Raw genomic sequence first — 224,447 nt, 5'->3', positions numbered from 1 at the left:
CGACGGGATCGCCGTCGGCGCCGGCGCCATCATCGTCATGGCATCCGACATCCGCATCGCCACGCCCGAGGCCAAGACCGCCTTCCTGTTCACGCGCGTCGGCCTCGCCGGCTGCGACATGGGCGCGCGCGCGAAGCCGGCGTCGATCTGCGGCAGGTGCGCGGCAGCGGGCCGGCCGGCCGCATCCAGCACGACGACCTCGACGCCTTCCTGCGCGGCGGCGCCACAGCCCCGGCGCCGGCGGCACGCACCGCCAACATCGCGGTCGAGACCATCAAGGTGATCGGGCTGCGCCGGCGCATCGCGCAGAAGATGGCCGACGCCAAGCGCCGCGCGGCGCATTTCGCCTATGTCGAGGAGGTCGACGCCACGGCGCTGGAGGACCTGCGCGCGGCGCTCAACGCCGAGGCACGGCCCGAGCGGCCGCGGCTGACCCTGCTGCCGTTCCTGATGCAGGCGGTGGTCAAGGCCGTGGCCGACTTCCCGCAGATGAACGCGCTCTACGACGACGAGGCCGACATCGTCGAGCGCTTCGGCGGCGTGCATATCGGCATCGCCACGCAGACGCCCAACGGCCTGATGGTGCCGGTGGCGCGCCACTGCGAGGCCCGCACCCTGTGGGATTGCGCCGCCGAGGCGCAGCGCCTGGCGCAGGCCGCGCGCGAGGGCCGCGCCACGCGCGAGGAGCTCGCCGGCTCGACCATCACCATCACCAGCCTGGGCGCTCTGGGCGGCATCGTGAGCACGCCGGTGCTCAATCGGCCGGAGGTGGCGATCATCGGCATCAACAAGCTGGCGGTGCGGCCGGTATGGCAGGGCGGCCAGTTCGTGCCGCGCAAGATGATGAACCTCTCCTCCTCGTTCGATCACCGCATCGTCGACGGCTACGACGCGGCCCGCTTCATCCAGCGCATCAAGGCGCTGCTCGAGGCGCCCGCCGCCATCTTCATCGAGGGGTAGGACGGTGGAGAGAATGATCACCTTGTCCTCCCCACGCAGTGGGGAGGTGGCCCGAAGGGACGGAGGGGAGCCGACGTGGTCTCTCCCCGGAGGCACCACGAGCGCTCCCCATCCGCCCTTCGGGCACCTTCCCCACTGGCATGGGGAAGGGAAGAGATCTTCATGAGGCCATGAAATGCGCGAGATAAGCGTCAAGGTGCTGGTGATCGGCGGCGGGCCGGGCGGCTATGTCTGCGCCATCCGCGCCGGCCAGCTCGGGCTCGACGTCATGCTGGTCGAGGAGCAGGCGCTGGGCGGCACCTGCCTCAATGTCGGCTGCATCCCCTCCAAGGCCCTGATCCATGCCGCCGACGCCTACGGCCACGCCGTGGCGCAGTCGGTCGCGGCGCCGTTCGGCATCCGGGTCGAGCATCCCAGCATCGACCTCGCGCGCACCGTCGAATGGAAGGACGGCATCGTCGGCAAGCTGAAGGGCGGCGTCGGGGCGCTGCTGAAGCGCCACAAGGTGAAGGCCGTGCGCGGCCGCGCCGCGATGCTCGACGGCAAGACGTGCCGCGTGGAGTCCGACACCGGCCCGCAGGTGATCCGCGCCGAGCATGTCGTGCTGGCCACCGGCTCGCAGCCGGCGGCCCTGCCGGCGCTGCCGTTCGGCGGCCGGGTGATCTCCTCGACCGAGGCGCTGTCGCTGCCGTCGGTGCCGCGGCGTCTGGCCGTGATCGGCGCCGGCTATATCGGGCTCGAGCTCGGCACCGCCTACGCCAAGCTCGGGGCCGAGGTGACGGTGATCGAGGCCGAGGAGCGCATCCTGCCGGCCTACGACGCCGAGCTGGCGCGTCCCGTCGCGCGCCGCCTGCAGGCGCTGGGTGTCGAGGTGCTGACGCGCGCGCGGGCCACCGGCCTGACGCCGGACGGCGCGGCGCTGCGCGTCGAGCCGGCGGGCGCCGCTGCCCGCGCCGTCGAAGCTGATTGGTTCCTGGTCGCCGTCGGACGGCGGCCGCGCACGGCCGATGTCGGGCTCGACCAGCTCGACCTCACCATGAACGGGCCCGCCGTGCGCATCGACGAGCGCTGCGCCACCTCGATGCGCAACGTGTGGGCGATCGGCGACCTCACCGGCGAGCCGATGCTGGCGCATCGCGCCATGGCCCAGGGCGCCATGGTGGCCGAGATCATCGCCGGCCAGCGCCGCGTCTTCGACAAGGTCGCGATCCCGGCCGTGTGCTTCACCGATCCCGAGGTGGTGACCGTGGGCCTGTCGCCCGACGAGGCGCGCGCCGCCGGACACACGGTGCAGACCGCGACGTTCCCGTTCCAGGCCAACGGGCGGGCCATGACCTTGGCATCCGAGGACGGCTTCGTGCGCGTGGTGGCGCGCGCCGACAACCATGTCATCCTCGGCATCGCCGCCGTCGGTGCCGGCGTGTCGGAGCTGTCGTCGGCCTTCAGCCTGGCGCTGGAGATGGGCGCGCGCCTGGAGGACATCGCCGGCACCATCCACGCCCATCCCACCCTGGGCGAGGCCTTCCACGAGACCGCGCTGCGCGTGCTGGGCGAAGCCCTGCACGTGTGACGGACAAGTGAGGCGTGTCCTACCGGTACACCGCGTCCATCGCCGCCGCCGGGTAGCGCGTGCCGGCGACGGCGCCGCGCGGAATGGCTTCGGCGATGCAGGACAGATCGTCGGACGAGAGCGTCACGCGCAGGGCGCCCAGGTTCTCCTCCAGCCGCTGCTGCGAGCGCGTGCCGGGGATGGCCACGACGTCGCTGCCCTGGGCCAGCACCCAGGCGAGCGCGAGCTGCGCCGGCGTGCAGCCCTTGTCCGCGGCCAGCGCCTCGAAGCGCGCCACCAGGGCGCGGTTCTGCGCGAAATTCTCGGCCTGGAAGCGCGGATGCGCGGCGCGGCGGCCGTCGACCTGCGCCAGCTCGGTGATCGTGCCGGTGAGGAAGCCGCGGCCCAGCGGCGAATAGGCGACGAAGCCGATGCCCAGCGCGCGCGTCGTCTGGCGTGTCTCCTCAGCCTCGGCACGGTAGAGCACCGAGTACTCCGTCTGCACCGCCGCGATCGGGTGCACGGCATGGGCGCGGCGGATGGTCTGCGGCCGCGCCTCGGACAGGCCGAGGTAGCGCACCTTGCCCTGGGCCACGAGGCGGGCCATGGCGCCGACCGTGTCCTCGATCGGCACTGCGGGGTCGACGCGGTGCTGGTAGTACAGGTCGATCACGTCGACGCCCAGCCGCTGCAGGCTGGCGTCGCAGGCCTGGGCGACGTAGTCGGGATGGCCGTTCACGCCGTTGGCGCCGCCCTCGCGCCTGACCTGGCCGAACTTGGTGGCCAGCACGACCTTGTCACGCCGCCCCTTGATGGCGCCGCCCACCAGCGTCTCGTTGTGCCCCCAGCCATACATGTCGGCGCTGTCGAGATGGGTCACGCCCAGGTCGATGGCGCGGCGGATGAGGTCCTGCGACGCCGCGTCGTCGGCCGTGCCGTAGACGCCCGACAGCGGCATGCAGCCCAGCCCGATCGCCGGCGCCGCCAGCCCGTGCGTGCCCAGCGGCCGGTGTTCGTCCGTCGTGGTGTCCGTCATCGCTGGTCTCCGGCCTGTTGTGCGCCGGTCATGATCGGACCGATCGGCCGCAGCAACAAGAGGGGGCCGCGCGGTTTCCTCATGCCTGTTACCAGGGCGTGACCAATCAGTGGCCACCGGAGCACCGTCATGCAGTCGGCGTTGTTACGATTCTATGATGGTTCCATGACCATTGCCGACGTCGGATCGACCATCACGGCTCTCGATCGCTCCATCACCCTGGCCCTCAACCAGCTCGTCGGGCAGTCGCCGATCTTCGACCTGCTCGTCTTCTACACCGCCGACATGAACCTGCTGAAGGGCGTGCCGTTCATGGCTGCGGCCTGGTTCTTGTGGTTCCATCGCGGCGGCGCGGCGCGGCCCCATGTCGTGAACCTGATGATCATCGCCCTGCTCGCCATCGCGACGGCGCGGATCCTGCAGCTCGGCATGCCATCGCGACTGCGGCCGCTGGACGATCCGACGCTGGCGCTGGCGTTGGCCGCCCATGTCACACACGACGTCCTGCACGACTGGAGCTCGTTTCCCAGCGATCACGCGACGATGTTCTTCGCCATGGCCGCGGCGCTGGTGCCGGTCTCCGGCCGGCTGGCCAGCCTGGCGTTCGCCTGGGTTGCGATCGTGATCTGCCTGCCGCGGCTCTATCTCGGCTTCCACTACACGAGCGATGTGATCGCCGGCGCCATCATCGGCATCGTCGTGGCGTTCATCTACCTCAGGTTGCCCGTGCAGAACCTCACCCGATGGATATTGAAGCTGTCGGTCCGCCTGCCCGGGCTGTTCTATGCCGGCGCCTTCGTCTTCACCTTCGAGATCAGCTTCCTGATGGGCGACGTGCGGCAGCTCGGCATGCAGGCGGTGAAGCTTCTCCACCGCCTGACCAGCTGAGCGGCCGCCGCCGCGCGCCCTACGCCGCCTTCCCGCAATAGGCCTCGATGCGATAGCCGTCCGGGTCGACGACGAAGGCGGCGTAGTAGCTGTCACCGTAATCCTTGCGGATGCCGGGCTTGCCGTTGTCACGGCCGCCCTTCTTCACCGCAGCGGCATGGAAGGCATCGACGCCCCCGCGGTCGGCGGCCGTGAAGCAGATATGCAGGCCCGAGCGCTCGTCGGCCGGCACGGGATGGTCCGTGGCGCTGATCCAGAGCACGACACCGTCGGCGCCGTAGCCCAGCGAGCCCTCGCCGGCGCTGAGGCACTTGTAGCCCAGCGGTGTCAGCGCCGCGTCGTAGAAGCGCCGCGTGCGGGCGATGTCGCTCACGCCAATCGAGATGTGGTCGATCAAGGCTTCCTCCTCAATTATAACCATCAAACCGGTTAAGTAGTTATAGAAAGCCTCCGGCCTTGTCAACCAGGTGCCCGGTTAGTATCTGGGATCATCATGGTTGCTTCCGCCCTCGATCGCCCGACGCTGCTGCCGGCCCGCGCCGATCTCTGCCTCGATTACGCCAACACCCGCTATTGGCGGGGCACCGAGCCCGCCACCGAGGAGCTGCGCACGTTCGACGACGTGCTGGCATGGCACGGCTCGAAGCAGATCGTGGCTGCGGATGCGACGGCGGCGCTCGCCGCCTGGTGGCGCGAACGGCCGCGCCAGGCCGACGGCGCCTTTGCCGAGGCCCTGGCCCTGCGCGAGGCGTTGTATCGCATCTTCAGCGCCACGAGCCAGGCGGCGCAGCCGTCGGAGGCCGACCTCGACACCCTGAACCGCGCGCTCGCCCGCACGCCGTCGCGCGCGCATCTGCGCCACACCGACACGGGCTATGCCTGGCAGGTGCCGCGCCTGCGGCCGGCCGTCACCGATCTGCTGGCGCCGGTGCTGTGGTCGGCCGCCGACCTGCTGACCAACACACGCCTGGCACGCGTGCGGCGCTGCGCCAACGACAAATGCCTGTTCCTGTTCGTCGACGACAGCCGCAACGGCACCCGCCGCTGGTGCTCGATGAGCATGTGCGGCAATCGCGCCAAGGCGCACCGGCACTACGCCAAGACCCGGCAGGGCTGAGGTGCGTCACCCCACGATCGGACGGGCCCAATCCGGCAGGCGGCACGCCTTCTTGCGGCGTCGGCCACGCTCGTAGAGCGCCCACGAACCGATACGGCACGTCGACATCGCTGTTGTCGAGCAGCAGCGCGATATCGACGAAGCCGATCGCCGCCTGCGCGTTGGCGAGCGTGCGCGGATAGCGCGCCGCAAGGCGCGCCTCGGGCACGTCGTGGCCGCCTTGCGCCACGCGCTGGATGACGCGGGCAAGCGACAGCGCCGCGCTCTGCAGACCGATGAAGATCAGGATGACCTCGTATCCGGCGCGCCGGGCATCGCGCAGGAAATCGAGCTTGGCGCCGACCGGGTCGGAGAACCGGTCTCCATGCAGAAGGCATCGCCGCGCGTCACCAGGAGCTGGCGCTCGGCAGCGGCCTGCGCCGCGGCCTGACGGGCGCGCTGCGCCGCATCCGGCGTGTCGAGGTCGCCCGCGATCAGGTCGGCATTGACGAGCGGCAGGCCCAGCGGCCGCACATCGGGTTGACTTTGGCTGGCGGGCGGCGCATAGGCCGAGCCGCCCGCCAGCGCGCGGACAGTCGACATTTCAGGGAAACGATGGACAGCCATAGTAGTAGCCGGCGGCTTGCCGCCAGCGCGCCCCATCGGACGGCCCGCGGCTGAGGTCGCTGCCTCCGGCGCGCCGGCATCATGCCGCCGGAGCGGAGGCCAGCATGATCAGAATCCTCTCCACCGGCGAACGCAAGATGGTCGGCATCGCTGCCGACGCAGACGGCGCCGTGCTGCCCGCCGATGCGGTCTGGGTCGATTTGCTGTCGCCGACGCGCGCGGAGGTGCAGCTCGTCGAGAAGACGCTGGGGATCGAGCTGCCGACACACGAGGAGATGCTGGAGATCGAGCCCTCGAGCCGGCTCTACCAGGATTCCGGCGCCACCTTCGCCACCGCCAGCCTGCTGTGGCATGCCGAGACCGAGACACCCGAGATGTCGCCCGTCACGTTCGTGCTCGGGGAGCGCACGCTGGTGACCATCCGCTATGGCGAGCCGAAATCCTTCGCCATGTTCCAGGTCCAGGCGGTGAAGCAGGCCGCGGTCTGCCAGTCGAGCGCGACCGTGCTGCTGGGCCTGCTCGACGCCGTGGTCGACCGTCTCGCCGACATCCTGGAACGCTGCGGCGTGGAGGTCGACCGCATTTCCAAGGACGTGTTCGGGCGGGCCAATCCCGGTGGCCGCATTCAGACACCGACCCATGAATATGCCGGCACGCTGCAGCGCATCGGCCGGCAGCAGGACATCATCAACAAGGCGCGCGAAAGCCTGGTCGGCATGGGCCGGGTGATCGGCTTCCTCACGATCTCGCGCCAGCCACCGCTCGACAAGGCCGGCCGCGAGCACCTCAAGACGCTGGCGCGCGATACGCGTTCGCTGACCGACCACGCCGCCTACATCGTCACCAACGTGAACTTCCTGCTCGATGCCACCCTGGGCATGATCAACATCGAGCAGAACCAGATCATCAAGATCTTCTCGGTCGCGGCCGTGGCCTTCCTGCCGCCGACCCTGGTCGCCAGCATCTACGGCATGAACTTCGAGATCATGCCCGAGCTGAAATGGCCGCTGGGCTATCCTCTGGCGATCGTGCTGATGATCCTCTCGGCCGTGGTGCCATTCCTGTACTTCCGCCGCCGCAAATGGCTCTGACACCCGCCTCCCGGCGGTCGACGTGGTGCATGTGAAAAGGTCACGTCGCGCAGTCGCGGAGCCTGCGCGCCAGCGGCATGCCTGCATCGCCAAATTAATGCTTCATTTATCATAATTGATTTTTTAAACATCAATTATGATGTTCCGTGTGTGAGCTGGTGGGGCTAACCACATGATTACGGGCGTCCAGATGCGAGCGGCGCGGGCGCTGCTCGACATCGACCAGAGGCAATTGGCCGAGCTCTCCGGGGTATCGCTGCCGACCATTCAGCGGATGGAGGCAAGCGAGGGCAACGTGCGTGGCGTGGTCGACACCCTGACCAAGGTCATCGAGGCCCTCGATCGCGCCGGGATCGAGCTCATCGGCGAGAACGCGATCAGCCGGGAGGGAGGACGGGGCGTGCGCCTGAAGCACGCCAGGGTCACGAACGGCAACTCCTCCTGACAGCGCTCCGCGATATCCGCCGCTCGGCCGGTCAGCCGATGATCCCGCTGCTCAGGCCTCGGAGAATGCAGAGCAATGACTGCGAGAACCCGCGAACCAACCTTCATTGAACTCTATACACCCAAGCTCGTCACCATCCTGCGCGAGCGTTACCGCCTCGCCGACCTGAAAGCCGACATGGTGGCCGGCCTGACGGTCGCGATCGTGGCGTTGCCGCTTTCGATGGCTATCGCCATCGCGTCGGGCGTCACGCCGGACCGAGGCCTCTACACGGCGATCATCGGCGGGTTCATTGTCTCGGCGCTCGGCGGCAGCCGGTTCCAGATCGGCGGCCCGGCGGGCGCCTTCATCGTGCTTGTCGCGGCCACGGCCCAGCAGCACGGCGTGGATGGACTGATCCTTGCGACCTTCCTGTCAGGGCTGATCCTGCTGGCCGTCGGCTTTCTGCGGCTCGGCACCTTCATCAAGTACATCCCCTATCCCGTCACGGTTGGCTTCACGTCCGGCATCGCGGTCATCATCTTCGCGAGCCAGCTGAAGGAGCTGCTGGGCCTGACCTTGCCAGGCGCGGAGCCGGGCCCATTGATTGCGAAGCTCCACGTGCTGGGCGGCGCCATGCCCACGCTCAACATCGCCGCCGCTTGCGTCGCTGCTGTCGCGATCGCGGTGATCGTCACCATCCGGCGGTTCAGGCCGCACTGGCCGGCCTTCCTGATCGCCGTTGCGGGAGCTTCCATTCTGGCATGGCTTCTCGCGCTACCCGTCGAGACGATCGGCACCCGGTTTGGGGGCATTCCCGAGACGCTTCCGGCGCCGCACCTTCCGACGCTGTCCATGCAGAAGCTGACGGAAGTCCTGCCGGCGGCGCTGTCGTTCGCGCTTCTGGGCGGCATCGAGAGCCTGCTGTCGGCGGTCGTCGCGGACAGCATGACCGGACGGCGCCACCGCTCCAACGCGGAACTGGTCGCCCAGGGTGCCGCCAACATCGGCTCGGCGCTGTTCGGGGGTATTTGCGTCACGGGCACCATCGCGCGAACCGCGACCAATGTGCGCGCGGGCGCACGTGGTCCTGTCGCCGGCATGCTCCACTCGCTGTTCCTGCTCCTGTTCATGCTCGTGGCTGCGCCGCTCGCCAGCTACATCCCCCTCTCCGCCCTTGCCGGCGTGCTCGCGGTGGTCGCGTGGAACATGGCCGAGAAGTACGAGTTCGCGACACTCCTGCGCGCCTCGCGCGGCGATGCCATCGTGCTCCTCGCGACCTTTCTGCTCGTGGTGTTCCGCGATCTGACGGAAGGGATCCTCGTCGGATTCGGAATCGGCACCCTGCTGTTCATGCACAGGATGGCGCGGGCGGTGGAGGTCGAGGCGCCACGGCCCGTGATCGAGCAGGATGTGCCCGATACCACCAACGGCAACGGCCGAAAGCCCTACGATGCGGCCTTGGCCAGCGATCCTGATGTGATCGTCTACCGGATCTCGGGCGCCTTCTTCTTCGGAGCAGCCGCAACCGTCGCCGCAGCGCTCGACAGGATCGGCGAGCATCCCCGCGCCTACGTGATCGACTTCTCGGCGGTGCCGGTCATCGACTCGACGGCAGCGGCGACGATCGAGGGCTTCGTCCGCAAGGTGGGCCGGCATGGCGCACGCGTGTACATCGCGGGGGCCTTGCCAGCCGTGCGCCGCACCTTGCTCATGCACGGCGTGCGACCGCCGCGGGTGCGGTTCAGGACCAGGCTGGCCGACGCGCTTGCCATTGCCCACGCCGATGGCGAAAACGCTTCCGACGAGGAGCCTGCCGCCTGAATATTACCCGCCCGACCGGGCCTCGTGCGCGGGTGCCAAAAGCAGCGGGGGCCTCGCGGCCCCCGTGGTCGTGGGTCGACGCTGCCCGCCTGCTCAGCGCAGGATGCTCTGCAACTTCATCGCGACGCCCATGTCGCCTTCGATCTTCAGCTTGCCGGTCATGAACGCTGTCATGCCGTCGAGCTTGCCGCCCACCATGTCGACGAGGTCGGACAGCGACATCTTGATGGTGCAGTCGGCGGCGTTGTCGTCGTTGCTGACCGCCGGCGGGTTCTGGTTGCCGTCGATGTAGATGGCGCCGTCGGGCGTGCTGAACTTCACGGTATTGCCGAAGCCCTGCTTGCTGCCGGCCCCCGTCTTCATCTTCTCGGTCAATTCCGCGAGTGTCATCGCATGCTCCCTGTGGGCGATGGTCAGTTGTTTTGCCGCCCCCGGTGCCCGGCGCCGGCAAGCTGCGCCTGCAGACTGCCCCGCGACGTCCCGGTCGGCAACGTCGGCCGCACCATGATTGACGTTGACGTAAACGTCAACTCACCCCGGCCACGATTTATGAACAGATGTTCATGGTCCCGTCGGCGCCGCAGCTAGGCTTTGGCGGCAGCGTAGCTCCCCTCCCGCGCCGGTCCCGCCGTCATGAATGCCGCCTTGAACGGCGGTGGCGTCGAGCCCGGCAGATAGATCTGCCGGTCCGTCTCGCCCACCATGGCGCCCGCCACGGCCCAGCCGATGCTGTCCTGTGAGGCCGGTGTGGAGTCGTTGGCCGTATCCGGGCAATAGCCGATGCGCTGCAAGGCACACCGGGTGGTATCGTGGCCCGCGGCCAGCAGCAGCATCTGCGTCAGGCTCACGGCGTTGCCGGCCACCGCCTGGCGCGCGAACATGTAATGCTCGGCCGCTGCGAGATTCTCGTCCGACGCGGCATCGGGATCGTGCCGTTCCGCCTGCAGCAGGCGGAACGCCCTGGTCAGGCGCCGCAGGACATCGTCCTCGGCGGCCTGCGCCGCCAGCGCCCGGCGGATATGCGCGCGTACTTCGCTGTCATTGACGGCCATGGCAGCACCCCAGTTGCGTTGGCCTATCATCGCCTAAGATACCTGGGATCGCCTTGCCTGTCCATAAAAAAGTGATTGTGCACTCAAAATTGAGCACATCACGGCATGTAGCCGCTGCTCTTCTCCGCCAACCACTTGATCTTGTCGTCCAGCGACGACCCCGTCTTCACGAAGTCGGGGTTGAACGGCGCCGGCTTGGATCCTGGCAGATACTTCTTGCGATCGTCCTCGCCGTCGCTGACGCCCTTGAGGCCCCACTCGATACTGCTGAAAGACGCCCGCGAGGTCGGGTTAGCAGAGGTCTGCATGAGACGGCCCAAGCCGACGCTCTGCAGCGTGGCCTTGAGCCCGCCATAGCCGATGACCAGCGTCCGCATCTGACCCTGGTTGCAGACGTTGTTGGCCACCGCCTGACGCGCAAACAGATAGTGCTCCGCGGCCGCCAGGTCCTCGTTCACTGAAGCCCCCGGCACCCGGCGTTCCGCCTGCAGCATCCGGAACGCCTTGGTGAGGCGTGCCAGGAAGTTCGACTCGCTCAGGTTCCGCCCCATTGCCCGGTCGATATGCCCCAGCACGATCTGGTTATTGACTGCCATGCAACGCTCCCACGCACCCCTCGGCGCTCCGGGGTGGACAGGTGCCATAAGTTGCCGCGGCGGTCCAGAAAAAACGAGCACACACTCATATAAAAATGACGCCAGCGCCACCATTCTCGCCAGCGGAATGGCGCGGCAGCCCTCTCCTTGACGTTGACGTAAACGTCACCTAACCAACGGTCGCGGCTATGAACGCGCGTTTACGTGGCGTGCCGCGGCCGCTACCGTCCACAAACGACCGAGGCGTGATCCAAACGCCCGACCTGGGAAACGTCGAGAGGTGCCGATGCCCTATCGCTCCGTGCTGCGTCCCGGCCTGTTCGCCGGCCAGACCATCATCGTCACCGGCGGCGGCAGCGGCATCGGCCGCTGCACCGCGCATGAGCTGGCTGCGCTGGGGGCGCATGTCGCGATCACGGGCCGCAAGACAGAGAAGCTGGCGGCGGTGAAGGCCGAGATCGAGGCCGCGGGCGGCAGCTGCGAGCGCCACGCCTTCGACATCCGCGAGGAGCAGCCGGTCAAGGACGCGATCGCGGCCGTCCTGGCGCGCAACGGCCGCATCCACGGCCTCTTCAACAACGCCGGTGGTCAGTTCCCGGCGGCCATCGAGGACATCAGCCAGCGCGGCTTCGACGCGGTGGTGCGCAACAACCTGACCGGCGGCTTCCTGGTGGCGCGCGAGGTTTTCAACCAGTCGATGAAGGAGCACGGCGGGTCGATCGTGTTCATGGCCGCCGACATGCGCAACGGCATGCCGACCATGGGGCACTCCGGTGCGGCGCGGGCCGGCACGGTGAACCTGGCCATGACCATGGCCTTCGAGTGGGGCCGCGCCGGCGTGCGCGTCAACGCCGTGTCGCCGGGCTGGATCGCCTCCAGCGGCATGGACACCTACGAAGGCGAGTTCAAGCGCAACATCCCGCTGCTCAAGAACAACGTGCCCCTGGGCCGGATCGGCACCGAAAGCGAGGTGTCGTCGGTGGTCTGCTTCCTGCTCAGCGAAGGGGCGGCGTTCATCACCGGCATCAATGTCGGCATCGACGGCGGCGTGCCGCTGGGCACCCGCAACATCCCGCTGCCCGAGGGCGGACGCTCGCAACCCTATGAAGGCTTCCACCTGGCCGTGACGCCCAAGGTCCTGCAGGAGGGCGGCTGAGCCATGCCCGTCATCGAAAGCCAGATCGACACGCGCTCGGACGAGTACAAGCGCAGCCGCGAGGGCATGCTGGCGGCGATCGAGGAATTCCGCGCCGCCGAGCAGGTCGTGCAGGCGATGGCCGACAAGGCCCGGCCGCGCTTCCGCAAGCGCAAGCAGCTGATGCCGCGCGAGCGCATCGCGCTGCTGCTCGACCCCGGCGCGCCGTTCCTCGAGCTGATGGCGCTGGCCGGCTATCGCATGCATGACGATCGCGACGGGTCGGGCGCGGGCGGCGGTGGCATCGTCGGCATCGGCTATGTCGAGGGTGTGCGCTGCGTGGTGTCGGCATCCAACAGCGCCGTGAAGGGCGGCACCGTGGCCCCGGCCGGGCAGCGCAAGGGCCAGCGCATGCAGCAGGTGGTGATGGAGAACAAGCTGCCGCTGATCTACCTGGTCGAGTCGGGCGGCGCCAACCTGCTCTACCAGGCCGAGATCTTCGTGCCCGGCGGCCGCGGCTTCGCCAACCAGGCGCGCATGTCGGCGATGGGCATCCCGCAGGTCACGGTCGTGCACGGCTCCTCGACCGCCGGCGGCGCCTACCTGCCGGGACTGTCCGACTACGTGATCATGGTGCGCAACCAGGCCAAGGTGTTCCTGGCCGGCCCGCCGCTGCTGAAGGCGGCCACCGGCGAGGTGGCGACCGACGAGGACCTTGGCGGCGCCGAGATGCACAGCACCATATCGGGCGTGTCCGAATGGCTGGCCGAGAACGACGCCGACGGCATCCGGCTGGCGCGCGAGGTGGTGCGCAAATGGCGCTGGAACGACCACGCGCCGCAGCCGCCGCAGCGCCCCTTCAGCGAGCCGCTCTACGACATCGACGAGCTGTGCGGCGTGGTGCCGCCCGACTATCGCCAGCCCTACGACGTGCGCGAGGTGATCGCGCGCGTCGTCGACGGCTCCGATTTCCTGGAGTTCAAGGCGCTCTACGACCAGCAGACCATCTGCGGCTGGGCCGAGATCGAGGCCCAGCCGGTGGCGTTCATCGGCAACAACGGGCCGATCACCACCAGGGGTGCGACCAAGGCGGCGCAGTTCATCCAGCTCTGCTGCCAGTCGGGCACGCCGATCGTCTACCTGCAGAACACCACCGGCTACATGGTTGGCACCGAGTCGGAGAAAGGCGGCATCGTCAAGCACGGCTCGAAGATGATCCAGGCCGTGGCCAACGCCACGGTGCCGCAGATCACCATCGTCATCGGCGGCAGCTTCGGCGCCGGCAACTACGGCATGTGCGGCCGCGCCTACGACCCGCGCTTCATCTTCGCCTGGCCCAACAGCCGCACTGCCGTGATGGGCGGCGAGCAGGCCGCGACCGTGATGAAGATCGTGACCGAGCAGAAATATGCCCGCGAGGGCGGCGAGCCGCCCGCCGGCATGGTCGAGAAGATGTACAAGGGCATCGTCGAGCAGTTCGACCGCGAGTCGACGGCGCTCTACAGCACGGCGCATCTGTGGGACGACGGCCTGATCGACCCGCGCGATACCCGCCGGGTGCTGGCCTTCACGCTCTCGATCGCGCGCGAAGCGATGGTGCGCAAGCTGCGCCCCAGCACCTTCGGCGTGGCCCGGATGTAAGGCCTTGCAGATGAAGACGAAGACTCCACCACAGAGGCACAGAGGGCACGGAGGGACACAGAGAAAAATGCCGCGCGCCTTCGGCGCGCAGTCTTCACTCTCTGTGCGCCTCTGTGATCTCTGTGGTGACGTCTTCTACCAGCCGATCGACACACGAAGACCAGCAGAAGTGATCCGCCATGCAGTTCACCACCGAGCATGAAGAGCTGCGCCGCACCTGGCGCACGATCATCGAGCGCGAGATCAACCCCCATGTCGACGAATGGGAGGAAGCCGGGATCTTCCCGGCCCACGATCTCTTCAAGAAGCTGGGCAGCGCCGGCCTGCTGGGCGTCGACAAGCCGGTCGAGTTCGGTGGCGCCGGCCTGGACTTCTCCTATGCCATGGTATGTGCCGAATCGCTGGGCCTGGTGAACGGCGGCTCGATCCCGATGGCGGTCGGCGTGCAGATCTCGATGGCGACCCCGGCGCTGGCGCGCTTCGGCAGCGACGAGCTGCGCCGCGAGTTCCTGGCGCCGTCGATCAGCGGCGACTACGTGGCCTGCCTGGGGGTCTCGGAGGTCGGCGCCGGCTCCGACGTCGCCAGCATCAAGACCACTGCCCGGCGCGTCGGCGGCGACTACGTCATCAACGGCGGCAAGATGTGGACCACCAACGGCACCCAGGCCGACTGGATCTGCCTGCTGGCCAATACCGGCGAGGGTGATGCGCACCGCAACAAGTCGCTGATCTGCGTGCCCATGCAGACCAAAGGCGTGCAGGTCGTGAAGAAGCTCGACAAGCTCGGCATGCGGGCCTCGGACACGGCACAGATCTTCTTCGACGAGGTCAAGGTGCCGGTGCGCAACCTGATCGGCCAGGAAGGCATGGGCTTCATCTACCAGATGAAGCAGTTCCAGGAGGAGCGCCTGTGGGCCGGCGCCGGCACCCTGCAGGGCTGCGAGCGCATCATCAACGCCACCATCGAGTACACGCGCGAGCGCAAGGCGTTCGGCCGCTCGCTGCTCGACAACCAGGTGATCCATTTCCGGCTGGCCGAGCTGAAGGGCGAGGTCGAAGGACTGCGCTCGCTGGTCTATCGCGCCTGCGAGGACTATCTCGCGGGCAAGGACGTCACCATGCTGGCCTCGATGGGCAAGCTCAAGGCCGGCCGCCTGCGCCGCGAGGTCTCGGATGCCTGCCTGCAGTACTGGGGCGGTGCCGGCTATCTGTGGGACAACCCCGTCGGCCGCTCCTTCCGCGACGGCCGGCTGGGCTCGATCGGCGGCGGCGCCGACGAGATCATGCTCCAGATCATCTCCAAGCTGATGGGCACCCTGCCCAAGCCCGACGGGAAGTAAAACATCCAGGCCTTCATGGTGAGCCTGTCGAACCATGAAGGCCACCGCACAATTGTCGGTGCGTCACGCTTCATGGTTCGACAAGCTCACCATGAAGCGTAAAGCAAAGGAAACGCCATGCAGTTCACGCCCGAGCACGAAGAGATCCGCCGCACGCTGCGCACCATCATCGACCGTGACATCAACCCGCATGTCGATGAATGGGAGGAAGCCGGGATCTTCCCGGCCCACGAGGTGTTCAAGAAGCTGGGCGATGCCGGCCTGCTGGGCATCCACAAGCCGGTCGAGTACGGCGGCGCCGGGCTCGACTATTCCTATGCCCTGGTGATGGCCGAGGAGCTGGGCCACATCAATTGCGGCTCGATCCCGATGGCGATCGGCGTGCAGACCGACATGGCAACGCCGGCGCTGGCGCGCTTCGGCAACGACGCGTTGCGCAAGGAGTTCCTGGCGCCGTCGATCAGCGGCGACTACGTGGCCTGCCTGGGGGTCTCGGAGGTCGGCGCCGGCTCCGACGTCGCCAGCATCAAGACCACGGCCCGGCGCGTCGGCGGCGACTACGTCATCAACGGCGGCAAGATGTGGACCACCAACGGCACCCAGGCCGACTGGATGTGCCTGCTGGCCAACACCGGCGACGGCTCGACGCACCGCAACAAGTCGCTGATCTGCCTGCCGATGAAGACCAAGGGCGTGCAGGTCGTGAAGAAGCTCGACAAGCTCGGCATGCGCTCCTCCGACACGGCGCAGATCTTCTTCGACGAGGTCAAGGTGCCGGTGCGCAACCTGATCGGCCAGGAGGGCCTGGGCTTCACCTACCAGATGCAGCAGTTCCAGGAGGAGCGGCTGTGGGGCGCGATCAGCGCCGTGGTCGGCATGGAGCGGCTGATCAACCAGACCATCGAGTACACCCGCGGCCGCAAGGCGTTCGGCCGCTCGCTGCTCGACAACCAGGTGATCCACTTCAAGCTGGCGGAGCTGCTGACCGAGGTCGAGACCCTGCGCTCGCTGTGCTATCGCGCCTGCGAGGCCTATATCGGCGGCGAGGACGTCACCATGCTGGCCTCGATGGCAAAGCTGAAGGCGGGCCGCGTCGTGCGCCAGGTGACCGACGGCTGCCTGCAATACTGGGGCGGCGCCGGCTACCTGTGGGAGAGCCCGACGGCGCGCGCCTTCCGCGACACGCGGCTGGCCTCGATCGGCGGCGGCGCCGACGAGATCATGCTCCAGATCATCTGCAAGCACATGGGCACGCTGCCCCGCCTCGAGAACCGCTGAGCGCCACCACCGCAGCCCGTCGTCCGGAGCACGATCGATGACTGACTTCCGCCCTGCCTACGAGACGCTGATCCTGCGCCGCGAGCGCGCGCGGCTGCATGTCACCCTGAACCGGCCGGAGGTGAAGAACGCGCTCAACCCCACCCTGCTGGGCGAGCTGCGCGAGGTCATCGGCCTGCTGCGCGAGCGCAGCGACATCAAGGCCGTGGTGCTGCGCGGCGCCGGCGGCACGTTCTGCGCCGGCGCCGATCTGCGCAACATGGAGAAGAGCTTCAACGACCCCCCCAAACCGGGCGAGAAGGATCCGATCGCCGCCAGCAACCGCGAATACGGCACCTTCCTCGAGGCGCTGGGCAGCCTGCCGCAGGTCGTGGTCGCCGCGGTCGAAGGCTATGCCATCGCCGGCGGCTTCGGCCTGGTCTGCGTGTCGGACATCGCCATCGTCACCGAGGATTGCGGCTTCGCCATGTCGGAGACCGCCATCGGCATCGTGCCGGCGCAGATCGCGCCGTTCGTGGCGGCCCGTATCGGGGTGCCCCAGACGCGGCACCTGGCGCTGACGGCGGCGCGCTTCAAGGGCGCCGAGGCGGTGCGCATCGGCATCGGCCATCACCTGGTGAAGGACACCGCCGCGCTCGACGCCAAGCTCGAGGAGGTGCTCAAGCAGATCGACCGCTGCGCGCCGCTGGCCAATGCGCTCACCAAGCAGGTGATCATGCGCGTCGGCACGCAGCCGCTGCCGCAGGTGCTCGACTTCGCCGCCGACTGCTTCGCCCAGGCGCGGCGCGGACCGGAAGCGGCGGAGGGCCTGCGCGCCTTCGCCGAGAAGCGCCCGCCGCGCTGGGCCACCGAGTAGCAACCGCGCCCTGTCTTCAGGAACGGTGACATGACCTTCTCCAAGATCCTGATCGCCAATCGCGGCGAGATCGCCTGCCGGGTGGCCCGGACCGCAGCGGCGCTGGGCTACCGCACGGTCGCCGTCTTTTCCGACGCCGACCAGGACGCGCTGCATGTCAGGGTCTGCGACGAGGCCGTAGGCCTGCCCGGCAACCTTGCGGCCGAGACCTATCTCGACGTCGGCAAGCTGCTGGCCGCCGCGCGCGCCGCCGGCGCCGATGCCGTTCATCCGGGCTACGGCTTCCTGTCGGAGAATGCGGCGTTCGCGCAAGCCTGCGCCGATGCCGGGCTGGTCTTCATCGGCCCGCCGCCGGCTGCCATCGACGCCATGGGCAACAAGGCTGCCGCCAAGCGGCGCATGATCGCGGCCGACGTGCCCTGCGTGCCGGGCTACCAGGGCACTGACCAGCGCGACGCCACCCTGGCCGCCGAGGCGCTGAAGATCGGCCTGCCGGTGATGGTCAAGGCCGCTGCCGGCGGCGGTGGCCGCGGCATGCGTTTGGTCAATGACAAGGCTGACCTGGCCGAGGCCATCCGCACGGCACGCGACGAGGCCACCAACGCCTTCGGCTCGGGCGAGCTGATCCTGGAGAAGGCCGTCGTCAATGCGCGCCACGTCGAGATCCAGGTCTTTGCCGACAGCCATGGCAATGTCGTGCATCTGGGCGAGCGCGACTGCTCGGTGCAGCGCCGCCATCAGAAGGTGATCGAGGAGGCGCCCTCGCCGGCTGTCGACGCGGCGCTGCGCGCGCGCATGGGCGCCGCCGCCGTCGCGGCCGCACGTGCCATCGGCTATCGCGGGGCCGGCACGGTGGAATTCCTGCTCGGCGAGGATGGCGCGTTCTACTTCCTGGAGATGAATACCCGCCTGCAGGTCGAGCATCCCGTGACCGAGATGATCACGGGCCAGGACCTCGTCGCCTGGCAGCTGCGCGTGGCGGCCGGCGACGCCTTGCCGCTGACACAGGACCAGATCGGCTTCGGCGGGCACGCCATCGAGGTGCGCCTCTACGCCGAGGATCCCTACAACGGCTTCCTGCCGCAGACCGGCACCGTCGCGGTGTGGCGCCCCGCCGCCGGCGCCGGCCTGCGGGTCGACCATGGCGTGCACGACGGCCATGCGATCTCGCCTTTCTACGACCCGATGATCGCCAAGGTGATCGCGCACGGCGCCACGCGTGCCGACGCCTGCCGCAAGCTGGCCCGTGCCCTGGAAGACACCGTGGTGCTGGGCCCGACGACGAACAAGCACCTGCTGGTGCGCATGCTACGGCATCCCGTCTTCGTTGCCGGCGATGCCACGACCGCCTTCATCGGCCAGCACTTTCCACCCGAGTCGTTGGCGGCGCCGGCGCCGACCGATGCCCATTGGGCGCTGGCCGCCGGGCTGATCTACGACGCCGCGCGGACACGCACGGGCGCGCTCCTGGGCGGCTGGCGCAACTCGAACCCCACCGCCACGCTGATCCGACTGCGCGCCGGCGACCTGCGCCAGGAGCTTCACCTCGACCGTCAAGCCGACGGCACGATGCGCCTTACGGTCGGCGAGCGCCCCCTGACGCTGCGCGTCGGCACGCCCGTCGACTCCCGTGTGCGCTTCGCGCTCGACGGCGTCTGGCGCACGGCGCAGGCGCAGGCCGACGGCGACGCCTGGCTGATCGAGATCGATGGCCTCGCGCTGGCCCTGACCGACGTCACGCACGAGGCGCCGCGCGGCGCCGATGCGGCCGGCGACGGCACGCTGCGCGCGCCGATGGACGGCCGTATCGTGGCCGTGAAGGTGGCCGCCGGCGAGGCCGTGGTGCGCGGCCAGACGCTGGTCGTGCTGGAAGCCATGAAGATGCAGCACCAGATCCGCGCCGCCGCCGACGGCACGGTCGCGTCCGTGCCGGTCAAGGAAGGAGAGCAGGTTCCCGCCCGCGCCGTCCTGGCCACCATGACCCTGGCCGGCGCGTAGCACCCGGTCCTTCCGTCATCCCGAGCGCAGCGAGGATCTCCTGCGGCAAGGCGCACGATGCGCTATTCGCGGGAGATCCTCGCTGCGCTCGGGATGACGGAAAGGGTGGCAACGCGACGCTGTGTGATCGGACGCCGGAGGTCAATGCACGAGAGCGTGCGGAAAGCGGCCCGCCCCCATTGTGACGGTGCGGCGACAACCCGCGACACAGCGGCATCAACGCTGCTACGCCGCCATTGACAACCGGCCCGTCTGTGCGGACTTTGCTGCCCCATGGTCCAGGTGTTCACGTATGTCGTTTCCGGCCGCACCCAAGCGGCCCTGTCGGCCGCCCTTTTGATGGTCGCCACCGGTATCGGCCATCCAGCGATGGCCCAGACGGCCGACCCCACGGTCGCCGAGGCCGTGAAGCAGTTCAACCTCAGCTCGACCTGCAAGCGGACCTACGAGAAATACCTCAAGGGCGGCGCCATCCGGGCCTTCGCCACCAACCGGCGCGGCCAGTGCGGCTATGCCGCCAACTACCGCACGCCCGAAGCGGCCCAGGTCGCCGCGATCGGCTTCTGCCAGCGCGGCAATATCGAGGGCTGCACCGTCGTCGCCACCTTCGCCGGCACGGCCGCCATCAACCGCGCCGGCAGCGAGGCGCAGGGCCGCATCGCCTGGCCGCCGGACGTGCCCAGCGACGAGCCTGCCGACGGCGCCGCGGCCGGCGTCTCGGGCATGTGCCGTGAGCTCTATGATACCTACCTGCTGGGCGCGCCCAATCGCGCTTTCGCGCGCAGCGGCGACGGAAAATGCGGCTACGCCACCGGGCACCGCACGGTCGGCGAGGCCCGCAGGGCCGCCATCGAGCAATGCGGCAAGCTCGCCCGCACCGGCTGCGAGGTGATCGCCGCGGCCGAGCCGGCGGTCACGCCCGACGGCCTGCTCACCGCCATCCAGCCTCTGTCGCTCGATCCCCTGTTCCGCCTGCATGGCCCATCCCGTGCGTCCGGCGCGATCATCTGGAGCCATGGCCGGGGCGCGACGCCGGACGGACGACGTGCCGACCGCCGCGCCGCGCCGACAGCGACGATAATGCGTACCCTGGGCAATGCCGGCTGGGACGTCTACCGCGCCGAGCGGGCGCCGCTGGACGACACCAACGGCTGGGGCACCGCCGCGCTGACGCTGGGCATCGAGAAGCTGCGGGCGCTGGGCTATTCCAGGATCATCGTCGCCGGCCAGTCGGCGGGCGCCTGGATCTCGCTGCAGGCCATGGACCGCATCGAAGGCCTCTATGCCGTGGTGGCGCTGTCGCCGGCGACGCACGGCAACCGCACGGTGCGCACGACGCAGCGGGCCACGGCCTTGCGCGAGTTCGACGAGCTGCTCAGCCGCCGCCGCTCGCCCGGGACCCGGGTGGTGATCGCCCTGTTCGACAACGACGACTATGATCCCGATCCTGCCGAGCGCGTCCGGATCGCGCGCAGCCGGGCCGAGTCGCCGGGCATCCCGCTGCTGCTGATCGACCATCCCACCGGCCTGAGCGGCCACACGGCCGGCACCGAGCTGCCGATGGCGCAGCGCTTCGCCGCCTGCCTGCGCGATTTCATGACCCGCCCCTCGGCGCCTGCCGGCGTCGCGACCTGCAGCTAGGATGGGACAGCGGCAGGTTGTCATCCCGAGCGCAGCGAGGGATCTCCCGCGAATAGCCCACCGCGCGCTTTTGCCGCAGGAGATCCCTCGCTGCGCTCGGGATGACAGTCCGCGCTCGATCGTGTCCCTACACCGCCAGCTCGCGCGGTGAGCGCGTCGCCTGCACGCTGGGCCTGGCGGCCATGGTGCCCCACCATCGGCTGAGCGCCGCGTGCTGCGCCAGGAGCTGCGCGCCGTCCTCGGCCAGGCGGAACAGTGCCAGTATCGGCTGCGCGTGCAGGTCGGCAAGGCTCAGCGCCGGGCCGGCGAGCCATGGCTGGTCCTGAAGCAGGTCGTCGAGCACGCGCAGGCATGTCCGGGCGCGCGGCAGGGCGGCCGCGATTCGCGCCTCGTCGGAGGCCCGGCCTTCGGCCGGCGCGCTGACACGCTCGACGAAGATGTCCCACACCAGGGTGCGATAGGCATAGCTGTCGCAGATGCTGATGACCTGGTTGACGCGGGCCCGCCCCCTGGGGTCGGCCGGCTGCAGCGCCGGCCCGGGAAAGGCTTCATCGATATAGCGGGCGATGGCGCCGCTTTCATACAGGCGCATGCCGTCGTGCTCGAAGGCCGGGATGCGGCCGAAGGGCTGGCGCTCGAGATAGCCGGCCGGCGGGCCGCCACGCGCGAAGATATCGACCTCCTCCAACCGGTACGGCACGCCCTTCTCTTCCAGAGCCAGCCGCGGGATGCGCGTGTAGACGCTGTAGCGCGCCCCGAACAGGATCGGCAGGCTGCCGGGTCCGGTCATGGCTGCCGGATCGCCGGCAGCCCGGCCTCGGCCCGCACGTCGTTGATGATCTGCAGCACGCGGCTCTCGAAGGGCGCGTACTGCACGCTGAACTCCTCGACCAGGCGGCTGTTGTCGATCAGGAAGTTGCCGGAGCGCTCGCGCCCTCCGGTGTCATGCTCGAACGTGATCCGCGCCTCGGGGAGAAACCGCTTCACCATGTCGGCCAGCGCCCCGAGGCTGATGGTGTGGCCGCCGGTATTGTAGATGGCGTGGCGCGGCGCATCGGCCAGCGTCACGCGCGCGAACACCTCGGCGACGTCGTCGACATGGACCGGAATGCGCATGGCATCGCGCCACGGGAAGGAGACCGGCTCGCCGCGCGCCGGATAGGTGATGCAGTTCACATGGTCGACGGACCCGCGCACCTTGTCCGGACCGGTCACGTTGGCGGGGCGCACGCCCGTGATGCGCATCTTGAACTTGTCGCGGTAATCCTGGGCCTGCCACTCGTTGAAAATCTTGTGCCGGGCATACTGGTAGTCGCCGTGGCAGAGATCGTCCTCCGTCACCGGGCGCTCGCCGAAATGCTTCTGCTGGCCGCTGACGGCAAGCGAGCTGGCGTAGATCACATGCGGCACCGCGCAAAGGCGCGCCGCCTCGAAGCAGTTCTCCATGCCCAGCACGTTGAGCTTGAAGGCGACACGTGGCGGCAGCTCGCTGCCGATGTGATAGGAGAGGTTGACCACCCGCTGCGGCTTCGCCGCCGCCGTGACCGACATCACGTCGTCGAACTGCGAGACGTCGCCGCGCACCACCGTGACCTGATCGCCGAACGCGGCGAAGGCCGTGGTCGGCGCGATATCCATCACCGTGACGCGATGCCCGCGCTCCACCAGCCGCGGCACCAGCCGCCGGCCGATGAAGCCGGCGCCGCCCAGCACCAGAACCGACATGTCCATAGTCCTCCCGGGATGTTGGCTTGCGGCCGACCGTAGCCGATTTCCATGCGCTGCCCAACGCGGTTGCCCCGTGACGGCAGCAAGGCAGCCTCACTCACCCGGCACGTCGAGGACGGAGCTGGCCGCAGCGGTTCGACGCTGCCGCAGCGCGTTGACCCTCTGCATGGCGGCCGTTAGGGTCGCGGCGACAACATCAACGCGTGCCGCGGGGAGGCTCATGCACAACCGGTTCATCGCCATTCTGGCCGCTCTCGTGACGCTGAGCGTGGCCATCGCCGCGTCGGCGCAGGAGAAGGTATCGATCGCAGCCCTGCGCTTCGTGTCCTCGGCCCCGATCTTCATCGCCATGGAGAAGGGCTACTTCAAGGACCAGGGGCTGGAGGTCGAGTTCAAGTTCTTCGATGCCGCCCAGCCGATCGCCGTGGCGGTCGCGGCCGGCGATGCCGACCTCGGCATCACCGGCCTCACCGGCGGCTTCTTCAATCTCGCCGGCAAGGGCGCCATCAAGATCATCGCGGCGCAGTCGCGCGAGGAGCCGGGCTATGATTTCGTGGCCTATGTCGCCGGCAAGAAGGCCTTCGATGCCGGCTTCACCGATCCCGGCAAGTTCCCGGGCAAGACCATCGCCATCACCCAGACCGGGTCGACCTTCCATTACATGCTGGGCATGCTGGCCGAGAAGCGCGGCTTCAAGCTCACCGAGGTGACGCTCAAGCCGCTGCAGTCGATCGCCAACGTCACCGCGGCGCTGAAGGGCGAGCAGGTCGACGGCGCGCTGCTGCCGGCCAACAACGCCTATGCCGCCGAGAAGGACGGCTTCGGCAAGATCATCGGCTGGGTGCACCAGGAGACGCCCTGGCAGCTCGGCGCGCTGTTCGCCGGCAGCCGCATGATCGAGCAGCGCCGCGCCGTGGTCGAGAAGTTCGTGGCCGCCTACGTGAAGGCCTGTGCCGACTATGCCGAGGCGTTCCTGCAGCGGGATGCGGCCGGCAAGCGCGTGTTCGGCGACAAGGCCGACGCTCTGATCCCGATAATCCAGAAATACGTCGAGCCCAAGCCATCGGTCGACCAGGTCAAGGCCAGCGCCTCCTATATCGATCCGCAGGGCCGGCTGCTGGTGAAGAACATCTACGACCAGGTGACGTGGTACCAGGCGCAGGGCATGGTCGCCCGCGACGTCGACGCCGCCAAGTTCCTCGACCTCAGCTTCGTGAAGGACCACCTCGACCTGCCGAAGCGGTAGGTGTCGGCCGGGCCGCGCCGCTCCAGCGGCGCTCATGACCATGGGTCGACCTGCGCCGGCTTTGGATCATGATGCGCCGCTGGAGCGGCGCGGCCCGGCCGGGAACGTGCTAGGACCGCCGCCATGGATCTGCGCCTCGAGGGCATCACCCACCACTACGATGGCCTGCTTGCCCTCGATGGCATCGACCTTGCCGTGCGCGACGGCGAGACGGTGGCGATCATCGGTCCCTCGGGCTGCGGCAAGTCGACCCTGCTGGGCATCGTCGGCGGCCTGCTGAAGCCGACCGCCGGGCGCGTCGTGACGGTCGGCGCGCCGCGGGCCGATTCGCTCAACCCTTTCACCTACGTCTTCCAGGACTTCGCGCTGCTGCCCTGGCGCACGGTGGCGGCCAACGTGGCCCTGGCGCTGGAGCATCACCGGCTGCCGCGGGCCGAGCGCCAGGCCCGCGTGCAGGCCGCGCTGGCGCTGACCGGCCTGGCCGATTTCGCCGCGGCGCTGCCCAGGCAGCTCTCCGGCGGCATGCGCCAGCGCGTCGGCATCGCCCGCGCCCTGGTGGTGCGGCCCGCGGTCCTGCTGCTCGACGAGCCGCTCTCGGCGCTCGACGCGCAGACCCGCGAGCTCCTGATGGAGGACCTGCTGGCGATCTGGGCACGCGAGCGCTCGACCCGCCTCTACGTGACCCACAACCTCGACGAGGCCGCGCGGCTGGCCGACCGCGTGGTGGTGCTGTCGCGCCGGCCCGGACGCATCCGCGAGATCGTGGCCATCGACGTGCCGCTCGCCGAGCGCAGCGGGCCCGCGATCGCCGGCGTGCGCGAGCACCTGTGGGCGCTGATCCGCGACGAGGCGCGCGATGCCGAGCGCGAGGTCCAGCATGGCTGAGCGCACCGCGCCCGTGCCCTTCCGCGGCGGCGGCTTCCAGCCGCGGCCGCGGCGGCTGGTGCCGGTGGCGGTGTTCGTGGCCGTCATCGGCCTGTGGCAGCTCGCCTCGGCGCGCGGCTGGCTGCCCGCTCTCTTCATGCCCAGCCCCTGGCAGATCGTGGGGGCGCTGGGCGACATGATCGACAGTGGCACGCTGGGCAAGCATATCGGCGCCTCGCTGTCGCGCATCGCGCTGGGCTGGGTGCTGGGCACGTCCGCCGGGCTGGCGATCGGACTGGCGATGGGCATCTTCTCGGCGGCGCGCGCCGCCGGGCTGCCGGTGGTGTCGGCGCTGTTCCCGATCCCCAAGATCGCGCTGCTGCCGCTGTTCATCCTGTGGTTCGGCATCGGCGAGCCGTCCAAGGTCGCCACCATCGGCTTCGGCGTCTTCTTCCCGACTGTGATCGCTGCCTACACGGCCTGCGATTCCGTACCGCGCAACCTGATCCGCATGGGCCAGAGCTTCGGCCTGCCGGCGGCGGCCATCGTCTGGAAGATCCTGGTGCCGGGCGCCATGCCGGGCATCCTGGCCGGCTTCCGCATTACCGCCTCGATCGCGCTGATCCTGGTCGTGGCGGCCGAGATGATCGGCGCCCAGTACGGCATCGGCGCCTTCATCCTCAGCGCCGGCAACCTGATGCAGACCGACCAGCTCCTGGCCGGCGTCGCCCTGCTGTCGCTGCTGGGACTGGCGGTCAGCGCCGTGCTGGGCGCGATCGAGCGCGCCGTGCTGCGCTGGCGCTGACCCGGTCGGACGATCGCCACCTGTCATCCCGAGCACAGCGAGGGATCTCCTGCGAACGGCCCGCGGTGCCCCCTCCGCGGGAGATCCCTCGCTGCGCTCGGGATGACGCATGGACGGTCTGGCGCCGGCAGATCGCGGTGGCGGGCATGGGGATTGTTTGATACGCCATCCAAGCTGCAATCAAGACTGTCTGTTCCGCTGTCCAGGGAGGTATCATGTCCGAGATCCGCATCGGCCTCACCCGCCGCGCGCTGGCCCGCCGCGCTGCCGCTGGCGCCGCCCTCATCGCCGCCCCGCTGCCGCTGCGCCACGCGCTGGCCCAGGAGAAGTTCGACCTGAAGGTCGGCATGCTGCTGCCGCTGTCGGGCGTTCAGGCCCAGATCGGGCAGGTCTGCATGCGCGGCGCCGAGCTTGCCAACGACGTGCTGGCGGACATGAAGGTCGGCGTCCGCATCGAGCTGATGCGCTACGATACGGAAACCAACGCCGATGTCGCGCGCACCCAGGCCGAGAAGGCGATCGCCGCCGGCGCCCATGTCCTGATCGGTGCCTTCGACTCCGGCCACTCGATGGCCATCGCCCAGGTCTGCGAGCAGCGCTCGGTGCCCTTCATCGTCAACATCGCCGCCACGCCGGCGCTGACCGAGTCGGGCTTCAAGTTCCTGGTCCGCAACTTCCCGACGGCGCCGATGCTGGTGACCGGCGCGCTGACCCTGCAGAAGGACCTGTTCGCCGCCACCGGCAAGACGCCCAAGACAGCCGTGCTGATGTCGGTCAACGACACGTTCGGCGAAGCGATGATGAAGGCGATCCCCGGCCTGGCGAAGAAGCTGCAGATGCCGTACGAGATCCTCGACGTCATCGCCTACGACCCGCGCGCCAAGGATCTCTCGGCTGAGGTCGCCAAGGCCAAGGCGACCAAGGCCGAGCTGGTGATGCCGGTGAGCCGCCTGAACGACGCCAAGCTGCTGATCCAGGAGATGGTGAAGCAGCAATACGAGCCGATGGGCATCGTCAATCCCGGCGCGCCCGGCCTGTACGAGGTCGACTTCCTGAAGACCATGGGCAAGTTCGCGAACTTCCACATCTCGAACGTGCCCTGGATGAACCCCAAGTCGGCGATGACCCAGGCGCTGGAGAAGCGCTTCGCCGCCAAGTACAAGGACGGCCAGGTCGACCTGAACGTGGGCTACACGTTCGAGGCGATGCTGGTCGCTGCCGATGCCTGGAAGCGTGCCCAGTCGCACGCCGGCGGCGCCTTGATGGAGGCGCTGCGCCGCACCGACATCAAGGACCACGTCATGACCGGCGGCCCGATCCAGTTCGACGCCAAGGGCCAGAACGTCAACATCCAGGCCGCGGCCGTGCAGAACCTCAAGAACAAGCCGACGGTGGTGCTGCCGGCCGCCTTCGCCGATGCCAAGCCCGTCTTCCCGATGCCCGGCTGGCGCGCCAAGGAGCGCGGCTGACGCCTTTTCCTTCTCTCCGCGCAGGCGGGGAGAAGGGCCTCAGCGCCGCGTCTTCTGGCGCGGCAGGCGCCGGGGCTGCAGCAGCCCGTCCCAGGCGGCCAGGGCGCAATCGACGATGCCGTCCAGCACCTGGCGCGTCGCCCCGTCGCGGGCCTGCAGCGACAGGCCGTTCAGCACCGTGACGTAGAACGCAGCCGCCGCCGCGACGTCGAAGCGTGTCGGCAGCTCGCCTTCGGCGATGCCACGCGCCAGGCGGCGGCGGATGCCCTCGAGCACCAGGGCGCGGTGCTCCGCCAGGTACCGCCGCATCGGCTCGCTGGCCTCGCTGCAGTTGACGGCGCCCAGCACAATGAAGCAGCCCTGCGGCTTGCCCGGCCGCGTGAAGCGCTCGGCCGAATGGCGCAGCAGCGCCTCGATGGCAGCGCGGGCCGAAGGCGCCTCGTCCAGGAGCCGCTGCAGGCCGCCGCTTTCCGTCGCGCGATAATGCGCGACGGCCTCGCGGAACAGCGCTTCCTTGCTGCCGAAGGCGGCGTAGAGGCTGGGCGAGCTGATGCCCATGGCCGTCGTCAGGTCGGACAGTGACGTGGCGTCGTAGCCGCGCGCCCAGAACAGGTCCATCGCCTGCTTCAGGGCTGCCGTACGATCGAAGCTGCGTGGCCGGCCGCGCTCGGCCATCCCAGGTTTCCTTTCTGTGACGATCGATCAATAATTCCGTTGACAGGTGCACGCAAGCGCGGGATTCATTTCTGTAGTGATCGGCATGGAATGCCGCTGAAGCAGCCGGCCGGCACGACCTGCAATCGTCGTCGAGGTGGAGGGACTTATGATCGATCTCTATGGGATGGGCAGCCCGAACGTCGTGAAGATCTATCTGGCGCTGGAGGAGATGGGCCTGCCCTACAAGGCGATCCCGATCGACGTGTTCGGCGGGGCGCAGTTCAAGGCCGAGTTCACCAAGCTCAACCCCAGCGCCAAGGTGCCGGTGATCGTCGACCACGAGGGCCCGGGCGGACGGCCCTACACGGTCTTCGAGTCGGGCGCGATCCTGATCTATCTCGCCGACAAGACCGGGCAGTTCCTGCCCAGGGACGGCGTGGCACGCTACGACGCGCTGCAGTGGATGATGGTGCAGATGACCGGGGTCGGCCCGATGTTCGGGCAGTTCGTGCACTTCACGCGCTTCGCGCCCAAGGGCAACGACTACGCGGTCGACCGCTACCGCACCCAGGTGCGCCGTGTCCTTGACGTGCTGGAGCAACGGCTGGCAGCGGCGCCGTGGCTGGGCGGCCAGGAGTACTCGATCGCCGACATGGCCACGTTCCCCTGGGCACGCGGCGTGGGCTTGTTCCTGGGCAAGGCAGCGGAGCAGGACTATCCCAAGCTGATGTCCTGGGTGGCGGCGATCGCTTCGCGCCCGGCCGTGGTGCGCGCGCTGGCCGCGGTCGACGATGTCAGGTCCAGGACGACGGCCTTCGACAAGGCCGCGCCCGACATGCTCGACAAGATCTTCGGCCGCGGTGCCCACGCGGCGGCGTGAGCCACGGACAACGGCAGCAGACGCTTCATGGTGGGCACGGGTGAATGCCTGTGCTCGCCGTGAAGGCTGATGGAGCGCAGTCATGGGTGTGCTGATCGACGGCATCTGGCAGGAGAAGGACGAGCTGCCGCAGGAGTTCGGGCAGTCGGGCGAGTTCAGGCGCGTCGACAGCCGCTTCCGCGACCGCATCTCGGCCGACGGCTCGACCGGCTTCAAGGCCGAGGCCGGCCGCTACCATCTCTATGTCGCCTATGGCTGCCCTTGGGCGCACCGCACGCTGATCTTCCGGGCGCTGAAGAAGCTGGAGGGCGCCATCACGGTCGCCTATTCCACCGGCATGGACAGCGAGGGCTGGGGCTTCGGCACGCGCGCCGACCTGCCCGAAAGCACGCCGGATCCCGTCAACGGCTTTCGCCACCTGCACCAGGCCTACACGGCCTCGGAGGCGCGCTACACCGGCAAGGTGACGGTGCCGACGTTGTGGGACACGCGCACAAGGCGCATCGTCAACAACGAGTCGTCCGAGATCATCCGCATGCTGAACAGCGCGTTCGGCGGCATCGCGGGTGACGATACCGATTTCTACCCTGAGCCCTTGCGTGCCGATATCGACCGGATCAACGCGCTCGTCTACGAGAAGGTCAACAACGGCGTCTATCGCTGCGGCTTCGCGCGCACGCAGGCGGCGTACGATGCCGCCTACGACACGCTGTTCGAGGCGCTGGACGAGCTCGAAGCCCGCCTCGGCCGGCAGCGCTACCTCATGGGCCGCCAGATCACCGAGGCCGACTGGCGCCTGTTCCCCACCCTGGTGCGCTTCGATGTCGCCTACTTCCCGCTGTTCAAGTGCAACCGCCAGCGGATCGCCGACTACCCCAACCTGTCCGGCTACATGCGCGAGCTGCACCAGGTCCCGGGCATCGCCGGCACGGTGAAGCCGCGCCACTATATCGACAACTACTGGTCGATCGCGCGCCTGAACCCCAGCCGCATCATCCCCCGGGGCACGCCGGTCGACTACACCTTGCCGCACGGCCGGGAACGGCTCTGAACCGCCGCAATCCCGTCACAGGCGGCGGCCGATCCGGTACGAGAAGCCAATGCCATGGCCGAGGCAAAGGTGTAAGCTGGCACCAATGAAGCGATTCGCGGCTGCCTTTGGGAGCAGGCTGTCGTGTCGTAGATGCTCACTTTGGCGAAGGGTCCGTACTCCTCATCCTGAGGAGCGCCGCATGGCGGCGCGTCTCGAAGGGTGGGGAGCTGCACCGAGTCTGTAGCCCATCCTTCGAGACGGCCCCCGTCGGCAGGCCCAGGGCAGGCTGCTGCGCGGCCTCCAGGACGACGCAGGCGGCGCGGACGAACAGGCATCCGCAAGTGCTCGAGCACACTTGAAGGAGGTGACATATCAGGCGCTTCGCGGCCTGTAGCGAATTCGCCCTGCATGCTGTTTGGATCCTCTGAACTCACGTCGTTCGACTGTCCTGTGCGTAACCCGTGTTCCACAACAAGGGAGGCAGCCATGGGTAGCGTGACGAGTCGGATGTTGAGAGTGCTGGCCGGCATAGCTATGGGATCTGCCCTTGCCGCGACGGCATCGGCGCAGCAGAAGGAGATCGTCATCGGCGCTCAGTGCGATCGTACCGGGCCGACGATGATCGCCGGCGTCCCGATGTGCCCTGCGTTCCACGATTATGTCAATCTGGTCAACCACAAGGGTGGCGTTGAAGGCTACAAGATCAAGCTCGGTGAGATCGACACCGAGTACAAGGTGCCGCAGGCGGTGGAGGCGTACGAGCGGCTCAGGAAGGGCGGTGCGCTGGCTGTGCTGGTGTGGGGCACGCCTGCAGTCCAGGCGCTGACGCAGAGGCTGGCCGAGGACAGGATTCCCGGCACCTCGCCCGGCTTCGGCATTGCGGCCTCGGCGGACGGCTTACGCTATCCCTACCTGTTCCCAGTGGCCGCAACCTACTGGTCGCAGGCTGCCGCTGCCATACATTTCGTGCGCGACAAGCTTGGCGGCAGCCTGGCCGGCAAGAAGATCGCTTACCTGTTCTACGACAACCCGGCCGGCCGCGAGCCGTTGCCGGTGCTGGAAGAACTGCAGCAGCTGGAAAAGTTCGAGCTCAAGATTTTCGCGGTGCCGGCACCCGGGCTCGAGGTCGGCGCGCAGGTGCTGGACATCGTCCAGCGCTATCGCGCCGACTTTGTGATCACGCACCTGTTCGGCCGGTCGCCCTCGGTGTCGATCAAGGAGCTCAGGCGCGTCGGCTATCCGCTGACGAAGGTGCTCGCTTTCGTCTGGGGCTCGACAGACTCCGACATCGAGGCGGCCGGTGGCTTCGCGGCGGCGGAGGGCTACTACACCATGCACTTCGCGGGTGTCGGCAGCGACTACCCGATCCTCAAGGAAATCGTCGAGATGTACCGGGCGCAAGGCAAGCCGGCGCCCAAGGAGATGCAGTCCTCGGTCTACTACAATCGCGGCCTTCTGTGGATTGCGCTCAACGTCGAGGCGGCGCGAAACGCCATCAGGGGCAAGGAAGGACAGATGCCGGCCGGGGAGGATGTGAAGCGTGGTTTCGAGCAGATCAAGACGCTGCCTATCGGAGACATAGCGCCACCGCTGGAGATCACGCCAAGCAACCACGAGGGTGGTGGCTGGGTGCAGATCTTCCAGGTCAGGGATGGGAAGTTCCGGAAGGTGACCGACTGGTACCGGTCTTATCCGGAGGTCATCGCCAAGGTCATCAGGGACGCCAAATAGAGCAAAGGCGCCGGGGCCGCGGCGCTGCCTGGAAGAGGAGCCGCATCGGCGACCTGGACCGAATGCCGGTCTGAGCCGCAGGGAACAACCCTGTGGTTCAGACCGGCAGGAGTTGCTACGGTAGCGGGTCACCAGGGTGTCACATTGGGGAGACGGAAGATCATGCTTCGCCGTCGTACGTTTGCCTCGTCCCTGCTCGCGGCGCCGGCCGTCTGGCCGCTGCGCGATGCCCTGGCCCAGACCCCGCGCGACACGCTGGTGATGGCGGCGCAGCTCGACGACATCATCAGCCTCGATCCGCATGAGTCGTTCGAGTTCAAGGGCAACGAGACCACCACAAACATCTACGAAAAGCTGCTGACCACGCTCAACGAGGCGCCGGACAAGATCGTCGGCGAGCTCGCCGAATCATGGGAAGCCTCGCCCGACGGCCTCACCCATACCTTCCGGCTCAAGGCCGGGCGCAAGTTCGCCAGCGGCAATCCCATCACGGCGCAGGACGCCGAGTACTCGCTGCGCCGCGCCGTCACCATGAACAAGACGCCGGCCTTCATCCTCACCCAGTTCGGACTCAACGGACAGAACGCCACCGAGAAGATCCGCGCCACCGACGACCGCACGATCGCGATCACCATCGCCGAGCCGGTGTCGCCGAGCTTCTTCCACTACTGCCTGTCGGCCAATGTCGGCGCCATCGTCGACCGCAAGGTGGTCGAGGCCAACAAGCAGGGCGACGACTGGGGCAACGGCTGGCTCAAGACGCATTCGGCCGGGTCCGGCCCCTATGTGCTGCGCACCTGGCGCGCCTCCGAGACCGTGACCCTGGAGGCCAATCCCAACTATGCCGGCCAGGTCCGCAACCGCCGCGTGGTGACGCGCCATGTCGCGGAGCCCTCCAACCAGCTGCTGCTGCTGCAGCGCGGCGACGTCGACATCGCACGCAATCTGGGACCCGACCAGCTGCGCACCCTGGCCAGCGACAAGGGCTTCAAGATCCAGCGCGCCCAGAAGGCCGCCAACATGTACATCTGCATGAACCAGCGCCATCCCGAGCTGGCCAAGCCGCAGGTGCGCGAGGCCCTGAAATGGGCTGTCGACTACGAGGCGATCCAGCGCAACATCGTCTCGACCACCTATGATGTGCACCAGTCGATCCTGCCGACCGGCTTCCTGGGCGCCATCGACGACAAGCCCTATCGCTTCGATCCCGCCAAGGCCAAGGCGCTGCTGGCCGAGGCCGGCGTGCCCAACGGCTTCAGCGTCACGTTCGACTACAGTCCCGTGCAGCCCTGGGGCGACATCGCCCAGGCGGTGCAGGCGACCTTCGGCCAGATCGGCGTGAAGCTGAACCTGCTGCCGGGCGAGATGCGCCAGGTCATCACCCGCATGCGCGCCCGCCAGCACGAGATGCTGATGCTGTACTGGTCGCCCGACTACATGGACCCGCACAGCAACGCCGAGGCCTTCACGCTCAATCCCGACAACGGCGACAACCCACGCGCCAAGACCCTGGCCTGGCGCAACTCCTGGAGCGTGCCGGAGTTCAACGAGCGCATCGCCGCCGCGGTGCGCGAGCGCGACTCGGCCAAGCGCGCCGAGCTCTACCGCTCGCTGCAGCGCGACCATCTGCGCACCTCGCCGTTCATCATCATGCTGCAGGCGATCGAGACCGCCGCCATGCGTGCCAATGTCAGCGGCCTGGACATCGGCCCGATCAACGATCGCATCTACTACGCGGACACGACCAAGACCTGATTGGCGCGGGCGCGCATCCGCATGCCCCGCTCGCGTTTCGGCGCGCTCGCCGGCTGGCTGGTCACGCTGCCGCTGACGCTCTTCGGCCTGCTGCTGGTGACGTTCCTGATCGGGCGCGTGATGCCCATCGACCCGGTGATCGCGGTTGTCGGCGACCGCGCGCCGGCCGATGTCTACGCGCGTGCCCGGCTGGAGCTGGGCCTGGACCGGCCGCTCTACGAGCAGTTCTTCCGCTACTGCAGCGCCATCCTGTCCGGCCAGTTCGGGCGTTCCGTGATGACCTCGCGGCCGGTCCTGGAGGACATCGCCCGCTTCTTCCCCGCGACCCTGGAGCTGGCCACGCTGGCCACGATCCTGGGCGTGGCGCTGGGCGTGCCGGCCGGCGTGCTGGCGGCCGTGCGCCAGGGCAGCAAGACCGACCAGGCGATCCGCTTCCTGACGCTGATCGGCCACTCGGTGCCGATCTTCGTGCTGGGCCTGGTCGGGCTGCTGGTGTTCTACGCCAAGCTGGACCTGGTGCCAGGGCCCGGCCGCATCAATGTCGCCTTCGACGACATTGTCACGCCCGTCACCGGCATGCTGCTGATCGATTCGGCCCTGCAGGGCGAATGGGAGGTGTTCCGCGACGCGGTGGGCCACATCCTGCTGCCGGCTGGCGTGCTGGCCTACTTCTCGCTTGCCTACATCGCGCGCATGACCCGCGCCTTCATGCTCGAGCAGCTGCGCCAGGAATACGTCACCACGGCCCGGGTCAAGGGCATGTCCGAGCGGCGCGTGATCTGGCGGCACGCCTTCGGCAATATCGCGGTGCCGCTGATCACGGTGATCGCGCTGTCCTACGCCGGGCTGCTCGAAGGCTCGGTGCTGACCGAGACCATCTTCTCCTGGCCCGGCCTGGGGCAGTACCTCACCATCTCGCTGCTCAATGCCGACATGAACGCCGTGCTGGGCGCCACCCTGGTGGTGGGGGCCGTCTATCTCGGCCTCAACCTGCTGTGCGACCTGCTCTACCGCGTGGTCGATCCGAGGACGCGATGAGCCGCGCCGCCGCCCTGCGCGCCTGGCTGATCGCCGACACGCCGCTGTCGCGGCGCCAGGCCCGCCTGGGCCGGCTGTACCTGCAGTGGCTGACGTTCCGCCACAACTGGCTGGCGGTGGCCGGCCTGGCGGTGTCGCTGCTGCTGGCGCTGATCGCGATCGCCGCGCCGCTGCTGGCCACGCACGACCCGTCGGCCCAGAACCTCGACATCCGCCTGCAGCCGCCCGGCGCGACGCACTGGCTCGGCACCGACGAGCTGGGCCGCGACATCTATTCACGCATCGTGCACGGCAGCCGCATCACGCTCGGCATGGTGGTCGCGGTGGTGGTTCTGGTGGCGCCGTTCGGGCTCGTGGTGGGCTGCGCCGCCGGCTATGTCGGCGGCTGGTTCGACCGCATCGTGATGCGCGTCACCGACATCTTCATGGCCTTCCCGCGCCTGATCCTGGCGCTGGCCTTCGTGGCGGCGCTGGGTCCGGGCATCGAGAACGGCGTCATCGCGATCGCGCTCACGGCCTGGCCCGCCTATGCCCGCATCGCGCGCGCCGAGACCCTGGCCATCCGCGGTTCCGATTTCATCGCCGCCGCGCGCCTGCAGGGCGCCTCCGCCCTGCGCCTGATCTTCGCGCATGTCGCGCCGCTGTGCCTGTCGTCCCTGATCGTGCGCGTCACGCTCGACATGTCGGGCATCATCCTCACCGCCGCCGGCCTCGGCTTCCTGGGCCTGGGCGCCGTGCCGCCGTCGCCCGAATGGGGCGCCATGATCTCCACCGGCCGGCGCTTCATCCTGGAGCAGTGGTGGGTGGCCACCATGCCCGGCATCGCCATCTTCGTCGCCAGCCTCGGCTTCAACCTGCTGGGCGACGGGCTGCGCGACGTGCTCGACCCGAAGCAGACATGATGGCGCCCGCTCCGCTTCTCTCGGTGCGCAATCTCGCGGTGCGCTTCGCCACGCCGACCGGAATCGTGGAGGCGGTGCGCGGCATCGATTTCGATGTCGGCCGCGAGCGGCTGGGCATCGTGGGCGAATCGGGGTCGGGCAAGTCGGTGACCGGCCGCGCCGTCCTGCGCCTGCTGCCGCCGTCGGCGGCCGTCACCGCCGACCGCCTGGCGCTGGGCGACCTCGACCTGCTCGGCGCCGACGTCTCGACGATGCGCGGCGTGCGCGGCCGGCGCGTGTCGATGATCATGCAGGACCCCAAGTTCTCGCTCAATCCGGTCATGACCGTGGGCCGGCAGATCGCCGAGGCCTATCGCGTCCACCATCGCGTCAGCCGCCGGGAGGCCACCAGCCGCGCGCTCGACATGCTGGCCGACGTGCGCATCCGCGACCCGCGCCGCGTCTATGACCTGTACCCGCACGAGGTGTCGGGCGGCATGGGCCAGCGCGTGATGATCGCCATGATGCTGATCCCCGAGCCGGACCTGCTGATCGCCGACGAGCCGACCTCGGCGCTGGACGTGACGGTATCCATGCAGGTGCTGGCTATCCTCGACGACCTCGTGAGCCGCCGCGGCATGGGCCTGCTGTTCATCAGCCACGACCTCAACCTCGTGGCCTCGTTCTGCGATCGCGTGCTGGTGATGTATGGCGGCCAGATCATGGAGACCCTGGCGGCGGCGTCCCTGCATGCGGCCACGCATCCCTACACGCGCGGACTGCTGGCCGCCCTGCCCACGCTCGACACCGCCGGCCGCGACCTGCCGGTGCTGACGCGCGATCCGGCCTGGCTGGCGCGCCGCGCATGATCAGCGTCCGCCATCTCGATGTCCATTTCGGCCAGGTCCGGGCCGTGAGCGACGTGTCGTTCGACGTGGCCGCCGGCGACACCTTCGGGCTGGTGGGCGAATCCGGCTGCGGCAAATCGACCTTGCTGCGGGTGCTGAGCGGGCTGAACCGGCACTGGACCGGCGCCATCGAGGTCGCCGGCCGGGCCGTGGGCCCGGCTCGCGACAAGGCCTTCCACCGCCGGGTCCAGATGGTGTTCCAGGACCCGTTCGGCTCGCTGCACCCGCGCCATACCGTCGACCGCGCGCTGGCCGAGCCGATCGCGATCCACGGGCTGGACGACGCCGAGGGCCGCATCGCGCGGGCGCTGGACGATGTCGGCCTGGGGTCGCGCTTCCGGTTCCGCTATCCGCACCAACTCTCCGGCGGCCAGCGCCAGCGCGTCGCCATCGCCCGCGCCCTGATCCTGGAGCCCGGCATCCTGCTGCTCGACGAGCCCACCTCGGCGCTCGACGTCTCGATCCAGGCCGAGGTGCTGAACCTGCTGGCCCGCTTGCGCGCGGCCCGCGACCTGACCCTGATCCTGGTCAGCCACAACCTCGCCGTGGTGGCCCATCTGTGCAACCGGCTGGCGGTGATGCAGGCCGGCACCATCGTCGAGGAGATGACCATCGACACGCTGCGCCACGGCAAGCCGGCGCACCCCTATTCGCGCGAGCTGCTGGACGCCAGCCTGGGCTACCATCGCTCATGATGATCTTCCCTCCCCCGACGCCCGCGTTGGGGGAAGTGCCCGAAGGGCGGAGGGGGAGCCGACGTGATCTCAGTGAGATGAACCACGTGGCCTCCCCTCCGCCCCTTCGGGGCACCTCCCCAGCTGCGCTGGGGAGGAAACTCGCCTTTCCTCCCCGCCTTGGCCCTGCTAAGCAGCCCGACCATGTCGGCTGATCCCGGACAATTCGTGCTCACGCTGCTGCAGGCCGTCGCCATGGGCCTGCTGACCGGCATGGTCTACGGACTGATGGCGCTGGGCCTGTCGGTCATCTTCGGCGTCATGCGGGTGGTGAACTTCGCGCATGGCGAGATGATGGTGGTGGGCATGTACCTGGCCTGGCTGGCGTTCGACCGGCTGGGGCTGGATCCGCTGGTGTCGCTGCCCGCCGTCGCCGCCGCCCTGTTCGTGTTCGGCTACGTCCTGCAGCGCACCGTGATCAATCCCTTCATCGGCCTGCCCGAGCACATGCAGTTCATGCTGCTGCTGGCGGTGGCCATCCTGCTGGTCAACGCCTGCCTCGCGATCTTCGGCCCCGATACCCACGGCGTGCAGGTCGACTACATGTTCGACTCCTTCAACGTCGGCCCGCTGGTGCTTGATGCGGTTCGGGTCTACGCCGCCCTGGTCGCCCTGCTGATCGCCGGCCTGCTGTGGCTCTTCTTCACCCGCACCCGTTCCGGCAAGGCGATCCGCGCCGCCGCCGACAACCATGTCGGCGCCCTGGTGGTGGGCCTGGACGTCAAGCGGCTCTATGCGCTCACCTTCGGCGTCGGCGCCGCCTGCGTCGGTGCCGCCGGCGCCCTGATGCTGCTGATCGTGCAGGTGCATCCCTTCCTGGCCATCGACTACACGCTGCTGGCCTTCGTGATCGTGATCGTGGGCGGCCTGGGCAGCATGTCGGGCGCGCTGGCCGGCGGGCTGCTGATCGGCGTGTCCGAGGCCGTCGCCGGCGTGCTGCTGCAGCCCTCGCTCAAGAGCGTGTTCAGCTTCGGCCTTTTGATCCTCGTGCTGCTGCTGCGCCCGCAAGGGCTGCTCGCCCGCCGCTCATGAGCGAGAGCCTCTGGCAGCGTCTGACCGGAGACGTGCCGCGCCGCGCGCTGCTGGCGCTGGGCGGCCTGCTGCTGCTGCTCCTGGCGGCACCGTTCCTGCTGCGGCTGGCGCCGGCCGGCGACTACTGGCTCTCGCTCCTGATCCTGGTGGTGTACTTCTCGTATATCGGCCAGGCCTGGAACATCATGATGGGCTTCGCCGGCCAGCTGTCGCTGGGCCACGCGCTCTATCTCGGCCTGGGCGGCTACGTGGCGGCGGCGCTCTACGTCAATCTCGGCATCGGACCGTGGCTGGGCGTCTTCATCGCCGTGGCCGCCGCCATGCTGGCCGGCGGCCTGATCGGCTTCCTGGGCTTCCGCTTCTCGCTGGCCGGCGTCTATTTCGCGCTCCTGACCATCGCCTTCGCCGAGTTCACGCGCATCCTGTTCGACCACTTCACGTGGGTCGGCGGCTCGGGCGGGCTGTTCCTCAAGGTCGAGGCCGACGGCAGCGCCTTCAACCTGCAGGGCAGCCCGCTGCTGTTCTACTACGTGATCCTGGCGCTGGCGGCCGGCGCCTTCGTGCTCTGCCGCTTCCTGCTGACCAGCCGCCTGGGCCACTATTGGCTCGCCGTCCGCGAGGACCCCGAGGCGGCGCAGGCGGCCGGCATCGCCGTGCTGCGCACCAAGATGCTGGCGGTCCTGATCTCGGCCGGGCTGACCGCGGTCGGCGGCGTGTGGTCGGCGTTCTACTACAAGAGCCTGTTCCCCGAGGCGGCCTTCGCCATGGGCCGCTCGATCGAGGTCACCCTGGCGCCGATCATCGGCGGGCTGGGCACCCTGTTCGGGCCGATCCTCGGCTCGGCCCTGCTGGTGGGCCTCGGCGACCTGTTCACGACGCTGGCCGAGATCCTGGCCAACGACTACGGCGTCAAGGCCGCGGGGCTGAAGCAGATCGGCTACGGCATCGCCCTGCTGCTGATCGTGATGTTCCGCCGCGACGGCGTCTGGCCCTGGCTCGCCCGGCGGCTGGGCTTCGAGCGGCGCCCGGCCGACGATGCCGGGGAGGGCCGGCCGTGAGCGGCGCCCATCTGGCGGTGCGCAGCATCGGCAAGCGCTTCCGCGGCCTGCGCGCCGTGAGCGACGTGACCTTCGACGTGCCGGCCGGCGCCATCCATGCCCTGATCGGGCCCAACGGCGCCGGCAAGACCACCTGCTTCAACATGATCGCCGGTGTATTCGCGCCCGACAGCGGCACCATCGCGCTCGACGACCGCCCGATCGCGGGCCTGCGCCCGGACCAGATCTGCGCATCGGGCATCGGCCGCACCTTCCAGATCGTGAAGCCCTTCATGGGACTCACGGTCGAGGACAATGTCACCATCGGCGCCCTGGCGCGCACCCGGCATGTGCCCGAGGCGCGCGAAGCCGCGCGCCGGCTGCTGCGCGACCTCGGCCTGGACGACCGGCGCGCCAAGCTGGCCGCCAACCTCACCCTGCCCGACCGCAAGCGCCTGGAGGTGGCCCGGGCGCTGGCGACCGGCCCGCGCCTGCTGCTGCTGGACGAGGTGATGGCCGGACTGCGGCCGACCGAGACCGACCAGATGGTCGCGTTCCTCAAGGACCTCAACGCCCGCACCGGCATCACCATCCTGCTGATCGAGCATGTGATGCGCGCGGTGATGGCGCTCAGCCAGCATATCGTGGTGCTGCACCACGGCGAGAAGATCGCCGAAGGCACGCCGCACGACGTCACCCGCGATCCCGCCGTGCTCGAGGTGTATCTGGGGCAGGAAGATGCCTCTTCTCCCCCGCGCAGCGGGGGAGGTGGCCGGAGGCCGGAGGGGGAGGCGACGTGATGCTGATTGCGAGGACCACGTCGGCTCCCCTCCGCCCCTTCGGGGCACCTCCCCACTGCGTGGGGAGGATGCGCTGACATGCTCGACGTGTCCGGCCTCGACCTGCACTACGGCGACGCCCAGGCGCTGGCCGGCGTCTCGCTGCATGCCCAGGCACGCGAGATCGTGGTGATCGTGGGCGCCAATGGCGCCGGCAAGAGCTCGCTGATCCGCACCATCCACGGCATGCACCGCCCGTCAGCCGGCCGTATTACCTTCGAGGGCATCGACATCGCCGGCCAGCCCAGCCATCAAGTGGTCGAGCGCGGCATCGGGCAGGTGGCGGAAGGCCGCCAGGTGTTCCCCAACCTCTCGGTGCTGGAGAACCTGGAGATGGGCGCCGCGCCGCGCCGCGCACGGGCCCAGGAGAAGGCGACCTTGGAGCGGGTCTTCGGCCTCTTTCCCCGCCTGGCCGAGCGGCGCCGGCAGGCTGCCGGCACGCTGTCGGGCGGCGAGCAGCAGATGCTGGCCATCGGCCGCTGCCTGATGGGCCAGCCCAAACTGATCATGCTCGACGAGCCGTCGCTGGGCCTGTCGCCGGCGATGACGCAGGAGGTGTTCCGCGTGGTGCGCCAGCTGCACGCCGATGGCCTCACCATCCTGCTGGTCGAGCAGAACGTGATGGCATCGCTGAAGCTGGCCAACCGCGCCTATGTGCTGGAGAACGGCCGCATCGTGCTCAGCGGCACCGGCCCGGAGCTGCTCGACAACGACGGCGTGCGTCAGGCGTATCTGGGCTTGTGATTATGGCCGGGCCGCGTCGCTCCAGCGACGCACCGGCGCGCAGCGCCGGATCGTGAGCGCCGCTGGAGCGGCGCGGCCCGGCCAAGGGAAGGAGCGAGGGCAGGACATGTCGTTGCCGGATCGCGCCGCCGTGCTGGCGGCGCCCTTTGCCGAGATCGATCTCCTGCCGCCCGCGGTCGCGGTCGAGCGCCGACCCGACGGCAGCCTGCTGCTGCGCTCGCCGGTGGCGCTGGCCGAGCCGCCGCGCTCGGTCCCTGACATGCTGCGCCGGCAGGCGCGCGACGCAGGCGAGCGCGTGTTCCTGGCCGAGCGCGCCGCCGACGGCAGCTGGCGGCGTGCCACATACGCCGACGTCGCCCGCGGCGTGCGCAGCCTGGGCACCGCGCTGCTGGCGCGCGGCTGCTCGATCGAGCGGCCGGTGTCGATCCTGTCGGGCAACGGCATCGACCATGCCCAGCTGGCGCTGGCCGCGATGGAGGCCGGCGTGCCGGTGGCGCCTGTTTCGACCGCCTATTCCCTGATGTCGCAGGACTTCGGCAAGCTGCTGCATGTCGTGCGCCTGCTGACGCCGCGGTTGATCTTCGTCGACGACGGCATGGCCTATGCCAAGGCGCTGGCGGCGCTGCGCGCCGCAGGCCTGCTCGACGGTGTCGAGGTCGTGGTCGGCCGCAACCCGCCCGCCGGCCTCGCCGTCACGATGCTGGCCGACCTGCTCGCGACCCCGCCCGATTCCGCTCTCGATGCGGCGTTCGCCGCGCTGACGCCCGACACCATCGCCAAGATCCTGTTCACCTCGGGCTCCACCGGCCTGCCCAAGGGCGTGATCAACACCCATCGCATGATGTGCTCGAACCAGCAGGCGCTGGCGCAGGTCTATCGCTTCCTGGGCAACAGCCGGCCGCCCGTGCTGCTCGACTGGCTGCCGTGGAACCACACCTTCGCCGGCAACCACGACTTCAACATGATCCTGTTCCACGGCGGCACCTATGTCATCGACGAGGGCAAGCCGGCGCCTGTCCTGATCGAGCGCACCATCGCCAACCTGCGTGACGTGGCGCCGACGATCTACTTCAACGTGCCGCGCGGCTTCGACATGGTGATCCCCTACCTCGAGCGCGACGCCGCCCTGCGTGATCATTTCTTCAGCCGGCTCGATCTCGTGCTCTACGCCGGCGCCGCGCTGCCGCAGCATCTGTGGGAGCGGCTCGAGGCGCTGAGCGTCGCGGCCACCGGCCGGCGCGTGGCCATGGTCTCGGCCTGGGGCTCGACCGAGACGGCGCCCTGCGCCACCGCCGTGCACTGGCGTATCGACAATGCCGGCATCATCGGCCTGCCGATCCCCGGCACCGACATCCTGCTCACGCCCAACGCCAGCAAGCTGGAGCTGCGCGTGCGCGGGCCCAACGTGACGCCCGGCTACTGGCGCGATCCGGCGCGCACGCGCGAGGCCTTCGACGATGACGGCTTCTACCGCATCGGCGATGCCGGCCGCCTGCGCGACGACGCCGCGCCGGCGCACGGCATCGTCTTCGACGGCCGCGTCGCCGAGGATTTCAAGCTCACGTCGGGCACCTGGGTCCATGTCGGCGCGCTGCGGGTCGCCGCCATCGCCGCCGCGGCGCCGCTGATCCAGGACTGCGTCGTCACCGGCCAGGACCGGCACGAGATCGGGCTGCTGGTGTTCCCCAACCCGGCTGGCTGCGCCACGCTCTGCCCGGACGCGCCGCCCGGCGCCGCGCTTGCCGAGCTGATCGCGCGGCCGGAGCTGCGCCGCCATCTGGCCGACGGACTGGCCGTGCACAACCGCGCGCAATCCGGCAGCTCCCTGCGCATCGCCCGCGCGCTGCTGCTGGCGACCCCGCCCGGCATCGACAGCAACGAGATCACCGACAAGGGCTACATCAACCAGCGGGCCGTGCTGGAGCATCGTGCCGCAGAGGTTGAGCGCCTGCATGCCGAGACACCCGGCCCCGAGGTGATTATTGTAGCCGCATGAGTACCGCGCCGCCCCCAGCCGAGATCGCCGGCATCCGCCGCCGCTTCTATCTGATGATCTCGTCCGTGTTCGTCGTCGATGCGGCGATGACGACCTTGTACTGTCTCGTGGCCGACGCCTGGCGCGTGTTCCCCCGCAACATGATCTCGGGCGCGCTGCTGCTGCTGGTGGCAAACTTCATCCTGGCGCGTGATCTCTTCGCCCCGATCGATCGCTTCCTGCGCGGCGAAGGCGTCTTCAAGGACATTCAGCGCCGCCTGACGCAGCTGCCGATCATCGCGGCGCGCAACGTGGCGCTGCTGATCCTGCCGCTGTGGATCTTCCGCATGTACGCGCCGTGGTTCCTGCCGGCCGAATCGGCGGCGTTTCCCTGGCCGCCTTTGGCCGACGGCATCACCACGATCGTCGTCGTCACCCTGTTCTTCTTCACCTACACGTACTTTCTCGCCAGCGACTATCTTGCCAAGCTGTGCGTCTTCCTGTTCCGGCATTTCGGCCGCAACCTGGAGCTCTATTACGGCAGCTACGCGCGCAAGCTCGGCGTCGCGCTGCTGGTGATCGCGATCGCGCCGTTGCTGGCGATCATCGTCGACATCTACAGCTACGACAGCGACAAGCTGCGCACCGAGGTGCTGGTCGACGTCGCCGACTCGCTGTTCGCCATGGCGGTGGCCATCTTCTTCGTCGTCCGCAGCCTCCTGCGCCCCGTCGCGCTGCTCACACGCGGCATGTCCAAGGTGGCCGAAGGTGATCTCGCGGTACGCGTGCCGGTAACGTCCAATGACGAGATCGGCCAGCTCACCAACACCTTCAACCGCATGGTTGAGGGCCTGCGCGATCGCGAGCGCATCCGCTTGACGTTCGGCAAGTATGTCAGCGAGAGCGTGGCCAACGCGCTGATCCAGCAGACCGCCGGCGACAGCCGCATCCAGGCCGAGGCACGTGACGCCACCGTGCTGTTCACCGACATCGACGGCTTCACCGGCATCGCCGAGCGGCTGCCGGCCGAAACCCTGGTGAAGGCCATCAACGAATACCTCGAGCTGGTGCTGGAGCCGATCCAGCGCCACGGCGGCGTCGTCAACAACTTCATCGGCGACGGCCTGCTGGTGAGCTTCAACCTGCCGCTGGCCAACGACGACCACGCCGCGTCAGCCGTCGCCACGGCGCTGGAGATCGACAAGCTGGTGTCGGGCCGCACCTTCGCCAACGGAGTCGGCTTCGGCACGCGCATCGGCATCAACACCGGCCTGGTGATCGGCGGCACCGTCGGCGCCGGCGACCGGCTGAGCTATACCCTGCTGGGCGACCCGGTGAACACCGCCGCGCGCCTGCAGGAGCTGAACAAGACCCATGGCACCCGCATCCTGGTGTCGGAGGCCACGCGCCAGCGCTGCCAGGACCGCTTCGCCTTCCGCAACATCGGCACGGTAAGCGTGCGCGGCCGCGCCGAGCCGGCCGTGATCTACGCCGTCGCCCCCCGCCCCGCCGTCGTTGCGGCGTAATACATCCCCTCTCCCGCTTGCGGGAGAGGGAGGGGCCCATCGTGCGCAGCACGATGGGAGGGTGAGGGCCCAAGGACGAGGCGCCTCGTGTGTAGCCCCTCACCCGCCGGGCGCTGTCGCGCCCGACGACCTCTCCCGCACGCGGGAGAGGTGAAGATGCTACTCCACGACCCCGATCTTGCCGCTTGACGCGCCGATGTACCAAAGGCGGCCCTGCGCATCGATCGTCATCTTGCGGATCGCGGCGCCCTTGGTCGGCACGGTGAAGACCCGCAGCTGGTCGCTCCTGGGATCGATCCGCACGATGGTATCGGCGTTGAACTCGTTCACCCACACCACGCCGCCGCCATCGACATTGATCGCGTAGGCACCCCCTGTCGCACCGGCCGGCAGCGCGACCTCACGCACGATCTTCATCGCCGTCGGATCGACCTGCACGGCCTTGTTCGACCCGTAAAGCGCCACCCACAGCGTGCCGTCGGGCGCCGCCGACATCCGGCGCGGCCCCGAGCCGCGGCCGGTCTCCAGCTCGGTGATCCTGCCGCTCCTGGGATCGAGACGGCCCAGTCGGTCGCCATTGAGCTGGCAGAACCAGACCGCGCCGTCAGGCGCCAGCGCCAGGCCATAAGGCAGGCCGCGGGACTTGAACTCGACAAGCTTGCCGGTGGCGACCTCGAAGCGCCCGATCTGGTCGGCGACCGCCTTGGTGAACCACAACGTGCCGGCATTGTCGGTGATGATCGTGTGCGGATCGCCACCAACCGGGTGCGCCTTGACCACGCCCGTGGCCGGATCGAGCTCGAGCAAGGTGCCGTTGGCGTTGCCCGTGGCCCAGACCCGGCCGTCCAGCGCCACCAGGTTGCCGTGCGGATGCGCGCCTTCCGGCACCTTCCATGTATCGAAGCGATAGGTTGCCGGGTTGAAGCGGCCGATGGCATCGCCGCGCTGCATGACGAAGTAGATGTTGCCGTCCGGCCCGATCGCCGGATCGCGCGCGCCCAGCGCGTTGGGGATGCTCCACTCCTGGATGCGGCCGTCGATCTGCACCCGGCTGCCGGGCGTGACGCCGTAGTTCGACCCGCCGGCCAAGGCAACGCCGATGCCGGTGGTGCCGGCCAGCAAGATGGTGGTGAGCCACAGCCTCGTGCGCATGTGCCCCTCCTTGCTCGAGCGGATGACGCTCTTCCTGGTGACGGCTGGGACCGCGTCGCTCCAGCGACGCTCTTCTCTTGCCACGCGACCCTGAGCGCCGCTGGAGCGGCGCGGTCCCAGCCGTCGCCAGCGCGGCTCTTCACTGAACCATCCGCTGCCATCATAGTCGGTTTCGCACGATCCGCAGAGGGCCCCATGCCGCTTGACCTCAGCCCCGACCAGAAATCCTTGCAGGCCCGCGCCCGCGCGCTGGCCAGCGGACCGATCGCGGCCCGCGCCGCCGAGGTCGACCGCAGCGAGCAGTATCCCTGGGACAACGTCGACTTGCTCAAGGATGCGGGCCTGCTGGGCATGACCATTCCCGCGCAATACGGCGGCCAGGGCAAAAGCTGGCTCGACGCCGTGCTGGTGATCGAGGCGCTGTCGGCCGCCTGCGCCGTCACCGGCCGCATCGCGGTCGAGACCAACATGGGTGCCATCAGCGCCGTGATGGCCTATGGCTCGCAGGAGCAGAAGCGGCTGGCCGCCGACCTCGTCCTGTCCGGCGACAAGCCCGCGATCTGCATCACCGAGCCCGGCGCCGGCTCCGACGCCAATGCCATGACCACGCGCGCCGACCGCCGCGGCAACCGCTTCGTGGTGAACGGCCGCAAGCACTGGATCACCGGCGGCGGCGTGTCGCGCCTGCACCTGATCTTCGCGCGCGTGTTCGACGCCCAGGGCAACGACGAGGGCATCGGCGGCTTCCTGGCAATCCGCGACGAGACGCCGGGGCTCAGCATCGTGCGCCGCGAGCCCACCATGGGATTGCGCGGCATCCCCGAGGCCGAGATCGCGTTCGAGGACATGGAGCTGCCGCCGTCGGCCCTGGTGGTGCCGCCGCGCGGCCTGAAGAAGGGCTTCGCCGACCTCATGAACGCCTACAACAGCCAGCGCGTCGGGGCTGCCACGGTAGCGCTGGGCGTCGCCTGGGGCGCCTACCAGCTGGCGCTCGACTGGTCGGAGAAGCGCGAGCAGTTCGGCCGGCCGATCAACGAGTTCCAGGGCCTGCAGTGGAAGCTCGCCGACATGTCGATCCGGCTCGCCGCCTCGCAGGCGCTGGTCTACAAGGCCGCCCGCAGCGGCGAGGCCGGCTTCCCCGACATGCTGATGGCCGCTCAGGCCAAGATCTTCACCGCCGAGGCCGCGATCCAGACCGTCAACGACGCGCTGCAGCTCTTCGGTGCCCGCGGCTACTCGCGCGACCTGCCGCTGGAGCGCATGGCGCGCGACGTGCGCATGTTCACCATCGGCGGCGGCACCGCCGAGGTGCTGCGCACAGTGGTCGCCGGCGCCATCCTCGGCAAGAAGCTGCCCCAGACGCGCGACGGATGGCAGAAGCGCGGTGACGGCCGGCTGTGACAGAAACGACAGAAACTCATTTTGCCCCTTCTATCAATGACCTGAGCACCATCTTGTGGATCGACAGAAATTGACAGAAACCGACAGAAACCCGGAGCGACTCGAATAACGCCTCCTGCTCCCCGGACTCCCTCGCCGAGAACACCTCCAATACACCATTCTTGTTCAGAGAACAAGATATTTCTACGTACTGAGAACAATCCGCTATCAAAACCTACGATAGGGGAGCCTTTTCTGGTCTCCTCATCAAGGTAAGGATCGACGACGGCGAGCAGTTTCGCACCCTCGCGGCAAGCTTCGATGCGCTGACGTCACCGGCACGTTGCTATCGAGCGAGACGCGACGTGCTGGTAGTCGCCCAGGCCATCCGGTCCATTGTCAAAACGAGAACATTTGAAGTACACTACCCTACATGGCAAGGAACTCTAAGATCGAATGGACGCACCATACGTTCAATCCCTGGTGGGGGTGCGTTCGTGTGTCACCAGCATGTAAGCACTGCTACGCTGAGGCGTGGGCACACCGCCTCGCCCTGGATCTGTGGGGCAAGGCGTCACCTCGACGCTTCTTCAGTGAAGCGCACTGGCGCCAGCCGTTAAATTGGAATGAAGCGGCTAAGCGACAGGGAGTCCGGCCGCGCGTTTTCTGTGCCTCGATGGCTGATGTATTTGAAGCGCGAAACGACCTGAATGAGTGGCGCGCCAAACTGTGGTCGCTGATCGAGCGGACGGAGCACCTCGATTGGCTCCTTCTAACCAAGAGACCGGAACGCGCCGCTGTCTCGGTGCCTTGGAGGAGCGCTTGGCCAGAAAACGTCTGGCTGGGAACAACGGCCGAAAATCAGAAATGGGCGGATCGCCGTATCCCTGCTTTGATGCGAATACCGGCACGCGTTCGATTTCTATCCTGTGAGCCCTTGCTTGGAGAACTGGACCTGCGCCGGTGGCTCAATCCATGTCAGCTTGACAGCACTGCGAAGATCGACTGGGTCATCGCAGGTGGTGAGAGCGGCACACGAGCTCGCCCAATGAACCCCCAATGGGTTCGTTCACTTCGTGACCAGTGCGAGAGAGAAGGAACGCCGTTTCACTTCAAGCAATGGGGCCACTGGGCGCCCATCGAAAAAAAGAACCATCGAGGTGTTGAAACAATTGTCTTTTCTGGTAATAATGGTGAGGAGGAAATTCTCGCAAAAGTAGGGAAGCACGCATCTGGCCGCGTTCTTGATGGAAGAACCTGGGATGGACTGCCTGCTACGTAGCCTATGAAAACAAAAGTAACGGAGAGCGGACCTCCCTTATTTCAGGATCTACCAGTTCAGATAGCTCCCCCTTTTTCATTTGGAGTAAGCCGCTATCCGATATGGACCAAGAACAAGTCGCAACTTATCGATAGATATCTTTACTATTTTATTCTTGTTACTAAACATGGGAGTTACATCGACGGTTTCTCCGGTCCGCAGCGTGTTAATGATTCTGACCTTTGGTCGGCCAAACTCGTCATGGAACGGCAGCCGCGGTGGCTGCGCACGTTAGTGCTTTGCGAGTTGTCGCCCACGAAAGTCAGAATGCTCGAGGAGCTGCGCAACGCTCAGCCGCCCCGCAACGCTACAAAGAAGGAACCGAGAAGAGAAATCAAGATTATCGGGGGTGACTTTAATGCAAATGCTGGAGCAGCGCTTCAAGCGGCTCAAATCAAAGACCGCACGGCGGCCTTCTGTCTCTTGGACCAGCGTACCTTCGAGTGCCATTGGAAGACAATCAAGACGATTGCGCGATTCAAGTCAGTCGGCCACAAGATAGAGCTGTTCTACTTCTTGCCCATCGGCTGGCTCAAACGGGCCTTCAGCGGCGTCCGTGACAATGCCATCCTGGATAGATGGTGGGGGCGTTCCGACTGGGACGAACTAAAAAACTTGGCATCGCCTGACATTGCCAGCTTGGTTTGTCAGAGGTTCAGAAAGGAGTTTGGCTATTCTTCTGTAGTTGCATGGCCGATACGGAACCGCCGTCACCGTGGGAGCATCATGTACTATATGATCCATGCAACGGACCATCCTGCGGCTCCGAAGTTGATGGGAAGGGCCTATCGGAAGGCAGTAGACCCGTTCGAGCCACTGGAGCAGCTTAGCCTTAGAGGCATCCTACAGGATGAAGCTGTCGGCAGCGACCATGCCGGCAAGGGTAATCGCTGACCCTGTGAAGTGATGATCGGACGATTGAGTTTTGCAATCCTACTGGGGCTTTCTTCAGCTCCAGCCGTGGCCCAAACCCTGCAGGGCATCTTCTACCTAAAGCCATTGGCGAAATACGAAGGAATTTGGTGCCCCGAGGGGCGTATGGATATCATCTCGACGTCCCTATGCGTCGTTTGACCCTATTCAATGATATCGCTGTCGTAGATCAGATCGTTATAGACAACGGCCGGTTCACGCTCAACGCTGGTCGGCTGATCATCGACGGCAACGTGGTTCGTCAGCAATACCAGGCACAAACCACGGAGCACGCGCCATATCCTTGCCGCTACTACATTCTGGATGTCAAATGCGCAGAGCCAAAAGGATTGTGCCGCCCCCGTGCGTTCAACTGATGTCCTGAATTGTACGGATAAAATTGGCACTCTTTCGGAAAGCGCCGGATCATCGACCTAAAAATACGCCAGTCTTGGTCTAAATACTCCTCATTCCACTATGACAAAGATGACAGCGGCATCGACCGGTGTGCAACGCGGCGCGCCATCTGGCGCAGCAGCGTCTCGAGGCTGATCGAGCGCAGGGTGGCCTCGGCGATCTCGTCGATCTCGCCGAGCACGCGGCCCAGGGCCTGGCCGATATCGGTGTCGTCACCCGGCTCGGCGGCGCGGTTGCCGGGCTCGGTCTCGAACAGCGCCACGATGTCCATCAATGTCGTGCGCTTGGCATTGCCGGTGAAGCGGTAGCCGCCGGCGGCGCCGCGCTCGGCCTCGGCCAGGCCGGCGCGCGCCAGATCGCGCAGCACCTTGGCGAGATGATGCGTCGACACCCCGAACTGGCGCGCCAGGTCGGCCGCCGACAGCCGCCGCGCCGGATCGCGCGCCAGCTCCAGCGCCGCATACAGCCCCAGCCGCGTGCCCATCTGGAGTTTCACGACTTCTTCCTCCCCAACGCAGTTGGGGAGGTGCCCCGATACGATGTTTCGACGCGAAGCGTCGAAACGTCGGTGGGCGGAGGGGAGCCGACGTGGTCTTGGTCGTCGACACCACGAGCGCTCCCCCTCCGGCCTTCGGCCACCTCCCCCAACGAAGTTGGGGGAGGGAGAAGCTCCAGGTCGAGCTGCAGCGACGGGCCGGCGGTCATGCCCTGGCTGCGGAAGAACGACAGGATCAGATGGTCGCGGCGATCGACCAGGGTGCGCACGCGGTCGACGCCGGCGGCGCGGAACCGGGCACAGAGCGTGTCGAACAGCTGCGTGCCCACCCCGCCCAGCCGCCGTGTCTGGTCGACCTGCACGGCGAAGACCCAGCCCGCCGGCGGCGCGCCGAACTCCCAGGCGCGCACCTCGCCGATGATGAAGCCGGCCAGCGCCCCGTCGGCGCTCTCGGCGATCAGGAAGGTGCGTTCCGGCGGCCCGGCGGCGTAGTGCTCCAACGCCCATTGCCAGTAGCCGGCCTTGGCCACGCCCGTGATCCGCTGGTCCAGCGCCACGATCGCCGGCAGGTCCGCCGCTTCGGCCGCGCGCACGCGCACCGAAGCCGGCATCTGCCCGCTCTTCTCCTGCTTGGCCACAGCCCGCGCCATTGCCGCTCCGACACCCGTCATACCGGGTTGACAGGGTGGGCGAGTCGGGCGTAGAAGTAAATACGTATTTGAGTACCGAATTACGAAATTGAGCCAGGAGGGCGGACCCATGGCGGCGAACGGATCGGAGCCGGCGGTTGATTTCCGCACCGCGCCCGAGCGCTACAATCACTGGACGCTCACGGTCGACGGGCCGGTGGCGACGCTGGCGATGGATGTGCGCGAGGACGCGACGCTGAAGCCGGGCTATCGGCTGAAGCTGAACTCCTACGATCTGGGCGTCGACATCGAGCTCTACGATGCCGTCCAGCGCCTGCGCTTCGAGCACCCCGAGGTCGGCGCCGTGGTCGTGACCTCGGCCAAGGACCGCGTCTTCTGCTCCGGCGCCAACATCAACATGCTGGGCGTGTCCTCGCACGCCCACAAGGTGAACTTCTGCAAGTTCACCAACGAGACGCGCAACAGCATCGAGGATGCCACCGAATTCTCGGGCCAGGGCTATGTCTGCGCCATCAACGGCACCGCCGCCGGCGGCGGCTACGAGCTGGCGCTGGCTTGCGATCAGATCGTGCTGGCCGACGACGGCAGCTCGGCGGTGTCCCTGCCCGAGCTGCCGCTGCTGGCGGTGCTGCCGGGCACCGGCGGCCTCACCCGCCTGGTCGACAAGCGCAAGGTGCGCCGCGACCGCGCCGACTTCTTCTGCACCGTCAGCGAAGGCGTGCGCGGCAAGCGTGCCGTCGACTGGCGCCTGGTCGACGAGGTGGTGCCGCGCAGCAAGCTCGACGAGGCGGTGCGGAACCGGGCGCTGAAGCTCGCGGCCAAGGGCGGCTGCGGCGCCGGCGCCAAGGGCATCGCGCTGACGCCGCTTCAGCGCACCGTCGAGGCCGACCGCATCGTCTACCCGCACCTGGTGATCGAGATCGACCGCGCGCTGCGCGCTGCGCATTTCCGCATCCAGGGTCCCGACGCGCCGCCGCCGGCCGATGCCGCCGCCATCCAGGCGCAGGGCGATGCGTTCTGGGCCCTGGCGCTGTGCCGCGCGCTCGACGACGCCATCCTGCATCTGCGCCTGAACGAGGGCGAGATCGGCACCTGGGTGTTCCACACCACAGGCGACGCCGACCTGGTCGCGGCCTATGACGCGCTGCTGCTGGCCCATGCCGACCACTGGCTGGTGCGCGAGATCACGCTCTACTGGAAGCGCACGCTCAAGCGCGTCGATGTCAGCTCGCGCAGCCTGATCACCCTGGTCGAGCAGGGCAGCTGCTTCACCGGCACGCTGTTCGAGCTGGTGCTGGCCGCCGACCGCGCCTTCATGCTCGACGGCACGCTGGAGGGCAGCAACCTGGCCGAGGCGACGGTGCGGCTGACCGGCATGAACTTCGGGCCGCTGCCCATGGGCAACGGGCTCAGCCGCCTGCAGAGCCGCTTCCTCGCCGAGCCCGACACCGTCGAGGCCCTGAAGGGCGAGACCGGCCGCGACCTCGACGCCGCCGCCGCCGACCGGCTCGGGCTGGTCACCTTCACGCCCGACGACATCGACTGGGAGGACGAGGTGCGGCTGGCGATCGAGGAGCGCGCCAGCTTCTCGCCCGACGGGCTCACGGGCATGGAGGCGAACCTGCGCTTCGCCGGCCCCGAGACCATGGAGACCAAGATCTTCGCGCGGCTGACGGCATGGCAGAACTGGATCTTCCAGCGCCCCAACGCCGTCGGCCCCGAGGGCGCGCTGCAGCTCTACGGCTCGGGCCGCAAGGCGCAGTACGACAAGGGCCGGGTTTGAGGCACGTGAAGAGAAGAAAAGAAAAGAAAAGAAAAGAGAAGAAAAGAGAAGATTCACCACAGAGACACAGAGAACACAGAGGGACACAGAGAACACCGTGCGCGCGCCAACGGCGCGCAATCATCTCTCATATCTTTGGCGCACCGCCGGCGCGTAATCTCATTTCTTCTCTGTGTTCCTCTGTGTTCTCTGTGTCTCTGTGGTGAATCTTCTCTTCTCTTCTCTTACGCGATCGACGCACGACAGGAGGCTGATGATGGCCATCGATTACAGCGAACGGATCCCCAACAACGTCGAGCTGTCGAGCGATCGCCGGCTGCAGCGGGCGCTGGAGGCGTGGCAGCCGCGCTTCCTCGACTGGTGGAAGGATCTCGGCCCCGAGGGCACGTCCGCCTATGACGTCTACCTGCGCACCGCGATCTCTACCGACGCCAACGGCTGGGCCAATTTCGGCTACGTGAAGATGCCCGAGTACCGCTGGGGCATCTTCCTCGCCGACCGCGAGGCCGACCGCGTGATCCCGTTCGGCGACAACAAGGGCGCGGCCGCCTGGCAGGAGGTGCCCGGCGAGCACCGCTCCACCCTGCGCCGGCTGATCGTGACCCAGGGCGACACCGAGCCCGCCTCGGTCGAGCAGCAGCGGCTGCTGGGCCGCACCGCCCCCTCGCTCTACGACCTGCGCAACCTGTTCCAGATCAACGTCGAGGAAGGCCGGCACCTGTGGGCCATGGTCTACCTGCTGCATGCCTATTTCGGGCGTGACGGGCGCGAGGAGGCCGAGGCCATGCTGGAGCGCCACTCCGGCGATCCCGACAAGCCGCGCATCCTGGGCGCCTTCAACGAGCAGACGCCTGACTGGCTGTCGTTCTTCATGTTCACCTACTTCACCGACCGCGACGGCAAGTACCAGCTCGCCTCGCTGGCTGAATCAGGCTTCGATCCGCTGTCGCGCACCTGCCGCTTCATGCTGACCGAGGAAGCGCACCACATGTTCGTGGGCGAGACCGGTGTCGGCCGCATCGTGCAGCGCACCTGCGAGCTGATGCGCGAGCACAAGACCGACGACGTGCGCGCGCTGGGCGCCATCGACCTGGCCACGTTGCAGAAGTACCTGAACTTCCATTTCAGCGTGTCGCTGGACCTGTTCGGCCAGGAGGCCTCGACCAACGCCGCCAACTACTACACGGCAGGCGTGAAGGGCCGCTTCCTCGAGACCAAGATCGCCGACGACCACAAGCTCACCGACGCCACCTACGACATCCTGGGCCTGCAGGACGGCGCCCTGGTCAGCCGCGCCGTGCCGGCGCTGTCGGCGCTCAACGAGCGGCTGCGCCAGGACTATATCGACGACTGCGCCCGCGGCGTGCTGCGCTGGAACAAGGTCATCGAGCGCGCCGGCATCCCCTTCGAGCTGAAGCTGCCGCACCGCGCCTTCAACCGCCGCATCGGCGCCTTCGCCGATGCGCGCGTCTCGCCGGAGGGCAAGGTCGTGTCCGAGGCCGACTGGGCCGCCAATGCCGGCATGTGGCTGCCGACGGACGAGGACCGCGCCTATGTGCGCTCGCTGATGGGCGCCGCCGTGATCGAGCCCGGCAAGTACGCCCACTGGATCGCACCGCCGGCGCGCGGCATCAACAACCAGCCCGCCGACTTCCAGTACGTGCGGTTCAATTGATGCGTTCGAGGCGCCTCCCCGACTTCGTTGGGGAGGCGGCATCCTCAATGCGGAATCAGTATCGGGTGAGGAAATCCAGGGTGTATTCGCAGCGCTCGCCGGCGAAGTATTTCTGCAGGACCTCCTCGAAGACAGCGTTGTCTGCCGCCACGGCGGCGAACAGGGTCATCGACGACTGGCATTTCAGGTCATCCGGCGTGCCGAGGATCTGATGCGCCGTCCGACCCTGCACATCGGCCAGCAGCCGGCTGCACTGGCGCAGCCGCGGCCCCAGCACAGGATGCGCCAGATAGGCCTCGGCCTCCCGGCGCGAGCCGATCGCGAAGTCCCAGGCCGTGCCGCTGCGCCCCAGCCCCTTCACCTGCGGGAAGATGAACCACATCCAGTGGCTGCGCTTGCTGCCGGCGCGCAGCTCCGCCAGCACACGCTCGACAACAGGATCCTGGGCCTCGACGAAGCGCTGCAGGTTGTGCGGATCGGCGGCCATGGCGGGCTCCAGCGTCGGTAAGGTACGGTGCTGCGCGATCATACCCTCTCCCGCCCCTGACGCGAGCGCAGAGGGTTCTTGCCGTCAGAGCGCCGAAGACTTAACCAATCGACCAACAGAGCAATCGGAGGCGGCGTCATGGCAGGGCGAATGGTGGGCAATGTGGCGATCGGCGACGACGGCGGGATCACGATCCCGCCGCGGTTCAACGTCGCCGTGCCGTTCATCGACCGGCACCTGGCCGAGGGCCGCGGCGCCAAGGCGGCGATCCGCACCGCCAGCGAGACGGTGAGCTACGCCGCGCTGGCGCGGCGCGTCGACGCCACCGGCCGCGCCCTGCAGGCGCGCGGCCTGCGCCCGGGCGACCGCATGCTGATGATCGTCAAGGACTGCCCGGCGTTCTTCTATCTGTTCTGGGGCGCCATCAAGGCCGGCATCGTGCCGGTGCCGGTCAACACCCTGCTGCGCGCCGCCGACTACGCCTACATGATCGACGATTCCGGCTGCGGCCTGCTGGCGTGGTCGCCCGAATACGCGGCCGAGGTCGAGCCCGCCCTGGCCCAGCTCGGCAGCAAGGCGCCGCCAGCGCTGAAAGTCACCGACGATGCCAGCATCGGCGCCGACGCTGCCGGACCGACGCTTGAACCCCACCTTGCCGCGCCCACCGACGACTGCTTCTGGCTCTACTCTTCCGGCTCGACCGGCCGGCCCAAGGGCGCGGTGCACCGCCAGCGCGACATGGTGGTGGCCAGCGAGTTCTACGGCGTTCGCACGCTCGGCGTCACCGAGACCGACATCTGCTATTCGGCCGCCAAGCTGTTCTTCGCCTATGGCCTGGGCAATGCCATGACCTTCCCGCTCTGGGCGGGCGGCACGGCGGTGCTCGATCCGGCGCGCCCGACGCCCGCCTCGACCTTCGACAACGTCGAGACGTTCCGCCCTACCCTCTATTTCGGCGTCCCCACGCTCTATGCCGCGCAGCTCGCGGCGCTGGAGGCGCGCCAGGTTGGCTTCGGCTCGGTCCGCGCCTGCGTCTCGGCCGGCGAGGCCCTGCCCGCCGACATCTTCCGCCGCTGGCAGGAGAAGACCGGCACCATCATCCTCGACGGCATCGGCTCGACCGAGATGCTGCACATCTTCCTCGGCAACCGCCTGGACGATTACCGCCCCGGCACCTCGGGCCGCGCCGTGCCCGGCTACACCGCCGAGATCCGCGATCCCGACGGCAACAGGGTGCAGCCCGGCGACAGCGGCCGGCTGTGGATGAAGGGCGAATCGGCGGCCGCCTACTACTGGAACAAGCCCGAGAAGACCGCCCAGACCATGGTCGGCGGCTGGCTCGACACCGGCGACACCTACCGCCAGGACGCGGATGGCTACTTCATCTACGAAGGCCGCAGCGACGACATGCTGAAGGTCGGCGGCATCTGGTGCTCGCCGGTCGAGATCGAGGGCTGCCTGATCGGCCACCCGGCGGTCCTGGAAAGCGCCGTGGTTGGCCGCGCCGATGCCGACGGCCTGGTGAAGCCGCAGGCCTTCATCGTGCTCAAGCCCGGCCAGGACGGCGGCGCCACGCTGACCGACGCGCTGATGGCGCGCTGCAAGCAGTCGCTGGCGCCGTACAAGTATCCGCGCTGGGTGGAGTATGTGAGCGAGCTGCCCAAGACGGCGACGGGCAAGATCCAGCGGTTCAAGCTGCGGGGGTGAACGGGGTGGACACACACGCTCGCTTTCCCTCGTCCGATTGTCGACAGAAGTTGCGATCGTCACCCCGGGCGCAACTCACCTTCCGCCGGTACCTGGTGCTAAGCCACCAGCTTGAATCCAGCGATGGCGAAATGATGATCGAACGCATACGCCAGTCGAATGCGCGCGCGCTTCATGATCGCAAAGCTGGTTGCATCGACTGCCGACAATTTGTGAAGGTCAGCACGTCTGAAATAGTCCCACGACTGCTCCAGGTCGCGCAGGTCGCAAGGAATGATTTTGACAGTCCCCGGCTTGTAGATGGCCTCCTTCCACGCTAGGGCCACGTCCCGGTTGGCATTGCGCTCAATGAACGTGAAGGTCTCGATGACAACGGGAATCGAGGTATGCAGCTTCGCGCCGGTGCCCTGCAGCAAGTCCCACTGCTCGCGCGCCCGCACGTGAAGTGAATCCCGCGACAAGGCAAGAGCGATCCAGGCGCCGCTATCGACAAAAACGGCTTCCCCTTGCCGCATCAGGGTGTGTCGTAAATGCTATCGTGATCGACGGACGGGCGCTTCGGCTCACCGTCCCAAATGGCGACCGGTCCAGAGGCTTGCGGCGCCAGCACGACCTTGCGGATTGCGTCGCGAACGACTGCAGCGACGCTGCGCCCGGACCGCGCTGCAACCTCGCGCAACGCCTCAAGTTCTTCCTTGCGCAGATATATTTGCGTCTTTTCCACGTGTGTCATTTTAATAAGGCAGCTGACATACGTCAAATGGGGCGGTCCTGGGCTGCGATCGAATTTCGCGTCCGAAGATCTGCCCATCCTGCCAGCGATGCTTCGATCCGCCAGCCCCGGCAGGGATTTTGCTGTGCTATCAAGCTCCCGGCCGGCAGACGGATTTGCCTGCTCAGCCATGCTCATGCTTGTGCGCGATCGAGGGGGGCCGACGTGCGATACGCCTTCGAGGACTATGTTCTCGACCCGAAGCGGCGGGAGCTCACCCGCGGCGTCGACGCCGTGCCGGTCAGTCCGCAGGTCTTCGACCTGCTGCTCTACCTGGTGCAGAACCGCGAGCATGTCGTCAGCAAGGACGAGCTGCTGAACGTGGTATGGGACGGGCGGATCGTCTCTGAATCGACACTGACCAGCCATATCAATGCCGCCCGCAAGGCCGTCGGCGACAGCGGCCAAAGCCAGCGGCTGATCCGGACGATCGCGCGCAAGGGCTTCCGGTTCGTCGGTGACGTCAAGGAGGGGCGGCCGTCGGTCGGCGCCATAGCCGCAAGAGCCGCAGGCGTCAGGGTGCCTGATCCTCCTCCCCTGGCGCCGGCGCTCGCCGACAAGCCTTCCCTCGCCGTCCTGCCGTTCCTCAACCTGAGCGGGGATCCCGGGCAGGACTACTTCATCGACGGCGTGGTCGAGGACATCATCTCGGCCTTGTCGCGCATGCGGTGGCTGCTCGTCATCGCGCGCAATTCGAGCTTCACGTACAAGGGCCGGGCCGTCGACGTGAAGCAGGTGGGCCGCGAGCTCGGCGTGCGCTACGTGCTCGAAGGCAGCATGCGCAAGGCCGACAACCGCGTGCGCATCACGGGGCAGCTCGTCGATGCGGCAACCGGGGCGCATATCTGGGCGGAGCGGTCCGAAGGCACCCTCGACGACATCTTCGAGCTGCAGGACCAGATGGCGACCAGCGTCGTCGGCGCCATCGCACCGCAGCTCGAGCGCGCCGAGATCGAACGCGCCCAGCGCAAGCCGACCGAGAGCCTCGACGCCTATGACTTCTATCTCCGCGGCATGGCGAGCTTCCATCGCGGCACCCGCGAGGCGATCGATGCCGCCCTGCCCCTGTTCCATAGAGCGATCCAGCTCGATGCGGATTTCGCCTCGGCCTACGGCATGGCGGCGTGGTGCCACTTCTGGCGCAAGATCAACGGCTGGATGACCGATCGGCCGCAGGAGTCGGCGGAAGGGGCGCGATTGGCCCGCCAGGCGGTGGAACTGGGCAAGGACGACGCCGTCGCGCTGACACGCGGCGGCCATGCGCTCGGCCATTTCGGCGGCGACCTCAGCAGGTCCATCGCCTTGCTCGACAGGGCGCTGGTGCTCGATCCCAACCTGCTGGCGGCATGGTATCTCGGCGGCTTCCAGCGAATTGCCCGCGGCGATCATGACGACGCCATCGAGCGCTTCACGCATGCCATGCGCTTGAGCCCCCTGGATCCCGAGATGGTCCGCATCCAGACCGGCATCGCCCTGGCCCATCTGTTCGCGGGCCGCTTCGACGCCGCCTCGTCATGGGCGGAGAAGGCGTTCAGGGAGCTGCCGACATTCCTGCTGGTCGTCGGCGTCGCCGCCGCCAGCCATGCCCTTGCCGGCCGCATGGACGAGGCACAGCGCGCCATGCGCCATTTCCGCCAGCTCGATCCCGAGCTGCGCGTCTCCAATCTCAAGGACTGGTTTCGTCTGCACCGGCCGGAAGACCTCGCGACGCTCAAGGAGGGCCTCAAGCGGGCGGGACTGTCGGCGTGAGCGGCGGCGTCCGCCGGAAGAGCACCACGATAGCGACGACGATGATCTGCACCACGGCACCGATGACGAACGCGGAAGCCGGCGACATCGCCGGCGAGCCCGTGCGCTTGCGCGCAAGCGTCGCCATCGCAACCACGGCGACACCGATCCAGTGTCCGGAAGCGCCGGTCGCTGACACATCTGTCATCCCGAGCGCAGCGAGGGATCTCCTGCGCGGGACGCACGGTGCGCCACTCGCAGGAGATCCCTCGCTGCGCTCGGGATGACGGTCACGACCCACCTTCTACCGATGGCCGGTGCTAGCGCGATGCCGTATGCAGGCGACCATGCCGGTCGCGCGAACGGCGAGGCAACCTGCTCATCCGACCGCGCCCTTGCCCTGCAGGGATTCGACGAGCTTGTTGACCGCGACGGTGGCGCCCTTTCCCGCCTCGTTGCCGAAGATCAGCCGCGCCAGCTGGCCGCCGAGATAGGGGTGCAGGCCCATGTCGTAGAGCGCACGGAAGTCGCGGGCCTCGATGGCGCGCCGCTCGTCGGGGCGCAGCGCATAGCGGTCGAGCACGGAAGCCTCGCTGGCGGCGAACGCATCGCGCAACGCCGGCGTCCATTTCAGGTCCTGGATCAGGTCGTGGGTGGCCAGCGACGGATTGAACTTCTCGAGCCCCATGGCGATGGCCTCCTGCGCGGTGGTCCGGTCAGGCCGTCATCCCGGGCGAACCGGGAGATCCTCCGGACCGCCTGTTGGCATCCATGTCCCACAGCACGGCGCCGACGCCGCACTTGAAGTCTTTGTGCGCGGCGTAGCCGAAGCTGCGTCCCGGCCGCGGACCGATCGCGCCCAGCACGACGACCCAGGCCAGCAGCTCGGCCGTGCCGCCCGAGCCTGCCGCCTCCATCTTCTCCAGGGTCAGCTCGCGCAGCAGCCGGTCGTGATCGCCTGATGCGACCAGGTCGAGGAACCAGCGGTCGAACGCCTCGTCGATGAAGTAGTAGCGCGCGCCGCCCGGCTCATGGCTGAGGCCGCCGGAGCCCAGCAGCGCCACCCGCATGCCGGCGGGAAGGTCGTCGCGGATGAGCGCGCCCAGCGCCCGGCCGACGGCATAGCAGCGATGCTGATCGGGGATCGGCGGCACGGTGCAGTTCTGCAGCACCGGCACCATCGGGACGCCGGCATCCTGGAGCTTGGCAAGGTGCACCGGCACCGAGATGTTGTCATCGAACTTCAGGTTGCCGCTTTCCGCGAACATGCGGATGCCCCGCCGGGTCATGCCGTCGAGCAGCGCCTCCGCAACCTGCGGCGCGCCCTTCACCCTGTAGTCATCGCAGCCGATCCACGGCTTGAACCATTCGTGCGGACCGCGATGCTCGGCGGCCATGCCGATCAGGAAGTCGGGATAGGCCCGCACGCGGCTGTTGGTGAGGTGATCGTTGGCGAACACGATCAGCACGTCGGCGCGGGCGCCTGCGATCGCCTCGGCAAGGCTGCCATAGGTGCTGGCCACGACATCCCTGACCTCGGAAGGTGCCGCTGCCAGCAGCCCGATCAGGCCCGGCGCATGTGGCGCCCCGGCCGCGAACACGATCTGGGCCATCGCTTCCACCCTTTCGTCCCAGGTGTCTCGCGTACTCTAGGGGACGTCCCGATGGAAGGGAACCGGGACCAACCGTCGTCCGAGCGCTCGTCAGGGGACCGAACCGGGTGCCAAGCCCGGTCCCCAGGTCGTTCCGGTTGGTCAGAAGGCAGCTTCGGCCATCGCATCCCCCTTCACGAGCGCGCGCGACGGCGGGGCGGCGTCAGCAGGTAGCGCCGGGAACCGAGCGTGGTCCGGTTCCTGATCTGATCAGGGCGCTGGCCTTCGAGCACCGACACGATGTCGTCGCGCACGGCCGGGAACGTGCGGTAGTACTGGTGGTTCTGGAAATCTTCCGTCACATCCAGGACGTTGCTGACATCGACGGCGACGATCTTGTCGCTGATGCCGCTCATGTTGTCGGGTCCGTTCGTGCCCAGGCGCGGACCATTGAACTTGGTGACGTTGCTGAGCGTGGACAGGATCCAGTCCCTGCGCGTGTGATACACCGTCACGGCGGCGCCGAGGCGCGGCAGGTACTTGAGCTCGGCCGCGTCGTCGAATGCGTCGTCATCCTCGTCGGCCGCGGCCAGGATGACCTGCTCGAACGTCTGGCGCAGGTTGTTGGGATCGGGCTTGCCGTCGGTCGGCACCGAGATCAGCAGGCGGCCCTGGTCATCCGGCCCGTCCAGGGGGCTGTCATCCAGCGGCATCCTCATCAGCGCCTGCACCGCGTGACGGAAGGCGTAGACGCCCATGGAGTGGCAGATCAGGTGGATGGGCTGCCGGCATTGCTCCTCCTTCATGATCCGGTCCATGTAGCGATAGAGGATGCGCAGCGTGCGTGCCATCGCCACGCCGGAGCGACGCGCCATCTCGCGGTCATGCGCATAGTCGGCATAGGGCAGCGGAATGCCGCTGGGCGATCCCCGCGACGGCCAGGAGAAGCTGAACACGTTGGCGTCGATGCCATAGAAGTCGAGGATCAGCCCGGCCCGCTCCACGGTGTCGAAGAACGCGTTGCTGAAGCCGTGGACGACGACCAGCGTCGGCCGCTCATGCTCGAGCATGATCGTCCGGATCTCGTCGAAGACCGCGTTGCTGCCGTGCTGCGGCGCCTGGTTGCCCGGCGGATAGAGGTTCTCGGGCGCCACCTGCAGCGTGTCCCGGCGAGCCGTGGCCTCGCCGCGGACCACGTCGACGTCGATCTTCCCGAAGCGCACGGCCGTGCCGTCGATCGGGCCCAGCTCGGACCCGAAGTCGACGATGCGGTTGCTGCCGTCGACCGTGGGCTTGCGATTCGTCGCGAAGTAGACCGTCACGGTAGCCATCTGTCCCCCCCTGTCGCCCGTGTCGGCGCGTGGCTCACCCGCGCAGCGTGTGGGAGGCACCGGCCTTTCGCATCGTACAATTGGGGGACAACGCGCCGATTCCCCCCGGCAGGAATCGGTGGTCGGCCGGTCCACGAAAGCTCACGATCCCGTGCGAATGGATGGCGCCGCCGGCCGCGGCGGGCGGCGGCAACAGTGGCTGCCGTTGAGATCGAAGCTGTCGACAAGGCGGCTGCCGCGGCAGCCGGTCACTCCTGACCCAGCACGTCGCGCCGCCGCAGCTCCAGCGCCTCGGCGTAGCGGCGCAGCGCGTGCGCCTCGCTCAGCAGGCCCACCACCTGGCGTTCCCCTGGCCGGCTGACGACCGCCAGCGCCTCGGCTTCGGTCCGGTCGAACATCTCGACCGCTTCCTTGATGGTCATGTACGGCATCAGCACATCGTCGCCGTGGCGCAGGATCTCGCCGATCGTGGCCGCCTCGGCATGCTCCGGCGCATGCGCCTCGGACACCAGCACCAGCCCGGCGTAGTGGCCCTCGGCGTCGACCGCCACGACCTGGGTCGCCGCGCCCAGCGGGAACGCCTCGCGAAATGCCGGCAGCGCCATGTCCGCCGGCACGGTCTTCACGTCCGAGCGCATCATGCGTCCCACGGTGAGGTCGCGGATCCAGCCGACATCGGCGGCGCTGCGGATCGTCTCGCCGCGCAGGTGGAAGCGCCAGGTCGCGAACGAGTAGCCGAAGGTCTCGCGCGTCACCTGGGTGGCGATGATCACGGCCACCAGCACCGCCGTCGTCAGCCAGAAATTGCCCGTCGTCTCCAGCGCGATGAAGGTCATGGTGAGCGGCCCGCCGATCACGCTGACCGACAAGGCCCCCATGCCGATGATGGCATAGGTGTTGGTATCGAGCCCCAGCGCCGGCCACAGCGCCCCCAGGCCGGACGCGAACAGCTGCCCGCCCAGCGCGCCCAGCAGCAGCGAGGCGAAGAACAGGCCGCCGCGGAAGCCGGCGCCCAGCGAGATCATCGACGCCAGCGTCTTGAGCACGAACACCAGCGCGATGGCCCACAGCGACCGGTCGAGCACGCCTGCCAGGTGCAGCGCGCCGTGGCCGGACGACATCACCTGCGGCGACAGCAGCGCCAGCGCCCCGACCGCGAGGCCGCCCAGCGCCGGGCGCAGCATGGCCGGCACCTTGGCACGCACGAACAGCGCCTCGCAGAGCGCGACGCCGCGCATCAGCGCGATCCCGAATCCCGCCGCCAGCAGTCCCAGCACGCCGGCGATCGCGAGGTCGCGGCCGGTGATGGCCGAGGCCGACGCCGCGATGATGCCCAGCGACGTGGGCGCGAAGGCGCTGGCCACGACATGCCCCAGCAGGGCCGCCAGCCCCACCGGCGCCAGGCTCGCCACCGAGTAGCTGCCGATGATCAGCTCGAAGGCATAGAACGCGCCGGCCAGCGGCGCGCCGAAGGCGCCGGCGATGGCGCCGGCGGCGCCGCAGCCAACCAGGATCCGCAGATCGCCGCGGCGCAGGCGGAAGGCGCGCCCGACCCACGAGGCGATGCCGCTTGCGAGCTGGGTGTAGCCGGCCTCGAGGCCGACCGATGCGCCCACGCCGCTCGACCACAGGGTCTGCCCCGCGACCGACAGGCTGCCGCTGGCCGACATGCGCCCGCCATGCAGGGCGTTGGCCTCAATCGGGTCGACCTCGCGGCCGGCGCGCCAGCGTGCCAGAAGCGCCATGGCCAGGCCGAACGCCAGCCCCCCGGCCACCGGCACCGCCAGCGCCCGCACCGGGTCGAGCATCCGGTGCGCCGACAGCCGCTCGCCAGGCGACAGCTCGAAGAACGTGCGATGCAGGAAGTCGACGCCGACGCTCATGGAGACCACCACGAGGCCGGCGGCGGTGCCGATCAGCGCCGCGAGCACGACCAGGCTGGTCTCGCGCGAGCGCACCAGCGCGCGCAGGCGGCGCGGGATTTCGAAAGCGGTGCTGGACGGTCGCATCGGCGTGAAGCGTGTCTGGGAGGACGAAAGTGCTCGCGGCACCACGGTTTTCCACCCGATTGCGTCGTTTTCCGGGCTGGCTGATGCGGACCGTGAAGAAGCCGCCGTGGATAGAGCCGCCGACACAAAGAAAAAGGCTCCGGAGCATCGAGCCCCGGAGCCCTCGACGCGTCCCCCGTCAATTGCTCTTGGTGTCGCCTTCCTTGCCGGCAGCGATCTTCGCGTCCTGAGCCGCGGCAGCGGCCACGGCCTTCTTGATGGCTTCGTCGAGCTGCGCGTCGGTGCTGAGCTTATCGAGCGCTCTTCCGCACGCCCTGCCGGCCTCCTCGTTCGGTGCGTGACCCGTTTTCACGAGGATCTCGGCCTGCTCACTGGTACCCTTGCGCCTGATCTCGGTGGCTTCCGCGGCCGTCACGCCGGAACTGAGGTACGACGCCAGACAATATTCCGCGTGGACGTTGTCGACTGCAGCCGTGCGATAGCCTTCTGCCGCGCTACGCGACATGAACCAGCCGGGATAGCCGAAGCAGAAGATGGCCGTGGCGACGATGCCGACGCCGGCACCGATCACATGCGCCTTCGTTATCGGATTTTCCCAGGCTTTCTTGCTTTGCTCAACCATGCTTGCAACCTCCCTGTCGGGGCGGAACGAAACTGCTCGTCCGCTGCCCATCACCGTATCATGGTGCGCAGGAAGCGATAGCAAAGATGGAAACATCCCATTCTGGATCAAAAGCGCTCCTGCACAATTTCGTGCAGAGGCCACAAGTAATCGCACGGCACATGCGGCCGTGCAGCCACGACGCGGCTTTCCGCTGGCGACAGCTGTCGCGCACGCCGACGTGATCAAGCGTCATAGTAGAGGTGGAACTCGTACGGGTGCGGCCGGATCGCCACCGGGTCCACCTCCTTCTCGCGCTTGTAGGCGAGCCAGGTCTCGATCACGTCGCGCGTGAAGACGTCGCCCTTCAGGAGGAAGTCGTGATCCGCCTCCAGCGCGTTCAGCACCTCGGCCAGCGAGCCCGGCGTCGATTTCACCGCCTTGGCCTCTTCCGGCTCCAGGTCGTAGAGATCCTTGTCGATCGCCTCGCCGGGGCTCATCCGTCGCTGGATCCCGTCCAGGCCCGCCATGAGCATGGCGGCGAACGCCAGGTAGCCGTTGCAGGACGGATCGGGGAAGCGCACCTCGACGCGCTTGGCCTTGGGCGACGTCGAGTACATCGGGATGCGGCACGCGGCCGACCGGTTGCGCTGCGAATAGACCAGGTTGATCGGCGCCTCGTAGCCGGGCACCAGGCGGCGATAGGAGTTCGTCGTGGGCGCGCACAGCGCCAGCAGGGCCGGGGCATGGGCCAGGATGCCGGCGATGTACATGCGGCCCAGCTCGCTGAGGCCGGCGTAGCTGTCTTCGCTGTAGAAGAGGTTCTGCTCGCCTCGCCAGATCGACTGGTGGACATGCATGCCCGACGCATTGTCCCCGAACAGCGGCTTGGGCATGAACGTCGCCGTCATGCCGCGCCCGTGGGCCACGTTCTTGACGACGTACTTGTAGATCATGAGCTTGTCGGCCATCCGCGTGAGCGAGTCGAAGCGCATGTCGATCTCGTTCTGACCCGCGGTCGCGACCTCGTGATGGTGGGCCTCGATCCGGATGCCGATCTCCATCAGCTTGAGGATCATCTCGCTGCGCATGTCCTGCAGCGTGTCGACCGGCGGCACGGGGAAATAGCCCTCCTTCGCGCGCGGCTTGTGGCCGAGGTTGGGATGCTCGTCCCGCCCGGTGTTCCAGCTGCCCTCGTCCGAATCGACGTAATAGAAGGCGTGGTTGATCCCCTGGCCGTAGCGGATGTCGTTGAAGACGAAGAATTCGGCCTCGGGACCGAAATAGGAAATGTCGCCGATGGCCGTGGACTTAAGGTAGACCTCCGCCTTCTCCGCAACGTAGCGCGGATCGCGCGTGTAGCGCTGGCCGGTGACGGGATCGCGCACGTTGCTGATCAGGACCAGCGTCGTCGCCTCGGTGAACGGATCCAGGAACGCGCTCGTCGGATCCGGGATCAGCACCATGTCGCTCTCCTGGATCTTCTGGAATCCCCGGATCGAGGATCCGTCGAAGCCGATCCCTTCGGCGAGCGCGTTGTCATCGATCGCATCCGGCGGCACGGAGAAGTGCTGCCAGGTCCCGGGCAGGTCGGTGAAGCGCAGGTCGACGATCTGCACTTTCTGATCGCGGATCAGCCTGAACAGGTCTTCAGGCGTCTGGCATGCGAGCGGCATCGGTTCCTCCCCTGCTAGCCGCGCTCGGCGAAGCGCGCCCGCCGGGCGCCCGCCATGAGCTTCCCGAAATCGTCGGCGCTGACGCGCACGAGCGTCGTATGATCCCCACCCTCGAAATAGACCTCGTCGAGATCGAGCAAGCGCTCGTCCACGACCACGTCGAGCCCGTAGGCAGCGCCGATCGCCGGCACGGCACCATGGGCGCAGTCGTCGAAGATCAGGTCGATCTCCTGCTCCGTCGCCAGGCGCGCATCGCACCCCAGCACCGCCGTGATTCCCGGAAAGCCGACATGATGCGAGGCGGGCAGCACCGCCAGCGTGTAGCCCTCCGTGTCCCGCAGCAGGACGGCCTTGGCGATCTTCCCGCCAGGCACGTGACTGGCCTCGGCCGTGCGCGAGGCGGAGCGCGTCGCGGCGTGCTGCACGACATCGAAGTCGACGTGCACCCGATCGATGTATTCGCGTAGATGCCGTGCGAGTGTCGTGGCGTGCCTCCGTCATGCTCGACGTGCCGACCGCTGCCTGGAATCGCGACTGCGCCGCCGGTCGCGGACGCAACCTCTTCCAACGCTGGAACACAGCAAGATCGATCGCTCGGGTGCCGCGGCTGCGCACTGGCACAGACACTCTCGACGCACGCAGGCTTCAGGCCACCCTGGCGGCGTTCGGCAACGGCGGCAGAATAGCATCAGTCGCGGACCTGCGATAGCGGGTCGAGCGTGACGGTCTCAAGCCCGGATGCACGCCACCCGGTGCCCTGCCCGCACCTCGCGGCAGTCCGGCACCGCGCCCTTGCAGGCGTCGATGGCGATCGGGCAGCGCGGATGGAACACGCAGCCCGGCGGCGGGTTGAGCGCGCTGGGCACCTCGCCGCCCAGCACGGTGCGCTGGCGCCGGGCCTCGACGTCGGGGTCGGGGATCGGCACCGCCGACAGCAGCGCCTGGGTGTAGGGATGCAGCGGCTCGGCGTAGAGCGCGGCGCGGTCGGTGAGCTCCGCCATCTTGCCGAGATACATCACCGCCACCCGATCGGAGATGTGGCGCACGACGGAGAGGTCGTGGGCCACGAACAGATAGGTCAGGCGGAACTGCTCCTGGAGGTTCTCCAGCAGGTTCACGATCTGCGCCTGGATCGAGACGTCGAGGGCCGACACCGGCTCGTCGCAGATGATCAGCGACGGCTCCGTGGCCAGCGCCCGTGCGATGCCGACGCGCTGGCGCTGGCCGCCGGACAGCTCGTGCGGATAGCGACCGACCATCGACGGCAGCAGCCCCACGACGGCGAGCAGCTCCCTGACGCGTTCGCGCCGCGCCTTGCGCTCGGGCACGATGCCGTGCACGGCCATCGGCTCGTCCAGCATCTGGCCCACCGTCATGCGCGGGTTGAGCGAGCTGTACGGATCCTGGAAGATCACCTGGATCTTGCGGCGCACGATGCGAATCTCGGCCGGCGACAGCGTGGTGAGATCGCGGCCCTCGAAGATCACCTGGCCGCTGGTCGGCCGCTCCAGCAGCAGGATGCAGCGGCCGGTCGTGGTCTTGCCGCAGCCCGACTCCCCCACCAGGCCCAGGGTCTCGCCGCGCCTGATGGCGAAGGAGACGCCGTCGACCGCCTTCACCACCGCCGGCGGGCCGCCGAACAGCCCGCCGCCGCCCACCGGAAAGTGCTTCACGAGGTCACGCACCTCGAGGATGACGTCATCAGCCGCCGCGAGGGTCATGACAGTGCCGCCACAAGCACGTCATCCCGAGCGCAGCGAGGGATCTCCCTGAAGGACGAGCGCGTTCTCATCACCGGGAGATCCCTCGCTGCGCTCGGGATGACGGGATTTCCTCACCATCGCCAGAAGGCTGCGGGGACAGCGCGGACCGCTGCGGCAGGTCTTGCGCCACCCAGCACGCCGACAGGTGCGAGCCGCCGACCGATTGCAGCGGCGGCGCCTCGGCGCGGCAGCGCTCGATGGCGAAGGCGCAGCGGGGGGCGAAGGCGCAGCCGCGCGGCAGCCGCGTGAGGTCGGGCGGCTGGCCCTGGATCGGGTCGAGGCGCTCGCGCTTGGGCTCGTCCAGCCGCGGCACCGAGCGCAGCAGCCCCAGCGTGTAGGGATGCCGCGGATTGGCGTAGATCTCGCGGGCCGTGCCGCGCTCGACGATGCGGCCGGCATACATCACGTTCACCCGGTCGGCATAGCGCGCCACCACGCCGAGATTGTGCGTGATGATCAGGGTCGCGGCCCCGAAGCTGCGCGACAGCTCCTTCATCAGGTCGAGGATCTGCGCCTGGATGGTGACGTCCAGCGCCGTGGTCGGCTCGTCGGCCAGGATCAGGTCGGGGCTGCAGGAGAGCGCGATCGCGATCATCAGGCGCTGGCGCATGCCGCCGCTGAACTGGTGCGGGTACTGGCGCAGGCGCCGCTCGGCGTCGGGGATACCCACCAGCCGCAGCACCTCGATGGCGCGGGCACGGGCCTGGGCCTCGGTATGGCCGAGATGGATCTCGCAGGCCTCGGTGATCTGCCGGCCCACGGTGAGCACCGGGTTCAGCGACGTCATGGGCTCCTGGAACACCATGGCGATCTCGCGGCCGCGGATCCGGCGCATGTCGTCCTCGGGCAGCTCGAGCAGGTCGCGGCCCTTGAACAGGATCTGCCCGCCCGCGACGCGCCCGGCCGGCCGCGCGACCAGCCCCATGATGGACAGCGCGCTCACCGACTTGCCGCACCCCGACTCGCCCACCAGCGCCACCGTCTCGCCCGCGCGCACATCCCACGACACCCCGTCGACCGCGCGCACGACGCCGCCCCCCGTCGTGAACTCGGTGCGCAGGTCGCGCACGTCGAGCAGGGCGCCGGATGACACACGATCGTTCATGATCTTCCCTTCCCCACGCCTTGGCGTGGGGAATGTGGCCGAATACGACATATCGACGCGAAGCGTCGATATGTCGGGGATGGGGAGCTGACGTGGTGCCTCGAATTGAGATACCACGTCGGCTCCCCTCCGCCCCTTCGGGGCACCTCCCCACTTCGTGGGGAGGACGTTTCTCTCTGGTTCATCTTCATCACCTTCATCCCGTCCGCAGCTTGGGGTCGAGCGCGTCGCGCAGCGAATCGCCGAACAGGTTGAAGGCAAACACCGCCAGGCTGATCGCCAGCCCGGGGAACAACGCCATCCACGGCGCCGTCTCGGCGAACTCCACCGCCGCCCCGCGCAGCATCAGGCCCCAGGCCGCGGTCGGCTCCTGCACGCCCAGGCCGAGGAACGACAGCGACGCCTCCAGCAGGATCGCCTGTCCCAGGAACGAGGTCAGCATGATCAGGTAGGGCGCCATCACGTTGGGCAGCATGTGGCGCAGGATGATGCGGGCATGGCTGAAGCCCGCCGCCCGTGCCGCATCGACATAGGGCATCTCGCGCACCGAGAGCGCGCTGGAGCGGATCACCAGGGCGCAGCGCGGAACCATCGGCGCCGTCATGGCGATGATCAGGTTGGGCAGCGTGTTGCCCAGGATCGCCACCATCGCCAGCGCCAGGATGATCAGCGGGAAGGAGATGAAGATGTCCATGAAGCGCTGCACGATCAGGTCGACGCGGCCGCCGAAATAGGCGCTCCCGACTCCCAGGACGGCGCCGGCGGTCGAGCCCACGAAGGCGGCGCCGAAGCCCACGATCAGCGCCGTCTGCGAGCCGTAGATGATGCGCGAGAGCACGTCGCGGCCGTAGGCATCGGTGCCCAGCCAGTGATCGGCGCCGGGCGGCGCCAGCATGGCGGCGAAGTCGATGGCCAGCGGATCGTAGGGCGCGATCATCGGCGCGGTCAGCGCCACCAGGATCATCAGCACCACGATCGCCGCCCCGATCGCGCCCAGCGGCCGGCGGCGGCAGAAATCGAGCACGACGTCGAGCCAGCCGCGGCGCCGTTCCGGCGCTTCGGCCTCGACGATGGCGATGTCGGTCGTGGTGGTCATGGTTGATGCCTTTCGGACCGCGCGCGTCCACGCGCGCATCGGCGCGCCGGCGCCGACAGGTTTTCGCTCTTCGCTTCGCTTCGAGCGAATGCGGGCGTGGACGCCCGCGGTCCAAAAAGCCAGCGAACCATGCCCCGCCCCTACCGGTACCGGATGCGCGGATCGAGCCACGCGTACATGATGTCCATCAGGAAGTTCACGACGATGAAGGCGCTGGCCACCAGCAGCACCAGCGCCTGCGTGAGCGTGTAGTCGCGCCGGGCGATGGCCTGCACGAAGAGCAGGCCCAGGCCGTTGAGGTTGAACACCTGCTCCGTCACCACCAGGCCGCCGAGCAGGAAGGCGAACTCCAGGCCGATCACGGTGACCACGGGCAGCATCGCGTTCTTCAGCGCGTGGCGCACCAGGATCAGCTTCAACCACAGCCCCTTGGCGCGCGCCGTGCGTATATAGTCCTCGCGCAGCACCTCCAGCATCGAGGAGCGCGTCATGCGCGTGGCGACCGCCGAATAGCGGTAGCCCACGGCCAGCGCCGGCCAGATCAGCTGCACCAGGTTCTGCCAGGGATCGACCCAGAACGGCGTGTAGACCATGGGCGGCACCCACCTGAAGAAGATCAGGAAGCCCAGGATCATCAGGATGCCGAGCCAGAACGACGGCATCGCCAGGCCCGCGATCGAGAAGATGCGCACGGCGTAGTCGATCCAGGTGTCCTGCTTCAGCGCCGCGAGCACGCCCAACGGCAGCGCCAGCAGCGTGGCGATCACGGTCGCCATCAGCGCCACCTGCAGCGACAGCGCGAAGCGCAGCGCGATCTCGTCGCCGATCGGCGCGCCCGTCCACATCGAGATGCCGAAATCCAGCCGCACCACGCCCCACATCCATATCGCGAACTGCTCCCACACCGGCTTGTCGAGGCCCAGCCGCGCCCGCTCCGCCGCCAGCACTTCCGCCGACGCGCCCGAGCCCTCGCCCGACATGAACTTGGCCTCGACCACGTCGCCCGGGATGACGCGCAGCAGCAGGAAGATGATCAGCGCCACCCCGAGCAGGGTCGGGATCATCAGCAGGAAGCGGTTGATGACGAATCGCCACATGGTGGATTACCGAGAAGGTCCGTTCGTCCTCCCCAACGCAGTTGGGGAGGTGCCCCGAAGGGGCGGAGGGGAGCCGACGTGGTCTCAGTTATCGGCACCACGAGCGCTCCCCATCCGCCCTTCGGGCACCTTCCCCACTTCGTGGGGAAGGAATGGTGACGAGCATCTCAGCTCTCAATGTGTCGGGCCGTCGGTCAGCCACACCGTGTCGAGCATGTTGTTGAGGTAGTGGCTGGGCGTGATCTGCCAGCCCTTCACCTTGCTCGAATGCGGGATGATGCGATGCCACTGCAGCGTCATCAGGTAGTGCGCCTCCTCGTCCAGCAGCCGCTTCTCGAAAGCGCGCACGAATTTCTTGCGCGCTTCCACATCGGTGGCACGGCTCTGCTTCTCGTAGAGGTCGTCCAGCACGGGATCCTCGTAGAAGCCGTAGTTCGACGGGTTCTTGCTGCGCGACGTGAACTTGTAGAGGTCGAGGTCCGGCTCGACCGTGTAGCCGCACTGGAAATCCATCGCGACGTCGAACTCGCCCTTCTTCAGCGTCGTGTAGTAGGCTGCCGCCTCGACCACCTCCTGCTTGACCGTGACCCCGATCTGCCGCCACTGGTCGATCAGCCACACCGCCACCGGCTCGTAGGGCATCGGCACGCCGCGGTTGGTGAAGGTGAACGACAGGCCTTCGGCGCCCGCCTCCTTCAGCAGCTTCCTGGCCTCGTCGCGCGCTGCGTTGATGTCCTTGCCGTAGCCCGCCAGCTTCGCGAGCTCATCCGGCGGCGTCGCGTAGGGCGTGCCGGGCACCTGCACGCCCGCTACTTCCTTGACGATGGCGATGCGCGAGAGCGCCTTGGAGCCGGCATAGCGGTCGAGCGCCAGGGTGAGCGCGCGGCGCACGCGCTTGTCGCCGAACGGCTTCTTCTGCTGGTTGGGCACCACCATCAGGAGGCAGTCCCACGGCGCCTCGGCGACCGTGATCTTGTCGCCCAGCGCCGCCTTCAGCGTGTCGCGGTCGGCCGGCGTGAAGCCGCGGAACTGGATGTGGGCGCGCTCGCCGCGGACGGCCGCGACCTGCGCTGCCGACGACTTGATGAAGAGCGCGCGGTAGCCGTCGAGGTAGGGCTTGCCCTTGTCCCAGTAGTCGGGGTTGCGCTTGCCTACCCAGTGCGAGCCCTTCACGTGCTCGACGAAGAGGAAGGGACCGGTGCCGTTGATATGCGTCTCGTACCAGTGCGGGTCCTTGGCCAGGATGTCGGCGCGGTAGATCCAGTTCCATGGCGAGGCCAGCGATCCCAGGAACGACACCGTCGGCCACTTCAGGCGGAACACCACCGTGTAGGGATCGGGCGCCTCGACCGCCTTGACCACGCCGTACTGGCCCTTGCGGTCGCTCACCACGCCCTCGGGCGGGAAGATGATCTTGTCGTACGACGCCTTGACGTCCTTGGACGTCATCTCGTTGCCGTCGTGGAACTTCACGCCCTGGCGCAGCTTGAAAGTGTAGACGAGGCCGTCGCTCGACACGGTCCAGCTCTCGGCCAGGTCGGGGGCCGGCTTGGTGCCGGTCGGATCGGTGGGATCGAAGCGCAGCAGGCCGTTGTAGTGCGGCGCCACGGGGTGGATGACCCCGAAGGTCTGCTCGCGATGGGCGTCGTAGGATGGCGGTTCCGAGGGAACCGGGAAGACCAGCTCCCCGCCGTAGCGGGGTTTCTCCTGGGCCAGAGCATTACCGGTGGCGACAATCAGCACGCATGCGGCCGCGGACAGGATGCCCGCCAACCACGTCCTGCGACGTGTGACCATGGAACGTCTCCTCGTTTTGAACGTCCTCCCGAGCAGCTCTTCTGTGGAGCTTGCATCTACAATAACCTGAGCATCTTAGACTGTTTTTCAGCCTTGCACACCCCCTAGACATCGACGCACGCCGGTCGCGATCGCAGGGAGAAGTGTTGGAGCATACGCGGTAGCCCTGCCCTCAGGGGAAAGGATAAGATCACGCAAGCGGGCGAAGAACGCCGGCGGCAGGAGTCTGGGGTTGTCGGCGATCAGGTTGCGCGAGGTCAGCAAGGCGTGGGGCACCGTGCGGGCGCTCGACAGCGCCAGCTTCATCACCGAGGAGGGGCGGCTGCTGGTGCTGCTGGGGCCGTCGGGCTGCGGCAAGTCGACGACCCTGCGGCTGATCGCGGGGCTGGACAGCGCCACCTCGGGCCGCATCGAGATCCTGGGCCGCGACGTCACCGACCTGCCGCCGGCGGCGCGCAGCGTGTCGATGGTGTTCCAGTCCTACGCCCTCTTCCCGCATCTGAGCGTGGCCGAGAACATCGTCTTCGGCCTCAAGGTGCGCAAGGTGCCGGCGCCCGAACGCGCCAAGCGCCTGGCACGCGCCGCCGAGGTGCTGGGCCTGCAGGCGCTGCTCGACCGCAAGCCCTCGCAGCTCTCCGGCGGCCAGCAGCAGCGCGTGGCGCTGGGCCGCGCCATCGTGGCCCAGACGCCGGTCTGCCTGATGGACGAGCCGCTGTCGAACCTCGACGCCCAGCTGCGGGCCGAGATGCGGCGCGAGATCCGCGCCCTGCAGCAGCGGCTGGGCATCACCATGGTCTATGTCACCCACGACCAGGTCGAGGCCATGACCATGGCCGACCAGGTGATCCTGATGAAGGACGGCCATATCGAGCAGGACGGCGCTCCCGAGGCCCTCTACGAACGGCCGGCCACGATCTTCACTGCGCGCTTCGTGGGCACGCCGCCGATGAACGTGATGCCGGCGACGGCGCTGGCCGCGGCCGGCGGCACCGCCCTGCTCGACGGCGCGCCCGCCACCGCGACGCGCGAGCGCCTGATGCTGGGCGTGCGGCCAGAGCAGATCAGCCGCGTCGAGTCGGGCGGTATGGCGGCCACCGTGGTGGCGACCGAGTATCTCGGCGCCGACACGCTGGTGCAGGCGCGCGCCGGCGACGGCGAGCTCACGGCGCGCCTGCCCGGGCGCATCGCGCTGGCGCCCGGCGCGACGGTCCGGCTCGGCTGGCCCCTCGACAGCCGCCACTGGTTCGACGCCGACACCGGCCGCCGCCTGGCGTGACTCGCCGGCCGTCCTGAGTGACACCCAGGGCGATCGACCTGATTGCGGGCTGACGAACCTCCTCCTTCAGCCTTGCGACGGTATGGGACGCGCCGACCTCTTGTATTCGGCGTGATCGAGATAATATCCTGAGCAGCGTGCTCCGGTTGGGCAGGCGAGCAGATCAACCAGAAGCCGATCCGGCAATGAGACGCCTCAGCACGGCTCTCCGGCCAAGGGCTGCTGCTCGTATCGACGCGGCGGCTTCAGATCACGAGGATCGCGGCGCTCGTGCCGCGCGGAACCGCACACGAACAAGAAGCAACCGCGGACTAGAAGCTCGGTTCGGGTGTGACTTGCCGTCGTTGCGAAACGACGCCCCGCCCTTCTCATCCCGCCTGAAGGTGACGCAATGACTCCAACCAGGACGCTCCACGAGCTCGGCCAGAGCCTATGGCTCGACAACATCACCCGCGAGCTGCTGAGCAGCGGCACGCTGCCGCGCTACATCGACGATCTTTCTGTGACGGGACTCACCTCGAACCCCACGATCTTCGACCACGCGATCAAGAACAGCGCGATGTACGATCCGGATATATCCGCTGGGGCCCACTCGGCCAAATCGGGAGAGGACCTGTTCTTCGAGCTGGCCCTGGCGGACCTGACGCGCGCAGCGGCGCTCTTCCAGCCCGTCTTCGCACGGACCGACGGGGTGGACGGGTGGGTGTCGCTGGAAGTCTCCCCCCTTCTGGCCCACGATACCGAGCGCACGCTGTCCGCTGCGATCGATCTCCATCGCCGCGGCGGCACGCCCAACCTCTTCATCAAGATTCCCGGCACCCCGGAGGGATTGCCGGCGATCGAAGCGGCGATCTTCGCCGGCGTTCCGGTCAACGTCACGCTTCTCCTTTCGCGCGAACAATATCTCGCGGCGGCTGACGCCTACCTTCGTGGCGTCGAGCGACGCATCGCGGCGGGTCTCAATCCGGCGGTCGCATCCATCGCTTCGCTCTTCGTCAGCCGCTGGGACGTCGCAGTCGGCGCAAAGATATCCAGCGAGCTCGCCAACCGGCTGGGCATCGCGATCGCCCAGCGTACCTACAAGTCATATCGGGAGCTGCTCGCTTCGCCACGCTTCCAGCGCGCCGCCAATGCGGGGGCCCGGGCCCAGCGCTTGCTGTGGGCCAGCACCGGCACCAAGGACCCCGGCGCGTCCGACATTCTCTATGTGAAGGCCCTCGCCGCGCCGTTCACCATCAACACCATGCCGGAGGGCACGCTCAAGGCCTTCGCCGATCACGGCGAGGTGGGCGGCATCCTTGCGCCCGACGGAGGCGATGCCGAAGCGGTTCTCGCCCGCTTCGCCAAAGCCGGCATCGACATCGATGCGCTGGCCGCGCAGCTGCAGACCGAGGGCGCTGCCTCCTTCGTCAAGTCGTGGAACGACCTGATGGACCGCATCGCGGCCAAGAGGGTCATGATGCGCAAGGCGAGCTGACACGGATGACGACCCGACCCGTCGGCGCACACGCGCTTCGACCTCCACCAGGGAACCATCAATGACTGTATCCGCCTTGCGCGCGCTGCCCGCCTGGATGGCGCTGGAGAAGCACTATCGGCAGATCAAGGACCTGCATCTGCGGCAGCTCTTCGCCGAGGATGGCAACCGCGGGGAAAGGCTCGCCGTCCAGGCAGCCGGATTCTATCTCGACTATTCCAAGAACCGCATCACGGACGAAACGCTGACACTGCTGCTGCAGCTGGCATCCGAGGCCGGCCTGCGCGGACATATCGACGCCATGTTCCGCGGCGACAGGATCAACGTCTCGGAGAACCGCTCGGTGCTGCACGTGGCGCTGCGCACGCCCCGGGGCGCGGTCGTCATGCATGACGGCCAGAACGTGGTGCCGGAGGTCCATGCCGTCCTCGACAAGATGGCGGCCTTCGCCGACCGGCTGCGCAGTGGCGCGTGGAGGGGCCATACCGGCAAGCGCATCCGCAACGTTATCAACATCGGCATCGGTGGATCGGATCTCGGACCGGTCATGGCCTACGAAGCGCTGAGACACTACAGCGCGCGGGAGATGGTCTTCCGCTTCGTCTCCAACGTCGACGGCACGGACTTCGCCGAGGCGGTGCATGGCCTCGATCCTGCGGAAACCCTGTTCATCGTCTCCTCAAAGACCTTCACCACCTTGGAGACGATGACCAACGCGCATACCGCCCGTGACTGGCTGCTGGCCGGCCTGAACGGCGCGCAAGCTGCCATCGCCCGGCATTTCGTCGCCGTCTCCACCAATGCCCAGGAGGTGGCGAGGTTCGGCATCGATACCGCCAACATGTTCGGCTTCTGGGACTGGGTCGGTGGCCGCTACTCCATGGACTCGGCTATCGGCCTTTCGACCATGCTCGCCGTCGGCCCGGACAATTTCCGCGCCATGCTGGCCGGCTTCCATGAGATGGACGAGCATTTCCGCACCGCTCCCTTCGAGCGCAACCTGCCGGTGCTGATGGGCCTGCTCTCGGTCTGGTACACCGATTTCTTCGGCGCCCAGACCGTGGCCGTGCTGCCCTACGATCAGTACCTGAAGCGCTTTCCGGCCTATCTCCAGCAGCTCACCATGGAGAGCAACGGCAAGCACGTGACGTGGGACGGCGCGACCGTCGACTATGACACAGGGCCGATCTACTGGGGCGAGCCGGGCACCAACGGCCAGCACTCCTTCTATCAGCTGATCCATCAGGGCACCCGGCTCATACCCTGCGATTTCATCGCCTTCGCCCGCACCCTCAATCCGCTGGGCAGACACCACGACATGCTGCTGGCCAACGTCTTCGCCCAGGCGGAAGCCCTTGCCTTCGGCAAGACCGAAGAGCAGGTGAAAGCCGAAGGCACGCCCGGCTGGCTGGTGCCGCATCGGCTGTTCGAGGGCAATCGCCCGTCGAGCACGCTGCTGCTCGACTCGCTGACGCCTGCCACGCTCGGCAAGCTGGTTGCGCTCTACGAGCACAGCGTCTTCACCCAGGGAACGATCTGGCGCATCGATTCGTTCGACCAGTGGGGCGTGGAGCTGGGCAAGGCGCTGGCCCAGCGGATCCTTCCCGAGCTTGAGAGTTCGGTGCAACCCGAGCTCGACCATGACAGCTCGACCAACGAGCTGATCCGGCGCTACCGCAAGCTCAAGGGAGGTGATTGATGCCGCGGGGATGACGGCTTCTGCTCGGCGCCGCTGTCGGGAACGTCGATCTCTTGGAGGAGGACTGACACGTGCAACTCGGAATGATCGGCCTCGGCCGCATGGGCGCGAACATGGTGCGTCGTCTTGTGAAGGGCGACCATCAATGCGTGGTGTTCGACAGGTCGGCCGAGGCGGTGGCCGAGCTGGTCAAGGAGAAGGCCGTCGGCGCCGCTTCGCTGGCAGAGTTCGCGACGACCCTCGCAAAACCGCGCGCGGTCTGGCTGATGGTGCCGGCGGGCGTGGTGGACAGGTCGATCGCCGACCTGCTGCCGCATCTGGAGCCGGGCGACATCCTGATCGATGGCGGCAATTCCTACTATGTCGACGACATCCGCCGCGCCAGGGAGCTGGCCTCCAGGAGCATCCATTATGTGGATGTCGGCACCAGCGGCGGCGTCTGGGGCCTGGAACGGGGCTATTGCATGATGGTCGGCGGAGAACCCGACATCGTCAGGTATCTCGCTCCGATCTTCGCCACCCTCTCGCCGGGCCGCGGCGACATCCCACGCACGCCGGGGCGCGAGACGGCGGGCGGGACGTCCGAGCAGGGCTGGCTGCGCTGCGGACCCAACGGCGCCGGTCATTTCGTGAAGATGGTGCACAACGGCATCGAGTACGGCGTGATGGCGGCCTACGCCGAAGGAATGGCCGTGCTGAAGGCGGCGAATATCGGCACGAAGGCCGCCGTCGCCGATGCCGAGACCACGCCGCTGCGCGACCCCGAGCACTACCAATACGATCTCGACCTGCCGGACATTGCCGAAGTGTGGCGCCGCGGCAGCGTCATTGCCTCCTGGCTGCTCGATCTGAGCGCCGCGGCCCTGATCCGGGACCCCGCCCTGTCGACGTTCGCCGGCCGGGTATCGGATTCGGGCGAAGGCCGCTGGACGATCAAGGCCGCGATCGACGAGGGTGTGCCCGCGCATGTGTTGTCCTGCGCCCTCTACGAGCGGTTCAGCTCGCGCGGCGAAGCCGATTTCGCCGACAGGCTCCTCTCGGCCATGCGCTACGAGTTCGGCGGACATATCGAGAAGCCGGCCGGCTCCTAGCGATGGAGGCGAGCAGCATGACCCAGGCGGAGCTCGACCAACTGGCGATCAACACGATCCGCACACTGTCGATCGATGCCGTCCAGCAGGCCAAATCGGGCCATCCCGGCACGCCAATGGCGCTGGCGCCGCTGGTCTATACGCTGTGGAACCGGGTCATGCGCTTCGACCCGAAAGATCCGATCTGGCCCAATCGCGACCGCTTCATCCTGTCCAACGGCCATGCCTCGATGCTGCTGTGGTCTCTGCTGTATCTGACGGGTACCCGCGCGGTGAACGCGGATTATGAGCGGTTGGGCGAACCATCGGTCAGCCTCGACGATATCCGCCACTTCCGCCAGCTCGGCAGCAAGGCGCCGGGACATCCAGAGTATCACTGGGTGTCGGGCGTCGAGGCGACGACCGGCCCGCTGGGCCAGGGGATCGCCACCAGCGTCGGCATGGCCATCGCGCGCAAGTGGCTCGCCAGCCGCTACAATCGGCCCGGCTTCGACCTCTTCGACTATAATATCTACGCGATTTGCGGTGACGGCTGCCTGATGGAGGGCGTGGGTGCCGAGGCCGCGTCGCTCGCCGGCCATCTCGGCCTCGACGACCTGTGCTGGATCTACGACAACAACCACATCACCATCGAAGGCGATACCGGCATCACCTTCACCGAGGACGTCGCGGCACGCTTCCTTGCCTATCGCTGGAACGTGCTGCGGGTCGGCGACGCCAATGACCTGCAGCGCATCGAAGATGCGCTCGCGATATTCCGCAAGACCGAGGGCCGGCCGACGCTGATCATCCTCGATAGCCATATCGGCTACGGCTCGCCCAACAAGATCGACACCGCCGCCGCCCATGGCGAGCCTCTGGGCGAGGGCGAAATCCGCCTCGCCAAGCAAGCCTATGGCTGGCCCGAAGATGCCAGGTTCCTTGTCCCCGATGGCGTCACGGCGACGTTCGAGGCCGGCATCGGCGCGCGCGGTGCCGCCTGCCGCAGCGCCTGGGAAACGTTGTTCGCCGACTATCGCCGGGAGCTGCCCGACCTCGCCATCGAGATCGACCAGATGCAGCGGCGCGATCTGCCGGCTGGCTGGGATCGCGACCTGCCGCGCTTTCCCGCCGACCCCAAGGGCATCGCCGGACGCGACGCCTCGGGCGAGGTGCTGAACAGGCTGGCCCGGAACATCCCCTGGTTTCTGGGCGGCTCGGCGGATCTCGGGCCATCGACCAAGACGACGCTGAAATTTGCCGGTGCCGGCGACTTCCAGGCTGACAATCCGGGCGGCCGCAACTTCCACTTCGGGATCCGCGAGCACGCCATGGCGGCGATCGTCAACGGCCTGTCGCTTTCGAAGCTGAGGGCTTTCGGCGCCACCTTCTTCATCTTCAGCGACTATGCCCGGCCGGCCATTCGGCTCTCCGCCCTCATGGAGCTGCCGACCATTTTCGTCTTCACCCACGACGCCATGGGCGATGGCGAGGATGGGCCGACGCATCAGCCGGTGGAGCAGCTGATCTCGCTGCGCGCCGTCCCCGGCCTGGTCATGCTGCGGCCGGCCGACGCCAATGAGGTTGTCGAGGCCTATCGCCACGTCCTGCAGCTGCGACATCAGCCGGCGGCGATCGCCCTCTCCCGCCAGCCGCTGCCCACGTTCGATCGCACCCGGTACGCGTCGGCAGCCGGTGTCGCGCGCGGCGCCTACGTCATGGCGGATGCGGCAGGCGGACCGCCGGAGATCATCCTCATCGCTTCGGGCAGCGAGGTCTCCCTGATCGTGCAGGCGCACGAGGCGTTGAGCGCGCGCGGCATTCGTTCACGCGTCGTCTCCATGCCGTCCTGGGACATCTTTGAGCACCAGCCGACATCGTATCGGGAGTCGGTCCTGCCGCCCGCCGTGAAGCTGCGTCTTGCCGTCGAGCAGGCATCGGCGCTGGGCTGGGAGCGCTATGTCGGCGACCATGGCCGCGTCATCGGCATGAAGGCCTTCGGCCAGTCGGCGCCGCTCAAGGAGCTGCAGCGCAAGTTCGGCTTCGAGCCCGAGCGCGTCCTTGCCGTCGCCTTGGAAATGCTCGCGGCCAAGTGAGGGGCAAAGGCAGGAGGAAGGCATGTCGAACAGGCAGGACCGCCCAGCCCAGGCCAATGCTTCGGCCAAAGCCGGCACGGTTGCGGTTGCGCCGCCCTGCGCCATGGTGATTTTCGGCGCCGCCGGCGACCTGACGAAGCGCCTGGTCGTTCCGGCGCTCTACAATCTGGTGAGTGCCAGGCGCTTGCCGGCAGGATTTCAGCTGGTCGGCGTTGATCGCGTCGCCAGGACCGCGGAGGAATGGCGCACGGACCTCGGCGAGGCGATGAAGGGGTTCGTCGCCCATGGCGGCGGCGAATTCGAGGCGGATCATATTGATGAGGCTGCCTGGCGATGGCTGACCGGCCGCATGACCTATCTGCAGGGCGACCTGACGGAGCCGACCACCTACAGGAGACTGGGCGAGCATCTCGCAGGCCTCGACAAGGCCGCCGGCACGGCAGGCAACCACCTGTTCTACTTGGCGGTCGCCGATCGCTTCTTCAGCGTCGTGGTGGCGGCCCTGGGATCGGCGGGCCTGGTGAGCGAGGCCGAGGGCCAATGGCGGCGTGTCGTCATCGAGAAGCCGTTCGGGCATGATCTGCCTTCAGCCAAGGCCCTCAATGCCTCGATCCTGGAGACGCTCCAGGAACACCAGATCTATCGCATGGACCACTTCCTCGGCAAGGAAACGGTCCAGAACATCATGGCGCTGCGATTTGCGAACGGTCTGTTCGAGCCGCTGTGGAACCGCCAGCATATCGACCATATCCAGATCACGGCGGCGGAGACCGTCGGCGTCGAGCGCCGCGGCAAATTCTACGAGGTGACAGGCGCGCTGCGCGACATGGTGCCCAACCACGTCTTCCAGCTGCTGGCCATGACGGCAATGGAGCCACCGATCTCCTTCGATGCCGATGCCGTGCGGGACAAGAAGGCCGAAGTCATCCAGGCGCTGCGCCCGATGACGTCACGACGGGCGTTGAGGGAGGTCGTGCGCGGGCAATACGACGCCGGCACGGTCCTTGGTCAGCCGGCTCAGGCTTACCGCCACGAGCCCGACGTGGCTGCGGACTCCACCACCGAGACCTTCGTTGCCTGGAAGCTGAAGATCGATAATTGGCGGTGGGCCGGCGTGCCGTTCTACCTGCGCACCGGCAAGTTCATGAGGCGCCGTCGGACGGAAATTGCCGTGCGCTTCCACCAGGCACCCTACACACTTTTCCGCGGCACGGATGTCGAGCGGATGAACCCCAATTGGATGATCCTTCGCATCCAGCCTGACGAGGGCATCGCGCTGGAGTTCGCCGCCAAGCGTCCCGGCCCCTCTGTGACCCTCGGCAATGTGAGCATGGACTTCGCCTACAAGACATATTTCGACATGGCGCCCAACACGGGCTACGAAACGCTGCTCTACGACTGCATGATCGGCGATGCGACGCTGTTCCAGCGGGCCGACAACATCGAAGCAGGCTGGCGAGCGGTGCAGCCCATCCTCGACGCCTGGGCACACAATCCTGCGAAAGATTTTCCCAACTACGCGGCCGGCAGCGACGGTCCAGCGGCGGCAGACGAGCTGCTTGCGCGCGATGGGCGCGCCTGGCGCCCGCTGGCGTGAGCGGACAGGGGAGATCCCCATGGCAACGTCATGAGCGCGACCTCACGCTCGCCAGAAGCCAGCCGGGACGCCTTCAAGCGCGCCGCGGCGGCGGCCGCCGTCGAGCTGGTCGAGGACGGCATGGTCGTCGGACTCGGCACGGGCTCGACCGCGGCCTTCGCTGTCGAGGCCCTGGCGCAGCGGCATGCCCACGGCCTGCGCTTTCTCGGCATCCCTACGTCGGAACGGACGGCGGCCCAGGCCAGGGCCGTGGGCATCCCGCTCACGTCGTTCGTCGAGCATCGGCAGATCGACCTTACGATCGACGGCGCGGACGAGGTGGAACGCGGCACCCTCAATCTCATCAAGGGTCTGGGCGGTGCCTTGCTGCGCGAGAAGATCGTCGCCGCTGCGAGCCGGCGCCTCGCGATCGTCGTCGACGGAGCCAAGCTGGTGGATCGCCTGGGCGCCAATACACCGGTTCCGGTCGAGGTCGTCCCCTTCGGGCTGGAAGCAACCAGCGCATCCCTTGAGGTGCTCGGTGCCAGTGCCCGCCTGCGGCTCACGTCAGCAGGGGATCCTTTCGTCACTGACGGCGGCAATCGCATCATCGACTGCAGCTTCGTCGCGATCGCCGATCCGGCGCGGCTGGAGGAACGCATCCGACGCATCGTCGGGGTCGTCGAGAGCGGCCTTTTCATCGGCCGCGCCCATATGGTCTTCGTCGCCGATCCGGATGGCGTCCATCGCCTTGACAGCGCTCACGTCCACAGAGGGAAGCCGCCCGTTCTCGTGGTCATGGGCGTGTCGGGCTCGGGCAAGTCGACGATCGCGCAGGAGCTGGCGGCGCGTCTCGGCTGGGCGTTCGAGGAGGGCGACGCGCTGCATCCGGAGTCGAACGTCGCGAAGATGCACGCCGCAATCGCCCTGACGGACGAAGACCGCCAGCCCTGGCTCGCGCGCGTCGCTGCCTGGATCGACGGCCAGCGTGACAGGAAGCAGCCGGGCATCATCACCTGCTCCGCGCTCAAGCGGTCCTATCGTCGGATCATCATCGGCGATCGGCCTGAAGTGCGGCTGGTCTACCTTCGCGGTGGCCACGACGTCATTGCCGAACATCTGGCCGGACGCAGCGGCCATTTCATGCCGGCGAGCCTGCTGCAAAGCCAGATCGATACCCTCGAGGAACCGTCTGCCGATGAGGATCCCTTGACCGTCGATGTCGGCCCGCCGGCCGGGCAGGTCGCCGAGGAGATCATCCGCCGCCTCGGTTCCTCCACAGTAGTCCACTCCGGTCAGCATCGCTGACATGCCTTGGCGAGAAAAATCCAGGCTCGATGCCGAAGGCGAAATGCGTAGCCGATCAAGAGAAATGCGTCTAATCTTCCCGAGGCTCGGTCGAAATTCGTACGGACCTGGAGCCATATCGTGATCAAGGTGCCAATCGCTCTGCTGCTACGGACGCGGTCGGACTTTCGTTCCCAACCGGTGTTGGGGTATCGGACTGGAAGCTGATTTTCAGCGCGCTACGACGATTGACGTCCACGTAGACCGCCCACGGCCTGTCGAGAAGCAGGGTCAATTCTGGCCTACTTCAACGGGAGGACGCCAATGGGTAACGGCTTGAAAAGCGCATGTGATGGGATCCTCCAGAAGGTCGTGACCGGCAAGCCGCGCGTTGCAGGCGTCGTGGCGATGATCACCAGCGGCACGGCCAACATCTATGAGGGCGCTGCCGGCGAGCGTGTCCTTGGCGGTGGCCAGGCGATGACGACCGACACCGTCTTTGCCATCTTCTCGACGACAAAGGCGATCACCGGCACGGCGGTCCTGCAATGTCTCGAGGAAGGAAAGCTCGACCTCGATGCCCCCGCCAGAACCTACGTGCCTGAAATCGGCAAGCTCGAGGTGCTCGAAGGCTTCGATGCGAGTGGCAAGCCCAGGCTGCGGGCGCCGAAGCGCGACATCACCACCCGCATGCTGATGCTGCACACGGCCGGCCTGGGTTACGACTTCTTCAACGCCAACTACTTGCGCATGGCGCAAGAGCATGGCCAGCCGAGCGTGGTGACCTGCTCGAAGGCCTCATTGATGACTCCCCTGCTGTTCGATCCCGGTGACAAATGGGAATACGGCAGCAACATCGACTGGTGCGGCCAGATCGTCGAGAGCATTCGCGGCAAGCGCCTCGGCGACGTGATGAAGGAGCGGATCTTCGCGCCGCTCGGCATGGAGGACATCGCCTTCTCGCTGACCGCCTCGATGCGGTCGCGGCTTGCTGTCATCCATCAGCGTGAAGCCGATGGGTCGCTGACTCCCCTCCCCGATATGCAGCTGCCCCCTGATCCGGAAGTCCACATGGGTGGCCATGGGCTCTACGCCTCGATCGGCGAGTATATGAAATTCATCCGCCTGTGGCTGGGCGATGGAATGGGACCGCATGGCCGCGTGCTCAAGGAGGAGACGGTCGAGGCCGCCGTCCGCAACGGACTGCAGGCCCACCAGACAGTGGTCATGCTGCCCGGCATCATCCCGACGCTGTCGAACGATGCCGAGTTCTTCCCCGGCCTGAAGAAATCCTGGTCCTATACCTTCATGGTCAACGACGAGGCCGCGCCGACCGGCAGGCCGGCCGGCGCCATCGGCTGGGCCGGGCTCGCCAACACGTTCTACTGGATCGATCGAAAGAACGGGTTCGGCGGATACTGGGCGACGCAGATCCTGCCTTTCGGCGACCCGGTTTCGTTCGGCGGTTATCTGGAGCTTGAGACGGCCACCTACGCGACCGGCGAGGCCCGCGCGGCGGCATGATGCCGCCAGGCAGGCGATCGTCCCGCCTGCCGTCAGCGGAATTCGCCTTGGATCAGCGACAGGGAAACCAGGACAAGGCTGCAAAGGAGCGCTCAAAACAGGAGGTGCACCATGACCACTGCGCAAGGCAGCGCGCCAGGGGCAGGCGCGAAAGCCGATTTCGATGCCATCATCATCGGCGCCGGGTTCTCCGGCATGTACATGCTCCATTCGCTGCGCGACAAGCTCGACATGAACGCGACCGTGTTCGAGGCCGGCGACGGCGTCGGCGGCACCTGGTACTGGAACCGCTATCCCGGCGCGCGCTGCGACTCCGACAGCTACATCTACTGCTACACGTTCGACAAGAACCTGCTCCAGGAATGGACCTGGTCGGAGCGCTATCCCGAGCAGGACGAGATCCTGCGCTACCTGGAGCATTGCGCCGAACGCTTCGACCTCAAGCCGGACATCCAGTTCGGAAAACGCGTCGTCGGGATGGCCTTCGATGACAGCACCGAGCTTTGGACAGTGCGCACCGACAAGGGCGACGTCGCTACGGCGCGCTTCGTCATCACCGCGGTCGGCGCGCTGTCGGCCGCCAACACGCCGCCGTTCAAGGGTTTGGAGACATTCAAGGGCAAGTGGTATCATACCAGCCAGTGGCCGCACGACGGCGTCGACTTCACCGCCAGGCGGGTCGGCGTCATAGGCACCGGCGCCACCGCGGTGCAGGCCATCCCGGAGATCGCGCAGCAGGCCAAGCACCTGACGGTCTTCCAGCGCACGCCGGCCTTCTGCGTGCCGGCGCGCAACGGCCGCGTCGATCCCGAGGTCACCAAGGCACGCAAGGCCGATTACGAGGGAATTCGCCAGCGCATCAAGGACTCGTTCTTCGGCTTCGAGCTCAGCTTCCTGCCGAAGGCGGTGCTCGACACCACGCCGGAGGAGCGGGAGCAGGAGTTCGACAGGATGTGGGACGCCGGCGGCTTCGCATTCTGGCTGGCCAACTACCAGGACATGTTCTTCTCCAAGGAGGCGAACGATGTCATTGCCGACTACCTCAAGCGCAAGATCCGCTCGACCGTCAACGATCCTGTGGTGGCCGAGAAGCTGACCCCGAAGAACTATCCCTATGGCACCAAGCGCCAGCCGCTGGACACCAACTATTTCGAAACCTTCAACAAGAAGAACGTGCTGCTGGTGGATGCGAGCACCGATGGCCCGATCGAGGAAATCACGCCGACCGGCATTCGCGCCGGCGGCAAGGAGCATCCGCTCGACATCATCGTGGTCGCCACCGGCTTCGACGCGTTGACGGGCCCGCTGAAGAAGCTCGGCATCAAGGGGCGCGGCGGCAGGATGCTGGCGCAGGAGTGGGAGCTTGGCCCGCAGACCTATCTCGGCGTGGCCATAGCCGGCTACCCGAACCTGTTCACGATCACGGGCCCGCAAAGCCCCTCGGTGCTGTCGAACATGCCGGTGTCGATCGAGCAGCACGTCGAGTGGATCACCGAATGCATCGCCCACATGCGACGCAACAAGCTTTCGACCATCGAGGCGACGGCGCAGGCGCAGGATGCGTGGGGCGCCCATGTCGCGGAGATCGTCAGCTCGACCCTGATGCCCGGCGCCAACTCCTGGTACATGGGCGCCAACATCGACGGCAAGGCGCGCCGCTTCCTGCCGTATCTCGGCCCCGAAGGCGTCAGCGGCTATCGCCGGAAGTGTGCCGAGATCGCCGACAAGGGCTATGAGGGCTTCGTGTTCGCGCGCCAGGGCCAGGGCGGCACGATGCAGCCGATTGCCGCCGAATAGACCGGCGATCCCGCCGGGAGCGGCGGCCGGTGCCGCCACTCCCGGCGGGCGCAGGGCGATCGAATAGGGCTTCTGTCATCCTGAGCGAAGCGAAGGATCTCTTGAGCCGTCGATCCGCACGGACCGTCAAAGAAGCCCGCATCTTGCGTCGTTGATGGCTCCGCGCGGGCCAATGGTTCAAGGGATCCTTCGCTTCGCTCAGGATGACAAGGCTGTCGCCAACGCCATATGCGATCGCCCTGCGGCGCGGTGGCCGCAGAAGCGCTCGAGGTCCGGAGCCGCAGGTCCACGACGAAGCTCACGGGTCCCGTTGCAGCCATTCCACGACCAGGCGCGTTATCTCGGCCGGCCGCTCCCGATGCAGAAAATGGCCGCATCCCTCGACTATTCGCCATTCGTAGGGGCCCCTGAAGAACTCCTTCTGACGCGCGAGCATTTCACCGCGAAGGTCGTTGGAGCCGCACAGCGCCAGTGTCGGCACGGCGATCGGCCGGTTGCTGGCGTCCCTGAGCTCGGCCAGGGCCGGATCGGCGTTCGCGGGATCGAACAATGCCCGGTAGTAGGCCAGCGCTGCCGACAGCGCGCCAGGAAGCGCAAGCATCTGCTTGACGTCAGCGAGGTGCGCGGCGTCCTCGTGCCCCGGCGACCAGTAGCTCCAGAGGTAGTCCACGAAGGCGAAGTCGTTCGCGGCAATGGCGGCCTCCGGCAGCGCCGCCAGCTGGAAGAACCACCAGTGGAACGAGCGGTGGATGTGCTGCGGCGAGGCGAGCAGCGTTCGCCGCATCTCAGCCGGATGGGCGACCGCCATCACCACGGCGCGGCGGACCAATTCAGGAAAAGCGGCGGCGACGGCGTAGGTGATCCCGGCGCCCCAGTCCTGGCCCACGAGGAACGCGGGCTCGCCGCCGCCCAGGGCGACGATCAATTCCTTCAGATCGAGCGCCAGGGTAGCGCGATCATAGTATCCCTGGGCGGGGATCTCGGTGGGTGGGTAGCCGCGCAGAAACGGCGCCACCACATGGAAGCCCGCCGCCGCCAGGGCGGGAATCTGGCGGCTCCAGGTTCGAGCGTTGTCTGGAAATCCGTGAACCAGGATGACGGTCGGCCCGCTTCCAGCCTCGAGACAGGCAAGCTCGATCCCATTGGCCCTGACCCGGCGCGTTTCCATGACCTTCTCCTCTATCTCCGATCTTTCCGGGAGATGATCGACGCGAAACCGATGCAGCTCACCACGGCCGCGGCAGTTTGATGCCGTTCAGATCCCGATTGTCGGACGGCCATCCTGACGAATGTCTGACATCCGACATATTTGTTGGTCGTGAGCAGAATTCTACTTCCCAAGTCGGCGCGCGAACTTATGACAGTATTGCTGACTGTATAAAGATACTGCCTCATCTATTTCACACGACTGCCGTTCATTTCTTGCGTAACGTCCAGGTCAACAAAATGAAGCGCCCCTACACGGGTGGCAAGGCGGCCAGGCGCTTGTCGCGTGATGCCGCACCAGCACCAACGTTGCGTCCGAAGCGTTCCGGCGATGAGCTTGGGAGGCAGACGATGAGCACGCTCGGCAGGCGTTCGGTTCTTCGCGGATCGGCAGGACTGGCGGCGGCGGGAGCATTCGCCAGCCCCTATATCGCCAACGCGCAGGCCAGGACGGTAAGCGTCCTGTGGGTCCAGGGCTTCGTCAAGGAGGAAGACGAGGCGTTCAAGAACCTGGTGGCGGCCTACGAGAAGACGAGCGGCAACAGGATCGAGTTCAGCCTGATCCCGTTCGGGCCGGCGATGCAGAAGATCGTCGCGGGGCTGACCAGCGGCGATACGCCCGACATCATGTTCCACGACATCGCCGACCAGGCGGTCGTGCCGCAGAACACCTGGAACGACAAGCTGGTCGACGTGACCGATGTCGTCGAGACCCAGAAGGTTCACTTCCATCCCACGGCCCTGCTGGCCTCCAGCTACTACAACAACGTCACCAAGCGACGCGGCTACACCTACGTGCCGATCAAATGCGCCGTGCTGCCGTTCCACGTCTGGAACTCGATGGTCGAGAAGGCCGGCTTCAAGCTGGCCGACGCGCCCGGGACCTGGGACGCGTTCTGGGATTTCTTCAAGCCGATGCAGAAGAAGCTGCGCGAGACCCAGCGCAACGTCTACGTTCACGGCCTGCAGCCGACCACCAACGGGCCGGCCGACGGCAACAACACCTTCCACCACTTCCTGATCGCCAACGGCGGCAACGACATCGTCACGCCGGACGGCCAGGGGCATCTCGACGATCCCAAGGTGAGGGAGGCCGTGATCAAGTCGCTCGGCTACATCACCACGTCCTACAAGGAAGGCTACGTGCCGCCGGGGGCGCTGAGCTGGAGCGACGCGGACGACAACAACGCCTTCCACGCCAAGCAGATCGTGATGGATCTCGACGGCACCATCTCGACCGAGGTGGCGATGTTCCACGACAAGGAGAAGTACAACGACGCCATCACGTTGAAGCTGCCGAACGACAACGCCGGCCAGCCGATGCGGGCCGAGCTCGGCGCGGCCGGCGCCTTCATCGCCAAGAGCGCGAAGAACGTCGCGGCCGCCAAGGATTTCCTGAAATATGTGATCCAGCCGGACAACGTGAACCTGTACCTGAAGACCGGGCTGGGGCGCTGGCTGCCGCCGATGCCGCACCTGGTGCAGCAGGATCCGTTCTGGCTCAAGGAGGATCCTCATCGCACGGCCTACGCCACCGAGGCCATGATCGACCCGACCGTGCCCAACTATCCGTGCTTCAATCCCGGCTACGCCGAAGTCAACGCGCAGCAGATCTGGGGCATCGCGGTGGCCGACATCGTCAAGGACGGCATGACGGTGCAGGCGGCGGCCGACAAGGCGTTGAAGCGCATCGGCACGATCCTCGCCAAATACCCGGTTGCACGAAGCTGAGGGGTCATCATGAGCACTGAGACCCTCGACGGCGCCGAGCTCCTTGTCAGGTCCCGGCCGCCGTTGCAGCGGATATGGCGGGGCGGCCTGCAGGGCTCGGAATACGCCTGGGCGGTTGCCTTCACGGTTCCCTACATCGCCCTGTTCCTGGCCTTCGTCGCCTATCCGGTCGCCTTTGGCGCCTGGCTGGGGCACGAGCCGGGCCTCTATGCCGAGCTGGCCGAGGATCCGATCTATCAGCGCACGATCGTGAACACGATCCTCTATGTGGGCATCGGCGTGAACCTGAAGATGTTCGGCGCGCTGCTGCTGTCGGGCTTCTTCATGCGGCGCGGCTGGTGGGTCAAGGCGCTGCTGCTCGTCTTCGTGCTGCCCTGGGCGATGCCGGCGCTGCCGTCGTTCATCTCGATCCACTGGATGCTCAACGGCGAATGGGGTCTGCTCAACAATTTCCTGTGGACCGTCTTCGGCATCAACGGGCCGGGCTGGCTCGATACGTCGCGCTGGCTGGCGCTGGGAGCCGTCATCACGTCGCACATCTGGAAGTGGATGCCGTTCTGGACCGTGATCCTGCTGGCCGGCCGCATGGCGATCCCCCAGGAGCTCTACGAGGCGGCCGAGGTGGACGGCGCCACGGGCATGACGCGGTTCACGCACGTCACCTTCCCGCTGCTCGCCAACCTCTACCTCGTGTGCACGCTGCTCTCGACGATCTTCACGCTGGGCGACTTCAACTCGGTGTATTTCGTCTCGGGCGGCGGGCCGGCGCTTTCCACCCATGTGCTGGCCACGCTCGGCATCCGTGACGCCTTCGAGGTCGCGCGGCCCGAGCTCGGCGTGGCGGCCGTGCTGACGGCGCTGCCGCTCATGATCCCGCTGGTGCTGATCCTGATGCGCAAGCTGCGCACGACCGAGGTGACGCTATGACCGTCGCCGTCAACGACGCCGGCCCCACCCTCGCCACAGCCGCGGTGCGCGCCCCGACGGAGCGTGGGCGGCGCGCCCGGCGGCTTCGCCGGTGGAAGGAGACGGGAGCCCTGGGCATCGCCGTCCTGGTGCTGATCTGGACGCTGGTTCCAGTCTACAACATCTTCATGGTGTCCCTCGAGTCGAAGGGCGACGTGTTCACCGAAACGATCTGGCCCGCCAGGCCGTCGCTCGACAGCTTCTGGATCGTCATCACCCAGGGCTACTGGTACCTCGAGGAGTTCTGGCACCAGTTCGCCAACAGCTTCTATATCGGCGTCGGCACCGTGTTCTTCACCCTGGTGATCGGCTCGCTGGCGAGCTTCGCGATCGGCCGGATGCGCGTTCGCTATGGCTGGCTGCTCAGCAACATGGCGCTTTTGACCTATGTGATCCCCGCCTCGTTCCTGGCGATTCCGTTCTATCGGATCATGCAGATCTACGGCCTGACCAACAATCTGTGGTCGGTGATCGCCGCCGAGGTCACCTTCGCGACGCCCTACGCGATCTTCATCTTCCAGCAGTATGGCGTCAGCATTCCGATCGAGCTCGACGAGGCGGCGCGGATCGACGGGGCCTCGCCCTTCCAGGTCTACTGGAAGATCTACCTGCCGCTGATGGCGCCGGCGCTGGTCGCGGTCGGCACCTATGCGCTGCTGCTGGCGTGGAACGAGTATCTCTATCAGTTCCTGCTGCTGTCCTCGAAGCACAGCATGAGCGTGCCGGTGGCGCTGGCCCAGTTCCTCAACAGCGACGAGGCCCCCTGGAACTACATGATGGCGACCGCGATCGTGTATGCGATTCCGCCGGTCGCGATCTACTACGTGTTCCGCCGCCGCATGTCCGCCGGCCTCACCATGGGCGGGGTCAAGGGCTGAGCGCCGCGACGGGGCGGGCGTGAGCAGCGCAGGCCGTACGCAGGCCGCCGGCTCCAGGATCGGGAGGCATCCACCCGGGCGGCGCCTGCAGGGTGCCGAGCGCGCCTGGGCTTTTGCCTTTCTCGTGCCCTATGCCGCCGTCTTCGCCGCCTTCGTCGTCTTTCCCGTGGGCTATGGGCTCTGGATGGCGCGCGACCCCGCCCTCTATGGCGAGCTGGTCGCCGAGCCGCGCTATGCGAGGACCGCGATCAACACCCTCCTCTATGTCGGCTTCGGCGTGAACGTCATGATGTTCAGCGCCCTGCTGCTGTCGGGCTTCTTCCTGCGCCGGCAGTGGTGGGTGCGGGTGCTGCTCGCGATCTTCCTGCTGTGCTGGGCGCTGCCCGCCGTGCCGGCGTTCATCTCCTTCCACTGGATGCTGATCGGCGAGCAGGGCCTGGTTGATTCCCTCCTGCGCGAGCTTTTCGGCCTTCAAGGCCCGATCTGGTTCAACAATTCCTGGCTGGCGCTGGGCTCGAACACCATCGCCTACATCTGGAAATGGCTGCCCTTCTGGACCCTGGTGTTCATCGCCGGCCGGCTGGCGATCCCGCAGGAGATCTGCGAGGCGGCGGCGATCGACGGTGCGGTGGGCGTGCGCCTTTTCCTGCACGTCGTGTTCCCGCTTCTCGCCAACATCTATGTCGTGTGCACCCTGCTCGCGACGCTGTGGACGGTGGGCGACTACACCACCGTGCTCCTGGTGTCCATGGGCGCGCCGGCCAGGACCAGCGACGTGCTGGCGACGCTGGGCATGCACTATGCCTTCGACGCCGCGCAGCCGGAGCTCGGCGTGGCCGCCGTGATGTCGGCCGTTCCCGTGCTGGTGCCGCTGGCGCTGATCCTGATGCGCCGCCTGCACCTGGGCGAGGTGCAGCTGTGAGCCTTGCCGCGCCCCGATCCGGCCTGCCCGCGGCAGTGTGGCGGCGCTCATCCCGGCGCCCGCGCCAGCGGCGCAGGCTCCTTGCTGACGTCGTGGTGTGGGCGCTGGGCCTGGTGCTGCTGGTCTGGTCGCTGCTGCCGACCTACAACATGCTGCTGATCGCGCTCGACGAAGAGGGCGACACCGAATATGCCGGGATCATCTGGCCAGCCGAGCCCACGCTCGATGCCTTCCGTGTCGTGCTGACCGGCGACTACTGGTACCTGCAGCACTTCTGGCTGAAGTTCGCCAACAGCCTGTTCATTGCGCTCGCGACCATGCTGATCACGCTCGCGATCGGCTCGCTGACCGCCTTCGCGCTCGGCCGCATGGGGCTGGCGCGCGGCTGGCTGCTGGGCAACTTCCCGGTTCTCACCTATGCCGTCCCGGCGTCCTTCCTGGTGATCCCGTTCTACCGCATCATGCGTATCTACGGCCTGTCGGATTCCCTCTGGGCGGTCATCGCCGCCGACGTGACCTTCACCACGCCCTACGCCATCCTGATCCTGCACCAATACGCGAAGCTCATTCCCAGGGAACTCGACGAGGCGGCGCAAACCGACGGCGCCACGCCCTGGCAGATCTACCGCCATCTCTACCTGCCGCTGATGGCGCCGGCATTGGCGGCGGTCGGCATGTTTGCGCTGCTGCTCGCCTGGAACGAGTACATCTACCAGTACATTCTGCTCACCTCGGAACGCAAGATGACAGTGGCGGTGGCGATCGCGCAGTTCTTCGACGCCGACGAGGCACCCTGGAACTACATGATGGCCACGGCGATCGTCTACGCCCTGCCGCCGGTGGTGATCTTCTTCGCGCTGCGTCGCTGGATGCTGGCCGGGCTGACGCTTGGCGGCGTCAGGCGCTAGCTCCGGCTTCGATGAAGGTGGGTCGCTGCCGTCATCCCGAGCGCAGCGAGGGATCTCCCGCGAACGGCGCACCGTGCGTCCCGCGCAAGCGATCCTTCTCCTGAGCCTGTTGAAGGGGCGTTCGGGATGACGGACGTATCAGCGCGGCGGCCATTGCGCCACGCCCTGTCCAGACCGTTCCAGTCCTACTCGATTGTCGCGCCAGTCCAAGATCGCGCGGGCCGAGCTCGCTATGATCGCGCCAACTGATTGAACGCACGCTTTTGTCATGGTTGGGGGGAACTATCATGGAAAATGTCGCATCCTGGCCGTTCGAGAAGCGGCTGGAGGACGTGTTCTGGCGCAGCCTGCCGAAAGTGGGACCCGATGCGGCCGAGCAGTTGCGCGCCGCCATCTCCCCGCAGTCGCTCGCCATCATGGCCGGCGTCATCCTCGCCTGGATCGTCTCGCACGCCTTCGGCGCCGGCCAGATCATCGATGCCGTCCTGTTCGCCAGCGGCATTCTCTGCGTCGGGATGGCCGTTTTCTCCGGCATCAACGAGCTCTATGGCTTCGCCGACCGGACCTACAACGCCCGCACGCCGGCCGATCTCGACGACGACGCCGACCACCTCGCCAAGGCGATCGCCATCATCGGCATTGCCGGCGTGATGGCCTGGCTGCTCCGTCGTGCGCCCAACACGTACCTCGCGCCGCGGCCCAGGATCGAGGCGCTGCCCTATACCGGCGGCTGGCGCTACGCGCCGGAGATCATCCCCGATGCGAGCCTGGCGCCCGGCAGGGGCATCACCGCGCTCTGGGGCGACATCAAGGTCTCCATCCAGGGCAGCACCAAGGATCAGGCGCTGGCCCTGGCGCACGAGCTCGGCCATCGGCTTTTCGCCCCGAGGCTCTACCTGCTGCGGCGGTTCCGTATCGAGAGCCGGCACAAATCAATGGCGTACTCCTCGCTCTGGCGATACCTCGAGGAGGCGTTCTGCGAGACGAAGGCGCAGGTCAGCGTCAACGGCTTCCTGCAGTTCATCACTGGCATCACGTTCCCGGTGAAAGGCGGCTATGTCTACCTGCTGCGCGGCGGTGCCGCCAAGAACCTCACCAGCGCCGACTTGATGGCCGGCCACGGTCTTCTGCCCGAGGCCGCCGCGCTGCTGATGCACGGGCTGATCGCCGGGGTGCAGTTCGATCTCTGGTTCAGCCCGCAGCCACCCCCTGCCCAGGCTCCGCCGCCTCCGGCGATGGTGGAACCGCGCCCGTCAGCGGGCAGAAGGTGGTAGCAGCCGCGCCCTTCGCGACCGATCAGAACGCGACGAGCGATCAGACGGCCCGGAAGGCAGCGACATACGGTGAGTGCCGGCCATCGGTCAAAGTAGTCGTGACCGTCATCCCGAGCGCCCTTTCGACAGGCTCAGGAGAGGACATCGCGAATGGCGCATCGCGCGTCCCTCGCAGGAGCCCCCTCTCCCGAGCTTGTCGAAGGAGCGCTCGGGATGACGGGTGTATCAGCGGCCAAAAAGTTATTGAGCGGCAGTAGCCGAGTCTGTCTATGATACGTTGCCTTATGACCGACATCGATAACCGCCGCTCCGCTGATTTTGCGGATCGTTCAACGGACGATGCATGACGTTGTTGTTCGCCGACGCCGACCTGCCGATGAGCACGCTGCGAACGGGTGGACCGTCGCATGGCGAATTGGCTGCTGCCAGCAAGATCCGCCAAGAACGTGCTGTAGGCGGCCCCGCCAACGCGCCTTCCGTGGGCACGCCCAGACGCAGGACCCTTCATCCGAGCTACAGGGAAGGACAAGATCATGAAAGGGCAGAAGGACCGTGCTTTCCCGAACTCACCGCTTGCGACTGAGGTGGAGCGCAGGGCATTTCTGAAATACGCCGGGGCGGGGATGGGCGGCGTGGCGCTTTCGCCGTTTCTTGCCGCCCTGAACCAGGCCGCGGCCGCCGACAGCTGTGAGACCGTGCCGGCCGATAAATCGAAGATGGACTACACCTTCACCGCGGCCTACGCGGCGAGTCCGCCGGCGATCGACGAGGTCGCCTTCACGATGGAGGTGGAGAACCTGATGGCCCTGACCTATGGCGGCGACTTCATGCAGTACAAGCCGGTTTCCGGTCAGTCGCCTGGGGTATGCGTCGCCGACATGGGTGCGCCGGGCAATGAGGGCGTGATCGGTCGCTGGGTGGACAAATGGGAGGGCAGCGCGGATTTCAAGACCTGGACCTTCCATATCAGGCCCGGGATCAAGAGCTGGGCCGGCAACGAAATGACTTCCGCTGACATAACGTGGACCTGGCAACGGGCCTTCGAGATGAAGGCGGTGCGCTACTTCTTTGCCAAGGCGATGTTCCTCGACAAGCCCGACGATATCGAGGTAATCGACAAATACACTGTACGCTTTCACTTGCAGAAACCCTCTCCCGTCATCCTGAAGCTGATGGCCATGAGCTACTACGGGGGGCCGTTCGACGCGACAGAAGCCAAAAAGCACGCCACCGCGGGCGATCCGTGGGCCAAAAACTGGCTCAAGAGCAACGACGCCGGGTTCGGTCCCTACCACATCGTGAAGAACATTCCCGGCCAGGAGATGGAGCTCACGCGCAACGAGAACTATCAGCCGAAGCCGCCGATCAAGCGCATCCTCATTCGTGTCGTGCCCGACGCCGCCACCCGGATGGCGCTCATCGAACGCGGCGCGCTCGACTACGCCATGCGCCTTCCCGAGCGCAGCCTGCAGGCGCTGGCGAAGAACCCGGCTGTGCAGATCGTCCGCGCCCGGGCGAACTTCATTCCGTACATCGGCCCGGTCGCGACCAACGAAATCATGGCCAAGACAAAAGTGCGGCAGGCCATGGCCTGGGCGACGCCGTACGACGAGATCCGCGAGAAGGTCTATTTCAACCAGGGAACCCCCATCAAAAGCATCACGCCGGCGATCTTTCCCAACTACACGGATCGCTTCTGGGTCTACAAGCGCGACCCTGCCCGTGCGAAGGCCCTGCTTGCCGAGGCAGGCTATCCGAATGGTTTTGATCTGAAGCTTTCCTTCGACAACTCGATCGAGGAGATGTCCGAGGCAGCGGTCCTCATCAAGGCGGCCTACGACTCGGTCGGCATTCGCACCACGCTCGATCCGCTGCCTGCTGCGGTCTACTCGGAGCGCAAGGTCAAGCGTCAGCTCATGTGCCAGGTCGACAACTTCCAGTGGCCGTGGATCGCCGATACTGGCTATACCGGCTGGGTCTACCTCGGCAATCCCGAGACCACCGTCAACAACTCGGTCTATTTCAACCATCCCGAGTTCAACCGGCTGGTGACCGACATGATGCAGATGCCGCTGGGCGAGGAGCGGACGAAGATGGATCTTCGCGTTCAGGAGCTCGCGGCCGAGGAAGTGCCTTGGATCTTCCTGGTCGAGCCAGGATGGCGCGAGGCCTTGAAGAAAGAGTGGACAAATTTCCACTGGTATCCAGACAACAATTTACATTTCGAATGGCTTTACAAGGCCTGAACGTTGTGACCGCGCCGCCCTGGGACAGGGAAACGGGGTTGCGCAGGCGCACTTGCAGGCGCACCGGAGCAGTTCGTTCATGAAGCGATTCATCGTCTTCGCCGGCAAGCGGGTCCTGTTTGCGGTTCCGCAGCTGTTGGCGGTCTCGGTGATGGTCTTTTTCCTGATCCGGCTGCTGCCGGGCGATCCCACCTACATGCTGGCCGGGCCGTACGCCACGGTGGAGCGGATCGGCGAAGTGCGCAGCAGCCTGGGCCTCGATCAGCCGCTGCTCACGCAGTACGCCGGCTATTTGAAGCGAACCCTGACGGGAGATTTCGGCGTGTCCTGGCGGACATCGCAGCCCGTGCTGCTGGATATCCAGCAGCGCCTGCCGGCGACGCTCGAGCTGGTGATCGGCGCCGTCGTGGTTTCCGTGCTGATCGGCGTGCCCCTCGGCGTCGCGGTCGCCGTGAACCGAGGCGGCATCGCCGATCGGCTGGTCTTTGTCTACGGCATGCTTGCCGGCTCGCTGCCGGATTTCTGGATCGGCCTCCTGCTGATCCTGGTGTTCTTCTTCGCTCTGCAATGGGCACCACCGCCGGTCGGCCAGCTCGATTTCGGCGTGCCTAGCCCCGATCACATCACGGGCGCCTACATCGTCGACGCGGCATTGTCCGGCAACTGGGAAGTCTTCTGGTCGGCCGCCGGCAACATCGTGCTGCCGCTCGCGACCCTGGTGATCGTCTACATGCCCCTGGTGCTCAAGACCGCCCGCTCGTCGATGGAGGAGATGCTTGACGCGCGTTTCATGTTGCAGGCCAAGGCGAGCGGGCTGTCACGTTGGACGCAGCTGCGATACGCTCTGCGCAACGCGCTGCCTCCTGTCGTGACCGTCACCGGCATCGTCTGCTGGTTCCTGCTCGGCGGCGCCGTCCTGGTCGAGACCATCTTCGCGTGGGGCGGTCTCGGGCAATACGCTGTCGAGTCCGTCATCAACTCGGATTATGCGCCCATACAGGCGGTGGTGCTGATCATGGCCGTGTTCACGACCCTCGTGTTCCTGATCGTGGACATCGTCTACTATCTCCTCGACCCACGGATTTCGGTCTGACCCGTGAGCCATTTTCTCGACAGCGAGCTTTGGCGCTTCGCGCGGACCCGGCCCAGCATGATCTTCGGATTCGTGGTCATCGCGGTCAATCTGGCTTTGGCGCTCATCGGCCCGCTGATTGCGCCTTTTCCTGTTCAGGCGCCGGTCGGCGCCAGCCTGACCCCGCCCAACGCCACGCATTGGTTTGGCACCGACGTCTCGGGGATGGACATCTTCTCGCGAGTCCTCGCGGCGCCGCGCGTCGACCTGACCATAGCGCTGGTCTCGACCGCTGTGGCCTTCGCCTGCGGCGTGGCGCTGGGCGTGCTCTCGGGCTTCTTCGCAGAAGGCACGGCAATCGCCAGGTTCTTCAGCGGCGCAATCATGCGGGCCGCCGATATTTTCCAGGCTTTCCCGCTCTTCGTGTTCGCCCTGGCGCTGGTCGGGTTCAGCGGGCCGAGCACGCGGAACGTCATCATGGCCCTTGCCTTTCTCAACATTCCCTTCTTCTTGCGCCTTACCCGGGGAGCGGTTCTGCAAGTGCGCTCGCGAACCTTCGTCGAGGCCGCCATCTGCGCCGGCAACAGCAAGCTGCGAGCCGCCTTCGTGCATGTCATGCCGAATTCGATCGCCCCGGCGCTGGTCCATTTCTCGACGACGATCGGCTTTTCCATCCTGCTGACCGCGGGCCTCAGCTTTGTCGGCGCCGGCGTGCCGCCGCCCACCCCCGAACTGGGGCTGATGATCAAGGTCGGCGCGCAGAACATGATGACCGGGCAGTGGTGGACGGCGCTCATGCCAGGCCTGGTGCTTGCCGTGACCGTGCTTGCTTTCTCGGTGTTCGGCGACAATCTTCGTGTCTTTCTCGACCCCACCAGTCGAAGGTAGCTGGTGACAACGCTCCTCGAAGTTCGGGACTTGACCGTTGCCTTCGTTGGTGACCGGACCACGCGCGCGGTGCTGAGCGGGGTGAGCCTCAGCGTCGCCGACGGCGAGGTTCTCGGCGTCGTCGGCGAGTCGGGAAGCGGCAAGTCGATCCTGCTCGCCGCGATCCTGCGGCTTCTGCAGCCGCCCTGGCAGGTGCTCGGCGGCCAGGTGCTGTTGCGCGGCGAGAACTTGCTCGAGCAGGATGAGAGGCGACTTGCGGCGCTGCGCGGCAAGGAGCTGGCGCTGGCTCTCTCCAACCCGCGGCAACATCTCAATCCCATCCTGACCATCGGGCGGCAGCTGTCCGATGTCATCCGCGCGCACCGGCCGATCCCGCACGCTGCCGCCCTCGCCGCCGCCGCCGAGTTGCTGAAATCGGTCAACATCCCCGATCCCGTCCTCAGGCTGCAGGCCTACCCGCACGAGCTTAGCGGCGGCATGTGCCAGCGGGTGATCCTGGCGCTCGCGATCGCGAATGCGCCGAAGCTCCTGATCGTCGACGAGCCGACGAGCGGCCTCGATGTAACTGTCTCGGTGCAAATCCTCGATCTCATGCGCAACGCCGTGCGGAAGCTCAATTCCGGCCTGCTCGTCGTGTCGCGGGACCTCGGCGTTGTCGCCAACTACTGCGAGCGGGTCGTCGTCATGAATGCCGGACGCATTGTCGAGGAGGCAGAGGTCCGCCGGTTCTTCGCCACGCCGCAGAACGTCTACAGCCGAAAGCTGCTGCACGCCGCCGCCGCTGCCCGGGACGCCGATCTCGCCAGCAGCGGCGCCTCGCCGGTGCTGCTTCGCACCGAGCCGCAGCCGGAACATCCACTCCCTTCTGCCTCGGAGCCGCTCCTGGAAGTGCGCGACCTGATGAAGCGTTTTCCGGTGCGCGACGGCCGCGTCCTGACGGCGGTCAACGACATCTCGTTCGCCATTGGCCGTGGCGAGGCCGTTGGGCTCGTCGGCGAGAGCGGCTCGGGCAAGTCGACCGTCGGCCGCTGTGTCCTGCGGCTGATCGAGCCTACCTCTGGCACGCTCTGGTTCAAGGGGCAGGAGATCAGCAAGCTGGCAGGGACCGGGTTGCGGAAGCTGCGCGCCAAGCTGCAGATGGTCTTCCAGGACCCCTTCGACAGCTTGGACCCTCGCCAGAGCCTCAGCGCCGCGATCGAGGAGCCGCTCTCGCTGACGACCGACATGACACGGGGCGACCGCAAGGCGCGCGTCGCTGACCTTCTCCAGCTGGTCGGGCTCAGCCGGGACGCGGCCAGCCTCTATCCGCATCAAATGAGCGCGGGCGAGCTGCAGCGGGTCGGCATCGCCCGCGCCATCGCGACCCAGCCCGATCTGGTGGTTTTCGACGAGCCGACTTCGGCGCTCGATGTCTCGGTACGCGCGGACATCCTGAACCTGCTCAGGGACTTGCAGCAGCGACTCGGCATGTCCTACCTCTTCATCTCGCATGATCTGACCGCGGTGCGCCGGCTGTGCCATCGCACCGCGATCATGTATCTCGGCAAGCTTGTCGAGGTCGGCGAGACCGAAGAACTGTTCCGGACGCCGAGCCACCCCTATTCCCGGGCGCTGCTCTCATCGGTGCTCTATCCGGATCCCGCGCAGCGGCGCTCGCCCTTCTTGCTGAGTGGCGAGATCCCAAGCCCGATCGACCTGCCTTCGGGTTGCGCCCTGCACACGCGCTGTCCGATGGCGACTGCTGATTGCGCGCGCATCGAGCCCGCGCTCGAGGAGAAGGCTCCCGGCCGCCAGCTCTCATGCATCAACGTGGCCCCCGAACGATCAAAGACCCAGTGAATCGAGGTCCGAGCAGCAACGGGAGCGTGCAATGAGCGATGAGGATCTGGTCTGGTTCGGAGCCGCCGAGCTCGGCAGGCTCATCGCTGCCGGCGAGGTCACCTCACGGCAGGCGACAATCGCCTATCTTGACCGCATCGCGGCGCTCAACCCGGCGCTCGAGGCGTATGTGACCGTCACAGCCGACCGCGCCCTGACGGAAGCGGCCGCCCGCGACACCGAACTTGCAAATGGTCACCGACGGGGGCCGCTGCACGGCGTGCCCTATTGCTTGAAGGACGTGATCGCTACCGGGGGAATCCGGACGACTGCGGGTTCGACGATTCTCGCCGACTGGGTGCCCGACGCTGACGCGACGGTGGCAGCCCGCCTGGCGGCGGCGGGCGCCGTGCTGCTCGGCAAGGTCAACACACACGAGTTCGCGTTTGGCGTCACCACGCAGAACGCACATGCGCGCACGCGAAACCCGTGGGACCGGGAGCGTATTGCCGGGGGGTCCTCCGGCGGCTCCGGCGCGGCGCTCGCCGCTGGTCTCGCGGCATTCTCGATCGGCACCGACACGGCGGGATCGATCCGGCTCCCGGCGGCATTTTGCGGAATCGCCGGCATCAAGCCGACCTTTGGGCTCGTCAGCGCGGCGGGAGTCGTCGCGCAATCGTATACCTCCGATCACGTCGGGCCGATGGCTCGCACGATCGAGGACCTGGCCGTCGTGCTGGACGTCGTTGCCGGTCATGATCCGGAGGATCCGCACAGCCTGCCCAATGCGCCGACGGACAATGCGGCCACCCTCAAGCAAGGCGTCAAAGGCTTGCGGATCGGCGTGCCCCGCGAGCTCATGGTGCAGCCGCTGCAGGCCGCAGTGGCAGGAGCGTTCGAGGCCGCCAAGGAGGCTTTCCGGGAACTCGGCGCCGACGTGCGCGAGATCTCAGTACCGCTCCTCGCGCACGCAAGCACCATCAACAACGCGATCGTGCCGCCCGAGACGGCGGCGCAGCACCTCCACTGGGCTGAAACCTGGTTCAAGGCGAGGGTAATCCGCTATGGGGAGGATGTGGCGGCACTGCTCGCCACGGGGAGGGCTGTGACAGCGACCGGCTTCATCCACGCTTCGCGCGAGCGGAAGGCGCTCGCGGCCACCCTTGCCGAGCTGTTCGCAACTGAGGTCGATCTGCTGCTGACACCAACGGTCGCTGTCGCGGCAACGCACCCCACCCAGAAGACGTTGGACCTCGGTCGGCGCGAATTCGACCCGCTCGACGTCATGATCCATTTCTTGTGCGGGTTCAGCCTGGCAGGTGTGCCGGCGCTCGCCGTGCCGGCTGGGTTTGACCCGAACGGGATGCCGCTTTCGATTCAGATCGTTGGACGCCGGCTCGACGACGCCCGTGTCTTGGCGGCAGGGCGCGCGTTCGAGGGCGCCCGACCGTGGTCGGGCTTTCGACCGGCCTCAGTCTGAACACTGGTTGGTGACACACCTGCCATCCCGAGCGCAGCGAGGGATCTCCTGCGGCAGAGCGCACAGTGCGCCATTCGCAGGAGATCCCTCGCTGCGCTCGGGATGACAATCGCGACTCACTTTCCACGGAGAGCGGGTACTAGGAATCCATGGTGAATCCGATCTGCTTCACGATCGGCCCCCAACGGTCATGGCTCTCCTTCAGCAAGGTCGCGAGCTCGTGCGGCGTCGACGATTTGGCCTCCAGTCCCATGACCGCAATGCCGTCGACGACATCCTTCCGCGCCAGCGCCGTGCGCAGGACGGCGTTGGCCCGGTCCACGATCGCCGCGGGCGTGCCGCTCGGCGCAAAGAAGCCGAACCATTCGGAGAAGATCAGGTCCTTGTAGCCCTGCTCGGCAAAGGTCGGGACGCTGGGCGCGAACCGGCTGCGCGCGGCGCCCGAAACGCCGAGGTAGCGGATCTTGCCGACATTGACCTGCTGCGTGAACTCGCCGACCGGCGCCGACACCGCCTGAATCTGGCCCGCAACCAGGTCCTGCACCGCAGGCGCGGAGCCGCGATAGGCGACGTGCTTCAGCTCGATGCCCCCCGTGCGGCCCAGCATCACACCGATGAAATGCGGCACCGAGCCAGCGCCCGGCGAGCCGTAGTTGGCCTTGTCGGGATTTGCCTTGGCCCAGGCAAGGAAGGCCGGAATGTCCTTCACGCCGTCCGGCACGGCGGGGCCGACGCAGAAGCCGAAGTCGAACATGCACGCCAGCGTGACAGCCGTCACATCCGTGAAGGCGTTGTAGGCCAGGTTCTTGTAGATGTGCGGGTAGAGCATGAGCATCGAGGCGGGCGTCTGCAGCAGCACGCTGCCGTCGATGGCGGCACCCTTCATCGACTGCACCGCGATCTGGCCCCCGGCGCCGGGCTTGTTGTCGACGATCGCGGCCTTGGTATAGGTCGAGCCCTTCAAGCCCTCCGCCACACGCCGGCACAGCGTGTCCGACGTGCCGCCTGGCGGGAAGCCGGTGACGATCCGGACGCTCTCAAGCGGCTGCGTGCCCTGTGCACCGGCGCGGTCCACGAGCCCGGCAAACGCAGCAAGCGCGGCGGCAGCGCTCGACGTACGAAGCAAGCTGCGACGACGATGCTTCGACATGATGTTCCCCCAGCATGTGACGATCGATTTGAGATTGGCAAGTCTTCAGCCAAGGATGATCAACTACGCCATTTACAGATGGTATCGACGCGTGAATCGGATGCGAAGGGACAGTCTTGAATGCGACGACTGGAGCGAAGGCGAATGGCGAACGTATCAGCCGGCGTTTCCGGCGATCCGCATCAGACGCCTGCCGGCAGACCTGCGCAACACTCTTGACGACATTCCATGCCAAATTCACATCGGCGCGCCGCGAACCACATCAGACATGTGCAGCTCCGCCGGATCTGCCCTCTGACGGTTCGGTTTGGAGCCGCTGGCGATCACGATCTCCGGCACACCCTCATCGGCCCCACTCGGACTTCGCCAGCCCGTCCGCCATGTGATCGCAGTCGTCCTGCCGGTAGCACCGCGGCATGCGTTCGATATTCATGTCGATTGGAGCATCGATGCTCTCGCCTGTCAGATGTCCGGCACAGGGCTGGCACCTGGATTCGCTGGCCGCTGATGCACCCGTCATCCCGAGCGCAGCGAGGGATGACTGCTGGGACTCACCTTCTAGCGATAGCTGGCACTGGCGGAGGTGATTCTGGCCTCTTTCGTTTGCGCATCATGGCCGCCTCAGCAACCGTGGAGAGCCACCATGAATTCGCTGCGCGACTTGGCGATGTTCAACTTGGCATCTTCAAGCTGCGAGCAGTATCGGCCCGGCCAAAGGCCGGGAACTTAGGGCAGCCGTGCTGTCATTCGACACCCTCGAAAACTGAACGACAAGTGGGCTGGCTGCTTCCTCGGTTCCCTCGCCTGCGCTATGCTTTTTACTTGGCGCACAGACTTGTCTCCAAGGCCAACTCCCTTCGTGGGGCCTGCCTGTTGCTGGCGCTTCGGGAGCTTTCAGAACCAATGGGGGGAGACCATGACAGCGCGCGATTGGCGAATTGAAGGAAAGTACGTGGAGTACTGCAGCTGCGATCTCGGCTGCCCATGCGAGTCGATGGCCGATCCGACGTACGGGATCTGCACCGGCCTGGTGGCTTTCAAGATCGACAAGGGTCACTGCGACAAGGTTGATCTCGATGGCCTTGCGGTCGTGGGCACGTTCTACTTTCCCAGGGCCATCCACCACGGCCAAGGCGTTTTCCAGCCGATCGTGGACGAGCGTGCCGATGATGCTCAGCGGGAAGCGCTTTTCTACATCCTGTCCGGCGAAGACCAGAAACCCGGCACGATGTTCCAGATCTTTGCGTCCATCATCGAGACCATCAAGGATCCGCAATTCGCGAAGATCACGTTCGATTGGAATCTTGAGAAGCGGTCTGCCCGCATCGAGGTGCCGGGCTTCGTCAAGGCCACCAGCGAGCCGATCCGCAATCCCGTGACCGACGAAGAACACAGGATGCTGACGGTGTTGCCGAATGGCTGGGTGTTCCATGAGGCCGAAGGCGCCGCGGGCTTCGCGAAGGGGACTGGTGCCATCAAGTTCGACTTGAGCCGCCGCCACAGTTCGCTGGCCAACGTTGCCTGGGGTCCGAACGGACTGGCCTACTCCTACGACGAATACAGGCAGAGATACGGTCGTCCGTAGCGAATCGGCATCCGAAACGATGGTGACGCCGCCGGCATCGCTGCTCGAACACCTGCTGCGCCGCGATCGAGCAGTGGTGGTGACGGCTTTGCTTGGGGTGGCTGGAGCTTCCTGGCTCTGGGTCGTTCTGGGCGCCGGCACGGACATGAGCGCGATCGAGATGACGCGCATGCCGCGCGACATGGTGATGACTCCTGCGGTGTGGACACCCGGCTACGCGGCGCTGATGCTGTCGATGTGGTGCGTGATGATGGTTGCGATGATGCTGCCGAGCGCCACGCCCCTGCTGCTGATCTATGCGAAGGTCAGCCGACGCGAGCAGGCGGCGCAGCGACCTGGGGGATCGACCGCGGTGTTTGCTTCGGGCTACCTCGCGGCCTGGGCCGGGTTCAGCGCGGTGGCGGTCGCGCTGCAGTTCGGTATGGAGCAGAGCGGCCTGCTGTCCGCGATGATGGTGACGACCTCCGCTTGGCTTGGCGCCGGGATCCTGATCGCTGCCGGATTGTGGCAACTTACGCCGATAAAGCAGGCGTGCCTGCGCCAGTGTCGCGCACCCATCAGCTTCCTGGCGATGCATTGGCGGGAAGGACGCAGCGGCGCATTCCGCATGGGAGCAATCAATGGCTTCTATTGTCTGGGATGCTGCTGGTTCCTGATGGCGCTGCTGTTCTTCGGCGGCATCATGAACCTCTGGTGGATCGGGGGCCTCGCGGCCTACGTGCTGCTGGAGAAGCTGATGCCGATAGGGCATTCGTTAAGCTATTTCACCGGTCTGGCGCTGGTCGCATGCGGGATTTGGCTGGCATCCGGCGCTTGATCGAGCAGGACGGCGCTGGCGAGGCGCTCTGGACTCAGACTTCGAGCATCCCGCATCCTTCTTCCTGGAAGGGCCACACGGACATCGGCGGGCGGGTCAAAGAGCAACTGCGATCAGCTTTTCGGCGAGTGGCCCACCGCCCACGGGAAAAACGATGAACTGCTTGCCACCGGACATATAAGTGATCGGGGAGCCGGTCGCATTGGCCGGCAGCGGGATCTCCGCGAGCATCTCGCCCGTCGCCTTGTCGTACACCCAGAGGTGCGGATCGAGGTTGGAAAGGTCGCTGATCCGGCGATTGGCCTGGAGGATGGCATGGTCCGGGGATTTCCAGCGCCACGCGACATGCAGGCCCCTGGCGTTCTCCCGGTTGATCTGGACAAGAGGCGAATAGCGGGCCGCCGCGTAAGTTCCGGCGTATGCCGGCCGTTCGCCACGTGACAGCGCTGCGGTAGAGTCGGGCAGCGCACTGGGAACAGCCTGCGCGTTCGCAGTGATCGGCAGGCTCGACAACAGTATTGCGCCAACTGTTCCCGCGAGCCCGAGCAAGGCATGGAAATGCACCTTCGATCTCCCTTCGCTCGATGGCTTCATCCGAAGGTGCTTCCGATCATATATCTCCTGCGCGAGGCGTGACAGCGGCCGGTTCCCGGACGCTGGCAGCTGTTCGACCACCTTGTCCCGGCTTGAGCAATGACGCAGGCTACAGTTGAATGGCATCCAGAACGATCAATAGAGGGAGAAGCGCTTGAAGGACCTGGCAGGGAAGACCGCGTTCGTCACCGGGGCCGCGTCGGGCATCGGGCTCGGCATCGCAACCGCGCTTGCACAGGCCGGCGTCAAGGTGATGCTCTGCGATATCGAGGAGGCTGCGCTCGCCGCGGCCGTCGAAGGCTTGAAGCGCACCAACGCTGACGTCGCGTTGGTCAGAGCGGACGTGTCGCTGAAGGCCGAGCTCCAGGCGGCGGTGGAACAAACCCGCGCCAGATACGGCGCTGTTCATATCCTGATCAACAATGCGGGCGTGGGCGGCGGCGGGTCCTACGGCATGTGGAACGACGCCGGCTGGAGCTGGACCCTTGGCGTCAATCTCATGGCCGTGGTCTGGGGAGTCGAGATCTTTGCCCCGATGATCGAGAGCCAGGGCGGCGGACACATCGTGTCGACGGCCTCCATCGCCGGCCTGATCTCGGGCGGCAGCACGCCGTACAATGTGAGCAAGTACGGGGTGGTTGCGCTGTCGGAGGGGCTGCGCCACGAGCTCGGCCCTCGCGGCATCGGGGTGTCGGTTCTCTGTCCCGGCTTCATCCGCACCAACATCATGAGCTCGCAGCGCAATCTGCCCGAGCGCTTCGCCGGCGCGACGAGGCCCCCGCCATTGGACGGTGCGCGGCTGGAACGGATGAAGCAGATGGTCGAGCGCGTCAGCGGCGGGATTGACCCGCTCTATGTCGGCGAGCTGGTCCGCGAAGGCATCGAGAACGACTGGCCCTACATCTTCACCGACTGCGAGTTCGAGCCGATGATCGAGGCCCGCTTCGGCGAGATCAAGCGCGGCTTCGACAGGATCCGCGACCGCAAGGCGCGGCGGTAGACACGCAACATCGGCGGCGGCAGCGCGATCGCATATGGGAGCATCAGTGCTATCTCCTCGCCCCGCGCCCCAGCAAATAAATCCTGATGCCTGTTTTTGGACTCCTTGTGGCCGGCGCGGGCCGACTGTATATAGGTCGCGTGCTATGCGTTGGCCGCCGCCGGGCCGACAATACGGGCGTCTCGCTGGTTGCCGCGCCACGCAACAGTTTCCGTTCTTTTCGACGTTTGCGTCGGCCTGTTTGGCCGATGAAAATGCATTGCCGGGGATTTCTGGCAGTTTCGCTTCCCCGCTCAAGTCTCTGGTAGGATGATCGAAAAGAGTTTCTGGTATTTCTGGCGCGCACGCGCGACACGCAGGGAGGCAGGGATGCGCAGACGAGCGTTCATCGGGGGATCGGCCGCGCTGGCCGGCGGGCTGGCCGCGGCGCCGGCGGCCGCGCAAGGCGCGGTCGAGGTGTCGTTCTTCTATCCCGTCGCCGTCGGCGGGCCGATCACCAGGATCATCGACGGCCTGGCCGCCGACTTCGAGAAGGAGAACGCCGGCATCAAGGTGAAGCCGATCTATGCCGGCACCTACCAGGAGACCATCGTCAAGGCGCTGACCGCGCACAAGAGCGGCACGCCGCCGGTGACCTCGGTGCTGCTGTCGAGCGACATGTTCACGCTGATCGACGAGGACGCGATCGTGCCGTTCGACGAGCTCATGAAGGGCCCGGACGACGCGGCCTGGATCAAGAGCTTCTATCCCGCCTTCATGTTCAACAGCCAGACCGGCGGCAGGACCTGGGGCATCCCGTTCCAGCGCTCGACCATCGTGCTGTACTGGAACAAGGAGCTGTTCAAGGAGGCCGGGCTCGATCCCGAGAAGCCGCCGGCGACCTGGGACGAGCAGGTGGCGATGGCCGCCAAGCTCACCAAACGCGACGCCGGCGGCAATGTCAGCCAGTGGGGCATCCAGGTGCCCTCCTCGGGCTTCCCCTACTGGCTGTTCCAGGGCTTCACCACCCAGAACGGCGTCGACCTGATGAACCAGGCCGGCGATGCGACCTATTTCGATGCGCCGGAGGTGGTGCAGGCGCTGCAGTACTGGGTCGACCTCAGCCGCAAGCACAAGGTCCAGCCGCCGGGCATCATCGAATGGGGCACCACGCCCAAGGATTTCTTCGAGCGCAAGACGGCGATGATGTGGACCACCACCGGCAACCTCACCAACGTGCGCTCCAACGCCAAGTTCCCGTTCGGCGTCGCCATGCTGCCCGCCGGCAAGCGCCGCGGCAGCCCGACCGGCGGCGGCAATTTCTACGTCTTCAAGAAGTCGGCGCCGGAGCAGCGCGAGGCGGCGCTGAAGTTCATCAAGTGGATCACCACGCCGGAACGGGCGGCGCAATGGGGCATCGACACCGGCTACGTGGCCGTGCGGCCCGACGCCTGGGAGACGCCGGCGATGAAGAAGTACGTCGAAGGCTTCCCTGCCGCCGCCGTGGCCCGCGACCAGCTCCCGCATGCCGTGGCCGAGCTGTCGACGCACGAGAACCAGCGCGTGACCAAGGCGCTGAACGACGGCCTGCAGGCGGCGCTGACGGGCACCAAGTCGCCCGAGCAGGCGATGAAGGACGCCCAGGCCGAAGCCGTCCGCATCCTGCGGCCGTACAAGAAGTAGTCCCCGGCATGGCTGACGACGGGTCGGGCCGCGTCGCTCCAGCGACGCTCATACATGACAGCAGCAAAGAGCGCCGCTGGAGCGGCGCGGCCCCGGCGGCAGCCATCCATGGCTGGCTGCTGCTGCTGCCGGCGCTGGCGCTACTGGCGTTGTTCACGCACTTCCCCGCCGTCGCGACGCTGATCGACAGCTTCTACTCGACGCCGCGCGGCGCCCGCGGCTCAGTGTTCATCGGCCTGGACAACTACCAGACCATGGTCGAGGACCCGGTGTTCTGGACCTCGCTGGTCAACAGCATCTGGTTCGCGCTGGGCACCATCCCGATCTCGATCGCGCTTGCCATCCTGATGGCGGCATGGGTCAACGACCGCATCGCCGGCCGCACCCTGGTGCGCATGGCCTACTTCACACCCACCATCCTGCCGATGATCGCGGTGGCCAACATCTGGCTGTTTTTCTACACGCCGCAATACGGCCTGCTGGAGCAGGTGCTGGGCGCCTTCGGCGCGCCCTCGCACAACTGGCTGGGCAGCCGCAGCACGGCCCTGCTCTGCGTCATCGTGGTGGCGATCTGGAAGGAGGCCGGCTTCTTCATGATCTTCTACCTGGCGGCGCTGCAGCAGATCCCGCCGCATCTCGCCGAGGCGGCGGCGCTGGAAGGCGCCTCGCGCTGGACCTTCTTCCGCCGGGTGCAGTTCCCGCTCCTGATGCCGACGACGCTGTTCGTGCTCGTCAACGCCGTGATCGGCGCCTTCCGCACCGTCGACCACGTCATCGTGATGACCCGCGGCGGGCCCGACAACGCCACGTCCCTGCTGCTATACCACCTCTACCAGGTCGGCTTCAGCTTCTGGGACACCGGCTACGCCGCCGCCATCACCGCCGTGCTGCTGGCGATCCTGGCCGCCTTGGCCTTCGGCCAGTACTTCTTCCTCGAGCGCCGGGTGCACTACCGATGAGCGGCCCGCTGCGCGTCGATCCCTACGAGCCGCGCGGCCTGGCGCGCGTGATCGAGAGCGCCGGCGCCGGCCTGCTGGCGTTCCTCTGGGTGCTGCCGCTGCTCTATGCCGTGTGGACCGCGTTCCATCCGGCCGAGTTCTCGGCCCGCTTCACCCTCGGCGCGCCGCTCACACTGGAGAACTTCGCGCGTGCCTGGGAGGCGGCGCCCTTCGCGCGCTACTTCCTCAATTCGTTCCTGCTGGTGAGCCTGGTGCTGGCCGGTCAGTTCGTGCTCTGCACGCTGGCCGCCTATGCCTTCGCGCGCTACGAATTCCCCGGCCGCGAGATCGCGTTCATGCTGGTTCTGGTGCAGCTCATGATCATGCCCGACGTGCTGATCGTCGAGAACTATCGCACCATGAGCCGGCTGGGCATACTCGATTCGATCCCGGCCATCGCGCTGCCCTACATCGCCTCGGCCTTCGGCGTCTTCCTGCTGCGCCAGACCTTCAAGACCGTGCCCAGGGAGCTCGACGATGCGGCCCGCGTCGAAGGCGCCAACGCGCTGCAGGTGTTGCTCAAGGTCTACGTGCCGCTGGCGCGGCCGGTCTACATCGCCTACGGGCTGGTGTCGGTGAGCTACCACTGGAACAACTTCCTGTGGCCGCTGATCGTCACCAACTCTGTCGAGTCGCGGCCGCTCACGGTCGGGCTGCAGGTCTTCTCCTCCGGCGATCAGGGCATCGACTGGTCGGTGATCTGCGCCGCCACGCTGATGACCTCGGCGCCGCTGCTGCTGGCCTTCCTGCTGTTCCAGCGCCAGTTCGTCCAGAGCTTCATGCGCGCCGGGATCCGGTGAGCTCAGCCGGGTGCCGCCAGCAGGCCGAACCGGCCGTTCTTGTCGACGCCGAAGGTGTTCGACTTGTCCGCCCGGTTGTAGACCCAGATGTGGTTGTCGGGAATGTTCATGCCCCGGAGGTGGCCCACCAGTGTGTCGATCCAGGTGCCCGAGCTGCCGATGGAGATCGCGACCCAGGGATTGTGCGGCACCATCCGTGTCTGGATCGCCGTCATGCAATTGGTGTAGCGGGTGCCCTGCACCGAGCTCAGGTGGGCGCAATAGCCGTTCGCGAACGCCTCGTTCGCTCGGCCCCAGACGACGCACAGCCCCATGCAGTGCCCCAGCCCTGTCGTGCCGACCGACTCGGTGGCCGCGAACGACACTTCCAGCTCGCCCGGCTTGGCAAAGGCCCTGCCGTTGGCGACGCTATCCTGGGGCAGGACGATGGTCGGGCCCTGCAGCGCGGCCGGCACGGGTGTGCCGTCGATCAGGGGCGGCGCGTCCGTTCCCTCCGGGTTGACCGTGTACGTCTTGGGCATCGTGTCCTCGGCTTTGTGCAACCCAGCATAGGTCCGCGGGCCGGCAGCGGACAGGCCCAATCGCGCCATCCTGGAGCAATGGCCCTACGGTCCGGCACGGCATTGGTGCTTGGTCGCAGGCGCGGGAGGATCGACCCTGCCGATCCAGACACCCGGTTCGGATCGAGGCACAGGCATGATCGTCGAGGAACGGATCTACACGCTGCAGCCCGGCAAGGTCGCCGACTACTTCCGCATCGAGGCGGAACACGGCGCCGACATCTATCTCAGGACCATGGGCAATGTGGTCGGCATCTTCACGACCGAGGTCGGCACGCTCAACCAGGTGATCCACATGGTCGCCTTCGACGACCTCGCCGACCGCACGCGCCGCCGCCAGGCGCTGCGCGCCGATCCCGCCTGGGAAGCCTACGCCCGCCAGGTGCGGCCGATGATCGTGCACCAGGAGAACCGGCTGATGGTGCCGGCTCCGTTCTCGCCTCTGCGCTGAGGCCAGGAGATTCCCATGACGAAGGACATGAATGGTGTGGTGAGCTTCCTGCTCACGCCCACGACGGCCGATGGGTCGATCGACGGCGAGCGGCTCTGCCGCCTGGCCGATGAGCAGATCGCGGCCGGTATCGACGGGCTGACCTTGTTCGGCAGCACCGGCGCGATTGGCTCGTTCACCGAGGACGAGCGGCGCGGCGCGGCTGAGGTGCTGGTGCGCCATGTCGCCGGCCGCGTGCCGGTCATGATCGGCACCGGCGCCATGACCACGGCCGAGGCCGTGCGGCTGTCGCGGCACGCCGAGCAGGCGGGCGCCGACGCCGTGCTGGTGGTGCCGATCACCTACTGGCTGCTCACCGACGAGGAGCTGCTGGCGCACTACCGCGCCATAGCCGGCGCGATCGGCCTGCCGCTGATGCTCTACAACAATCCGCGCCTGAGCGGCGTCGACCTGCAGCCGCATGTCGTGGCGCAGCTCGTGGAGACGCCCAACATCGGCGCCATCAAGGAGGCGGCGCCGGACCTGATGCGCGTCAGCATCCTGGCCCAGATGCTGCCGGGCCGCCTGCGCATCTTCGCCGGCCGCGACGCGGCGGCGTTCGAGATGCTGATGCTGGGCGCCGAAGGCTGGACCTCGGGCCTGGCCAACATCACGCCGCGCCATTGCGTCGAGCTGTTCCGCCTGGTGCGCGGCGGCGAGATAGACGCCGCCCGCGCGCTGTGGCACCGCCTCTCGCCGATTGCCACGTTCACCCGCGACAAGGGCCTGGTGCGCGCCTGTCACACGGCCTGCGAGATCATGGGCCGACCCGCGGGCCGGCCGCGCCCGCCCATCGGCGTGCTGTCGTCCGAGGATGCCAGGCGGCTCGAGGCCCTGATGACGGCGCTCGGCGACGTGGTCCCCGCCCCACGCAAGGTGGCGGCGGAGTGACATCATTCCTTCCCCACGCTTGCGTGGGGAAGGTGCCCGAAGGGCGGATGGGGAGCCGACGTGGTCTCCGTTACAAAAATCTCGTCGGCTCCCCTCCGCCCCTTCGGGGCACCTCCCCAACTTCGTTGGGGAGGAAGTCATGTCCATGGTTCGGCGGCTGTCGAATCATGATGCGTTAGACACCCGACGGAGTGGTGTTAGGGTAAGTCCATGGCACACGGAACCATCTACCAGCAGCCGCGGGTGGCGCCGCGCGCAGGCGAGACGATCGTCACCAGCACCTGCGGCCACAATTGCGGCGGGCGCTGCGTGGTCAACGCTCATGTCGCCGATGGCCGGATCGTGAAGATCTCGACCGATCCCGGCAAATGGAACCCCGAGTTGCCGCCCCTGCCGGCCTGCGCCCGCGGTGTCGGGCAGATCGAGCGCACCTATCACCCCGACCGCCTGCGGTACCCGATGCGCCGCACCGGGCCGCGGGGCTCAGGCCGGTTCGAGCGCATCACCTGGGACGAGGCGCTGGACGCGGTGGCGCGCGAGCTGCTGCGGGTGCGCGCGCAGCACGGCAACGCCGCGATCCTCGACGGCTCGCGCTCGGGCAGCCTGTCGATGCTGCACGGGCGCGGCGCGGCCAAGCGCTTCCTGCACATGTTCGGCGGCTGCACCGACCTGTGGTCCAACATGTCGGCCGAGGCGGAAATCTTCGCCGTGCATATGACCTTCGGCGCCAAGGCCGACTACAAGTCGTCCGGCCGCGAGCCGACCGACTATGTCAATTCCAGGCTGATCCTGATGTGGGGCTGGAGCCCGGCCGACGGCACCTTCGGCACCGGCACCCAGCGCTACCTGAAATGGGCCAGGCAGAAGGGCGTGCGCATCGTCTGCGTCGATCCCCGCCGCACCCGCACCAGCAGCGCGCTGGCCGACGAGCACATCTTCATCCGGCCCTCGACCGACGCCGCGGCGCTGATCGCCATGGCCTATGTGATCGTGAGCGAAGGCCTGCACGACCAGGCCTACTGCGACCGCTACGTGCTGGGTTTCGACGAGGAACACCTGCCCGAAGGTGCGCCGGCCGGCGCCTCCTACCGCTCCTACCTGCTGGGCCTGAACGACGGCGTGCCCAAGACGCCGGAATGGGCAGCCGAAATCACCGGCATGCCGGCCGAGACGATCCGGCGGCTGGCGATCGAGTTCGGCACCACCAAGCCGGCGGCGCTGCAATGCGGCTACGCGCCGGGCCGCACCGCCTATGGCGAGCAGTTCCATCGCGCCGCCTATGCGCTGGCGGCCATCACCGGCAATGTCGGCATCGTCGGCGGCAATTCCGGGGTCAGCAACGGCGCCACCGGCCGCGCCGGCATCCGCAGCCTGCCCACCGGCAGCAACCCGATCAAGGCCCGCGTGTCCTCGCCGCTGCTGGCCGACCTGCTGACGCGCGGCAGGGCCGGCGGCTACCCGGCCGACATCAAGCTGGTCTACTCGGCCGGCGGCGACCTGTTCAACCAGGCGCCCAACGCCGGCAAGATGGCGGCGTCGCTGGACGGCATCGAGTTCATCGTGGCGCAGGACCACTTCCTGACTCCGACGGCGCGCCATGCCGACATCGTGCTGCCCGCGACCACGTTCTGGGAACGCAACGACGTGCACACGCCATGGGCCGGCGCCGGTCACTATGCGATCTTCATGAAGCAGGCGATCGCGCCGATGGACGAGTGCCGCAACGACATCGACATCTTCGCCGACCTTGCGCGCCGCGTCGGCATCACCGGCTACAACGACACCAGCGAGATCGACTGGCTGCGCGAGCTCACCAAGGACGCGGTCGACGATTTCGAGGCCTTCATGGACAAGGGCGTGGCCCGCTTCCCGGCGCCGCAGGACGCGGTCGCCTTCGCCAGGCAGATCCGCGACCCCGACAACCACAGATTCTCGACGCCCTCGGGCAAGATCGAGATCTACTCGATGGCGATGGCCGCCGACCCCGATCCCTATGGGCTGGGCGCCATGCCGCCGATCCCGACCTGGATCGCGCCGGTCGTGCCCGACGCGCGTTATCCCCTCAGCCTGTGCAGCCCCAAGTCGCGGGCGCGCACCCATTCGATCCACGGCAACCAGACCGACCTGGCGCGGGTCGACCCCGACGATGTGTGGCTGAATCCAGCCGACGCCAAGGCGCGCGGCATCAGGGACGGCCAGAAGGTGCGGGTCTTCAGCGCCCATGGCGCCACGGTGCTGCCGGCCCGGGTCACCGACCGCATCGCGCCCGGCGTGGTGGCGATCAAGGAAGGCGCCTGGTTCACTCCCGGCGACGACGGCACCGACCGGCAGGGCTGCGCCAATGCCGTCACCGCCGACCGCTCCGCCCCCTGCGGCGCCACCACCTACAACACCAACCAGGTCGAGGTGGCGGCGGTGCAGTAGCTGTCACCTCCTTCACACCTCTCCCCGCGAGAGCGGGGAGAGGGAGGGGCCCGCGCGCAGCGCGGGAGGGTGAGGGGTACGAACGGACAGTCTCTACTCCCACCGACAGGGTCCGATCGTCCTTACCCCTCACCTTCCCATGCCTTCGGCATGGGCCCCTTCCTCTCCCCGCTCTCGCGGGGAGAGGAAGATTGAGACGAATGCCTGCTTTCGTTCCGATTGTCAGGCGACCGACGACATCCCATATCAGCAGAACTTGTTGAGCGTTCCCGCCGCCGGGGCAAACGGGCGCAGGCCTCGTCCGCCGAAGCAGGCCTCGGCTGCGAGGCTTGAACGCCGGTTGCTGACGTCAAGCAACATCCTCTGCACCGCCGTCGCGTGATGCCATGCATGTCCCCACAATACTGATCGGGTTCCACCGACACGAAATAGCGCCAATGGCGCTGCCGCCGCATGCCGTGCCGGTGCACGGCAAACCCTTGTCAACGTTGGCGGATTCCAACTCCGCAAATAGCGCAAATGGCGCCGACCCTTTCAGAGCACGCGCGTCCGCAAGAGGAGCCTCAATTCTCCCGCCCCAGCGCACGGCCCAGCAGGCGGATGCCGGCGTCGATGTCGCGCTCGCTCAGGGCGCCGTAGCCCAGCAGCAGGCCGGCGGATTGGGGCTCGCTGAGATAATACGGGCTGATCGGGTAGACGCCGACGCCGGCCGCGGCGGCCGTGGCGACGATCACGCCCGTATCCGACGCCGGCCGGTCGGGGAACCACGCCACCAGATGCAGGCCGGCGTTGGAGCCCTGCACCGTCACGCTGTCGCCGAAGGTGCGGGCCAGCGCCTCCAGGAGCGCCGCGCGGCGGCGCGCGTTCTGCGTGCGCGCGCGGCGCACATGGCGCTCGAAGTAGCCCTCGGCGATGAAGTCGGCCAGCACCGACTGCGGCAAGGTCGGCGTATGCCGGTCCGACAGATGCTTGATCGCCAGGACCGGCTTCAGCAGCGCCGGCGGCAGGACCAGGAAGCCGATCCGCAGCGACGGGAACAGCGTCTTGGACATGGTCCCGACATAGATCACCTGCCCGGCGGCATCGAGCGCCTGCACCGCCTCGACCGGGCGCCCGCCGTACCGGAACTCGCTGTCGTAGTCGTCCTCGACGACATAGGCGCGGGTCTTGCGCGCCCAGGCCAGCAGCGCCAGGCGGCGGGCCAGCGGCATCACCGCCCCGGTCGGGAACTGGTGCGAGGGCGTGACATAGGCCAGCCGGGCCTTGGCCGCCGCCGCCGGCGCGCGCTCGATGTCGAGCCCGTCGCCGTCGACCGGACACGGCACCAGCTCGGCGCCGGCCGCCTGGAACACTTCGCGCGCGCCGAGGTAATGCGGCTCCTCGACCAGCACCTTGTCGCCCGGGTCGATCAGGGTGCGGGCGATCAGGTCCAGCGCCTGCTGCGAGCCGTTGACCACGATCACCCGGTCTTCCGTGCAGTCGACCGCCCGGGCGCGGCGCAGATAGTCGGCGATCACCTGGCGCAGGCGCGGCAGGCCGGCGGGATGGGCATAGCGCGATGTCTCGCTGGAGAACCGCCGTGCCTGGCGCGCCAGCAGCCGGCGCCAGATGTCGCGCGGGAACTCGGCGACGCCGGGCAGGCCGTAGCGGAAGTCGAAGCGCACATTGGGCACCGACGGCGCCATCGACGGCGACAGGATGATCTGTGCCCGCTTGGCATAGGCCGAGATCCCCAGCGCCGCGCCGTCGGCCACAGCCTCGGGATGCGCCGACCGCGGCGGCGGCGGTCGCAGCACGTCGTCGGGCAGCTCACGGGCGACGAAGGTGCCGGCGCCGACATGCCCCTCGACATAGCCCTCGGCGCGCAGCTGGTCGTAGACCAGCAGGATGGTGTTGCGCGACACGCCGGCATCCTGGGCCAGCGTGCGTGTCGCCGGCAGCCGGGCCCCCGGCTGCAGCTCGCCGCGCAGGATCGCCTCGCGCATCCAGCGGTAGAGCTGCTGGTAGATCGGCCCGGCCTGATCGGAACGGATGAACATGGCGCAATGGTACTACGAAATCGCCCTCAACCAGCGGCCTCAACGACCAATTCGTCCCGCCGCCCAAGAAGGGAAAACGTTTGTGACCCCACCGGTTTTCGGCTTCTATACGCGCCAGCCAAACCTGCCCGCGTCACGTGGCGGGGACACCGGTGGTCATGTGCTTAAAGGGAGACTTCCGCCATGAAGAGAGGGCTTCTCGCCTCGGCGGCGCTGTTGGGCCTGCTGTCGGCGCCCGCCTGGGGCCAGCAATCGATCAAGATCGGCTTCATCTCGACCTACTCAGGGCCACAAGCCTCGATCGGCCAGGACATGCGCCGCTCGGTCGAGCTGGCGGTCGAGCATCTCGGCGGCAAGATGGCCGGCAAGCCGATCGAGGTGATCTACGAGGACGACCAGTTCAAGCCCGAGGTGGGCAAGCAGAAGTCCGAGAAGCTGGTGCAGCAGGACAAGGTGAACTTCGTCGGCGGCTACATCTGGTCGAACGTGCTGCTGGCCTCGCTGAAGACGGTCACCGATGACGGCGACACCATCCTGATCAGCTCGAACGCCGGCCCGTCGCAGATCGCGGGCGAGCTGTGCAGCCCCAACTACTTCTCGACCTCCTGGCAGAACGACCAGACGCCCAGCGCCATGGGCCAGTTCGTCCAGGACAAGGGCATCAAGAAGGTCTACCTGATCAGCGCCAACTACGCCGCCGGCAAGGACATGCTGGCCGGCTTCAAGCGCACCTTCAAGGGTGAGATCGTCGGCGAGGATCTCACCAAGTGGCCTGACCAGCTCGATTTCTCGGCCGAGATGTCGAAGATACGCGCTGCCAAGCCGGACGCCGTCTTCACCTTCTTCCCTGGCGCCCATGGCGTGCAGTTCCTGTCGCAGTACGCCCAGACCGGCCTGAAGGGCACGATCCCGCTCTACACGGCGTTCGTGATCGACGCGCTGTCGCTGCCGCAGCTCAAGGACCTGGCGCTGGGCGTGCCCGGGGCGCAGTCCTGGGTCAACGACCTGCCCAACGAGCAGAACAAGAAGTTCGTGGCTGACTTCAAGAAGAAGCACGGCGTCTACCCGTCCTTCTACGGCGCGCAGAGCTACGACACGATCATGCTCATCGCCTCGGCGGTCGAGGCGCTGAAGGGCGACCTGTCGAGCAAGGACAAGCTGCGGGCCGAGCTGAAGAAGGCGAACTTCAAGTCGCTGCGTGGCGACTTCAAGTTCAACAACAACCACTTCCCGATCCAGAATTTCTACATCCAGGACACGGTCAAGGACGCCGACGGCAACTACACGCTCAAGACCGTCGGCGTGGCCATGAAGGACGCCAAGGACGCCTACGGCGACAAGTGCAAGATGAAGTGAGGCGTTCCCCTCCCCAACGCAGTTGGGGAGGTGCCCCGAAGGGGCGGAGGGGAGCCGACGCGGTCTTGGTCATCAACACCACGAGCGGTCCCCATCCGGCGCTTCGCGCCACCTTCCCCACTGACGTGGGGAAGGGAAGAGTGCCATGACCCTGCTGATTGAACAGACACTCAACGGCATCCAGCTCGGGCTGCTGATGTTCCTGCTGGCGGCCGGGCTCACGCTGGTGTTCGGGATCATGGATCTCGTGAACCTGGCGCACGGCTCGCTCTACATGTTCGGCGCCTATTTCTGCGCCAGCTTCACCGCCTGGACCGACTCCTTCGTGATCGGCGCCCTGCTGGCGCTGCCGGCGGCACTGCTGCTGGGGGTGATCGTCGAGGTGGTGGTGGCGCGCAAGCTCTACCGGCGCGACCACCTCGACCATGTGCTCGCCACCTTTGGCCTGATCCTGATCGCCAACGACCTGGTGCGGCTGGTATGGGGCCCCGACGGGCGGCGCATCCCTCTGCCGGCCTGGCTGAACCAGCCGATATACCTGACACCCGACCTGCCCTACCCGACGTATCGCTTCGCCGTGATCGTGGTCGGCGCCGCCGTGGCGCTGTTCCTCTACTGGCTGGTGACGCGCACCCGCACCGGCATGTGGATCCGCGCCGGGGCCTCCAACCGCACCATGATCGGGGCGCTGGGCATCAACGTCGAGCTGCTGTTCACCCTGGTGTTCGGCCTCGGCGCGGTGCTGGCGGCGCTGGCCGGCCTGATGGCGGCGCCGATCGTGACGGTCTCGATCGGCATGGGCGACAACATCCTGATCCTGGCTTTCGTGATCATCGTCATCGGCGGCATCGGCTCGATCAAGGGCGCCTTCATCGCCGCCATGATCGTGGGCATGATCGACACGCTGGGCCGGGCGCTGCTGCCCGACCTGCTGAAGACCTTCCTGTCGGTCGCCGCCGCCAACACGGCGGCGCCGGCGCTCTCCTCGATGATGATCTATCTGCTGATGGCCGGCGTGCTGGTCTGGCGGTCGACCGGCCTGTTCGGTGCCCGTGGCTAGCATGGCCGGCCTGCTGACGCCGCTCACGACCTGGCGCGGCCGCATCACGGCGCTGCTGCTGGTGCTGCTGGGCCTGCTGCCATGGTACGCGCCCTGGCTCGACGCTGCCGGGATCATCAGCCAGAAGTTCGCGCTCACGCTGATGACACGGGTCCTGATCCTGGCCATCGCCGCCGTCAGCCTGAACCTGATCCTGGGTTATGGCGGCATGGTGAGCTTCGGACACGCCGTCTATATCGGGCTGGGCGGCTATACCGTGGGCATCATGGCCCATCACGGGGTGCAGGACGGCTTCCTGCAGTTCCCGCTCGCGATCGGTCTGTCGGCGCTGCTGGCGCTCGCCATCGGCGCCCTGTCGCTGCGCACCCGCGGCGTCTACTTCATCATGCTCACCCTGGCGTTCGCCCAGCTCCTCTACTACGTGGGCGTCGGGCTGGAGGCCTATGGCGGCGACGACGGCCTGACGATCAACCGGCGCAGCGATTTCGCCGGCCTGCTGCCCACACGCGGCCTGGACAAGATCGTCGCCTTCTACATCGTCTCGTTCGTCGTGCTGGTGCTGGTGCTGTGGCTGGTCCATCGACTGGTGAATGCGCGCTTCGGCATGGCGCTGCGCGGCACGAAGTCCAACGAGACCCGCATGCAGGCGCTGGGCTTCGCCACCTTCCACTACCGGCTGGCGGCCTTCGTGATCGCTGGCGCCATCTGCGGCCTGGCCGGCGCGCTGCTGGCCAACCACACCGAGTTCATCTCCCCCGCCATGATGCACTGGACGCGGTCGGGCGATCTCATCGTGATGGTGGTGCTGGGCGGCATGGGCAGCCTGTTCGGCCCGCTCTACGGCGCCATCGCCTTCCTGCTGCTGGAGGAGTTCCTCCCGAGCCTGCTGCGGCTCGTCCTCACCTGGCTGCACGGCGGCATCAGCGCCGTGCTCGGTGGTGCCGCCATCGGCACGCTCGATGCATGGCTGCGGCTGGCCGAGTACTGGCAGATCGCCCTGGGCACGATCATGATCCTGGTCGTGCTCTACGCCCGCGGCGGCATCGACAGCCTGTTCGGCCGGCCGCGCCATGGCTGAGACGATGCTCAAGGTGGACAGCTTGGTGAAGCGCTTCGGCGGCCTGGTCGCCACCGACAGCCTGTCGCTCGACGTGCGCGCCGGCGAGGTGCACGCGCTGATCGGCCCCAACGGCGCCGGCAAGACGACCTTGATCGCGCAGCTGTCGGGCTTCCTGCAGCCGGACTCCGGCCGCATCACGTTCGACGGGCGCGATATCACCCTCCTGCCGGCCGCGGCGCGGGTGCGGCTGGGCCTGTCGCGCTCGTTCCAGATCACCAGCGTGCTGCGCGACTTCACGGCGCTCGACAACGTCGCGCTGGCCGAGCAGGCCCGCCAAGGCCACTCGTTCCGCTTCTGGCGGTCGGCGCGCGCCGACCGCTCGCTGCGGGCGCCGGGCCGGGCCGCGCTGGAGGAAGTCGGCCTGGCACATCGCGCCGACGACCCTGCCGCCAGCCTGTCGCACGGCGAGCAGCGCCAGCTCGAGGTGGCGATGGCGATGGCATGCGATCCGCGGCTGCTGCTGCTGGACGAGCCGATGGCCGGCATGGGACCCGAGGAGTCGGCGCGCATGGTCGACCTGCTGCGCCGCCTGCGCGGCCGGCGCACCATGCTGCTGATCGAGCACGACATGGATGCGGTCTTCGCCCTGGCCGACCGCATCACGGTGCTGGTCTACGGCCGCGCCATCGCCACCGGCACGCCGGCCGAGATCCGGGCCAACGAGGCGGTGCGCACCGCCTATCTCGGCGAGGCGGAGAGTGGCTGACATGGTTCGGCACCTCCGTCATCCCGAGCGCAGCGAGGGATCTCCCGCGAATGGAGTCTTCGTTTTCGGGAGATCCCTCGCTACGCTCGGGATGACAGTCCGGTTCGGCCGCCGCGGGAGCCTGCCATGCTGAAGGTGAGCGGGCTGATCACGGCCTATGGCGAAAGCCAGGTTTTGTTCGGCATGGCGTTCGAGGTCGGCGCCGGCGAGGTCGTGACGCTGATGGGCCGCAACGGCATGGGCAAGACCACGACCGTGCATTCGATCATGGGCATCGTGCCGCCCAAGGCCGGCACGATCGAGCTGGGATCCCGCGATATCGCCGGCCTGCCGTCGCACCGGATCGCCCGCCTCGGGTTGGGACTGGTGCCGGAGGGACGCCAGATCTTCCCCAATCTGACGGTGCGCGAGAACCTCGTGGCGGCCGCCGCCAACCGCGACGCGCGCCCCAGCCCCTGGACCTTGCCGCTGGTATACGAGTTCTTCCCGCGGCTGGCCGAACGGCAGGCCAACATGGGCAACCAGCTCTCCGGCGGCGAGCAGCAGATGCTGGCGATCGGCCGCGCGCTGATGACCAACCCGCGGCTGCTGATCCTGGACGAGGCGACCGAAGGCCTCGCGCCGCTGATCCGCCAGGAGATCTGGGCCTGTCTGCGCCGGCTCAAGGGCGAGGGCCAGGCCATCCTGGTGATCGACAAGAACGTCGGCGCCCTGATCGGGCTGGCTGACCGCCACTACATCGTCGAGAAGGGCCGCGTCGTCTGGGACGGCACCTCGCCCGAGCTCGCCGCCGACGTCGAGCTGCAGCATCGGTATCTTGGCGTCTGAGGCCGGCGCAGGCGAGGCTTGCGTTTCCCCGCCATGCGTCGCAAACATCCCGCCGACGACAGCTTCATGCCAGAGGAGTGCGCCTGAAAATGAAGCATGGCTTCCTTTCCCTCGCAACGGCTCTCACGCTCGCACTGGGCGCAGCCGACGGTTGGTGCCAGGGCAAGGTGGTGAACGTCTATAACTGGACGGACTACATCGCCGAGGACGCCCCCAAGGCGTTCCAGCAGGCCACAGGCATCAAGGCCAACTACACGACCTATGACACCAACGAGATCCTGGATGCCAAGCTGAGGACCGGCCGGTCGGGCTACGACGTCGTGACGCCGACCATGTCGCCGCACTTCGCGCGCCAGAAGACGGCCGGCCTCTTCCGCCCGATCGACAAGGCGCTGCTCAAGAACTACGGCAACCTCGATCCCGAGATCATGAAGGCGCTGGCCAGGTACGATCCCGGCAACGAGCATGGCGTGCCCTGGATGTGGGGCACCACGGGCATCGGCTACAACGTCGAGGAGGTGAAGAAGCGCATGCCCGACGCGCCGGTCGACAGCCTCAAGCTGATCTTCGATCCCCAGACGGTGGCGAAGTTCAAGGATTGCGGTGTGATGCTGCTCGACAGCCCCACCGACGTGCTGCCGGCGGCGCTGCTTTATCTCGGCCTCGACCCCGACAGCAAGAAGCCGGAAGACCTGGAGAAGGCGGCTGATGTGGTGCGCAAGGTGCGCCCCTCGATCCGCAAGTTCACCAGCGCCGAGATGATCAATGCGCTGGCCCGGGGCGACATCTGCGTCGCCTTCAGCTTCTCCGGCGACATCCTGCAGGCACGCGACCGCGGCGCCAAGGCCAAGCCCCAGGCGGTCACCGTCAACTACGCCATCCCCAAGGAGGGCTCGCAGCTCTGGATCGACGTGATGGCCATCCCCAAGGATTCCAAGAACGTCGAGGAAGCCCACCGCTGGATCGACTACCTGCTCGACCCCAAGGTCGCGGCCGCCTCGAGCGACGCCGTCGGCTACGCCAACGGCAACAAGGCTGCAGTGCCGTTGATGAAGAAGGAAATCTCCGAGGATCCGCTGATCTATCCGCCGGAAGCGGTGCGCGCCAAGCTCTTCACCATCAGCCCGGGTGACCAGGAGCAGACGCGGCTGCGCACCCGGCTGTGGACCAACATCAAGACAGGCAGATGATGGCGGAAAGAGCGGGCTTCATGGTGTCGAACCATGAAGGACAATCGTGACCGCAGCCGCGCTCATCCGCATCGACGGAGTCGTCAAACGCTTCAATGACGTCACCGCGGTGGCCGGTGTCGATCTCGAGATCGGCCGCGGCGAGCTGTTCGCGCTGCTGGGCGGCTCCGGCTGCGGCAAGACCACCCTGCTGCGCATGCTGGCCGGCTTCGAGACGCCGACCGAGGGCCGTATCCTCATCGACGATGTGGATGTGACCCACGTGCCGCCCTACGCACGGCCGGTCAACATGATGTTCCAGTCCTACGCCCTGTTCCCGCACATGACCGTGGCGCGCAACATCGCCTACGGCCTGGAGCGCGAGCGCCTGCCCAAGGCCGAGATCGCCGAGCGCGTGATGCAGGCGCTGGACCTGGTCGAGCTGCGCGCCCATGCCCAGCGCAGGCCGCACCAGCTTTCCGGCGGCCAGCGCCAGCGCGTGGCGCTGGCGCGCGCCGTCGTGAAGCGGCCCAAGGTGCTGCTGCTGGACGAGCCCCTGGCGGCGCTGGACCGCAAGCTGCGGGAGCGCACGCAACTGGAGCTGGCCGAGCTGCAGCAGCGCCTGGGCATCACCTTCGTGATGGTGACGCACGACCAGGATGAGGCGATGGCCATGGCCAGCCGCATCGCCGTCATGGACCAGGGCCGCATCCGGCAGGTGGGCGCGCCGGCCGAGATCTACGAGCAGCCCAACAGCCGCTTTGTCGCCGATTTCATCGGGCTGGCCAACATCTTCGAGGGCGAGATCGTCGGCCACGCCGACGGCATGCTGCGCATCAGCTGCGATCCGCTGGGCGGCGAGATCAGCGCGCCGGCAAACGGCATGACGCAGGCTGGCCCGATCGCGATCGTGATCCGGCCGGAGAAGCTGTCGCTGCACAAGGAAGGAGCCGGCGCCGGCTGCGCCGGAAAGGTGCGCAACATCGTCTATCTCGGCGACGAGTCGATCTTCCATGTCACGCTCGAAACGGGGGCTGCGGTGCAGATCACGCGCATGAACGCCGACCGGCGCGACGCGGGCGTGATCGCGCGCAGCGATGCCGTGCGGATCGCATGGGCCCCGGAAGCCGTCGTGGTGATGCCGCGATGAGCGCCACCGGCATGGCATCGACGCACGGCATCGCCTGGGGCCGCCGCCTGGTCATCGCGCTGCCCTATCTGTGGCTGCTGCTGTTCTTCGCGGCGCCCTTCCTGATCGTGGCGGCCATCAGCCTCGGCGAGAACACGCCCGACACGGTGCCGCCGGTGACGCTGACGGGCTCGGGCAAGACCTACGTCCAGCTTTTCGCCGATGCGCTCTATCCCGCCGCCTACCTCAACTCGCTGCGGATCGCGGCCATCGCCACGCTCGCCACCCTGCTGATCGGCTATCCCATGGCGTACGCCATCGCCCGCGCACCGGCGGGCTGGCGCGGACCGCTGCTGATGGCGGTGATCCTGCCGTTCTGGACCTCGTTCCTGATCCGCATCTATGCCTGGATGGGGATCCTGTCCGAGAATGGGTTGCTGAACCAGTTCCTGCGCGGCAGCGGCCTGGTCGCCGATCCCGGCACGATCCTGGGCACGGAATGGGCGATCTATCTCGGCATCGCCTATGCCTACCTGCCGTTCATGGTGCTGCCGCTCTATGCCGTGCTGGAGAAGCTGGACGTCTCGCTCCTGGAGGCGGCGGCCGATCTCGGCGCCCGGCCGTGGCGGGCATTCCTCACCGTCACCCTGCCCTTGTCGCTGCCCGGCATCGTGGGCGGCTGCCTGCTGGTCTTCATTCCGGCGGTCGGCGAGTTCGTGATCCCCGACCTGCTGGGCGGCACCGAGACGCTGATGATCGGCAAGGTGCTGTGGGACGAGTTCTTCTCCAACAGCGACTGGCCGATGGCCTCGGCCGTCGCGATGGCCATGCTCGTGGTGCTGGTGATCCCCATCGTGCTCTTCCAGCGGGCCCGCGCCCGCGAGATGGCCAGGGGCTGAAGCGGATGAGCGGCCGGACTCCCCGCCTCCTCCTCGCTGCGCTGGCGTTCGGATACGCCTTCCTCTACGTGCCGATCCTCACGCTGATCATCTATTCCTTCAACGAGTCGCGGCTGGTCACCGTCTGGGGCGGCTTCTCCTTCAAATGGTGGGGCGAGCTGCTGCGCAACGACACGATGCTGGATGCAGCGTTGCTGTCGTTCCAGATCGCGCTGGTCAACGCCTGCGTCGCCACCGTGCTGGGGACGATGGCCGGCTTCGCGCTCGCACGCTACCCGCGCTTCATCGGCCGCACGGCCTTCACCGGCCTGATCGCCGCACCGCTGGTGATGCCCGAAGTCATCATGGGCATCGCCACGTTGCTGCTCTTCGTGGCGCTGGACCAGCTCTTCCATTGGCCGGAGCGCGGCTTCACCACCATCGCCGTCGCCCATATCACGTTCTCGGTCGCCTACGTTGCCGTGGTGGTCCAGTCGCGGCTGGCCGACTTCGACCGTGCCGTCGAGGAAGCCGCCATGGATCTCGGCGCTCGCCCTTCGACCGTGTTCCGGACGATCACCCTGCCGCTGATCGCACCCGCCCTGGTCTCGGGCTGGCTGTTGGCTTTCACGCTCTCGATGGACGATCTGATCCTGACCCAGTTCGTGGCGGGGCCGCAGTCGCAAACCCTGCCGATGCTGATCTATTCGAGCGTGCGCCTGGGGGTGAGCCCACAGATCAACGTGCTCGCCACCATCATCGTGACGGTCGTGGCGGTCGCGATCATCATCGCCGGCTGGCTGATGAACCGGACCCGCCGGCGGCAGATGCGGGAAGCCCAGGCGGTCCGCTGAAGAAGCGCTTGACCGAACCGGAACAAACATCGAACAATCCACCGTCATGGACTACCAGGCCATCGAATTCCTGCGCCGGACACACCCGGCTTGGCGCCTGCTGGCTGCCGACCACGCGCCGCTGATCGTCAGCTTCCTGTTTCAGGCATTCGTGCAGCCCAATGTGCGCACGCTGGCGCAGCAGGCGCTGGCGGCGCAGCTGGACGACCACCTTTTCCACTTGCGCGAGCAGCTGCGGTCCGATCTTTTCCCCAAGGCTGCCATCCAGTATCTCGACGACTGGGCGGCGGACGAGCGCGGCTGGCTGCGCAAGTACTACCCGCCGGGCAATGACGAGCCGCACTACGACATCACGCCGGCCACGGAGCGTGCCATCGACTGGCTGTCCGGGCTGACGCAGCGGCAGTTCATCGGCACCGAATCGCGGCTGATGACGGTCTTCGAGCTGCTGCGCCAGATCGTGCAGGGCACCGAGCTCGATCCCACCGCACGCGTGGCTGCGCTTGAGCAGAGCCGGGCCAAGATCGACGCCGAGATCCGGCGCATCCGCGACGGGCAGCTTGCCCTGATGGACGAGACCCAGATCAAGGACCGCTTCCTGCAGATGGCTGCCACCGCGCGCGGCTTGCTGTCGGACTTCCGCGAGGTCGAGCAGAACTTCCGCAACCTCGACCGGGCGGTGCGCGAGCGCATTGCCACGTGGGAGGCCAGCAAGGGGGCGCTGCTGCACGACATCCTGGGACAACGCGACGCCATCACCGATTCCGACCAGGGCAAGAGCTTCCGCGCCTTCTGGGATTTCCTGATGTCCCCGGCACGGCAGGACGAGCTGTCGGCGCTGCTCCAGGCCGTGTTCGACCTGGCGCCCGTCAAGGAGCTGGCGCCGGACCTGCGGCTGCTGCGCATCCACTATGATTGGCTGGAGGCCGGGGAGGTCGCCCAGCGCACGGTCGCCCGGCTGTCGCAGCAGCTGCGCCGCTATCTCGACGACCAAGCTTGGCTGGAGAACCGGCGCATCATGAACCTGATCCGCCAGATCGAGCAGCATGCGCTGGATATCCGCCACCAGCCGCCGGACAAGCCCCTGATCAGCCTTGACGAGACCGCGCCCGACCTCGACCTCACGCTCGACCGCCCGTTGTTCACACCGCCCTTCAAGCCCACATTGGATGACGCCGTGGCCTTGGCCGGTGACGAGGACATCCCGGCCGACGCGCTCTTCGAGCAGATCCGGATCGACAAGGCGCGGCTTGCCGCCAATGTCCGCCGGGCCCTGCAGATTCGCAACCAGATCACGCTGGCCGAGCTGGTGCGCGAGCATCCGCTGGAGCATGGGCTGGCGGAGCTGATCGCCTATATGAGCCTTGCGGCCGACGACCGCGCGGCTGTCATCGACGACGATCATACGCAGCATCTGCATTGGACCGACGCCGTCGGCATCACCCGAGAAGCGGTCTTGCCTCAGGTGATCTTCCAGCGCGAGGTGAGCCGGCCATGACCAGCGCCGATCCTAACGCGGCGCTGTCGCCAGTGCTGATCGCGCTGATGAAGGGCGTGACCTACCAGGAGAACGATCCGCAGCTGTGGCAATCCCTGCTCGGCCTGCAAGCGCGGGTACGAGAATATGTCGGCGTGCTCGGGCTGGAGCTGATCCTGGACGAGGCCGAAGGCTACGCCTATCTGCGCCAGCGGCCGGCCAGCGACGATGCGTCCGCCCTGCCCCGCCTGGTGTCGCGCCGGCCGCTCGCCTTTCCCGTCAGCCTCCTGCTGGCGCTGCTGCGCAAGAAGCTCGCCGAGTTCGACGCCAGCAGCGGCGACACGCGCCTGATCCTCGGCCGCGAGGAGATCGTCGACCTCGTGCGCCTGTTCATGCCCGATACCGCCAACGAAGCCCGGCTGGCCGACCGCATCGACATCCATATCAACCGAATTGTCGAGATCGGCTTCCTCAGGCCCTTGCGCGGCCGCAACGATCAGCTCGAGGTGCGCCGGATTCTCAAGGCTTTTGTCGATGCGCAGTGGCTGGGTGAGCTCGAGCGCCGGCTGGCCGACTACCGCGCCCATGTCGCCGGTGGCGTGAACCGCAAGGACGACACGCCATGAACGACAGTGGCCCCGCGCTTCAGCTGCCCCTGCTGGCGCCCGAACTGCTTGGCAAGCGAGCCGGCTTCCGGCTGCACCGTCTCGAGGTCCTGAACTGGGGCACCTTCCATCACCGCGTCTGGCCGCTCAACCTGCGTGGCGACAATGCCTTGCTCACCGGCGACATCGGGTCGGGCAAGTCGACGCTGGTCGATGCCATCACCACGCTGCTCGTGCCATCCCAAAAGATCACCTACAACAAGGCCGCCGGTGCCGAGATGCGCGAACGCACGCTGCGCACCTACGTGCTGGGCCACTACAAGTCGGAGCGCAGCGAAGCCAGCCTGTCGGCAAAGCCGGTGGCGCTGCGTGACCGCAACAGCCATTCGGTCATCCTTGCCCGCTTCCTCAACGAGGAGCTGGAGCAGGACGTCACCCTCGCCCAGGTTCTCTGGTTCAGGGACGTCAACGGCCAGCCCGCCCGGCTCTACATCGTGGCTGATTCAGCGCTATCGATCGCCGAGCACTTCACCGGCTTCGGCACAGAGATCGATCCGTTGCGCAAGCGCCTGCGCGCCATGGCCGGGACGGAGGTCCACGACAGCTTCCCGCCCTACGGCGCCGCCTATCGTCGCCGCTTCGGCATCGACAACGATCAGGCAATGGACCTGTTCTACCAGACGGTCTCCATGAAGTCCGTCGGCAACCTGACCGAGTTCGTGCGCGAGCACATGTTGGCGGCTTTTCCTGTCGAGCAGCGCGTGGCGGCCCTGATCGAGCATTTCGACGACCTCAACCGTGCTCACGAGTCCGTGCTCAAGGCCAAGGACCAGATCGAACGCCTCGCGCCGCTGGTCGCCGATTGCGACAGCCTGGCGGAGATTGCCGCCAGCACCGCCACGCTGCGCGCCTGCCGTGATGCCCTGCGCCCCTGGTTCGCCGGCCTCAAGGCTGACCTGCTGCGCAAACGGTCCGCCAATCTCGATGCCGACCTGCGTCGGCTGGCAGCCCGCATCGATCAGCTCGACGGAACATGGCGCGCGCAGCAAGCGGAACGCGACCAGATCAGGCAGGCCATCGCCGACAACGGCGGCGACCGGATCGAGCGGCTCAAGGTGGACATCAAGGAACGCGAAACCAGCAAGGCGGAACGTGCCCGCCGCGCCGAAAAGTATGACGCGCTCGCGCATGACGCCGGCTTGCCCACCGCCACCGACGTGGCCGTCTTCACCGCCAACCAACGCGCCATCGAGACCGAGCGTGACGCAGCCGAATCGCGCGACGCCGACACGCAGAACGCGCTCACCGACGCCAATGTCGCGTTCCGCCAGCTCAAGCAGCAGCACGACGAGATCGCGGCAGAGGTCGACTCTCTGCGGCGGCGGCGTTCCAGCATTCCGGCACGCATGCTCGACATCCGCGACGGCCTGTGCCGCGCGCTGGGCCTGCGCGAGGACGACCTGCCCTTCGCCGGCGAGCTGATCCAGGTGCGCGAGCAGGAGCGGGATTGGGAAGGCGCGATCGAGCGGCTGCTGCACAATTTCGGCATCTCGCTGCTGGTGCCCGACATACACTATGCCCGCGTCGCCGAATGGGTCGACCGCACTCATCTGGGCGGCCGCCTGGTCTACTATCGGGTCCGCGAACGGCGTGCCGAGCGCGTCGCCACAGGACCGCGTTCGCTGGTGCGCAAGCTCTCTGTCCAGCCTGATTCGCCGTTCTACAATTGGCTCGATTCGGAGCTGCCGCAGCGCTTCGACTACGCCTGCTGCGCCAGCCTGGAGGAGTTCCGGCGCGAAGACCGCGCCATCACCCGGACCGGGCAGGTCAAGGCGCGCGGCGAGCGTCACGAGAAGGATGACCGCCACGCGATCGGCGACCGCTCCCGCTATGTGCTGGGCTGGTCCAATGACGGCAAGATCGCGGCGCTGGAACGGCAGGCCGGCGAGATGCAGAAGCGCATGCAGCAGGCCGCCGTGCGCATCACGGCTCTGAATACCCAGCGCAAGAGCCTGCAGGCCCGGCAAATAACGTTGCAGCAACTGGCGATCTTCGAGAGCTTCCAGGAGCTGGATTGGAAGCCGCTGGTGATCGAGATCGAGCGGTTGGACCAGGAGCGGCGCCAGCTGGAGGAGGCCTCCGACGTCCTGCACACCCTGCAACGGCAGCTCGCCGGCGTGGACGCAGCGCTGAACAAGTCCGAGGACGATCTCAAGAAGACCCGCAAGGAGCACGACGTCGCCGAGGACCGCCGCACCCAGGCGGTGGCGCAGCTGGCAGATTGCGAGGCTTTGCTGGCGGCGACACCGGAGGCAGCTCGCGCCGACTGCTTCGCGCGCCTCGATGCGATGCGCGACGATGCGCTGGGCACGCACACGCTGACAGTGGAGTCCTGCGACAACCGGGAGCATGAGATGCGGGTGTGGCTGCAGGCTCGTATCGATGCCGAAGACCGAAAGGCCGAACGCCTGACGGAGAAGATCATCAAGGCGATGGAGTCCTATTGTCAGGCCTATCCGCTGGACGCGCAGGAGATGGATGCCAGCGTCGCGGCCGCCAACGAGTACCGCGCCATTCTGCAACGGCTTCGAGCAGACGACCTGCCGCGCTTCGAGCAGCGCTTCAAGGAGCTGCTCAACGAGAACACGATCCGCGAGGTGGCCAACTTCCAGTCGCAGCTCAACCGCGAACGCCAGACCATCCGCGAGCGCATCGACAGCATCAACCGCTCCCTGCGCGAGATCGACTACGGTCCCGGCCGCTATATCCGGCTGGAGGTCGAGGCCAGCACCGACATCGAGATCCGCGACTTCCAGAACGACCTGCGGGCCTGCACCGAAGGCACGCTGACGGGATCGGACGACGCGGCGTACTCCGAAGCCAAATTCCTGCAGGTCAAGCGCATCATCGAGCGCCTGCGGGGCCGCGACGGCACCATCGAGCTCGACCGCCGCTGGACGGAAAAAGTGACCGACGTGCGCACATGGTTCACCTTCTCCGCGTCGGAACGCTGGCGCGAAGATGATCGCGAGCACGAGCACTACGCCGATTCGGGCGGCAAGTCCGGCGGCCAGAAGGAGAAGCTCGCCTATACCGTGCTGGCCGCCAGCCTCGCCTATCAGTTCGGCCTGGAACGCGGCACTGCCCGCCCGCGGTCGTTCCGCTTCGTGGTGATCGACGAGGCTTTTGGTCGCGGCTCCGACGAATCGGCGCAGTATGGGCTCGAGCTGTTCCGGCGCATGAACCTGCAGCTCCTCATCGTCACGCCGCTGCAGAAGATCCACATCATCGAGCCTTACGTCGCCAATGTCGGCTTCGTGCACAATGAGGATGGCCGTCAGTCGATGCTGCGCAATCTCACGATCGATGAGTACCGCGCGGAAAGGGATGCGCGCGCCTCATGACCGGGTCAACTGGCTGGACCACACCCGCGGACATCCGAAGCCAAATCGAGAAAGCCTGGCAACGTGGCCAGATACTTGCTGCGCCGCTGACCGGAGCCTCCCTGTTTCCGATGACGCTCACCCTCAGGCGCCCGGATGGGCGCGCGCTATCGGAACGCTTCGACGATGCGCGGGCCTGGATCCGCACATTGGAGGACGGCAGCAGGGCGCGGCAAGGCTACGGCTATGACATCGCGTGGAGCGAGATCAATCATCGCCTGCTGGGCCGCAACCGCGTGCCGACCGCCGTCCGGTTGGCGAGCGAGACCGATGCCCTGCGCCTGATCGGCCGCCAGCGCCAGGCGGCACAGTTTCACAGCCTGGCCGAAGGCACGCTGGCGCGCTTCCCGATGCTCTGCGGCTGGTTGGCGCGCAAACCGCTGGTGGCGCTGGAGAATGTCGGTAACTGGGAGCGGGTTCTCGCGGTGCTGACCTGGTTCGCCGCCCATCCGCGCGCCGGAATGTACCTTCGACAGATCGATATTCCAGGCGTCGACACGAAGTTCATCGAAGCCCAGAAGGGGCTTCTGGCCGAGCTGCTCGACCTGGTGCTGCCGCAGGACGCCATCGATCAACGGTTCGCCGGCTCCAGAGGCTTCGAGCAGCGCTACGGACTGGTCTCCAAACCCCTGCTGGTTCGCTTCCGGGTCCTGGATCAGGATCTGCGCATCTGCGGCTTCAGCGATCTGACCGTGCCGACCGCGGAGTTTGCCCGGCTCCATCTGCCGCTTGAGCGTGTATTCATAACCGAGAACGACATCAACGGCCTGACCTTCCCTAGCGTGCCCAAGAGCCTTATCATCTTCGGACTTGGCTATGGCCTGGACCGGCTCGGCGAGATCAACTGGATGAAGAACGTCGAGCTGCACTACTGGGGTGACATCGATACGCATGGCTTTGCGATCCTCGACCGGCTACGGGCCGTCTGTCCGCAGGCGCAGTCCCTTCTGATGGATCGCGAGACCTTGACGATTCACCGCACCCTCTGGGGACAGGAAGATAGCCGCTACATCGCGCCGCTCGGCCGCCTGACGCCGGCAGAGCAAGCCTTGTTCGACGATCTGCGGTGCAACCGCCTGGGCGAAGGCGTGCGACTTGAGCAAGAGCGCATTCATTTCAGCTGGGTGCGGCAAACGGTGGGCGCGTTCATCCAGCCGTAGGCTCCGGTCACGGGAGCAAGGGAGGAAAAACATGGCAAGCAAGCGCGAGCGCGGTCTGCATGAGCTTTACGCCGACGACCCGGAGCGTGCCGACGCGCTGGTGTTCGGCCGGCGCACCGGCGACTCGCGTCGCGGCTTCCTCAAGAACGCCGGATTGGCGGGCATGGGCGCGGCCGTCGGCGGCAGCATCCCCTTTGCCGCGATGATGCCGGCGGGCCTCGTGCCGGCGGCGATGGCGCAACCGGCCCAGCAGCCCCAGGCCGGCCCGGCCGCCGACAAGGGGCCCAAGGTCCTGAAGATGGACGGCAAGGCCGAGCTGGCGGTGCTGGGCGACAAGCCGCTGGTGGCCGAGACGCCGGCGCACCTGCTGGACGACGACGTGACGCCGACGGACAAGTTCTTCGTGCGCAACAACGGGCTGACACCCGACCCGGCATCGATGCCATCGGACCCCAAGGCATGGAAGATCAAGATCGACGGCGAGGTGAACAGCCCGATGGAGATCACGCTGGGTGATCTCATGGCGCGCTTCCCCAACGTCACGCACACGCTGATGCTCGAATGCGGCGGCAACGGCCGATCCTTCTTCGTGCCCGAGGCGCGCGGCAACCAGTGGACCAATGGCGGCGCCGGCTGCGCCGAGTGGACGGGCGTGCGGCTGGCCGATGTCCTGAAGGCCGCCGGCCTCAAGTCGAGCGCGGTCTATACCGGCCACTACGGCGCCGATCCGCATCTCTCCGGCGACGCGACCAAGCCGTCGATCTCGCGCGGCGTGCGCCTGGAGAAGGCGATGGACGAGCACACGCTGATCGCCTTCCGGATGAACGGCAAGGACATCCCGCTGATCCACGGCGCGCCGGTGCGGCTGGTCGTGCCGGGCTGGGCCGGCTCGACGTCGGCCAAGTGGCTCAACCGCATCTGGGTGCGCGACAAGGAGCATGATGGTCCCGGGATGGGCGGCTTCTCGTATCGCATGACCAGGAAGCCCATCGTGCCCGGCAGCAAGGGCGACGAGAAGGATACCGTCATCCTCGAATCGATGCCGGTACGCTCGGTGGTCACCTTCCCGGCGCATGGCACGCGACTGGCGGCCGGCACGCGCAAGATCGACCTGCGCGGCCATGCCTGGGCCGGCGACAACGCCGTCCAGTCGGTCGAGGTTTCGATCGATTTCGGCGTGACCTGGAAGAAGGCCGAAGTGAAGGCACCGGTGAACAAGTTCGCGTGGCAGCGCTTCACGGCTTCCATCGACCTGCCCAGCGCCGGCTATTACGAGATCTGGAGCAAGGCCACTGACACCAAGGGCGTCACGCAGCCCTTCCAGGCCGGCAACTGGAACCCGCAGGGCTACGGCGGCAACCCGATCAGCCGCGTCGCCGTGCTGGTCGAGGCATGAAGCCGGTCACGGCCATCACGGTCTCGATCCTGGCGCTGGTCGTGACGCTGGCGCTCGACCGCGCCGGCGTCCTGCGCCAACCGGCCGTCCCGGTTGCCGTCACGCCGACCCCGGCGCCGGCTCCCAGCGCCGCTGCCGCGCCGGCACCGTCGGCGCGTGGCGGCACCCTGGCCAAGGGCGCCATCCCGCGCAGCCTGCCGCCCGACGCCCACCACCAGGACACGATCGACTCCCTGCCGCCGGGCAAGGGCCGCGACGAGACGTTCTACCTTTGCGCCGCCTGCCACGGCACCGCCCTGATCAAGCAGCAGGGCCTGAGCCGGGAGCTGTGGGAAGCCTCCTTCCAGCTTATGATCGACCGCCACGGCATGGCCAAGCCCGACGACGCCGACCGCGCACTGATCGTCGACTATCTCAGTGAGAACTTCCCGCCGCGCCGCAAGGGCCGCAGCGGCGACAACCCCTTCCTGAAATAGCCAATGTCGGTATCATAGGGCTACTCGCGCTCGCCAACCCGCCACGAGAGGGTTGTTCCCTGCATGACCGCATCGCAAGCCGCCGCCACCGGCGCCGTCCCTGCTGCCAGCCGGCTGGGGCCGCTGACGCTGGCGGCGCTCGGTGTCGTCTATGGCGATATCGGCACCAGCCCGCTGTACACGGTCAAGGAGTGCTTCGGCGCCGCGACCGGATTGAAGCCCGTGCCGGAAGATGTGCTGGGGATCCTGTCCCTCATCACCTGGGCGCTGGTCGGCGTCGTCACCCTTAAATACGTCGTGCTGCTGATGCGCGCCGACAACCGCGGCGAGGGCGGCATCCTGGCGTTGATGGCGCTGGTCTCCAGCTCCGAATCGATCGCCACGCGCCGGCGGCGCCTCTACATCGTGCTCGGCATCGCCGGCGCGGCCCTGTTCTACGGCGATTGCATCCTGACACCCGCCGTCTCCGTGCTGAGCGCGATCGAAGGGCTCAAGGTCACGACATCGACCTTCGACCACTACATCGAGCCCATCACCGTCGGCGTGATCGTGGCGCTGTTCGCCATCCAGCGCTTCGGCACCGGCGGCGTCGGCGCCTTCTTCGGACCGATCACGGCGTTGTGGTTCCTTTGCCTGCTGGTCCTCGGCCTGGTCGAGATCACCCACAATCCGGGCGTGCTGCAGGCGCTCAATCCGGTGCACGGGGTCGATTTCTTCCTGCGCCACGGGCTGATCGGCTTCCTGGCGCTGGGGGCGGTGGTGCTGGCGATCACCGGCGCGGAGGCCCTGTACGCCGACATGGGCCATTTCGGCCCGCGGCCGATCCGGCTGGCGTGGCTGGCGCTGGTGCTGCCATCGCTGATGGCGAACTACTACGGCCAGGGCGCGCTGATCCTGCGTGACCCGGCGGCGCTGGAGAATCCCTTCTATCTGCTGGTGCCCTCCTGGGGGCTCTACCCGATGGTCGCCCTGGCGACGATGGCGACGGTGATCGCATCGCAGGCCGTGATCTCCGGCGCCTATTCGATGGCACAGCAGGCCGCGCTGCTGGGCCTGACACCCCGCTTGCGCATCCTGCACACGTCGGAAAGCGCCTTCGGGCAGATCTATGTCCCGGCCGTGAACTGGCTGCTGATGGCCGGGGTTGTGGCGCTGGTTCTGGAGTTCAAGACCTCCAGCGCGCTGGCCAGCGCCTACGGCATCGCCGTGACCGGCACGATGCTGATCACCACGGCGCTCGCCGGCGCGCTCGCCCGCGCCGTCTGGAAGTGGAGCTGGCCGCAGACCATCGCCGTCATCGGCACCTTCGCAATCGTCGACGCCACCCTGTTCTCCGCCAACCTGGAGAAAGTGCCGACCGGCGGCTGGATCCCGCTGGCCCTGGGCGCCGTGGTGTTCATCACCATGTGGACCTGGCTGCGCGGCCGCGAGGTCGTGGTGCGCAAGGAGCAGGACGACGCCCTGCCGCTGGACCTGTTCCTCAACCGCATCGAGCCCGGCAAGCTGCACCGCGCGCCGGGAACCGCCGTGTTCATGACCTCGCTGCAGAATGAGGTGCCGCGCAGCCTCCTGCACAATCTCAAGCACAACAACGTGCTGCACGAGCGGGTTCTGCTGGCTTCCGTCCGGGTGCTCGACCAGCCGCATGTGCCCGACGATGAGCGCCTGGTGCTGCACAACGTCGGCAAGGGACTGCAGCGCGTGGTGGTGCAGTACGGCTTCATGCAGACGCCGGATGTGCCGCGCGACCTGGCGCAGCTGCAGGAACGCGGCCTGCCATGGGATGCGATGCGCACCTCGTACTTTGTGGGCCAGAGCCGGTTCGTGCCGGCGGCGCAAACCGTGCTGCCGCGCTGGCAGGAGAAGCTGTTCCTGCTGCTGTCGCGCTCGTCGTCCAATGCCGCCGACTTCTTTCAGCTCCCCAACAACCAGGTGATCGAGCTCGGCGGACGGATCGAGGTGTAGCGTGGCGCCGACCGCGCGGCGCCACCATGACGGGGGCGGCTCAGGCGTTGGCGCGCTCCACCATGGCCTGCAGCAGGATCTGGCAGCCGGCCGCGATGTCGTCCTTGCGCGCGTCCTCGATCTCGTTGTGGCTGATGCCGTCCTTGCAGGGCACAAAGATCATGCCGGTGGGCGCCACCTTGGCGACGTAGCAGGCGTCATGGCCGGCCCCGCTCACGATGTCCATGTGCGGCAGGCCGGCCTTCTCGGCGGCGGCGCGCACCGCCGCCACGCACTTGGCATCGAACGGGGTCGGCGGGAAGTACCAGATCTGCTCGATCTTCACCTCGAGCCCGTGCTCGGACGCGATGCGCGCCGCGGCGGCCCGCATCTCGGCATCCATGCGCGTGAGCTCGGCGTCGTCGGGATGGCGGAAATCGAGCGTCATGAAGACACGGCCCGGAATCGTGTTGCGCGATTGCGGCTTGCTCTCGATCACGCCCACGGTCGAGCGGCCGTTGGGGCGGGCGCCGATCTTGCGCGCCTCGGCGATAAGCAGGGCCGCGCCCAGCAGCGCGTCACGGCGCCCTTCCATGGGTGTCGTGCCGGCATGGCTTTCCATGCCGGTCCACTGGATCTCGTACCAGCGCTGGCCCTGCGCCGCCGTCACCACGCCGATGGTCCTGTCCTCACGCTCCAGGATCGGGCCCTGCTCGATATGCGCCTCGAAGAAGGCGCCGACCGGCCTGCCTCCGACCGCCTCCGGGCCGTCATAGCCGATCTGCTTCAGCGCTTCCCCGAACGTGACGCCGTCCGGGTCGGTGCGCGACAGCGCATAGTCGAGCGTGAACACGCCACCGAACACGCCCGATGCCGTCATCGCCGGCGCGAAGCGGCACCCCTCCTCGTTGGTCCACACCGAAACCTCGAGCGGTGCCTCGGTCTCGTAGCCGTGATCGTTGAGCGCGCGGATCACCTCGAGCCCGGCCATCACGCCGTAGCAGCCGTCGAACTTGCCGCCGGTCGGCTGCGTGTCGAGATGGCTGCCGGTCATGATCGGGGGCTTCGTGTTGTCCCGACCGGGACGGCGCGCGAAGATATTGCCGACCTTGTCGACGCGGATCTCGCAGCCTGCCTCCTTGCACCAGCGCACGAAGAGATCACGCCCCTGGCGGTCCAGATCGGTCAGCGCGATGCGGCAGACGCCGCCCTTCTCGGTGCCGCCGATCGTCGCCAGCTCCATCAGGCTGTCCCACAGCCGGTCGCCGTTGATCTTGAGGTTCGAGACATCCTGCTTGCTCATGCTCGCTTGCCCTTCAATCCAGCCTTGTGAAGGCGATTCTGGAAGCTCGTCTTGCCCTGATGGCGGTTCAGCAGGTCCTTCAGGTGACGATCGAAAGCGGCCCGATCACCGTCGCGATCCGCCAGCTGCCCGAGATCCTGCAGCAATGCAACTGCCTTGTCATAAGCCTCGGGTTGCTTTGTGCCGATGTGAGCCTCAACGTCCTGCCACGCTGCCTCAACGCGCAGTGCCAGCGCGTCCAGCCGCTTGGCCAAAGCGCGCCGTGCCTGCTCCTGGCGCTGCGCTTCCATAGCCGCCTCCCGCTGGGCGCGACGCTGCGCCTGCGCTTGGGCACCCGCCAGCAGGTCACGAGCCCGGCGCTGCGGCCGATCGGCTGGTGTTGCGACGGTGGTCAGCCCGTCAGCGGCCTGCGCCCAGCGCCGGACGATATCGATGCGAACATGAGAGTCGCCCTCCAGCACGGCACGACGGAGAAACACCGTCTTGTCCCGGTCGGGCAGGGTTTCGATGAAAGCGCTCAGCTCCGCGGTCGAAGGCTCGACCTGATCGGGCTTGTCGTCCGTGCTGCCCTCGGCAGCCGCGGCGACCAAATCCTGATCCAGCATGAAAAAGTCAGCAAGCGCCTTGAGTGGCCCTGACAACGTGCCAAGTCCGGCCGGACACGGCGGCTCAGGCCTGCCATCATCTACATGACCGTCGAGCACAGCAATCAGCCAACCGAGATAGAGGAGCCGCAAATCACCGCGCAGGACGCTATCCCGCAAAGCGATCATCGACTGCGCCATTCCGGCCTCGTCCTCGAGGAAAGGATCGAGATCCTCTTCGGGCGAGCGGTCGAACGCGATGATCGTATTGTCACCGGCCGTCCACGCCTCGACAACGCCTTTCACCACATAGGGCTTCACCGCGATTGGATCGAGGTAGCGACGCGGCACGCGCAACATCAGGCTGCGCGTTCCCCAGTTCGTCCAATGAATGAACAAGTCGAACCAGTCCGCCATCAGGCGTCGCGGCTCGCCCTTGAAGTCACCCCACTGATAGCTGTTGACGAAGCCGTGCGCCGAGATCTCGCCGCGCGACGATATCTTCCGCAGCGCCGCCTGCGCCGCCGCATCCAGCGGGCGATCAATCGCCCGGAACTCGTAGTACTGATATTCGCTCATGATGGGTTTCGCTGTTAACGGTGCGCCACGATCCGGCGACCGTCACCGGCCGTCAGCACGAGCGCGCCGTCGGGCCTGATTTCGAACCGCTGCACCTGCTCGAGCAGGCGCAGGAACGTCATCTCCTGCTGCATCAGGGCGGGCGCACAGGCCATCTGCGTCGATGCGCCAGGACCGATCTTGATGCCCGTGGCGGTCAGCGCATAAGGCGCTCCATAGGAATTGCACCCGCCCCGGCCGCCGAGGCGCCCGTCGTCGCCGAAGCGGATCGTCACCCGCGACCGGTCGATGATGCCGGCACCGCCGATATCCTCGACGACCCATTCGGTGCCCTTGAGGGGCGGTGTCGCCGCCTGCGGTGGCGCCTTCGCGCGCACCAGGACCAGCGTGCCCATGTCGCTGGCCGGCGATACCGGGTCGACGGGATTCACGGTATCCGTGATCCACAACAGGTTGCCCCGGCTGTCCTGGATCCTGCCCTGCACGCTGTAGCGCATCCGCGGCTTCAGCTGCGCGCGATCGAGCGTCAGGCTGAAAGGCACCGGAACCTGGCGACCCTGCAGCGCGATCGTCTGGCGTGCCAGGACCGGCGCCGGCGCGTCGGCGAGCGAGACATCCGCCAGCGTCACCTCGGCGGTGCTGCCCGGCGGCAAGGCAATCCGTTCGCGGTAGGTCAGGTTGCCGTGCAGGATCAGCGTCTCGGCGGGCTTGGCGGGCGGATCGCCGGCCGCCGGCGCGCACGCCGACAATGCCAACACCGCGCCCAAAGCCGCCAGGAACACCGCAACAGATTTCATGTGAAGGGTCCTCATGTCGTGGATCTCGCCGCGCGTCATCCGGGCCGCGCGCCGAGCGCCTCCCGGCTCGACCCGCTGATGCGCTTGTAGCCGTCGGACAGCGCCACCAGCTCCTCATGCGCAATCACGTCCTCGATACGGTTGAACGGCCTGTCGCCGGTGCGCAGATAGACCTCGCGCAGAATGGCGTCAGGCGGATTGCGCCGATTGGCCAGCACGATGTTGGACGTCACCTCGCGCCGCTGCGCTTCATAGTGCTGCAAGGCCTGCCCGGGATCCGCATGCGTGGCCAGCGCGTCGGCCAACGCACGCGCATCGAGAATCGCCTGCCCGGCGCCGTTGGAGCCGCGCGGCACCATGGGGTGCGCCGCATCGCCCAGCAGCGTGATACGCCCGAAGCTCCAGCGCGGCAGCGGATCCTGGTCGACCATGGGGAACTCGAGCACGGTGTCGGCAGCGCGCAGGAAGGCCGGCACATCGAGCCAGTCGAAGCGCCAGTCGGCGACGGCGGGAAGAAAATCCTCGAGCCGGCCCGGCCGGTTCCAGTCGCGCCGCTTGTAGTGCGGCGTCTCGATCTCGACCACCCAGTTCACGAGCTGGCGGCGCTCGTCGTCGACGGCATCGCGGATGGGATAGATCACCATCTTGCCCGTCGCGAGCCAGCCGGCGCGCACCATGCTGGCGCCGGAAAGGAACGGCGGCCAGCGCGTGACGCCCCGCCACATGTTGTAGCCGGAGTACAGCGGATCGCCTTCGCCGGGGTGCAGCTGCTTGCGGATCACCGAATGGATGCCGTCACAGGCGACCACGATGGCGCCACGCTGCACCGGCAGCTCGCTGTCGTCTGCGGCCCGGCGGAAGCGCGCGACGGCGCCGCGCGCGTCCGGCTCGGCGCCGATGCAGCGCCAGCCCAGGTGGAGGCGGCCGGCGCCGATGCGCGCCGTGACGGCATCGAGCAGCACGGCCTGCAGATCACCCCGGTGGATCGAGAACTGCGGCCAGTCGAACCCGGCGAGGCGGCCAAGCGGCTCGCGGTAGATGAGCTGGCCGAAGCGGTTGAAGAACACGGCCTCCTGCGTGGTGACGGCGACCCGCGACAGCGCCGCCTCCAGACCCAGCCCGGTCAGCTCGCGCACGGCATGCGGCAGCAGGTTGACGCCGACGCCGACCGGCCGGATCGCCTCGGCCGCCTCGTAGATACGGCAGGCGATGCCGGCCCGATGCAGCGTCAGCGCCAGGGTCAGCCCGCCGATGCCGGCGCCGACGATGATCACGTCGTCCATGGCGGGCCCACTACTCCGGCTTTATGTTGGCGTCGCGGATGACCTTCTGCCACTTGGCGAGGTCGGTGCGCATCAGGCTGGCCAGAGCATCCGGAGCGCCGCCGGCCGGCTCCAGCCCCTGGTCGCGCAGCACTACCCGGACGGGATCGAGCGCCAGGATCGCGTTCACCTCGCTGTTGAGCCGCGCCACCACGTCGGCGGGCGTGCGCGCCGGCGCGAACAGGCCGTACCAGAGATCGACGTTGAAGCCGGCGACTCCCTCCTCGATCAGGGTCGGCACATCGTTGGCCATCGGCGAGCGGCGCTCGCTGCCGATCGCCAGCAGCTTGATCTTGCCTGTCCGCTCCAACGGCAGCGCCGTGTGCAGCGGCATCACCATGATGCCGACATGGCCCGCGACGACGTCCTGCACCGCGCCTGCCGAGCCGCGGTAGGGGACATGGACGATGTCCGTCCTGGTCGCCAGCTTGAACAGCTCCATGAAGAGGTGCTGGGGCGTGCCGACACCGGGCGAGGCATACTTCAGCCCGCCGGGCTGGGCGCGCGCGAGGTCCAGAAGCGCGGCCGCCGAATTGACCTTGACCGAGGGGTTGACAGTCAGCACAAGATCGCCCGTGGCGACCTTGATGATGGCCGCGAAATCAGCCACAGGATCGTAGCCGATATTGGGATAGAGCGGCACGTTGGTGACGAAGGTATTGGCCGTCATCATCAGCGTGTGGCCATCGGGCGCCGCCCGGGCCGCGTTCTGCGTGCCGATGCTGCCGCTGGCGCCGGGCTTGTTGTCGACGACGACCGGCTGGTTCCAGCGCTGCCGCAAATGCTCTCCGACCAGCCGGCCCAGGATGTCGATGCCGGTGCCCGGTGTGAAGGGAACGACGATGGTGATCGGCCGATCGGACATGCCCTGGGCGTGCAGCCCGGTGGGCGCGACGGTGCACAGCAGCGACGTGATCGCCACCATCGCCCGACGCCTTGCGATATGCATGCCACCCCTCCTTGCCATTCGACACCGCACGAGTCATCGCTATCATGCATAGCGGACCAGCGTCGCGATCCCGCGCTTGCCGTCCTCCTTCGGCTCGCGCCACCCTAGCGCCCCCTTGTCCGGAAATACAGACGACGAAATACGAGGACCAGAATGCTGCCGCTGCAGGGAATTACCGTTCTTGATCTGACGCAGGTGATCGCCGGCCCGGTGGCCGGACAGATCCTCGGCGACATGGGCGCCGACGTGATCAAGATCGAGCCGCTGGAGGGCGATCATTTCCGGCCACAGATGGGTGGGGCCTGGGTCCCGGCGATGAACCGCAACAAGCGCGGACTGGCGCTCGACCTGAAGAGCGAAGGCGGCAAGCAGGTGATGTGGCGGCTGGTGCAGCGGGCCGATGTGTTCATGGAGGCCTTCGTGCCCGGCGTGATGACCCGGCTGGGCTTCGGCTACGAGGCGGTCAGCGCCGTCAATCCCGGAATTGTCTACCTGTCGATCTCCGGCTATGGCCAGACCGGCCCCTATCGCAACCGCGCCGGCTACGATCCCTGCATCCAGGCCGAGACAGGCATCATGGAAGCGACGGGCCACCAGGACGGTCCGCCGGCGCGCGTCGGCGCCGCGCCGGTCGACCAGGGCACAGGCACCTACGGCGCCCTGGGCGTGGCCCTGGCATTGCTGGCCCGGCACCGCACCGGTCGCGGTCAGCACATCGATCTGGCGCTGTACGATGTCGGCGTGCAGCTGATGAGCCACTGGATCACCAACTACGGCCGCACCGGCGAGGACCCGCAGCGCATGGGCATGTCGCACACGCTGATCGTGCCTCTGCGCACCTTCGCGACGCAGACGCAGCCGCTCTATGTCGCCTGCACCAACGATGCGTTTTGGCACAAGCTGCTGGAGGGCATCGGGCTTGCCAAGCTCAAGGCGGACCCGCGCTTCCGCACCAATGCCGACCGGGTCGCCAACCGCGCCGTGCTCGAGCCGATCCTCGAGGCTGCGTTCGCTGCCCAGACCTGCGAGGAGCTGCTGACGCGCCTGATCCCGGCCGGCGTGCCCTGCGCGCCGGTCAAGAAGGTGAGCGACATGCTGCATGACCCGCATGCCATCGCGCGCCAGAGCTTCGTCGAGATGGCCTATCCCGGCCTTGGCAAGGTGATGGCCGCGAACAATCCGCTGCGACTGTCCGACGTGCCCGTCGCGGTGCGGCGGCTGGGCCCGCATCTTGGTGAGCATACGCGCGAGATCCTGCGCGAGATCGGCTATCGCGATGGCGAGATCGATGCGCTCGCCAAGGCCAAAGCCGTGCGCCTGCACGAGGACGAGCCGGCGACGCCTTCGCCCTGAGCCAGCCGGCAGGGTTGCCATCGCCCGGCCCCGGCGGTAGTCGTCGGGCATAAGCGCCGGGGACGACGCCATGTCCCCGCGATGGAGGGAAACATGCCGGTTTCCGATATCGCCGACGGCCGCTCGGCGGCAGCGGGCACCACCACCGCCCTCGCCTACCAGACAGGCTTCGGCAACGAGTTCGCGACCGAAGCGCTGCCCGGGGCCCTGCCGGTCGGGCGCAATTCGCCGCAGAAGCCGGCCTATGGCCTCTACGCCGAGCTGCTGTCGGGCACGTCGTTCCTGGCGCCGCGGGCGCTGAACCGCCGAACCTGGTTCTATCGCATCCGCCCGTCGGCCAAGGGCACGCCGTTCCGGCCCTACCCCACGGCCTTGTGGCGCAACGGCCCGACGGAGGAGGTGCCAGTGCCTGCCGACCGGCTGCGCTGGAACCGCTTCGCGCCGCCGAAGGCCGGCACCGATTTCGTCGATGGCGTCGCCACGCTGGCGGTCAACGGCGATGCCGCCATGCAGGCCGGGATGGGCGTGCACATCTACCGTGCCGACACGTCGATGGCCGACCGCTTCTTCGCCAATCATGACGGCGAGATGCTGTTCGTGCCGCAGACCGGGCGCCTGCGGCTCGCGACGGAGATGGGCATTCTCGACGCCAGGCCGGGCGAGATCGCCGTCCTGCCACGCGGTGTGCGCTGCCGCGTGGAGCTGCCCGACGGACCCTCCTACGGCTATATCGCCGAGAACTACGGCATGCATCTGCGGCTGCCCGAGCTGGGACCGTTCGGCTCGAACGGCCTCGCCAACGCCCGCGATTTCGAGTCGCCCGTCGCGGCCTATGAGGACCGCAGCGGCGACTTCCGCCTGGTGGTGAAGGTGGCAGGCCGCCTCTGGGAATGCGACATCGACCGCTCGCCGCTGGACGTCGTCGCCTGGCATGGCAACCTGGCGCCCTACCGCTATGACCTGGCGCGCTTCAACGTCATGGGCACGGTGAGCTTCGATCACCCCGATCCGTCGATCTACACGGTGCTGACGGCACCCTCGGATACGCACGGCTGGGCCAACATCGATTTCGTGATCTTCGCGCCGCGCTGGATGGTGGCGGAGGACACCTTCCGCCCACCCTGGTTCCATCGCAACGTGATGAGCGAGTTCATGGGCCTGATCCATGGCCAGTACGACTCGCGTGCCGAGGGGTTCATGCCCGGCGGCGCCTCGCTGCACAACGCCTTCGGGCCACACGGACCCGACCAGGCAACCTTCCAGAAGGCCAGCGATGCGGCCCTGGCACCGCACAAGATCGACAACACGCTCGCCTTCATGTTCGAGACCCGCTACGCGCTGAAGCCCACGCGCTTCGCGATGGACGCACCTGAGCTTCAGGCCGACTACCATAAGACATGGGACGGCTTGGCGGCGCGATTCACTGGCAAGCCGTAGCGCTCAGCGCGCCAGCCGATCCGACACCGAGCCCGGGTTTGGAGCAGGGAGTTGACCACGCATGACCAGCCTCAACGAAACGCATGATCCGGCGCTGAGCAGCTGGGTCGAGTCGGCCAACAGCGCGGACACCGATTTCCCGATCCAGAACCTGCCCTTCGGCGTGTTCCGCCGGGCCGGCACGACCGAGGCGTTTCGTGGCGGTGTGGCGATCGGTGATCAGATCCTGGATCTGGCCGCCGTGCGCACGGCACGCGCCATCCGCAGCACCGCGGCGGCCAACGCGCTGCGTGCCGCCAGCGGCGCCTCCCTGAACGCGCTCATGGCCATGGGACCGGATGCATGGTCCGCCTTGCGCCTGGCCCTGTCGCGCGCCCTGCGGGCCGGATCACCGGCCCAGGTCAAGCTCGGCGGCGCGCTGGTGGCGCAGCGCGAGGCCGAGATGGCCAGGCCCGCCAGCGTCGGCGACTTCACCGACTTCTACACGTCGATCCACCATGCCACGGCCGTGGGCCGGCTGTTCCGGCCCGACAATCCGCTGCTGCCCAACTACAAATGGGTGCCCATCGCCTATCACGGCCGCGCCTCGTCGATCGGCACGAGCGGCCAGCGCTTCGCACGACCCAAGGGCCAGATCCTGCCGGCCGGCGCCAACACGCCGGTCTACGAAGCCTGCAAGCGGCTGGACTACGAGCTGGAGCTGGGCGCTTTCGTCGGCATAGGCAATGCGCTGGGCACCAGCGTGCCGATGGACAAGGCCGAGCGGCACCTGTTCGGCCTCGTGCTGCTCAACGACTGGTCGGCACGCGACATCCAGGCATGGGAATACCAGCCGCTGGGGCCGTTCCTGGCCAAGAGCTTCGCCACCACCATCTCGCCCTGGATCGTCACGATGGAGGCGCTCCAGCCCTATCGCGCGGCTTGGACGCGGCCGGATGGCGATCCCCAGCCGCTGCCGCATCTGGACTCGCCCGATAACCGCGCGCAGGGCGCCATCGATATCGCGCTCGAGGTGTGGATCGAGAGCGAGCGCATGCGAGGCGAGCACAGCGGCCCGTCCCTGCTGTCGCGCTCGAACTTCCGTGATTCCTACTGGACCTGGGCGCAGATGCTGGCGCACCACACGTCCAACGGCTGCAATCTCGCGACCGGCGATCTGTTCGGCAGCGGCACGCAGTCCGGCCCCAGGCCCGAGGAAGGCGGCGCTCTGCTCGAGCTCTCCAAGGGCGGCAAGGAGCCGGTGACATTGGCCAACGGCGAGACACGCAGCTTCGTCGAGGACGGTGATACGATCACCTTCCGCGCCGCCTGCATGGCGCCGGGCCGGGCACGCATCGGCTTTGGCGCCTGCGCCGGCACCGTGATGCCGGCGCTCTGACGTACACGGCGAAGATCACTTCGGCCGGTCTTCCCGTGGCGGCGCCTGCGCAGGTTGCGGCGGCGGTGGCGGAGGCGCCTGCTTGGCCGGCGGCGGCGCCGCTGGCTGCGGTGGCTTTGCCGCGGGTGGCGGTGGTGCGGCGTGGCGCGGCGCCGGCTCGGGTCGTGGCGCGGCGGTCGGTGCGGGCGGCGTCGGCTTGGGCGGCGCCGGCGACACGCGCTCGGGCTGCCGCGGTGCCACGCTCGGCGGCGGCGCAGGTGGCGGCGCCGCCTGATCACGCTCGCGGACCGGCGGTTGCGCGGCTGGCGATGGGCCCACGCGCTCGGGCTGCTTGGGCGGCGTAGCGGGTACCGGCGGGACGGCGGGCGGGCGCGCCGGTGCTTGTGGCGTCGCTTGTGGGCCTGGCGCCTGCGGGCCTGACGGCCGCTCGCGCAGCGACGGCAGGTCGGGCCGGGCACCCGGCGGCGGCATCTTCTCATCCGGACGTGGCGGCGCCCCGGGTCCCTTGGCCGGAGGCATGGCGCCGGTCGGTGGCGGCCGGTCGTCGCGCTTCGGCTCGGCGGCCGGTGGCGGTGCCGACGGCGCATCCGGACGTCCATGCGCCAGGGATGGTCCCGGCGCGGGCGTCCGCTCGATCCGTGTCGGCTTGCCGATGGTCGGCATACCGCCGAACGACGTACGTGCTTCGGGCGGAACCATAGGCGGCGGCGCTTTGGGCTCGGGTGCTTTCGCGCCCGGACGCGCGTCGGGCATACGCCTTTCCATCACCGCCGGCGGCGCCGCGACCGGCGCCACCTCGGCCCGTGCCATCTTGTCGGCCTGAACGCGCAAGATGGTGCGATTCACCTGCTGCGACCGGGCAAAGGCGTCGGCCGGAACCACCGTCGCGTAACGCTGGTTGGCGTAGGTCCAGCGCTCGCCATCGCGACGGTCTTCGCGGCGGTCCTTCCAGCGCTCGACATAATCGGCACGGCGCTCGATGTCCGTGACGTTGTAGACGTTGGTCACATTGATGTTGCGGATGTAGGTGCGGTTGGTCGTGTACGGCGGCACGTAGACCTCGCGCGGCCCCAGCGGGAACCAGCCGACCGCCGGTCCGCGATTGCCGCCCATGACGGCAAGCTCGGCAATCGAGCCGCCGACGAAGCCGACGACCGCGGGAGCATAGACCGGCCGCACCGTGCGGGCCGGCGGCACCCACGACCAGCGGTTGTTGTACATGACCCAGCGGCCGTAGTGGAACGGCGCGAAACCCCAAGGCGCATCGTCGATCCAGGTCCAGCCCCAGGGGCGCACCCAGGCCCAATGGCCGTAGCGATATGGCGCCCAGCCGGTGGGCACGGCACGCGGCACCCAGATCTGGCCGTAGTCGCCGCCGGCGACCCAGCTGCCATAGGCATCGAGATCCTCGTAGCCGGTGACCGACGCGGCGATGTATTGCGGCGCCGGCCGGTAGACGATCAGCCGATCGCGCGCCGTCCACTCCGGCGGCATGGGCGGTGGCGCCAGGCGCTCGGTCGAGAACACGACCGGCGACGTGCCCGTCACCAGGCCGATCTCGCCCGCATGCACCTCAAGCACGCTGCCCCTGGCATCGATGAATTGCGCCGTGCCGGCACGCACGCCGATGCGGGTCGGGTCTTCGGTGGTGCCGGCCTCGATGACGTAGTCGCCATCCTGCACCAGCCGCACGGTGCCGCGCGGCGTGAGGATCTCGTAAGGACGGTCGGAGGGCACGCCCATCAGACGCAGGTCGATGCGCCCCTGCGGCTGGCGCAGCCTGAACCGCTCGTCGTCCAGCGCCAGCGCTTCGATCTCCGTCGCTCCCTGCAGGCGTACGCGAGCGCCGGCGACCACCATCTCGGCGCGACCACTGGGCTCGGTCCACAGCGCGTCACCCGACGAGAACGGGTAGTTCAATGTCGCCCGAGACCACCCCTGCCCGTCATTGTCATGGTACGAGACGGTCCCGGTGAGATAGCTGATCCGCCCGACCCGGGCTGGTGGATCGGCCTGGGCCATCGCATGGCCGGCCAGGCCCACGGACAGGAGACAGAGTGACGCGGCGAAAGCCGTACGCAACCAATGCTGCATGAGGCTCCTCCTGGGAACCTGCCCAGATGTGCAAACGCCATCGTGCGAGATCAGTTCCCGTTTCAGGTACGGCGCGAGCTGTGTCGAAGCAGAGGCGCCGCGCGGCGGCATCACGGTCTTTTCATGATCAAGTAAGGCGGATGCCACTTTCGGCGTGGTCCGGACTTGTCGTCGGCAACGGTTCATCGCTACGGTGGCGGAGCGAGAGGACATCCGATGAAGGTCGTCTATTCCGACAAGCATGCGTTGCACGACCCGGCGTTCTTCCTGGTGCGCGGCGAGCGCAAGGAAAGCGCCGAGAAGCCGGCGCGGGCCGACATCCTGCTCAAGGCGGCGCGGGCCGGCGGGCATGAGATCGTGACGCCGGCCTACACCGGACTGGTGCCGGTCCTCGCAGTGCATACGCCGGAATACGTCGATTTCCTGCAGGTGGCGCAGCGCGAGTGGCAAAAGCTCGACGGCGCCGGCCCCGAGGTGATCCCCAACGTGCACCCCGTGCGCTATCGCGGCTCCTATCCGCGCGCCATCGCCGGCCGCGCCGGCTGGCATCAGGTCGACGGCGCCTGCCCGATCGGCGCCGGCACGTGGGAGGCGTCTCTGGCCGCCGCCCAGGTGGCCGTGACAGCCGCCCAGATCGTGATGGACGAGACCCGCGCCGGCGCTGCGGCCCCGATGGCCTACGCGCTCTGCCGGCCGCCGGGCCACCATGCCTATGCCGACATGGCCGGCGGCTTCTGCTTCCTGAACAACACCGCCATCGCCGCGCAACACCTGCGCACGGCGCATCAGCGCGTCGCCATCCTCGACATCGACGTGCATCACGGCAACGGCACGCAGGGCATCTTCTATGCCCGCAACGATGTGCTCACCGTCTCCATCCACGCCGATCCGGCCGACTACTACCCATTCTTCTGGGGCCACGCGCATGAGCGCGGTGAAGGCGCCGGCGAGGGCAGCAACCTCAACCTGCCGCTGCCGCTAGGCAGCGGCGACGCGATCTGGCTGGCAACGGGCGAACGCGCGCTGGAGCGCATCCGCACGTTCGCACCCACGGCGCTGGTGGTGGCGCTGGGGCTGGACGCCTCCGAGCATGACCCGCTGCAGGGGCTCAGGATCACGACCGACGGCTTCGGGCGGATGGCCAGCCTGATCGCCTCACTGAAGCTGCCGACCGTGCTGGTCCAGGAAGGCGGGTATCTCGGGCCGGAGCTGGGAGACAATCTGGGCCAGGTCCTGCGGCAGATGAGCGCCTGAGCAGCCCCTGGATTGTGCAAACCGCGGCCCTCTTCGCATCGTATCGAGTTGACCGCCTACCGCATCCCGCGCGACTAATCGGGCAGGCATGGTCGCGGTCGGCGCATGAACGATATCATCGGGACGACCTTCGCAGGACAGGCCCCCGTCACGCGGGCGCGAGCCCTGGCGCCGGCGCTCGACGCAGCATCAGATGACATCGAGCGCACCCAGCGCATCCCGGAGCCGCTGCTGTCTGACCTGCACGCCGCGCGGCTCTTCCGCATGCTGCTGCCGCGCTCCGTCGGTGGCGACGAGGTCGAGCCTTGGGTCTATCTGCGCGCCGTCGAGGAGATCGCACGCCATGACGGCTCGGTGGGCTGGAACATCTTCGTCGCCAACAGCTCGGCGCTGATCGCACCGTTCCTGCCCCTAAGGACCGCGCGCACGATCTACGCCGATGCGCGCGCGATCATCGCCTGGGGCCCGCCCAACTCTTGCCGGGCAGCGGCCGTGCCGGGCGGCTACAAGGTCAGCGGCCGCTGGGATTTCGCCTCGGGCTGCCGGCAGGCGAGCTGGATGGGCGTGCACTGCCTGGTGAGCGAGCCCGGCGGCGGCGTGCGGCTGAACACGGCTGGCCGGCCGACCGTGCGCACGCTGCTGTTCCCCGCCACCCAGGCGGAGCTGATCCACACCTGGGACGTGATCGGCCTGCGCGGCACGGCCAGCGACTCCTACACCACGACCGATCTGTTCGTGCCGGAAGCCTTCAGCGGCACGCGCGAGGACCCGACCTTGCGGCGTGAGCCCGGCCGGCTCTATGCCTTCACCATGCAGGGTCTCTATGCCGTCGGCGTCGCCGGCGTCGGCTTCGGCATCGCCGGCGCCATGCTGGATGCGTTCATCGAGCTGGCGGGGCGCAAGGCGCCGCGCAATGTCGGCCGGCTGGCCGACAATGCCGTGGTGCAATCCGATGTCGCGCGTATGACGGCGCAGCTGGATGCGGCCCGCGCCTATCTCGTGGAGACCCTGTCGGCGATCTGGGCTACGGCGGGCGCCGACGCCCCGATCGACCTGCCGGCCCGCGCCCGGGTACGCCTGGCCTGCGCACACGCCATCCATACCGCCGAGGCGGTTGCCGACTACGCCTACAAGGCCGCGGGCACCGACGCGATCTTCCTCGGCACGGCCTTCGAGCGCCGGTTCCGCGACATGCACACGCTCTCGCAGCAGATCCAGTCGCGCGCCGCGCATTTCGAGTCGGTCGGCCAGGTTCTGCTGGGCATCGAGCCCTCGGCGATCTTTCTGTAGCCGACGGGCGGCCGGACGCTCTACCCTATCGCCCGTCGTATCGTGACCGGATCGCCTGCGGTTCCCCGATGAGCGACGATGGTGATCAGGTTGGGCACCGTGAACGCGGCGACCAGCTTGTCCCAGGGCATCAGCGACACGGCGAACAGGTCGCCCTGCGGTTGGATAGCGAGACTAGTCGCCGCCGCTGCCGCCCACCACGATGACGGCCGGCTTCTCCGGCAGCCCCGCCTTGGTGACATCGATGGTGCGGCTGTCAGGCCAGACTGCCTCGTAGCTGTCGGCGACGAGGCGCAGGAAACGCTCGACCTGGCTGCTGCCCCAATAATGCATGGGCAGCACCACTTGCGGCTGGACCTGCTTGACCACCTCGACCACCAGCGGCACACCCATGGTGTAGGAGCCGTCGATCGGCACCATCAGAACATCGATGCGGCCAAGCTGCTCCAGATGCTCCTTCTCGAGGCGATGGTGCAGATGGCCGAGATGGGCGATGCACAGGTCGCCGATCTGAAAGCCGAAGATCGAGTTGCCGTTGATGCGCGTGCCGCCGTAGTCGCGCACGTTGGTCGGCACGTTCCACACCTTGACGTCGCGCAGCTCGACCTCGTGCGTCATCAGATCCTTGCCGCCCTCCGCCCAGCCGCGCAGGACATACGTGACGCCCGGCTCGACGTCGTCCGTGAAATGCGTGCCGTGGGCATTGTTCATGGTGACGATGTCGGGCTTGCGGCCATAGCCGTTGAGTCCGTTGTAGTCGGTGATCACGCGCACGCCCTGCGGCGTCTCGATGAGGAAGCTGGCGTGGCCGACGAAGGTGATCCGCGCGGCGCTGGCGGTGGCCGGCTTCTGCGCCAGCAGCCTCTCGCCCAGCCCCGCCAGCCGGATCGGCCCGCCATCGGCGACATTCTTGGTGCATCGTGCCTGGACGGCGGACCCGAGCACGGCAAGGACCGCCGCCACGAGGACGGCGAACAGCGGACGAGCAGCGACGGCGTGCATGACGGCCTCCGGGCGCGGAGCGACAGCGTTCGCCGCAGTTAGGCACGGTTCGTGCCGTCGTGCACGTATGTCACGCTCGCGCTCACGTGAACGCGAGCGATCCGATCCGCCCCCTACGCCAGCCGCTTGCCGAGCCGGCCGGCAAGATCCTGGATGTACTGCCAGGCGACGCGGCCGGAGCGGGCGCCGCGGGTGACCGACCACTCGACCGCTTCCTTGCGCAAGGTCTCCGGATCGATCTCCAGGCCGTAGCGGCGCACATAGCCTTCGATCATCGCGAAATAAGTGGGCTGATCGGCATTGTGAAAGCCGAGCCAGAGGCCGAAGCGGTCCGACAGCGAGACCTTCTCCTCGACCGCCTCGCTGGGGTTGATGGCGGTGGAACGCTCGTTCTCGATCATGTCGCGCGGCATCAGGTGGCGACGGTTGGAGGTGGCGTAGAACAGCACGTTGTCCGGCCGTCCCTCGATGCCGCCCTCCAGAACCGCCTTCAGCGACTTGTAGGCCGCGTCCTGACCATCGAAGCTCAGATCGTCGCAGAACAGGATGAAACGCCGCTTGGAGCTGCGCAGCAGCCCCAGCAGGGCCGGCAGCGAGGGGATATCCTCGCGGTGGATCTCGACCAGCGCCAGCGGGCCGGGGGTGCCGCCCAATGCCGTGTTGACCGCGGCGTGCACCGCCTTGACCAGCGAGCTCTTGCCGCAGCCGCGCGCGCCCCACAGCAGCGCATTGTTGGCCGGCAGCCCACGCGCGAAGCGCAGGGTGTTGTCCTCGAGGATATCCTTCTGGCGCTCGATGCCCTGCAGCAGGCCGATATCGACCCGGTTGACGTCGGGAACCGCCTCCAGGATGCCCGAAGCATGCCAGACGAAAGCGTCCGCCGAGGTCACGTCGAGGGCCGGTTTGGCTGGCGGCGCCAGCCGTTCGAGCGCCTCGACGATGCGCAGCAGCAGCGGTTCCAGCGGTTCGGTCATGTCAAAGGCCTGTGCATCGGGTCAGTGAAGCGGCCGGCAACCTAACGATAAACCCTTGAAGCCGAAAGCGATTTCGCCAATCCGGCCATGACGTCGCCATGCTGTCTTGCGCGTTGCAAAGCGGTTACGCGTGGGTATAGTCCGGCGTCCATTTTTTGCCCCCGCCCCTCATAATGGCCGGGGCCACCGCCACAGACAGGAGCTAGGCATGTTTATTTCGGAGGCGCACGCCCAGGCAACCGGCGGCGGTGGCGGCGGCTTGGGGGGATTCGAGCAGATCCTGCCGCTGATCCTGATCTTCGTGGTGTTCTACTTCCTGCTGATCCGCCCGCAGCAAAAGAAGATGCGCGAGCACCGCGAGATGCTTGGCGGCGTCAAGCGCGGCGACCGCGTGGTCACCGGCGGCGGCATCATCGGACTGGTCACCAAGGTGGTCGGGGACAACGAGGTGCAGGTCGAGATCGCCGAGAACGTGCGCGTGCGCGTCGCCAAGAGCACGATCTCGAGCATCCTGGCGCGCGATGTGCCGGTGAAGGGCGGCAAGGACGACGACTCGACCGAGAAGCCGTTGCTGGAGAGCAAGCCCGCCGGCGAGCAGGCGCGGCCGGGTGGATTGCTGGGCAGCCTGTTCGGCGGCAGGAAAAAGGAATAACTGCCAGGAAAGCTGGCCATAACCGGCGAGATGCCGCATGCTGACCCTTCCCCGCTGGCAGAACTGGACCATCACCGGCATCGTGCTGCTGTCGCTGCTGCTGGCGCTGCCCAACCTGCTGCCGACCGCGGTCCTGAACTACTTGCCGCAGTGGTACGCCGCCAACATCATCAGCCTCGGGCTCGACCTGCGCGGCGGTGCCCATCTGCTGTTCGATGTCGACGTGCGCAGCGTCGTGCGGCAGCGCCTGACCGACCTGTCCGACAGCATTCGCACCGAGCTGCGCAAGCAGCAGCTCCAGGTGCGCGAGATCGCCAGCGACGGCACGTCGCTCACCGTCTCGCTGCGCGATGCCGCCGATGCCGCCAGGATCGCCGACATCATCCGCAACCTCGAGTCCGGCCTGCTCGATGTCACGACCGTGGCGCCGACGACCCTGCGGGTGGCCTACACCCAGCAGGAGCTGACGCGCCGCCGCCAGCAGGTGCTGGACCAGTCGATCGAGGTGGTGCGCAAGCGGGTCGACGAGACCGGCACCAAGGAACCGACCATCCAGCGCCAGGGCGACGAGCGTGTCCTGGTGCAGGTGCCCGGCGTCGAGAACCCGGACGACCTGATCAAGCTGATCAGCACCACCGCCAAGATGGAATTCCGGCTCGAAGGCGTCGGCGCCACCATCCTGCGGCCCACCAAGGAGGGCTGGGACGCCGTCTGGCCGGAGCTGGCCAAGAGCGAGCGCTGGCAGAAGGAAAGCAACAAGACCCTGATCGCCGAGGAAATCTGCCGGCGCCAGGCCACGGCATGCATGCCGGTGAGCCGCCGCGTCGTGGTGAGCGGCGAGGAGCTGACCGACGCCCAGGCGACCTTCGACCAGCAGACCAACCGGCCCATCGTCAGCTTCCGCTTCACCACGTCGGGCGGCCGCGCGTTTTGCCGCGCCACGACCGACAACATCAACAAGCCGCTGGCGATCGTGCTGGACGAGCGAGTCATCAGCGCGCCGGTGATCCAGTCGGCGATCTGCGGCGGCAGCGGCATCATCACCGGCAGTTTCACGAGCCAGCAGACCAACGATCTCGCCCTGCAGCTGCGCTCGGGCGCGCTGCCGGCGACGCTGACCGTGATCGAGCGCCGCACCGTGGGCGCCGACCTGGGCGCTGACGCCATCCGTGCCGGCACCATCGCCGCCGTCGTCGGTACGGCGCTGGTGGTGCTGTTCATGTTCCTGTCCTACGGGCCGACCTTCGGCGGCTTCGCCAACCTGGCGATGGCCGTCAACCTGCTCATGGTCTTCGCCGGCATGTCGGTGCTGGGCGCGTCGCTCACCCTGCCGGGAATCGCCGGTCTGGTGCTGACGGTGGGCATGGCGGTCGACTCCAACGTGCTGATCTATGAGCGCGTGCGCGAGGAGCAGAGCCTGGGCCGCTCCGCGATGTCGGCGCTGACCGCCGGCTACGAGCGGGCGATGTCGGCGATCATCGACGCCAACCTGACCACCCTGATCGCCGGCGTGCTGATGTTCGGCTTCGGGTCGGGCCCGATCAAGGGCTTCGCCACCACCCTGTCGCTCGGCCTGCTGACCTCGATGTTCAGCTCGACGATCTTCACCCGCATGGTGCTGGCGCAGTGGATGCGCTGGCGCCGTCCGCGCGAACTGGTGATTTGAGGCATCGATGTTCAAGCCCGTTCGCCTGCTGCCGAACAAGACCAACTTCGACTTCCTGGGCAAGCGCAGGCTGGCCCTTGTGCTGTCGACGATCCTCAACATCGCATCGATCGCGATGGTATTCGTCGTCGGCCTCAATTTCGGCATCGACTTCCAGGGTGGCATCGCCATCGAGGCCAAATCGCTGAAGGGCGACGCGGATCTCGCCGAGACGCGCCGAATCGGCAGCGGCCTGGGCCTGGGCGAGGTCTCGCTGCAGGAGTTCGGCGCCAAGGACACGATCCTGATCCGCATCCAGCGCCAGAAAGGCGACGAGGCCTGCGTTGCCAATGCCAGCCGGCTGCTGACCAAGGCGATGGGCAATGGCTGGAGCATGAAGCCGGTCGCCGACACCCAATCCGGCAACCTCGAGCTGACGGCGCCCGGGCGGATCAGCGACGACCAGGCGGCCAAGGCCGCCGCCGCCGTCGGCCTGCCGGAAAACCTGGTGCGATCCGGAACGTCGCCTGCCACCGTTGCGCTGGAGCAGGACCAGCGTGACGAATGGTGCCAGCAGGTGGGGATCCTCGTGGCCAAGGATGCCCTGGCAAGCGCCTATGACTTCCGCCGCACCGAGTCGGTGGGGCCCAAGGTCGGCGGCGAGCTGCTGCACACCGGCATCATCTCCGTCGGCCTGGTCCTGCTGGCCATCGCCATCTATGTCTGGATGCGCTTCGAGTGGCAGTTCGGCGTCGCCGCCCTGATCGCCCTGGTGCATGACGTGCTGACGACCGTCGGCTTGTTCGCGATCACGCAGCTCGAGTTCAACCTGACAGCGCTGGCGGCGCTGCTGACCATCGCCGGCTATTCGATCAACGATACCGTCGTGGTCTTCGACCGCGTGCGCGAGAACCTCCGTCGCTACAAGCGGCTGTCGCTGGTCGAGCTGCTCAACGTGAGCACCAACGAGACGCTGGCGCGGACCCTCATGACGTCCGGCACCGTGTTCCTGGCCGTGCTGGCGCTGGTCCTGTTCGCCGGCCCGGTGCTCTACAGCTTCTCCATCGCCATGCTATGGGGTGTGATCGTCGGCACCTACTCCTCGATCTGGATCGCCAACGCCAGCCTCGTCTACATGCACTTCCGGCCCGACCGGGTGCGCCCGGACGACGACGAGAAGGAGAAGACGCGCATCACGGACGTCGAGGTGCGGCCTTAACCTCTCACGGAGGGACATGATGTCCCTGCCTACCGACAAGACCCTGCCGACGCCTGATCCGCGCGATCGGCAGCTGATCCAGACCTACGGGCCCGGGCATTTTCGCATCAGCGATGTCGACCACCAGGGCGCCGTACTGGTGCTGCCGCAGCAGACCCTGGCCTGGGCGGTCGCGGCCGCGGTGGATATCGCGCCGGACAACCTCGCGGCCGTCATCAGCGCCACGCCGCCGGTCGAGGTGCTGCTGGTCGGCTGCGGGGCAAAGGCCGTCTTCTTCCCGCCGTCGAAGCGCGCGGCGCTGAAGGCGCACGGCATCGTGCTCGAGGTCATGGATACCGGCGCCGCCTGCCGCACCTACAATGTGCTGCTGGCCGAAGGTCGCCGCGTCGCCGCCGCCCTGGTGCCGGTGTAATCAGCCAGAGCAAACGGACCGCCGGCCGCAGCCTGCTTTGTGCTAAGATGATCACAGATTCGGCATTCCGCTTGGTCGAGGAGGCAGGGTCCCATGACCGAGGCTGTATCGGGACGCCAGCAGGCGCATGAACCGGCGACTTTGACCAACGGTCGGCCGCGTCGCCATGTTCGGCCATCTGTCCTGCTTGAGCGTTACCGTAACGAGATTCGCTCCATCGTCACCCGGCATCGGGGTGCCAACCCGCGTGTGTTTGGTTCGGTCCTACGCGGAACCGATACTGAAGACAGCGACCTTGACCTCTTGGTGGATCCGGGGCCCGGTCAACGGATGACGCTGTTCGATCTCTCTGCGATGTTCTGTGAAATTGAGGATCTGCTCCAAATCCCGATTGATGTTCAAACGACGGGCGGCATGCCCACGCGAATTTGCGAGCAAATCGAACGAGAGGCCCAGCCCGTATGAAGGCGTTGCGGGCGCCCGACTACGTTTCCCACATACTCGAGGCGATCGAGCGTATCGAAACCTATACGTCCGCGCTGACCGAGGCCGAGTTTCTAGTATAGCGTCACGCCTGGTACACGACGCAGTCATTCGCAATTTCGAAATCATTGGCGAAGCGGCAGGAAACCTTCAACGGGTGGCACCGCAGATTGCCTCTGCCCATCCTGAGATACCGTGGCATTTGCCCAGGGGCATGAGGAATTTCCTTGTCCACGTGTATTGGGCGGTTGACGCGTCAAAGGTCTGGAACACTGTCACATCCGACCTCCCCCGCCTCAAGCGCCAGATGGACGGCCTGCGCCAGGAACTCGGTGAACCGAAATCACCCTGGAGAAAAATAGCAGGATGCTCGCAAGCGCCCTTCCTGGCCTATGGTCCACCTCCGGACTTGAGAAACCTCACTCCGCTGCGCGGTCGAACTGCAGCTCGGCGAGGCGGGCATAGAGACCGCCGCGGGCGGCGAGCTCGCGGTGCGTGCCGCTGTCGACGATGCGGCCCTGGTCCAGGACCACGATACGATCGGCCTTCAGCACGGTCGCCAGCCGGTGGGCCACGATCAGCGTGGTACGGTTCCTGGTCAGGCGGTCCAGCGCCGTCTGCACGGCCAGCTCGCTCTCGGCATCCAGCGCGCTGGTGGCCTCGTCCAGGAGCAGCACGTCGGGATCGCGCAGGATGGCCCGCGCAATCGCGATGCGCTGGCGCTGGCCGCCCGACAGGCGCACGCCGCGCTCGCCCAGGAACGTCGCCAGCCCCTGCGGCAGCGCTTCCAGGAACCCGAGCGCATGGGCGGTTTCGGCCGCGGCGCGGACCTCGGCGTCGCTCGCCTCGGGCCGGCCGTAGCGGATGTTGTCGAGCGCGCTGGCCGAGAACAGCACCGGCTCCTGTGGCACGATCGCCATGCGCGCCCGCAGGTCGGCCAGACGCACCTGGCTGATGTCAACGCCGTCGAGCCGGATCTTGCCGGCCTGCGGATCATAGAAGCGCTGCAGCAGGCTGAACACCGTCGTCTTGCCGGCGCCTGAGGGACCGACCAGCGCCACGCTTTCGCCCGCCGCCACCGACAACGCAAAATGATCCAGCGCCGCCGTGTCGGGCCGGGCCGGATAGCGGAAGGAGACGCCCTCGAAGGCGATCGCCCCACCGGCCGACGCCGGCAGCGCTGCCGGCGTCGCCGGCTCGACGACCGGCGAGCGCGTCGCCAGCAGCTCGGCGATCCGCTCGGCGGCGCCGGCGGCGCGCTGCAGGTCGCCAACCACCTCGCTGATGGCGCCGGCCGAGCCGGCCGCGACCACGGCGTAGAACACGAACGCCGAAAGGTCGCCGGCCGTGATCCGGCCACTCAGCACATCGCGCCCCCCGATCCACAGCAGCACCCCGACCGCGCCGAACACCAGCAGGATCACGATGCCGGTCAGGATCGCACGCTGCAGGATGCGGCTGCGCGCCGTGCTGAAGGCGGCCTCGACCAGGCCCGAGAAATGTTGCGCCTCGCGCTGCTCGTGGCCGAACGACTGCACGGTGCGGATCGCATCGACCCGCTCGCCGGCATAGGCGGTGACGTCGGCGATGCGCTCCTGGCTCAGCCGCGACAGGCGCCGCACGCGACGGCCCAGCACGATGATCGGCACCACCGCCAGCGGCACCACCGCCAGCGCCAGCACGGTCAGCCGCGGGCTGGTGATCACCAGCATGATGGTGCCGCCGATGAACATCAGCATGTTGCGGACGGCCACCGACACCGACGAGCCCACCACCTGCTCGATCAGGGTCGTGTCGGTCGTCAGCCGGCTCATCACGTCGCCGGTGCGCGCGGTTTCGAACCATGCCGGGCTGAGCTTCAGCACATGCGCAAAGCCGTCGCGGCGCAGGTCAGCGACCACACGCTCGCCGAGCCAGGAAACGAAGTAGAAGCGCCCTGCCGACGCCGCCGCCAGGACCGCCACCGCCACCAGCAGGGATGCCAGGGCGTAGTCGAGGATATCGCTGCGGCCGGCGGCGAAACCGAGATCGATCAGAGCTCGCAGGCAAGCCCCGAACGCGAGCACCGTGACGGCCGCCACGAACAGCGCCAGCAACGCCAGCGCCACGCGGCTGCGATATGGCCGCAGATAGGGAAACAGCAGGCGCAGCGGCCGCAGGTCGCGTCGTTTGCCCGATTCAGCAGTATTGGTGGCCATGCCCTGCACGACCTCTAGCCAAGAACAACATCAATGCCGGTCGCAGCGGCCAGCTCGCGCGTCAGCAGCGCGACCAGATCCTGCCCCTGCCGCGTATCCCGCCAGGCGCCCGATTTGGCATCCAGGGCGAAATGCCACGCACCGGATTGAGGCGAGGAGACCCATACCTGCTGCGTCGGCGCGTGCTTGTTGATCACGTAGGTGCCGCCGCCATCCAGGGCCACGTTCAGGATGCCGCCCTCATAGTCGACCTCGGCGACATCGGCCAAGGCGGCCTCCAGCCGATCGGCGAAGCGGTCAAGCAGGCGCGTGGCGGTCACGTCGAAGCTGGCAGTCATGGGTTGATCGACCCAAGTCATTGAAATTGCATGTGTTGCCGCGCCCTATAGCAGGCGTCCCGGGTATCAACAAGCGAGCCTGTCGACGCATGACACATCCCCGCAGACAATCCGTCGCGAGGGAGCGCAATGGCCTTGCCCCGCGGCACCGCCTCCTATATAAGGCGCCCCTCGCACGCAGAGATCCGTCATGAAGCAAGGCATTCACCCCGACTATCACGAGCTTACGGTCGTCATGACCGACGGCACGTCGTTCAAGACCCGCTCCACCTATGGGAAGCCGGGAGCGACCTTGCGGCTGGACATCGACCAGAAGACCCATCCGGCATGGACTGGCGTCAACAAGATCGTGGACCGCGGCGGTCGCATGTCGCGATTCAAAGAAAAATTCGGCAACATCGGGCTGGCGGCCAAGAAGTAGCGGTCCGCCTCTAGACAGCACCAACGCCCGGCTGTTGCGCCGGGCGTTTCGTTTTCGGGGACCCATCATCCCCGAGCGACCCCCGGTCGGCACGATCAAAAGGGGGTCCATATGAGCGCGTTCGATATCCGTATCCTGGGTGCCGGCGACGAGCCGCGCCTCGAGGCCTTCTTCGCCGACAACCCCGACCTCACTCTCTTCCAGCGCTCCAACCTGCGCCATGCCGGCGCCATCGATGACGGGCGCCGCTACGGCGGCACCTATGCCGCCGCCCTGGTCAACGACGAGGTCGTCGGTGTCGTCGCCCACTACTGGAACGGCAACGTGATGCCGCTCGTCCCCAGCGGAGGTCACGACGTGCGTGTCCTGCTCGATGCGGCGCTGGCAGCATCCGGACGCAAGATCGTCGGCGTCGTCGGCAGCTGGGACCAGGTTGCCGCGACCCTGATGCATCCGACAGTCCGCGGCCGGATCGCCAAGCGCTGCGCGCGTGAGATCCTGTTCGCGCTGCCGCTCACCGAGCTGGTCGTGCCACAGGCCCTGTCGGCCGGTGACATCACGGTGCGCAGCATGGGCGACGACGATCTGCCTCTGCTGGCAGCGTGGCGCGTGGAATACCTCGTCGAGATGTTCGACCTGCCGCGCACGGCCACGACCTGGGATGTCGCGGCGCAGGATGTCGCGGCGCTGCACGCTGAAGGCCGTGCCTGGGTGGTCGAAGCCCAGGGCCGGCCGGTCGCCTTCACGGGCTTCAACGCGGCGCTGCCCGACGTGGTGCAGGTCGGCGGCGTCTACACGCCACCATTCGGCCGCGCCCGCGGCTTCGCACGCGTGGCGGTCGCCGGCAGCCTGCTGCGGGCGCGGCAGGCCGGCGCCGACCGCGCCGTGCTGTTCACCGACGTGAGCAACAACGCAGCACAGCGCGCCTATCGTGCGCTCGGCTTCGAGCCGATCGACGACTGGGGTCTGGTGCGTTTCTGACCTGCAAGCGCGAGCCAGAAGCTCGCGCTTGCATTCTACGCCGCCAGCGCTCCCGGCTGCGGCTTGTCGCGAAACGCAGCGCCCTCGTGCGTCAGCAGCCAGCGCTTGCGGTCGAGGCCGCCGCCGTAGCCGGTCAGCGAACCATCGGAGCCGATCACCCGATGGCAAGGCACAACCACGCTGATCGGATTGGCTCCGTTGGCAAGGCCAACGGCGCGCATGGCACGCGGAATACCAAGCCTGGCCGCAAGCGCCCCGTAGCTCAACGTCTCGCCAGCCGGGATGCTGCACAGCGCCTTCCACACCTTGCGCTGGAACGGCGTGCCGGCAGTGCGCCAGCTGATAGCGCGAAGCTGCGCAAGATCGCCGGAAAAGTAGCTGTCCAGCGCATGGCGCATGTCGGCCGGTGCACGGCCGGGCATGAGGTCGACGGCGCCGTATTGCCGGCGCAGCAACCGCTCCAGGCGTGTTTCGAAATCGCTCCAGTCGAGCATGCGCAGATGCCCATCGCCGTCGGTGACGAGCAGCGCCTCGCCGATCGGCGTCTTGAGGCGGTCGAGGCGAAAGCGGTCAGGCGGCGCGGCGGGCATCGGTTGTCTCCCTGTCGATGATCGCATTCCGGGCATCGGCGGCCCACAGATGCAGCGCTGCATAGGCGCGCCACGGCCGCCACGCCTCGGCGCGGGCCAGCAGCTGCGCCGGCGACGGCCGCGCTCCGGCGCCGTCAGCCATGGCACGCAGCAGGCCGATGTCGCTGGCCGGAAAGGCATCGGGCTCGCGCAGCTCGCGCATGGCGATGTATTGCGCCGTCCACTCACCGACGCCGGCCAACGACTGCAGGCGGGCGATCGCCTCGTCAAGGCTGCGCCGCGGACCGAAGATCAGCGGATCCGCCACCACCGCCGCGGCCAGCGACCGCAGCGCTGCGGCACGTGCGCCCGGCATGCCCAGCGCGGCGACATCCGCCGCCGCCAGCGTCCCGGGCGCGGGAAACACGTGCGTCAAGCCCGGCATCGCACCGTCCGGCGATGGCAGCGCCTCGCCATGGGCTCGTACCAGCTTGCCGGCGAGCCCGGTCGCCGCTGCGACCGTGATCTGCTGACCCAGGACAGCGCGCACGGCGAGCTCGAAGCCATCCCAGGCGCCGGGCACACGCAGTCCCGGGCGTGCGGCGACCAGCGGCGCCAAGGTGGGATCCTGCGCCAGATGGGCACCGATCGCGACAGGATCGGCCGCCAGGTCGAACACGCGCCGCACGCGGGCGATGATCGTCGGCAGCGCGCGCAAATGCGGGAAGCGGACGGTCGCCTTGACGCGTGCATTGGCGGTGGGCTCGACCATGAGCGTGCCCTTGCCGTCGCCGATCGCGATCGTGCGCGCGTAGCGGTCGCCCGAGACGACCTCCACACCGGGGATCGCGCGCGCCGCCAGGAACGTCAGCATCGCGCTCCAGTCGTAAGGCGGCCGATAGGCCAGCGTCACGGACACAGCCCCGCCGCCGGTGCTCACCGCTTGCGTCGCCCGGCTTCGCCGCAGAGCGATCGGCGGCCGGTCGAAGAGCTGCTGGAAGGTCTCGTTGAAGCGGCGCACGCTGCCGAACCCGGCCGCCAAGGCAACATGGGCCATCGACAGCTGCGTGTCGTGGATCAGCTGCTTGGCCAGCAGCACGCGCCGTGTCTGCGCCACCGCGACCGGCGAGGCGCCAAGGTGCTGGCGGAAGAGCCGCCGCAGCTGACGCTCGCCGACCCCCAGGCGATCGGCCAGCGCCTCGACGTCGGCGGCATCCAGCGCGCCGCTTTCGATCAGCGCCAGCGCCCGCGAGACAGTGTTGGACGTGCCGCGCCAGGCAGCAAGATCGGGCGAGGTTTCCGGCCGACAACGCAGACAGGGCCTGAAGCCCGCTCCCTGCGCAGCCGTGGCGGTTGAAAAGAACAGGACGTTCTCGCGCTTGGGCGTGCGCGCCGGACAGATCGGCCGGCAGTAGATCCCGGTCGTCTTGACGGCGACAAACAGGCGTCCGTCAAAGCGGGCATCGCGCGTCTGGATGGCGCGGTAGCAGGCGTCATGATCGAGGTCCATGAAACCATCATCCTCCGCCGCCCCGCCGCCGTCTCGCGGTTTTCGGACACTGTCCCCTGGGCGCCGGCTACCCACGTGGCAGGCGTGTCCCGGCATGGACCAGATCGGCGTCCGGAAAATCCGGCGTGCCGTAGGTACGGAACAACGCCAAGGCCTCGGCCATCTGCGCCGCCGACAGCAGCGCCGGCTCGCCGATGGCGCAGGCGCGCAGGTACATGCCCGCCAGCGCCTCGACCTCGACCGCCAGCGCCAGCGCCTTTTCGAGCGTGGCGCCGATGGCGATCAGCCCGTGATTGGCCAGCAGGCAAGCGCGGCGGCCCGCGAGCGCCGCCAGCGCCAAGTCACTCAGCGCCTGGGTGCCGAAAGTGGCGTAAGGCGCGCAGCGGATCGAGTCGCCGCCCGCCACCGCCACCATGTAGTGGAAAGGCGGGATATCGCGACGCAGCACCGCCAAGGTCGTGGCCAGCGGCCCATGCGTATGGATCACCGCACCCGCGTCAGCCCGTGCTGCGAGGATGTCGCGGTGAAAGCGCCATTCCGACGACGGCCGTCGCGCGCCGTACCAGCGCCCGCTCAAGGTCATGGTCGGGATCTGCGCCGGCAGCATGGCGTCATACGACACGCCACTGGGTGTGATGAGGAACCGGTCGCGACCGATCCGTACGCTGGCGTTCCCCGACGTTCCCTGGTTGATGCCCAGGGCATTCATCCGGCGACAGGTACCGATCAAGGCACGACGCAGCGTGGCTTCGGTGGGCCTTGCCGCAACGGGTTGTTTTGCCTTCGTCATACCCGGCACTCGGGAGGGGGAACCACCCCTCCCCTGCCGCAGCACACGGCCCTAGTCAAGGAAGCCGGCCAGCCTGGGGAGCCACAGACTGATGCTGGGGTAGTAGATGCAAAGCAGCAGCCCGACAACCTGCAGGGCGACGAAGGGGTACATGCCGCGGTACACGTCATTCATGGTGACTCCGGGCGGCGCCGTGCCCTTCATGTAGAACAGCGTGGCGCCGAAAGGCGGAGTCATGAACGCGGTCTGCAGGTTGACCGCGACGATCGTCCCGAACCAGGTCAGCAGATGCGCCTGGCCCGCACCGGCACCAAGATGGTCGGAAAAGTCATACTTGGCCAGGATCGGCCCGAAGATCGGCAGCACGATCAGGCAAATCTCGATCCACTCGAAGGGAAAGCCCAGTAGGAAGATCAGGATCATCACGAAGATGAGCATCTCCCACTTGGTGTCAACTCCCAGGCCCAACAGGGTCGAGATCATCAGTTCGTCGCCGCCTAACAGCCGGAAGACCAGGGAGAATCCGGTCGCGCCAAGGAAGATCATGAACACCAGGCCATTGGCACGACAGGCCGAGCGGATGGCCTCGTTCAGCATCTTGATGTTCAGACGATTGTTCAGGGCCGCGATCAGCATCGAGCCCAGCACGCCGACACCGCCACTCTCGGTGGGCGTCGCCCAGCCGGCGAAGATCGAGCCGAGCACGATCACCATCAGCGCCGTCATCGGGAACATTCCGCGCCAGAGCGTCCACCAGAATTCTCTGCGGCTCTGCGGCCCGTATTCCGCCGTCAGCTTGGGCGCCGCGCCCGGACGCAGAACGGCGACGCCCAGGATGTAAAGCATGTAGAGGCCCGAGAGCAGGAAGCCCGGCATGATCGACGACAGGAACAGATAGCCGGCCGACGTGCCTAGCATGTCGGCCATGACCACCAGCATGATTGCCGGCGGGATAAGGATGCCCAAGGTGCCGGCCGAGGCAATGGTGCCAATCGCAAGCCGCTTGTCGTAGCCCGCTTTAAGCATCTGCGGCAGCGCGATCACCGAGAGCGTGACCACGGCAGCACCGACCACGCCGATCGGTGCGGCGAGGATGGTGCCCATCGCCATCACGGCCACGGCCAGCGCCCCCGGAACCCGCTTCAGCATCACCTCGGTTGCATCCAGCATCGCTTTGGCCGATCCCGACCGTTCGAGAATCGACCCCATGAAGATGAACATCGGGACCGAGGCCAATACCGGGTCTATCGCCACCTGACCCCACATGCGCAGAACGACGTCAGACAGGCTGATGAGCCTGAACACCCCCAGCCACGAACCCAGCACGGCAAAGACCAGCGCCATCCCCCCATCACGTAACCCACGGAGTAGCCGCAGAAGATGACGAAAAACATCGCCACGAACATGATCAAGGCGAGGTTGTCGGCGAGCCAATCGAGCACGGCAGCCCCCCTAAACTTCCGCGACCGTATGGCCGATTTGCAGATTGACCTCTTCCTGCGGCCGACCGCCGAACAGGAAGGCGATCACGCGGAGCAGCACGCTCAGGATGCCGGCCACCACCATCCACAAGCCGGCGGCATAGATACCCTTGAGCACCCAGCGATGCGTGAGCCCGACCGCGGCGTCGGACATCTCATTCAACCGATACGACTGGGCCACGAAGTCGAGGCTGTACCAGGACACAAGCATGACGTACGGCATCGCGAACAGCACGCAGCCGGCCAGCTCGATCCAGGCCTTGCGGCGCAGGCTGAGGTGCTCGGTGAGTGAATCGACGCGGGGATGGGCGTTGATTGTATAGCAATAGCCCATCCACAGCGAGAAGATGGCGGCATGGAAATGCCATTCGAGCTCCTGCAGCTTGGTGTAAGGGAGCTCCAGGCCTGCCTTGCGCGCCAGAACGTCGAAGGTGATGACGGTGGCCATGATCACCATCAGCCAGCCCGACGCAAAGGCAATCCACTCGAGCGTCCGGCGGATGGCCTCGGCGATCGCAAGCACTGTCTTCATGGCGTCGACCCCCGTCAGGCAGCGCAGGCGGACGCGTCCGGAAGTCGGTAGATCCGTTCGCGTGCACCTCAATCCGCAAACGAGCTGCCGGGCATCGGTTGTTTATCGATGCCCGGCCGTCACCATGCCGTGGCGTGCCGTTACTTGCTGTTGAGGTAGGTCGCCTTCATCGTCTGCGACTCGCCCCACACGGCGTACTTCTTGCGGAAGTCCAGGTAGTGATCGGCGATCTTCTTGAACAGTGGATCCTTGGCTGAATCCTCGGCGATCACCTCGAGCCAAGCCTTCTCATACGCTGCCAGATCCTTGTCGCTCCAGCGACGAATCTGCACGCCGTGCTTGGCCTGCATCTCCTGCATCGGACCGAATTGCGACGCCTCGGTCTCGGCATACGTGAAGATCACCTGCGCCTGCGCTGCAACCTCGATCATCGCCTTGTAGTGTGCGGGCAGCGCATCGAACGCCTTGGCGTTCATCAGGAACTCGCTGCACGACACCTGCTGGTGCCAGCCCGGGAAGTAGTTGTACTTCGCGATCTGGTGGAAGCCGAGCTGGATGTCCATCGTCGGCATCGAGAACTCGGTGGCGTCGATCACGCCGCGCTCCAGCGCCGGGAAGATGTCGGCCGCCGCCAGCAGCTGGGTCGACACACCCATCTTCTCCATCACCCGCGCGCCGAGCCCGAAGAAGCGCATCTTGATGCCCTTCATGTCCTCAATGCCCTTGACCTCCTTGCGGAACCAGCCCGACGTCTCGGGGCCGATGCAGAAGCAGTCAAACGCCTTCAGGCCATGCTGGGCGTAGATCTCGTCACGCAGCTTGTTGCCGCCGCCGTGCCACTTCCACGCCAGGAACTCGCCGATCCCCGGCCCGAACGGCACGGTGGTGAAGAAGGCAAGCGCTGGATACTTGCCGGTATGGTAGCCTGGCGTGGTCCAGCATGACTCGATCGAGCCTTTCCAGCGGCGGCACCAGCGCGCCGGGCTCGTAGAATTTGATCTCGAATTTGCCGGCAGACATCACCTCGATGTCCTTGGTGAAGCGTATGGCCGGCGGGCCCAGATGCGGCAGCTGGCTGCCGAACGCGCTCTGCATCTTCCAGCGGATCTTGTCCTGCGCGGTCGCCGGCGGCACACCGAAAGATATGGCGGTTGCGGCCAGGAAGGCCGCCGTCAAGAGCTTGAACATGAGTCGCCTCCCTTCCCTGCTCTCGGCGGGCCGGTACTGACGACTGCCTGCCCGCGCCGGCTTGCTTCGCCGGCTTGGCTGTCGGATCGACTATCCTTTATTTCGCAAAGCAAAATAACATACGACGACGCCGCGAGCCGATCATTGGCCGCCAGCAGCGTGGCGAACCCTTCGATCACCTTTGGACGGTGCGCGCCGATCAAGTCCCGAACCGCTTGGCAATTTCGCCCGGAAGCACGAAAACGGCCCAGAGCCCGACGCCACCGAAGCCGGTGACCACGGTGATCCAGAGCAGCCACGTGTTGAGGCGACTGACCTTGAACCCTTCAGGGAGTCTCCGGTTGTTCAGCAGCAGGATCTGCCAGGCTCCGATCGATCGATAGACCAGGGCGGAGATGGCGACGCCGATCCAGAGGACGAAGGGCTGCGCGACGGTGACGAGGTAGAGGCCGGCCACGACCGCTATCGTGACAACGAGGAAGTAGTAGAAGCGGTAGGATCGCCGTGCCCTTCCAGTGACCGCGATCGCGTCGCAGGTCGTGCGTCCGATGTAGGTGTCATAGAAGGGGAACTGGGCATCATAGAGCGTCACCATGATGACCAGCAGCATCAGCCATCCCGCCGTCGGCCCAAGCACGCCCTGGGCGACGGTGGCCATCTGAAGGGGAACCTGCACGGCAGGCCCCAGATGGGCGGATTGCCGATGCCGGTGAAGCGCTCCGCAGCGATAATCGCGCCGCCCATCCAGGCTGGCCACGCCCAGGTCAGGATGGTCACGACGGCCCAGAACACCGGCCAGAACCCGTACGGCTTAGGTCGTTGGTGGCGGCGAAGAAGGACCGGCCCGTGCAGATGCTGTACTTGACGCACTCATAGACCAGCGCGGTCTCGAGGATCACCGAAAGCGTCATCAGCCAGTGCATGTGCAAGGTGCCGCGAGCGGCGACGTTCGGCAGCAGATAGGCCTCGCCGCCGCCGATCGAGATGCCGAAGTTGATGGCCTGCGGCCCGACGGCCGCCAGCATGCCGGCCAGCGTCAAGGGCAGCGGGTTCGGCACGGCGTGGAGCGATTGCTCGTCCAGCCGAGCCTCGGCGACGCTGCCGGCCATACCACCTGAGTTTACCGTTTCGCTAGGCATGACACAGACCTCCGGATCCGTTGCCTGCCCGTGACTGTGACGAGATTGCTCATCCCGCGCAGTCTCGCGGCAAGCAATCCTGATGATGCCAAAGCTAGAAACCCAACAGCGGCCACGTGCGATTGAGTGGCCTTTCACCCCAAACGGAAGAACCGTATCAAATCAGAGCCAGCGCTGCCAGCGGGAGTTGTGGCGCCATCGCCGTGGCGATCACGCCGAATGACGGGTGCGCCGTTCCGGGTAGAGCGACAACAGCCCCGCCTCGCTCGCCGGGCAGACACCGCGCTCGGTGATCAGGGCGGTGACCAGCCGCGCCGGCGTGACATCGAAAGCATAGTTTGCAACGTCGCTGCCGTCGGGCACCAGCGCCACCTCGGCACAGGCGCCTGATTCGGTGCGGCCTGTGATATGCGAGACTTCACGGCCATCGCGCTGCTCGATCGGGATTTCGCGCACACCATCGCTGAGCGCCCAGTCGATCGTGGGATAGGGCAGCGCCACGTAGAACGGCACGCCATTGTCGTGCGCCGCCAGCGCTTTCAGGTAGGTGCCGATCTTGTTGCAGACATCGCCGCGCCGCGTCGTGCGGTCGGTGCCGACGATGCAGAAATCGACCATGCCATGCTGCATCAGGTGGCCACCGACATTGTCGGCGATCACGGTGTGCGGCACGCCGTGCCGGCCGAGCTCGAATGCGGTCAGGCTCGCGCCCTGATTGCGCGGCCGGGTCTCATCGACCCACACATGAATCGGGGTGCCCTCGTCATGCGCCCGATAGATCGGTGCCAACGCCGTGCCCCAGTCGACCGTGGCCAGCCAGCCGGCGTTGCAATGGGTGAGCGCATTGATCCGCGCGCCGCCCGGCTTTCGCGCCGCGATGTCCCTGATCAAGCGCAGCCCATTGTCGCCGATCGCGCGGCAGATCGCGACGTCCTCATCGCAGATCGCAGCAGCGCGGGCAAAGGCCGCTGCACGTCGCTTGTCCGGCGGCAATTGCCGCAGCCGGTCGCGCAGATCATCCAACGCCCAGCGCAGGTTGACCGCCGTGGGCCGGGTCTGCAGCAGGATCGCGTAAGCACGATCCAGCATGGCGTCGGTCGGGTCCTCCGCCATCGCCAACGCCAGGCCGTAAGCGCCGGTGGCGCCGATCAATGGCGCCCCGCGCACCACCATGGTGCGGATGGCGTCGGCCGCCTGCGGCAGTGTGGCCAGGCGGCGGACGGCAAACGCATGCGGCAGGCGTGTCTGGTCGATCACCTCGACGGAGCGGCCATCATCGGCGAGCCAGATCGTGCGGTATGCTTTGCCGTCGATATTCATGAGACGCACAGTTTCCGCCGACACCCGCGCTGTCAAGCCTGGGTCCCGTGCAGCGGCACAGCCTCAGATCCATGAGGAAAATTTATCATGCGGACTGCCATTCTCTGGTGTCGCGGCCCGTAGATACGTGTAGTTACACGCGACCCGATTGCGAGGATCCAGCTTGTCGTCGCTTCCTACGCGCACCGCCCGCGAACAGGCGATCCTGACCGGTCCGATCCTGCCGACGATCCTGCGGCTGGCGGCGCCCAACGCCTTCACCGTCATCGTCCAGAGCCTGGTGATCGTGGTCGAGACGGTGTTCGTCGGCACGCTCGGGCCTCAGGCCCTGGCCGCGAATGCCTATGTCTTTCCGTTCCTCGTGCTGATGCAGACCATGTCGACCGGCGCCATGGGCGGGGGCGTGTCGTCGTCGGTGGCGCGTGCCCTGGGCGCCGGCGACCTGGCGCGCGCACGCGCGCTGGTCCTGCATGCGACGCTGATCGCCATCGGCTTCGGGCTGCTGTTCACACTGCTGATGCGCGGCTTCGGTCCGGCGATCTACGGCGCGATGGGTGCACGCGGCACCGTGCTCGATCTGGCGCTGCGCTATTCTGATACGCTGTTCGCCGGAGTCACGACGATCTGGCTGGCCAACACCTTGCTGAGCATCGTGCGTGGCACCGGCAACATGGCGATGCCGACAGCGATCCTGCTGGCAACCGCCGGCGTGCAGATGACGCTGGGCTATGCCCTGACGCAAGGAGTCGGTCCCCTCCCCTCGGCCGGCATCGCCGGGATCGGCTGGTCGACCATCCTGGCCAACGGCCTCGGCGCCGCAACGACGCTCGCATTTCTCTTCTCGCCGCAATCCCGCGTGCGGCCCGCCGTCGCCGGCGTGCGGCCGTCATGGCCTATGTTCCGCGACATCCTGCGCGTGGGTGGCGTGGCGATCTTCTTCTCCCTGCAGAATGCCTTCGCGGTGATGGTGCTGTCGGGCGTCATCGGTGGCTTCGGCGCCGCGGCGGTCGCCGGCTACGGCATCGGCGCGCGGCTGGAGATGCTGCAGATCTCGATCGTGTTCGGCATTGGCGCGGCGCTTGTCCCGATGGTGGGCATGAATTTCGGCGCCGGCCAGATCGCCCGGGCGCGCCGGATAACGCTTGTCGGCGCGCTGGCCGCGGCGGCGATCTCGGGCATCATTGGCACCGTCTTCGCGGTGATGCCGCAATGGTGGAGCGGCCTCTACACCGCCGACCCGCTGCTGCGCGAGGCCACGGCGACCTATCTGCAGCGGGTCGGGCCGACCTTCGCGCTGTTCGGTTTCGGCATCTGCCTGTACTTCGCCACCCAGGGCTCCGGCCGCGTCATCGAGCCGGTGCTGGCGGCCACGGCGCGGCTGGTCCTGGTGCTGGTGGGCGCCACCCTGGTGATCCGGTGGGGTGGTGACTACACAATGCTGTGCTGGGTCATCGCGGCAGCCATGATAGCCTACGGCTTGCTGGCTGGTGCCGCGCTCGTCTTCACGCCGTGGCGTGCGCCCGAGCCAGCCGGTCGCGCAGCACCACCCACGGTAGCCCAGGTATCGACGGCTACCGCGAAGTAACCGCCGCCCTCACGGCGCGCTGCCGTCACACGGCGAGCGCGATCCCGTCATGGCCCGGATCAGCCCCACCATCGAGGCCCTCGGGATGGACCCGAATGGCATGGACGGCGGCAAAGCCGAACGTATAGGGGCTGCGCACCACCTCGTACCCCAGGCCCTGCAGCTCCCGCTCCGTGCTCCAGGGGATCCGGTTGGCGATATCGATGGCATCGCTCGTCGCCGAGAAGCGCGCCGCCGACACCGCCTCGACCATGGTCATGCGATGGTCGAGCGCGTTCAACACCACGTGCAGGACACCCATGGCGATCTGCGTTGCGCCCGGCGCACCGATGATCAGCTCCGGCTTGTCGCCCTTGAACACGATCGACGGCACCACGGAGCTGAAGCGCGCCTTGCCCGGCGCGATGCTGCCGGCGCGCCCCGGCCGCGGATCGAAGACGCCCATGCAGCCGTTGTACATGAAGCCCAGGCCATCGGTGATGACTCCCGAGGGCATGCCCAGCGAATGGGTCATCGTGAAGCAGTTGCCGTCCTTGTCGATCGCCGAGATATGCGTGGTGTCCTTGGTCGGCGTGCCGGCGTTGAAACGCGGCACGCTCGCCTTGACCCCACGCCGGATCTCGTCGGCCGATTCGCGCGCATAGTCTTTCGAGATGAGCCGGGCGACCGGCACATCGACGAACTTCGGATCGCCGACATGCAGGTCCTTGTCGATCGTGGCCCGCTTCATGGCCTCGGCCACCACCCGGACGTATTCGACCGAATTATGCTCCAGCGCAGCGAGATCGAAATGCTCCAGGATGTTCAGCATCTGGATCAGCATCACGCCGCCGCCCGGCGGCGGGTTGCTCGACACCCGCCAGTCGCGATAGGAGCCCCAGAGCGGCGCATTGTGGGCCGGCTGCCACTGCCTGAGGTCGTCCAGCGAGATCAGGCCATCATGCCGTTTCATATCATCGGCGATGGCGTGGGCAATCTCACCTTCATAGAAGACATCGGCGCCGCCTTCGGCGATCCGGCGCAGCACGGCGGCATAGTCACGGTTGATCACCGTATCGCCCACGCGCTTGGGTGAGCCGTCGTCGCGGCAGTAGAGGCGGCGCGCGGCCGGCGTGAAGCGCAGACGCTCGTGATTGGGCGCGCGCCCCATGGCGCCTTCATCGGCCCACCAGAAATGCACGTGTGGCCGCACGGTCCAGCCATGCTCCGCCCAGTGGATGGCCGGCTCCACCACCTGCGCCCATGGCAGCGCGCCATGCGCACGCTGAGCGGCGTAGTACATGCGCAGGTTCGCCGGCGCGCAAATCGAGCGATAGCCGATATCGTTGACCCGGCCTTTCAAGATGAAGCCGTAGCCGTCGCGCGCCTCGCTCTCGATCAGGTTGGCCCACATCTCGGGCCGCGCCGCCAACGGCGCCGGGGCGTGCGCATCGATATAGCCATGAAACTTCTTTGCCGGCATGTAGATGCCGCAGCTGCCGAAGCCCGCGATCCCGCACATCATCGGGTCGACCACGCCCTGCACCAGGGCGCAGGCAATGCCGGCGTCGACGGCATTGCCACCGGCCTTGAGCATCTCGGCCCCCGCCTCGGCCGCCTCGGGCTGCGGCGCCACGATCATCGCTTGCTTACGCTGGATCATTTCTCGGGTGTTCCTCTGTCGTCCTGGGGCTTCTCGGCGAACGGCGCCATGAACCGACAAAATCGTACAGCCCGGGGCAGGACGGGTCTACGATGCGCTCCCGTTCGTGGCGCGACGGTCGGCCACAAGCATGGAGGCTGCGGGGCGTGAAGCGGGTTCTGGTCACGGGCTTCGAGCCGTTCGACGGCGAGAGCATCAATCCGGCCTGGGAGGTCGCGCGCCGGCTGGACGGATGGCGCAGCGGATCACATGCCGTCGTGGCGCGCCGGCTGCCTTGTGCCTTCGGTGCCGTCCGCGACGCCCTCGACCACGAGCTGACGGCGCTTGCACCGGAAATCGTGATCTGCGTCGGCCAAGCCGGAGGCCGGGTCGACGTGTCGCTGGAACGCATCGCCATCAATGTCGACGACGCGCGGATTGCCGACAATGATGGTGCGCAACCCATCGACCGGCCGGTCGTGGCCGGCGCGCCCGCGGCCTATTTCACCACGCTGCCCGTAAAGGCGATCCTGCAGCGCCTGCGTCGCGCCGGATTGCCGGCGCAGGTGTCCAACACCGCCGGCACATTCGTTTGCAACCACACTTTCTATGTGCTGCGCCATCTCGCGGAGACGACGCACCGCGGTGTGCATCGCGCGGGCTTCATCCACATACCTTACCTGCCGGAGCAGGCGGCCCGCCATCCCGGCAGCCCGAGCCTGGCGCTCGATACCCTGATCGCAGCGCTGCGCATCGCGATCGAGACGTCCATCGAGGTGAGCGACGACATTCAACTTGCCGCCGGAGCGCTTCACTGATTGCGGTCTAGCTCGCTGGCTGCGCCGGGTCAGCCGCCTGCCGCGCTTGGTCGCGGCCGCGGGAGACTGCAGCCAGCAGCGCTTCGTGCAGCTCCTGCAGGCTCGCCTCGGCATCACGCCAGACCATGTCAGGCGCGTGCGCTTCGTCGGCAAAATGTCCGATCAACCGCAAAAGCTCGTGCACCTGCTGCCAAGCGTCACTCTCGGCCGTGGCGATGAAAGGAAGGTTGAACTCGAGCGCATCGTCGAGATCCTCGACCATCCGCTTGAGGGTACGCGCATCAGCGCTTCGCGCCATGGGCCGCTCCAGTCGGCAGCCTCCCTGTGCACACCCCGTGCAACGAGGGAGTGTTTGCGTTGCACGTGAAGAGTTTACCGTCAAAGGCGACTGCTCGCTGTAAGAATCTTGTGGCTCGTGGACCCACCGCTGGCAACCAATCCGGTTCTGCGGCATTGGTCCAGCAAGACCGCGCAGGATCGGCGCCGCGGGGCAAGCTGCCAGCCGGCCGTACCGTGGTCGGGGAAATCGGCAAGATGCATGTCCCATGCAGTACGGGCATGCCGCCGAGCCCATCAGCCGACACCAAGGTTCTGGACGGGAGAGACTTTATGAACCCTCGGGACATGTATGAAGCGCGAGCCCATGCAGCCGAACCGACCGGGCAGATGAACGACCGCTCTCGCCGGATTGCGGCGTTGGGGAGAACCATCCTGGATTACGCGACGCTTATCGGGTTGATCGCTATCGGCATCCTTCTCGTCGGCTTTGTGTCCAATTTCCTCTTCGGCTCGTCCGTCACCACCGCCCTGTAGCGGTCCGACCACGGCCGCAGCTCTGACCTCGCCAGTCGCTGCCGCCTGTATTTCGTGCCAGGATGCACCGGCGCCCGATCGCGGCGCCGGGAGCGCACCATGACCACGCTCAAGGGCGGACTGATCCAGATGCAGCTCAAAGGCGGCACCAACCTGGAGCCGGCCGTCATCCGCAGGCACATGATCGAGGCGCACACGCCGTTGATCGAGGCCGCCGCGCGGCAAGGCGTGCAGGTCCTGTGCATGCAGGAGGTGTTCACCCAGCCCTATTTCTGTCCGAGCCAGGACAGCAAATGGTATGCCGCCGTCGAGCGGATCCCCGACGGCCCGACCGTGACGCTGATGCAGGAGCTGGCCCGCAAGCATGCCATGGTGATCGTGGCACCGATCTATGAGGAGGAGATCACCGGCGTCTACTACAACACGGCCGCCGTGATCGACGCCGACGGCAAGTATCTCGGCAAGTACCGCAAGGTGCATATCCCGCAGGTGGCCGGCTTCTACGAAAAGTTCTTCTTTCGGCCGGGGAACCTCAGCTACCCGGTGTTCCAGACCGCTTACTGCAAGCTGGGCGTCTACATCTGCTACGATCGCCACTTCCCCGAGGGATGGCGGGCTCTGGCGCTGAACGGCGCCGAGTACATCGTCAATCCGTCCGCCACGGTGGCAGGCCTCAGCCAGTATCTGTGGGAGCTGGAGCAGCCCGCCGCCGCCGTAGCCAACGGCTGCTACATCGGCGCGGTCAACCGCATCGGCACCGAGGCACCGTGGAACATCGGCACGTTCTACGGCTCGAGCTATTTCGTCAATCCGCGCGGCGAGATCATCGCCCAGGCCAGCAGCGACAAGGACGAGCTCGTCACCGCCGACATGGACCTCGAGATGGTGCGCGAGGTGCGCAACCTCTGGCAGTTCTTCCGCGATCGCCGGCCGGAAACCTACGGCGACCTCCTGAGGCCCTGACCGGCCTTGCGGGGTGGCCCTGACGTCACCTTGCAGCCATCAAGGACCAGCTTCACGATCGTGTCGGTCGCTGCGGTGTAGTCGGCCTCGGTCAGCCGCTGGCGCCCCAGGACGGCCCGCACCTGCATCTCGAAGTCAGCATAGTGCTGTGTCATCGCCCAGAGGGTGAAAACGAGATGCACCGGGTCGACCGGATCCATCAGGCCCTGCCGCGCCCAGCGCCGCAGCACTACGGCTTTCTGCCCCACGCGGCGGCGCAGATCCGTCGCCAGATAGCCGCCGAGCTGCGGCGCGCCGTGCAGGATCTCGTTGGCGAACACCTTCGACGCGTTGGGCCGCTGCCTTGACCAGTGCATCTTGCTGCTGATGTAGTCACGCAGCGCTTCGGCGGGTTGCCGATCGGCGCGGATGGCGTCGAGCGCCCCCAACCAAAGATCCAGGATATTGGCCAGCACGGCGCGGTACAGCGCCTGCTTGGTGCCGAAGTAGTAGTGCAGGTTGGCCTTGGGCAGCTTGGCCCGGGCAGCGATCGCCGCCGTGGTAGCGCCTTGGAACCCGGCTTCAGCAAAGACCGCCTCGGCGGCGACCAGGATACGCGCCTCGTTGCGGGCGCGGATGCTGCCGCCCCTTCCCTGGGCTCGCTTGCTCATCCCTAAATCTTGACCGTTTGGTCAGTTCTTGACTACTGTGATTCGCAAGAGGAAGGCACGCCGGCATCCAGCCGGCCCCGCGGACATGCCATCCGAAGGCCAGGGCGACGATGCCAGACATCGGTGATATCGCGGCCAATCGGCTTTCTGCCGACCAGTACCAGCGCAACTTCGACGACATCGAGGCGCCGCTCGACCGCAAGCGGGCGCTGGTCGAGGCCAGCCGCTGCTATTTCTGCCACGACGCGCCCTGCCTGGAGGCCTGCCCGACCGGCATCGACATACCAGGCTTCATCCGCAAGATCGCGACCGACAACGTCAAGGGCTCGGCCGTCACCATCCTGGAAGAGAACATCATGGGCGGCGCCTGCGCCCGCGTCTGCCCGACGGAGATCCTGTGCGAGCAGGCCTGTGTGCGCACGGCGCAGGAAGGCAAGCCGGTCAATATCGGTGCCCTGCAGCGCTACGCCACCGACTGGCTGCTCGACAGAGGCATCCAGCCGTTCCAGCGCGCCAAGTCCAGCGGCAAGACGGTCGCTGTCGTCGGTGCCGGCCCGGCGGGGCTGGCCTGCGCCCATCGTCTGGCGCTGCTGGGCCATGCCGTCACGGTGTTCGAGGCGCGGCCCAAGGCCGGCGGCCTCAACGAGCACGGCGTGGCCGCCTACAAGGTGCCGCACGATTTCGCCCAGCGTGAAGTCGGCTTCATCCTGTCGTTGGGCGGCATCGAGCTGCGGACCGGCCAGGCGCTGGGGCGCGACGTGACCCTCGCCCAGCTGCGCCGCGACCACGACGCGGTGTTTATCGGCACCGGCCTCGGCGGCGTGAACGCGCTGCAGCTGGACAATGAAGCGCTGGCCGGGGTCGAGGACGCGGTGGCCTATATCGAGCGGCTGCGTCAGGCCGACGACAAGTCGGCACTGTCCATCGGCCGGCGCGTGGTGGTGATCGGCGGCGGCAACACCGCAATCGACATCGCGGTGCAGGCGCGACGGCTGGGCGCCGAGGATGTCACGATCGTCTATCGTCGCGGGCCGCAGAACATGGGCGCAACGGGTCATGAGCAGGATTTCGCCCAGACCAACGGCGTTCGCATCCGGCACTGGGCGCGGCCGGTGCGCCTGATCGGCGATAGCGGACGGCTGGCCGCGGCCGAATTCGAGTCGACCGCCGCCGGCGGCCCGGGCCGCCGCTTCACCTTGGAAACGGACATGCTGTTCAAGGCGATCGGACAGGTGTTCGTGGCCGCGCCCGTGAGCGAAGGCGGACAGGCCCTGCTTGAGCTGCAGGCCGGCCGCATCGCCGTCGACGCCGAAGGCCGCACCTCGCTGCCCGATGTCTGGGCCGGCGGCGACTGTGTCGCGGGCCCCGATCTCACCGTGAGCGCGGTGCAGGACGGCAAGCGCGCAGCGCATGCGATCGACCGCTACCTGCGAAACGCCTGAGGGAGGACCGCCATGGCCGACCTGCGTTGCACCTTCGCCGGCATCAAGTCGCCCAACCCGTTCTGGCTGGCATCGGCGCCGCCCACCGACAAGGAATACAACGTCGTGCGGGCCTTCAAGGCCGGCTGGGGCGGCGCCGTCTGGAAGACCCTGGGCGAGGCCGGACCGCCGGTCGTCAACACCGCCTCGCGCTATGGCACGCTGGAGGTCAACGGCCAGCGCATGGTCGGCTTCAACAACATCGAGCTGATCACCGACCGGCCGCTGGAGGTGAACCTGCGCGAGATCAAGCAGGTCAAGCGCGACTGGCCTGACCGGGCGCTGATCGTCTCCCTGATGGTGCCCTGCGTCGAGGAGAGCTGGAAGAGCATCCTCGCCACGGTCGAGGACACCGCCTGCGACGGCGTCGAGCTGAACTTCGGCTGCCCGCACGGCATGTCCGAGCGCGGCATGGGGGCCGCGGTGGGCCAGGTGCCGGAATACATCGAGATGGTGACGCGCTGGTGCAAGCAGCACACCCGCATGCCCGTTCTGGTCAAGCTGACGCCCAACGTCACGAACATCCTGGGCCCGGCACGCGCGGCGCGGCAAGGCGGCGCCGACGCGGTGTCGCTGATCAATACCGTGAACTCCATCATCGCGGTCGACCTCGACGCGATGGCGCCGGCGCCGACGGTCGACGGCAAGGGCACGCATGGCGGCTATTGCGGGCCGGCCGTCAAGCCGATCGCGCTGCACATGGTGGCCGAGATCGCGCGCGACCCGCACTGCGCCGGCCTGCCGATCTCGGGCATCGGCGGCATCGCCACCTGGCGCGACGCCGCCGAGTTCCTGGCGCTGGGTGCAGGCTCGGTCCAGGTCTGCACCGCAGCCATGCACTACGGCTTCAAGATCATCGACGACCTGGTCGACGGTCTCGGCAACTGGCTGGACGAGAAGGGCTACGCCGACCTGCCGGCGGTGGTCGGCCGCGCCGTGCCCAACGTCACCGACTGGCAATACCTCAACCTCAACCACAGGATCGTGGCGCGCATCGATCAGGACCGCTGCATCAAATGCGGCCTGTGCCATATCGCCTGCGAGGACACCTCGCACCAGGCGGTCGCGGCCACGCGCATCGACGGCGAGCGCCACTACGAGGTGATCGACGCCGAGTGCGTGGGCTGCAATCTCTGCATGCATGCCTGTCCGGTGACCGGCTGCATCAGCATGGTCGAGGTGGAGACCGGCAAGCCTTACCTCAACTGGACGCAGCACCCCAACAACCCGATGCGCCAGGCCGCGGAGTAGATGACGACCATGTCGAGCGCGCCCTCCTGTCAGCCCGGACGCAGCCGGGAAAGAGCCGTCGCTGCATCCGGGCTGACAGCCTCGGTGTGATGCATGACCGCGCCTGATGCCCGTACGGCCGCGATCGATATCCGCAAGCTGTCGCTGACGTATCACACCGCCGATGCGCCCGTGCTGGCCCTGTCGGATGTCGACCTGCGGGTCCAGCGCGGCGAGTTCGTCTCGTTCATCGGGCCCTCGGGCTGCGGCAAGACCACGCTGATGCGGGTGATCGCCAACCTGGTCGAGCCGACCGACGGCAGCATCACCGTCAACGGCATGAGCCCGGAGCAGGCACGCCTGCAGCGCGCCTACGGCTATGTCTTCCAGGCACCGGCGCTCTATCCCTGGCGCACGGTGCGGCGCAACCTCACCCTGCCGCTGGAGATCATGGGCATGGCCAAGGCCGAACGCCGGGCCCGAGCCGAGAAGTACCTGGCGCTGGTGGGCCTGCAGGGGTTCGAGAACAAGTTCCCGTGGCAGCTCTCCGGTGGCATGCAGCAGCGCGTCTCGATCGCACGCGCGCTGGGCTTCGAGCCCGACCTGCTGCTGATGGACGAGCCGTTCGGGGCGCTGGACGAGATCACCCGCGACCACCTCAACGAGCATCTCCTGCGGCTGTGGGAGCGCACGCGGGTGACGGTGATCTTCGTGACACATTCGATCTCGGAGGCCGTGTTCCTGTCCAACCGCATCGTGGTGATGTCGCCGCGGCCGGGCCGCATCCTGGAGGTGATCGACAGCGACCTGCCGCCCGACCGCACGCTGGACGTGCGCGAGACCGCGGCGTTCCTGAAGATCGCGCACCGCGTGCGCGTCGCGCTGCGGGCCGGGCATAGCTATGACGACTAGCCTCGTCACGCCTTCTGCCTTCCACACGCGGAAGGCATGGGAGGCGGCATGACCCTGCTGCGGTCCTGGCGCGAGGGCTATGCGCTGCCGCTCGCCACCGTGCTGCTGGTGCTGCTGGTGATCTGGTACGCCGCGGCTGTGTGGCTGAACGCGCCGCAGGTGATCTCGATCGTCTTCAGCGACAAGCCCGACTGGACCTTGCGGGAGCTGGTCGACGCGACCTGGTCGATGGAGCGCCCGGTGCTGCCGGCGCCGCACCAGGTGGCGATCGAGCTCTACGAGTCGGTGTTCGAGCAGGAGATCACGTCACGCCGCAGCCTCGCCTACCACACGCTGGTGACGGCGTCATCGACCGTGCTCGGCTTCGCGCTGGGCATCGTGCTGGGTGTGCTGCTGGCGGTCGGCATCGTGCATGTGCGCACGCTCGACCGGTCGCTGCTGCCCTGGATCATCGCCTCCCAGACCATCCCGATCCTGGCCATCGCGCCGATGATCATCGTGGTGCTGGGCAACGCCGGCTTCACCGGTCTGCTGCCCAAGGCCATCATCTCGATGTACCTGTGCTTCTTCCCGGTGGCGATCGGCATGATCAAGGGCCTGCGCTCGCCCGATCCGCTGCAGCTCGACCTGATGCGCACCTACTCGGCGTCGCCGGCACAGGTGTTCTGGAAGCTGCACAGTCCCGCCTCGGTGCCCTTCCTGTTCGCCTCGCTCAAGGTGGCGATCGGCATCAGCCTGGTGGGCGCCATCGTGGGCGAGTTGCCGACCGGCGGCCAGGAAGGCATCGGCGCGCGGCTGCTCAGCGGCTCCTACTATGGTCAGACCGTCCAGATCTGGGCCGCGCTGGTGATGGCGGCGCTTCTGGGCATGGTGCTGGTGGCCCTGGTCGGGCTGGCCGAGCGCCTGACCCTGCAGCGTATGGGGGCCCGGCCATGAGCCGCCGGCCTGACTGGCTGTGCGCCCTGGCCCTGGTCCTGCTTCTGGCGGCCCTGGTCCTGCCGGTGGGTCGCGACGAGGCCGGCGCGGCGTACTGGTCCGGCCAGGGCCCCGTGATCATCGGCCTGGCTGCGGCTTGCGTGCTGGCGGGCTGGGCGGCGCTGACGCGGCCACAGGGATTGGCCGCAGGCCTGACATTGGCGGTGGCCGTCGTGCTGGGCGCGGCCGGGCCGCTGGCGCTGCTGGGCGCCGGCCTGACGCTGGAGACGGAGGCGCCGGGCCTGTGGCTGGTGGTCGTCGCGCTCGTGTGCCTGACTTGGCGCGCGCTCCAGCTGCTGGCCGGCACGGCGCCCAACCGCCTGGTGCACGACGTCCTCGTGCCCGCCCTGTTCGGGCTGTGGCTGCTCTACCTCTGGGAAGTCGTGGTGGGCGGCTTCGCGATCCCGCGCGTGCTGCTGCCCGGCCCGAGCCAGATCGGCCGGGTGATCGCCGCCAGCGCCGACGTGCTGGCCCAGGATTTCCGCCAGACCTTCCTGAAGTCAGTGCTGACGGGCTTCGCGCTGGGCTCCGGCAGCGGCTTCCTGGTCGCCATCCTGATCGACCGCTCGCCTTTCCTGCAGCGCGGACTGCTGCCGCTGGGGGCGCTGGTCAGCGCCATCCCGATCGTGGGCATCGCGCCCATCATGGTGATGTGGTTCGGCTTCGACTGGCAGTCCAAGGTCGCCGTCATCGTCGTGATGACCTTCTTCCCGATGCTGGTGAACGCCCTGGCCGGACTGCACGCCGCCGGCGACATGGAGCGCGACCTGATGCGTTCCTACGCCGCCAGCTACTGGCAGACGCTGCTGCGCCTGCGGCTGCCCAATGCGCTGCCCTTCATCTTCAACGCGCTCAAGATCAATTCGACGCTATCGTTGATCGGCGCTATCGTCGCCGAGTTCTTCGGCACGCCCATCCTGGGCATGGGCTTCCGCATCTCGACGGAGGTCGGCCGCATGAATATCGAGATGGTATGGGCAACCATCGCGGTCGCGGCCGTGGCCGGCTCGCTGTTCTACGCCGTGCTGGCGCTGGGCGAGCGGGCCCTGACCTTCTGGCATCCATCCTATCGGCAGTGAGGCAGCAGGCGTGGGAGCAACCAAGAGGAGGAGAGCACCATGAGACTGATCGGATTGCTGGCCGGCGTCGCGGCCGTCGCGCTCACGGCGGCGGCGCAGGCGCAGGACAAGCTGACGCTGCAGCTGAAATGGGTGACGCAGGCGCAGTTCGCCGGCTATTACGTGGCCAAGGACAAGGGCTTCTACAAGGACGAGAAGCTGGACGTCACGATCAAGCCGGGCGGGCCCGACATCGCGCCGCCGCAGGTGGCGGCCGGCGGCGGTGCCGACGTGATCATCGACTGGATGCCGGCTGCGCTGGCCTCGCGCGAGAAGGGCGTGCCGCTGGTCAACATCGCCCAGATCTACAAGCGCTCCGGCATGATGCTGACCTGCCGCAAGGACAGCGGCATCAAGACCCCGGCCGACTTCAAGGGCCGCACGCTGGGCGTCTGGTTCGCCGGCAACGAATATCCTTTCCTGTCCTGGATGGACAAGCTGGGGCTGAAGACCAGCGGTGCCAACCCCGACATCAAGGTGCTGAAGCAGGGCTTCAACGTCGATCCGCTGCTGCAGAAGCAGGCCGACTGCATCTCGACCATGACCTACAACGAGTACTGGCAGGTGATCGACGCCGGCATCAAGCCCGACCAGCTGCTGGTGTTCAAGTACGAGGACCAGGGCGTCGCCACGCTCGAGGACGGCTTCTACACCACCGAAGCCAAGCTCAAGGATCCGGCGATGGCCGATCGGCTGGCCCGCTTCGTGCGCGCCACCGCCAAGGGCTGGGACTACGCCGTCAAGAACCAGGCCGAGGCCGTGAAGATCGTGCTCAACAACGACGCCACCGGCGCCCAGAAGGCGAACCACCAGACGCGCATGATGAGCGAGGTGGCCAAGCTGGTGGCCGACCAGCCCAAGGGCATCGGCTACCTCGAGCCCGCCGACTACGAGCGCACCGTGGCCACGCTGCTGGGCGGCAAGTCCGATCCGGTGATCACCAAGAAGCCGGTCGGCGCCTGGACGCATCAGATCATCGACGCGGCGATGAAGAAGTAGGAGCCTTACCTTCCCACGCTCGCGGGGGAAGGTGCCCGAAGGGCGGATGGGGGTTGTTTTTCACGCACTCAGTTTGGCGCAGGCGTCCCCCATCCGGCGCTACGCGCCACCTTCCCCCGCAAGCGGGGGAAGGTATGGAAAACCTACTCCGCCGCTGCTCTCGGCACTGCACGTGGGCGCCTGGCGTCAGCCTGGCGCCGGATCGCGTCATAGTACGGCGCGAAGGTCGGGCGATCGATGTAGCGGCCGGCACCCCGCACCGCGTTCAGCTGGCCGTCGGCCCAGACCACGTTGCCCTGGGAGATGGTGTGGGTGGCGATGCCCTGCACGGTCATGCCTTCGAAGATGTTGAAGTCGATCTGCTGGTGGTGCGTCTTGGCCGAGATGGTGCGGCTGGCGGCGGGGTCCCACACCACGAGGTCGGCGTCGGCACCGACGCTCACCGAGCCCTTGCGCGGATAGATGTTGAAGATCTGCGCGGCGTTGGTCGAGGTCACGCGCACAAACTCGTTGGGCGTGAGACGGCCCTTGCCGACGCCATGATGCCACAGCACCGCCATGCGGTCCTCGACGCCGCCGGTGCCGTTGGGGATCTTGGTGAAATCGGTGCGCCCGGCCGCCTTCTGCGGCGCACAGAAGCAGCAATGGTCGGTCGCCGTGGTCTGCAGGTTGCCCGATTGCAGGCCGCGCCAGAGATGCTTCTGGTGCTCCTTGGCACGGAACGGCGGACTCATGACGTACGCTGCCGCGGTGTTCCAGTCGGGATTGCGGTAGACGCTGTCATCGATCAGCAAATGGCCGGCCAGCACCTCGCCGAACACGCGCTGGCCTTCGTTGCGGGCCCGCGTGATCGCCTCCAGCGACTGGCGGCAGGAGTTGTGCACGACATAGAGCGGCACGCCCAGCACCTCGGCGATGCGGATCGCGCGGTTGGCCGCCTCGCCCTCGACCTCCGGCGGCCGCGACAAGGGATGGCCCTCGGGCCCGGTGATTCCGGCCTTCAGGAGCTGCTGCTGCAGGTGAAACACCAGCTCGCCGTTCTCGGCGTGCACGGTGCAGATCGCCCCCAGCTCACGGGCCCGCGAGAAGCTGTTCACCAGCACCTCGTCCTCGGCCATGATGGCACCCTTGTAGGCCATGAAGTGCTTGAAGCTGTTGACGCCGTGCTCGCGCGTCAGCGTGCCCATGTCGCGATGCACGCTCTCGTCCCACCATGTCACCGCGACATGGAACGAATAGTCGCCGGCCGCCTTCTCCGCCCAGCCCCGCCACTTCTTGTAGGCCGCCATCAGCGGTTCCTGCGGGTCCGGAATCACGAAGTCGATGATCATGGTCGTGCCGCCGGCGAAGGCCGCCGCGGTGCCGGAGTAGAAATCCTCCGACGCCGTCGTGCCCATGAAAGGCAGCTCCATGTGCGTATGCGGGTCGATGCCGCCGGGCATCACCAGCTGGCCACCAGCGTCGACCACCTGCGTGCCCGCCGGCATGTCGATCTTGCCGCCGACGGCCTGGATCCTGCCGTCGGCGCACAGCACGTCGGCCCGGAAGCTGTGCTCGGCGGTCACCACGGTGCCGCCACGGATGAGCGTAGCCATGCGATCCTCTCCTTTGCCCGATGCAGGCGTCCGCCTGGAAAGCTGATCGTCCGGTCAAGCTTAACGCCGATTGCGGGTCACGCTCCACGACAGAAACGACAGAAACTCGTTTTGCTTATGATCCCAAGGGCTTGGGTCGTTCCAACGTAGCGACAGAAACCGGACAGAAACCGACAGAAACCCGGATCCGTCTTCGAACGCCCGTCGGCTCAGAGTCGGGTACGCAAGCTCGGGTATCTATATGCTATTCTTCTTCAGAGAACAAGAACTAGTTGTAATGACAGGGTCCGCTCACGGCGCATGTCTCAACGTCGAGGCATGTGTGATGCTCGGCGTGATACAGCCTGTTCCAGAACAGGAAGCGCAGCCCGGGATCGGCCAGCACGGGTGCCTGTGAACGGCTCGCTGCCGAGCAGCGGTAGCAGCCAGCATAGCAGCAGCGCAGATGCTCGCTTCTCTTCGGAAGAACAAGAGCCATGTTCAATCCTCGGCTTTCGCCATGGTATGGGCATGCCACTCGAATCCAGAAGGTGCCTTTGGCGGTGTGTGTGTCCGAATCAACGCCCCTGCTATCGCAAGCAGCATGTGGCGGCGCTGCGACGGCGCCCGAAATGCGAGGATGGACGACCGATGTCGTCTGGTCCATTGAACGCTACTCCTACTTTCACAATACCCTGCACATCATCGGCTTCGCGTTCAGCCGCACCAGCCGCGTCGTTAGCATGGCAGTCGGCCTCCCCGGCCACGGGATGGTCCCGATCCCGAACGCCGGGCTACCTAGTCCCGACGTGGCGCGTCTGTATGGCCGACAAGCGGCTGCATGCCGCTTCGACCAAGTGCTGCTGCTCGCCGCCGGCGCGGCGGTGCTGTCAGCGACCCTGGTGGTGACGCTGGCCGATGGCCGGACCGAGGCGATGCCCTTGGCCGCCTCGGACTCCAGCGATGCGTCCGGCGGCATGATAAGTCGCTTTCTCGCCGACCTGGCGAAGCGACCGCCCGGCCACATGCTCGAGGTCGGATCGCGTGCCCGGACCGGCGCGACCTACACGTCCCTGCTGCCACCGGGCTGGCGCTACACCGGCTTTGACGTGATGGATGGCCCCAATGTGGACGTCGTCGGTGACGCCCACCAGGCGAGCCGCTTCCTGCCACACGGCGCCTACGATGCGGTCATGTCCTTCTCGGTGTTCGAGCACTTGCTGATGCCGTGGAAGGCTGCCATCGAGCTCAACCGCGTGCTGCGGGTCGGTGCCCTGGGCCTTATCGTGGCGCCGCAGACATGGCCCCTGCACGAGGAGCCTTGTGACTATTTCCGCTTCTCGCGGCACGCCTGGAAAGCGCTGTTCAATCGCGCTACCGGGTTCGAGATCGTCGATGCGGTCCACGGTGCCACGGCCTATGTGGTGCCACGCAGCCTCACCGCCGCCAGCTGCTTCGGCGAACAGCACACGGCCGCTCTCATGGCGAGCGTCATCTTCCGCAAGGTTGGTGAGACGACGCTGGACTGGCCGGTGGACATGGAGAACATTGCGCAAGATGTCTATCCGGCGTAGCACCGGGCCGTTGCTGTCAACATCTGGAGCCAGAGCCCTCGCTACTGTCCGGCCGTCACCGGGGCTTCAGTCTGCCAGCCGCCGAGCGAGGATGGCGAGCGCGGGACCTGCGGCATGATCCGGCTCCTCGAATGCGAGACGGATGTCAGCGAAACCCAGCCTGTCCAGGACCTTGAGCAGATCGTCGCGCTCCATCCAGCGGGGTTCGCTGTGGGGGCCGCCGCAAAACTTGGGATCGTTGGCATGGCCGTACGGACGGACATGCAGCACAATGCGCTCGCCGCGCCACTCCCGCATCTCCTGCCTGGCGATCACAAGGCGACGCGGATCATCCAGCGGCATGGCTGCTGCATCTACGACATGGGTCCACAGGAACAGAGTGTCTGTCCTGGCAGCCAGCGCCTCCAGCAGCCGCAGAGGATCCTTCGCGTGGTACAGCACACCGCTGGCGACGATCAACGGCCAGCGCCTCTGATCCTCTTCCAGGAAGCGGGTGAAATCGCCGAGCAGGAATGCGGCATCGCGCAGGCGGCGGATTTCCTTCACAATCAGGCAACGCAGGAAGGCCTGTGGATTGGCCTCGATAGCCACCACCGAACGGGCGCCCGCAGCCAGCAACATCGCGGTATGACTGGCTTCGAGCGGACCGAGTTCAAGAACCTCGAGTCCTCTCACATTCCCGACCGCTGACAGAAGCCACGTGATGCGCGGATCGGCATGAAGCGCGATGTCACCAGCATTCACGCCATGGTTCGACGGAAAGGCGCAAACCCATGCCCCTTTGAAGAGGTCGACGGCATTCTGAGCGCGCGGCAGATCCTCGACGTAGGCGGTCTCGAGCGTCGGCGATGCCTGCGGAGGCCCGTCTGCCCTGTTCACGCCGCCTTCGGCCGCCTCCAGAATGGCTTGGCGCGCAAGGGCGGCACGGTCGGGCGTCGACGCGGCTGCTGCCCGGGACAATACCACCATGAATTCACAGCCGATGCTGCCGTGAAAAAACACCTCCCCCATGGCGGTCAGTCCCAACGACCGCAAATCGGCGAGGATGAGGCGAAAGCTCGACGGCGTGAATACCCAGGCGTGACAGTCGACGTAGTCCGACGACTCCTGCACCGCCATGGCGTAACCCGCCGCAGGGCTACCTGCGAACGCAAAATCGCCACCGTCGGCCTCAGCCCATACCGCCACACCATTGCGTGTCGCATGCGACGCATAGTGGTCGTAAAGAGCACCGGCATCATGCCGCCGCTGACCGGCGAGATAAGCCCTCAGCATCTGCCCGGCCGTGCTGACGGGCCGCAGGTAGTCGAAGCAGAAGCGCCGGTCCGGAACCAGCAGGATCAGCTTGCCGCCATCCGTCAACGCCCGCTCGCAGCGTTGAAGGAAATGGATCGGGTCGGGCATGTGCTCGAGCACATGACTGACCACGATGTAGTCAAAGCGTTCGCCGGGCGCCAGCAGAGCCGTGAACTCTGCTCCGTCATCGATGGCGTCTACTTCCTCGATCCGACTCGTATCAACCCCAAGAGCGGTATACTTGGTCCGCAAGCCGTCGGCATCAGCGTGGTCAATCACCAGGACATCGTAGCCGTCGGCCTTCGGCAAGATCGGCGCAACGGACGCACCCAGTTCGATTCCGCGCTCGGACTTGGCGATCATTTCGCGTATGAGCTGTCGAAAATCCATGGTATCCGCCCGATCCGGCGTGTTAGACGTACTCGCCATTCCATTGTTGGCGAACTATTTTCCTATCGGATACGATAGTATTATACTATAGATAAAAAGAAACTGGAAACTACTGATGCGCCGCGTTCATAGATTTCTGTCCGATATTGGCGACAAACTCATGTATCACGCCTTTTGCATGAGCATCAAGGCGAGGCAATTTCCAGCTATTCTACGTGAGAAGAGGCCATCCTTTTTAGCTGATGAAGTACTGTCTGAACCCATCAGCGATAGCTATGCCATTGTCGTGCGATACGCAGGATTCAGCCTCGGCGACAACTATCTGGGCCTGCTGGCCTCGCTCCGCGATGCCGGCGTCAACACGATCATCGTCTGCAACGGCCAACCAAGCGCCGCCGATCAAGCTCGCTTGAAGCCCTATGCTCACCGCATCCTAGTGCGCGCCAATGTCGGCCGCGACATGGGCGCCTATCGTGCCGCAACGCTCTACCTGAACGATCGGGGCCTGCGCGCTGGTAGGATGCTGTATTTCAACGACAGTGTTCTCTACCTCACGGGACCGAGCCTTGGCGATCTGATCACGCGGCTTCTCAACAATCGATACGATGTGGTTGGGGCATTCGAGAACCACCAATTCGACTACCACATCGGATCGTACGTGTTCGCCGTGTCGGGAACGGTCTTTCATGACCCCCGACTGCAGCGGTTCTGGCGCCGCTATCGTCCCTACGATCTGCGCACGCACGCCATCAACAAGGGGGAAATCCCCCTCTCACAGCAATTCAGGCGCGGCGGCTACAGCATCGATGTGGTCTACTCCGCGGAGAGGCTGGCGCAGCGGCTGTATGCAATGGATCTCGTCAGCTTGGTGGGCCTTGTGCAGTACATGCGCCCCGCGTTTCGCATGCACCCTCTCGACGATCTGGTGGCGCGCCCACTCACGGCCCGCCGCCTGGCCAAGGCGATCGCCGATCATGACGAGAGTCGCGATAGTGTCGATAGCGCCGCATCCGGACCGCCGACGATCAGCAGCTATGCCGTGCGTAGAGAAGCTCTGCGCAACGCACCCCGGTCAACCGAAGCGGCACGGGTCGTAACCGAGACCCTGGCACGCCATGCGCTGATCGACCGGTTGATGATGGAGATCACCCAGAGCAGTCAGATACACTTCGGTTTTGGCCTATACCATCGGGTCCTGGACTGCCCACTGGTGAAGAAGGACTTGCTGGCGCGCGCCATCTATCTTGAGCACGACTGCAGCCTGATCCTCGACCGACTGCCTGACGACACACGAGCACCGATCATGCGTGAGTTGGTGAGCCGGGGACGCCCTCTCGATGTGCGGGGGATGCGTCGCTTCTTGTTGAATCACGGGTTGGTTTGAAGATTCCGTTCGGCCACCGCTGGGGCTCGTCGGCCAGGCTAGCCTCACACCGCGCCGCTGGCGCGCAGAGCCTCGATGGCGGCCTGATCGTAGCCCAGGCCGCGCAGCACCTCGTCGGTGTGCTGGCCCAGATCCGGCGTCGGCTGCAGCTCGGCCGGCTGCGGCGCGGCGCTCATGTTGATGGGCTGACCGACCACCTTGATATCGCCGAGCTTGGGATGGCGCACCGGGCGCGCGATGCCCAGGTGCTGCACCTGCGGCTCGGCGAAGGTCTGGTCGATGGTGTTGATCGGCCCGCACGGCACGCCGGCCTTGTTCAGCGCTGCGATCCAGTGCGCGCTGGGCCTGGTGCGGGTGATCTCGCCGATGCGCTCGTTGAGCGCCTTGCGGTTGCGCGAGCGCAGCTGGCCGGTGGCATGGTCGGGATGCGCCAGCAGCTCGGGCGCGCCGATCGCCTCGCAGAAGCGCTTCCACAGGCCATCGCCCGAAGCGGCGATGTTGATATGGCCGTCGGCGGTGGGGAAGACGCCGGTGGGTATCCCCGTCGGGTGATCGTTGCCGGCCTGCTTCGCCACCTCGCCGTCGATCAGCCAGCGCGCGGCCTGGAAATCGAGCATAAAGATCTGCGCCTCGATCAGCGAGGTGTGCACCCACTGCCCGACCCCGGTCTGCTCGCGCTGCAGCATGGCCAGCAGGATGGCCTGCGCCAGCAGCAGGCCCGACGTCAGGTCGGCAATGGGAATGCCGACCCGCATCGGCCCCTGCCCCGGCGCGCCGGTGATCGACATCAGGCCGCCCATGCCCTGGGCGATCTGGTCGACGCCCGGCCGCGTGGCGTCAGGACCGGTCTGGCCGAAGCCGGCGATGCTGCCGTACACGATGCGCGGGTTGACGGCCCTCACCGCCTCGTAGTCCACGCCCAGCCGATACTTGACGTCGGAGCGGTAGTTCTCGACCACGACGTCCGCCTGGCCGGCGAGCTTCATGAAGACGGCGCGTCCTTCCGGGCTCTTCAGGTTGATGGTCATGCTGCGCTTGTTGCGATGCAGGTTCTGGAAATCGAAGCCATGGCGCCGGCTGCCGGTGGCGTCAGCCACCTCCGGGCCGGGCTGCTCGATCTTGATCACCTGCGCGCCCCAGTCGGCGAGCTGGCGCACCGCGGTCGGGCCGGCGCGATGCGCCGTCAGGTCGAGCACCAGGATATGGGCCAACGGCAATGCGGTCATGGTCATTTCCCCTGGAACACCGGTTTGCGCTTTTCCATGAAGGCACGGCGGCCCTCGACATAGTCCTGGCTGTCGAAGCAGGCCTGGGTCATGCGCTCCAGCCGCGCATGGTCGCGCTGCTGATCGGGTTTGGCGAGCTCGCGCGCCGCCGCCTTGGCGAGCGCAATGGTGAGGGGCGCGTTCTGGGCGATCTGCCCGGTCGCCTCGGCCACGACCGCGTCCAGCTCGGCATCGCCGGCGACGCGATGGACCAGCCCGATATCGAGCGCCTCGGCTGACGAATACTGGCGCGCCGTGAACAGCATCTCCATGGCGCGTGGCAGGCCGATGATCGTGGCCAGGCGCTCGATGCGCATCAGGCCGTAGCCCAGCCCCAGCCGCGCCGCCGGCACACCGAAGCGCGCCCCTTCATTGCAGAAGCGCAGGTCGCAGCAAGCCGCCAGGTTCATGCCGCCGCCGATGCAGTAACCGGTGATCTTGGCGATGGTCGGCTTGGGAAAATCGTACAGCGCCTCGTAGCCACGGCCGGAGATCGCGTTGTAGCGCTCCTGCGCCTCGGCATTGGCACGCTCGCTTTCGAACTTCGAGATGTCGGCGCCGGAGACGAACGCCTTGCCGCCGGCGCCGCTGACTACGACGCAGCGCACCGCGCCGTCAGCCGCGAAGTCGCCCAGGATCGCCAGCAGCCGGTCCCACATGTCGAGCGACACGGCGTTCAGCTTGGCCGGGTTGTTGAACACGACGTGGCCGACTGCGCCGTCGCGTCTTGCATAGATCTTCTCGTCCTGCATGCGCCGCTCTCCTCTGCGCGGCACTATAGCCGTCCGGCAGCGAAACGACAGCCACGGGAAGCCTTGCGAATCCACCCGGACTGGCGTTGCCGAAGCGTACTAAGGTACTTTCCAGCCGACCGAGCCCCAGGCCTGATTGTTGCACGGAAATCACCATGTCCCATCAAGCCCACGTTCCCACCTCTGCTCATGGCCGCTCCGGCGTCAGCGATGAGATACCCATCATCGACGTCTCGGATGTGCTGGCCGGTGATCCGGCCGCGCTTGCCGACTGCGCCGCGCAGCTGCGGCATGCCTACGAGGATGTCGGCTTCTGGTTCCTGACAGGGCATCGCGTGCCGCAGCCGCTGGTCGACCGGGTGTTCACCGAAGCCGCGCGCTTCCACGCCCAGCCGCTCGAGGAAAAGCTGAAGCTCAAGATCAACGAGCACAATATCGGCTACCTGCCGATGAAAGCCGCGACCACGCGCCATTCCGACGTCAGCACCAACAACCGCCCCAACCTCAACGAGGCCTACTTCGTCAAGCGCGACCTGCCAGCCAATCATCCCGACGTGCGTGCCAACAAGCGCTTCCGCGGCGTCAACCTGTGGCCGGCGGCTTTGCCGGGCTTCCGCGAGACGATCGTCGCCTATTGCGATGCCATGGAAGCGCTGGCGCTGGGCATTCTGCCGATCTACGCCACCGCACTCGACCTGCCGGCGGACTATTTCTCAGCGGCGTTCGCCGACCCGCAGTACACGCTGCGCATGTCGCACTATCCCTACACGCCCAGCCTGGCGCAGAACGAATACGGCCTGGCGCCGCACGCCGATACCTCGTTCATGACCCTGCTGGCGCAGAACAAGATCCCCGGCCTGTCGCTGCGTACCGCTTCCGGTCGATGGATCGACGCGCCGGCGATCGCGGGTGCCTTCCTGGTCAACAGCGGCCAGATGTTGAACCGCTGGAGCAACGGCCGTTTCCGAGCCACGCCGCACCGGGTCGTCAACAGATCAGGCGGCGATCGCTATGCGATTCCCTTCTTCTTCGATTGCGCCATCGAGCACGAGATGACGTGCCTGCCGTCCTGCACCGGCCCCGACAACCCGCCCAGGTTCGAGCCGACGACCTATTTGAAATTCATGGAATGGTACCAGAGCCAGAACTACGACCACATCCGCAACGCCGAAGGCGTGCGACTGCAAGCCAACTGAGTCTACTACCGGCTATCGGTTGAAGGTGAGTCGTGACTGTCATCCCGAGCGCAGCAGGGGTATCCGGGGAAACCTCCCTTCTCCCCGCGCAGGCCAGGGCATTCGCATATGCTGCCGTTTACCCCTCTCCCCGCAGCAGCGGGGAGAGGGAGGGGCCCATCGCGTAGCGATGGGAAGGTGAGGGGTACGAGCGATCAGTCCCCATTTTTGCTGCATGGCTCGATCGTTCCTACCCCTCACCTTCCCATGCCTTCGGCATGGGCCCCTTCCTCTCCCCGCTGCCGCGGGGCGAGGAGACGGCGCCGGTGCTCCTATGTGCGAATGCCCTGCCGCGCAGGCGGGGAGAAGGGAAGGCGCTCGCGATGACGGTGCATCAGCGGCGAGCGATTCCAGATCCTACGCCAGGAAAGCGGCCACCTTGTCCAGGACGGTGCGGCAGTCGGGGAAGTGCGGCGTGTGGCCGGCGCCGGCGATCATCTCGATCCGGGCGGAGGCGATCGCCCCGGCAAAGTCCCGGGCGTAGACCGACGGCACCAGCCTGTCCTCGGCACCCCACACGACCAGCGTCGGGGCCTTGATCCGGCGCAGGCGCTGCGACAGGCCGCGTTCCGGGATCGGCCACAGGAAGTGCGTAATGCTGGCCATCGACGTGGTGCGCCGCAGGGTCTGCGTGATCCTCTGCTCCGGATCGTCGGGCAAGGCCAGCCGGGCACGCACGGCGTCGCTGTTTGGATCGCCCAGCAGCAGGGCCGCCTGCTTGTCGGACGGCACGAGGAGATAGTCCGCCACCGGCGCATCGTCGCGCCACAAGCCCAGCGCATCGATCAGTACCAGCCGCCGCACGCGGTCGGGACGGGCGGCGGCGATCTCGGCCGCCACCATGCCGCCGAACGAATGGCCGACCAGATCAATCCGGTCGAGACCCAGCGCATCGAGGACATCGTCGTAGTAGAGGATGAGGTCGTGCATGCCGCTGATGCCGCGCAAGTCGTCCGGCTCGTCGGCGCCGGCATGGGCCGGCGCATGGACACGGCGCGTCGCCGACAGGCCATCGAGCAGGCCGTCCCATTCCTGGCCCAGCAGGCCATGGAGATAGACCAGCGGCGGCCCCTCGCCCTTGACCAGCACCGGGTTGGGCTGAAAGCCGGCGGCGACATCGATGGTGTGAACAGACGCGGTCATGGCGCCATCTCCGCGGTTGCCGTGGTCTTCGTCGGTGCACGGTGGCGCGTCGCGCCCTGCGGCCACCAGTGATCCTGGTAGCCCTCGCGGTCCCAGATCCCGCGGATCTTGGGCAGCACATCGTCGGCGAACAGGCGCATGCTGTATTCCGTGAGCTCGCGATCCATCGACTGGATCTGCAGCACGACCATCAGGTGGCCGATGCGCAGGTTGCGGATCGCCGCCTCGAGCTGCTCTGCCACCGTCGCCGGGCTGCCGCCGATCACCATGCGGGTCGTCTCGGTGAAGTCCTTCCACGAGGCCGTGCGCGGATCGCCGATCAGGTTCTTGTAGGCGCCGCGGGCTGCACCCTGGCGCAGGGCAAGCTCGACACTCTTCTTGGTCATGAAGCCAGGCACGGCGGCCTGGTGCATCGGCACATGCAGCGCCTTGGCGTAGAAGTTCCGGATGTGCTTCAGGTAGAGCTTCTCGGCCTCCGTGTCCGTGGCGCCCACGACCACCAGCTGCGCGAAACCCGCGCGATAGGGGTTGTCGTCCAGGCCCGCCTTCTCGATCTGGTCCCAGTAGCTGTCCATCATCCCCTTGGCGGACTGATGCCCGTTGAAGCTCAGGTAGCTGTAGGTGTAGTCGTTGTCGGTCGCGAACTTCCAGGTCTCCACCGAGCCGCCGCCAGCAAGCCACACCGGCGGATGCGGCTTCTGCAGCGGCTGCGGCCAGGGATTGACGTAGCGCAGCTTGGTGAACTCGCCGTTGAACGGAAACGGCCCTGGCCGCGTCCACGCCTGCATGATGAGGTCATGCGCCTCGTAGTAGCGCGGCCGAATCTGGGTCGGCGGCACGCCGTAGTTGCCGATCGAGTCAGGCGGCGAGCCGACCGGGAAGCCCGCCACCAGCCGGCCGCCGCTGAGGCAGTCGATCATGGCGAACTCCTCGGCGACGCGGATCGGCGGGTTGTACAGCGGCAGCGTGTTGCCCAGCACCACGATCGCCGCATCCGACGGGTGTCGCGCCAGGATCGACGCGACGAGATTGGGTGAATTGCAGAAGCCGTAGCCGTTCTGATGATGCTCGTTCACACCCAGGCCATCGAAGCCCAGTTCATCGGCGAGCTCGAGCTCCTCCACATTCCAGCGCATGTACTGGCTGACCTTCGCCGGATCGCACAGCTCGCTGTTGGGCGGGGTGATCCAGATGCTCTCGTATCGGCTCGAGAAGTCGTCCGGCAGATCGCGATAGCCCTGCATGTGGAAGAAGATCGTCTTCATCGGCTGCCCTCGGCTGCATGGCCTGCGCACAGGCAGCGGGACTGTAGTCAGGTCGCGCTCCGGGCCGTTGACGATCACCGCCAATCATTTGACAGAACGCGCCACGGCGATACCATGATCCGATGGAGCTGATCGCGCAGGCCGCGACCGTACGGCAATTCCTCGCCTATCTCGATCATGTCGGCGTTGATGAGCGCGCTCTGAAAGTGGGCGGCCTCGATCCGGCCTTGCGCGCCTCTTCGGCGCCGATGGCGGTCTCGGCGCGGCTGATCCTCGACCTCATGGAAGCCGCCGCGATCGCGATGCGGCAGCCCGACATCGGTGTCCGCTTCGCCGAGTGGCTCGATCCGCGCAGCGTCAGCCCGCTCAGCCTGCTGGGCGCCCATTGCGCCACGTTCGCCGAGCGCTTCCGGCTGGCGCAGCGCTATGTGCACACCCATAACAACGCGCGCTCGTTCGAACGCCGGTACGAGGGCGACGACGTCGCGCTGATCTGCGGCATGCACCCGTCGCTGCGACCCTACGCGCGGCAATACACCGAGACCATCGTCGGCAAGAGCATCAAGAACGTGCGCGCCATGCTGGGCGCCGGCTGGAACCCGGTGCGCATCGAGCTCGCCCACGCGCCACCGCCGTCGATCGTGGTTCACAGGCGCCTCTTCCGGTGTCCGATCCACTACCGGGCCGACCGAGACGCGATCCTGATGAGTCGCGCTGACTTCAACCGCCGGCTGCCCAATGGCGACATGCAGATCGTCGTGTTCCTCGAAAAGCACCTGGCCGGACAGGAGGCGCAGTGGCCTACCGACCTGCGCAGCCAGGTGGAGAACCTGATCGCCGCCCAGCTGGCCGGCGGCGGCGCCTCGTTGGAGCGTATTGCCGCGCTGCTCGCCACGTCGCCGCGCACCCTGCAGCGACGGCTGGCCGAACAGGGCACCGACTTCGGCGAGATCCTGGCGTTCGTACGGATGCAGGTCGTGAAGGACCACCTGTCCCAGCAACCACCGCCGTCGCTGGGCCGGCTGTGCCATCTGCTGGGCTACTCCGAGCCCAGCGCCGCCAGCCGCTTCATCAAGACACAGTTCGGCCGGTCGGCACGGTCGATGATCGGGGCTCCCAGCCCTACTTCGGGCTGCTGATAAGCTGGCCGAACAGCTCCCAGTTCTTGCCGTTGAACTTCGCCAGCTGGACCTGCCTGATGGGCGAGAAGTCCGCCGGCGTGGTGTTCAGGCGAATGCCCGGCAACAGCAGCGGAACCCGTACATCCTTCAGGCTGGCGGCCTGGCGCATGATGTTGGCGCGCGTCAGGTCATCACCGCTCTGCTCCAGGACATGGACCAACGATGCCGACACCGCGGCGGCATAGACGTTGAAGGAGTCAATCTTGCTGCCGTTCGGATAGTACTTGTCCATGAAGGCGCGCCAGGCATTCATCTCGGGATCGTTGTCCCACGCCGGGTCCGACGGATCCTTCAGGTACTGCGCCGTGATGATCCCAACCGACTTCTCGAAGCCCGCCGGCCGCAAGGTCGCCTGCACGGAGGCGGCCGTGTTGATCAGGAACTGAACCGGCTTCCAGCCGAGATCGCTTGCCTTGCGGATCGCCTGGGCAGCGAATTTCGGGCTGGCGGCGTTGAAGAAGACGTTGGCGCCGGTGCCTGCCAGCATGATGACCTGGGAGTCGATCGTGCCGTCGGTCGACTCGTACGTCACGTCGCCGACGACGATCGTCTTCGCCCTGTCGCCCAGGCCGTGCTTGAAGCCGGCGACGAACTCCTTGCCGGCATCGTCGTTCTGGCTCAGCAGCGCCACCTTGGGGTTGGGCACGTTCTCCAGCACGTAGCGGCCATAGATCGCGCCCTCGATGAAATAGGACGGCACCCAGCCGATCGTCCACGGGAAGCGCTGCGGGTCGGCCCATTTGTGAAGTCCGCTGGCGACAAACACATGCGGCACCTTCTTCGCGTTGTTGTATTTATGGATCGCGACGCTGGTGGCGGTGCCGAGGTTACTGAACAGCATCAACACCTGCTCCTGCTCGACCAGGCGGCGCACCTGCTCGACCGTCTTGGGCGGGCTGTAGCCGTCGTCGAGGCTGAGGAAATTGATCTTGCGCCGGCGCACGCCGCCCTTGTCGTTGATCATCTTGAAGTAGGCGGACATGGCCGTTCCGACTGTGCCGAAGGCCGAGGCCGGACCCGAATAGGGACCGGTGTTGCCGATCTTGATCTCGCTGTCGCTGGCGCCGGGATCGTATTTCTTCTGTGCCAAGGCCGGCGTTGCCACCGTCATGCTTGCGGCCACCAGAGCCGCGGTGGCTACACGAAACATCATCTGTTTTCCTCCCCCTGGCGTAGCGTCTGCCCGCTCCTCTTAACGGGCGCTCCGAGGGCGAGATTTGACATTTCCCGCCAAACATTTGACGGAATGCGCCAGAGGGCGAACGACTACACGCCGATGGCCCGGGTCAAGGTGCGCGCGACCAGGGTCCGCAGGACGTCGATGCGCGCCGTGCCGTCCAGCGGGCGTGCGCCACGGACGGCCATGGCGGCGACGTCAGCCGGCATGACCTCCGCTGCCGGATGCCCGGTCACCAGACTCTCGGCTTCCAGGCAGCGTACCGGCCGCAGCGCGGCACCCCCCAGAACGATGCGGCAGTCGCGCACCATCCCGGCGGTCACGGCAACGGACACGGCCACCGACGCGGTGGCGAAGTCATTGGCACCACGCACGGTGAACTTGTCAAACGCCTGCCCCGAAAACACGCCGGGTATGATCCGGACGGCCGCAACGATCTCGTCGGGCGCGACAGCGGCTTCGGTCCTGGGATTGCGCTCGGCGCCGGCATAGACCTCGTCCATGCAGACCATTCGCAATCCCGACGGGCTGGCGATCTCCAGCGTCGCATCGAGCGCCACCAGGACCGGCGCCACGTCCGACGGATGCACCGCACAGCATGGTCCGGTCGCGAACACGGCCCGCGGCAGGCGCTCATCGCCGTCGGCGGCCGGACAACCGTGCCCGCCTTTCTTGAAGCAGTCGATCAGGGGATGCCGGAAGTAGAGGCACCGCGGCCGCTGCAGCAGGTTGCCTGCGAGGGTCGTGACATTGCGCAACTGGGGCGACGCGATGCGGCCTATGGCTTCGGCCAACACCGGCGCTGCTGCCTGCACCTCGGCATGTGCCGCCAGGTCGACCAGTGTCGCCATCGCCCCCAGCCGCAGCGTGGCGCCGGACCGGGATACGCCCGCCATGCCCGCGGTGCCGAGATTGACCAGCACAGCCGGGGCCGGCTGGAGCGCGCCGGCCACGCCCTCCTTGAGCAGATCGAGCAGATCGCCGCCTGCCGCGATCGGCCGCGCCGCAGGACCATGCTCGGTCAGCAGCCTCACGGCATGTGCCGCCGACTGCGCGTCGATCAGCCGGAACGGCATCATGCCCGGCTCCTGCCGGCCAGAGCGGCCAGCACCTTGTCGGGTGTGATGGGATAGCTGCGGATGCGCACGCCGCAGGCGTTGAAGATGGCATTGGCAATCGCGGCACCGGCGGCGATCAACGGCGGCTCGCCGATGCCTTTCACGCCCAGGCTGTTGGAAATATCCGGCACCGACCCGTCGACAAAGCGGATGGAGGCCGGCGTGTCCGCGACTCCCGGCATCCGATAGGCCCACATGGTGGCGTTCAGCAAATGTCCACCCCGCGGGTCCGTCACCCGCTCCTCGAACAGCGCCATGCCCATCCCCTGCAGGAAGCCACCCTGGACCTGGCTCTCGGCCAGCAGCGGGTTGACCACGCGGCCGGCATCGTGCGCGCACACGGCGCGCAGGACACGCACGCGGCCGGTCCGCCGGTCGACCTCGACCTCGACGAAATGGGCGCCGAACATGGCCTGGAACACGCCGTCGGGCGCCGCCTCACGGCTGCGGGTCGCGCTCAGCACGCCGCCGGCCGCGGCGGCGATGACACCGAAAGTGACGGCCACGCCCGGATCGTCGCGCCGTGCGACGGCGGCGCCACGCTGCATCACGTGAGCGGCTTCCGTCTGCAACAGGCGAGCGCCCCGCTCCATCAGCAACGCGCGCAAGGCCTGTGCCGCCGCCCGCACTGCCGGGCCGACCACCGTCGTGGTGCGGCTGTGGTTTGTCGAGTCGATCGAGCGCGGCGTCGCGTGCGTGTCGCCGAAACGCGTGTGCAGGAGATCCACCGGCACCTCGAACGCCTCGGCCGCGATCTGCGCGAAGACGGTATCGGCACCGCAGCCGATTTCCGTCAACCCGACGCAAACCTCGATCCGTCCGTCACCGTGCGCGGCGACGGTGGCCTGGCTGTCCTCGTAGAGCGTTCCGTCATAGGCGACGGCGCCCATGCCGATGCCGCGAGCCAGGACGCTGTCGTCCGCATCCTGCGGCGGTCGCCAGTTCCAGCCGAACGCCGCGGCCCCGCGATCGTAGCAGGCCCGCAGGCCGTTGCCGGCATATGGCAGGCGCGTGAACGGCTCGATGTCGGCGATGTTGCGCCGGTGAAAGTCCAGCGGGTCCATCGCCAGCGCGTGGGCCATCTCGTCGATGGCCTGCTCCAGGCAGAAAATGTCCTCAGCCGCGGTCGGACCGCGGAACGGGATCGGCGCCTGCGTGTTGGTCAGCACACGCCGGATTTCCGCCCTCACATTCGGACAGCCGTGCAGGCGCAGTCCGTTGGCGGCGCCAGCGGCATTGCGCGCGAACAGCGCCGACGGGCCGGCCTGGCCCGACACGCGCTGGGCAATGAACGTCAGGCGGCCGGCACTTGTCGCGCCCAGCCAGATGGTCCGCTCCGTCGGCGCGCGGTGGTGGCTGGCGATGAATTCGTCGCGCCGCTCCGTGAACAGGCGGATCGGGCGCCCCACCAGGCGTGCCAGCTGGGCGGCGATCACATGATAGGGCTTGAGGGTGATCTTGCTGCCGAAGCCGCCGCCGACATGCTCACTGATCACGCGCACGCGCTTCAGGGGCAGCTCGAACACGGCGGCCAGCCGCTCGCGGATCGCATGGCAACCCTGGCTCGAATCCCACATGATCAGCGTCCCGGCATCCCAGGCGGCGACGCAACCATGCGGCTCCAGCACGTTGTGATGCTGCGCCTCGGTCGCATAGCAGGCCTCGACGACGACATCCGACGCCGCGATGCCGCCCTCGAGATCGCCGGCGGACAGGACATCGCCGCCACCCACGATGTTGCCGTCGGCAGCAAGCCGGGGCGCGTCCGGCGCCAGCGCTGCCGCCATCGTCAGGACGGCTGGCTGCGGCGCATAGTCGAACTGCACCAGGCGCGCCGCCAGGCGCGCGGCGACGGGCGTTTCCGCCACCACGGCACCGATCTCCTCGCCGACGAACCGGACCTCGGCATCGATGACCGGGCGTGGCCGGAAGCTCGGACCGAGGCTATAGGCTGTTCCCGGGGGCAGCGGGAAATCGAACGGACCGGCGATGTGGATCACCCCCGGGACTGTCATGGCGGCGGCGGCATCGACGCCCAGGACACGGCCTCGCGGAATGGCCGCCCGCAGGACCACGGCATGCGCCATGCCGGGCAGCGCGACGTCGGAGGCAAAGCAGGTCCGACCGGTGACCTTGTCCGTGGCCGAGGCGCGCGTGACACGGCGTCCCACGACGCGCAATGCCCCCTGCGGCCACGGATCGAGGGACGGCGATGGATCGGTGATCATGGCGCGGCCCGTCCCCGGCAGGAAAGCACGGCATCGATGATGTGCGGATACGCGCCGCATCGGCACAGATTGCCGGAGATCGCACGCACGACATCGTCCCGGTCGGCCATGCCGCTGCCCGCGCCCATGATGGCCATCAGCATCCCGGGCGTGCAGAAGCCGCATTGCAACGCGTCGTGCTCGATGAAGGCCGCCTGCAGCGGGTGCAATGTCATCCCGTCAGCCAGCGCTTCGACGGTGCGTACCGGACGGTCACCCACCTGCGCGGCGAGCAGATGGCACGAGAAGACGGGGCGACCATCGAGCAGAACCGTGCAGGCACCGCATGCCGCCTGGTTGCACGCGACCTTGGTCCCGGTCAGGGCCAGCATGTCACGCAAGACCACCGCCAGCGTCGTGTTGTCCGGGATGTCGACGTCATGCGCCTGCCCGTTCACGCATAGCCGGCGACGGTGGTTCCCATGATGCCGAGATGAGTCGATCACGCGTCGTGCCTCTCTGTCAGCGCCCTGTTGCGCCGACGCTGCCATCCCGGCCCGTCTTCAAGCCAATGAAGGCTGCTCCAAAACCCATGATCCATCGTCATGGGCCCCGCCCGTCCTGCGATACCGAAAGCCACATTGACGGGGTAACGGCCGCGTCACTGGCGTCAGAAAGGAGCGCCTCCACCCTCGACTGTCATGCATGATGCGGCATGCCAAGGCCGTCTCACGGGAGGAGACGTCATGTACAATTTGCGTGCTCTTGACCTCAATCTGCTGACGGTCATGGAGGCCGTCTATGAGATGCGGAGCATCACCGCCGCAGCCGAACGCCTCGGGATAACGCAATCCGCCGCCAGCCATGCCCTGGGCCGATTGCGCGACGCCCTGCGGGATGACTTGTTCGTGCGGTCCAACGACGGGCTGGTGCCGACTGCATCGGCACAGGCGCTGTACCCCGCGATCCGCGATGCTCTTGACACCATCCGGGAAGCGGTGTCGGGCAAAGCCACATTCGCTCCGGCACGGTCACGTCGCTCGTTCCGCATCGCCATCCCCCACGTGATGGGACCATTCATCGGTCTTCAGCTCGAGGAGCACGTGGCTACCGCGGCGCCGTCCGTCGAGCTCAACTTCGATACCCGCACGCTGCCATTCGATCTGCTGTCGGACATGGAAGAGGGACGCACGGATGCCGCCATCGACTGGATGCCGGCGTCACAGGGGATGTTCATCAATCAGCACCTGTTCGACGACGAGCTCATCCTGATCGCCCGCCGCGACCATCCGCGGATAGGCGCCGCGCCGACATCGTCGGCGCTGGATCGTGAGCGCTTCGTCGCGCTGCACCTGCGACCATCAATGGGGTCAGCACCGGACGCGCTACGCAAGCTCCTGGTCGCCAACAGCTTCAAGACCGCATTCCGAGTGAGCGAGTTCCTTGAAATACCCGCTGTCGTCGCATCAACCGACCTGCTCGGCATCATGCCCATGTCGATCGCCAGGCAGCTCCGTTCCATAGGGCTCTTGCACCTGCTGCCTCTGCCCTTGAATCAAGCCCCTGTGCCGATCGTGCTGACCTGGCATACGGGACGTCGCCGCGATCCGGGGCATGCCTGGCTCAGGCGCGTGGTTCGACAGGAAGTCCGCCGATTTGCCGCAGAGGCGTTCGCGGTCGTGCCCACCGCTGCCTAGCTGCCGACCATCATGCACATCATTCATGACCATCATGAAGGCCGGTCGTTGGCGGAGCATCATCGAGCCACCCAGATACCTGGCATCACCAGGTAGCGACAAGATGGACATCACCGCCTCTTCCATGCCCGACCCGTCGGCCAGCACGGCGCCGGCAACGGCGCCCGCCAGCGGGCCGCCGACCACGAACCCGGCGTTTGCCAAGGGAGATCTTGTCGTCTACCCGGCTCACGGCGTCGGTCGGGTGGCTGACATCGAGAAACGCCACATCGCCGGCAGCACGCTCGACCTCGTGGTGATCTCGTTCGAGCAAGCTCGCCTGACGCTGCGCGTTCCGACCGCCAAGGCCCAAGCCTCGGGCCTGCGCCGGCTGAGCTCACGCAAGACCATGGACAACGCACTGAAGACACTCAAGGGACGCTCTCGCATCCGCCGCGCGATGTGGAACCGTCGTGCGCAGGAATACGGGCTCAAGATCAACTCGGGCGATCCCGTTTCGATCGCCGAGGTCCTGCGCGACCTTCATGCGAATGTCGGCGACCCGGATCGCTCCTACAGCGAGCGCCAGATCTACGAAGCAGCGCTGGACCGGCTCGCACGCGAGCTGGCTGCCGTCGAGCGCACCGACAAGGACGCCGCCACGCGGAAGCTGACGCACTTCCTGGACGCACCATCGAAATAGGGAAGGTCATACCCCGGCGGCGCGCGGCCAACGCCGCGTGATGTGAAGGCGCATGGAAGGAGATCACGACATGCTTGCGGCGCTGCTCACTGTGGCCGCCTGGATGGTGGGGATCGCTGTCGCCCTGCTGCCCTTCGCAATCGCGATCGAGTGGCTGTCCGGTACCTCGAGGCCTATCACCATGCGCCGCAAAACCGGCGCGAAGCGCTCATAGGACGCGACCGTTTGCTCTCCAAGGAAGAAAGATCATCCTTGGTGATAGGTGCGTAACCAGCACCGCTGCGGCACCGCGCGGTTTGCGTCGATCCGGGTTATGCTGCGCCCACCAACATGATATCGGCCGGTCGAACGCGCCGTTGTCCTGGTCGGAGTGAGGCTGAATGTCCCGCACCCTGCCGCCCTTGGCACCGCTGCTCGCCTTCGATGCCATCATACGGCACGGGTCGTTCACACGCGCGGCAGCCGAGCTCGGAGTCACACAGAGCGCGGTCAGCCACCAGCTCAAGCGGCTGGAGCAGCATCTGGGAACCCCGCTTCTCGAACGGCTCAATCCCGGGATCCGGCTGACCGAGGCTGGCCGGGCGCTGGCCGGTGACGTCGGAACGGCGCTGGACGGCCTCGCCGCGCTGGAGAGCCATCGCCGCCGCCGGGCCGACCGCTCGACCCTGACCGTGAGCGCGGGCGCCGCGCTCTCGAACTGGTGGCTGATCCGACGGCTGCCACGCTTCGCCGCCGCCCACCCTGCGATCACCGTCGACCTCGTGCCCAGCGAGAACGGCAGCAGCCTGGCGCAGCCCGTCGATGTCCGAATCCTGTGGATGCCCGGCGATGAAGCCCGGCGCACGACGACTCAAGCGCCGCTGTTCTCGGAACGGGTCTTTCCGGTCTGTGCCCCGTCGCTGCTCCCGACCGGCCAGCCGCTGGCGGACACGGCCGGCCTGCTGCGGCTGCCGCTGATCCACAAGGACAGCGGCGGGGCCGGCGAGTGGAGCTGGCCGGTATGGCTGCGCCGGCTCGGCCTGCAACGGCCGGAGATGAAGAGCGGCGAGCTGCGCTTCAGCGAGATCGGGCTCAGCCTCACGGCCGCCATCAATGGCATCGGTGTCGCGCTCTGCCGGTCGCTGCTCGTCCACGATGCGCTGAGCGAAGGGCGTCTCGTGCCGGCGCTGGCCGACGAGTCCGTCGCCGTGGCGTCGAGCAAGGTGCACGTGGCGCGCTGGGCGCCGCGGCTGATCGGCGACCGGCGGGTCATGCTGTTCGTGGCCTGGCTGGCCCGCGAGGTGGAGCGGACCGTCACCGCGATCGAGGTTCCCTCCCCCGACATCGTCGAGGGAGGGAATGGCTTCAGCCGCCGTAGCGCCACTGCACCAGGGTGAAGGGCGGCTTGGCGTCGTCGTGGGGCTCGAACACGGCCTCGACTTCGGCGCCGATGCGCACCTCCTGGCGAGGGTCGCCGAGCAGGTTGCCCAGCATGCGGATGTTGCCGGCGTGCGGCAGCTCCACCAGCACGACGATGTAGGGGCCCTGCTCCTTGAGCGCCGGATGCACGGGATGCCAGGCACGCTCCCAGCTGTAGATGCGGCCGCGTCCGGCGACCTCTTCCCAGCCGACATCGAACGAGTGGCACTTATGGCAGATCCACTCCGGCCCCCATTGCCAGGTGCCGCACGCCTTGCAGCGCTGCACCAGCAGGACGCCGCGGCGCGTGCCGTCCCAGTAGGGCTTGTCGAGGCCGTCATTCTCGGGCACCGGGGTCGGCAAGCCCGGCCGCAGATAGGTCGCGGTCGTCATCACAGAGTCTCCCCACTGCCCAGGATCATGCTCGACACCGGTGTCACCATGGGGCCGGAGATCACCATCGAGACGTTGACGTCCGGCACCTGCGCCGTCGACGTGCCACGCAGCTGGCGCACGGCTTCGATCTGCAGCTCCAGCCCGTGCATGTAGCACTCGGCCAGATTGCCGCCGCTGGTGTTGAGCGGCAGCTTGCCGGTCGGCGCCATCAGGTTCTCGGGCACGAGGAACTCGTTGGCCTCCTCGGCCTTGAAGAAGCCGTGCTCGACCAGGCTCATCAGCACGCCGCCCGTGAAGTTCTCGTAGCTCTGCAGCACGTCGACATCGGACGGCTTCACCTTCGCCATGCCGTACAAACGCGGCGCCACGGTGGTGAAGCTGGAGGTGGCGTAGAGTGGCGCGTTGTGGCCGCGGGCGCCGTTGCGATACTCGGAGCCCTGCGCCGAGCCCAGCAGGTAGGCCGGCTTGTGCTGGAAATCGCGCGCCCGCTCGGCCGGCACGATGATCACGGCCGCAGCGCCGTCGTTCTCCATGCAGCAATCGTAGAGCCGCCACGGCTCGACGATCCAGCGCGACGCGTCGTAAGCCTCGGCCGTCAACGGCTTGCCATGCATCACCGCGCGCGGATTGCGCTGCGCATGGGCGTAGGCGGCCAGCGCGATCGCCCGCTGCGCATTGTGGCCGATGCCGTTCTCGTGCATGAAGCGCATGGCCCGCATGGCGAAGCGCTGGGCCGGCGACATCAGGCCGTAGGGCGCGTTCAGCGCCGGCTCGCCCGAGGCGACCCCGCCCGGGGCAGCCGCCCCGAAGCGCTGGAACTGGCCCTGGGCCAGCGCGCGATAGACCACGACGCAGTCGGCCATGCCAGCGGCCACGGCCGCGGCAGCATTGCCGACGGCGCCGGCACCGCCGCCGCCGCCGCCGCCCCACATCATGTTGGAAAACCGCAGGTCGGGCAGGCCCAGCGCCGCCGCCAGGCGCGACGGCTCGTTGCGGTCGTTGCTGTAGGAGGCGAAGCCATCGATCTTGCGCGGATCGATGCCGGCATCGGCGCAAGCGGCCAGGATCGCCTTGAGGGCCAGGACGAATTCGGGGTCGGGCGACTTGCCGTGCTTGTAGTAGGTTGTCTCTCCAACCCCCACGATCGCCACCTTGCCGCGCAGCGTGCGCTCGGTCATTGCTCCTCCTTTGCGTTCGGGTAACTGCGAGCGCAACACGCCGCTGCTGCGAATGGTGGCTCCATTCGACAGGACGCCTCGTTGCGCTCGATATGGCGGACGTGGCGCGCCCTGCGCGCCCTCCCGTCACATGCGATAGCGGGCCGGCACCTCCAGCTTGAGGAACCGGGCCGCGTTGAGGCCCAGGATCTTGGCCCGGGTCTCGTCGGACAGCCCGCCCATCGTGCGCTCGATGGCCTCGGCCGAATGCGGCCAGGTGCCTTCGTGGTGCGGGTAGTCGTTGGCCCACATGAAGTTGCTCGCGAGGTTGTTCGACTCGGCGAGGTCGAGCCCGGGCTGATCCTCCTGGAAGGAAGCAAAGCCGTGGGCACGGAAGTAGTCGCTGGGCAGGCCCTGCAGCTTGGGCCGCACCCAGAAGTGGTGCTTCTTGTAGGCCTCGTCCATCGCTACCAGCAGCCACGGAATCCAGCCGACGCCGGCCTCGATGGTCGCGAAGCGCAGGCCGGGGAAGCGCTCCAGCACGCCCGAGGCACAGAGATTGGCCACCGGCTCGATGGTCGGCGACAACGAGTGCGAGACGTAGTTGATCACCGCGCCGCCATTGCCGCGCGAGGCGCGCGGGTCGCGGCCGGTGGAGATATGGAAGGTGATCGGCAGGTCGGCGTCCTGGATCGCCGCCCATAGCGGGTCGAAATGCGGCAGATTGTAGTTGACGTGGTTGACGTCGTGCGATCCCCAGATCGGCTTGCACGGCAGGGTGAGGCAGCGGAACCCGAGCTTCGCCAGGCGCTGGACCTCGGCAATCGAGCCCTCCAAATCTCCCGTCGCGATCGCGCCGGCAATGACGATGCGGTCCTGGTGGGCGGCGAACATCTCCCAGGCCCACTCGTTCCAGGCCCGGCACTGCGCCTGCGCGAACGCGGCATCGGGCGTGGCCCACATCGCCAGCCCCTTGTTGGGGAACATCAGCTCGACGTCGATGCCGTCGTTGTCGTGATCGGCGATGCGGCCCGCCGCGTCGGCGCCCGACTTGTTGCGCACCGCGTCCTCGCCTTCCATCGCCGTGATGCGCAGGCGGTCGGGACGGTGCCCCTCGGTGACGCGCCACTGCACGCCATCCTTGTCGGTGACCACCCGCGGCAGGCGGTCGTGGTACTTCTTGTCCATCCGCTTGAGCCACAGATCGACCGGCTCGTTGGCATGGCAATCGGCCGACACCATGAAATACTTGCGCGCGGCATCCGGGCGCGCGGTGCGCGGCCAGCCCTCAGCCCCCGGCGTTTCCAGGCGCCAGCGGTTGGGTGGATTGACGACGATCTGACTCATCACATCCCTCCTCGGTTGCCATCACTCGAACATCGCGCTCAGCCGCTGCTGGGCTTCGACGAGCTCGTCCATCATCTCGTAGACCACGTCCTTGACCGTCGACTGCTGGGTCATGTCGCCCACGATCTGGCCCACGGGATAGGTCAGGAAATCGGGCGCGCGCACGCGCTCGACGCGCACGCGTCCCTCGCTCCACCACAGGATGTTCTGCAGCGGCGCCGGCAGCGGCTCGGGCGCGCCGGGCTTCTCGTAAGCGTCCGTGAAGGCGCAGCGCAGCGTGCGGCAGGGCTTGCCGGTGACGCTGCGCGTCAGCACGGCATCGTCTGAATCGGCTGCGAACATCCTGGCCTTGATCTCGGGGATCACCTCGCTCTGGATGGTCTTCAGCCAGATCGAGCCGCACCACACGCCTTCGCAGCCCAGCGCCAATGCGGCCGCCATCTGCCGCCCGCGGCCGACACCGCCCGCGCCCAGCACCGGCATCGGCGCCACGGCATCGACGATACGCGGCCACAGCACCATCGACGTGACCGAGCCGGTGTGGCCGCCGGCCTCGGTGCCGACCGCGATCACGAAATCGCAGCCGTTCTCCTTGTGGCGCAGCGCATGCTTGGGCCGCCCGGCCAGCGCCGCCACCTTGATGCCCTTGGCGTGCGCCGCATCGACCAGGGCCTTGGGCGGCGAGCCCAGCGCGTTGACGATCAGCTTGATGGGATGCTCCATCGCGATCTCGAGCATGCGCGCGCTTTCCGCCGGCGTGAAGGAAAGCTCGCTCAACAGCTCGCGCACGATCGCGTCGGCATCCGCGGACGGCAGCGGCGGAACACCCGCGTCGTCGAGCAGGCCGCGCACGAAATCGAGATGCTCCTTGGGAAAGAGGCGATCGGGATCGAACTTCAGGTCGCCGGCTTCCTGGTAGGTGGTCGGCATCAGCACGTCGATGCCGTAGGGCTTGCCCTCGATATGCGAGTCGATCCAGGCCAGCTCGCGCCGCAGCCGCTCGGGGCTCATGCGCGCCATGCCCAGCACGCCCATGCCACCGGCCTTGGAGACCTCGACGACGACATCGCGGCAATGCGAGAAGGCGAAGATCGGCACGTCGATGCCGAACATCTCGCACATCCGGTTCTTCATCGCCCCCGCTCCGTCAAAGCTCCGCGTCACCAAAAAACTAGGCGCCCCGACAAGCGGGAAAGCAATCACAACCTCAACCGCGTACCGCATGACGGTCATACGGTTCTGGTGATCGGCGGCCCGTCCGTCAGGCGAACGGGCCGCCATCGGCGTCACTGCCGGAAGCGGGCCGGCACGTCGATCTTGAGGAAGCGCGCGGCGTTCAGCCCCAGGATCTTGGCCCGTGTCTGATCCGGCAGCTTGCCCATCGTGCGCTCGATCGCCGCCGCCGAATGCGGCCAGGTGCCCTCGTGGTGCGGGTAGTCGTTGGCCCACATGAAGTTGTCGGCCAGGCCGTGCAGGTCGGCGAGATCGAGGCCCGACTGGTCCTCCTGGAAGGAGGCAAAGCCGTGGGCGCGGAAATACTCGCTCGGCAGGTTCTTCAGCTTGGGCCGCACCCAGAAGTGATGCTTGCGGTAGGACTCGTCCATCGCGTCCAGCAGCCAGGGGATCCAGCCGATGCCGGCCTCGATGGTCGCGAAGCGCAGGCCCGGGAAGCGCTCGAACACGCCCGAGGCGCAGAGATTGGCCACCGGCTCGACGCTGGGCGCCATGCCGTGCGAGACGTAGTTGATGATCGCGCCGCCGTTGCCGCGCGAGGCGCGCGGGTCGCGGCCGGTGGAGACGTGGAACGTGATCGCGAGATCGGCGTCCTGGATCACCGCCCACAGCGGATCGAAATGCGGCAGGTTGTAGTTGACGTGGTTGACGTCGTGCGAACCCCACACCGGCTTGCACGGCAAGGTCAGGCAGCGGATGCCGAGCTTCGCCAGGCGCTTGACCTCGGCGATCGAGCCCTCGAGATCGCCGGTCGAGATCGGCGCGGCGATCACGATGCGGTCCTTGTAGGCGCCAAACATCTCCCAGGCCCAGTCGTTCCAGGCCCGGCACTGCGCCTGCGCGAACTCGGCATCGGGCGTGGCCCACATTGCCAGCCCCTTGTTGGGGAACATCAGCTCGACGTCGATGCCGTCGTTGTCATGATCGGCGATGCGTCCAGCCGCGTCAGCGCCGGCCTTGGTGCGCGCCAGGTCCTCGCCCGTCATCTCCGTGATGCGCAGGCGATCAGGGCGATGCCCTTCGGTGATGCGCCACTGCACGCCGTCCTTGTCGGTGATCACCCGCGGCAGGCGATCGTGATACTTCTTGTCCATCCGCTTGAGCCACAGGTCGACCGGCTCGTTCACGTGGCAGTCGGCCGACACCATGAAGTACTTGCGCGCGTCACCGGGCCGGGCCGTCCGCGGCCATCCCTCGACGCCCGGCGTGCCCGCACGCCAGCGATTTGCCTCGTCCACGACCACCTGATCCATGTCTTCCTCCTCGTCCACCCAGGCCACACTGGAAACGGCACTTGACATCGTTCCGATATCAGAACATCATTCCTGTAACGGAAATCTGCCCCTCTCATGAGCTCGAGTGCAACCCCAACATCAGGCGCCTCGCGCATGTCCGGTATGACGCCACGGTCACCCGCGCGGGTCATGAGCGTGATCGAAGCGCTGGCACGTGCCCCCGACGGCGCGACCCTGGCGGCGCTGAGCCGCGATCTGGATCTGCCCAAGACGAGCCTCTTCAGCCTGCTGCGGGCGCTGGAGACCGACGGCTATGTCGTGAACGGGCGCGGCGTGTATCGCCTGGGCATGGCGACAATCCAGCTCGCGTCCATGATCAGCGGCGGGACACCGCAATTCCGCAAGATCAGCGCGCTGCTGCCGGCCCTGGCGACGCGCGCCGGCGAGACCGCGATGGTGGCGGTGCCCACGAGCGACGGGCTGGAAGCGTTCTATGTCGACATCGTCGAGGGGCCGCAGGCGATCCGCTATGCCTCGAGCACGGGCGCGCGGCGGCCGCTCTATTGCACGGCGGCGGGCCGCGTCATGCTCGCCTTTCGCGACCCCACCCTGACGCAAGCCTACTTCGCTGCCGTCACGCCGATGGCGCTCACGAAGCACACGACCACCGACAAGAACGCGCTGCGGGCGCTGATCGAGCATGTGCGGCGCACCGGCATCGCCGAGAGCCGCGACCAGGTCTCAATAGGCGTATGGGGCTTCGGCTCGCCGGTGTTCGATGCCAATCGCACGCTGGTGGCAGCGGTGATGATCGCCGCGCCGACCGACCGCGCGCAGCGCAACCACGCGCACCTCGTCGCCTGCATCCGTGATGCCGGCGAGGAGATGTCGCGCATGCTGGGCCTCGCCGGCGACTACATCCTCGCGCCTTGACGCCGCGCGCCAGTGCGGCACCATCCCGTCGACCGATGGACGGGAGGCCCCATGAAGCTCGGCGCGGCAATGTTCTTCACGGACTACTCGATGACTCCTGCCGATCTGGCGCGGGCGCTGGAGGAACGCGGGTTCGAATCGGTGTGGTCACCGGAGCATTCGCATATCCCGCTGTCGCGCCGGACGCCGTTCCCGCAGGGCGGCGACCTGCCCAAGCAGTATTACGACCTGATGGATCCTTTCGTGGCGCTGACCGCGGCGGCGGCGGTCACCCGCACCCTGCGCGTCGGCACCGGCGTCTGCCTGGTGGCGCAGCGCGACCCGATCCAGACCGCCAAGCTGGTGGCATCGATCGACCAGGTTTCGAACGGACGCTTCCTGTTCGGGATCGGCAACGGCTGGAACGCCGAGGAGATGGCCGACCACGGCACGGCCTTCGAGACCCGGCATAAGCTGGCGCGCGAGCGCGTCGAGGCCATGAAGCTGATCTGGACGCAATCGAAGCCGGAGTATCACGGCGAATTCGTCGACTTCGATCCCATGATGACGTGGCCCAAGCCGGTGCAGAAGCCGCACCCGCCGGTGATCGTGGGCGGCGCCTTCCCCTATGCCGCCCGCCGCGCCCTGCGCTACGGCGATGGCTGGATGCCGCATCGCCGGCGCAAGCACTACGATGACGTCGCTGCCCTGCTGCCGCAGTTCAAGCAGATGGCGGCCGAGGCCAGCCGCCCGCTGGACAGCGTCCCCGTGACGATCTGGGGCGTCAAGGATGCCGATCAGATCAGGCGCGACCGCGATGCCGGCGTCGACCGCGTGATCCTGCAGCTCCAGACCGCGAAGGCCGACCTCGTCCTGCCGGTGCTGGACCGCTGGGCCGAAGTCGCGCGCGAAATCAAGGGCTGAGCATCAAGCCCGCACGCGTCCCGATCGACAGCAGACGACGGCTTGTCATTGCAAGGAGGGGCACGCACTCTGTCCAGGTCCAACCCCTGACAGGGAACACCATGCCGACCAGATCCGACGACATCTTCACCGAGCCCGAGGATTTCTCGCCGGACACGCTCGCCAACCTGGGCCCGCTGCGCCGCCTGGCCGGCGTGTGGCAGTCCGATCGAGGCGTGGACGTCAGTCCCAAGGCGGAAGGCCCCGAACGGCGGGTGTTCCGCGAGCATATCCGGATGGAGCCGATCGATCCGCAAACCAACGGCCCCCAGCTCCTCTACGGGCTGCGCTACCACATCCACATCAACACGCCGGAGGAAGCCATCACGTTCCATGACCAGGTCGGGTACTGGCTGTGGGAACCGGCCACCGGGCTGATCATGCAGTCCATCACCATCCCGCGCGGCCAGGCGGTGCTGGCGGGCGGGACGGCGGCACCGGACGACAAGCGCATCTCCGTGGAAGCACGGCGCGGCGATACCCGCTTCGGAATCTGCTCGACAACCTTCCTCGAGGAAGCGTTCCGCACCGACTACTACCGCATCGACATCACCTTCAACGATGACGGCAGCTGGACCTATGTGACGCGCACGGACCTGGCGGTCCGGGGCAGCGAGCCGCCCTTCAACCACCACGACACCAACACCCTGCGACGGATCGGGCCACCGACACCGAACCCGATCGTTGGCCAGCCGAAGGGGTGATCTCCCCTTCGGAGGGCCTACGGCATTCACACATCTTCACTGTCATCCCGAGCGCCAGCGAGGGATCTCCCGCGAAAGACGCACCGTGCGCCTTGCCGCAGGAGATCCCTCGCTGCGCTCGGGATGACAGGTATCAGGCCGGCAGCGCCCGTCCGATCACGCGCGCCAGCCGATCGGCGAAGGCGCGTGGATCGCCCGGCGGCTCGCCGTCCAGCACGCGCGCCTGGTCGAGCAGCAGATGGGCGGCATCGGCCTTGATCGAGTCGTCGTCCTTCAGGCCGATCAGCGACGCGACCAGGGCGTGGTGCGGGTTGATCTCCAGCACCGGCTTGGCACCGGCCCGCAGCCGTCCGGCGCCGGCCAGCATCTTCTCGAGCTGGCGGTCGGGGCCGCTGGTCGGCGCCACCAGGCAGACGGCGCTTTCCGTCAACCGCTCCGACACCCGGACATCGGAGACGGCATCACCCAGGGTCGTCTTGACGAACGACACGAAGTCAGCCGTCGGGACATCGTCCGCCGGCTTCTGATCGCTGCCGGAGTCGCTGCGCGGGATCAGCGCCAGGTCGGCCTCGCCCTGGGTCACCGAACGGAACGGCTTGCCGTCGAACGACGGCGCCATCGTGACCCAGAAGCTGTCGACCGGATCGCTCAGCAGCAGCACCTCCACGCCGCGGGCGCGGAAGCCCTCCAGATGCGGCGACGCCTGCAGCCGGGCGATATCGTCGCCGGCCAGGTAGTAGATCGCGGTCTGGTTCTCCTTCAGACCGGCAACGTAGTCCTTCAGGCTGCACCAGCCTTCCGGCGCCGCTGTCGTCCTGAAACGCGACAGGCCCAGCAGCCCCTCGCGACGCTCGAAATTCTCGTAGAGGCCTTCCTTCAGCACGGCGCCGAAAGCGTCCCAGACCTTGTTGTAGGCCTCGGGCTCCTTGTCCGCGAACTTCTCGAGGTCGCCCAGCACGCGGGTGGTGACGCCCTTGCGGATGGACTCCAGGATCGGACTTTCCTGGATCATCTCGCGCGAGACGTTGAGGGGCAGGTCGGCGGAATCGACCAGCCCCCGCACGAAGCGCAGGAAGCGCGGCACGATCTCGACGTCGTCGGTGATGAACACGCGCCGGACGTAGAGCTTGATGCGGCCCTTGCGCTCGGCGTCGAACAGATCGAACGGCCGCGTGCCCGGCACGAAAAGGAGCGCCGTGTATTCCTGGCGGCCTTCGGCACGGTAGTGCACGGTGAGCGCCGGCTCGTCGAACTGGCCGGCGACGCTGCGATAGAAGTCGGTGTACTCGGCCGGCGTGATCTCGGACTTGGGCTTGGTCCACAGGGCGGCGCCATCCGCCACCTCGGCCGGCGCCTCACCCGGCTTGTCGATGATCGCGATCGGCACCGGCACATGCCCGGACTGCGCCTTGACGATGCGCTCCAGCTCCGGCCGCTCGGTATAGTTCTTGGCGTCCGCCATCAGGTGCAGCACCACGCGGGTGCCGCGCGCCGGCGCGTCCTCGGGGGCCGCCGCCGCCATGGTGTAGCTGCCCTTGCCGTCGGACGACCACAGCCAGGCCTGGTCCGACCCGGCGCGCCGCGACACGACGTCGACGCGGTCGGCCACCATGAAGGCGGAATAGAAGCCGACACCGAACTGGCCGATCAGGTTGGCGCCGGCCTCGCCCTCGGCGGCCTGCAGGCGGTCCAGGAAGGCCTTGGTGCCGGACCGCGCGATGGTGCCCAGCGCCTCCACCATCTCGTCGCGGCTCATGCCGATGCCGTTGTCCTCGACGGTCAGCCGCCGCTGCTCCGGATCGATCGCGAGCGTGATGCGCGGCTTGGGGTCGTCGCCCAGCAGCGCCGGCGTGGCGATGGCCTCGTAGCGCAGCCGCTCGCAGGCGTCGGCGGCGTTCGAGATCAGCTCGCGCAGGAAGACATCCTTGTCGGAATAGACGGAATGCACCATCAGGTGCAGCAGCTTGGCGACGTCGGCCTCGAACGGCCGGCTTTCCGTCGATGCAGCATCAGTCATGTCGGTGAAGCCCCATAGGCAATTTCGGCGGCACACGAAATGGTGCATGCCGCCGGCCGATTCAAGTGGTTCCTTACAGCTGCGACGCCACCTCGCGGCGGAAGCGCTGCATCTTGTCCAGCACCGCCTCGACGGTGGCGCCGCCGAAGTCGAAATCGACATGGCCCACGCCCAGGCCGCGCAAGGCGCGCAGGTCGGCGGCCATGTCGGCCGCGCTGCCGCCCAGCAGATAGCGCTCGCCGTCGCCGGCCTTGGGCGGCGCCGCCTCGCCGTAGCGATGGACCCGCAGCGCGACCCCCACGCTTTGCGGGTCGCGCCCGGCCTCCTGGGTCAGCTTCCGCAGGCGCGCGATGCCGGCGCCCAGACGGGCCAGGCTGTCCAGGGGAAACGCCGGGTTGGTGCCGATCGGGTACCAGGCCGTGCCGATGCGCGCCGTGCGCCGCAGCGCCGGCCCGCTCTCGCCGCCCACCCAGATCGGCGGGTGCGGCTTCTGCACCGGCTTGGGCGCGAAGGTGATGTCGCCGAAGCGCACATGCGGGCCAGAATGCCGCGGCGCGTCCTGGGTCCATAGCGCAATGAAGGCATCGAGATAGTCGTCGGTCACGGCCCCACGGGCGGCGAAATCGGGCGCTTCCAGGGCCTCGAACTCCTCCTTCAGCCAGCCGGCGCCGATACCCACGGTCAGCCGGCCGCCGGACAGCACGTCGATGGTGGACAGGATCTTGGCCGTCAGCACCGCCGGCCGGTGCGGCACCACCATCACCGAGGTCACCAGGCGCAGCCGTGACGTCTTGGCGGCCAGGAAGGCGACCTCGGTCAGCTGCTCGTGGCGCTCGGCGCGCGCCCCGGCGGGGAACTCGCCGGTGGCGCTGTAGGGATACTTGGCCTGGATGTCGCTGGGGATCACGACATGATCGCTGAAGGTCGCGTAGTCGAAGCCCATGGCCTCGCCTTCGACCACAAGGCGTGTAAGGTTTTCCGGCGTCGACAGGGGCCCGGCTGTCGGCGCATTGAAGCCGATCTGCATTGCTCTCTCCGTTGATTGCATCAGGCCGGGCGATGCTACACGATGTGCCCCATGAACGAGTCGCCTATTCCTCTGGAGGATCGCCTGCAGCAGGCGCCCCTCAGCGAATTGCTGTCCGCGGCCGCGGCCCTGCGCGATGAGGGCCACGGCCGGCTGATGTCCTATTCGCGCAAGGTGTTCATCCCGCTCACCCATCTGTGCCGGGATGTGTGCCACTACTGCACCTTCGCGCAGCGGCCGCGCGCCGGCCGACCGGCGTACCTGTCGCCCGAGCAGGTGCTGGGCATCGCCCGCGCCGGCGCCGCCGCCGGCTGCACCGAGGCGCTGTTCACCCTGGGCGACAAGCCGGAGCTGCGCTACCGCGCCGCGCGCGAGGCGCTGCAGGCGCTGGGCCACGAGACCACGATCGGCTACCTGCGCGCCATGTGCGAGCTGGTGCTGCGCGAGACCGGCCTGCTGCCGCATGCCAATCCCGGCGTGATGACGCGCCAGGAGATCGCCGACCTGCGCCTGGTGACGGCGAGCCAGGGCATCATGCTGGAGACGACCAGCGCGCGGTTATGCGAGCCCGGCGGCGTCCATCACGGCTCTCCTGACAAGGATCCGGCGGTGCGGCTGGAGACGATCCGGCTGGCGGGCGAGCTGAAGGTGCCCTTCACCACCGGCATCCTGATCGGCATCGGCGAGACCCGGGCCGAGCGCCTCGACTCGCTGCGCGCCATCGCCGACCTGCATGCGCGCTATGGCCACATCCAGGAAGTGATCATCCAGAACTTCCGCGCCAAGCCGGGCACCAAGCGTGCCGGCGCGCCGGAGCCCGATCTCGACGACCTGCTGTGGACCATCGCCGCCGCGCGGCTGGTGCTGGGCCCTGACATGAACATCCAGGCGCCCCCCAACCTGTCTCCGGGCGTCTACCAGCGCCTCGTGGCCGCCGGGCTGAACGACTGGGGCGGCGTCTCGCCGGTGACGCCTGATCACGTCAACCCGGAAGCGCCATGGCCGGCCATCGTCGAGCTGGCGCAGCGCACGGCCGAGACCGGCAAGCTGCTGGTGAACCGCCTGCCCGTCTATCCCGCCTACGCGCGCGCCCCCGACACGTGGCTGGCGCCCGAGGTCGCGACGCGCGTGCGCCGCATGAGCGACGCCGACGGCCTGGCGCGCGACGACGACTGGGCGCCGGGCAGCACCACGCCGCCGCCGCGGCCGCAGGTGCTGCTGGCGGCCGTCGACCCGCAGCTGAGCCGGATGGTCGAGCGCGCCGCTTCCGGCGGCCGGCTCGAGCATGGCGAGATCGTGCGGCTGTTCGCGGCCCGCGATGCCGACTATGTGCATGTCACGGGCGCCGCCGACGCGCTGCGCCGCGCGGTCAGCGGCGACGTGGTGCGCTACGTCGTCAACCGCAACATCAACTACACCAATATCTGCTATTTCCGATGCCGCTTCTGCGCCTTCTCCAAGGGCAAGACGCACGAGGAGCTGCGCGGCGCGCCCTATGACCTGGGCCTGGAGGAGATCACGCGGCGCGCCGTCGAGGCATGGGAGCGCGGCGCCACCGAGGTGTGCCTGCAGGGCGGCATCCATCCCGACTACACCGGCGAGACCTATGCCGCGATCTGCCGCGCCATCAAGACGGCGGTGCCCGGCATGCACATCCACGCCTTCTCGCCGCTGGAGGTGACGCAGGGCGCCGCAACGCTGAACCAGACGGTGCAGACGTTCCTGGCGACACTGCAGGAAGGTGGCCTGGGCACCCTGCCCGGCACGGCGGCCGAGATCCTCGACGACGAGGTGCGCGCCATCATCTGCCCCGACAAGGTCAACACCGCGCAGTGGCTCGACGTGGCGCGCACCGCGCACGGGCTCGGCCTGCGCACGACATCGACGATCATGTACGGCCATGTCGAGACGCCGCTGTCCTGGGCCCGCCACCTGCTGGCGCTGCGCGACCTGCAGGCCGAGACCGGCGGCTTCACCGAGTTCGTGCCGCTGCCGTTCGTGCACATGGAAGCGCCGATGTACCTGCACGGCCGCGCCCGCAAGGGCCCGACCTTCCGCGAGGCGGTGCTGATGCATGCCGTCGCACGGCTGGCGCTGCATCCGCATATCACCAACATCCAGACGTCGTGGGTGAAGATGGGCCCGTCCGGCGCCGCGATCTGCCTGAAGGCCGGCGCCAACGACCTGGGCGGCACGCTGATGAACGAAAGCATCTCGCGCGCCGCCGGCACGCAGCACGGCCAGGAGTTCCCGCCGGCCGCGATGGAGGCGCTGATCCGCTCCATCGGCCGCACGCCGCAGCAGCGCGACACGCTCTACCGCCCCGTGCCCGAGGAGCGCCGCGCCGCATCGTTCACCGCCGCGGAGCTGGCGCCCATCGTGCTGACCCCGCCGCGCAAGCGGGTGGCGGCGGGCTAGCCTTCAGCCGCCCAGCCCTCCAGCAATCTCGCCGTGTTTGAATCGGCCGGGAAGAAGCTCTCGATCCGGATCTCCTGGGCGGTAATGTCCTGGGGCGTTCCCAATGTCGCGATAACCGTGAAGAGCTTGAAAGCGATCGAGTCCTTCCGAAATTCGATCGTCAGGATCGGCTCCCGCGGTTGCTCGAGCCGCGGGATGTCGGCGAGCTTTGGCACGTCAGGGTAGCGCAGGAGCCGAGCCAACAGCGCAGCAGTTTCCTCGGAACCGTCCGACAGCGCGTCGGCATGAACGATCTGCACGAGCGCGTGCGCGACATCGAGCCAGTTGACGATCAGCGGGCGCAACAGGTGGGGCCCAAGCAGCACGTCCGCGAGATTGACCGGCGCTGCCGGATCCGGTGCGCGTTCCGGTGTACCGTTGAGAAAGCTCGTCAGCTGGCGCGAGGCGCGATTTTCGCGCAGCACGTTCCATTGTCGATCAACCACGAGTGCCGGGTAAGGTTCATGCTGTCTCAGCACGTGGTCGAGCGCACGATCCACGATGGACAGCGCGGATTCAGCAAGACCGCTCTCGCGCCACATCGGCGCAAACCCTGCGGCGTGCAACAAGGCGTTCTGCTGCCGCAGCGGCACCTCCAATACCGCGGCCAACCGAAGGACCATCTCGCGGCTCGGCTGCGTGCGGCCCAGTTCCAGGAAGCTGATGTGCCGCTGCGATACCTCGGCGCGGTGGGCAAGGCTGAGCTGTGACCAGCCGCGGTGCGTGCGCCACCAGCGCAGGCGCGCCGCGAATGTCGCTGCGCTGCTCATGATTACATCCCAGATAGTTGCCGGGACGGCGATGGCTCCCACTCTATCAAAGGAAGCGATGAGGAGCCCATGACCAGATACTTCGAGGACGTCGCCGTCGGCGACACGTTCGAATCCGAGGATACGGAGCACGTCACGCGGGACGCCATCCTGGACTTCGCCAGGGCCTGGGACCCCCAGACCTATCACGTCGACGAACAGGCTGCGAAGGCATCCTTTGCCGGCGACATCTCCGCCTGTGGCGTTCACACCCTGGCGATCAGCATGAAGCTCGCCCACCGATCCGGGTTCTTCGACATCCTCCCGGTCGTAGGCCTGGGTGTCGATGAGCTGCGATTGCTCAAGCCCGTCCTGCCGGGCGATCGCCTGGCCGTCCGAGTCACGATCACGGCGATGAGGCCATCGAACAGCCGACCCGGCCAAGGGATCATCACGAACCGCACGGAGCTGATCAATCAGGCCGGGCAGGTCGTGCTGCGTTTCGCCTTGTCGGAGATCGTCAACAGAAGGCCCGGTATCCAGGACTGAAGCCAGCTACCCCTCACCCAGCCTCTCCCCGCTTTCGCGGGAAGAGGGGAATGACCTCGCGCTCCACCAGCAGGCGCGGCACGCCGGCTTCCTCGAGGAAGGCCCGGGTCCGGGTGCCGACGGATTCGGGCCGGCGCAGGAACATGGCCAGGTCGACAGGGTGATCGATGTCCATGGCGATGCCGGGCCGGCGCACCACGGTCGGGGTGATGCCGCAGCGTCGCGCCGCGTCGAGATGCGGGAAGTAGCTGTTGTCGCCGAAGCGCAGCGGCACCGAGTCGGGAGGCGAGCAGACGACGGCGTTGGAGCCCAGGTCGTCATGCGCCGGCGCGATGGTGAACGCCGGCGCGGCCTGGTGCGCGGCCAGCACCGCTTCGACCTCGGCCGCGGTCATGGCCGGAATGTCGCCGGGCATCGTGATCATGCCGCCCCGCTTCTCGGCCAGCAGCACGCGCGCCCCGGCATTCACGCTGCCGGTGTGGCCCTCGCGCGCGCCGTCGGTGACGATGCGCGCGCCGATGCGCCGGGCGTGCGCCGCGATCCGCGGATCGAGCGTGACGACGAGGATGCCGGCCAGGCCACGGACCGTCGCGATCTTGTCCAGCACCTCCACCACCATCACCTCGGCCAGGGCAGAACGCTGCGCCGGCGTCAGCAGGCCGGCAAGGCGCTGCTTGGCGCCGTCCAGCTCCTTGACCGGCACCACGGCCCAGATGTCCGCCTCGGCCGTCATGACCGTTGCCGCAGGGCATCGGCGGCGGCGAGGACGACGCGGGCCAGGGCTTCCTTGTCGGCGAGCGTCGTCATCAGCGTCGGTGCCGGCGTGACGGCGCAGGCCAGGCCCGCAACGCCCGCGGCGTCGACGGGATCGACGACATAGCCGGCCAGCAGATCGCCGTAGCGGCGGGCGACGGCGGCGGCGCTCGCCTCCAGGCCCAGCTCCTGCATCATCTTCGCCGTCGGCCCCTTGACCGCACGCCCGCCGATGATCGGCGATACCGCGACCACGGGCGCGCCTGCCCCGGCGATCGCGGCGCGCAGGCCAGGCACCGCCAGGATCGGCTCGATGCTGATGAAGGGATTGGATGGGCAGATCACCACCGCGCGCAGGCCGCCGCCGCGCAAGGCAGCCATCACATCAGGCTGCGGTCGCGCCGTCGCGGCTCCTTCGAAATCCAGCGCCTGCACCACCGGCCGGCATTGCTGGCGCACGAAATAGTCCTGGAAGTCGATCCAGCCGTCGTCGCTGCGCACCCGCGTGCGCACACGATCGTCCGTCATCGGCAGCACGCGCGCACCGATGCCCAGGCGCCGGCAGAAATCCGCCGTGACCTGCGACAGGGTCTGGCTGTCTCGCAGGCGGCGCGTGCGCTCGACATGCGTGGCCAGGTCCCTGTCGCCGAGACGGAACCAGTCGGCGCCGCCCAGCGCCCCGATGCTGGCCATGAACGACCACGTCTCGTCGCGCCGGCCCCAGCCGGTCTCGGGATTGTCGAGGCCGGCCAGCGCGTAGGTGAGGGTGTCGATGTCGGGCGAGATGCTGAGCCCGAGATGCTCGAAATCGTCGCCGGTGTTGGCGACCACCAGCAGTTCCTCCGGCGGCAGCACGCGGCTGAGCCCGAGGGCCAGCTTGGCGCCGCCGACTCCGCCGGAGAGCGCCACGACGAGGCCCTTGCTCATCGGAAAAGGTCCTCGGCCGGCGGCCGCACGAGCTCGGACGCCGGCGCGTCCGGTGCGCGCCATGTGAGGCCACGCACCAGCACGACCGGCTGAGCCTCGTCAGCCTGGCCCATCACCAGGGACGCCGCCGCGGCGATCTCGTCGGCGAAGCCCGACACCGTGACCTGCAGCGCGCGGCCGAACAGGTCCGGCGTGCCGCGCAGATCCAGCAGCGCCGGCAGGCCGGCCGCGCCGATCGCCACCCCGACGGTGCCGCGGCGCCAGGCGCGGCCGAAGCTGTCGTTGATGATCACGGCCACCGCCACCCCGGCCGCCGACGACAGACGGGCGCGCAACGCCTCGGCGCTGCCGTCGGGATCACGGGGCAGCAGCAGCGCATGCTGCGCGGCTTCTTCCGCGGACGCGATGTTCGACTGGTCGACCCCGGCATTGGCCATCACGAACCCGAGCCGATGCTGGGTGATCACCAGGTTGGGCCGCGCCCGCACCACGCGCACCGACTCCGACAGGATCAGCTCGATGACGCGCGGATCCTTCTGCACCTGCTCCGCCAGCTTCACGGCCTCGGCCGAGGGCGTGACGCTGGCGAGGTCGATCAGCCGGCCCTCTGCCTTGGACACGATCTTCTGCGCGATGACGAGCACATCGCCGGCCTGGAGCCGCAGGCCGGCGCGCACGAGCCCTGCCTCGATCAAGGCCGCGATATCGTCGCCGGCCTTGACCATGGGGATGCCGGGCAGCGCCAGGATCTGCACGGCGCTCGCACGGTTCATGCGCAGATCCTTCGCGGCGCTGTGAACCGAGTGGAGGAAGCAATGCTGTCCATTGCCGCCGCTCAGCCGAAGCGCTTGCGCAGGCGCGGCAGCACCTGCTCGCCATAGAGCTTCAGGAAGCGCGCCTGGTCGGGGCCCGGCGCATGGAACACGAGGTGGCGGAAGCCGAGATTGACGTAGGTGGCGATGCGCTCGATCTGCTCGTCGGGATCGCTCGACACGATCCAGCGGCTGGCCGCCCGCTCCAGCGGCAGGGCGTTGGCCAGCCGCTCCATCTCGGCCGGGTCCTCGACCGACATCTTCTCCTCGGCCGACAGCGCCAGCGCCGCCCAATGGCGCGTATCCTGCAAGGCGCGCTCGCGATCGGTATCGAACGACACCTTGACCTCGATCATGCGGTCATAGGTGCTTTCCTTGCCCGGCGTCTCGGCGACGCCTTCCGCCACCTTGGGCAGCAGCGTCTCGGTATAGAGCTTGGGGTCCTTGCCGCTGGTGCAGATGAAGCCGTCGGCGGTGCGGCCGGCGTACTTCGCGACCAGCGCCCCGGCGGCGGCGACATAGATCGGCACCTCGGTGGCCGGGCGGTCGTAGATCGTCGCCTTTTCCGTGCGGTAATACTGGCCCTCGAAGCTCACGCGCTCCTCGCGCCAGAGCTTGCGGATCAGCGTCACCGCCTCGCGCAGCCGCGCGAACCGTTCCTTGAACTCGGGCCAGGGCTGGCCCGTGGCCGGCACTTCGTTCAGCGACTCGCCGGTACCGATGCCCAGCACGACACGGCCCGGAAACATCGCCCCCAGCGTGCCGAAGGCCTGCGCCACGATGGAGGGATGATAGCGGAAGGTCGGCGTGAGCACGCTGGTGCCGATGATCACGCGCGAGGTGCGGGCCCCGACCGCGCCCAGCCATGCCAGCGACGACGGCGCATGGCCGTCATTATGCTTCCAGGGCTGGAAATGATCGCTGACGAACACCGAGTCGAAGCCCGCCGCCTCGGCCAGGCACGAGAACTCCAGCAGCGGACCGGGGCCGAACTGCTCGGCCGACGCCTTGTATCCCAATTTCAGCACGATGACGGACTCCTCGCCGGAAAGCATCGGCGGCAGTCTATAGACCGCCGGCCTGCCAAGAACCAGACTGGCCGCTTACGTATCCGCCAGGGCCTTCAGGATACGGTCCCGGGCGGCGATGTCGCCGTCGGCGTGCACCGGCTGCACCGCCACGTGGGTCGCGCCGGCGGCGATGTGGCGGCGCAGGCCGGCCTTGACCGTATCGGCATCACCCCACAGCACCATCGCATCGATGAAGCGGTCGCTGCCGCCATTGGCCAGGTCGGCCTCGGTGAAGCCCTCCCGCAGCCAGCTGTTGCGGTAGTTCGGCAGCACCATGTAGCGGGCGAGCTCCTTGCGGCCCAGCGCGCGCGCCGCCGCCGGGTCGGTCTCGAGCGTGACCTTCTGCTCCACCGCCAGCCACTTTGCCGGCCCCAGGATCTTCGCGGCCTGCGCCGTGTGCGCCGGGGTCACGTTGTAGGGCACCGCGCCGCGCGTGCGTGCCGCGCTCAATTCCAGCATCTTGGGGCCCAGCGCCGCGAGCACCACCGGCCAGCTTCCGGAGTCGGGCTCGTCCTTGGCCAGACCGTCGAGATAGGCGCGCATCGCCGGGATGGGCTTGTCGTAGCGATGGCCGCGCAGCCCTTCCACCATCGGGATATGGCTGACCCCCAGCCCCAGGATGAAGCGGTTGTCGTACAATCCGTTAAGCGTCAGCAGCCCGCGCCGCGCGGTGTAGGGATCGCGCGCGTAGATGTTGGCGATCGAGCTCCCGATCATAAGTCCGCGGCTGTGCTGCAGCAGGAAGCCGGCCAGCGCCAGCGATTCGTAGCCCCGCGACTCGGGGTACCAAAGGGCCGAATAGCCGCTGTCCTCGATGGTCCGCAGCAGCGCCCGCAGCTGCGGCCCGTCAAGCCGGTCGGTCGGGTACCACACGCCGAGGCGTCCGAGGGGCATGTTGCTTCTCCCGTGCAAATCGTGTCAGGCCAAGCCTAGCGCACGATCTGCCGCTTGAGAATCGAAAGCACCGCGGCGCAAAGTGTCCGGACCGTCAGCAGGGCATTCGCACATGACCTCGCTGTCATCCCGAGCGCCAGCGAGGGATCTCCTGCGGCAAGGCGCACGGTGCGCAATTCGCGGGAGATCCCTCGCTGCGCTCGGGATGACGGTAGGGGCATATGCGAATCCCCTGCGACCGTCAGGGAAGGGATGCTTCGCATGACACTGCCCGCAGCCACGCTCGATCATGTCGTGATCAATGCGCGCGACGACATGGATAGCGCCGCCGACACCTATCGCCGCCTCGGCTTCACGCTCACGGCGCGCGGTTATCATTCGCTGGGCTCGATGAACCACCTGGCGATGTTCGGCACGGACTATCTCGAGCTGATCGCGGTGCCCAAGGGTGCCACCAGCGGGCGACTGGAGCTCCTGGCCTTTCCCGCCGGCCTTAACGGCCTGGTGTTCGGCAGCGAGGACTCGGCAGCCACCCATGCCGCGCTCAGCGCCGCTGGCGTGCCGGTCGAGCCGCCCATCGAGTTCACGCGGCCGGTGCGCATCGACGGCGCCGACCGCGACGCGCGGTTCCGCACCGTGCGCATGAAGGCCGGAACCGTGCCTTATGGCCGCGTCTATTTCTGCCATCACTTCACGCGCGACCTGGTCTGGCGCGACGAATGGCGCCACCACGCCAACGGCGTGGTGGCCATCGCACGCGCCGTGATCGTCGAGCCCGACCCGGCAGCCGCTGCACGCCTCTATGCCACGATGTTCGGCCCCGAGCTGGTACGTGACATCGATGGCGGCAAGGCATTGATCGTCGGCAACGCGCGCTTCGACATTGTGACCGAGGCCGCGTTGCGGCACCGGTTCGGCGATGCCTGCCCGGACGCTGAAGGCCGCGCCGCCTACATGGCTGCCTTGACCTTCAGGACTGCCTCCCTGGCCATGGCGGCGCGCGCCTTGCGAACCGGCGGCATTGCCGGAGTCGTCGAGAGTGAGGAGCGGCTGGTCGTGCCGGCGCGGCAGGCGTTCAATGCCACCCTGGAGTTCATCCCGTAGCTCAGCAGGGGATTCGCATATGGGAGCACCGGCGCCGTCTCCTCGCCCCGCGGCAGCGGGGAGAGGAAGGGGCCCATGCCGAAGGCATGGGAAGGTGAGGGGTAGGAACGATCAAGCCATGCAGCAAAAATAGGGACTGATCGCTCGTACCCCTCACCTTCCCATCGCTTCGCGATGGGCC

199 protein-coding genes and 2 pseudogenes are annotated in these 224,447 nt (G+C 67.3%); 122 read left to right on the top strand and 79 right to left on the bottom strand.

Annotated features, from left to right (window positions below; translation table 11 throughout):
* The 3 genes and pseudogenes from FHP25_RS41780 to lpdA all read left to right on the top strand — a co-directional run.
* Positions 1-169 (top strand): annotated as a pseudogene (locus FHP25_RS41780) (enoyl-CoA hydratase family protein); the annotation flags it as partial.
* Entirely contained in the window at positions 157-960 is an 804-nt protein-coding gene (locus FHP25_RS07765) for a dihydrolipoamide acetyltransferase family protein (RefSeq protein WP_218578250.1), read from the top strand. The pseudogene FHP25_RS41780 and the gene FHP25_RS07765, both read left to right, overlap by 13 nt.
* A gap of 175 nt (positions 961-1,135) precedes the next feature.
* Positions 1,136-2,530 carry a dihydrolipoyl dehydrogenase gene (lpdA, locus tag FHP25_RS07760; RefSeq protein WP_147846346.1) on the top strand — a complete coding sequence of 465 codons (1,395 nt, stop codon included), beginning with the start codon at positions 1,136-1,138 and terminating at the stop codon, positions 2,528-2,530.
* A gap of 19 nt (positions 2,531-2,549) precedes the next feature.
* Here the strand turns inward: lpdA and FHP25_RS07755 are convergent, their stop codons facing one another.
* On the bottom strand, positions 2,550-3,545 hold the full coding sequence (locus FHP25_RS07755) for an aldo/keto reductase (protein ID WP_147846345.1): 996 nt from the start codon (positions 3,543-3,545) through the stop codon (positions 2,550-2,552).
* Positions 3,546-3,710: 165 nt separating this feature from the next.
* Here FHP25_RS07755 and FHP25_RS07750 point away from each other — a divergent pair, with 165 nt between their 5' ends.
* Positions 3,711-4,433, top strand: a complete 723-nt coding sequence (locus tag FHP25_RS07750) for a phosphatase PAP2 family protein (protein ID WP_178133367.1) — start codon at positions 3,711-3,713, stop codon at positions 4,431-4,433.
* Positions 4,434-4,452: 19 nt separating this feature from the next.
* On the opposite strand, the gene FHP25_RS07745 is transcribed toward FHP25_RS07750, so the two are convergent.
* Entirely contained in the window at positions 4,453-4,830 is a 378-nt protein-coding gene (locus FHP25_RS07745) for a VOC family protein (protein WP_147846343.1), read from the bottom strand.
* A 96-nt stretch (positions 4,831-4,926) separates the two neighbouring features.
* Between FHP25_RS07745 and FHP25_RS07740 the strand changes: the two genes are divergently transcribed.
* Entirely contained in the window at positions 4,927-5,550 is a 624-nt protein-coding gene (locus tag FHP25_RS07740) for a CGNR zinc finger domain-containing protein (RefSeq protein WP_147846342.1), read from the top strand.
* A 282-nt stretch (positions 5,551-5,832) separates the two neighbouring features.
* Here FHP25_RS07740 and FHP25_RS07735 read toward each other — a convergent pair whose 3' ends face one another.
* The gene (locus FHP25_RS07735) at positions 5,833-6,156 is read right to left on the bottom strand and encodes a hypothetical protein (protein ID WP_178133366.1); all 324 of its coding nucleotides are present in this window, start codon (positions 6,154-6,156) and stop codon (positions 5,833-5,835) included.
* A 104-nt stretch (positions 6,157-6,260) separates the two neighbouring features.
* Here FHP25_RS07735 and corA point away from each other — a divergent pair, with 104 nt between their 5' ends.
* The 3 genes from corA to FHP25_RS07720 all read left to right on the top strand — a co-directional run bounded on the left by corA (position 6,261) and on the right by FHP25_RS07720 (position 9,495).
* Entirely contained in the window at positions 6,261-7,247 is a 987-nt protein-coding gene (gene corA / locus FHP25_RS07730) for a magnesium/cobalt transporter CorA (protein ID WP_147846340.1), read from the top strand.
* A 172-nt stretch (positions 7,248-7,419) separates the two neighbouring features.
* Positions 7,420-7,692, top strand: coding sequence for a helix-turn-helix domain-containing protein (locus tag FHP25_RS07725; RefSeq protein ID WP_147846339.1), 273 nt, complete (start codon positions 7,420-7,422; stop codon positions 7,690-7,692).
* A 75-nt stretch (positions 7,693-7,767) separates the two neighbouring features.
* Positions 7,768-9,495: a SulP family inorganic anion transporter gene (locus tag FHP25_RS07720; protein WP_147846338.1), complete on the top strand. Its 1,728-nt coding sequence runs from the start codon at positions 7,768-7,770 to the stop codon at positions 9,493-9,495.
* 93 nt (positions 9,496-9,588) lie between these two features.
* On the opposite strand, the gene FHP25_RS07715 is transcribed toward FHP25_RS07720, so the two are convergent.
* The 3 genes from FHP25_RS07715 to FHP25_RS07705 all read right to left on the bottom strand — a co-directional run bounded on the left by FHP25_RS07715 (position 9,589) and on the right by FHP25_RS07705 (position 11,143).
* A complete protein-coding gene (locus FHP25_RS07715) occupies positions 9,589-9,885 on the bottom strand; it encodes an SCP2 sterol-binding domain-containing protein (RefSeq protein ID WP_147846337.1) in 297 nt (98 codons plus the stop codon).
* A 194-nt stretch (positions 9,886-10,079) separates the two neighbouring features.
* On the bottom strand, positions 10,080-10,547 hold the full coding sequence (locus FHP25_RS07710; protein ID WP_147846336.1) for a hypothetical protein: 468 nt from the start codon (positions 10,545-10,547) through the stop codon (positions 10,080-10,082).
* Positions 10,548-10,645: 98 nt separating this feature from the next.
* The gene (locus tag FHP25_RS07705) at positions 10,646-11,143 is read right to left on the bottom strand and encodes a hypothetical protein (RefSeq protein WP_147846335.1); all 498 of its coding nucleotides are present in this window, start codon (positions 11,141-11,143) and stop codon (positions 10,646-10,648) included.
* Between the two features lie 286 nt (positions 11,144-11,429).
* On the opposite strand from FHP25_RS07705, the gene FHP25_RS07700 reads away from it, so the two are divergent.
* The 7 genes from FHP25_RS07700 to FHP25_RS07670 all read left to right on the top strand — a co-directional run bounded on the left by FHP25_RS07700 (position 11,430) and on the right by FHP25_RS07670 (position 21,032).
* Positions 11,430-12,299, top strand: a complete 870-nt coding sequence (locus FHP25_RS07700) for an SDR family oxidoreductase (RefSeq protein WP_147846334.1) — start codon at positions 11,430-11,432, stop codon at positions 12,297-12,299.
* A 3-nt stretch (positions 12,300-12,302) separates the two neighbouring features.
* Positions 12,303-13,919 (top strand): acyl-CoA carboxylase subunit beta, encoded by a 1,617-nt coding sequence (locus FHP25_RS07695; RefSeq protein WP_147846333.1) that lies wholly within the window; start codon positions 12,303-12,305, stop codon positions 13,917-13,919.
* A gap of 179 nt (positions 13,920-14,098) precedes the next feature.
* Entirely contained in the window at positions 14,099-15,259 is a 1,161-nt protein-coding gene (locus tag FHP25_RS07690) for an acyl-CoA dehydrogenase family protein (protein WP_147846332.1), read from the top strand.
* Positions 15,260-15,376: 117 nt separating this feature from the next.
* Positions 15,377-16,537: an acyl-CoA dehydrogenase family protein gene (locus FHP25_RS07685; protein ID WP_147846331.1), complete on the top strand. Its 1,161-nt coding sequence runs from the start codon at positions 15,377-15,379 to the stop codon at positions 16,535-16,537.
* Positions 16,538-16,574: 37 nt separating this feature from the next.
* Positions 16,575-17,393 carry an enoyl-CoA hydratase/isomerase family protein gene (locus tag FHP25_RS07680; protein WP_147846330.1) on the top strand — a complete coding sequence of 273 codons (819 nt, stop codon included), beginning with the start codon at positions 16,575-16,577 and terminating at the stop codon, positions 17,391-17,393.
* A gap of 30 nt (positions 17,394-17,423) precedes the next feature.
* Positions 17,424-19,391: an acetyl/propionyl/methylcrotonyl-CoA carboxylase subunit alpha gene (locus FHP25_RS07675; protein WP_147846329.1), complete on the top strand. Its 1,968-nt coding sequence runs from the start codon at positions 17,424-17,426 to the stop codon at positions 19,389-19,391.
* Positions 19,392-19,664: 273 nt separating this feature from the next.
* A complete protein-coding gene (locus FHP25_RS07670; RefSeq protein ID WP_147846328.1) occupies positions 19,665-21,032 on the top strand; it encodes a DUF4189 domain-containing protein in 1,368 nt (455 codons plus the stop codon).
* A gap of 127 nt (positions 21,033-21,159) precedes the next feature.
* On the opposite strand, the gene FHP25_RS07665 is transcribed toward FHP25_RS07670, so the two are convergent.
* Positions 21,160-21,822 (bottom strand): glutathione S-transferase family protein, encoded by a 663-nt coding sequence (locus FHP25_RS07665; RefSeq protein WP_147846327.1) that lies wholly within the window; start codon positions 21,820-21,822, stop codon positions 21,160-21,162.
* A complete protein-coding gene (locus tag FHP25_RS07660; protein WP_178133365.1) occupies positions 21,819-22,757 on the bottom strand; it encodes an NAD-dependent epimerase/dehydratase family protein in 939 nt (312 codons plus the stop codon). Before FHP25_RS07660 ends, FHP25_RS07665 begins: the two co-directional genes overlap by 4 nt.
* 223 nt (positions 22,758-22,980) lie before the next feature.
* Between FHP25_RS07660 and FHP25_RS07655 the strand changes: the two genes are divergently transcribed.
* From FHP25_RS07655 to FHP25_RS07640, 4 genes are all read left to right on the top strand, one after another.
* Positions 22,981-24,006, top strand: a complete 1,026-nt coding sequence (locus tag FHP25_RS07655; RefSeq protein WP_147846325.1) for an ABC transporter substrate-binding protein — start codon at positions 22,981-22,983, stop codon at positions 24,004-24,006.
* A 123-nt stretch (positions 24,007-24,129) separates the two neighbouring features.
* Complete coding sequence (locus FHP25_RS07650; protein WP_147846324.1) at positions 24,130-24,891, top strand: ABC transporter ATP-binding protein; 762 nt, start codon at positions 24,130-24,132, stop codon at positions 24,889-24,891.
* A complete protein-coding gene (locus FHP25_RS07645) occupies positions 24,884-25,675 on the top strand; it encodes an ABC transporter permease (protein WP_147846323.1) in 792 nt (263 codons plus the stop codon). Before FHP25_RS07650 ends, FHP25_RS07645 begins: the two co-directional genes overlap by 8 nt.
* A 215-nt stretch (positions 25,676-25,890) precedes the next feature.
* Positions 25,891-27,144 (top strand): ABC transporter substrate-binding protein, encoded by a 1,254-nt coding sequence (locus FHP25_RS07640; protein WP_147846322.1) that lies wholly within the window; start codon positions 25,891-25,893, stop codon positions 27,142-27,144.
* A gap of 39 nt (positions 27,145-27,183) precedes the next feature.
* Here the strand turns inward: FHP25_RS07640 and FHP25_RS07635 are convergent, their stop codons facing one another.
* Positions 27,184-27,819, bottom strand: a complete 636-nt coding sequence (locus FHP25_RS07635) for a TetR/AcrR family transcriptional regulator (protein ID WP_147846321.1) — start codon at positions 27,817-27,819, stop codon at positions 27,184-27,186.
* A 148-nt stretch (positions 27,820-27,967) separates the two neighbouring features.
* On the opposite strand from FHP25_RS07635, the gene FHP25_RS07630 reads away from it, so the two are divergent.
* The 14 genes from FHP25_RS07630 (at position 27,968) to FHP25_RS07565 (ending at position 43,914) form a co-directional block, all read left to right on the top strand.
* Complete coding sequence (locus tag FHP25_RS07630) at positions 27,968-28,681, top strand: glutathione S-transferase family protein (protein ID WP_147846320.1); 714 nt, start codon at positions 27,968-27,970, stop codon at positions 28,679-28,681.
* Between the two features lie 82 nt (positions 28,682-28,763).
* Positions 28,764-29,732, top strand: a complete 969-nt coding sequence (locus FHP25_RS07625) for a glutathione S-transferase family protein (RefSeq protein ID WP_147846319.1) — start codon at positions 28,764-28,766, stop codon at positions 29,730-29,732.
* A 468-nt stretch (positions 29,733-30,200) separates the two neighbouring features.
* Positions 30,201-31,445 (top strand): ABC transporter substrate-binding protein, encoded by a 1,245-nt coding sequence (locus FHP25_RS07620; RefSeq protein ID WP_178133364.1) that lies wholly within the window; start codon positions 30,201-30,203, stop codon positions 31,443-31,445.
* A gap of 162 nt (positions 31,446-31,607) precedes the next feature.
* On the top strand, positions 31,608-33,200 hold the full coding sequence (locus FHP25_RS07615) for an ABC transporter substrate-binding protein (RefSeq protein WP_147846317.1): 1,593 nt from the start codon (positions 31,608-31,610) through the stop codon (positions 33,198-33,200).
* Between the two features lie 21 nt (positions 33,201-33,221).
* Positions 33,222-34,238 carry an ABC transporter permease gene (locus FHP25_RS07610; RefSeq protein ID WP_147846316.1) on the top strand — a complete coding sequence of 339 codons (1,017 nt, stop codon included), beginning with the start codon at positions 33,222-33,224 and terminating at the stop codon, positions 34,236-34,238.
* A complete protein-coding gene (locus tag FHP25_RS07605) occupies positions 34,235-35,140 on the top strand; it encodes an ABC transporter permease (protein ID WP_147846315.1) in 906 nt (301 codons plus the stop codon). Before FHP25_RS07610 ends, FHP25_RS07605 begins: the two co-directional genes overlap by 4 nt.
* On the top strand, positions 35,137-35,988 hold the full coding sequence (locus FHP25_RS07600) for an ABC transporter ATP-binding protein (RefSeq protein ID WP_231712236.1): 852 nt from the start codon (positions 35,137-35,139) through the stop codon (positions 35,986-35,988). The genes FHP25_RS07605 and FHP25_RS07600 overlap by 4 nt, the downstream gene beginning before the upstream one ends.
* Positions 35,985-36,722 carry an ABC transporter ATP-binding protein gene (locus FHP25_RS07595; protein ID WP_147846314.1) on the top strand — a complete coding sequence of 246 codons (738 nt, stop codon included), beginning with the start codon at positions 35,985-35,987 and terminating at the stop codon, positions 36,720-36,722. The genes FHP25_RS07600 and FHP25_RS07595 overlap by 4 nt, the downstream gene beginning before the upstream one ends.
* Positions 36,723-36,905: 183 nt before the next feature.
* On the top strand, positions 36,906-37,793 hold the full coding sequence (locus tag FHP25_RS07590; protein WP_147846313.1) for a branched-chain amino acid ABC transporter permease: 888 nt from the start codon (positions 36,906-36,908) through the stop codon (positions 37,791-37,793).
* Positions 37,790-38,851, top strand: a complete 1,062-nt coding sequence (locus FHP25_RS07585; RefSeq protein ID WP_147846312.1) for a branched-chain amino acid ABC transporter permease — start codon at positions 37,790-37,792, stop codon at positions 38,849-38,851. The genes FHP25_RS07590 and FHP25_RS07585 overlap by 4 nt, the downstream gene beginning before the upstream one ends.
* On the top strand, positions 38,848-39,630 hold the full coding sequence (locus FHP25_RS07580; protein ID WP_231712235.1) for an ABC transporter ATP-binding protein: 783 nt from the start codon (positions 38,848-38,850) through the stop codon (positions 39,628-39,630). Before FHP25_RS07585 ends, FHP25_RS07580 begins: the two co-directional genes overlap by 4 nt.
* Before the next feature lie 78 nt (positions 39,631-39,708).
* On the top strand, positions 39,709-40,413 hold the full coding sequence (locus tag FHP25_RS07575) for an ABC transporter ATP-binding protein (protein WP_147846311.1): 705 nt from the start codon (positions 39,709-39,711) through the stop codon (positions 40,411-40,413).
* 106 nt (positions 40,414-40,519) lie between these two features.
* The gene (locus FHP25_RS07570; RefSeq protein WP_147846310.1) at positions 40,520-42,409 is read left to right on the top strand and encodes a feruloyl-CoA synthase; all 1,890 of its coding nucleotides are present in this window, start codon (positions 40,520-40,522) and stop codon (positions 42,407-42,409) included.
* Positions 42,406-43,914, top strand: a complete 1,509-nt coding sequence (locus FHP25_RS07565) for an adenylate/guanylate cyclase domain-containing protein (RefSeq protein ID WP_147846309.1) — start codon at positions 42,406-42,408, stop codon at positions 43,912-43,914. The genes FHP25_RS07570 and FHP25_RS07565 overlap by 4 nt, the downstream gene beginning before the upstream one ends.
* Positions 43,915-44,073: 159 nt before the next feature.
* On the opposite strand, the gene FHP25_RS07560 is transcribed toward FHP25_RS07565, so the two are convergent.
* On the bottom strand, positions 44,074-45,066 hold the full coding sequence (locus tag FHP25_RS07560) for a Vgb family protein (protein WP_147846308.1): 993 nt from the start codon (positions 45,064-45,066) through the stop codon (positions 44,074-44,076).
* 195 nt (positions 45,067-45,261) lie between these two features.
* Between FHP25_RS07560 and acdA the strand changes: the two genes are divergently transcribed.
* The 3 genes from acdA (at position 45,262) to tcmP (ending at position 48,661) form a co-directional block, all read left to right on the top strand.
* A complete protein-coding gene (gene acdA, locus FHP25_RS07555) occupies positions 45,262-46,467 on the top strand; it encodes a 3-sulfinopropanoyl-CoA desulfinase (RefSeq protein WP_147846307.1) in 1,206 nt (401 codons plus the stop codon).
* A 412-nt stretch (positions 46,468-46,879) separates the two neighbouring features.
* Positions 46,880-47,728: a DUF5131 family protein gene (locus tag FHP25_RS07550; RefSeq protein ID WP_147846306.1), complete on the top strand. Its 849-nt coding sequence runs from the start codon at positions 46,880-46,882 to the stop codon at positions 47,726-47,728.
* A 3-nt stretch (positions 47,729-47,731) separates the two neighbouring features.
* Positions 47,732-48,661: a three-Cys-motif partner protein TcmP gene (gene tcmP, locus FHP25_RS07545; RefSeq protein WP_147846305.1), complete on the top strand. Its 930-nt coding sequence runs from the start codon at positions 47,732-47,734 to the stop codon at positions 48,659-48,661.
* Between the two features lie 182 nt (positions 48,662-48,843).
* Here the strand turns inward: tcmP and FHP25_RS42245 are convergent, their stop codons facing one another.
* From FHP25_RS42245 to FHP25_RS07530, 3 genes are all read right to left on the bottom strand, one after another.
* Positions 48,844-48,972, bottom strand: a complete 129-nt coding sequence (locus FHP25_RS42245) for a hypothetical protein (protein WP_269434384.1) — start codon at positions 48,970-48,972, stop codon at positions 48,844-48,846.
* 182 nt (positions 48,973-49,154) lie between these two features.
* Positions 49,155-49,592: an Rrf2 family transcriptional regulator gene (locus FHP25_RS07535; RefSeq protein WP_178133363.1), complete on the bottom strand. Its 438-nt coding sequence runs from the start codon at positions 49,590-49,592 to the stop codon at positions 49,155-49,157.
* Complete coding sequence (locus FHP25_RS07530) at positions 49,589-50,242, bottom strand: GNAT family N-acetyltransferase (RefSeq protein WP_231712234.1); 654 nt, start codon at positions 50,240-50,242, stop codon at positions 49,589-49,591. Before FHP25_RS07530 ends, FHP25_RS07535 begins: the two co-directional genes overlap by 4 nt.
* A 109-nt stretch (positions 50,243-50,351) precedes the next feature.
* On the opposite strand from FHP25_RS07530, the gene boxC reads away from it, so the two are divergent.
* The gene (gene boxC, locus FHP25_RS07525; RefSeq protein WP_147846303.1) at positions 50,352-52,025 is read left to right on the top strand and encodes a 2,3-epoxybenzoyl-CoA dihydrolase; all 1,674 of its coding nucleotides are present in this window, start codon (positions 50,352-50,354) and stop codon (positions 52,023-52,025) included.
* 256 nt (positions 52,026-52,281) lie between these two features.
* A complete protein-coding gene (gene boxB / locus FHP25_RS07520; RefSeq protein WP_231712241.1) occupies positions 52,282-53,700 on the top strand; it encodes a benzoyl-CoA 2,3-epoxidase subunit BoxB in 1,419 nt (472 codons plus the stop codon).
* A 55-nt stretch (positions 53,701-53,755) separates the two neighbouring features.
* Here boxB and FHP25_RS07515 read toward each other — a convergent pair whose 3' ends face one another.
* A complete protein-coding gene (locus FHP25_RS07515) occupies positions 53,756-54,187 on the bottom strand; it encodes a DUF1810 domain-containing protein (RefSeq protein ID WP_147846301.1) in 432 nt (143 codons plus the stop codon).
* Positions 54,188-54,325: 138 nt separating this feature from the next.
* Between FHP25_RS07515 and FHP25_RS07510 the strand changes: the two genes are divergently transcribed.
* Positions 54,326-55,894 carry a benzoate-CoA ligase family protein gene (locus FHP25_RS07510; RefSeq protein ID WP_231712233.1) on the top strand — a complete coding sequence of 523 codons (1,569 nt, stop codon included), beginning with the start codon at positions 54,326-54,328 and terminating at the stop codon, positions 55,892-55,894.
* Between the two features lie 98 nt (positions 55,895-55,992).
* Here the strand turns inward: FHP25_RS07510 and FHP25_RS07505 are convergent, their stop codons facing one another.
* Together FHP25_RS07505 and FHP25_RS07500 are read right to left on the bottom strand one after the other, a co-directional pair.
* A complete protein-coding gene (locus FHP25_RS07505) occupies positions 55,993-56,409 on the bottom strand; it encodes a type II toxin-antitoxin system VapC family toxin (RefSeq protein WP_147846300.1) in 417 nt (138 codons plus the stop codon).
* Positions 56,409-56,798 (bottom strand): ribbon-helix-helix domain-containing protein, encoded by a 390-nt coding sequence (locus tag FHP25_RS07500; protein WP_178133362.1) that lies wholly within the window; start codon positions 56,796-56,798, stop codon positions 56,409-56,411. The genes FHP25_RS07505 and FHP25_RS07500 overlap by 1 nt, the downstream gene beginning before the upstream one ends.
* Positions 56,799-56,831: 33 nt before the next feature.
* On the opposite strand from FHP25_RS07500, the gene FHP25_RS07495 reads away from it, so the two are divergent.
* Entirely contained in the window at positions 56,832-58,415 is a 1,584-nt protein-coding gene (locus tag FHP25_RS07495; protein ID WP_147846298.1) for a winged helix-turn-helix domain-containing tetratricopeptide repeat protein, read from the top strand.
* Here the strand turns inward: FHP25_RS07495 and FHP25_RS07490 are convergent.
* The 13 genes from FHP25_RS07490 to FHP25_RS07430 all read right to left on the bottom strand — a co-directional run bounded on the left by FHP25_RS07490 (position 58,390) and on the right by FHP25_RS07430 (position 72,461).
* The gene (locus FHP25_RS07490; protein ID WP_178133361.1) at positions 58,390-58,593 is read right to left on the bottom strand and encodes a hypothetical protein; all 204 of its coding nucleotides are present in this window, start codon (positions 58,591-58,593) and stop codon (positions 58,390-58,392) included. The genes FHP25_RS07495 and FHP25_RS07490 overlap by 26 nt on opposite strands.
* Positions 58,594-58,773: 180 nt before the next feature.
* A complete protein-coding gene (locus FHP25_RS07485) occupies positions 58,774-59,082 on the bottom strand; it encodes an extradiol ring-cleavage dioxygenase (protein WP_147846296.1) in 309 nt (102 codons plus the stop codon).
* 28 nt (positions 59,083-59,110) lie between these two features.
* Positions 59,111-60,007 (bottom strand): DODA-type extradiol aromatic ring-opening family dioxygenase, encoded by an 897-nt coding sequence (locus FHP25_RS07480; RefSeq protein ID WP_147846295.1) that lies wholly within the window; start codon positions 60,005-60,007, stop codon positions 59,111-59,113.
* A gap of 173 nt (positions 60,008-60,180) precedes the next feature.
* Complete coding sequence (locus FHP25_RS07475) at positions 60,181-61,317, bottom strand: alpha/beta fold hydrolase (protein WP_147846294.1); 1,137 nt, start codon at positions 61,315-61,317, stop codon at positions 60,181-60,183.
* 248 nt (positions 61,318-61,565) lie between these two features.
* Positions 61,566-63,326 (bottom strand): chloride channel protein, encoded by a 1,761-nt coding sequence (locus tag FHP25_RS07470; protein WP_147846293.1) that lies wholly within the window; start codon positions 63,324-63,326, stop codon positions 61,566-61,568.
* A 178-nt stretch (positions 63,327-63,504) separates the two neighbouring features.
* Positions 63,505-63,948 carry a hypothetical protein gene (locus FHP25_RS07465; protein ID WP_147846292.1) on the bottom strand — a complete coding sequence of 148 codons (444 nt, stop codon included), beginning with the start codon at positions 63,946-63,948 and terminating at the stop codon, positions 63,505-63,507.
* A 224-nt stretch (positions 63,949-64,172) separates the two neighbouring features.
* Entirely contained in the window at positions 64,173-65,603 is a 1,431-nt protein-coding gene (gene glnA, locus FHP25_RS07460; protein ID WP_147846291.1) for a type I glutamate--ammonia ligase, read from the bottom strand.
* 14 nt (positions 65,604-65,617) lie between these two features.
* Positions 65,618-66,049: an aminoacyl-tRNA deacylase gene (locus FHP25_RS07455; protein ID WP_218578247.1), complete on the bottom strand. Its 432-nt coding sequence runs from the start codon at positions 66,047-66,049 to the stop codon at positions 65,618-65,620.
* Positions 66,050-66,331: 282 nt separating this feature from the next.
* The gene (locus FHP25_RS07450; RefSeq protein WP_147846289.1) at positions 66,332-67,324 is read right to left on the bottom strand and encodes an ABC transporter ATP-binding protein; all 993 of its coding nucleotides are present in this window, start codon (positions 67,322-67,324) and stop codon (positions 66,332-66,334) included.
* A gap of 70 nt (positions 67,325-67,394) precedes the next feature.
* The gene (locus FHP25_RS07445) at positions 67,395-68,471 is read right to left on the bottom strand and encodes an ABC transporter ATP-binding protein (RefSeq protein ID WP_147846288.1); all 1,077 of its coding nucleotides are present in this window, start codon (positions 68,469-68,471) and stop codon (positions 67,395-67,397) included.
* Positions 68,472-68,667: 196 nt separating this feature from the next.
* The gene (locus tag FHP25_RS07440; protein WP_147846287.1) at positions 68,668-69,567 is read right to left on the bottom strand and encodes an ABC transporter permease; all 900 of its coding nucleotides are present in this window, start codon (positions 69,565-69,567) and stop codon (positions 68,668-68,670) included.
* Positions 69,568-69,707: 140 nt separating this feature from the next.
* The gene (locus tag FHP25_RS07435; protein ID WP_147846286.1) at positions 69,708-70,664 is read right to left on the bottom strand and encodes an ABC transporter permease; all 957 of its coding nucleotides are present in this window, start codon (positions 70,662-70,664) and stop codon (positions 69,708-69,710) included.
* Between the two features lie 174 nt (positions 70,665-70,838).
* Entirely contained in the window at positions 70,839-72,461 is a 1,623-nt protein-coding gene (locus FHP25_RS07430; RefSeq protein WP_147846285.1) for an ABC transporter substrate-binding protein, read from the bottom strand.
* A 232-nt stretch (positions 72,462-72,693) separates the two neighbouring features.
* On the opposite strand from FHP25_RS07430, the gene FHP25_RS07425 reads away from it, so the two are divergent.
* The 9 genes from FHP25_RS07425 to FHP25_RS07385 all read left to right on the top strand — a co-directional run bounded on the left by FHP25_RS07425 (position 72,694) and on the right by FHP25_RS07385 (position 86,263).
* Entirely contained in the window at positions 72,694-73,737 is a 1,044-nt protein-coding gene (locus FHP25_RS07425) for an ABC transporter ATP-binding protein (protein ID WP_147846284.1), read from the top strand.
* A 391-nt stretch (positions 73,738-74,128) separates the two neighbouring features.
* Positions 74,129-75,214 (top strand): transaldolase, encoded by a 1,086-nt coding sequence (tal, locus tag FHP25_RS07420; protein ID WP_147846283.1) that lies wholly within the window; start codon positions 74,129-74,131, stop codon positions 75,212-75,214.
* 61 nt (positions 75,215-75,275) lie between these two features.
* Positions 75,276-76,913, top strand: coding sequence for a glucose-6-phosphate isomerase (pgi, locus tag FHP25_RS07415; protein WP_147846282.1), 1,638 nt, complete (start codon positions 75,276-75,278; stop codon positions 76,911-76,913).
* A gap of 71 nt (positions 76,914-76,984) precedes the next feature.
* Positions 76,985-78,004, top strand: coding sequence for a phosphogluconate dehydrogenase (NAD(+)-dependent, decarboxylating) (gene gnd, locus FHP25_RS07410; RefSeq protein ID WP_147846281.1), 1,020 nt, complete (start codon positions 76,985-76,987; stop codon positions 78,002-78,004).
* A 17-nt stretch (positions 78,005-78,021) separates the two neighbouring features.
* Entirely contained in the window at positions 78,022-80,079 is a 2,058-nt protein-coding gene (gene tkt / locus FHP25_RS07405) for a transketolase (protein ID WP_147846280.1), read from the top strand.
* Positions 80,080-80,182: 103 nt separating this feature from the next.
* Entirely contained in the window at positions 80,183-81,676 is a 1,494-nt protein-coding gene (gene zwf, locus FHP25_RS07400) for a glucose-6-phosphate dehydrogenase (RefSeq protein ID WP_231712240.1), read from the top strand.
* A 30-nt stretch (positions 81,677-81,706) separates the two neighbouring features.
* Complete coding sequence (gene rpiA, locus FHP25_RS42435; protein WP_147846278.1) at positions 81,707-82,963, top strand: ribose-5-phosphate isomerase RpiA; 1,257 nt, start codon at positions 81,707-81,709, stop codon at positions 82,961-82,963.
* Between the two features lie 303 nt (positions 82,964-83,266).
* A complete protein-coding gene (locus tag FHP25_RS07390; protein ID WP_147846277.1) occupies positions 83,267-84,466 on the top strand; it encodes a serine hydrolase domain-containing protein in 1,200 nt (399 codons plus the stop codon).
* Positions 84,467-84,577: 111 nt separating this feature from the next.
* On the top strand, positions 84,578-86,263 hold the full coding sequence (locus tag FHP25_RS07385) for a flavin-containing monooxygenase (protein ID WP_147846276.1): 1,686 nt from the start codon (positions 84,578-84,580) through the stop codon (positions 86,261-86,263).
* Positions 86,264-86,561: 298 nt separating this feature from the next.
* On the opposite strand, the gene FHP25_RS07380 is transcribed toward FHP25_RS07385, so the two are convergent.
* Complete coding sequence (locus FHP25_RS07380; protein ID WP_147846275.1) at positions 86,562-87,431, bottom strand: alpha/beta fold hydrolase; 870 nt, start codon at positions 87,429-87,431, stop codon at positions 86,562-86,564.
* A gap of 389 nt (positions 87,432-87,820) precedes the next feature.
* Between FHP25_RS07380 and FHP25_RS07375 the strand changes: the two genes are divergently transcribed.
* From FHP25_RS07375 to FHP25_RS07325, 11 genes are all read left to right on the top strand, one after another.
* Positions 87,821-89,200 carry an ABC transporter substrate-binding protein gene (locus FHP25_RS07375; RefSeq protein WP_178133360.1) on the top strand — a complete coding sequence of 460 codons (1,380 nt, stop codon included), beginning with the start codon at positions 87,821-87,823 and terminating at the stop codon, positions 89,198-89,200.
* A gap of 9 nt (positions 89,201-89,209) precedes the next feature.
* Positions 89,210-90,127 (top strand): carbohydrate ABC transporter permease, encoded by a 918-nt coding sequence (locus FHP25_RS07370; RefSeq protein ID WP_147846273.1) that lies wholly within the window; start codon positions 89,210-89,212, stop codon positions 90,125-90,127.
* On the top strand, positions 90,124-91,044 hold the full coding sequence (locus tag FHP25_RS07365; RefSeq protein WP_147846272.1) for a carbohydrate ABC transporter permease: 921 nt from the start codon (positions 90,124-90,126) through the stop codon (positions 91,042-91,044). The genes FHP25_RS07370 and FHP25_RS07365 overlap by 4 nt, the downstream gene beginning before the upstream one ends.
* A gap of 19 nt (positions 91,045-91,063) precedes the next feature.
* Positions 91,064-91,966, top strand: coding sequence for a carbohydrate ABC transporter permease (locus FHP25_RS07360; protein WP_178133359.1), 903 nt, complete (start codon positions 91,064-91,066; stop codon positions 91,964-91,966).
* Between the two features lie 92 nt (positions 91,967-92,058).
* Positions 92,059-92,874 carry a carbohydrate ABC transporter permease gene (locus FHP25_RS07355; protein WP_147846270.1) on the top strand — a complete coding sequence of 272 codons (816 nt, stop codon included), beginning with the start codon at positions 92,059-92,061 and terminating at the stop codon, positions 92,872-92,874.
* A 287-nt stretch (positions 92,875-93,161) separates the two neighbouring features.
* Positions 93,162-94,148, top strand: a complete 987-nt coding sequence (locus FHP25_RS07350; RefSeq protein ID WP_147846269.1) for a hypothetical protein — start codon at positions 93,162-93,164, stop codon at positions 94,146-94,148.
* 533 nt (positions 94,149-94,681) lie between these two features.
* Positions 94,682-96,394, top strand: coding sequence for an ABC transporter substrate-binding protein (locus FHP25_RS07345; protein WP_147846268.1), 1,713 nt, complete (start codon positions 94,682-94,684; stop codon positions 96,392-96,394).
* A 79-nt stretch (positions 96,395-96,473) separates the two neighbouring features.
* On the top strand, positions 96,474-97,487 hold the full coding sequence (locus tag FHP25_RS07340) for an ABC transporter permease (RefSeq protein ID WP_147846267.1): 1,014 nt from the start codon (positions 96,474-96,476) through the stop codon (positions 97,485-97,487).
* Between the two features lie 3 nt (positions 97,488-97,490).
* Entirely contained in the window at positions 97,491-98,354 is an 864-nt protein-coding gene (locus FHP25_RS07335) for an ABC transporter permease (protein WP_147846266.1), read from the top strand.
* Positions 98,355-98,357: 3 nt separating this feature from the next.
* On the top strand, positions 98,358-100,193 hold the full coding sequence (locus FHP25_RS07330; RefSeq protein WP_178133358.1) for a dipeptide ABC transporter ATP-binding protein: 1,836 nt from the start codon (positions 98,358-98,360) through the stop codon (positions 100,191-100,193).
* Between the two features lie 31 nt (positions 100,194-100,224).
* Complete coding sequence (locus FHP25_RS07325) at positions 100,225-101,652, top strand: amidase (protein ID WP_147846264.1); 1,428 nt, start codon at positions 100,225-100,227, stop codon at positions 101,650-101,652.
* A gap of 139 nt (positions 101,653-101,791) precedes the next feature.
* Here FHP25_RS07325 and FHP25_RS07320 read toward each other — a convergent pair whose 3' ends face one another.
* The gene (locus FHP25_RS07320; protein ID WP_147846263.1) at positions 101,792-102,802 is read right to left on the bottom strand and encodes a Bug family tripartite tricarboxylate transporter substrate binding protein; all 1,011 of its coding nucleotides are present in this window, start codon (positions 102,800-102,802) and stop codon (positions 101,792-101,794) included.
* Between the two features lie 916 nt (positions 102,803-103,718).
* On the opposite strand from FHP25_RS07320, the gene FHP25_RS07315 reads away from it, so the two are divergent.
* Together FHP25_RS07315 and FHP25_RS07310 are read left to right on the top strand one after the other, a co-directional pair.
* Positions 103,719-104,387 (top strand): DUF1326 domain-containing protein, encoded by a 669-nt coding sequence (locus FHP25_RS07315; RefSeq protein ID WP_178133357.1) that lies wholly within the window; start codon positions 103,719-103,721, stop codon positions 104,385-104,387.
* Between the two features lie 19 nt (positions 104,388-104,406).
* Positions 104,407-105,204, top strand: coding sequence for a DUF2182 domain-containing protein (locus FHP25_RS07310; protein WP_147846261.1), 798 nt, complete (start codon positions 104,407-104,409; stop codon positions 105,202-105,204).
* A gap of 96 nt (positions 105,205-105,300) precedes the next feature.
* Here the strand turns inward: FHP25_RS07310 and FHP25_RS07305 are convergent, their stop codons facing one another.
* Complete coding sequence (locus FHP25_RS07305) at positions 105,301-105,768, bottom strand: hypothetical protein (protein ID WP_147846260.1); 468 nt, start codon at positions 105,766-105,768, stop codon at positions 105,301-105,303.
* 184 nt (positions 105,769-105,952) lie between these two features.
* On the opposite strand from FHP25_RS07305, the gene FHP25_RS07300 reads away from it, so the two are divergent.
* From FHP25_RS07300 to FHP25_RS07285, 4 genes are all read left to right on the top strand, one after another.
* Positions 105,953-106,798, top strand: coding sequence for an SDR family NAD(P)-dependent oxidoreductase (locus FHP25_RS07300; protein ID WP_147846259.1), 846 nt, complete (start codon positions 105,953-105,955; stop codon positions 106,796-106,798).
* Positions 106,799-107,167: 369 nt separating this feature from the next.
* Positions 107,168-108,460, top strand: a complete 1,293-nt coding sequence (locus FHP25_RS07295; RefSeq protein WP_147846258.1) for an ABC transporter substrate-binding protein — start codon at positions 107,168-107,170, stop codon at positions 108,458-108,460.
* A gap of 8 nt (positions 108,461-108,468) precedes the next feature.
* On the top strand, positions 108,469-109,419 hold the full coding sequence (locus tag FHP25_RS07290; protein ID WP_147846257.1) for a carbohydrate ABC transporter permease: 951 nt from the start codon (positions 108,469-108,471) through the stop codon (positions 109,417-109,419).
* A complete protein-coding gene (locus FHP25_RS07285) occupies positions 109,416-110,258 on the top strand; it encodes a carbohydrate ABC transporter permease (RefSeq protein ID WP_218578245.1) in 843 nt (280 codons plus the stop codon). The genes FHP25_RS07290 and FHP25_RS07285 overlap by 4 nt, the downstream gene beginning before the upstream one ends.
* 2 nt (positions 110,259-110,260) lie before the next feature.
* Here the strand turns inward: FHP25_RS07285 and FHP25_RS07280 are convergent, their stop codons facing one another.
* Positions 110,261-110,779, bottom strand: coding sequence for a hypothetical protein (locus FHP25_RS07280; RefSeq protein ID WP_147846256.1), 519 nt, complete (start codon positions 110,777-110,779; stop codon positions 110,261-110,263).
* Between the two features lie 175 nt (positions 110,780-110,954).
* Between FHP25_RS07280 and FHP25_RS07275 the strand changes: the two genes are divergently transcribed.
* The 3 genes from FHP25_RS07275 to FHP25_RS07265 all read left to right on the top strand — a co-directional run bounded on the left by FHP25_RS07275 (position 110,955) and on the right by FHP25_RS07265 (position 114,623).
* Positions 110,955-111,269: an NIPSNAP family protein gene (locus tag FHP25_RS07275; protein WP_147846255.1), complete on the top strand. Its 315-nt coding sequence runs from the start codon at positions 110,955-110,957 to the stop codon at positions 111,267-111,269.
* A 15-nt stretch (positions 111,270-111,284) separates the two neighbouring features.
* Positions 111,285-112,199, top strand: coding sequence for a dihydrodipicolinate synthase family protein (locus tag FHP25_RS07270; RefSeq protein ID WP_147846254.1), 915 nt, complete (start codon positions 111,285-111,287; stop codon positions 112,197-112,199).
* 210 nt (positions 112,200-112,409) lie between these two features.
* Positions 112,410-114,623: a molybdopterin-containing oxidoreductase family protein gene (locus tag FHP25_RS07265; RefSeq protein ID WP_147846253.1), complete on the top strand. Its 2,214-nt coding sequence runs from the start codon at positions 112,410-112,412 to the stop codon at positions 114,621-114,623.
* A gap of 563 nt (positions 114,624-115,186) precedes the next feature.
* On the opposite strand, the gene pdxR is transcribed toward FHP25_RS07265, so the two are convergent.
* Positions 115,187-116,662 carry a MocR-like pyridoxine biosynthesis transcription factor PdxR gene (gene pdxR, locus FHP25_RS07260; protein ID WP_147846252.1) on the bottom strand — a complete coding sequence of 492 codons (1,476 nt, stop codon included), beginning with the start codon at positions 116,660-116,662 and terminating at the stop codon, positions 115,187-115,189.
* Positions 116,663-116,845: 183 nt separating this feature from the next.
* Here pdxR and FHP25_RS07255 point away from each other — a divergent pair, with 183 nt between their 5' ends.
* From FHP25_RS07255 to FHP25_RS07180, 16 genes are all read left to right on the top strand, one after another.
* Positions 116,846-118,018, top strand: coding sequence for an ABC transporter substrate-binding protein (locus FHP25_RS07255; protein WP_147846251.1), 1,173 nt, complete (start codon positions 116,846-116,848; stop codon positions 118,016-118,018).
* 145 nt (positions 118,019-118,163) lie between these two features.
* Positions 118,164-119,078 carry a branched-chain amino acid ABC transporter permease gene (locus FHP25_RS07250; protein WP_147846250.1) on the top strand — a complete coding sequence of 305 codons (915 nt, stop codon included), beginning with the start codon at positions 118,164-118,166 and terminating at the stop codon, positions 119,076-119,078.
* Between the two features lies 1 nt (position 119,079).
* Entirely contained in the window at positions 119,080-120,156 is a 1,077-nt protein-coding gene (locus FHP25_RS07245) for a branched-chain amino acid ABC transporter permease (RefSeq protein WP_147846249.1), read from the top strand.
* Positions 120,149-120,904, top strand: coding sequence for an ABC transporter ATP-binding protein (locus tag FHP25_RS07240; RefSeq protein WP_147846248.1), 756 nt, complete (start codon positions 120,149-120,151; stop codon positions 120,902-120,904). Before FHP25_RS07245 ends, FHP25_RS07240 begins: the two co-directional genes overlap by 8 nt.
* Positions 120,905-121,030: 126 nt before the next feature.
* The gene (locus FHP25_RS07235) at positions 121,031-121,732 is read left to right on the top strand and encodes an ABC transporter ATP-binding protein (protein ID WP_147846247.1); all 702 of its coding nucleotides are present in this window, start codon (positions 121,031-121,033) and stop codon (positions 121,730-121,732) included.
* Between the two features lie 89 nt (positions 121,733-121,821).
* A complete protein-coding gene (locus FHP25_RS07230; protein WP_147846246.1) occupies positions 121,822-122,922 on the top strand; it encodes a polyamine ABC transporter substrate-binding protein in 1,101 nt (366 codons plus the stop codon).
* Positions 122,923-122,968: 46 nt separating this feature from the next.
* Positions 122,969-124,051: an ABC transporter ATP-binding protein gene (locus FHP25_RS07225; RefSeq protein WP_231712232.1), complete on the top strand. Its 1,083-nt coding sequence runs from the start codon at positions 122,969-122,971 to the stop codon at positions 124,049-124,051.
* The gene (locus FHP25_RS07220) at positions 124,048-124,929 is read left to right on the top strand and encodes an ABC transporter permease (RefSeq protein WP_231712230.1); all 882 of its coding nucleotides are present in this window, start codon (positions 124,048-124,050) and stop codon (positions 124,927-124,929) included. Before FHP25_RS07225 ends, FHP25_RS07220 begins: the two co-directional genes overlap by 4 nt.
* A gap of 5 nt (positions 124,930-124,934) precedes the next feature.
* The gene (locus FHP25_RS07215) at positions 124,935-125,762 is read left to right on the top strand and encodes an ABC transporter permease subunit (RefSeq protein ID WP_147846243.1); all 828 of its coding nucleotides are present in this window, start codon (positions 124,935-124,937) and stop codon (positions 125,760-125,762) included.
* 46 nt (positions 125,763-125,808) lie between these two features.
* A complete protein-coding gene (locus FHP25_RS07210; RefSeq protein ID WP_147846242.1) occupies positions 125,809-127,260 on the top strand; it encodes a DUF3375 domain-containing protein in 1,452 nt (483 codons plus the stop codon).
* Positions 127,257-127,865 carry a DUF4194 domain-containing protein gene (locus tag FHP25_RS07205; RefSeq protein ID WP_147846241.1) on the top strand — a complete coding sequence of 203 codons (609 nt, stop codon included), beginning with the start codon at positions 127,257-127,259 and terminating at the stop codon, positions 127,863-127,865. The genes FHP25_RS07210 and FHP25_RS07205 overlap by 4 nt, the downstream gene beginning before the upstream one ends.
* Positions 127,862-131,248 (top strand): ATP-binding protein, encoded by a 3,387-nt coding sequence (locus FHP25_RS07200; RefSeq protein ID WP_147846240.1) that lies wholly within the window; start codon positions 127,862-127,864, stop codon positions 131,246-131,248. Before FHP25_RS07205 ends, FHP25_RS07200 begins: the two co-directional genes overlap by 4 nt.
* Positions 131,245-132,447: a DUF3322 domain-containing protein gene (locus FHP25_RS07195; RefSeq protein WP_147846239.1), complete on the top strand. Its 1,203-nt coding sequence runs from the start codon at positions 131,245-131,247 to the stop codon at positions 132,445-132,447. The genes FHP25_RS07200 and FHP25_RS07195 overlap by 4 nt, the downstream gene beginning before the upstream one ends.
* A gap of 31 nt (positions 132,448-132,478) precedes the next feature.
* Positions 132,479-133,843 carry a sulfite oxidase gene (locus FHP25_RS07190; RefSeq protein ID WP_147846238.1) on the top strand — a complete coding sequence of 455 codons (1,365 nt, stop codon included), beginning with the start codon at positions 132,479-132,481 and terminating at the stop codon, positions 133,841-133,843.
* Positions 133,840-134,319 carry a hypothetical protein gene (locus tag FHP25_RS40705; protein ID WP_178133356.1) on the top strand — a complete coding sequence of 160 codons (480 nt, stop codon included), beginning with the start codon at positions 133,840-133,842 and terminating at the stop codon, positions 134,317-134,319. Before FHP25_RS07190 ends, FHP25_RS40705 begins: the two co-directional genes overlap by 4 nt.
* 63 nt (positions 134,320-134,382) lie before the next feature.
* On the top strand, positions 134,383-136,284 hold the full coding sequence (locus FHP25_RS07180; protein ID WP_147846237.1) for a potassium transporter Kup: 1,902 nt from the start codon (positions 134,383-134,385) through the stop codon (positions 136,282-136,284).
* A 40-nt stretch (positions 136,285-136,324) separates the two neighbouring features.
* Here the strand turns inward: FHP25_RS07180 and FHP25_RS07175 are convergent, their stop codons facing one another.
* Genes FHP25_RS07175 through FHP25_RS07155 form a run of 5 tightly spaced genes read right to left on the bottom strand, consistent with a single transcriptional unit; the run spans position 136,325 to position 141,797 of the window.
* The gene (locus FHP25_RS07175) at positions 136,325-137,566 is read right to left on the bottom strand and encodes a Zn-dependent hydrolase (protein WP_147846236.1); all 1,242 of its coding nucleotides are present in this window, start codon (positions 137,564-137,566) and stop codon (positions 136,325-136,327) included.
* On the bottom strand, positions 137,563-138,729 hold the full coding sequence (locus FHP25_RS07170; protein WP_147846235.1) for a hypothetical protein: 1,167 nt from the start codon (positions 138,727-138,729) through the stop codon (positions 137,563-137,565). Before FHP25_RS07170 ends, FHP25_RS07175 begins: the two co-directional genes overlap by 4 nt.
* A gap of 14 nt (positions 138,730-138,743) precedes the next feature.
* Positions 138,744-139,526: a YbaY family lipoprotein gene (locus FHP25_RS07165; protein ID WP_178133355.1), complete on the bottom strand. Its 783-nt coding sequence runs from the start codon at positions 139,524-139,526 to the stop codon at positions 138,744-138,746.
* 35 nt (positions 139,527-139,561) lie between these two features.
* Positions 139,562-140,809 carry a flavin-dependent oxidoreductase gene (locus FHP25_RS07160; RefSeq protein ID WP_147846233.1) on the bottom strand — a complete coding sequence of 416 codons (1,248 nt, stop codon included), beginning with the start codon at positions 140,807-140,809 and terminating at the stop codon, positions 139,562-139,564.
* 10 nt (positions 140,810-140,819) lie between these two features.
* The gene (locus FHP25_RS07155) at positions 140,820-141,797 is read right to left on the bottom strand and encodes a Bug family tripartite tricarboxylate transporter substrate binding protein (RefSeq protein ID WP_178133354.1); all 978 of its coding nucleotides are present in this window, start codon (positions 141,795-141,797) and stop codon (positions 140,820-140,822) included.
* A gap of 153 nt (positions 141,798-141,950) precedes the next feature.
* Between FHP25_RS07155 and FHP25_RS07150 the strand changes: the two genes are divergently transcribed.
* The 3 genes from FHP25_RS07150 to fahA all read left to right on the top strand — a co-directional run bounded on the left by FHP25_RS07150 (position 141,951) and on the right by fahA (position 145,965).
* Positions 141,951-143,150, top strand: coding sequence for a CaiB/BaiF CoA transferase family protein (locus FHP25_RS07150; protein WP_147846231.1), 1,200 nt, complete (start codon positions 141,951-141,953; stop codon positions 143,148-143,150).
* A gap of 93 nt (positions 143,151-143,243) precedes the next feature.
* On the top strand, positions 143,244-144,587 hold the full coding sequence (gene hmgA, locus FHP25_RS07145) for a homogentisate 1,2-dioxygenase (protein ID WP_147846230.1): 1,344 nt from the start codon (positions 143,244-143,246) through the stop codon (positions 144,585-144,587).
* A 61-nt stretch (positions 144,588-144,648) separates the two neighbouring features.
* Entirely contained in the window at positions 144,649-145,965 is a 1,317-nt protein-coding gene (gene fahA / locus FHP25_RS07140; protein ID WP_147846229.1) for a fumarylacetoacetase, read from the top strand.
* Positions 145,966-145,980: 15 nt separating this feature from the next.
* Here fahA and FHP25_RS07135 read toward each other — a convergent pair whose 3' ends face one another.
* Positions 145,981-148,059 carry an autotransporter outer membrane beta-barrel domain-containing protein gene (locus FHP25_RS07135; RefSeq protein ID WP_147846228.1) on the bottom strand — a complete coding sequence of 693 codons (2,079 nt, stop codon included), beginning with the start codon at positions 148,057-148,059 and terminating at the stop codon, positions 145,981-145,983.
* A gap of 216 nt (positions 148,060-148,275) precedes the next feature.
* Between FHP25_RS07135 and FHP25_RS07130 the strand changes: the two genes are divergently transcribed.
* Complete coding sequence (locus FHP25_RS07130) at positions 148,276-149,313, top strand: histone deacetylase family protein (protein ID WP_147846227.1); 1,038 nt, start codon at positions 148,276-148,278, stop codon at positions 149,311-149,313.
* Between the two features lie 105 nt (positions 149,314-149,418).
* Positions 149,419-150,603 carry an acyl-CoA dehydrogenase family protein gene (locus FHP25_RS07125; protein WP_147846226.1) on the top strand — a complete coding sequence of 395 codons (1,185 nt, stop codon included), beginning with the start codon at positions 149,419-149,421 and terminating at the stop codon, positions 150,601-150,603.
* 174 nt (positions 150,604-150,777) lie between these two features.
* Here the strand turns inward: FHP25_RS07125 and FHP25_RS07120 are convergent, their stop codons facing one another.
* Together FHP25_RS07120 and FHP25_RS07115 are read right to left on the bottom strand one after the other, a co-directional pair.
* A complete protein-coding gene (locus FHP25_RS07120; protein WP_147846225.1) occupies positions 150,778-151,605 on the bottom strand; it encodes an MBL fold metallo-hydrolase in 828 nt (275 codons plus the stop codon).
* A gap of 113 nt (positions 151,606-151,718) precedes the next feature.
* Entirely contained in the window at positions 151,719-152,579 is an 861-nt protein-coding gene (locus FHP25_RS07115) for an ATP-binding protein (protein ID WP_147846224.1), read from the bottom strand.
* Positions 152,580-152,787: 208 nt separating this feature from the next.
* Here FHP25_RS07115 and yajC point away from each other — a divergent pair, with 208 nt between their 5' ends.
* From yajC to FHP25_RS42580, 6 genes and pseudogenes are all read left to right on the top strand, one after another.
* The gene (yajC, locus tag FHP25_RS07110; protein WP_147846223.1) at positions 152,788-153,231 is read left to right on the top strand and encodes a preprotein translocase subunit YajC; all 444 of its coding nucleotides are present in this window, start codon (positions 152,788-152,790) and stop codon (positions 153,229-153,231) included.
* Between the two features lie 37 nt (positions 153,232-153,268).
* Positions 153,269-154,897, top strand: coding sequence for a protein translocase subunit SecD (secD, locus tag FHP25_RS07105; protein WP_147846222.1), 1,629 nt, complete (start codon positions 153,269-153,271; stop codon positions 154,895-154,897).
* A gap of 7 nt (positions 154,898-154,904) precedes the next feature.
* Positions 154,905-156,095, top strand: coding sequence for a protein translocase subunit SecF (secF, locus tag FHP25_RS07100; protein WP_147846221.1), 1,191 nt, complete (start codon positions 154,905-154,907; stop codon positions 156,093-156,095).
* A 16-nt stretch (positions 156,096-156,111) separates the two neighbouring features.
* Positions 156,112-156,507 (top strand): Mth938-like domain-containing protein, encoded by a 396-nt coding sequence (locus FHP25_RS07095; protein ID WP_231712229.1) that lies wholly within the window; start codon positions 156,112-156,114, stop codon positions 156,505-156,507.
* Between the two features lie 93 nt (positions 156,508-156,600).
* Complete coding sequence (locus FHP25_RS07090; protein WP_147846219.1) at positions 156,601-156,972, top strand: nucleotidyltransferase family protein; 372 nt, start codon at positions 156,601-156,603, stop codon at positions 156,970-156,972.
* Positions 156,902-157,288: pseudogene (locus FHP25_RS42580) on the top strand (HepT-like ribonuclease domain-containing protein); the annotation flags it as partial. The gene FHP25_RS07090 and the pseudogene FHP25_RS42580, both read left to right, overlap by 71 nt.
* 121 nt (positions 157,289-157,409) lie before the next feature.
* On the opposite strand, the gene FHP25_RS07080 reads toward FHP25_RS42580, so the two are convergent.
* The gene (locus tag FHP25_RS07080; RefSeq protein ID WP_147846218.1) at positions 157,410-159,188 is read right to left on the bottom strand and encodes an ABC transporter transmembrane domain-containing protein; all 1,779 of its coding nucleotides are present in this window, start codon (positions 159,186-159,188) and stop codon (positions 157,410-157,412) included.
* A 14-nt stretch (positions 159,189-159,202) separates the two neighbouring features.
* Complete coding sequence (gene cyaY, locus FHP25_RS07075; RefSeq protein ID WP_178133353.1) at positions 159,203-159,526, bottom strand: iron donor protein CyaY; 324 nt, start codon at positions 159,524-159,526, stop codon at positions 159,203-159,205.
* A gap of 190 nt (positions 159,527-159,716) precedes the next feature.
* Between cyaY and rpmE the strand changes: the two genes are divergently transcribed.
* The gene (gene rpmE / locus FHP25_RS07070) at positions 159,717-159,947 is read left to right on the top strand and encodes a 50S ribosomal protein L31 (protein ID WP_147846216.1); all 231 of its coding nucleotides are present in this window, start codon (positions 159,717-159,719) and stop codon (positions 159,945-159,947) included.
* A gap of 111 nt (positions 159,948-160,058) precedes the next feature.
* Positions 160,059-160,928, top strand: a complete 870-nt coding sequence (locus FHP25_RS07065; RefSeq protein WP_147846215.1) for a GNAT family N-acetyltransferase — start codon at positions 160,059-160,061, stop codon at positions 160,926-160,928.
* Between the two features lie 35 nt (positions 160,929-160,963).
* Here FHP25_RS07065 and FHP25_RS07060 read toward each other — a convergent pair whose 3' ends face one another.
* The 9 genes from FHP25_RS07060 to mtnA all read right to left on the bottom strand — a co-directional run bounded on the left by FHP25_RS07060 (position 160,964) and on the right by mtnA (position 169,457).
* Positions 160,964-161,518, bottom strand: a complete 555-nt coding sequence (locus FHP25_RS07060) for a methylated-DNA--[protein]-cysteine S-methyltransferase (RefSeq protein WP_147846214.1) — start codon at positions 161,516-161,518, stop codon at positions 160,964-160,966.
* Positions 161,499-163,007, bottom strand: coding sequence for a DNA-3-methyladenine glycosylase 2 family protein (locus FHP25_RS42430; protein WP_147846213.1), 1,509 nt, complete (start codon positions 163,005-163,007; stop codon positions 161,499-161,501). Before FHP25_RS42430 ends, FHP25_RS07060 begins: the two co-directional genes overlap by 20 nt.
* 67 nt (positions 163,008-163,074) lie before the next feature.
* Positions 163,075-163,797 carry a class II aldolase/adducin family protein gene (locus FHP25_RS07050; RefSeq protein ID WP_147846212.1) on the bottom strand — a complete coding sequence of 241 codons (723 nt, stop codon included), beginning with the start codon at positions 163,795-163,797 and terminating at the stop codon, positions 163,075-163,077.
* 51 nt (positions 163,798-163,848) lie between these two features.
* Positions 163,849-165,141, bottom strand: coding sequence for a TRAP transporter large permease (locus tag FHP25_RS07045; protein ID WP_147846211.1), 1,293 nt, complete (start codon positions 165,139-165,141; stop codon positions 163,849-163,851).
* 108 nt (positions 165,142-165,249) lie between these two features.
* The gene (locus tag FHP25_RS07040) at positions 165,250-165,810 is read right to left on the bottom strand and encodes a TRAP transporter small permease subunit (RefSeq protein WP_147846210.1); all 561 of its coding nucleotides are present in this window, start codon (positions 165,808-165,810) and stop codon (positions 165,250-165,252) included.
* A 140-nt stretch (positions 165,811-165,950) separates the two neighbouring features.
* Positions 165,951-166,760: a TRAP transporter substrate-binding protein gene (locus FHP25_RS07035; protein ID WP_231712237.1), complete on the bottom strand. Its 810-nt coding sequence runs from the start codon at positions 166,758-166,760 to the stop codon at positions 165,951-165,953.
* A 437-nt stretch (positions 166,761-167,197) separates the two neighbouring features.
* On the bottom strand, positions 167,198-167,656 hold the full coding sequence (locus tag FHP25_RS07030) for a hypothetical protein (RefSeq protein ID WP_178133352.1): 459 nt from the start codon (positions 167,654-167,656) through the stop codon (positions 167,198-167,200).
* Positions 167,657-167,771: 115 nt separating this feature from the next.
* On the bottom strand, positions 167,772-168,137 hold the full coding sequence (locus tag FHP25_RS07025; RefSeq protein ID WP_178133351.1) for a hypothetical protein: 366 nt from the start codon (positions 168,135-168,137) through the stop codon (positions 167,772-167,774).
* A 210-nt stretch (positions 168,138-168,347) separates the two neighbouring features.
* Entirely contained in the window at positions 168,348-169,457 is a 1,110-nt protein-coding gene (gene mtnA / locus FHP25_RS07020; protein WP_147846207.1) for an S-methyl-5-thioribose-1-phosphate isomerase, read from the bottom strand.
* 163 nt (positions 169,458-169,620) lie between these two features.
* Here mtnA and FHP25_RS07015 point away from each other — a divergent pair, with 163 nt between their 5' ends.
* Positions 169,621-171,042 carry an MATE family efflux transporter gene (locus FHP25_RS07015; protein ID WP_178133350.1) on the top strand — a complete coding sequence of 474 codons (1,422 nt, stop codon included), beginning with the start codon at positions 169,621-169,623 and terminating at the stop codon, positions 171,040-171,042.
* A 25-nt stretch (positions 171,043-171,067) separates the two neighbouring features.
* Here FHP25_RS07015 and FHP25_RS07010 read toward each other — a convergent pair whose 3' ends face one another.
* The gene (locus FHP25_RS07010; protein WP_218578243.1) at positions 171,068-172,684 is read right to left on the bottom strand and encodes a gamma-glutamyltransferase family protein; all 1,617 of its coding nucleotides are present in this window, start codon (positions 172,682-172,684) and stop codon (positions 171,068-171,070) included.
* A gap of 146 nt (positions 172,685-172,830) precedes the next feature.
* Here FHP25_RS07010 and pcp point away from each other — a divergent pair, with 146 nt between their 5' ends.
* Positions 172,831-173,481, top strand: a complete 651-nt coding sequence (pcp, locus tag FHP25_RS07005) for a pyroglutamyl-peptidase I (protein WP_147846205.1) — start codon at positions 172,831-172,833, stop codon at positions 173,479-173,481.
* A 7-nt stretch (positions 173,482-173,488) separates the two neighbouring features.
* On the opposite strand, the gene FHP25_RS07000 is transcribed toward pcp, so the two are convergent.
* Positions 173,489-173,743, bottom strand: coding sequence for a hypothetical protein (locus tag FHP25_RS07000; RefSeq protein WP_147846204.1), 255 nt, complete (start codon positions 173,741-173,743; stop codon positions 173,489-173,491).
* Positions 173,744-174,090: 347 nt separating this feature from the next.
* On the opposite strand from FHP25_RS07000, the gene FHP25_RS06995 reads away from it, so the two are divergent.
* A complete protein-coding gene (locus FHP25_RS06995; protein ID WP_178133349.1) occupies positions 174,091-174,294 on the top strand; it encodes a hypothetical protein in 204 nt (67 codons plus the stop codon).
* A 99-nt stretch (positions 174,295-174,393) separates the two neighbouring features.
* Positions 174,394-175,257, top strand: a complete 864-nt coding sequence (locus tag FHP25_RS06990; RefSeq protein ID WP_147846202.1) for a nitrilase-related carbon-nitrogen hydrolase — start codon at positions 174,394-174,396, stop codon at positions 175,255-175,257.
* Here FHP25_RS06990 and FHP25_RS06985 read toward each other — a convergent pair.
* Entirely contained in the window at positions 175,233-175,907 is a 675-nt protein-coding gene (locus FHP25_RS06985) for a TetR family transcriptional regulator C-terminal domain-containing protein (protein WP_147846201.1), read from the bottom strand. The two genes, FHP25_RS06990 and FHP25_RS06985, sit on opposite strands and share 25 nt — an antisense overlap.
* A 110-nt stretch (positions 175,908-176,017) precedes the next feature.
* Here FHP25_RS06985 and FHP25_RS06980 point away from each other — a divergent pair, with 110 nt between their 5' ends.
* From FHP25_RS06980 to FHP25_RS06955, 6 genes are all read left to right on the top strand, one after another.
* A complete protein-coding gene (locus tag FHP25_RS06980) occupies positions 176,018-177,349 on the top strand; it encodes an NAD(P)-dependent oxidoreductase (protein ID WP_147846200.1) in 1,332 nt (443 codons plus the stop codon).
* Between the two features lie 12 nt (positions 177,350-177,361).
* Positions 177,362-178,639, top strand: a complete 1,278-nt coding sequence (gene preA, locus FHP25_RS06975; protein WP_147846199.1) for an NAD-dependent dihydropyrimidine dehydrogenase subunit PreA — start codon at positions 177,362-177,364, stop codon at positions 178,637-178,639.
* A gap of 93 nt (positions 178,640-178,732) precedes the next feature.
* Positions 178,733-179,530 (top strand): ABC transporter ATP-binding protein, encoded by a 798-nt coding sequence (locus tag FHP25_RS06970; RefSeq protein ID WP_147846198.1) that lies wholly within the window; start codon positions 178,733-178,735, stop codon positions 179,528-179,530.
* 48 nt (positions 179,531-179,578) lie between these two features.
* A complete protein-coding gene (locus FHP25_RS06965; RefSeq protein WP_147846197.1) occupies positions 179,579-180,466 on the top strand; it encodes an ABC transporter permease in 888 nt (295 codons plus the stop codon).
* Between the two features lie 311 nt (positions 180,467-180,777).
* Entirely contained in the window at positions 180,778-181,584 is an 807-nt protein-coding gene (locus FHP25_RS06960; protein ID WP_331461672.1) for an ABC transporter permease, read from the top strand.
* A 39-nt stretch (positions 181,585-181,623) separates the two neighbouring features.
* Positions 181,624-182,622 (top strand): ABC transporter substrate-binding protein, encoded by a 999-nt coding sequence (locus FHP25_RS06955; RefSeq protein ID WP_147846195.1) that lies wholly within the window; start codon positions 181,624-181,626, stop codon positions 182,620-182,622.
* A gap of 143 nt (positions 182,623-182,765) precedes the next feature.
* Here the strand turns inward: FHP25_RS06955 and hydA are convergent, their stop codons facing one another.
* The gene (gene hydA / locus FHP25_RS06950) at positions 182,766-184,217 is read right to left on the bottom strand and encodes a dihydropyrimidinase (RefSeq protein WP_147846194.1); all 1,452 of its coding nucleotides are present in this window, start codon (positions 184,215-184,217) and stop codon (positions 182,766-182,768) included.
* A 476-nt stretch (positions 184,218-184,693) separates the two neighbouring features.
* Between hydA and FHP25_RS41310 the strand changes: the two genes are divergently transcribed.
* On the top strand, positions 184,694-185,770 hold the full coding sequence (locus FHP25_RS41310) for a class I SAM-dependent methyltransferase (protein ID WP_218578241.1): 1,077 nt from the start codon (positions 184,694-184,696) through the stop codon (positions 185,768-185,770).
* 66 nt (positions 185,771-185,836) lie between these two features.
* On the opposite strand, the gene FHP25_RS06940 is transcribed toward FHP25_RS41310, so the two are convergent.
* On the bottom strand, positions 185,837-187,456 hold the full coding sequence (locus FHP25_RS06940; protein ID WP_147846193.1) for a methyltransferase domain-containing protein: 1,620 nt from the start codon (positions 187,454-187,456) through the stop codon (positions 185,837-185,839).
* Between the two features lie 115 nt (positions 187,457-187,571).
* Here FHP25_RS06940 and FHP25_RS06935 point away from each other — a divergent pair, with 115 nt between their 5' ends.
* Positions 187,572-188,840: a rhamnan synthesis F family protein gene (locus tag FHP25_RS06935; protein ID WP_147846192.1), complete on the top strand. Its 1,269-nt coding sequence runs from the start codon at positions 187,572-187,574 to the stop codon at positions 188,838-188,840.
* Between the two features lie 44 nt (positions 188,841-188,884).
* On the opposite strand, the gene FHP25_RS06930 is transcribed toward FHP25_RS06935, so the two are convergent.
* Positions 188,885-190,066, bottom strand: a complete 1,182-nt coding sequence (locus FHP25_RS06930) for a CaiB/BaiF CoA transferase family protein (protein ID WP_147846191.1) — start codon at positions 190,064-190,066, stop codon at positions 188,885-188,887.
* A 2-nt stretch (positions 190,067-190,068) separates the two neighbouring features.
* Positions 190,069-190,857, bottom strand: coding sequence for an enoyl-CoA hydratase (locus FHP25_RS06925; RefSeq protein ID WP_147846190.1), 789 nt, complete (start codon positions 190,855-190,857; stop codon positions 190,069-190,071).
* Between the two features lie 155 nt (positions 190,858-191,012).
* On the opposite strand from FHP25_RS06925, the gene FHP25_RS06920 reads away from it, so the two are divergent.
* Positions 191,013-192,053, top strand: a complete 1,041-nt coding sequence (locus tag FHP25_RS06920; protein WP_147846189.1) for an isopenicillin N synthase family dioxygenase — start codon at positions 191,013-191,015, stop codon at positions 192,051-192,053.
* A gap of 396 nt (positions 192,054-192,449) precedes the next feature.
* Here FHP25_RS06920 and FHP25_RS06915 read toward each other — a convergent pair whose 3' ends face one another.
* Positions 192,450-193,235 (bottom strand): alpha/beta fold hydrolase, encoded by a 786-nt coding sequence (locus FHP25_RS06915; protein WP_147846188.1) that lies wholly within the window; start codon positions 193,233-193,235, stop codon positions 192,450-192,452.
* A complete protein-coding gene (locus FHP25_RS06910) occupies positions 193,232-194,500 on the bottom strand; it encodes an LLM class flavin-dependent oxidoreductase (protein ID WP_147846187.1) in 1,269 nt (422 codons plus the stop codon). Before FHP25_RS06910 ends, FHP25_RS06915 begins: the two co-directional genes overlap by 4 nt.
* Positions 194,501-194,622: 122 nt before the next feature.
* Here FHP25_RS06910 and FHP25_RS06905 point away from each other — a divergent pair, with 122 nt between their 5' ends.
* Positions 194,623-195,639 carry an AraC family transcriptional regulator gene (locus FHP25_RS06905; protein WP_147846186.1) on the top strand — a complete coding sequence of 339 codons (1,017 nt, stop codon included), beginning with the start codon at positions 194,623-194,625 and terminating at the stop codon, positions 195,637-195,639.
* On the opposite strand, the gene FHP25_RS06900 is transcribed toward FHP25_RS06905, so the two are convergent.
* The 4 genes from FHP25_RS06900 to FHP25_RS06885 form a co-directional block, all read right to left on the bottom strand.
* Positions 195,623-196,834 (bottom strand): ABC transporter substrate-binding protein, encoded by a 1,212-nt coding sequence (locus tag FHP25_RS06900; protein WP_147846185.1) that lies wholly within the window; start codon positions 196,832-196,834, stop codon positions 195,623-195,625. The genes FHP25_RS06905 and FHP25_RS06900 overlap by 17 nt on opposite strands.
* A gap of 113 nt (positions 196,835-196,947) precedes the next feature.
* Positions 196,948-197,937: an FAD binding domain-containing protein gene (locus tag FHP25_RS06895; protein ID WP_147846184.1), complete on the bottom strand. Its 990-nt coding sequence runs from the start codon at positions 197,935-197,937 to the stop codon at positions 196,948-196,950.
* Positions 197,934-200,204 carry a xanthine dehydrogenase family protein molybdopterin-binding subunit gene (locus tag FHP25_RS06890; protein WP_178133348.1) on the bottom strand — a complete coding sequence of 757 codons (2,271 nt, stop codon included), beginning with the start codon at positions 200,202-200,204 and terminating at the stop codon, positions 197,934-197,936. The genes FHP25_RS06895 and FHP25_RS06890 overlap by 4 nt, the downstream gene beginning before the upstream one ends.
* Positions 200,201-200,641 (bottom strand): (2Fe-2S)-binding protein, encoded by a 441-nt coding sequence (locus tag FHP25_RS06885; RefSeq protein ID WP_231712228.1) that lies wholly within the window; start codon positions 200,639-200,641, stop codon positions 200,201-200,203. Before FHP25_RS06885 ends, FHP25_RS06890 begins: the two co-directional genes overlap by 4 nt.
* 288 nt (positions 200,642-200,929) lie before the next feature.
* Here FHP25_RS06885 and FHP25_RS06880 point away from each other — a divergent pair, with 288 nt between their 5' ends.
* From FHP25_RS06880 to FHP25_RS06870, 4 genes are all read left to right on the top strand, one after another.
* Entirely contained in the window at positions 200,930-201,880 is a 951-nt protein-coding gene (locus FHP25_RS06880; protein WP_178133347.1) for a LysR substrate-binding domain-containing protein, read from the top strand.
* Positions 201,881-201,983: 103 nt separating this feature from the next.
* On the top strand, positions 201,984-202,562 hold the full coding sequence (locus tag FHP25_RS06875; protein ID WP_231712227.1) for a CarD family transcriptional regulator: 579 nt from the start codon (positions 201,984-201,986) through the stop codon (positions 202,560-202,562).
* Between the two features lie 70 nt (positions 202,563-202,632).
* The gene (locus FHP25_RS40700) at positions 202,633-202,776 is read left to right on the top strand and encodes a hypothetical protein (protein ID WP_178133346.1); all 144 of its coding nucleotides are present in this window, start codon (positions 202,633-202,635) and stop codon (positions 202,774-202,776) included.
* Positions 202,777-202,942: 166 nt separating this feature from the next.
* Positions 202,943-203,938 (top strand): LysR family transcriptional regulator, encoded by a 996-nt coding sequence (locus FHP25_RS06870; protein ID WP_147846179.1) that lies wholly within the window; start codon positions 202,943-202,945, stop codon positions 203,936-203,938.
* Here the strand turns inward: FHP25_RS06870 and FHP25_RS06865 are convergent.
* From FHP25_RS06865 to FHP25_RS06845, 5 genes are all read right to left on the bottom strand, one after another.
* Complete coding sequence (locus FHP25_RS06865) at positions 203,907-204,353, bottom strand: Zn-ribbon domain-containing OB-fold protein (RefSeq protein WP_147846178.1); 447 nt, start codon at positions 204,351-204,353, stop codon at positions 203,907-203,909. The two genes, FHP25_RS06870 and FHP25_RS06865, sit on opposite strands and share 32 nt — an antisense overlap.
* Positions 204,353-205,534, bottom strand: coding sequence for a thiolase C-terminal domain-containing protein (locus FHP25_RS06860; RefSeq protein ID WP_147846177.1), 1,182 nt, complete (start codon positions 205,532-205,534; stop codon positions 204,353-204,355). Before FHP25_RS06860 ends, FHP25_RS06865 begins: the two co-directional genes overlap by 1 nt.
* A 126-nt stretch (positions 205,535-205,660) precedes the next feature.
* Entirely contained in the window at positions 205,661-206,860 is a 1,200-nt protein-coding gene (locus tag FHP25_RS06855) for an amidohydrolase family protein (RefSeq protein ID WP_147846176.1), read from the bottom strand.
* Between the two features lie 21 nt (positions 206,861-206,881).
* Positions 206,882-207,994, bottom strand: coding sequence for a nitronate monooxygenase (locus tag FHP25_RS06850; RefSeq protein WP_178133345.1), 1,113 nt, complete (start codon positions 207,992-207,994; stop codon positions 206,882-206,884).
* A 152-nt stretch (positions 207,995-208,146) separates the two neighbouring features.
* Positions 208,147-209,346, bottom strand: coding sequence for an amidohydrolase family protein (locus tag FHP25_RS06845; RefSeq protein ID WP_147846175.1), 1,200 nt, complete (start codon positions 209,344-209,346; stop codon positions 208,147-208,149).
* Between the two features lie 171 nt (positions 209,347-209,517).
* Here FHP25_RS06845 and FHP25_RS06840 point away from each other — a divergent pair, with 171 nt between their 5' ends.
* The 3 genes from FHP25_RS06840 (at position 209,518) to FHP25_RS06830 (ending at position 211,907) form a co-directional block, all read left to right on the top strand.
* The gene (locus tag FHP25_RS06840) at positions 209,518-210,261 is read left to right on the top strand and encodes an IclR family transcriptional regulator (protein WP_178133344.1); all 744 of its coding nucleotides are present in this window, start codon (positions 209,518-209,520) and stop codon (positions 210,259-210,261) included.
* A 51-nt stretch (positions 210,262-210,312) separates the two neighbouring features.
* Positions 210,313-211,164 carry an LLM class F420-dependent oxidoreductase gene (locus tag FHP25_RS06835; protein ID WP_147846173.1) on the top strand — a complete coding sequence of 284 codons (852 nt, stop codon included), beginning with the start codon at positions 210,313-210,315 and terminating at the stop codon, positions 211,162-211,164.
* Positions 211,165-211,265: 101 nt separating this feature from the next.
* Entirely contained in the window at positions 211,266-211,907 is a 642-nt protein-coding gene (locus FHP25_RS06830; RefSeq protein ID WP_147846172.1) for an FABP family protein, read from the top strand.
* 133 nt (positions 211,908-212,040) lie between these two features.
* Here FHP25_RS06830 and htpG read toward each other — a convergent pair whose 3' ends face one another.
* Both htpG and FHP25_RS06820 read right to left on the bottom strand, forming a co-directional pair.
* On the bottom strand, positions 212,041-213,924 hold the full coding sequence (gene htpG / locus FHP25_RS06825; RefSeq protein WP_147846171.1) for a molecular chaperone HtpG: 1,884 nt from the start codon (positions 213,922-213,924) through the stop codon (positions 212,041-212,043).
* Between the two features lie 73 nt (positions 213,925-213,997).
* Complete coding sequence (locus tag FHP25_RS06820; RefSeq protein WP_178133343.1) at positions 213,998-214,951, bottom strand: TIGR03619 family F420-dependent LLM class oxidoreductase; 954 nt, start codon at positions 214,949-214,951, stop codon at positions 213,998-214,000.
* Between the two features lie 51 nt (positions 214,952-215,002).
* Between FHP25_RS06820 and cofH the strand changes: the two genes are divergently transcribed.
* Complete coding sequence (cofH, locus tag FHP25_RS06815; RefSeq protein WP_231712226.1) at positions 215,003-217,369, top strand: 5-amino-6-(D-ribitylamino)uracil--L-tyrosine 4-hydroxyphenyl transferase CofH; 2,367 nt, start codon at positions 215,003-215,005, stop codon at positions 217,367-217,369.
* Here the strand turns inward: cofH and FHP25_RS06810 are convergent.
* A complete protein-coding gene (locus FHP25_RS06810) occupies positions 217,366-218,178 on the bottom strand; it encodes a helix-turn-helix domain-containing protein (protein ID WP_147846168.1) in 813 nt (270 codons plus the stop codon). The two genes, cofH and FHP25_RS06810, sit on opposite strands and share 4 nt — an antisense overlap.
* A gap of 69 nt (positions 218,179-218,247) precedes the next feature.
* On the opposite strand from FHP25_RS06810, the gene FHP25_RS06805 reads away from it, so the two are divergent.
* Complete coding sequence (locus FHP25_RS06805; protein ID WP_147846167.1) at positions 218,248-218,706, top strand: MaoC/PaaZ C-terminal domain-containing protein; 459 nt, start codon at positions 218,248-218,250, stop codon at positions 218,704-218,706.
* A 13-nt stretch (positions 218,707-218,719) separates the two neighbouring features.
* On the opposite strand, the gene cofC is transcribed toward FHP25_RS06805, so the two are convergent.
* The 5 genes from cofC to FHP25_RS06780 all read right to left on the bottom strand — a co-directional run bounded on the left by cofC (position 218,720) and on the right by FHP25_RS06780 (position 223,162).
* Positions 218,720-219,439, bottom strand: coding sequence for a 2-phospho-L-lactate guanylyltransferase (gene cofC / locus FHP25_RS06800; RefSeq protein WP_147846166.1), 720 nt, complete (start codon positions 219,437-219,439; stop codon positions 218,720-218,722).
* Positions 219,436-220,386, bottom strand: coding sequence for a 2-phospho-L-lactate transferase (cofD, locus tag FHP25_RS06795; RefSeq protein ID WP_147846165.1), 951 nt, complete (start codon positions 220,384-220,386; stop codon positions 219,436-219,438). Before cofD ends, cofC begins: the two co-directional genes overlap by 4 nt.
* Positions 220,383-221,159 carry a coenzyme F420-0:L-glutamate ligase gene (cofE, locus tag FHP25_RS06790; protein ID WP_147846164.1) on the bottom strand — a complete coding sequence of 259 codons (777 nt, stop codon included), beginning with the start codon at positions 221,157-221,159 and terminating at the stop codon, positions 220,383-220,385. Before cofE ends, cofD begins: the two co-directional genes overlap by 4 nt.
* Before the next feature lie 62 nt (positions 221,160-221,221).
* Positions 221,222-222,226 (bottom strand): glucose-6-phosphate dehydrogenase (coenzyme-F420), encoded by a 1,005-nt coding sequence (gene fgd, locus FHP25_RS06785; RefSeq protein WP_147846348.1) that lies wholly within the window; start codon positions 222,224-222,226, stop codon positions 221,222-221,224.
* Between the two features lie 75 nt (positions 222,227-222,301).
* On the bottom strand, positions 222,302-223,162 hold the full coding sequence (locus FHP25_RS06780; RefSeq protein WP_147846163.1) for a TIGR03620 family F420-dependent LLM class oxidoreductase: 861 nt from the start codon (positions 223,160-223,162) through the stop codon (positions 222,302-222,304).
* Positions 223,163-223,423: 261 nt separating this feature from the next.
* Here FHP25_RS06780 and FHP25_RS06775 point away from each other — a divergent pair, with 261 nt between their 5' ends.
* Entirely contained in the window at positions 223,424-224,266 is an 843-nt protein-coding gene (locus FHP25_RS06775; RefSeq protein ID WP_218578239.1) for a VOC family protein, read from the top strand.
* Positions 224,267-224,447 lie beyond the last annotated feature (181 nt).

It is taken from the genome of Vineibacter terrae (assembly GCF_008039615.1).
Taxonomy (GTDB): domain Bacteria; phylum Pseudomonadota; class Alphaproteobacteria; order Reyranellales; family Reyranellaceae; genus Vineibacter; species Vineibacter terrae.
This window is presented reverse-complemented; position numbering and strand designations above follow the sequence as displayed.

Excerpts from the sequence above, each read along its gene's own strand:
- FHP25_RS07025 (WP_178133351.1), bottom strand. The coding sequence starts at position 168,137 with ATGCCTAGCGAAACGGTAAACTCAGGTGGTATGGCCGGCAGCGTCGCC.
- lpdA (WP_147846346.1), top strand. The coding sequence starts at position 1,136 with ATGCGCGAGATAAGCGTCAAGGTGCTGGTGATCGGCGGCGGGCCGGGC.
- FHP25_RS06935 (WP_147846192.1), top strand. The coding sequence starts at position 187,572 with ATGCGCCGCGTTCATAGATTTCTGTCCGATATTGGCGACAAACTCATG.
- FHP25_RS06830 (WP_147846172.1), top strand. The coding sequence starts at position 211,266 with ATGCCGACCAGATCCGACGACATCTTCACCGAGCCCGAGGATTTCTCG.
- hydA (WP_147846194.1), bottom strand. The coding sequence starts at position 184,217 with ATGGCTACGCTCATCCGTGGCGGCACCGTGGTGACCGCCGAGCACAGC.
- FHP25_RS06780 (WP_147846163.1), bottom strand. The coding sequence starts at position 223,162 with ATGCCCCTCGGACGCCTCGGCGTGTGGTACCCGACCGACCGGCTTGAC.
- FHP25_RS07660 (WP_178133365.1), bottom strand. The coding sequence starts at position 22,757 with ATGTCGGTTCTGGTGCTGGGCGGCGCCGGCTTCATCGGCCGGCGGCTG.
- FHP25_RS07325 (WP_147846264.1), top strand. The coding sequence starts at position 100,225 with ATGAGCGATGAGGATCTGGTCTGGTTCGGAGCCGCCGAGCTCGGCAGG.
- FHP25_RS07685 (WP_147846331.1), top strand. The coding sequence starts at position 15,377 with ATGCAGTTCACGCCCGAGCACGAAGAGATCCGCCGCACGCTGCGCACC.
- FHP25_RS07340 (WP_147846267.1), top strand. The coding sequence starts at position 96,474 with ATGAAGCGATTCATCGTCTTCGCCGGCAAGCGGGTCCTGTTTGCGGTT.
- FHP25_RS07605 (WP_147846315.1), top strand. The coding sequence starts at position 34,235 with ATGAGCCGCGCCGCCGCCCTGCGCGCCTGGCTGATCGCCGACACGCCG.
- FHP25_RS07235 (WP_147846247.1), top strand. The coding sequence starts at position 121,031 with ATGCTGAAGGTGAGCGGGCTGATCACGGCCTATGGCGAAAGCCAGGTT.
- boxC (WP_147846303.1), top strand. The coding sequence starts at position 50,352 with ATGGCGGCGAACGGATCGGAGCCGGCGGTTGATTTCCGCACCGCGCCC.
- FHP25_RS07690 (WP_147846332.1), top strand. The coding sequence starts at position 14,099 with ATGCAGTTCACCACCGAGCATGAAGAGCTGCGCCGCACCTGGCGCACG.
- FHP25_RS07450 (WP_147846289.1), bottom strand. The coding sequence starts at position 67,324 with ATGACCCTCGCGGCGGCTGATGACGTCATCCTCGAGGTGCGTGACCTC.
- FHP25_RS07625 (WP_147846319.1), top strand. The coding sequence starts at position 28,764 with ATGGGTGTGCTGATCGACGGCATCTGGCAGGAGAAGGACGAGCTGCCG.
- FHP25_RS07210 (WP_147846242.1), top strand. The coding sequence starts at position 125,809 with ATGGACTACCAGGCCATCGAATTCCTGCGCCGGACACACCCGGCTTGG.
- rpmE (WP_147846216.1), top strand. The coding sequence starts at position 159,717 with ATGAAGCAAGGCATTCACCCCGACTATCACGAGCTTACGGTCGTCATG.
- FHP25_RS06810 (WP_147846168.1), bottom strand. The coding sequence starts at position 218,178 with ATGAGCAGCGCAGCGACATTCGCGGCGCGCCTGCGCTGGTGGCGCACG.
- FHP25_RS07130 (WP_147846227.1), top strand. The coding sequence starts at position 148,276 with ATGAAGGTCGTCTATTCCGACAAGCATGCGTTGCACGACCCGGCGTTC.
- FHP25_RS07135 (WP_147846228.1), bottom strand. The coding sequence starts at position 148,059 with ATGCAGCATTGGTTGCGTACGGCTTTCGCCGCGTCACTCTGTCTCCTG.
- FHP25_RS07230 (WP_147846246.1), top strand. The coding sequence starts at position 121,822 with ATGAAGCATGGCTTCCTTTCCCTCGCAACGGCTCTCACGCTCGCACTG.
- FHP25_RS07435 (WP_147846286.1), bottom strand. The coding sequence starts at position 70,664 with ATGTGGCGATTCGTCATCAACCGCTTCCTGCTGATGATCCCGACCCTG.
- secF (WP_147846221.1), top strand. The coding sequence starts at position 154,905 with ATGTTCAAGCCCGTTCGCCTGCTGCCGAACAAGACCAACTTCGACTTC.
- tcmP (WP_147846305.1), top strand. The coding sequence starts at position 47,732 with ATGAAAACAAAAGTAACGGAGAGCGGACCTCCCTTATTTCAGGATCTA.
- FHP25_RS07280 (WP_147846256.1), bottom strand. The coding sequence starts at position 110,779 with ATGCCCAAGACGTACACGGTCAACCCGGAGGGAACGGACGCGCCGCCC.
- zwf (WP_231712240.1), top strand. The coding sequence starts at position 80,183 with ATGGTGATTTTCGGCGCCGCCGGCGACCTGACGAAGCGCCTGGTCGTT.
- FHP25_RS07215 (WP_147846243.1), top strand. The coding sequence starts at position 124,935 with ATGAGCGGCCGGACTCCCCGCCTCCTCCTCGCTGCGCTGGCGTTCGGA.
- FHP25_RS07725 (WP_147846339.1), top strand. The coding sequence starts at position 7,420 with ATGATTACGGGCGTCCAGATGCGAGCGGCGCGGGCGCTGCTCGACATC.
- FHP25_RS07595 (WP_147846314.1), top strand. The coding sequence starts at position 35,985 with ATGATCAGCGTCCGCCATCTCGATGTCCATTTCGGCCAGGTCCGGGCC.
- FHP25_RS06835 (WP_147846173.1), top strand. The coding sequence starts at position 210,313 with ATGAAGCTCGGCGCGGCAATGTTCTTCACGGACTACTCGATGACTCCT.
- FHP25_RS07295 (WP_147846258.1), top strand. The coding sequence starts at position 107,168 with ATGCGCAGACGAGCGTTCATCGGGGGATCGGCCGCGCTGGCCGGCGGG.
- FHP25_RS07610 (WP_147846316.1), top strand. The coding sequence starts at position 33,222 with ATGCCCCGCTCGCGTTTCGGCGCGCTCGCCGGCTGGCTGGTCACGCTG.
- FHP25_RS07675 (WP_147846329.1), top strand. The coding sequence starts at position 17,424 with ATGACCTTCTCCAAGATCCTGATCGCCAATCGCGGCGAGATCGCCTGC.
- FHP25_RS07715 (WP_147846337.1), bottom strand. The coding sequence starts at position 9,885 with ATGACACTCGCGGAATTGACCGAGAAGATGAAGACGGGGGCCGGCAGC.
- FHP25_RS06930 (WP_147846191.1), bottom strand. The coding sequence starts at position 190,066 with ATGACCGCATTGCCGTTGGCCCATATCCTGGTGCTCGACCTGACGGCG.
- FHP25_RS06805 (WP_147846167.1), top strand. The coding sequence starts at position 218,248 with ATGACCAGATACTTCGAGGACGTCGCCGTCGGCGACACGTTCGAATCC.
- FHP25_RS06985 (WP_147846201.1), bottom strand. The coding sequence starts at position 175,907 with ATGAGCAAGCGAGCCCAGGGAAGGGGCGGCAGCATCCGCGCCCGCAAC.
- tal (WP_147846283.1), top strand. The coding sequence starts at position 74,129 with ATGACTCCAACCAGGACGCTCCACGAGCTCGGCCAGAGCCTATGGCTC.
- FHP25_RS07290 (WP_147846257.1), top strand. The coding sequence starts at position 108,469 with ATGGCTGACGACGGGTCGGGCCGCGTCGCTCCAGCGACGCTCATACAT.
- FHP25_RS07500 (WP_178133362.1), bottom strand. The coding sequence starts at position 56,798 with ATGGCTGAGCAGGCAAATCCGTCTGCCGGCCGGGAGCTTGATAGCACA.
- cofH (WP_231712226.1), top strand. The coding sequence starts at position 215,003 with ATGAACGAGTCGCCTATTCCTCTGGAGGATCGCCTGCAGCAGGCGCCC.
- FHP25_RS07645 (WP_147846323.1), top strand. The coding sequence starts at position 24,884 with ATGGCTGAGCGCACCGCGCCCGTGCCCTTCCGCGGCGGCGGCTTCCAG.
- FHP25_RS07465 (WP_147846292.1), bottom strand. The coding sequence starts at position 63,948 with ATGGTTGAGCAAAGCAAGAAAGCCTGGGAAAATCCGATAACGAAGGCG.
- FHP25_RS07265 (WP_147846253.1), top strand. The coding sequence starts at position 112,410 with ATGGCACACGGAACCATCTACCAGCAGCCGCGGGTGGCGCCGCGCGCA.
- FHP25_RS07565 (WP_147846309.1), top strand. The coding sequence starts at position 42,406 with ATGAGTACCGCGCCGCCCCCAGCCGAGATCGCCGGCATCCGCCGCCGC.
- FHP25_RS07505 (WP_147846300.1), bottom strand. The coding sequence starts at position 56,409 with ATGCGGCAAGGGGAAGCCGTTTTTGTCGATAGCGGCGCCTGGATCGCT.
- FHP25_RS07060 (WP_147846214.1), bottom strand. The coding sequence starts at position 161,518 with ATGCCCGCCGCGCCGCCTGACCGCTTTCGCCTCGACCGCCTCAAGACG.
- FHP25_RS07115 (WP_147846224.1), bottom strand. The coding sequence starts at position 152,579 with ATGACCGAACCGCTGGAACCGCTGCTGCTGCGCATCGTCGAGGCGCTC.
- FHP25_RS06920 (WP_147846189.1), top strand. The coding sequence starts at position 191,013 with ATGTCCCATCAAGCCCACGTTCCCACCTCTGCTCATGGCCGCTCCGGC.
- FHP25_RS07285 (WP_218578245.1), top strand. The coding sequence starts at position 109,416 with ATGAGCGGCCCGCTGCGCGTCGATCCCTACGAGCCGCGCGGCCTGGCG.
- FHP25_RS07200 (WP_147846240.1), top strand. The coding sequence starts at position 127,862 with ATGAACGACAGTGGCCCCGCGCTTCAGCTGCCCCTGCTGGCGCCCGAA.
- FHP25_RS06860 (WP_147846177.1), bottom strand. The coding sequence starts at position 205,534 with ATGACCGAGCGCACGCTGCGCGGCAAGGTGGCGATCGTGGGGGTTGGA.
- FHP25_RS07175 (WP_147846236.1), bottom strand. The coding sequence starts at position 137,566 with ATGAGCAAGCAGGATGTCTCGAACCTCAAGATCAACGGCGACCGGCTG.
- FHP25_RS07205 (WP_147846241.1), top strand. The coding sequence starts at position 127,257 with ATGACCAGCGCCGATCCTAACGCGGCGCTGTCGCCAGTGCTGATCGCG.
- FHP25_RS07315 (WP_178133357.1), top strand. The coding sequence starts at position 103,719 with ATGACAGCGCGCGATTGGCGAATTGAAGGAAAGTACGTGGAGTACTGC.
- FHP25_RS07740 (WP_147846342.1), top strand. The coding sequence starts at position 4,927 with ATGGTTGCTTCCGCCCTCGATCGCCCGACGCTGCTGCCGGCCCGCGCC.
- FHP25_RS07750 (WP_178133367.1), top strand. The coding sequence starts at position 3,711 with ATGACCATTGCCGACGTCGGATCGACCATCACGGCTCTCGATCGCTCC.
- FHP25_RS40700 (WP_178133346.1), top strand. The coding sequence starts at position 202,633 with ATGCTTGCGGCGCTGCTCACTGTGGCCGCCTGGATGGTGGGGATCGCT.
- FHP25_RS07390 (WP_147846277.1), top strand. The coding sequence starts at position 83,267 with ATGGGTAACGGCTTGAAAAGCGCATGTGATGGGATCCTCCAGAAGGTC.
- cofC (WP_147846166.1), bottom strand. The coding sequence starts at position 219,439 with ATGACGGCCGAGGCGGACATCTGGGCCGTGGTGCCGGTCAAGGAGCTG.
- FHP25_RS06905 (WP_147846186.1), top strand. The coding sequence starts at position 194,623 with ATGGAGCTGATCGCGCAGGCCGCGACCGTACGGCAATTCCTCGCCTAT.
- FHP25_RS07365 (WP_147846272.1), top strand. The coding sequence starts at position 90,124 with ATGACCGTCGCCGTCAACGACGCCGGCCCCACCCTCGCCACAGCCGCG.
- FHP25_RS06970 (WP_147846198.1), top strand. The coding sequence starts at position 178,733 with ATGACCGCGCCTGATGCCCGTACGGCCGCGATCGATATCCGCAAGCTG.
- FHP25_RS07275 (WP_147846255.1), top strand. The coding sequence starts at position 110,955 with ATGATCGTCGAGGAACGGATCTACACGCTGCAGCCCGGCAAGGTCGCC.
- FHP25_RS07720 (WP_147846338.1), top strand. The coding sequence starts at position 7,768 with ATGACTGCGAGAACCCGCGAACCAACCTTCATTGAACTCTATACACCC.
- FHP25_RS41310 (WP_218578241.1), top strand. The coding sequence starts at position 184,694 with ATGTTCAATCCTCGGCTTTCGCCATGGTATGGGCATGCCACTCGAATC.
- FHP25_RS06895 (WP_147846184.1), bottom strand. The coding sequence starts at position 197,937 with ATGATGCCGTTCCGGCTGATCGACGCGCAGTCGGCGGCACATGCCGTG.
- FHP25_RS07170 (WP_147846235.1), bottom strand. The coding sequence starts at position 138,729 with ATGAGCGAATATCAGTACTACGAGTTCCGGGCGATTGATCGCCCGCTG.
- FHP25_RS06900 (WP_147846185.1), bottom strand. The coding sequence starts at position 196,834 with ATGATGTTTCGTGTAGCCACCGCGGCTCTGGTGGCCGCAAGCATGACG.
- FHP25_RS07735 (WP_178133366.1), bottom strand. The coding sequence starts at position 6,156 with ATGGCTGTCCATCGTTTCCCTGAAATGTCGACTGTCCGCGCGCTGGCG.
- FHP25_RS07670 (WP_147846328.1), top strand. The coding sequence starts at position 19,665 with ATGGTCCAGGTGTTCACGTATGTCGTTTCCGGCCGCACCCAAGCGGCC.
- FHP25_RS07515 (WP_147846301.1), bottom strand. The coding sequence starts at position 54,187 with ATGGCCGCCGATCCGCACAACCTGCAGCGCTTCGTCGAGGCCCAGGAT.
- FHP25_RS06995 (WP_178133349.1), top strand. The coding sequence starts at position 174,091 with ATGAACCCTCGGGACATGTATGAAGCGCGAGCCCATGCAGCCGAACCG.
- FHP25_RS07065 (WP_147846215.1), top strand. The coding sequence starts at position 160,059 with ATGAGCGCGTTCGATATCCGTATCCTGGGTGCCGGCGACGAGCCGCGC.
- yajC (WP_147846223.1), top strand. The coding sequence starts at position 152,788 with ATGTTTATTTCGGAGGCGCACGCCCAGGCAACCGGCGGCGGTGGCGGC.
- FHP25_RS07320 (WP_147846263.1), bottom strand. The coding sequence starts at position 102,802 with ATGTCGAAGCATCGTCGTCGCAGCTTGCTTCGTACGTCGAGCGCTGCC.
- mtnA (WP_147846207.1), bottom strand. The coding sequence starts at position 169,457 with ATGAATATCGACGGCAAAGCATACCGCACGATCTGGCTCGCCGATGAT.
- FHP25_RS07530 (WP_231712234.1), bottom strand. The coding sequence starts at position 50,242 with ATGGCGCGGGCTGTGGCCAAGCAGGAGAAGAGCGGGCAGATGCCGGCT.
- FHP25_RS07510 (WP_231712233.1), top strand. The coding sequence starts at position 54,326 with ATGGCAGGGCGAATGGTGGGCAATGTGGCGATCGGCGACGACGGCGGG.
- FHP25_RS07600 (WP_231712236.1), top strand. The coding sequence starts at position 35,137 with ATGATGGCGCCCGCTCCGCTTCTCTCGGTGCGCAATCTCGCGGTGCGC.
- FHP25_RS06910 (WP_147846187.1), bottom strand. The coding sequence starts at position 194,500 with ATGAAGACGATCTTCTTCCACATGCAGGGCTATCGCGATCTGCCGGAC.
- FHP25_RS07165 (WP_178133355.1), bottom strand. The coding sequence starts at position 139,526 with ATGAAATCTGTTGCGGTGTTCCTGGCGGCTTTGGGCGCGGTGTTGGCA.
- FHP25_RS07590 (WP_147846313.1), top strand. The coding sequence starts at position 36,906 with ATGTCGGCTGATCCCGGACAATTCGTGCTCACGCTGCTGCAGGCCGTC.
- FHP25_RS07120 (WP_147846225.1), bottom strand. The coding sequence starts at position 151,605 with ATGCACGCCGTCGCTGCTCGTCCGCTGTTCGCCGTCCTCGTGGCGGCG.
- FHP25_RS07345 (WP_147846268.1), top strand. The coding sequence starts at position 94,682 with ATGAAAGGGCAGAAGGACCGTGCTTTCCCGAACTCACCGCTTGCGACT.
- preA (WP_147846199.1), top strand. The coding sequence starts at position 177,362 with ATGGCCGACCTGCGTTGCACCTTCGCCGGCATCAAGTCGCCCAACCCG.
- FHP25_RS06870 (WP_147846179.1), top strand. The coding sequence starts at position 202,943 with ATGTCCCGCACCCTGCCGCCCTTGGCACCGCTGCTCGCCTTCGATGCC.
- FHP25_RS06875 (WP_231712227.1), top strand. The coding sequence starts at position 201,984 with ATGGACATCACCGCCTCTTCCATGCCCGACCCGTCGGCCAGCACGGCG.
- FHP25_RS06915 (WP_147846188.1), bottom strand. The coding sequence starts at position 193,235 with ATGACCGCGTCTGTTCACACCATCGATGTCGCCGCCGGCTTTCAGCCC.
- FHP25_RS07180 (WP_147846237.1), top strand. The coding sequence starts at position 134,383 with ATGACCGCATCGCAAGCCGCCGCCACCGGCGCCGTCCCTGCTGCCAGC.
- FHP25_RS07665 (WP_147846327.1), bottom strand. The coding sequence starts at position 21,822 with ATGACCGGACCCGGCAGCCTGCCGATCCTGTTCGGGGCGCGCTACAGC.
- FHP25_RS07655 (WP_147846325.1), top strand. The coding sequence starts at position 22,981 with ATGCACAACCGGTTCATCGCCATTCTGGCCGCTCTCGTGACGCTGAGC.
- FHP25_RS07700 (WP_147846334.1), top strand. The coding sequence starts at position 11,430 with ATGCCCTATCGCTCCGTGCTGCGTCCCGGCCTGTTCGCCGGCCAGACC.
- FHP25_RS40705 (WP_178133356.1), top strand. The coding sequence starts at position 133,840 with ATGAAGCCGGTCACGGCCATCACGGTCTCGATCCTGGCGCTGGTCGTG.
- cyaY (WP_178133353.1), bottom strand. The coding sequence starts at position 159,526 with ATGACTGCCAGCTTCGACGTGACCGCCACGCGCCTGCTTGACCGCTTC.
- glnA (WP_147846291.1), bottom strand. The coding sequence starts at position 65,603 with ATGCCGCTCGCATGCCAGACGCCTGAAGACCTGTTCAGGCTGATCCGC.
- FHP25_RS07430 (WP_147846285.1), bottom strand. The coding sequence starts at position 72,461 with ATGGTCACACGTCGCAGGACGTGGTTGGCGGGCATCCTGTCCGCGGCC.
- FHP25_RS06845 (WP_147846175.1), bottom strand. The coding sequence starts at position 209,346 with ATGGATCAGGTGGTCGTGGACGAGGCAAATCGCTGGCGTGCGGGCACG.
- FHP25_RS07030 (WP_178133352.1), bottom strand. The coding sequence starts at position 167,656 with ATGGCCACCGTCGCCCAGGGCGTGCTTGGGCCGACGGCGGGATGGCTG.
- FHP25_RS07570 (WP_147846310.1), top strand. The coding sequence starts at position 40,520 with ATGTCGTTGCCGGATCGCGCCGCCGTGCTGGCGGCGCCCTTTGCCGAG.
- FHP25_RS07080 (WP_147846218.1), bottom strand. The coding sequence starts at position 159,188 with ATGGCCACCAATACTGCTGAATCGGGCAAACGACGCGACCTGCGGCCG.
- fahA (WP_147846229.1), top strand. The coding sequence starts at position 144,649 with ATGACCAGCCTCAACGAAACGCATGATCCGGCGCTGAGCAGCTGGGTC.
- FHP25_RS06855 (WP_147846176.1), bottom strand. The coding sequence starts at position 206,860 with ATGAGTCAGATCGTCGTCAATCCACCCAACCGCTGGCGCCTGGAAACG.
- FHP25_RS07475 (WP_147846294.1), bottom strand. The coding sequence starts at position 61,317 with ATGGCTACCGTGACGGTCTACTTCGCGACGAATCGCAAGCCCACGGTC.
- FHP25_RS06890 (WP_178133348.1), bottom strand. The coding sequence starts at position 200,204 with ATGATCACCGATCCATCGCCGTCCCTCGATCCGTGGCCGCAGGGGGCA.
- FHP25_RS07010 (WP_218578243.1), bottom strand. The coding sequence starts at position 172,684 with ATGATCCAGCGTAAGCAAGCGATGATCGTGGCGCCGCAGCCCGAGGCG.
- FHP25_RS07000 (WP_147846204.1), bottom strand. The coding sequence starts at position 173,743 with ATGGTCGAGGATCTCGACGATGCGCTCGAGTTCAACCTTCCTTTCATC.
- pdxR (WP_147846252.1), bottom strand. The coding sequence starts at position 116,662 with ATGTTCATCCGTTCCGATCAGGCCGGGCCGATCTACCAGCAGCTCTAC.
- FHP25_RS07550 (WP_147846306.1), top strand. The coding sequence starts at position 46,880 with ATGGCAAGGAACTCTAAGATCGAATGGACGCACCATACGTTCAATCCC.
- FHP25_RS07220 (WP_231712230.1), top strand. The coding sequence starts at position 124,048 with ATGAGCGCCACCGGCATGGCATCGACGCACGGCATCGCCTGGGGCCGC.
- FHP25_RS07150 (WP_147846231.1), top strand. The coding sequence starts at position 141,951 with ATGCTGCCGCTGCAGGGAATTACCGTTCTTGATCTGACGCAGGTGATC.
- FHP25_RS07620 (WP_178133364.1), top strand. The coding sequence starts at position 30,201 with ATGGGTAGCGTGACGAGTCGGATGTTGAGAGTGCTGGCCGGCATAGCT.
- corA (WP_147846340.1), top strand. The coding sequence starts at position 6,261 with ATGATCAGAATCCTCTCCACCGGCGAACGCAAGATGGTCGGCATCGCT.
- FHP25_RS06925 (WP_147846190.1), bottom strand. The coding sequence starts at position 190,857 with ATGCAGGACGAGAAGATCTATGCAAGACGCGACGGCGCAGTCGGCCAC.
- secD (WP_147846222.1), top strand. The coding sequence starts at position 153,269 with ATGCTGACCCTTCCCCGCTGGCAGAACTGGACCATCACCGGCATCGTG.
- FHP25_RS07560 (WP_147846308.1), bottom strand. The coding sequence starts at position 45,066 with ATGCGCACGAGGCTGTGGCTCACCACCATCTTGCTGGCCGGCACCACC.
- FHP25_RS07045 (WP_147846211.1), bottom strand. The coding sequence starts at position 165,141 with ATGGCGCTGGTCTTTGCCGTGCTGGGTTCGTGGCTGGGGGTGTTCAGG.
- FHP25_RS06865 (WP_147846178.1), bottom strand. The coding sequence starts at position 204,353 with ATGACGACCGCGACCTATCTGCGGCCGGGCTTGCCGACCCCGGTGCCC.
- FHP25_RS07485 (WP_147846296.1), bottom strand. The coding sequence starts at position 59,082 with ATGGGGCTCGAGAAGTTCAATCCGTCGCTGGCCACCCACGACCTGATC.
- rpiA (WP_147846278.1), top strand. The coding sequence starts at position 81,707 with ATGAGCGCGACCTCACGCTCGCCAGAAGCCAGCCGGGACGCCTTCAAG.
- FHP25_RS06775 (WP_218578239.1), top strand. The coding sequence starts at position 223,424 with ATGACACTGCCCGCAGCCACGCTCGATCATGTCGTGATCAATGCGCGC.
- FHP25_RS07480 (WP_147846295.1), bottom strand. The coding sequence starts at position 60,007 with ATGGCCCAGATCGTGTTCGCGGCCGGGGCGCCACATGCGCCGGGCCTG.
- FHP25_RS07755 (WP_147846345.1), bottom strand. The coding sequence starts at position 3,545 with ATGACGGACACCACGACGGACGAACACCGGCCGCTGGGCACGCACGGG.
- FHP25_RS07125 (WP_147846226.1), top strand. The coding sequence starts at position 149,419 with ATGAACGATATCATCGGGACGACCTTCGCAGGACAGGCCCCCGTCACG.
- FHP25_RS07650 (WP_147846324.1), top strand. The coding sequence starts at position 24,130 with ATGGATCTGCGCCTCGAGGGCATCACCCACCACTACGATGGCCTGCTT.
- FHP25_RS06990 (WP_147846202.1), top strand. The coding sequence starts at position 174,394 with ATGACCACGCTCAAGGGCGGACTGATCCAGATGCAGCTCAAAGGCGGC.
- FHP25_RS07695 (WP_147846333.1), top strand. The coding sequence starts at position 12,303 with ATGCCCGTCATCGAAAGCCAGATCGACACGCGCTCGGACGAGTACAAG.
- tkt (WP_147846280.1), top strand. The coding sequence starts at position 78,022 with ATGACCCAGGCGGAGCTCGACCAACTGGCGATCAACACGATCCGCACA.
- FHP25_RS07380 (WP_147846275.1), bottom strand. The coding sequence starts at position 87,431 with ATGGAAACGCGCCGGGTCAGGGCCAATGGGATCGAGCTTGCCTGTCTC.
- FHP25_RS07050 (WP_147846212.1), bottom strand. The coding sequence starts at position 163,797 with ATGACGAAGGCAAAACAACCCGTTGCGGCAAGGCCCACCGAAGCCACG.
- FHP25_RS07270 (WP_147846254.1), top strand. The coding sequence starts at position 111,285 with ATGACGAAGGACATGAATGGTGTGGTGAGCTTCCTGCTCACGCCCACG.
- FHP25_RS07680 (WP_147846330.1), top strand. The coding sequence starts at position 16,575 with ATGACTGACTTCCGCCCTGCCTACGAGACGCTGATCCTGCGCCGCGAG.
- FHP25_RS42430 (WP_147846213.1), bottom strand. The coding sequence starts at position 163,007 with ATGGACCTCGATCATGACGCCTGCTACCGCGCCATCCAGACGCGCGAT.
- FHP25_RS07310 (WP_147846261.1), top strand. The coding sequence starts at position 104,407 with ATGGTGACGCCGCCGGCATCGCTGCTCGAACACCTGCTGCGCCGCGAT.
- acdA (WP_147846307.1), top strand. The coding sequence starts at position 45,262 with ATGCCGCTTGACCTCAGCCCCGACCAGAAATCCTTGCAGGCCCGCGCC.
- FHP25_RS07350 (WP_147846269.1), top strand. The coding sequence starts at position 93,162 with ATGGAAAATGTCGCATCCTGGCCGTTCGAGAAGCGGCTGGAGGACGTG.
- pgi (WP_147846282.1), top strand. The coding sequence starts at position 75,276 with ATGACTGTATCCGCCTTGCGCGCGCTGCCCGCCTGGATGGCGCTGGAG.
- FHP25_RS07375 (WP_178133360.1), top strand. The coding sequence starts at position 87,821 with ATGAGCACGCTCGGCAGGCGTTCGGTTCTTCGCGGATCGGCAGGACTG.
- FHP25_RS07635 (WP_147846321.1), bottom strand. The coding sequence starts at position 27,819 with ATGGCCGAGCGCGGCCGGCCACGCAGCTTCGATCGTACGGCAGCCCTG.
- FHP25_RS07195 (WP_147846239.1), top strand. The coding sequence starts at position 131,245 with ATGACCGGGTCAACTGGCTGGACCACACCCGCGGACATCCGAAGCCAA.
- cofD (WP_147846165.1), bottom strand. The coding sequence starts at position 220,386 with ATGAGCAAGGGCCTCGTCGTGGCGCTCTCCGGCGGAGTCGGCGGCGCC.
- FHP25_RS06955 (WP_147846195.1), top strand. The coding sequence starts at position 181,624 with ATGAGACTGATCGGATTGCTGGCCGGCGTCGCGGCCGTCGCGCTCACG.
- FHP25_RS07575 (WP_147846311.1), top strand. The coding sequence starts at position 39,709 with ATGCTCGACGTGTCCGGCCTCGACCTGCACTACGGCGACGCCCAGGCG.
- FHP25_RS06965 (WP_147846197.1), top strand. The coding sequence starts at position 179,579 with ATGACCCTGCTGCGGTCCTGGCGCGAGGGCTATGCGCTGCCGCTCGCC.
- FHP25_RS07445 (WP_147846288.1), bottom strand. The coding sequence starts at position 68,471 with ATGAACGATCGTGTGTCATCCGGCGCCCTGCTCGACGTGCGCGACCTG.
- FHP25_RS07370 (WP_147846273.1), top strand. The coding sequence starts at position 89,210 with ATGAGCACTGAGACCCTCGACGGCGCCGAGCTCCTTGTCAGGTCCCGG.
- FHP25_RS07245 (WP_147846249.1), top strand. The coding sequence starts at position 119,080 with ATGGCCGGCCTGCTGACGCCGCTCACGACCTGGCGCGGCCGCATCACG.
- FHP25_RS07705 (WP_147846335.1), bottom strand. The coding sequence starts at position 11,143 with ATGGCAGTCAATAACCAGATCGTGCTGGGGCATATCGACCGGGCAATG.
- htpG (WP_147846171.1), bottom strand. The coding sequence starts at position 213,924 with ATGACTGATGCTGCATCGACGGAAAGCCGGCCGTTCGAGGCCGACGTC.
- FHP25_RS07640 (WP_147846322.1), top strand. The coding sequence starts at position 25,891 with ATGTCCGAGATCCGCATCGGCCTCACCCGCCGCGCGCTGGCCCGCCGC.
- FHP25_RS07440 (WP_147846287.1), bottom strand. The coding sequence starts at position 69,567 with ATGACCACCACGACCGACATCGCCATCGTCGAGGCCGAAGCGCCGGAA.
- FHP25_RS07190 (WP_147846238.1), top strand. The coding sequence starts at position 132,479 with ATGGCAAGCAAGCGCGAGCGCGGTCTGCATGAGCTTTACGCCGACGAC.
- FHP25_RS06980 (WP_147846200.1), top strand. The coding sequence starts at position 176,018 with ATGCCAGACATCGGTGATATCGCGGCCAATCGGCTTTCTGCCGACCAG.
- FHP25_RS06880 (WP_178133347.1), top strand. The coding sequence starts at position 200,930 with ATGTACAATTTGCGTGCTCTTGACCTCAATCTGCTGACGGTCATGGAG.
- FHP25_RS06850 (WP_178133345.1), bottom strand. The coding sequence starts at position 207,994 with ATGAAGAACCGGATGTGCGAGATGTTCGGCATCGACGTGCCGATCTTC.
- FHP25_RS07710 (WP_147846336.1), bottom strand. The coding sequence starts at position 10,547 with ATGGCCGTCAATGACAGCGAAGTACGCGCGCATATCCGCCGGGCGCTG.
- boxB (WP_231712241.1), top strand. The coding sequence starts at position 52,282 with ATGGCCATCGATTACAGCGAACGGATCCCCAACAACGTCGAGCTGTCG.
- cofE (WP_147846164.1), bottom strand. The coding sequence starts at position 221,159 with ATGAACCGTGCGAGCGCCGTGCAGATCCTGGCGCTGCCCGGCATCCCC.
- FHP25_RS06820 (WP_178133343.1), bottom strand. The coding sequence starts at position 214,951 with ATGCAGATCGGCTTCAATGCGCCGACAGCCGGGCCCCTGTCGACGCCG.
- FHP25_RS07630 (WP_147846320.1), top strand. The coding sequence starts at position 27,968 with ATGATCGATCTCTATGGGATGGGCAGCCCGAACGTCGTGAAGATCTAT.
- FHP25_RS06840 (WP_178133344.1), top strand. The coding sequence starts at position 209,518 with ATGAGCGTGATCGAAGCGCTGGCACGTGCCCCCGACGGCGCGACCCTG.
- FHP25_RS07470 (WP_147846293.1), bottom strand. The coding sequence starts at position 63,326 with ATGCGACCGTCCAGCACCGCTTTCGAAATCCCGCGCCGCCTGCGCGCG.
- FHP25_RS07040 (WP_147846210.1), bottom strand. The coding sequence starts at position 165,810 with ATGAAGACAGTGCTTGCGATCGCCGAGGCCATCCGCCGGACGCTCGAG.
- FHP25_RS07585 (WP_147846312.1), top strand. The coding sequence starts at position 37,790 with ATGAGCGAGAGCCTCTGGCAGCGTCTGACCGGAGACGTGCCGCGCCGC.
- FHP25_RS07240 (WP_147846248.1), top strand. The coding sequence starts at position 120,149 with ATGGCTGAGACGATGCTCAAGGTGGACAGCTTGGTGAAGCGCTTCGGC.
- FHP25_RS07615 (WP_147846317.1), top strand. The coding sequence starts at position 31,608 with ATGCTTCGCCGTCGTACGTTTGCCTCGTCCCTGCTCGCGGCGCCGGCC.
- FHP25_RS07255 (WP_147846251.1), top strand. The coding sequence starts at position 116,846 with ATGAAGAGAGGGCTTCTCGCCTCGGCGGCGCTGTTGGGCCTGCTGTCG.
- FHP25_RS07385 (WP_147846276.1), top strand. The coding sequence starts at position 84,578 with ATGACCACTGCGCAAGGCAGCGCGCCAGGGGCAGGCGCGAAAGCCGAT.
- FHP25_RS07155 (WP_178133354.1), bottom strand. The coding sequence starts at position 141,797 with ATGCATATCGCAAGGCGTCGGGCGATGGTGGCGATCACGTCGCTGCTG.
- FHP25_RS07090 (WP_147846219.1), top strand. The coding sequence starts at position 156,601 with ATGACCGAGGCTGTATCGGGACGCCAGCAGGCGCATGAACCGGCGACT.
- FHP25_RS07250 (WP_147846250.1), top strand. The coding sequence starts at position 118,164 with ATGACCCTGCTGATTGAACAGACACTCAACGGCATCCAGCTCGGGCTG.
- FHP25_RS07095 (WP_231712229.1), top strand. The coding sequence starts at position 156,112 with ATGATGTCCCTGCCTACCGACAAGACCCTGCCGACGCCTGATCCGCGC.
- FHP25_RS06940 (WP_147846193.1), bottom strand. The coding sequence starts at position 187,456 with ATGGATTTTCGACAGCTCATACGCGAAATGATCGCCAAGTCCGAGCGC.
- FHP25_RS07160 (WP_147846233.1), bottom strand. The coding sequence starts at position 140,809 with ATGGACGACGTGATCATCGTCGGCGCCGGCATCGGCGGGCTGACCCTG.
- hmgA (WP_147846230.1), top strand. The coding sequence starts at position 143,244 with ATGCCGGTTTCCGATATCGCCGACGGCCGCTCGGCGGCAGCGGGCACC.